This window comes from Paenibacillus sp. S29 (assembly GCF_049319765.1).
Taxonomy (GTDB): Bacteria; Bacillota; Bacilli; order Paenibacillales; family Paenibacillaceae; genus Paenibacillus; species Paenibacillus polymyxa_B.
The window spans coordinates 115,344-346,029 of sequence record NZ_JBMOUI010000003.1 but is presented as its reverse complement, the minus strand read 5'-3'; the positions used below and the strand labels follow the sequence as shown (position 1 = coordinate 346,029).

The window sequence follows — 230,686 nt, the reverse complement described above, 5'->3', positions numbered from 1 at the left end:
GCGATATCCTTCATAACCCGGCTAATACTCGCTAACACATCAATTGCGGGAAAATGACCTTTGTTCGCAATCCCACGATTCAAGACAATGTGTCCATCTAAAATCCCGCGCACCGCATCCGCGATGGGCTCGTTCATATCATCACCATCGACCAGTACCGTATAAAAAGCGGTTATGGAGCCAGTAGGACCTGTCCCTGCACGTTCTAGAAGCTTAGGTAGACTAGCAAACACGGAAGGTGTGTACCCTCTCATTGCTGGTGGCTCCCCTACGGCTAGTCCCACTTCACGTTGGGCCATCGCATACCGGGTAACTGAATCCATCATCAGCATGACATTCAACCCGCGATCCCGAAAATATTCCGCGATCGTTGTTGCAATAAGTGCACCCTTAATACGGATTAACGCAGGCTGGTCGGAAGTTGCCACAATGACCACGGAACGTTCTAGTCCCTCCGGGCCTAAATCCCGTTCAATAAAGTCCAGCACCTCGCGTCCACGTTCCCCGATCAAGGCAATTACATTCACATCAGCTTCCGTATTACGAGCAATCATTCCCATCAAGGTACTTTTACCTACACCCGAACCTGCAAAAATACCAACCCGCTGTCCTTTACCGATAGTAAGCAACCCGTCGATAGCGCGCACCCCGATACTGATTGGTTCCTGTACACGCGGACGATTCAGCGGATTGGACGGAATATTGAAGGTTGAATATCTCGCCATTCGCGAGGGAATCAATGAGCCATCCAGAGGCTGACCCAAGCCGTCCAGCACTTTGCCTAACAGCTCCGACCCGACCTGCACATTCAACGGCTTCCCTGTTCCTACAACATCACAACCGGGACCAATAGATTGCAGTTCTCCAAGTGGCATCAGAAGCACTTTATTGTCCCTGAAGCCTACAACTTCCGCTTGCAACGGCTTGGCCGTTTTGCCCGGATAAATGTAACAAACATCCCCGATACTGGCGTCCGGACCTTCCGATTCAACCATCAGGCCGATAACCTGCGTAACCTTGCCATTTACCCGGACCGGGTCCAACTGGCGCAAATGATCCATGTAGCGCTGCGCATTAAGCCCCTTCATGTCTTCGCTCCTCATTCTCATGTGCCAGACGCAGTAATTCCTTTTTGATCTCAGCTAATTGCGTATCAATCCGCGCATCCACACTTCCAAAGGAAGAACGGATAACACAACCGCGATCTTTAACGGTACCATCAGGTATAATTTGCAGTTCTGCCTGCGAATCGACAGTTAATGACAATTCTTCTCGTGCACCTTGCACAAATGCGAAATGCTGAGGCGACACACACAATGTAATGGTTCCTTTTTCCCGCTTACGAGCCAAATTTTTACGAATTAATTCAATCGTGTATTCTGGCTCAAGGCTAAGCTGTTTCTCAATGACCTTCTCAGCAATAGCACTACTCAGTTCGACCAGGAAAGGCTCCGCTTCCTGAATCAGTTGTTCCTTAATCTCATAGGCCTGACGCAGAATATCCTGTGCTTCTTCCATCATCTGCTCCGATTTCGTTTGGAGCTCGGCCTCAGCCAGCTTCTGGCCTTCTTCATATCCTTGCTGAAACCCATCAGCTTTTAACGACTGAGTCAACTGATCGTCATGCTCACGTCGTTCCTGCCACCAGGCTTCAATCTGCTGCTGTGCCTCCTGAAGCATCCGTTCCGCTTCTTCAGCTGCCTCGCGAACCTGACGTTCGGCAAAATCCTTGGCATCATTCAGCATTTCATCCCGCAGCCGTTCAGCCTCGTGATCTCGCTGAGGCTCCGGCTCCGTATATTCAGTTGTGATTTCTTCATCCGTCGTTTCTGGCGCATACGTATGTGCCACATCAATTGTTTTCAAAGCCTCTACAGGAACATATTGGAAAGATTTAATCAAGTTAGACAATGATGTCATCTCCTCCGCCGCGTGCGATTATAATCTCACCGGCCTCTTCCAATCTGCGGATCGTCGATACGATACGTGTCTGTGCTTCTTCCACATCACGCAACCGCACCGGTCCCATGTACTCCATTTCCTCTTTGAAGGTTTCTGCCATACGTTTCGACATATTTCGGAAAATCACATCGCGTACTTCTTCACTGGACACTTTAAGCGCCAATTGCAAATCTGCATTGTCGATATCGCGGATAATGCGCTGAATGGAACGGTTGTCCACATTGACGATATCCTCGAACACGAACATTCTTTTCTTGATTTCCTCAGCCAGTTCTGGATCTTGAATTTCAAGCGAGTCGAGAATCGTACGTTCGGTTCCGCGGTCTACGCCATTCAAAATCTGAACAATGGACTCGATACCACCTGCATTCGTATAATCCTGCGTCGCGGTTGCAGACAGCTTTTGCTCCAACACTCGTTCCACCTGGGAAATAACTTCCGGAGATGTACTGTCCATGACAGCGACACGCCGGGCCACATCTGCCTGTTTTTCCTGTGGCAGAGACGATAGAATTGCAGCCGCCTGCTCAAATTGCAAGTACGAAAGCACGAGAGCAATCGTTTGCGGATTCTCATTCTGTATAAAATTCAATATCTGGTTTGGATCAGCCTTGCGGGCAAAATCGAAGGGTCTTACCTGTAACGTCGCTGTTAGACGGTTAATGACCTCAACTGCTTTTTGCGATCCGAGTGCTTTCTCCAATATTTCTTTAGCGTAATTAATACCGCCTTGGGAAATGTACTCCTGAGCCAAACAAATTTGATGAAACTCGGCCATGATGGAGTCCTTCTCAATGGCATCGACCTTCCGCACATTGGCAATTTCCAATGTAAGTTGCTCGATCTCCTCATCACGCAAATGCTTGAATATTTGAGCAGATACCTCTGGTCCCATTGTGATCAGAAGTATAGCTGCTTTCTGTCTTCCCGTTAAACCTTGACTGCTTGCCTTTGCCAATGAACTCACCTCTATTCGTCAGCCAGCCATGTACGAAGCAGATTGACGAATTCGTCGGGTTTCTTTTTCGCCAGACTTTCAAGCTGTTTACGCACTTGACTTTCATTTGTCACACTTTCCATGGTAATAGACGGGAACTCCGTCGGCGTTGGCATGAGTTGCAATTCTTCATCCAACTCTTCTTCCTGCTTACGACGACCGCGTACGATGAGGAAGATTACACCCGCCAGCAGTGCCAGAACAGCAGCTCCGATGCCCCATAGCCAAGGGTTGGAAGCTGAGAAGAATGTATTCGTGCTCGCAGGCGCTGGAACAGCTTGTGAGAACACTGAAACCTTCTTAGCCAAATCAGCGTCTGTAATAGTAGTACCAGAATTCGCCAACGATGCTCTTACAATATTAACCAAAATATTTTGAATTGCTGTCTGAGTTGCAGTATCCAACGTTTGCTGACCTGTTGGTGGTTCAACTGCAACATTAATGGTTAAATCTTTTACAGTGTACGGACTTTGGATAATATCCCTTGCAATTCGGTTAACTTCGTAGTTAATCGTACTTGAGCTCTTATCTGAGCTGGTATTGCCGGAATTAGCTCCTCCCGGGTAGCCCGGAACATCCTGTGTTCCTGTTCCTGCAACTCCTCCGGTTTGTCCACTACTGCCCGTATAGCTTTCCTGAATTTGTTGGGCGCTAATTTCAATACCCTTCATTTTCGTTTGATCAACAGGTGTGACCATTTGTTCTTTTGATGTTACTTTGTCGAAATTTAGCTGGGACATAACCAGCACGTTTACCTTGTCGTCTCCAACAATTTTCGACAAAAATTGTTGGACATTATTCCTTACATCGCTCTCAAACTTCTTCTGTAGAGCCATGTTTTCCTGAACACCACTAGTGAGCCCACCTTGGCCGCCCTTGGCCGTTGGAATCAACTCATATTCCTTATTGGTGATCGTAATGTTTTCCACTGGCAGATTCGGCACGGCCGTTTTTACCAGATTAAAGTATCCGTCGATCGCTTGCTGATTTGGAGTAAAACCAGGCTCGAATTCCATTTGAATCGAAGCGGAGGCTTTGTCCTTTTCTTCAAGTCCGGCAAAAATGTTTTCCTTTGGCATATTAATGACAGCTTTGGAGCTTTGGACACCATCCATCCGTTCCAACAGTTGCTGTATTTCGCCGTTCAATGCATTATTGTACTTCACATTGAACTCGTTCTCCGTCATACCAATCGCAGAGGAGGACTGGTCAAAAGCGCTCATGCCGATTGAACCCTTCTGAATCAGGCCTTGAGACCCAACATCTACCTTCGCTTTATCCGCATTAGCAGTTGGGACTGAGATTTGTGTCCCACCAGCATTAAGTTGGTACGGTATACCCGCAGAATCGAGATATTTAATGACTCCGGCAGCATCGTTAGCATTTAAATCTCGGAAAGCCACTTCATACTCGGTTTTGGTAAACTGCATCGTTAGCACTACAACGGCGATAATGATGAATGCTAATGTCGAAACAAGTAATATCTTCTGTTTTTTGCTGAAATTATTCCAATACCCGGAAATCTTATCCCGATATTGGGCGATTCTCTCGTTCACTCCGTCACCCCATCCGAAACTTTGCTAAACCCTCTTTACATCTGTGTACGCATGATCTCCTGATAGGCTTCGATCGCTTTGTTTCGGACCTGTGTAGTAAGCTGCAGGGAAAGCAGCGCTTGTTGGGAAGTGATCATGACCTGATCTACATCAACTTTGCCTGCCATGAATTGGTCGGACATCTGGTGCGTAGCGGCTTCCTGCTGCCCTACTTCATTGAGAGCATCCTTTAGGAAGGAACCAAAATCCTTCAAGGATTCGGAAGGCGTCGCTTTCGTCAACTCATTGTTAGGCGATTGAATCTGCTGTATTGCCGGTGTCTGTACATTAAACATGGCGTTCTGAATCATGTTTTACTCTCCCTATTAAGTAGTTAGTAGTCCTAGACTTAGCGACCGATTTCAAGCGCTTTGGAAACCATAGCCTTTGATGCATTCAGAGCTGTTACATTGGCTTCGTATGAGCGTGTTGCGGAAATCATGTCGACCATTTCTTTCATAATGTCTACATTAGGCATATATACATAGCCATCTTTATCAGCGTCCGGGTGACCCGGATTGTACACAGGCTTTAAAGGTGACTGATCTTCCTGAATTTGCGAAACCTTAACGCCAGCAGCGCTTGTGCTACTTCCTTCCATTTGAGCCTTCAAAACATCGGCAAAACCAGATTGGTTCGGCTCCAAAACAACCGTTTTTCTCCGATATGGAACTGCTTGTCCATTCTCTACTTTCGCCCGAGTTGTCTCTGCGTTGGCAATGTTGCTAGATATAACGTCCATCCGCAACCGTTGGGCCGTAAGAGCAGATGCACTAATATCAAAGCCGTTGTTAATCTTCACCTAGTCCTATCTCCCTTCTACCGCTGTTCTCATCATCTTGATGCGCTCATTAATTTCTTGGATGTAGGTATTATATCTTAGTTGATTTTCAGCCATAAGACTCATTTCTCTGTCGATATCTACGTTGTTCATATTGTTATTCATGACTGAGTACCCATCTTTGGTGACCGTGGCATCTGGAATGGAGTTCATAGGTCCTATTTGAAAGTGTCTTGAATTGGTTACTTTTCCACGTAGTGGTGTGACATCACCGTCCATTTGCTGCTGAAGCAGTTCTTCAAATGAAACCTCCGAACGCTTGAAATACGGGGTATCCGCATTGGATATATTGTCGGCCATCACACGTTGTCTCGTATTTGCCGCCTGTACACCTGCCTGAAGCTTTTGAAAGCTCATATCACCCAGCAGATTCATTTAGCTCCTCCCTCCCAGCGTCTACTCTAAAGTAAGATTCAATAAAACAAGATTTTTCACTTTTTTTCGACAATAAAATTTCATAATTATACATTTCTTTTAGGTCTTAAGTAGAAAATAATAACTTTCTGTCATATATTCTAAGTTTCGTAGAGTTGGGACCTAATTACAATAAGAAAAAAGCCCTATCTTTTTTAAAAAAGAGGGCTTTAGATGCATAAAATGTTAAATTTTTCAGGTTTATTTCAAGAAAATGAATGTTTTCTTAGCACTTTACACCTGTAAAAGATTATACGTCCTACTTTTGGAATAGACAGAAAAATCATCAACTTGACCATTATCTAGGTCTAAACGACGGTGCAAGATAGTGTTATTCTGGACCTCACACCCTATTTTTAGAAACCCTATTCATAAAATATACTGACTAAGGTCCCTGTTTTGGGCAATATCTCCCAGCTTCTCACGTACATATTCCGGGGTAATGATCATACGATCCAATGTAAGCTCTGGTGCTTCAAACGACAGATCCTCCAGCAGCTTTTCTAGAATGGTATGCAAACGACGTGCACCAATATTTTCGGTGTTGCGATTTACAGACTCAGCAATGCTGGCAATCTCACGGATCGCTTCCGCAGAAAATTCGACTTCAATTTCCTCAGTACGGAGTAGATCAGTGTATTGCTTGGTCAGCGCATTTTTAGGCTCCGTCAGTATCGACACAAACTCATCCAAAGTCAGGCTACTTAATTCCACACGGATTGGAAAACGACCCTGAAGCTCAGGGATCAGGTCAGATGGTTTTGCAACATGAAAAGCTCCTGCAGCAATAAACAGAATGTAATCTGTTCTTACCGGACCGTATTTGGTCATGATGGTAGATCCCTCGACAATAGGTAAAATATCGCGCTGGACGCCTTCTCTCGACACATCGGGGCCGCTACCCTTACCCTGGCTGGCAATCTTATCTATTTCATCAATAAAAATAATACCGGATTGCTCAGCACGCTTCACAGACTCCTGAATCACATCATCCATATCGATCAATTTGGCGGCCTCATCTTGAATCAACACCTTGCGAGCTTCCTTGACTGGTAGCTTGCGCTTTTTCGTCCGCTTGGGCAGAAAACTTCCGAACATCTCCTGCATATTCATACCCATTTGTTCATTCCCTTGCCCAGCAAACATATCGAGCATATTGGGGGCAGTATCCTCCACATCAATCTCTATGACATCATCCTCAAGCTTACCAGACAATAGATCGAATTTAACCTTACGGCGCTTTTCTGCCAAAGATCCATCCTGTTGTGGCGGTTCTTCTTCTACTGAAGTTCCCGTGTTATTGCCAAACAGCATTTCAAAGGGATTACGTTGCGATTTGTTTGACTTTTCTGCAGGTACAAGGATGCTGACAATCCGTTCATTTGCCATGTCTTCCGCTTTGTCCTTCACATTCTCTGTTCGTTCCGTCTTAACGATGCGAATAGAGGTTTCCATCAGATCACGCACCATGGATTCCACATCACGACCGACGTAACCCACTTCTGTAAATTTGGTCGCCTCTACCTTGACAAAAGGAGCTCCCACGAGCCGTGCAAGTCTACGTGCAATTTCAGTTTTACCCACACCTGTCGGTCCGATCATCAAAATATTTTTAGGCACAATTTCATCCCGGATATCATCCGGCAGCTTACTACGCCGATAACGGTTGCGCAACGCAACAGCAACAGATTTTTTAGCTTCCTTTTGTCCGACAATATACTTATCCAGCTCGGATACCACTTGTCTGGGCGTCAACGATTGATTATTCATTTTGCACTCCTCCACCCTTGAATACTCAGAGCCGATTTACAGTTCTTCTACGATAATCTGATTGTTCGTATACACACATATTTCCGAAGCAACCTCTAGCGCTTCCCGTGCCATGTCCTTTGCTTCCATGCCAGACCCATGGCGTTTGAAAGCACGGGCAGCCGCCAATGCAAAATTACCACCTGAGCCAATCGCAAGCACATCATCATCCGGCTCTATAATTTCGCCGCCTCCAGAAATGAGCAACATTCCGGATGAGTCCATCACAATCATGAGCGCTTCCAGCTTGCGCAGGATACGATCCTGACGCCAGTCCTTGGCAAGTTCCACGGCTGCTCTTTGAAGATTTCCGTGGTGTTCCTCCAGCTTATTTTCAAACTTTTCAAATAACGTGATAGCATCGGCCACCGAACCCGCAAATCCCGCAACGACCTGACCTCGATACAATCTGCGCACTTTTTTAGCCGTCTGCTTCATCACAACACTGTTGCCGAACGTTACCTGTCCATCACCCGCAATAGCTCCCTTGCCATTGTGGCGTACAGCGCAGATGGTGGTAGCATGAAAGGACATATCCATAACGCGCTCCTCCTTTTCCTTCATCCTTATGCCTGTACTTCAGCTGACATAACTCCCGTTTCGTTGATATAACCCCGCAAACTTTCCAACGCGCGATTAGCGAGAGCTTCATTTTTTTCCTTTTTGTTACGAATCCGTTTCTCCAACTTTGGAAGCAAACCAAAGTTTGCATTCATCGGTTGAAAATGCTTAAAATCAGCGGTCGTAATATACCGCGCCATGCTACCTAATGTCGTTTCAGCAGGAAATACAAACATTTCCTGTCCACGCGCTGCTCGTGCCGCATTCATCCCGGCCAGCAGACCAGAAGCCGCTGACTCCACATATCCCTCTACACCGGTCATTTGTCCGGCAAAGAATAGATTACTTCTTCCCTTAAACTGATAAGTTGCATGAAGTTGCTGCGGAGAATTAATAAAGGTATTGCGATGCATCACACCGTAACGTACAAACTCTGCCTCTTCAAGACCCGGAATCATTGAAAATACACGCTTTTGCTCCCCCCATTTGAGGTGAGTCTGGAAACCAACCAGATTATACAGCGTTCCTGCGGCGTTGTCCTGGCGAAGCTGAACAACTGCGTGGGGCAGTTCACCTGTATGTGGATTTACGAGACCCACAGGTTTCATCGGTCCGAACAATGCCGTTTGTTTCCCACGTTGCATCATCACTTCGATGGGCATACAGCCTTCGAAATAAATTTCTTTTTCGAATTCCTTGACTTGCGCTACCTCAGCCGCAATCAGAGCCTCATAAAAAGCATCAAATTCCGCTTCGTTCATCGGACAATTCAAGTACGCTGCTTCTCCCTTATCATAACGGGAAGCCAGATAAACCTTGCTCATGTCGATAGAGTCCTTTTCTACAATCGGAGCTGCCGCATCGTAAAAATAGAAATACTCCTCTCCCATCAGTGATTTAATCTGTTCCGACAAAGCCGGAGAAGTTAAAGGCCCCGTCGCAATGACCACAATAACGTCCTGTGGGATTTCCTGAAGCTCTTCATTAACAACCTCGATCAAAGGATGTTGATGAAGCGTCTCAGTAATATGACCGGAAAATCCGTCACGATCCACTGCCAATGCACCGCCAGCCGGAACAGCATGACGATCTGCTGCACTCAGAATCAAGGAGTTTAGTATTCTCATCTCTTCCTTCAGTACACCTACTGCATTCGTTAGGCCGTTTGCCCGCAAGGAATTACTGCATACCAGTTCGGCAAATTTATCTGTATGATGTGCTGGTGTTTTTACAACCGGCCGCATTTCATATAACTTGACTGGCACTCCACGGCTTGCAATTTGCCAGGCAGCTTCGCTGCCCGCCAAACCTGCTCCGATGACCGTTACCTTTTGTAGTTCACTCACGTTTAAATCCCCCTGCTATTGTTGTTCTTAAGAAGTCTCTACGCTCTCATCGCTCTCTTCCAGCATTTCGCTGTGATCGCAGACCGTACAGTTGAGCTTTGTCCCTTGTTTTGTACGTTTTTCGACCATTAGGCTACTGCAACTTGGGCAAGGCTTAATGGACGGTTTATCCCAGGAAACAAAATCACATTCCGGGTAGCGGTCACATCCATAGAAGATACGTCCCTTTTTACTCCGTCGTTCGACGACATGGCCCTCACCGCATGTAGGACAATTAATCCCGATATCCTTAACAATTGGCTTTGTGTTACGGCAATCTGGAAAAGCAGAACAAGCCAGGAATTTACCAAATCGGCCAAGCTTATACACCATTTGGCTGCCACACTTATCACAAATGACATCGGATACTTCATCTTTTATTTCAATTTCTTTCATTTCTTCTTCAGCCACTTCAAGCCGCTTCTCGAATGACTCGTAAAAGTCACTCAACACCTTGACCCAATTACCTTCGCCTTCTTCGACATGGTCAAGATCACCTTCCATATTAGCTGTAAACTCCACATTCAGAATCTCTGGAAAGAACTCCTCCATCTGTTCGATGACCAATTCGCCCAGCTCTGTAGGGAAAAATTTCTTTTCTTCAATAGCAACGTACCCACGTTTCTGAATGGTTTCCAGCGTTGGTGCATACGTACTTGGACGTCCTATACCCAGTTCTTCCAGCGTCTTCACCAGTCGCGCTTCCGTATAACGGGGAGGCGGTTGTGTAAAATGCTGCTTCGGCTCAACCGCTTCTTTTTTTAATTTATCGCCTGGTTGAAGTGGTGGCAGCAGTTTATCTTCTTCGGTTTTACCGTCGTCATTTCCCTCTACATACACTTTCATGAAACCTGGAAAACGAACCTTAGAACCTGCTGCCCGGAATATCGTCTCACCCGCTTCAATATCTACGGACAAAGTATCCATAATAGCAGAAGCCATCTGGCTGGCCATGAAACGTTCCCATACCAATTTGTACAAACGGAACTGATCCCGACTCATAAACGGCTTAACTGTTTCCGGATCGCGTAACGCAGAGGTTGGGCGAATCGCTTCATGCGCATCCTGGGCGTTGGCCGCTTTTTTTGAATATTGACGAGGAGTTTCAGGTACAAAAGCTTCGCCATATTTTTGAATAATTAATTCTTTCGCTTCCTCTTGAGCTGAAGCGGCGATCCGTGTGGAATCCGTACGCATATACGTAATCAGACCCACGGTCCCTTCTTTTCCTAAATCCACACCCTCATATAGCTGCTGAGCTACAGACATCGTTTTAGATGCACGGAAGTTGAGCTTCCGAGCCGCCTCCTGCTGCAAGGAACTTGTTGTGAATGGAGGAGAAGGATTGCGTAAACGCTCTTTCTCTTTCACATCGCGCACCTTGTAAGACGATTTTCCGATAGCTTCCAACACTTCTTGTACTTCCGCTTCGCTGGAGAGCTCTTTCTTTTCACCACGCAGCTTATGAAATTTCGCTTCAAAGGTACTGTCTTTAATAGCTAGTTTAGCTGTAATCGTCCAGTATTCTTCCGGTACAAACTCACTAATTTCGTTTTCCCGGTCCAAAATAATTTTCACCGCAACCGACTGCACCCGCCCAGCGGATAGACCCTTTTTTACCTTTTTCCAGAGCAACGGGCTGATTTTGTAGCCAACAAGTCGATCCAGTATCCGTCGTGCCTGCTGAGCATTGACCAAATCCATATTGATTTTACGGGGTGTTTTAAAAGCATCTTTGACAGCCTGCTTCGTAATTTCATTAAATACAACACGGCAATCTGCTGTATCGTCCAGTTCCAGCGCATGCGCCAGATGCCAGGCAATAGCCTCACCTTCGCGATCCGGGTCAGCCGCCAGATATACTTTTTTTACTTTTTTTCGGGCATCCTTTAATTCTTTTAGAATTGAGCCTTTACCTCGAATGGTAATGTATTTGGGATTAAAATCATTTTCGACCTCTACGCCGATCTGACTCTTCGGTAAATCCCTGATATGACCCATGGAAGCCTTGACGATATATTTACTGCCTAAGTATTTGCCGATCGTCTTCGCCTTGGAAGGCGATTCCACGATGACGAGTGAATCCGCCATAGGCTCTTCCTCCTCTCAATTACACACATGAATATGATAGACTTCCTGAAATGTGGTGAGTTATGACGCAGAGAGCGCTTCACAGTTTGGTCATTTTTCCAGATCGCTGTACTTGTTCAGAAAGATTCCATCTGCTCCGCTGCTGTGAGTCATAATGTCAACACATTTCAGGAAGTGTGGAAGGAGTAGGAATTCGCGACGCGGATGAATGCCATACTGCCCTCCACCTGATGTTTAAAAATGAATTTGTGCATTTACTAACTAAGGACTTTGCAAAAACAACTACTAAATAAGCTTGTATTTTGTGCCCGCTAGCTGGGCGATCCTTTTTTTTATGATTAACGATAACAGAACTGCGTGTAAAAGTCCAAAATCCCATGCCGTAGCATCAAGCAGTTCATCCAGTGTCATGGTTCCCTGTTCGAGCAACAGTATGACACGGTTTTCCTCAGAAGTCTCACTTTCTGGCACTTTGGAGGCCTCCTTCAGATTAAGACTCTGCTCTCTATTGTATGAAGAAACCTCCCTTGTACGCAAATCTGCTTCATACTCCTCAATAATATCCGAAGCTTCAGTGACTGTTTTGGCTCCTTGCTTAATCAAGCTCAGCGTGCCTCTACTCTTCGGTGACGTAATGGGTCCGGGAACAGCAAACACATCTCGATTTGCCTCTAGCGCAGCATCAGCTGTAATCAAGGAGCCGCTTCTTGCATCTGCTTCGACAACGAGCGTTCCCTTCGTTAGGCCAGCTATAATCCGATTACGTTGTGGAAACATTCCCGGATGTGACCTCGTGCCTGGAGGATATTCCGATACGATCAAGCCTTTGCTAGCCATCTCTGCAAATAAAGACGCATTTTGGGGAGGATAAATTTGATCAATCGCTGTTCCCAGTACACCAATCGTGTTTCCTCCCCGGCGCAGGGCTGTTTCGTGACAAATACTGTCAATTCCTCTCGCCAATCCGCTAACTACTGTAATCCCTGCATTACATAATCCCTCTGTTAGTATCTCCGCTGCTCTACGTCCATAAGCGGTGGGAACGCGGGTTCCTACCATGGCTATAGAACATGTATGCAAAAGTGATTTATCCCCTTTTGTATACATTACCCAAGGTGGGTCAACTGTTTCCTTCATTAATAGGGGATAATCCTCATCCACATAAGTTACCGTTCCAATATCACCGGACTGAACTCGCTGATATCGTTCATGCACCCATTCTTCATCGTAACGCTGAGCCGCAATTCGTGCCTGAGTAGGGCTTAATCCTATCTCAATCCACTTTTGTTCGCTAAAATACAGTAGCTCATGCAATCGATAGTCACTCGACCAAATACGCTGAATTGTTTTTCTTCCGATTCCCTCTAACTCATGCAAGCCTAACAAAAGCCATCTTTCTTCCAAACTATGGTTCCCCCATTCACGGAAGAGTGAACCCTCCCTTATTTTGTGGCACAATGAATCATTTTGCAAGCGTTTCCCTGACAAGCCTGTCTTAACGCAAAAAAAAGCAACCTTTTCATCCCCTATTTCAGAAGATAAAAAGGTTGCTTACCTTTCTTTCATTATACACTAGCCTGCGGCAAATTTCGATGCAGTTTTATGGCCTGTATATTTAATGAAGAAACACGATTTAATGTGTCGTACACAAATTCAAAATACCACGTGCTTCCAGCACACTTACCAGTGTCGAGCCCATTTCGGAAGGAGTCGGTGCCACCTTGATCCCACAGGCTTCAAGCGTGGCAATTTTCTCTTTGGCCGTTCCTTTTCCACCAGAAATAATAGCGCCTGCATGCCCCATCCGTTTGCCCGGAGGCGCAGTCACACCGCCGATAAAACCAACTACTGGCTTCGTCATATTGTCCCTGATCCACTCAGCAGCCTCTTCCTCGGCTGTACCCCCAATTTCTCCAATCATAATGACAGCGTGAGTGTTGGGGTCCTCATTGAAACGTTGCAAAATGTCAATGAATTCTGAACCTTTAACGGGGTCACCGCCAATACCAACCGCGGAAGATTGTCCTATACCTCGGGTCGTTAACTGATGCACTGCTTCATAGGTCAAAGTACCACTACGTGACACAACACCTACATGACCTGGTAGATGAATGTAACCTGGCATAATACCGATTTTACATTCTCCTGGCGTAATAACGCCTGGGCAGTTAGGGCCAATCAGAACGGTCTTTTTACCTTCCATAAAACGTTTGACCCTGATCATATCAAGCACCGGAATGCCCTCCGTGATACAAATCACGAGATCTAGTTCCGCATCTACAGCCTCCAAAATGGAATCTGCTGCAAAAGCCGGTGGCACGTAAATCACGCTCGCTGTTGCGCCAGTAGCTTCCTTGGCTTCGCTTACGGTGTTAAACACTGGCAATTTGACCTGTTGTCCGTTCTCCAGTGTAATTTCTACCTCGGTGCCCCCCTTACCTGGAGAGGTGCCACCTACCATTTGTGTACCATAATCAAGTGCACCCTTGGCATGAAACAACGCCGTTTTTCCCGTAATCCCCTGTGTAATCACCTTTGTATGCTTATCGACCAAAATACTCACGATCTTCACATCCCCTATCGTTTATTCGGCATATCGGAATGCAAACAGGCTATTGAACAAGTTCGACGATTTTTTGGGCGCCATCCGCCATGGAATCCGCTGCTACGATATTCAAACCGGATTCCGCTAAAATCTGTTTGCCGAGCTCAACATTTGTCCCTTCAAGACGGACAACAAGCGGACGAGTCAGCCCCAACTGTTTGGCAGCCTCCACGACGCCGTTCGCAATGATGTCACACTGCATAATTCCGCCGAAAATGTTCACGAAAATACCTTCTACCTTCGGATCGGACAAAATGATTTTGAACGCTTCGGTTACCTTTTCCGTCGTCGCACCGCCCCCTACGTCCAGGAAGTTGGCCGGATCGCCACCGTAATATTTGATAATATCCATGGTTGCCATCGCCAAGCCCGCACCATTGACCATACAGCCAATATTTCCGTCCAGAGCGATATAGCTTAGATCGTATTTAGATGCCTCAATTTCCTTCTCGTCCTCTTCATCCAAATCACGCAATTCCAAAATATCCTTGTGACGGAACAAAGCATTAGAATCAAAATTCAGTTTGGCATCCAACGCCAGTACATTCCCATCACCCGTAACGACTAAGGGATTGATTTCTGCAATCGAACAGTCCTTGTCCACAAAAGCTTCGTATAGTGCCAGCATAAACTTGACCGCTTTGTTTACCAGTTCATTTGGGATATTAATGTCATACGCCAACTTACGGGCCTGATACACCTGAAGCCCAATCGCTGGATCAACAACCGCTTTAAAAATCTTCTCCGGAGTGGCTGCAGCCACCTCTTCGATTTCCGTACCGCCTTCTTCTGAGGCCATCATTACGATACGTCCAGTCGCACGATCTACGACAACGCCGACGTAATATTCTTTACGAATATCGCAGCCTTCCTCAACCAAAAGGCGTTTGACCTCTTTACCTTCAGGTCCGGTCTGATGCGTCACCAGCACCTTACCCAAAATTTCAGAAGCAAAAGTCCGCACCTCATCCAAACCTTTGGCAACTTTCACGCCACCCGCTTTACCGCGTCCACCAGCATGAATTTGTGCTTTTACCACCGTAACAGCGCTTCCAAGCGATTCTGCCGCAGCAACGGCTTCCTCCACCGTATAGGCAACCTTACCGTTCGGTACAGCCACTCCGTACTGCTTCAATACTTCTTTACCCTGATATTCATGGATATTCATTCTGGAATCCTCCTATCAACATGACTGCAACAAGGGCGGTTCACAAGGAAATCTATACTAAACCTACATCATTGTAACATGTTTTTAAAACGCTTTCCTTATAATTTAACCTCATGAATTACAGTATTTTGATATCATTATCATTCCCAAAATCGAATGTTTGGATATTATTGGATATTTCTCTTAATACAAATTCACACAAAAAAAGCACCTCTACAACATGGGATTACCTAATCCACATTAAGAGGCACTTTAATTCTTCAAGCATGATTAGGTATTTTTTCTTTCAGCTGAGAACAACTCATGCCATAAGATTCGCAAGAGCAACTGAAAACACCTTATGATTTTTCAATTTGTACATTAGCTTGATGAACACGATCGAGCAGATCATTGAACTGGAGCAGAAGCGTCCCAAATTGATCATGAGTCATACTTGTTTTTTCCTGGATGCATCCTGGTACGGACAGAGCTTTTTCCCGTAATGCGCTTCCCTCTGTCGTCAAAGAAATCAGCACCTTACGCTCATCCTGAGTGGAACGCTTTCGATCGATAAGCCCGGCGTTCTGCAATCTCTTCAATAGCGGAGTTAGTGTGCCGGAGTCCAAATATAGTGCCTCACCCAATTCCTTCACTGTACACTCTTCACGCTCCCAGAGCACGATGAGTACCAAATATTGCGAGTACGTCACACCGAGCTTTTCCAGATAAGGCTGGTATAGCTTCGTAATCTCTCTGGAGCATGCATATATGGCAAAGCATAACTGATTATCAAGTTTCAACGCTGTACCTTCATTAGGATTGTCTTTCATGCTGTCTGATCACCTACTTTCGTCATTATTTTAGCACATTATATAATAAAATACATGCTAATTGCACAAAATACTTTACAAACAATAATTATTTTTATAAATTAAATTGTGTAAAATATAAATTGAGCGAGAGGCAGTGATTGGATTATGATGACCATTCAACAAAAAATGTATGAAACAACAGTAAAAGCGGTTGGTGGACGTAACGGTTATATCGAGTCTTCTTCCCCTGAACTCCGTTTAGATATTGATACCCCAAAAGAAATGGGCGGCGCAGGCGGTGCAGGTACGAATCCAGAGCAATTGTTCGCAGCAGGCTATTCCGCTTGCTTTGACAGTGCCTTAAATATGGTTGCTCGCATGCAACGTATTAAGCATGAAGGTACTGAAGTAACAGCTACGGTCCATTTCGGCAAAGTGGAAGACGGCGGCTTCGGAATCGGAGTAAATCTCGACGTACTGGTAAAAGGCGTCGATCATGAAACTGCAGTAAAACTGGTGGAAGGCGCACATGAACAATGTCCATACTCTCGCGCTACCCGCGGTAATATTGAAGTGAAACTGAACGTTTTGTAACTTAGATTTTCTTTAGCATATGTAGGGGGCCCATCTCCCTCTCTCTTCATGAATTCAATAGTATTCGTTAGAATGAATCTTACAACAAGTCCCTCAACCGTTTTTTGTCGAGGGGCTTATTATCCTTTCAGCTATTCCTTCGTTAAAGAATGTTTGTTTTTTTCCATCAAGTAACATGGGAGATGATGTATAATCGTATATACAAAATTGATATACTCATAGTATAATCACTATTGTCATAATCTTTTTTTCTTCTCCAGATCTTTATTGTCTGGAGCTTTTTTTGTCCTTTTTTCCATTTTCTATTGTACATACGCTTTGGAAAACTCTTTTATAAAAATGATCGTGTTATAGCTACTAATTTATCGCCTTTTTAACTTTCGTGAAAACTGGCATTTGCTCTATCCATATGGCGGTATTGAATAGCTTCAGCCACATGTGAAGTCAAAATTTTATCTGAGTCATGTAAGTCTGCAATGGTACGCGAAAGCTTGAGAATTCGATCATACGCGCGCATGCTTAAACCGAGTGCGTCCATTGTCTGGTCAAGCAACTCTGCTGCATTTTTTTCTAATACGGAGTATTTACGAAGCATCTGACCGGACAGCTCACTATTCCATGAAAAGGGAAGCTTGCTGTATCTGTGGATTTGTATCGCTTGAGCAGCCAGCACCTGCCTTCGCATTTCAGCGGACGACAATGATTCTTTTTCCTCCCGCCAATCCTTCGGCTGCGATACTTCAAGCTGAAGATCAATCCGATCCAGCAGTGGACCAGAAATACGTGAACGGTAGCGGGCTACTGCTGCAGGTGAACAGGTACAGCGCTGATGTTCCGTGTCATTTCCGAAAAAGCCACAGTGACACGGATTTAAAGAGGCAGCAAGTAAAAAATGCGCCGGATACTTAAAAACAGCACGTGAACGACTGATCGTAACATTGTGGTCTTCCAAAGGTTGACGCAGCACTTCTAGTACATGACGGCTAAACTCAGGCAACTCATCCAGAAATAAAATCCCCCGGTGTGCAAGACTGATTTCTCCTGGTTTGGGTATACCTCCCCCACCCACCAAACCAGCAGCAGAGATCGTATGATGAGGCGAACGGAAGGGACGAATATTCATCAGATGAGGGGATGACTCCTTCCACTTCCCGGCAGCGCTGTATACTTTGGTGACTTCAAGCGCCTCCTTTTCAGTCAAAGGCGGAAGGATAGATGGCAATCTGCGGATGAGCATTGTTTTCCCAGCCCCCGGCGGTCCCATAAGCAGGATATTATGCATTCCGGCTGCAGCGATGACTAACGCACGCTTGGCGTGCAGCTGACCCAACACATCGCTGTAATCCTCCATGTTGCTAGTTATCCCTTCTTTTTCACACAACGGTATATGCTCTGCCTGAGGTAAATGGTCATAGGAACAGATCATGACTTGTTTACTGGCAGTATAACTCTGATTTGTCGCTGGGCTATCAACAGTGCCATGTGCATGATCTTCAATCGGAATAAGATCTGCTAGATGCCGTATAGCGTAAATACGTATACCCGTAATCAGACGAGCCTCGCTTGCGTTTTCCTGGGGAAGTAGCACGGAGTTGAATCCTTCTCGCTTGGCCAGATCAACCATGGACAGTACCCCATTCACAGGGCGAATACTGCCATCCAGCGCCAGCTCGCCAATAAACAGCGTCCGTTCTCCCACCGGTAAAACGACCTGTTCACTGGTTGTCAGCAACCCTAAAGCGATAGCAAGGTCAAAAGATGAACCTTCCTTACGCAAATCAGCAGGAGCTAAATTAATCGTGACACGCTGGGACGGATATTTAAAGCCACAGTTTTTGATTGCTGCTCTGACACGCTCCACTGCCTCTCGAATCGCCGAATCCGGCAATCCTATAATCGCTGTCTGAGGCAAGCCATTGGACAAATCAGTCTCAACTTCAATCAGAACGCCATCTATTCCATACAAACAAGCTCCGTGTAATTTTCCATACATATCAAAAAGCACCTCTCCTCATATTGGAATGCTCCCTCTCGGGAATCATTGCATATATGAAAAAAGGTGCTTCCAAATTTTCATTCTTTGCAAATGTGATGTTCGAATTTTTAGCTCCGAACCATGCTTTCAAAATTCTTGACTAAGTTTATCTGACGACAGATTATTTGTCAAACAAGGTCAGCTTGTCGGCTGCCGGAGTACGTGGCCTTGATTCCGGGATAACGTCAGGATAGCCTGCATATATCATTCCTATTACCTTCTCACCCGGTTGAATTCCCAAGTGCTCACGGAACTTAGGCGAATACAAAAATGGCTTTGTCACCCAAAACGTTCCGATTCCTTTGCTCCATGCGGCAAGCATAAAGTTTTGTACAAGCGCGCTGACCGCTGCAAAATCCTCATCCCAAACCGCTTGACGCGGGTCTTCTTCCAATACTACTAAAAGCTGGATCGGGTTGTGCAAAATGCCGCTCTCAAACTTGTTGTCCTTACCGATATCGGCTGCAATTGCTTTTGCAAGCTTTTTCCGTCCTTCACCAGCAAATAACAGAAAACGCCACGGTTCACGCATTTTATGATTAGGAGCCCACACAGCGACGTCCAGCAGTTCTATGATCGTATCTACCGGAATGGAGTCGGATTTAAATCGTTTAATCGTCCGGCGTTCTTGAATTACATCTATGACATGTTCACTAAAGGTATGCTTTGTCACGTAAATCCTCCTTCACAGGTACAACTTCTAGATATTCATTTTAAGATGAAAATGATAACTATTCTCAATAAAATATACCTGTAGCTTTCCTTCCTGTCAACCTGCACATATGAATTCAGTCCCGCACTCTTACCTTTGAATAAGCTCTTACTCGTTTAAAATGCACCTATTAAATGGTCCGTAACAACTGCCTTTTCGTCAGTTAATTGTACAGAAATCATGTCAAAGCGGATTGGAGCTTCTCCAATCCCGTTCATGTGCAAATATACAGCGGCTGTTTGGCGAACTTGGGCTATTTTACGCGCAGTAACTGATTCTGCTGGCGTTCCATACTTGGAGCTACTTCGACTACGTACCTCAATAAACACGAGTGTATGCTCCTGCTTGGCAATCAGATCTATTTCACCACTGCGGCATCGCCAATTACGCTCTATGATACGGTAACCCAAGTTTTCTAAAAACAAAGCCGCTGCCTCTTCGCCCATCGCTCCTTTGGCTTTCCGTTGATCCTTGCCTCCAGCCTTCATTTCATTCGACATCACCAGTCATCCCTTGATGCAAGCCTATCCATTTGATATATATAGGTAAGCACCTCTGCCACCAACTGATAGAGCTCAGCAGGAATTTGTTCGTCCAAATCGAGTTTGGATAGTACTTCAACCAGCGCAGCATCCTCCTGTACTGGAACACCATGTTCTTTAGCTTTTTCTAAAATGCTATCCGCAATACGGCCGCTCCCTTTGGCAACAACAATCGGTGCTTCGCTCTCACCAGGCGTATATTTAAGGGCGACCGCCTTCTTTATGGAAGGAGAAGGAGGTTCCAACGGCTCTTTCATATTTTAAGATCGACTCCTTTATACGGCTGAGGCACATAGCTTTGTACTTCAGAAGAGGTGAGACTGTTCTGTTCAGTCCTTATGGGCATAGGCTCGGTACGAAGCGATAGAAGTTGGTATCCTAGTGACTCCAACGCTGTGTGAATGGACTCACGCCCACTGGTTAACAACGAAGCCGCCCATTCATGATCATTATGGAGCTTAACACTTACAATCCGATCTACAACCTGGACATCTACCAGGGTCGCTCCAAGTCCCTTCATGTCCAAATCAAACCAAAGACGACAGTTGGAGGCGTCCAGCTCTCCACGTTTGCCGCGGCGGGACTGAATCTGGATCGTAGCTGTTTCACGACCGTCCGGTCCAACGAACGGTATAAACATGTGTACTTGGGCAAAAGGCGCCGTTCGGTCTGTATTGAGTAGCAACTGCTGACCTGTCAGGTGCTGTACAACCTGCTGAGCCGCCTCTTTCAAAGCGGGCGGCAGATCGTCACTGCTCATCAGCTGGAGCAGCGCCCCTTTTACGGTGTCTGCGTCTGCTGACACCGTGTCCCCAGACGCAGCCGCTAATCCCGGCAGCGGCTGCGGCATTCCCTCTGGCGGCTCTATACGTGCCGCCGTTCCTTGCGCGACCTGTGTAGTCGCGCGGTGCACTTGCTGCTCGTGCTCTGCACCGAGCAGCTTCAGTACGCGGCCCACCCACGGGTCCTCCGTGGGGGTAATCTGCGTGCTGGACGCCGCAGGCTGCGACGCAGCGGCGTCTGCGGCTCGTGAGGCGCCAGCCATTGGCTGCGCCACTTCCGTTGCGGGCTGCTCCGGCGCAGCCGTGCTCAGTGCGGGCGGCACCGCCGCGCGTAGCTCTTGCAGCAACGTGCGAAGCAGCTGAAGCGGCACCTCTGACGCAGCAGTGTTACCTGCCGTGGATTGCTGCGGCATAGAGCTACCAGCCTGCTGTGCGGTGGGACGGTCAGCCGTGGCCGCGGTTAAGGCTGTCTTTGCCCCCGCAGGCTCTGCCGTGGCAGTTGCTGGAGCGCCATCCGCATCCTTAAGCTGTGTGCTTGCCGCAGTAGTTTGCTGTGACTGCTCCACTCTGGTGCGAGGACCGTTTAATGCATCAGCACCCGATTCTGGAGCATTCACGCTAGCTTCCGATGCCACTGTCGCTCCGCGTCCATTGACTGTCTCCGCTTCTCCTGGAGCAGTCCCTTTGGCTGCAGATGTAGCTCCCGTCACAGTATCTGAATCTGTTGCTAAAGCACTCGCTTCACTCACTGCAGCAGCAAGGTTGGCTGCTTGAGTCCCTTTTAACAATTCCTTGCCGCCTGTGGTTTGTTCAGCTTCTGCCTGCTTTGCAGCGGTAGAAGCATCCTTGGATAGTATGGGAGCTTGGCCTTCCTGTCCATCTACAACCACCCCGGAAGAAGCACCTGTTGGGCTAGCAGGCATTCGATCAGCGCTCTTTATAGCTGTTGATTCCCCCACTGAACGGTCAGTGGATATTCCCTGTCCTTGCTGCTTTAATACCGCTTCAAGCTCTTGCTCCAGCGAAGACAACAGATCATTTAAAGGAGGCCCAAACATCGCTTGACGCAATCCGTTTATGCTTTCTGCCGTCAATGGAAGTCCCCGCTGAAAGGCAACTGCCGCCGCCTGTACAAACGTTCCCAATTGTACATTGCCGCTTTGCTTCGCCATAGCTTCTCGCAAAGACGCAGCATTTTCCGATGTCAACGGCACACCGTTCTTTTGCATTGCCTGTATAAGCTCCCTGTTCTGAGCTGTATCCGGCAGTCCCACCGATTCCAATACATCTGTCAGCGCTACGGTTTGCTGTGGTGTATTGGCCACATCGTTCAGAGGCTTAAGCACCGTCATTCCGCTGGGGGAAGCCGGTTGAACCTGAAACGTTGTAGTCTGTCCAGGTTGAAGAGGGGTCTCCAGCTTTGCCCTGACCTGAGAACCTTGTATTTGCAACACAGCCTCGCTGCCGTCCTCAGACACCTTTAGCACGACTCCTCGTACAACCTGACCTGGCTGCATATCAAGTTTTTTAGCCTCTCCAGCCTTCACATCTCCAAGTAATCCACGAAATACAGATCCGATGTTCATATCGCCCCTCCTCTCACTCTCCCCCATTCAAAGGGGCTTATGGTATTAGTTATGCTTTATATCGGCATTATCCCGATTCATAATAAGTAACTACAGATCAAACAGCGTCGGTTGCTCCGTCAACAAATTGCCCAGAAAGCTGCGTCTATGCATCTTTGTAGGTCCTAGCGCCAAAATTTGTTCCCTGTGTAACTTGGTAGCGTAACCTTTATGTATACCGATCCCATATTCCGGATACTTCGCATCCCATTCACCTTTGCACAGCCGATCACGGGTTACCTTGGCGATGATAGAGGCCGCTGCAATAGACTGACTGTTGGCATCTCCTTTAATAATTGAGAGTTGAGGAATAGGCACATCTACCTTTTCTGCATCCACCAGTAAATAATCAGGAGACACATGTAAAGCCTCAATTGCCTGCTTCATAGCCAAACGAGCTGCTTGCTTAATATTGATATCATCAATCGTCTGCGCGTCTACATAGCCAACTCCTACTGCAATGGCCTTTTCCATAATTAGCTCGTAGTATGCTTCTCTCTTCTTGTCCGTCAATTTTTTGGAATCATCCACACCTACCAGTAACTCACCCACTGGTAAAATGACTGCTGCGGCCACAACATCACCAAACAGGCATCCACGACCTACCTCGTCAATACCTGCAATCCGCTCACAAGACTGCTCCCAGCATTTTTTTTCATAATGTAGCATGTCCTTCACTACATTCTCTTTATCTTCCATATTCAATACCTGCCCATCTATATGTAGTTTAACGCGTCATTCATGCCGTAGCTCTAGCGATTGAATTCAGCTTACCACAGACCTTCATCGTCCAAAACCTTTTTTAACTGCCTTCAAATACCAAAAGAACCTTCCTCCTCTCCGGAGAGATGGGGAAGGTTCTTCCTTGCCACAAAATGCTATGTTCTCTATCGGTGTACCAGTAGAATCAGTAAGGAGCTTCCAAACTGAACCGTCCCAGCTTCCCTGCACGCAGCTCACGCAAAATGATTTTTGACGCCTTTTCGAGATCCACACGTCCGCCGCTAACAATACAGCCACGTTTACGTCCAATCGCTTCCATGACGTTGACAATTTCATCAGGATTTTCTGTATCTTCAGGACGTTCGGTGAGCTCAAAGCGCTCTGCCAGTGCGTCCCAATAGTACTGAACCAAATATTTAGTCGCAAAAAAGGCAATATCCTCGACATTCAGAATTTCTTCCTTGATCGCACCTGTAACTGCCAGACGATAGCCTACATTCTGATCCTCAAATTTAGGCCATAGAATCCCTGGTGTATCCAGCAATTCAATTTCTCCAATCTTGATCCACTGCTGTGCCTTCGTTACCCCTGGACGGTCACCCGTAGCTGCAATATTACGTCCCGCCATTCGGTTGATCAGTGTCGATTTGCCGACATTCGGAATACCAACAATCAACCCACGCATAGGACGCGGGTTCATTCCCTTCCTAATCTGCCGATCTATCTTTTCCTTAAGCAGCAGCTTGGCCTGAATCGGAATTTCTTTTAGTCCCGTCCCAGTTGTGGCATCCACCGGAAAGGCCACATGCCCCTGCTCCTTAAAATAGGCAATCCATTGCTGTGATACTACCGGGTCCGCCAAATCTGCTTTATTCAAAATAATCATTCGCGGCTTGCCTTGCAAAATATCATCAATCATTGGATTTCGGCTAGAGAGCGGCAATCGAGCATCAATCAGCTCAATGACCAAATCAATTAACTTTAATTTTGCTTCAATTTGGCGGCGCGCTCTGGTCATATGACCAGGAAACCATTGAATCGTCACCGTCATCACCCCATTGATCGTAACTCCTACTTTTACCCTTAGGCTCTTAGTTAGGATTACGGCAGCTATGCTGCTTATTAGTTATTCTAGTGGTTAATCCACTGCATATCTTTTGCCGGCCAGAAAATAACGTCAGCCCGACCTACAACTTCCTTCAAATCAATATATCCAATCATCCGACTGTCTGTACTATTGGAACGGTTATCTCCCATTACAAAAATATGCCCCGCCGGAACTTTTCCATCCTTAAATTTCTCATTTGGAAAATTTGTAAACTTGTTGTAAAGCTCACCATTTTGATGCGCTTCTTCTAACGGAGCTTTCAAGTAAGATTCCTGAATCGGCTTACCATTTACTGTAATCGTGTCACCTTCTACCTTGACCGTATCTCCTTCAACGGCAATGACGCGTTTGATAAAGTCTCTTCCTTCCTCCGGCACATGAAACACGATCACTTCCCCTGGTTTAGGGGCACGGAAATCATACAAAATCTCATTTACAATGACGCGTTCTCCGGTATGAAAGTTAGGCTGCATCGACGGGCCATCCACAATAAACGGCTTAAAGAGAAGCCAGCGGATTAAAAAGACAAGCACTAACGCAATAATGATGGCCTTGAGCCACTCAAAAATCTCATTTTTTGGTTTACGCTTGGGCGTACCATCCTGTTCAGTTGGCTGCTGTACAGCTCCTTGTCCTACTTCTTGCTCCATAGCTCACTGTCCTCTCTTTACGGTCAATAATCCACAGTTCCCTATGTACGTAGAAAAAACGAAAGGAGCTTGTAACCAAGCCCCTTTCGTTATTCGTTGTATTAACGACGAATTTCTTTAATTCTCGCTGCTTTACCGCGCAGTTCACGAAGATAATAAAGCTTCGCACGACGCACTTTACCACGGCGAGCCACGTCGATTTTATCGATTTTTGGGGAATGAAGCGGGAAAGTTCTTTCCACACCTACACCGTAAGAAATTTTACGAACTGTAAAAGTCTCACTGATTCCACCACCACGGCGTTTAATGACAACACCTTCAAACAACTGGATACGCTCACGAGTTCCCTCAATAACTTTCACGTGCACTTTCAAAGTGTCACCAGGACGAAAGTTAGGCAAATCTTTACGCAGTTGTTCTTCAGTGATCGCTTGGACGATATTCATCTATGACTCCCTCCTTCCGTACAGGTGTTCATGCTTCTTCTGGAAACACAACCGTTTCCTTCATCATCCACAGAGGACCACCGTATTACACACAACAGATGTATTGTATCATGGAGGATACCGCATTGCAACAACAAAAAGGGATTTGACCAAACATTATTTAATTGACTCCATTATAAAACAGGTCACTGCCTGCTTTCAAATCCACTCATGCCTAAGACGCTTTATTGCTTATCGCCCAAACAGTCAGATTTGCGCTGCTCCTCAACCCACACGCGCTCCTTGCCTGTCAGTTCAACCTGTTCCAACAGGTCTGGTCGGCGTTCCATCGTGCGACGTAACGCCTCTTGGCGTCTCCAAGAATCAATATTGACGTGATGCCCTGACAGGAGTACATCAGGAACTTTCCAGCCCCGAAACTCCGCAGGCCGGGTATAATGGGGGTATTCCAGCAGCCCGGTACTAAACGAGTCCGTTACCGCACTCGTTTCGTTCCCCAGCACTCCTGGTAGCAACCGTGTCACACTGTCAATGACGGCCATGGCTGGAAGCTCACCACCAGTCAACACATAGTCTCCGATAGAAAGCTCATCCGTCACCAAATGCTCTCGAATACGCTCATCATAACCCTCATAATGCCCACATATAAAAATAAGATGGTCCTCTTTGGCGAGCTCTTCCGCTTTCTTTTGCGTAAAAGTCTCGCCTTGTGGACACATCAAAATGATACGCTGAGATTTTATGTCTGTGTTACGTTCTATCCCTTCATGTTGAATAACTTCATCGGCAGTTTCTAATGTTGATTCCTCTGATTTATCCAACAGCGCTTCCACGGCAGCAAAAATAGGGTCAGGCTTCAAAACCATGCCGCCCCCACCGCCATAGGGCGTATCATCCACTTGTCCATGCTTGTTGCCGGCATACTGACGAAAATTAACCGCTTGCAGTGATACAATTCCCTTATCCCTTGCTTTTCCCAGAATGCTTGCATTAAATACTCCATCAAACATCTCTGGAAACAGGGTCAGCACATCCACCCGCATTACAGCAGACCTTCCATTAACCGTACCGTAACCCGTTTTTCACGCACGTTTACATCCAAAATAACATCCTCTATATACGGCAATAGCAGTTCCTTGCCTTTAGGCATTTGGACTACCCATACATCATTGGCTCCCGGAGTCAAAATTTCTTTGACCACGCCGAGCTCATTTCCGTCTTCGGTCACCACTTCCATGCCGACTACTTCATGAAAATAGAATTCATTTTCTTCCAATTCGCCTAACCGCTCAGCAGATACCTTCAACAAAGTACCTTTATATTTTTCAACTTCATTGATATTGTGATATTCCTTAAATTTAGCGACAACCATATTTTTTTGAAAACGCGCTGTTTCAATAGTTACGGGAATCGGGGCTTTACCTTCAGCCGGAACAATCAAAAGTTCACTACCTTTAGCAAAGCGATCCTCTGGGAAATCTGTCGTCGTTAATATTTTAAGCTCCCCACGGATTCCATGGGTGTTCACAATTTTTCCGACATTAAACAATTGTTGCATCGTGTTCCTCCTGCTTGTTATCGGTCCCGCTCCATATCATCTTCATCATGTACGAAAAAGGGTTAGGACATACATCCTAACCCACTTTCGTATATCTTTAAGATATGATGTCTACGGTAACCCGTTTATCCATCTTAACGGCTGCTGATGCAACCACAGTGCGAAGCGCCTTGGCGATACGACCCTGCTTACCAATGATTTTGCCTACATCCTCAGGATGCACACTAAGCTCATATACAACAAGCCGATCCTTCTCCAAGGTCTTCACGGTTACATCTTCCGGATGATCGACTAAAGCCTTAGCAATGATTATCACTAATTCTTCCATGGTTGACCCTCCGTATCAGCACCTTATTTCTGTAGTTTAGACTCATGAAACTTTTTCATTACGCCCGCTTTGCTAAGCAAGTTACGGACTGTGTCGGATGCTTGTGCACCATCTTGCAACCATTTCAGCGCTTTATCTTCATCAATTTTTACAACCGCTGGTACTGTGATTGGGTTGTAGTAACCGATTTCTTCGATAAAACGACCGTCACGCGGGGAACGAGAATCAGATACCACGACGCGATAGAAAGGAGCTTTATGTGCACCCATACGTTTCAGACGAATACGAACTGCCACGAAAATTCACCTCCTTCAAAAAGTAGACTGTATATTGTTATCCCATAATTCCAAGGGCCTATTGGCCTTAGCGGAAAGGAAACTTCATACCTTTACCCATACTCTTCAACTGCTTCATAGCCTTGTTTTTTCCACCCTTAGGTCCCATCATATCTGAGAACTGCTTCATCATACGACGCATTTCGTCAAATTGCTTTATCAGACGATTTACCTCAGCCAGTGATGTTCCACTGCCTACAGAAATACGTTTGCGTCGGCTATGATTAATCATGTCTGGGTTTTGCTTTTCCTGTGTGGTCATAGAATGAACGATAGCCTCAATCCGGCCCATCTGTTTGTCATCCACTTTGATATCTTTCATTTGCTTCATGTTGCCCATACCGGGAATCATATCAAGAATCTGGTCGATTGGGCCAAGCTTCTTAACTTGATCCATTTGCTCCAGGAAATCTTCAAAAGTAAACTCGGCATTACGCATTTTCCGTTCCATTTCCTTCGCCTTATCGGCGTCGATATTGGACTGCGCTTTTTCAATCAGGGACAACATATCACCCATGCCTAAAATCCGTGAAGCCATCCGTTCAGGATGAAACGGCTCCATCGCATCCAGCTTTTCACCCAATGTAGCAAACTTGATTGGGCATCCCGTCACAGCCTTAACCGATAAAGCTGCACCACCACGAGTGTCACCATCCAGCTTCGTCAGTACAACTCCCGTTAACTCCAAGCTATTATTAAAGTGCTCCGCAACGTTAACCGCGTCCTGCCCCGTCATGCTATCTACAACCAGTAGAACTTCATCCGGGTTGACGTTGGTATGAATCTGGCGTAACTCTTCCATGAGCTCTTCATCAACATGAAGACGACCAGCAGTATCTATAATAACGTAGTCATTACCATTATCCTTAGCATGCTGCAAACCCTGTTTTGCAATTTCTACCGGGCTTGTCTGATCTCCCAGTGTAAATACAGGAGTATTAATCTGCTCCCCAAGAACCTGAAGTTGCTTGATCGCGGCTGGTCTATAAATATCACCAGCTACAAGCAATGGACGATGATTTTGCTTTTGCAGCAATTTCGCCAGTTTACCAGACGTCGTCGTCTTACCTGCGCCCTGGAGACCCACCATCATAATGACCGTAGGCGGTTTGTTTGCTTTGGCAAGCTTGGCCTGACTGCCACCCATCAACTCGGTCAGTTCTTTGTTCACGATGTCGATGATGACCATGCCTGGCGTAAAGCTGTCCATCACTTCCTTACCAACGGATTTCTCCTTTACCTTGGCAATAAAGTCCTTTACAACCTTGAAGTTAACGTCCGCCTCAAGCAAAGCTAATCGTACTTCACGCATCGCCTGAGCTACATCATCCTCAGACACTTTTCCTTTACCGCGCAGTTTACTGAATACATTTTGCAAGCGAGTCGATAATCCTTCAAATGCCATACTTTCGCACCTCCTTGTCTACCAGGGTTGTTTGTTCTTAATCTATATGTCCTACAGTTCCTGCAGGCGATTTACAATTTGATGAACATGTTGCAGAATGCCTTCATCGGACTCACCGATTTTACTGAATGCCTCATACAACGTCTTATTTAATTCTTCGAGATCTTGGATTCTACGCTCATACTTGCTTAGCAAACCAAGCTTTTCCTCGTACATTTCCAATACCTGTTCAGCACGTTTAATATGTTCATATACTGCCTGACGGCTAATTTGAAATTCCGATGCAATTTCCCCTAAAGAAAAATCATCATGGAAGTAATATTTTAAAAACATCTGTTGCTTCTCTGTAAGCAGAGGTTCATAGAAGTCAAACAGTCGGTTAATCCGGTTTGTCTTTTCCAGCCGATTCTCCTGACTCATCTTGTATACCTCCATCGTCAAGGAAAAACACTTTACAGTTCTTTTCAACGTTCCTTATGATACATAAAAGAAAAGAAGATGTCAAGCGTTATCCCTTGTCATACAAAAAAAAGCCGATCCACTGCCCTCAAACGGAAGTACGGATCGGCTTTTTGCCCACTGTTACTTAAACCCTTACTGGAGTAAGATACAGCAGAACAGCCAGAAAATGAAGTATGCTACCTGCTAAAACAAACAGATGCCAGATCGCATGGTGATATGGAAATGCCCGCCACACATAGAAAATCGTGCCCAACGTATACATAAGACCACCTACGAACAATAACGTCATCCCTCCAGCGGGAACAGTCGCAACCAGAGGATTCCAGGCAATGGTGATGAGCCAGCCCATCACAATGTAAAACACGGTAGACATAAACAGGAAGCGCTTGGTGAAGAACGCCTTGAACAACACACCAAACAGTGCAATCCCCCAAATCACTCCAAACAGTGTCCATCCCAGAGTACCTCGCAGTGCAACGAGCATAAACGGGGTGTAGCTACCTGCAATGAACAGGTAAATGCAAGAATGATCGAATATTTCGAACAAATCCTTCATTTTCCCTTCACGCAGGCTATGAAGCAACGTTGAATTGGTGTACAACAGCAACATCGTAATCCCGTAAATCGTAAAGCTGACGACATGCCAAGTGGTTCCTTTCAAGCTAGCAAAAACAATGAGTAACACAAGCGCTGCCACGCTTAAAACGGCTCCAATTCCATGTGTAATGGCGTTGGCTACTTCTTCCCGTCGGGAGTAAGTATAGGTGTTTGCCATCGGTTTTTCACCCGGCTTCCTTATTTATATTTTACATACAACATACATTACATATACGGCATCGACAGACCTCTTGCTTTCATTATACATCTGGGCGAACTTGAACAGCAACAGGATGGCTACTTAGTCCCAAACGTAGCATGAAAGCCTACTTTAAACGTATCAGTTCTGTTCTTCCTCGTCTGCAGCAGTTACTTCGACGGTCTCTTCCTGAATCAACCCCGCAAACAACGCATGAACGAATTGCTCGGAATCAAACGGTTGAAGATCATTCACTTTTTCACCTAAGCCCACCAGCTTAACAGGCAAATTCAGCTCCTGACGGATGGCCACAACAATCCCGCCCTTCGCTGTACCATCCAACTTCGTTAGTACCAGCCCGGTTACACCGCTTTTCTCACCAAACAGCTTGGCTTGGTTAAGTGCATTTTGTCCAGTCGTCGCATCAAGTACCAACAACACTTCATGAGGAGCATCTGGAATTTCGCGTTGGATCACGCGGAAAATTTTGTTCAGTTCCTCCATCAGATTGCTTTTATTCTGAAGACGTCCTGCGGTATCACACAACAAAACATCCACTTGACGCTGCTTGGCAGCCTGTACGGCATCAAACATAACCGCAGCCGGATCGGAACCGGATTGCTGCTTAATAACCTCTACACCTGCCCGTTCGCCCCAGACCTCCAACTGTTCAATCGCACCCGCCCGGAACGTATCTCCGGCAGCCAATAATACTTTTTTGCCCTCTTGTTTAAAACGGTGAGCTAACTTGCCAATGGTTGTCGTTTTGCCGACGCCATTGACTCCCACGAATAGAATGACTGTAATCCCGTCAGCGCTCATTTTGAGCTGACTATTGTCATTCCCCCGCAGCAACTCGGACAGCTTTTCCGACAATACAGGCTGTAATTCCGATGCGTCCTCAATTTTGCGCTTTTTCACTTCTTCTCGCAGGTCTTCAATGAGGTTCATAACCGTGTTGACGCCTACGTCCGCTCCGATCAGAATTTCTTCCAGTTCCTCATAAAATTCCTCATCAATCTTTTTACGGCGAATCATTAAGTCCGTTACTTTTTCAACAAAACCTTTACGTGTTTTTTCCAAACCATCTTTGAACTGTTTTGTGACAGATTCAGTTTTGTTTGCAATGCTTTCCTTCAATTTCCTAAAGAAACTCATGGATTCCCTCCGTTGGTCTGAAAGTATGTTATTTAATGTCAGGCAATCTCAGCTTCATCGTTGTCCAGCTTGACAGATACGAGTTTGGAAACCCCGCCTTCCTCCATCGTAACCCCGTACAGCACATCTGATTCTTCCATTGTGCCCTTGCGGTGTGTGACTACAATGAACTGTGTCTGCTCCGAGAATTCTCGTAAATACTGGGCAAAACGCACTACGTTTGCTTCGTCCAATGCAGCCTCTACTTCATCGAGTACACAGAATGGAACAGGTTTAACGTGTAAAATGGCAAATAGTAACGCCATCGCTGTTAACGCACGCTCACCGCCCGACAGTAGCTGCAAGTTTTGCAGTTTTTTGCCCGGTGGCTGAGCTACGATGTCAATTCCCGTCTCCAATAAGCGTTCCGGGTCAAGCAGCACGAGATCAGCACGTCCGCCTCCGAACAGCTTGGAGAATACCGTTCCAAATTCGCGCCGAATAGCATCGAACGTAGTCTTAAAGCGTTTGGACATTTCTTCATCCATTTCACGAATAACCTGATAAAGCGTTGTCTTGGCCTCCACCAAATCAGACTTTTGCTCATCAAGAAACGTATAACGCTCATGCACACGCTGGTATTCCTCAATGGCGCCTAGATTCACCTCACCCAACGCGGAAATACCCCGTTTGAGCCTTTCTACCTCACTCTGCGTACCTTCAATATCTTCCGGTATAGGGTAACGCTGCTTGGCTAACTCATAGCTGAGTTCATAATCATCACTTAATTTTTTCAGAACGTTTTCCAGTTCCACATCAAGCCGATTTACTCCAATTTCCGTTTGACGAAGCAACTCCTCCACTGACTTGAGCTGAATTCGCTGTTCTTTCGTGTCGTTCTCAGCCACTTCAAGCTTTTTGGACAAGCTGCTACGTGCAGCCCGCTTGAATTCCAATTGCTGTGCGGCTTCTTCCTTTTTCAAACGGTATTGATTGAGATTTTCAATCTGTTTCACGGTCTCCTGCTCATTGGTCAGCAAATCTGCTTCGATGGAAGCAAGCAAGGTTTTGTTTTGTCTCGAATCTTTACCAAGAGTATCATAATCCCCACGCAATCTGCGCAACTGCTCTTCCAAAGAAAAGCGCTCTTGGTCCAGCTTTCCTTCTCTTACCTTGAGATTCGTGAGCTCTCCCTGTAGCTGCTCTTTGGCAGATTCGTTGGCTTTACGGGCAAATTCAGCAGCGTGAATGGCCTGATGCGTTTTCTTTTCTTCTTCCTCCAGCGCAGCCAACTTTACCAACGCTTCTTCACGTGAAGTTTCCAGTTCCTTAATTTCCTGATCAAAGCCCTTTTTCTCCTGACCAGACGCAGCGACCTGCTCCAGAACATGACGAAGTTCATGCTCCAGTTGCTTGAGTTCCATTGCCATCTGCTGCTCTTCACCGCGCTTCACATCGCCGCCGTGACGAAGCTCGTCCAGACGGGTCTGTGTCTCCTCCAACTGGCGTTTGGTATCTATTGCACTCTGGCGCAACCTTGCAATTTGCTGCTCCGTATCTACAATGTCTTGATCCAACTGATCCAGCTGACGTTTGCGTCCAAGCAGATTAGCATTTTTCTTGAACTGGCTTCCCCCAGTCATGGAACCCCCTGCATTGACAACATCGCCTTCCAAAGTGACAACGCGGTATCTATATTGGCAACGGGCCGCAATACGGTTTGCATCTTCCAACGTACGGGCAATGACCACATTCCCCAAGAGACTGCCTACAATTCCGGCATATCGATCATCATACTGAACAAGATCTGCACCGATTCCGACAAAGCCTTCGGCTCCTTCTGCAATTTGGCGTTCTCCTGCACCGATTTGACGCGGACGGATAACATCCATAGGCAAAAATGTCGCTCTGCCCAGTTGACGTTGCTTTAGAAAACTGATCGCCTGTCTAGATACGGATTCATTTTCCATCACGATATGCTGAACTGAAGCACCCAAAGCAGTTTCCATCGCCTGCTCTAAATGCTCAGGCACCCGAATCAGCTCCGCTACCGCTCCATGCACACCATGCAAAGTTTCTTTTCGTGCAGCCTTCAATACCTCTTTAACTCCAAGCATGAAGCCGTCAAAGTCATCCTGCATTTCCTTCATTGTATCTCGCCGTGAAATTTGAGCCTCACGTTTTTGTTCCCATTTACTAACCGTACCCTGGTTTTCTTCCAGTAGTTTTTGCAGGGCCTGGTACTTTTCACTTCCCTGAATATAGCCACTACGCAAACTACTGATTTCCTGCCCCAGCTTCTGAACCGCAGCTTCCAATCCCTTTTTGCGCTGTTCAAGTTGTACTTTCTGGGCTTCCCATTTGCCGGATTCGTCACTTACGCGAGTCACACGCCGTTCCAATGCTTCCTTCTGTTGGTCTGTATAACGAATTTCGTTACGCGCCTGCGCCATCTGATTCATCAGCTCCAGCAGACCACCCTTTAGGCTTTCTTCCTGCTCCTGGCTGATTCCGCCTGTAACACCAATCAGTTTGGCCTCTTCGTCAGACAGCCGCGCACGCAACTCGTCAAGCTCTACATTCAGTGCAGACAGCTTTTCGTTCAGCTGATCCAGTTCACTCCTGCGCTCGGAATGCCGTGATTCGCTTGTGCTAAGTGATAAGATCAATTGTTCCCGATTAGCCTCCAGATTGCGTGTGCGCTCTTTGAGCAATTCGCCGTAGCCTTCACTTTTCTCCGTCGCTTCACTGTATTGCAGCAAATCCCTTTGCAACTGCTCTACCTGCTCTTCCAGCTGGCGCAATTCGTTGCGGTCGCTTTCCAGCATCGCATCATGTCGGGACACCACCGTAGACAACTGAAGCTGCTCCTGCTGCAACAGAGCTAGTTTGGAAGTCGCATCGCTCCACGAAGTATGAATTTGTTCAATTTGATGGACGTACATTGAAATTTCTTTTGATTTCAATTCACCGCGCAGCTCTTTAAAATGAATCGCCTTTTCAGACTGCTCCTTAAGCGGTCCAATCTGATCCTCCAGTTCACTAACCAAATCGTGAATACGCAGCAAATTTTGCTCCGTTTCATCCAGCTTGCGAACCGCATCCTTTTTACGCGATTTATATTTTACGATACCCGAAGCTTCCTCAAAAATACCTCGACGATCCTCAGATCGGGTACTCAGAATTTCTTCAATGCGTCCCTGCCCAATAATTGAATAAGCTTCTTTACCAATGCCTGTATCCATAAACAGCTCTGTAATATCTCGGAGTCTGCATGATTGCCGATTAATGAAATATTCACTATCCCCACTTCGATGTACACGTCGCGTTACCGTGACCTCACCAAAATCCAGAGGCAACGCCTGATCTTCATTATCCAACGTAAGCGATACTTCACCGTAATTAACAGCCTTACGAGCATCACTACCCGCAAAAATAATGTCCTCCATTTTGCCGCCACGCAGTGATTTGGCACTCTGTTCGCCCAGCACCCAACGAATTCCGTCGGAAATATTACTTTTTCCGCTTCCGTTGGGTCCGACGACTGCCGTAATGCCGCGGACAAATTCCATTTCCGTTTTATCTGCAAACGATTTGAAGCCCGCCAGCTCAATGCGCTTTAAAAACATGCTCAATCTCACCTCTAACATTTCAAATATGCTTGTACAACACCGTATACCTGATTGATATGAATTATCCCTATTGTAGCATAAACTAGCTTGTATAAAGCACAGTACCGACACTCACATTACACCAGCAAAGCCACGAAAAAAGAGCAAAACGCAGTCCATTCGCCATTACGGGCCGGGACTCCCCGCGGACTGCCCTTTGCTCTTACTTTGTGCCCCCTGCTTGCGTAACCCGTCCGGGCTGCTCAGGTACCGATTACGATTCTGCCAGCTTCAAACGGTTTAAAGCTACTGCCGCCGCTTGCTGCTCAGCTTCTTTTTTGGAGCGTCCCGTACCTGCCCCTAGCCGTTCGCTGTCCATATATACCTCAGCTACAAACTCGCGCTCATGGGCTGGTCCGCGCTCCTCTACAATCTTGTATTCAAGCATCCCCATGTTATGATGCTGCGTCAGTTCCTGAAGCTCTGTTTTGAAATCACTCATCTGAAGCTTACCATTTAATACAATTTGAGGAAAAATATAATGTTCCAAAAACGAACGGACGGCCTCCAGACCCTGATCCAAATAAAGCGCACCTACGAACGCTTCGAATACATCAGCCAACAGAGCCGGACGAGTACGTCCACCTGTCAACTCTTCACCTTTTCCAAGCAGTACATATTGCCCGAACTCAAGCCCGACAGCAAATTTCACCAGAGAAGGCTCACAGACAATAGCTGCACGCAACTTGGTGAGTTCGCCTTCGGGTCGGTTAGGGTACTGATTGTACAATTGCTCGGACACCGTCAGTTCCAGAACAGCGTCACCTAAAAATTCAAGACGCTCATTGTCTGCATGCTGACTGAACCGATGTTCGTTTACGTAGGAAGCGTGCGTAAAGGCCTGCTTCAGAAGCTGCCGATTGTTGAATTGAATATGAAGTTTCTGCTGTAATTGCTTCAAGTCTCCACTCAACGAACTGACCCCTTATGCTTCATATTTTTTTAGAATAACCGTAGCATTGTGACCGCCAAAACCAAAGGAATTGGACATAACCACATTCAGTTCCGCTTTTCTCGGCTTATTAGGTACATAATCAAGATCGCATGCCGGGTCTTGATTATCCAAATTAATCGTTGGCGGAATCGTCTGATGCTGAAGGGCGAGACCACAGATCACGGCTTCAACGCCGCCCGCTGCACCCAATAAATGCCCTGTCATCGACTTGGTTGAGCTGATCGCTACCTTATAGGCATGCTCTCCAAGCGTTTTCTTAACTGCTTCCGTTTCGGATTTATCACCGACTGGTGTAGATGTACCATGTGCATTGATATAATCAATCTCTTCAGGATTCAATCCAGCATCACGGATCGCCATTCTAATGCAGCGTGCCGCTCCCTCTGGATCAGGCTCCGTCATATGATGGGCATCGCCAGAAAGACCGTAGCCAATCACTTCACCGTAAATACGCGCACCACGCTTCAAAGCATGATCCAACGATTCCAGAATAAGAACACCAGAGCCTTCGCCCATAACAAACCCGTCTCTTTCGGTATCGAAAGGACGACTTGCCTTTTGAGGCTCGTCATTACGCGTGGACATCGCTCGCATGGAACAAAATCCAGCCATACCAATCGGACGAATAGTGGCCTCAGCTCCTCCGCAAATCATGGCGTCTGCGTCACCGCGCTGAATCATGCGGAAGGAATCGCCAATAGCATGACTGCCCGTGGCACATGCCGTAACTGGTGATGTATTAGGGCCTTTAGCACCGAGTGAAATCGATACTTGACCGGAACCCATATTAGCAATCATCATCGGGATGAAGAAAGGGCTTACGCGTTTAGGTCCTTTTTCAATCAGTGCGTTGTGCTGATCTTCCCAAGTTCCCAATCCGCCAATACCGGAACCGACAGATACACCAACACGCTCAGCGTCCGCATTTTCTCCGATTACAAGTCCGCTGTCCTCAAGCGCCAACTTACTAGCAGCAACCGCAAACTGCACAAAGCGGTCCATTTTACGCGCATCCTTACGTTCAATATAATCCTCTGGATTAAAATCTTTAATGGAAGCGGCTATTTTCGTAGTGTACTCACTTGTATCGAAAGCTTCGATTTCACTGACGCCGGATTTTCCAGCCATCAGATTATCCCATAGTGTGTTCAAATCCTGTCCCAGCGAAGTGATTACACCCATTCCTGTTATGACAACACGTTGTTTCAAAGATAATCACCTCTATGTCTACTGCATATTGTATTTTAAGACCGCACACTCTTGTGCGTAAAAATAATATAGAATCAACTAAAGTTAGTAATGACGCATACTTCTCAGCCTTTGACTAAGTGAAGCTGAGCCAAACTCAAAAACACGCGGCAATTCCGTCTTTAGTTCAATCTGTATAATTAGGAGAAAGTCCCGCCTGTAACAGAACGGGACTTTTGATGACATGAATTAGGTATGAGATTGTATGTACTTCACAACTTCACCTACAGTTGTAATTTTCTCTGCATCTTCATCAGAGATTTCCATATCAAACTCATCTTCCAATTCCATTACCAATTCAACTACATCGAGAGAATCAGCGCCTAAATCATCTTTAAAAGATGCTTCAAGTGTAACTTCGGCTTCGTCGGCTCCCAAACGGTCAACGACAATGCGTTTTACGCGCTCCAATACATCGGACATCCGGCTCACCTCCTCTTAGGTATTATACGAAAATTACAATTAAAATGCCATAGAAGAGAGTTTTCATTGACAACTCTTCATCGGGGCATGCGGATTGGCAACATGCTACTACATATACATGCCGCCATCCACATGCAAAGTCTGGCCCGTCATATATGAGGAAGCATCCGAGGCCAAGAACAGCACCACGTCAGCAATTTCCTCAGGCCGTCCAAGACGGGCCAGCGGTATACCGCTAAGCATATTGTCACGCAAATCATCAGCCAGTACCTGCGTCATCTCGGTATCGATGAATCCAGGAGCCACACAGTTCACTGTAATACCTCTCGACGCAAGCTCTCGAGCAGAGGATTTGGTAAGACCAATTACCCCTGCTTTAGCAGCAACGTAGTTGGCTTGTCCTGCGTTGCCAAGTACACCGACCACGGAGGAGATATTGATAATTCGGCCAGAACGCTGCTTCATCATTGGACGTGTTGCCGCCTTAAGACAATTAAACACACCCTTCAGATTCGTTTCGATCACCTGATCGAATTCCTCTTCCTTCATGCGCATGATTAAATTATCTCTTGTTATGCCGGCATTATTCACCAGGATGTCAATCTTGCCCCAAGCGCCAATCACATCCTTGATCAACTGATCTGCTTCGTCAGCGCGACCGACATTAGCCTGAACTGTAATAGCCTCTACACCTTTGGCACGAATCTGCTCTGCTACCTCAGTCGCAGCCGCTTCACTACCAGCATAGTTTACTGCCACATTAGCGCCTGCTTCAGCCAGCGCCAGCGCGATACTACGGCCAATTCCGCGCGACGCTCCCGTAACGAGCGCCGTTTTTCCACTCAATGGCTTAGACATCATAGTCCCCCCTTGCAAGTATATAACCCGTTAAGGCAATGATTATACTTTTAACGGGCCTCCAAGGCTTCCGTTACAGAAGCAAACGACTCCAGGCTGCTTATATTATACAGCTTAACCGTTTTGTCGATTTTTTTAACCAGTCCAGTCAAAACACTTCCCGGTCCAAACTCAACAAAGGTGTCAACACCTTGTTCTAGTAGCCATGTTACACTGTCTTCCCACAGTACCGGAGAATAGACCTGATCCACCAACAGTTGGCGGATTTCGCTCCCCTCACGTACAGGTTTAGCTGTTACATTGGCAACAACTGGAATCTGAGCTTTCGAGAAATTTACAGCCCCCAACTTGCCGGAGAGCTTGGTCGCTGCTTCCTTCATCAATGATGAGTGGAAAGGACCGCTAACCTCCAGAGTAATAGCGCGCTTGCCTCCTGCTTCCTTCACACGTTCAGCGACAGCAGCTACGCCCTCCTTCGTACCAGATACAACAATTTGTCCGGGACAATTGATGTTGGCTAGTTCGACCAGTTGACCAGACTCCGTAATATCTCGGCACAATGCTGCCAATGCTTCACGATCAGCTCCCAACACAGCAGCCATCCCGCCTTGCCCATCAGGAATGGCCTGCTCCATGAACTCGCCACGTGTACGAACGATCTCAACCGCATCCTCAAAAGCGAGGACACCGGAAGCGACTAGCGCGCTATATTCTCCTAGACTGTGTCCAGCCACATAATCGGGATGAATGCCCATTTTTTCCTTGAACGCTTCATACAACGCAATGCTCGCCGTTAACAGTGCAGGCTGCGTATTGGATGTTTGCTTCAAAGCTGTGTCCGGCCCTTCAAAAATCAGTGTGCTTAGTGCGAACCCTAACCGTTCGTCCGCTTGGCGAAATACTTCTGTTGCAGCTGGAACTGCTTCATAAGCATCTTTAGCCATACCTACAGCTTGTGAGCCCTGACCGGGAAATATAAATGCCGTTTTGCCCATCGTGTATGCACCTCTCTGTATCCAATGCTTGTCCTGTAAAACACTACACAAATCCAATATTATATCAAAAATTCCAACTAATTACCAGACAAGAACCGACGCTCCCCAGGTCAAGCCACCGCCAAAGCCCACCATTAATACACGGTCGCCTTCCTTCATGCGGCCTTCCTCAGCTGCTTCCACAAGAGCGAGAGGGATTGATGCTGCAGATGTATTCGCATATTTATGAACATTAACAACTACCTTTTCCTCTGGTAAATCCAGACGTTGCATCGCCGATTGGATGATGCGAATATTGGCTTGATGCGGAACGAACAGATCAATATCATCTTTGGACAGCCCTGCTTTTTCCAACACTTCAACCGTTGCCGTTCCCATAACACGAACCGCGAACTTGAACACTTCGCGTCCGTTCATGTAAATATAGTGCTGTTTATTTTCCAGTGTGTCTGCACTCGCAGGCAAACGCGAGCCTCCTGCTTCCAACTTGAGTAAGCTGCCTCCGGCACCTTCAGCCCCGAGATCAAAGGATTGGAATCCTCTACCTTCAGGCACTTCGCCAATCACTACAGCTCCTGCACCATCTCCGAATAGAACACAGGTATTGCGGTCGGTATAATCTGTAATCCGAGAAAGACAGTCTGCCCCAATGATTAATGCATTATTATAAATACCTGTCTTAATGAAGCTTGTTGCCGTAGCCAGTCCGTATACAAAACCCGAGCATGCCGCAGACAAATCGAAAGCTGCTGCGCCTTTGGCTCCCAATTTGTCCTGAAGAATGCAGGCAGTTGACGGAAACGCCATATCCGGTGTAACCGTAGCTACAATAATTAAATCCAAATCCTGTGCCGTCATACCCGCGGACTCCAACGCCTTAATTGCTGCTTCATAAGCTAAATCAGATGTAGCCTGTTCTGGAGCCGCAATATGGCGCTCCTGAATCCCTGTACGGCTGACAATCCATTCATCACTCGTTTCTACGATTGCTTCCAAATCTTTATTGGTCAGAATTTTCTCAGGTACGTATTTCCCTGTTCCGATAACACCAACCGGCCGTAATTTATTCATATCGTCACTCACTTCCTGCTGATTTCCTTGGATATACTTTCCACCAACCGGTTTTGCAAGGCGGTACGAGCCTGCCTTACCGCGTTTTTGACGGCAACGCCGTCAGACGAACCGTGACTTTTCAGGACGAGTCCACTCAAACCCAGCAAAGGAGCCCCGCCATGCTCTTTATAATCCAATTTACCTTTCAGACTGCGAAGCTCAGGCATAATCAAGGCTGCCGCAAGCTTGGTCTTCAAGGATTTGGTGAATTGCTCTTTTAAGAGAGAAAATATGGCTCCGGCTGTACCCTCCAGTGATTTTAGCATGATATTCCCAGCAAATCCATCACACACCAGTACATCGCAATTCCCGGTTAACACATCTCTCGATTCAACATTACCCACAAAATTGACAGGTAATTGCTCAATAAGTGGAAATGCCAACTTCGTCAGTTCATTGCCCTTCCCAGCTTCAGTCCCCACATTCAGCAGACCCACCCTTGGAGAAGTCACACCGTGAACTTTCTGACGATACAAACTCCCCATCAGTGCATACTGGGCAAGATGCTCAGGCTTGGCATCCATATTGGCTCCCAAGTCAAGCGCCAGAATACCCTGATCATCAATCGTTGGTATCATCGGCGCGAGAGCCGGACGTTCAATGCCTTCCATTCTTCCAACCACCAGCAACCCTGTGGTCATTAGCGCGCCTGTATTACCTGCAGATATCATGGCATCCGCTTCGCCTTCTCTGACCATTCGACCAGCCACGACCATCGAAGCATCCTTTTTACGGCGCACTGCCTTTACAGGCTCGTCCTGCGCATCTATCGTTTCGGATGCATGGCGAATGCTGAGGTTCGTCGGCAACGCCCTGCCGTTCAGAACCGATTCAATACGTTCCCGGTCACCAACCAGCGTAATGTCCGTATCCTTCCATTCCGCCGCCGCAGATAGGGCGCCCTCTACTGTCGCCTCAGGAGCATTATCTCCCCCCATGGCATCAATGGCGATCCGCATGCTGACTTCCTCCTTCGCTATACTCTTCCTCCGTGGAGCGATAAATGACAAAGTTGCCTTGGAACACCATTTCTTCTCCTACGTAGGCAAAGACTTCCACTTTAGCCTTCCCTTTTTGTTCTGGATTGGAGCGTACATATGCCTTGGCAATGCACTTCTCACCTAAATGAACCGGGCGGACAAAGCGTATATCCGCTGACGCGGTCAATGCTATCTCATCATTAATCACGGCAACGGCCAATGAATTGGCCTGGGCAAATACATAATGCCCCCGCGCAATGCCAGTACGCGAAAAAATATGTTCCTCTTTAATCTCAAAAATCGAAATACCGCTTCGATCCAACTGTAGATCAACGATATCCCCGATCACTTCATGCAAAGGCAAGGAACGAACCTGGTCGTAGGAGCGCTCAGCCATCAGCTTTAGCCGTTCCCGCAATTCCGGGATTCCCAGTTCCATCCGGTCCAGCCGAATAGTCTGAATACTTACCTTCAGCTGTCTTGTCAATTCCTGATCCGTTACGAACGGATTATCATCAATTAATTGAGTCAGCCGCTGCTGTCTCTGTCTCTTCGGCAAACGTTCGATGTCAGTGACGCCTCCTTTCTCTACAATAAACTGTCGTTCAGACGACAGTTTGGGTTACTTTACTTCACTTTCTAACGGCGAGACTTCAAGCCGATTTGTCTTCTTGTATGTATAAAGGAACCCCTTCGGCCCTTCTTTCTTAGAACCTGGTACTAAAACAGTATATAGCATGCTGACGTAAAAAGGAAGCATGCAGACAAAAAAAGTAGCGCCTCACTGAAGTGAAGCGCTACTCTTTCTGCGAAGATTCCAAAGAATCCGCTTATCGGACATTATTGAGAGATGATCTCTCTAGCTTTGTACGTTCCGCAAACTTTGCACACATGGTGAGCAAGTTTCAATTCGCCGCATTCGGAGCATTTCACCATACCTGGTACTGCCAGTTTAAAGTGAGTACGACGTTTGTCGCGACGAGTTTTGGATGTTCTCCGTTGAGGTACTGCCATTCTTCCCACCTCCTTAACCAGATCAACCCCGCATAACGGGTATGACTTCTTATCTCATTCAAGACTGAAAGAAAATGCTAGAAGCAATTATCTTACAGCCGGTGAATCAAGCCTGCAACATCCACGCATCGGTTCAGTAACTCTCCGGCACAAGCGGATGATGATTTTTCAGAATTGAACTCAATTCTCATTTAAAAAAATCCTTAAGCCCTGCCAGACGCGGATCAATCTTTTCCGTATTGCCATCGCTACTGTCATCGGAGCCAATACTCCAGTTTTGTCCGGTCTTTGGTGCGATTCCCTGACAATCCTCACTGCACAAAGGCGCAAACGGCACATGCAGTACAAACAGTTCTTCACAATACGGTGCAATGTCGAAGGAGTCCTCCGTCACTGCGATAAAATCGCCATCTTCATCCTCCTCTTCAACACTCGAAGAGGTTTGCTTGAACCGTTCACGGAATTCAATCTTTAAATCCTCGTGCATCGGGCTTAAACAGCGTGAGCACAGCATGTCCAGACCTGCGGTCAACGTGCCTTCCACGCTCATCAAGCCTTGACCCAGACTAACGGCGACCAAGTCGGTCTCCAGCGGGGAAACGGCCGTAACATCAGCACGATCATCCACCAATTCACTCACATTAAGAGATTCACGGATAGGAAAAGGACCGTCACTTGTTGCTACTTTGCGAAAAAATAGTTGCATCACTATCACTCCAAACAAACAAAAATTATTATACCGACTGATCGAGTCGTTTGTCAACACCTTTCACTTTACACCACTCACAAATCCACCGGTTTTCCAATGGTTCGACAAGTTTTATGCAGAAGTAAAAATGCATTGTGCTAAACATGTACTGATGAGTATTCGTACCCCCGCCACTCTTCGTGTACAATAATGCGAGTATAAAGCTTTTTCGTCCAGGTCTCAATGGTCTTGTTCATGCCGACGATGAAAAATCAGTATAGCTGCCCTGAAAACAATCATTCACGGGTACTTAACCATTATTATCAAAAGGGTTACCCAATAAGCTACTTTAAGAAAGGAGCCGACTACGGTCTTGAAAACACTCGGTATGATTGTAGAGTACAATCCCCTGCATAACGGACATGTCCATCACTGGGAGGAATCTCTTCGCATCACTGGTGCACAACGCACAGTGGCTGTGATGAGTGGTCCTTTCCTTCAGCGGGGTGAACCCGCGATTACAGACAAATGGTCCCGCACCGAAATGGCACTCGCCATGGGTGTGGACCTAGTTCTGGAGCTGCCTGTGGCCTATGCCGTCCAGCCCGCAGAATGGTTTGCCCGCGGAGCGGTCGCCCTGCTCCATGCGACGGGCATCGTCGACGCGCTCTGCTTCGGCAGCGAGAGCGGAGACATCGCCCCGCTGCGCGCGCTGGCTCGCGTGCTGGCGGCAGAGCCGGCCGAGCTCAAGGCTGGCATCGCGCAGCGCCTAAGCAGCGGCACGAGCTATCCCGCTGCCTACGCGGGAGCCGCAGCCGCGCTCGCGGCCGAAGGAGCGGACGGCGCTGCGCTCGCCGCCCTCATGCAGCAGCCCAACAATACGTTGGGGCTGCATTATTTGATTGCGCTGGAACGGCTAGGCAGCACAATCAAGCCCTTCACGGTAGCCCGCACGGGATCGGGCTACCACGAAGCCGTGGCCCCTGCGGACGGAGTCATCGCCAGCGCCACGGCCATCCGCCGTCTGCTGCTGGACGGCGGGCCGGAGGCCGCGTCGCCGTACATACCTGCGGCGACACTGGAGATTTTGCGGCGCGAGTGGCAAGCTGAACGCGCGCCGCTGCACTGGGAAGCGTTCAGCCAGCCGTTGCTGAACGCCCTAATCACACGTAGCCCGCAGCAGCTGGCGGAGCTGCACGAGGTCACCGAAGGGCTGGAGCATCGTCTGCGGCAATCGCTGTACACGCTGCCCCAGCCTTCTGTGGAGGCCCTGCTCACCGCGATCAAGACAAGGCGGTATACTCGTACGAAGCTTCAGCGGATGTGTGCACATATTTTGCTAAATCATGCCAAAGCCGATATGACTCCGGATGAGCTGGCGAAAGGTCCGGGCTATATCCGCGTGCTCGGCTTTAACAGGGCTGGACGCGAGCTGCTGGCACGTATGAAGCAGACAGCCACCCTTCCAGTATGGGTCAAGCTGTCTGCCGGATCACATCCCCACCTGGACTGGGATACAGCCGCAGCCGCCATACACGCAGCCGGGATGCCACGTCCCGCCATCCGCGGCATGTATGCTGATTACTTGCGACCGCCCATTATGGTTTGATGGGCAGCTTTTCCATATAATTCAGCGCATCACCAAGCTTGCGAACCGAAACAAGCTTCATCCGGCTTCCCATTTGCTCAGCTTTGGCCTTGGCCTCTTTATAATTATCCGCAGGGACGAAAAACAATTCCGCACCCTGACGGTCAGCAGCAACTATTTTATACTTTGCACCACCAATCGCTCCAACCTGACCGTCCTTATCAATAGTACCCGTACCGGCTACACGATATCCCTTACTCAGATCACCTGGTGTCAGTTGGTTATAGATTTCCATGGTAAACATCAAACCTGCCGAAGGACCGCCAACATCCGTAGATGTAAAATGAATCGTTTTACGTTCATCCTTCGGCTCTACCTTCTGTACCGTGGCAATACTGACGCCAAAGCCAGAACGTTGCTTACCCGTCTCACTGTCCGTGATGGTCGTTAAGGGAGCTTGAACGGTCAGCAACTTTCCATCGCGCTTTAGCTTCACTTTAGCCATTTTTCCCGATTTTTCGTCCTCCAAAGCCTTCCGAATGGAACGATTATCGGTCACTCGCACGCCGTTCAGCTCCAATATTTCATCTCCAGGCTCAAACACGCTGTTCGAGCCCGGGACCTTAAATACATACACATAATCCGGCACAATGCGATAGGGAACATGGGCACGGGTGTAGGCAGCCTCCATCGCGGAAGATTGGGAATCCCCCATATACCATACCTGCTCTGCCGCATATTCGTCTTCACTTCTTCCATGCAGACGATCCTCTTTGCGCTGAATCTCCGAATTGCGGTCCAGCTTGGACAGGCCCAACATAATAACATTGGCATAACGCGCCGATACCGTCGTCATCATAAAGGTCCCCCGTTCGATGCTGTCACCCTCCCGGACTTTAACCATCGGTTTGATCTCGTTAGCCCCACCTGGTCCATAGATCAGATAAGGGGTTGGCATATAGACCAGCACATAGACCATTGCAGCCAGCATTAACACATAACCGGTTGTAAAAAAAACTCTTTTCCGGTTTATTCGTTTCATTGCTTCTCCCCCCCTTGCAGCCTAACTTCTCCTATCTTATCCAAGTGCCTCTGCGCCACCTGTTCTCAAGCCTTCCGAAAAAGCATACATTGTTTACGACAACGTATACGAACAACCTATCCCAAGACAACGAACGTGAATAAACACTGGAGACAGCATCCCACTCTCCTTAGTATATTTATGAGAGGTGAATTCTTTGATGCAAAAGGAAGCCCATTCCGCTCCTTATTGGACAACCATACTGCTTGGCCTCGGAGCCATTTTGCTTGTACTGGCTGTTGTCGCCTCACCAGAAGAAGTATTTCAAGCCTCTACTCAAGGCCTTAAGCTATGGTGGAGTATTATTTTCCCAGCCATGCTGCCTTTTTTGATGCTGTCCGAAATGCTCATCGCCTTTGGTCTAGTACATGGACTAGGTATCCTGCTGGAGCCGTTTATGCGATCCTGGTTCCGTCTACCCGGGCGAAGCGGCTGGGTGTTGGCCCTCGGCCTGACCGCGGGATTCCCCGCTGCAGCGGAAGCGGTGCGCCAATGGGCACAACAGGAGGATATGACTGCGTTTCAGCTTCGACGTCTAACCTCTATCGCTCATTTCTGCAATCCGATTACCATCCTGCTCGTCATCGGGACAGGGCTACTGCACAATGCTACCGCAGGCATGATGTTACTTGCAGTTCACTGGATTTCCGGGCTACTGGCAGGCTGGATCACCGCCAGACTACCTGTATCGTCCAAAGAATTGCAAAAACGGGAAACGCCAGCTGCCCTACGGCGCACCTCAGTTTCCCGTACTTCTCCCTCCCTGATCCGATCCGCATGGGAAGCTACCCGCTCTGCCAGAGAACAGGACGGCCGCAGTTTCGGAAAACTGTTGGGCGAAACCGTATCCCATGCTGTACAGGCGCTGATGGTGACAGGTGGATTCATTATTTTCTTTTCCGTACTGATTCGACTGCTGTCCATATACACAGGCCAAGGATCGCTTTCTTTCATATGGCCTGCCTGGATGGAAATCCATTTGGGTTCCTATGAAATCAGCCGTCTGCCCTACGATCTCCGTACACAAGCAGCCCTGATCAGTGCTGTGTTGGGATGGGGCGGCCTGTGCGGCTGGCTTCAGATTACCGCCGTCACCAGACCTTCCGACAAGGGCATCACCTTCACCTTGTCACGAGTGCTCCATGGGATCATTGCTTTTGGACTTACCTTAGCGACATGGGTCCCGCTTAACCGCATCGTCAGTAATACAACTCCCGCTTACGTCAGTCGCAGTTCTGTGTCTTCTTTTGTGGAAAGCGTAAATGAATCTGCCACGCATCCTGTCATGACCGGAGCCAGCGGCTTACTAACACAAATAGAAGGAACATCTATGTACCCCTGGCAACTAACCGTACTGTCCATTGCGCTGCTGGGTACAATTATAGTTACCCTGCTGGCCTTTTCCTTTATGACTTCATGGTGGAGCCGCCGCGATTCGCGTTGACCTTCGCACGCAGCGCGTCTTCCACCTCCGGTGCCACCAGATCTACAACCTTGCCATCAAAATGCGCAATTTCCTTCACCATACTGGAACTCAGATATGAATAAGTCGGATTGGTCATCATAAAGATCGTTTCCGCATCCGGGTTCAGCTTATGATTTGTAGAGGCTAATTGCAGCTCATATTCAAAATCAGTCACCGACCGGATTCCTCTGACAATAACCTGGGCCCCTTTTTGACGTACATAATTAGCTGTCAGATCACGGAAGCTGTCCACTTCAACGTTCGGGATATCGCGAGTTACCGTTCGCAGCAGCTCCATTCGTTCCTCAAGTGAAAACAGCGGATTTTTACTAATATTGTTAAGAACCGCGACAATCAATAGATCAAACTGTCTGGCTGCTCTTTGAATAATATCCTGGTGCCCCATCGTCACGGGATCAAAGGTTCCCGGATATACGGCAATACGTGGTTTGTGCTCAATCATGATGGTCCTCCCCGTCTGATTCGCTGATGCCGAATTTGACCACTCCGGCTTCCGTATGTTCTACAACATTCGACAAAGCATCGGCTGCAAAATGATAAATAGATAACGCCGTTTCACCATAGACTGCTTTTCTGACCTGTTCGAACGGTCCGAAGCTTTCCGGATATTCATGTCCCGATTCATACTCCAGCACGATGATTGCATCTGAACGAAGCAAGTTCAACTCAGCCATACGGCTCATTAATTCATCTCCGTGTTTGAGACGATAGGGTGGATCGAGAAAAACAGCATCAAAAAGAGCTCCACGTTTTGCCAGCACCTTGAGCGCTCGTCCGGCATCATTGCGGAACACTTCAGCCTGTCCTTCCAGTCCAGTTTTTCGTAAATTTTCTTTAATGACATCAATGCTTTTGGATTCCATATCAATAAAAACAGCCTTGTCCATTCCCCGGCTAAGCGCCTCTATACCCAGGCCACCACTACCAGCAAACAGATCAAGTGCGACTCCCCCATCAAAATAAGGACCTATCATGCTAAATAGCGCTTCCTTGACCTTATCCGTGGTCGGCCGCGTCCCTGTGCCGGGAACTGCCTTTAACGGCCTTCCTTTGGCACTACCCGATACCACTCTCACGCTGAAACTCACCTATTTTCTATATGTGTTCATAACCATATAAGATTATGACGCTATCGTACCACATGCACCGCCGTTTGAAAAACTTAGGATGAGGCAGGTATAAAAAACCATTCCCTGGGCATCCTTAGGATATCGGCATTCAACCAATGTCGTAGACAACCGCGGAGAAGACTTACGTTTCCCCATAAGCTCTTCGTCCGGTTTCTCCTCTCCCATTCGGGCGCTCTTTAATGGAGCGCCTGATTTTTTTTACATAAAAAGAAGCTGCTTAATAGCAGCTCTCAGGCTGTCGAGAAACCCCCTGTTTTTTTGCAGGGGGTTTAAAACTGTCTTAGTGGTCTAAAAACTAGGGGCCTCAGATCGTTTTAAATCGATTTTTGTTTTAAAAGATGCGTCTCCCCATATAAAAATAGAAGTGTCGAAAAGTCCTCTGGACTTTCTCGACACTCTGAAGCTGCTTAATAGCAGCTCTATGTATCATTTTTCTATTTCGGCATTTTGTTTATTCAGCAGTTCCTCGGGTGTATCCCCTTGATAAACATACACATAACTCGCCACTGATACAGCAAATGTTGCAAACATAGACAGCGATGTGGCTAATCCATATACCATTTTCCTCATCATTCCACTCACCTCCTTCCCCGGATCAATGTTAGACTTTGGACCAAAAAAGCAACAGCCACTACAGAGGAACCGATTACAAAATTAGTACATACAAGCAAGGAGGATAACAGTCGCAAGAGGGGATAAAAACGTACTGGAATGCGCGACTGCTTTTCAATTCTGGACGGGGCAAAACATAAAACGAGAATGAGAGCTATTCCGGTAAACAGGTTTGTCCACCAACTATTTAAGGCAATGCAGGATATGTAAGTAAAAGCTGCTGAGGTCACCAACACACATGCCATGCCCGTTTTCAAATGAATGCCTCCTGATATTTGGCGCAGTAGGGCGAAAGCGACAAGAATCGTTACAGCTTCTACCATCCGCCCCGTGAAGATTGAGGCGAATAGTGTTAACACGATGATCATGGACGCATTCAGAATGAGAGCAAGTGCGTATTGAAGTACCGCGACAGAGGCTGGATGATCAGGCACAATACGTTTGATCTGGTTAGCAAGTTTGAAAGCCATCGCTTCAATCATCCCGGTATTCCTTTCCGATTGCATAATAGATGAAAAATCCCGAAACCAGTGCAAAAAATATCATACTTAACCATACCTCGTTATAGTAGAGCACAATAGAAGTTGAAATGAGGGACAGGATAATCAGCGTGATGACAATGCCATATTCCTCTTTGAACTTAAGCTTCTTGAAATTAGGGGAAAAGCCGATCCCTTTTCGATACAACATCAATGAAATAAGCAGTCCTACTGCCGCGCTTACCACTTGTAGCAGATAGCCCTTCAAGGACCCATCCTGCAGCTCAGAAACCGGAAGGTTGCCGAACATGACTTTTAAGAATACCGACTGAACAACGGCATATGCAAAATAACCTGTAACCGTCATAATACCGGACCACACAATCGGAATCTTCACGACCGTAGCGAGTAAAAAAATAAAAAGCAGCATATTTACGACAGGCACCAAATACGAAAGGGAAAACTCCTCTCGGAGCATATAACTTTGCATATTCATAATCAGGTTAACAAAAATGGCCTGCCAAAGATAAGGGGTCATTTTAACTTTAAAAATACTCAAAATCAGCGCAAAAACAGCTACTCCCTCAAGCGTGGAGAAAAGCAAAAAGCCGATTGGCTTCAAAAGCATGCGCGCATCTCCTTTACAATTCCAACCAACCTCATCGGTGTATTCAAAAACTTGGATGTACATCGAATATAAAGGGCTGGGAGCTACTTTTCAAGAGGTCTTTTCAATTATTTCATAGATTTATTCAAGCACTTCAACCAAATGTTATCGGATGCTGCTTCAAGTTGTAGCTTAGGCAACACTTTCTTTGACCGAATCTCCCTGCTTGCGGACAGGCTTCATACGTGATATAAGCTTTTTCCCCCAAAGGATGCCGGGCTGTTCAATCCACGAGTAGGTAAACCAGGATAGTCCGATGGTGACTAGCAACGTCATGATAAACATAAGTGTGAGGCTGACTAGGGGAGCAAAAGGTATTTTAAGCTGTACGATTAGTCCCAGAGCCAGCATATGCGTCAAATACATGCTGTAGCTAAGGCGGCCGATCCATGACCATAACCAATTAAGCAGCCATATCGGCTGCCAGTGATACAAAGCATACGCTCCCAGTAGCAACCCGAAACCTAGGAGATAATCGGTCATGCCTCCAAAAAATGCAAATAGCACAGAAACAAGCAGCAAACCTCCACTGACTCGGTCTATACTTTTCCAATGCCGCTCGTCTTTCCAAATGAAAAACAACAATATACCTAGCCCAAAGACAGGCAATTGATTCGGAAACCATAAATACAGATAGTGCCCCCATAAAGAGTGATCACTAATCCATGGATATTGAGCAAATACCGTATTTAGCCCAAAGCTTACCACAAGCGCCATCACAACAAACCAGACCGCATGGCGGACTGATCGGATCAGCTTAAATAATAGGGGGATAAACAGATAAAACATACATTCCACCGCAATGGACCATTCCACACCAATAATGCTGTTGATCCAGTACGGATTCAGACCATTCAAAAACAGGACATGAGCAGCGATATTGGCGGCAGTGACTCCCTCCTGATCTCCAAGCCAAAATCTTGGACCTGTCCCGTTCACAACCAAATAGATTCCTAACATCACGTAATACAAAGGAGCAATCCGAAAAAAACGACGCAACAGGTAAGCTGAAATTCTTTCCTTCTTGTCACCTGAACGTCTGCTCAAGGACAGAAATAGTGTAAAAGCGCTGGCCATATAAAATAAAGCGACTCCTTTAGCTCCTATACTCAAGCCTTTTTGCAACCATCCGTTTAATCCGTCTACATGCTGGCTGACATGCACAAGTAAAACTCCAATAATAGCCAGCGCCCTCAGCGTATCTACAAATTGCAGCTTGTCATCTTCCATTTTCCCCGTGGCTTCGGGCATCGTATCCCTCCATAACAGTCTCGAATGATACATTTTGTATCTATAATACACAAAATGTATCACTAAAGTAAATATCTCTGTTATGCAAAAAAAACATCCTCCGACCGCAAAGAAATGCGGCCAAAAGATGTTCATTTTGTCATTACTATCGTCAGCTCACGCAAATGAGTATGGGCCAATTGGCAGTGACTTTATTTGTTTAAATGAAAAGGAACGGTCGTTACGATCACGTCTTTATAATTAATCAAATAAGCTCTCATCAGTAAGCTGGTCTGATTGTGTAGAATATTTTCCCACCAGTGCTTGGTGATGAATTGTGGAATGAGAACAGTGATATGGTCCTCGTCTGCTTTTTTCCACTCTACTGTATCGATGAACTTGCGAAGCGGATTAATAATGCTGCGATAACGGGATTTCAGTACCACCAAACGTATACCGACATCCCACTCTTCCCATTTCTGTTCCATTTTGCGAATCGCTTCATCATCCACACCCACATATACGGCAACCACATTGTCCGACAAGGTTTTGGCATAGCTGATCGTATTCATAACGACTCGCGTAATACCTGCCACCGGAATAATAATCGTATTGCCTTTCACCATAGGTTTATCCTTGGTAATATCAATGCGCAGTTGTTCAGCCGTATTTTTGTAATGCCTATTGATCTTCATAAAGAAATACAGAACCAAGGGCAGGAAGATAAAGATTACCCACACCTGGCTAAACTTGGTGAAGATAAAGATAAGCGTAATCGACAGCGTGGTCAGCATCCCAACCGTATTAATAGCAAGTTTGACGATCCAGCCTGGCGGTTTGAGCTTGATCCAGCGAATCATCATACCAAGCTGTGAAAGGGTAAACGGAATAAATACCCCTACCGCATAAAGCGGAATCAGATTTTCTGTGTTGCCGCCAAATACGATGACCAGCAATGCCGAGAAGATACTAAGAAACAGGATACCGTTGGAATAACCAAGCCGATCTCCACGAACCATGAACATATGCGGCATGTATTTGTCCTTAGCGAGCATAAAAGCGAGTAGCGGAAAGGCCGAATAGGCTGTATTCGCCGCCAAAAACAAGATGAGCGCCGTTACGCCCTGAATGATGTAATACATCACACCGCGCCCGAAAGTGGCGTTCGCAATTTGCGAGATGACCGTTTCATGCGGATTAGGACGAACACCGTACCAATAAGCCAGCAAACTAATTCCGATAAACATACACCCGAGAATCAAACCCATCATCATTAGTGTAGTTGCTGCATTTTTGGCAGCAGGTTTGCGGAAGTTCGGAATGGCATTCGAGACAGCTTCTACCCCAGTTAACGCCGAGCAACCCGAGCTGAACGCCTTCAGTAATAGGAACAGACTGACGTTGGATACCGTAGCTCCAAATTGCGGTGCTGCAGCATGAGCTCCCCCTGCCACGTAATGAATGATACCGCTAATAATCAAAACAAAAATCGCAACAACAAATAAGTAAATCGGTACAGCCAGCACCGAGGCAGATTCTGTCACCCCGCGCAAGTTCATAATAGTCAAAAAGATAATCATAATCAGAGCAATGGCGATCCGATGATCATGTAACGACGGGAACGCCGATGTAATGGCATCTGTACCTGCTGATGAGCTAACTGCTACCGTCAGAATATAATCGACCAGCAAAGAACCACCTGCAATCAGACTCGGACTCTTTCCCAAATTGTCCTGTGCAACAATGTACGCTCCTCCGCCACCAGGATAGGAAAATATGGTCTGTCTATAGGACAGGATCAGAATGATCAGCAATCCTAATACCGCAATGGATATAGGAATGGAATACCATAGAGCAGCGAAGCCGGCTGTAATTAAAACCAGCAGAATTTGCTCCGTTCCGTAAGCTACAGAGGACAAGGCATCTGAGGACAGAATGGCCAGTGCCTTGAGCTTATTCAGTTTCTCATCTTCAAGGGCCGTCGACTTTCGCGGACGACCGATTAATAATCTTTTGACTTTACTCAGCATTTCGTTGACTCCTTCTTTGGATGAGGGTTTTGCAAAAGAACTATGGATCTTATGTTTATTATGTCACCTGAACATCAGATTGATGAAACAAATGAACTATTATTTTATACTCCCTCATCCTTAAAAAAACAATAAGGAATGCTCCCTAAAATGAGCATTCCCGAGTAAGAAAGAGTATTTCGATAAAATACCCTTATGTATACAGTAATTTGAACCTTTCAGGCGTAATTCCTTCAGCTCGGCGGAAAGTTGCCACAAAATGACTGGCATCTCGGAATCCTACTCGCTCCGAAATCTCCTTTACTGTTAATTGTGGATATTCCGTCATCATTTCCTTGGCCTTCCGCAGCCGAATTACAATCAGATAAGCATAAGAAGTCACACCAAACGCTTGCTTAAATAATGTATTTAAATGACGGGAGCTGACATTCATCATAACTGCCATATCACCTAGGCCCACATCTGGACTGGCATAATTTTGCTCCATAAAGGCCAGTACAGGGGTTAAACGTTCAACATTATGGGATAGGGAAGGCATCGAGCTATGTTGTCCATGTTTACGCAGTAGAGTCAGAAAACGATACATATTGGCCGAAGCATCTAATCCAGACAAATCACGTTCACTAACCATGGAATGGAGCATAGTTTCCCCAAAGCTGTGTAGCTCGCTATCCGGGTCCCAATGATACCCACGCGTATGCTTCAATCCCAGTGCAGTCAATACAGCAGCGGCGATGGGGCCGTCAAATGTAATGTATAACGTTCGCCATACCTTGGTCGCCCGTCTGTATGCATGCGATTCCCCGGGCAGCAGCAGAACCCCGGACTGCTCTCCCAGACGGAAACTCCCCCCTTTAAATGTAAACATCCCTTCACCAGACACCGTCTGAATCCAGTGAAAGCACGGATAACCCTCTGGACGGGACACATCTTCCTGCCTGCTGTTAAATCCGATACTTTCAATAAAAAGGGGTAAAGAATGCTCACGCGTAGTCAGGAAAAATCTTAAATGATGGGGAGTTAAAATCATAAAAAGCACCTCCGGCGTATGCGGGTATGTATTTCACATGTAGATCCATATTGTTATATACACGTTCATTTTATTATATTTAAAAGCAGTTATTTGTATTATAAGATAGGATTATTCTTATATACAGAGGTGATTGGCATGATAAGCAGTAAACTTCCTAAAGTATTTTACGGTGGAGATTATAATCCTGAGCAATGGGATGAGGCCACGCATCAGGAAGATTTACGGATGTTCAGGCAGGCAGGGATTGATATCGCCACGGTCAACGTATTCTCATGGGCCAAAATTCAATCCGACGAAATCACATATCATTTTGAATGGCTGGATCAATTGATTGACAGTCTTTATGAAAGCGATATCTTCGTTTGTTTAGCTACTAGCACGGCAGCGCATCCAGCCTGGATGGCAACGCGTTATCCCGACATTCTGCGGGTCGATGCTGACGGGCGTAAGCGGAAATTCGGCGGACGCCACAACTCTTGTCCGAATAGCCCAACGTACCGAAAATATGCGGAGCAGATGGCTGACCGACTTGCAGAACGATACAAAAACCATCCTGCAATCCTCGTGTGGCACGTGTCCAATGAGTACGGCGGGGATTGCTATTGTGATAACTGTGCGGCCGCATTTCGCGTGTGGCTCAAGCAAAAATACGGATCACTGGAAGAACTAAACCGGGTGTGGAATACTTCCTTCTGGGGTCACACCTTCTATGATTGGGATGAAATTGTACCGCCAAATAATCTGAGCGAGCATTGGGGAGAAAATCACTCGACCTTTCAGGGCATATCCCTCGATTATGCACGCTTTAATTCAGACAGTATGCTTGATTGTTATCTGCTGGAGTATAACGCGATTAAAAAACATGTTCCCGATGCCGTGATAACGACCAACCTGATGGGCTTTTTTAAACAACTGGACTATTTTAAATGGGCTAAGCACATGGATATTGTATCTTGGGACAGCTATCCCGGGGCCAATACTCCGATAAGCTATACGGCGATGGCGCACGATCTGATGCGCGGCTTGAAGGATGGGCACCCCTTTATGCTGATGGAGCAAACACCGAGCCAGCAGAACTGGCAGGCGTATAATTCGCTTAAACGGCCTGGCGTTATGCGGTTATGGAGTTATCAGGCAGTCGCGCATGGCGCCGACACGGTCATGTTCTTCCAGCTTCGCCGCTCGATCGGCGCTTGTGAGAAATTCCACGGGGCCGTCATTGAACATGCCGGGCATGAGAACACACGTGTATTTCGCGAGGTGGCACAGCTTGGCAGTGAGCTTGGCGCATTAGGCAACACGCTACTTGACGCGACCGTTAATGCCAAAGTAGCCATTTTATTCGATTGGGACAATTGGTGGGCTTTAGAAAAATCAAGCGGCCCTTCTGTCGCCTTGAAATATGTGGATCAGGTGCACAAGTATTATGCTCCCCTCTTCCGGCGGAATGTACAGGTAGATCTGGTTTCTGTTGATGCAGATTTCCAGAAATATGATCTCATTATCGCGCCTGTACTCTACATGGTCAAGCCGGGTACCGCCGAGAAGCTGGAACAATTCACAGAGCATGGCGGCACCTTCGTAACGACCTTTTTCAGTGGCATTGTAAATGAAAATGATCTGGTCACAACCGGAGGATATCCTGGTAAACTGCGTAACTTGCTTGGGATCTGGGTGGAAGAAATAGACGCGCTTCTGCCGGAATCACACAATCGCATTGTATTGAAAGAAAAGGTGGGCGTATTACAAGGTGAATATAAATGCGATCTGCTCTGCGACTTGTTGCATAGCGAAGGCGCTGAGGTGCTGGCCGAATACGGCGATGATTTCTATCAGGGCATGCCAGTGCTGACACGCAATCGTTTCGGTCAAGGTGAGGCATGGTACGTTGCTTCAGATCCTGAAGAGACTTTCCTTGATGGCCTGCTGGGCTACATTTGTGAGCAAAAAGGGATTCCATCCCTACTGCGCGCTCCTGCGGGTGTAGAAGCCACTGTACGGACCAAAGATGGAAAATCGTATCTATTCGTTCTGAATCATAACGCCCAGACGCAGCAATATCATCTGGATGATCAGAAAGGGAACGAGCTGATCAGCGGTAAATACCTGGAAGGAGATATTTCTATTGAAGGCTACGGCTTTCAAGTACTGGAGCTATCATAATCACTCAGATTTGACTCATGCAGTTCAGTTTGCCGCATGAGTCAAATCTAGGTATCAAAGGAGTTCATCATGAAACGACTGCTATGGATCGGCAGCTTGTCTTATTTTTTAATCGGCCTGGCACACGTGGTTGTAGGCTCCCTACTGCCTGTGTTGTTAGAGCATTACGGTAGAAACTATACGGACGGCGGAAGCCTAATCTTCGCTCAATTTTCCGGTTTTCTGGCTGGAGTCCTGCTGTCGCCGTGGCTTGCCCGGCGTTTCGGCAAACGCCGAAGTCTAGTATTCGCCCTGCTCCTGCTGTGCGCGGCTGAAGTGCTGTACTCATTGCTGCTGCCTTGGGGTTGGCTATATGCCGTCGGGGCAGCAGCCGGGTTTGGCTTCGGCATGGTAGAAACACTCATTGGCACTATTATTATCAGCGGTATTACTCAAGGAACGGGCGCGGCGATGAGCCGTCTGGAAGTCTTTTTTGGGATCGGCGCGTTGGCTATGCCCGCTATCGCCAGCCAGCTCATTGCTCTCGGTTGGTGGCGATTGGCCTTTCCCATCATTTCCATGTTTGCAGCCGTGACCGTCATAGCTTGGCTGCGTGGGTCCTTCGGCACGCTGGACGCTGTATTAGACCAACAGGAACACAGAGGTGACAACCATGCGCTCTCCACCAACTCACCCAAATCCCCCACGGTGGAGGCTTCTAAAGGTAGCCCTATAGGCAATTGGAAGCTACTTGCACTATTTATCGTCTTTTTCTTTATCTATGTAGGAACAGAGATGAGCCTGGCTAATTTCCTGCCCTCCATGTTCATCGAACGTTTGGGTCTCACGCAAGCCGAAGCAGCACTTAGTGTCACCTGCTTCTGGTTAGCAATGGCTACCGGCCGGTTATTCACAGGCTACATTGCCGATCGATACGGCTACGGTGTCTTTGTCGCCCTGAGCTCGCTGGCAGCGACCTTGCTGCTGTGCGTGTTCCCGCTGATCAAAGGCACTGCCGGCGCCTTTATCCTTATTGTACTGCTGGGGCTGGGCATGTCCGGGATCTTCTCCATCGCACTTGTTTTTGCCAGCAAAATGATGCCAGGCACCGAAGAATCCACCACCAGCCTGCTTATAGGCGCAGGTGGAGTTGGAGGAGCTCTGCTGCCTTTATGGCTCGGAAATAGCATGGATCGTGGTGGAGCAGTCTCATCGGCGTGGTTGCTGGCAGGCTTCGCCTGCATCCTGTGTCTGCTTGGGGGCATCTTGTACGCCCTATATGTGCGCAAAAAACGGCTTCAAACCGCTTCATCATGATACACGTCTCTACTGGCGCCTTTGTCTGTTCCTTGGTTGTCATCCAAGTGCACATTCAAAGGTGCTTTTTTACATACTAGACGAATGCACCTTGTACAGCAGCCTGTTTTTAGTCAAAATAGATCGTTTCCTATAGGTCACAGGACAGATATCCATGCCTCCTCTAGATGAATGGAGTAGTATACAACAAACCATATGGAGGTGTTTGTATTGGGTCATCCTGAATTAAAACGAAAAAAAGGCCGTAAAAAAAATGTTTTTGTCCGTGCCTGGTTTGATAAGTTAGAAAAAAAGTTTGAGGAAAAGCCCCAAAAAAGAAAAGGCCGCTCGAAACGGAAAGGGTTCGGGAAAGACATCATCGTCAAAAAGCAACTTGTAAGTGTGAATATTAATCATGGCGCTTTAGGGCCTGAAGGGGATTCTGGAACCATAGGTGATTTAGCGCAGTTCGGTTATATTTATAATGTGAAGCCCCAAGTTGTTCCGATTGAAGGGGATGTCATTTTGGATACAAACGGTATACTTACACCTGGAATTGCTCATGTTCCAGGAACTACACAGATTGCTATATCCGATGCTGGAAAATATGAAGTTCACTTTTCGGTGTCCGGTGTGGAACCTAACCAATTCGCCCTCTTTATTAATGGCGCACTGGCTGAGGGAACTGTATACGGCTCAGGAGCCGGGACACAACAGAACACAGGGCAAGCCATCCTCGCTCTGGCATGCGGTGACGTCCTTACTTTGCGAAACCATAGCTCTACTACTGCTGTTACCCTGCAAACACAAGCCAAAGGAACTCAAGCCAGCATAAACGCTTCTGTCCTCATTAGAAAATTGGGATAGGCTTGAACTCCCGCAAAGTCTCCGTGTACTAAAAAGGGTTTATCCATACAGCGAGGATAAACCCTGAATATTTTTAAAAGGCCATAATGATCCCTTTGTCATTGGCGTACATTGAACTAATCCCTCTGGTGGACACAATATGAATATCTTTAAATTGATAGCGTTTCTTCAGCGCATTCATTAATTTTTCCGCCAGCCCAGGATTATTGCAGTGAGTAATGACGATGCTTTCCCCTTCGGTAGCCCGGCCACTTTTTTCAATAGTATCTGCCAGCTTTTCGATAATTTGATTCTGACCGCGTGCTTGAGTAAAAAATGCGATATTACCGTCACCATCCGAGCCTAAAATAGGCCTGATATGCAAGAGTGAAAGTATCTTTCCAGTGATTTTATTCATCCGTCCGTTCTTAACCAAATTATCCAGATTTTCTAAAACAAAGTAGGTTTTCATCTTGCTAATAAAGCTCTCCAAGGAAGAAATAATTTCGCTTTTATGATATCCCTCGTCAATCAACTTGCGTAGTTTTAGAGCTAACAAGAGCTGTCCAGCCGAAGCGCTTTTCGAATCAAATACATGAACATCCGCCCCTTCTTCTTCCGCCATATCTTTTCCTACCAATGCACTGGAATACGAACTGGACAGGTTGCTGGATAATGTAATGGCAAAAGAAGTATGCGCACCTTGAAAGGCTTCCTTATACAGCATAGGTGACGGTGATGCGGATCCAATTTTGGTTGTACAGGCTTTCATTTCTTCCATAAACTGAGGCAAGTCCAATGTGTCATCATCTACAAAGCATTTATCTCCCAGCGTCATATTCAACGGAATCGTAGTAACTTGCATCTCTTCTCTAAGCTCTCTCGTTAAATCACAGCAGCTATCCGCTATTATTTTATATCTCACCCGGTACACCCTCACATTATGTTATTTTTCAATAGAACGCGCATTCATAATACTCAAAGAAAGCTCAATTAACCGTATAAATTCCTTCACATTCTTCTCACCCAAACCTACCACAAGCGCTTCAAAATAACCTTCAATTCCCTCTTGCTTCTGTTTGATCAAGGATTCACCATCTACTGTGAGCCTTACACACATTCGTCGTCTGTCATGCTCAGACATTTCCATAGTCACATAGCCTTTTTTTCTTAATCCCGTAAGCGCTGCCGTAATTCTTGATCTGGATACATGCAGATGATCGCTGAGCAAGGAAGGATTAATTTCATCATCCCGATGCTGAACTAAATATTGAAGCACATGGTTTTCCCCCTGAACAAGCTCCGTCAGGCTACTGAATAATTCCATGCCATAAATCCGGTTAACGGATTCTCTCAATTCGTCCCTTAGTTCATAATCTTTCATAGTGAACCTCCGCAACACACATAATACATACAGTTAACTATTAATACTATGTACTATAATGAATTGCCCACGATAATAACAATGAAATATTTGTGAATTTTAATACAAGGGTTAATGAGCTCAGCGTCGAATAAGAAAAAATACGCTTGATCACCTCTTGCCAGTTTACGGTAAAGGAGTTGTTACATAAGATGAAACGGTTTAGATGCTATTACAAATTCAAAGATCTATGGACCGGGATGTTGGAGAAATATAAGCATTTACAAGAAAAGGCCAACCACTAAATACGGGTTGACCTCATCATTTAAAGAATGTCTTACGTTTCTAAGAGAACATAAACTGACTTTACAGCACCGTTTTAACCGTGTCTTGGACTTGCTTCAGCAGTCCTTTATAGCCATCTTCATCAAGGTAACCAATACTTCCAAGCAGTAAGTGACCGACGGATTCAATTCCAACGAAATCAAAAATCCCCGTATCTGACGTGATCTTCAATCCTGCGGTCATACCGATTTCATCGTAGATCGCGTTAGGAGTACCATGTGTATTTACGATAAAACCTTTTTTACCTCTAAGCAGCTTATTAATCCCTTCTGCACCAGCCGTATATGCAAAGCCGTATGCAAATACACGGTCAACGTAACCTTTCAGGATAGCCGGAAGACCTGTCCACCAGATGGGAGAAATAAAAGTAATCGTATCCGATTGTGAGATGTATTCCTGCTCGACTTTGATATCAGCCGGGGTTTGCCCTGCTCTCATAGCGGCAGTATCCTCAGGTTTTAATACAGGTTGAAAATCAAGGGCATATAGATCGCGTACAACGACTTCGTCACCTTTTTCTTTCAAGGTATTTACAACCGTTTCGAGTATCGCATGATTAAAGCTTTCTGCGTTAGAGTGAGCATAGATGATAAGATGTTTCATTTTAATAACCTCCCGATGTTTTATTGTTATTTTGATATTAATATAGATATCTATACATTTACTCAAAAAATTTATAATCTGTTTTTGACATGCTCCAGCAGATATTCCAGCTGTTCTTTTTCTTCATCTTTGAGACCACCATAGATGGTTTCTTGTAATCTGTTGGAGATCATCTCAAATATAGGCTCTATCTCTCTTCCCTTATCGGTCAGAAATATCAGGGTAACTCGACTATCCTCCCTTTCTTTTTTTCTTTCGACATACCCCAACTTCACTAGCTTGTCGATCAAAACAGTGATAGTGGGTTGCTGACGAGAAATTTTTTGCGTCAATTCCTTAATGGAAAGCCCGTCCTTTTGATAAAGGAACATTAGAATTCCACCATGAGTAGGAACAATCCCTTCAATTCCATTCGCTTCAAGCTCAGACACAATCAATTTATTGATCGAGTCTCTAATGGTTCCTATCAGTGCAGCTGCATTATTTTTTAACATACAAGCATTATTACATAGACATCTATATATATCAAGTATTGATGTCAGTCTGATCTGGTTTTAGTATATGAATGATTTCAAAGAACTAGGATTAAGTCTGTTATAATGAGATCCAAATTAGATAGGAGCTTGTTAAATGGAGCAGTTTTAAAGAAAATATGACTTAATCTAAAATGGTTCATGATGGACTACTATCCAGACGCATAAAAAAACCAAAATACCAAAGTTCCTTACCTCACTTTGAGTATTTTGGCTTACAGTGTTTATTTATGAAATGAAGAGGTGTTCAAAGTATGATATGTTTTAGTTGAGCGTTTGAAGTAACTCAGGTGTAAAGGTTTGAAGATCATGAATTCGGCCTTCACGTATTTTCGTAGCCCAAGCAGGATCTCCCAGAAGCGCACGCCCAACAGCTACCAGATCAAATTCATTGTTGTCCAGCCGTTCCAGAAGTTCATTAATATCTTGGTGTCCTGCCCCTTTCCCTTCCGTATAACTTACAAAATCCTCATCCAGACCTACAGAGCCAACCGTAATCGTGGTTTTTCCAGTCAGCTTCTTCACCCATCCGGCAAAGCTCAAATCGGAGCCTTCAAATTCAGGTACCCAAAAGCGACGTGTCGAGCAATGGAAGATGTCCACGCCCGCTTGTACTAACACATTCAGGAGCTGCCCCAGTTTATCCGGTGTATCGAACGGCTTTGCGTTGTAATCATTCATTTTCCATTGGGATAGACGCATGGCAATAGGATAGTCAGGGCCAACCTCAGCACGAATAGCTTCCACAAGCTCAATGGCGAATTGAGCACGTTTTATGATATCACCACCATAGCGATCCGTACGTTGGTTCGTTCTCTCCCAAAAGAATTGATCAACCAGATAGCCGTGTGCTCCGTGAATTTCAACGCCGTCAAAGCCCAGTCGTTTTGCATTCGCCGCTGCATCGACATAGGCGCCAATGACCTTGGCGATTTCTTCTTCTGTCATCGGCTCGGTCACTTTATTGCCTTCCAGATCCAGCCCCGATGGACCAATCGATAGCGCTTCGGGATTCGGCTGAGATCCCAAAGGACGAGCCATCCCCATATGCCAAAGTTGTGGGAAAATTTTACTATCAGCTTCATGAACCTGTCTGACCACTTCAGCCCAACCGTTTAAAGCCGCTTCCCCATAAAAATTAGGTATCCTCGGCTCACTTGTTCCAGCCGGATGGTCAATCACTGCGCCTTCAGAAATAATAAGGCCTACATCATTCTCTGCGCGACGGCGATAATAAGCGGCTACATCCGGTCCTGGCACACCATTTGGTGAAAAAGCGCGGCCCATTGCCGGCATTACAATACGAGTCTGTAAGGTCAGATTATGAATGGTATAAGGTTGAAATAAAGATTCTGTTGAATGGACATTTTGCGGTTGATCACTCAAGGATTGTACCTCCTCATTTTCTTTTATCGCTTTTTAGCGATTTTATAAAAGGCTCGTGCACCATCAAACGGGGTGCAAGTGAAATGTTAGCAATGTTTAATTTATCATTCAACCGACAAAATGTTCATTCTGTTGCTTAACCAAAAGGGTTATAAAATTGTTGTATAACTAAACTCACTTGTTGACAAAACAACACATGTTTATAATGGGGGAATCATTTAATTTACCTGAAAGGAGTGTCTTGAGGATGCCTGGTGTAACCTCACCCAACCCAAACGATCCGCGCGTCATTCGAACACGTAGACTAATTCTCGACGCATTCACTGACCAATTAAATAAGAAAGACTTCTACACGATTACGATCAATGACATTACCCAAAAAGCCACCGTTAACCGTGCTACGTTCTATGCACATTTTCAAGATAAATATGCACTGCTTGAAACCCTTTTGTCAGAAGCATTTTTGGAGCATGTTATTAAGAGGATTGATGCTGAGGCGCGTTTGTCGGAGGGGACCATTCAGAAACTTATTCTTTCGTTATGCGACTATCATGACACTAGTAACCAATGCGTCCATAAATATAATTCAGTCGCACCCATCCTGGAAGAACATATTAAGAATCAATTAGAGCAATTCATACTTCAACTCATAACAAGAGGAACCAGTAATACAGACCCAAGAACGTTAGAACTTGCCGCGACTATTTTAAGCTGGTCCATTTATGGTGTAACCTTTCGCTGGAATGTGGAAGGAAAAAAAGAGTCCCCTACAGATTTAGCCGAGAGAGCTGTGCCATTAATATTCAATGGGGTTGTCTTATCTCTAGTTTCACAAATTTCTTAGTAGAAAATGCAAATAAAAAGGGCCGTTCCCAGTATTCTTCGATCATTTCCTGGGACAGCCCTTATAGTATTTAGTAAAATAATTGCATCTTTTATTTAAAGAATTTTCTTAAACATCTCGATAACTTGTTCTTTGCTAGGTATGAACGGATTGCCCGGAGCGCAAGCATCCTTCATTGAGTTCTCGGCAAGCAGATCCAAATCCACTTCATTTACACCCAGTTCAGAAAGTTTGGAAGGAATCCCTACTTCCTTCGACAGGTCTTTGATTCTTTGGATTACATAGTCTGCGCATTCCTTATCCGTTTTCCCCTTATCTTCAAAACCGATGACCTTAGCGATGGCACGAAATTTCTCTGGTACATGCTTGGCGTTCTCCTCCTCCACAATCGGCAGCAGCATGGCATTGCAAACACCATGAGGCAAATCGTATACGCCGCCAAGCTGATGCGCCATCGCATGAACGTAACCCAATCCAGCATTATTAAATGCAAGTCCTCCCAAGAAAATAGCGTATACCATTTGCTCTCGTGCTTCTATATCATGACCGTTGCTCACCGTACGAGCCAAATGATTAAAAATAATCTCTACTGCTGCCAACGCAGTCGCATCCGTTACAGGATAGGAGCCTGGCGTAACCAAAGCTTCAATAGCGTGGGTCAAAGCATCTAGTCCTGTAGCTGCCGTTAATGCGGCGGGTTTATCTACCATCAGTTCAGGGTCGTTGACCGAAATTGTAGCAACACTATTCTTATCAACCATAACCATCTTGACCTTGCGCTCTTCGTCCGTAATGACATAATTAATCGTGATTTCAGCCGATGTTCCTGCTGTGGTATTAATAGCCACAATAGGAAGCGATTTATGCGTGGATTTATGAACGCCCTCATACTCGGTTATATGTCCCCCATTGGTAGCAATAATGCCGATTCCCTTAGCCGTATCCTGTGGTGATCCTCCGCCAATCGAAATTAAAAAGTCACATCCGTTTTCTTGCAGAAACTGAACACCATCATGTACATTTTTACAGGTCGGATTTGGTTTTACTTCATCGTATACCGCATAGTTCAATCCAATATCATCCAGCAAAGATGTAACCTTGCCTGCAACGCCACTCTTCATCAAAAATTTATCCGTAACGACTAGAGCTTTGTTTAAATTCAGTTCTTTTATATACGGTCCAACTTCATGCAAACATCCTGTTCCCATAAGATTGATAGATGGTACAAAAAATACATGTGCACTCATAAAAAATCGGCCTCCTAAGAATTCACTTCTTAATGCCTCGCTAAATACGGAATCAATCTCTAAAGTGAAATATTTCACACAGATAATTTTATCTTTACTTTGTTTTGATGTCAATAATAAAACACAGATATTATTTTGTTTTATGTTTGTTTGTTTTGTTTTATTAAATGAACCCAATATTTAGTACACAACTAATCGGATGCAGTCTCGTACAACTTAGATGAACACATTCACAATGAGGTGATAACAGCATGACAATCAACAAGAAAGTATTGCTGGCTCTGCTGGCGGTATCACTGCTCCAAGCTCCCCCCTCTTATGCAAAGTCGGTACGGACGACTCCGGTGACAACCGTTTATGTAGATGACCGCCCGCTTCAGCTTGCCGTCCAGCCGCTGCTGCTAGACGGGACAACGCTCATCCCCATGCGCCAGTTGTTTGAGGCGCAAGGAGCCAGGCTTTCCTGGGATGGATCCGGCAAAACCGTAACGGCAACCAAAAACGACACGGTGCTGACCTATCGCATCGGGGAACTCGCTGCCACCTTAAACGGCGGTACGCTGTCCCTGAATGTTCCAGGACAGATTGTTGAGGGCAACACGATGATTCCACTGCGTTTTGTAAGCGAAGCACTTGGGAGCACAGTAAAGTGGGAGGCCTTGACCCGGACCATCCGAATTGCCTCTAGGGACGATTTTTTCACAACGGTTCTTTTCGGGGTCAACCTGCGCAGCAAACCGGATTCATCGATAGCTTCCTCTTCCCTACGGCTTATTCCAGCCGACGAAAAGGTTCATGTCATTCGCGAGGTCAATGCTCTCTGGCTGGAAGTGCGCACTAAAGACAACCTGACCGGATATATATCGGCTAAACCAAAATACAGCGATTATACCAGCCCATCCCTGGTGGAACGACAAGGAGATGAACTGATCGCCTACGGAGAGAAATTCCTTGGTACTCCTTATGAATTCGGAGCAGCAAGCGGCCAGACATCGACCTTTGATTGTTCTTCTTTTGTGGAGGAAGTGTTCCGGCATACGCTCTCTATCGACCTCCCTCGTGTCTCTTACGATCAGGCTAAAGAAGGCCGGAAAGTCGGGCTGAACGAGCTGCGCAAAGGCGATCTGCTGTTCTTCAGCGCACGCGGCCTGGAGATCGGCCATGTGGCTATCTATGCAGGGAACAACAAGTTGCTGCATACCTTCTCCAAAGAACGCGGCGTTCATTTTGACACGTTTGACGATAAATGGCAGAAACGTTTCGTAACAGCGCGCAGGCTGTTTTAGGACGAACCAGATAGCCAATAACAGGAGGATTCCAGTACCACACTCATTATCTTCTGATTGCCTTTTGCCGGACGCCTCCCTTGCGGTTTGCGTTCAGGCGGCAAAAGGTCTGGGTTCATTGTTAAATGGAGGTCTAACGTTTAAAGGCTACGAACGCATAAAAGATTGGATTGAGATGTTAATCGTTTTAAAATACTAAGTAGAGTCTGTTGATTATAGACAGGAGGAATCGTTATGCAATTTGAGACAAATCGGCTCATCATTCGTGATATTGGCAGATCCGATTGGGAAAGTATACATACGTACACGTCATTGCCTGAAGTTACTAGATATACGGCCTGGGGACCGAATACAGAAGAAGATACAAAGGCATATATAGAACAAGTTCTAGCTTCACAGCAGGAACAACCACGACAAGACTATGAACTAGCCGTTTGTCTGAAAAACAACGGAACCCTGATCGGCGGTGTTGGTATTCATGTCAAAGATACTAATGCAGAAATGGGTTATGTTTTGAACCCAGATTATCAAGGGAAGGGTTATGCAGCAGAGGCAGCACGAGCGATACTAGACTTTGGATTTAGCACACTTGCTGTCCACCGTATTTATGCAACATGTCGTCCAGAAAATAAGGCTTCTGAGAAGGTCATGCAACAGATCGGAATGCAACGTGAAGGTTTGATGCGTGAACACTGGTACTACAAAGGCGAGTTTCATGATTCATATTTGTACTCTATTCTTGCTGAGGAATATAACAGGACATAAAAGGTATTTTTTTATATCTAAATATATTTTTATATTTTTCAACAGACAATTACTCCTTAAGAAACATGTTGCTGCGATAAAATGATAGTTAAACCATTTTGACTATCTAGTTTGAAAATATATATAGTTGGAAATAGGTGTTGTTAAGAATCTGTCTGAGCCATTCTGGGAGGAGTTTTAACGACAAATAGGTTTGAGGAACTTTTCTGAACGATATAATTTTTAATTTAAGGAGGGAACAACATGGAAGCTTTTGCAGAATATTTAGCGCATATTGATAACCCCCAACATCGGGCTCGAACGCAAGAGGTTTTGGCTTGGGTAACCAAGAAGTTTCCAAATTTAATGGCAAAAATTGCGTGGAGTCAGCCTATGTTTACGGATCACGGCACATTTATTATTGGCTTTAGCGTAGCCAAACATCATTTGGCCGTTGCCCCTGAAAAGGCAGGGATTAATCATTTTTCTGAGTTAATTATGCAGGCTGGCTATGATCACACCAAGCAGTTGGTACGTATCCAGTGGGATAGTCCCGTTGATTTCTCATTACTTGAGAAAATGATCGAGTTTAATATTTTGGATAAGGCAGACTGTTCAACCTTTTGGCGGGGATAAAAAAAGGTTCCTTTTCTCGTAAAACTATACATCGAGCATCACAAATAAGTATGTTTCTTCTCCCCCCTCTACCATCCTTCCAAATCTCATCATGCTAATGACCCTTAAAGTAACACTATGTTATAATGTGGAAAGTATGGATTGTTACATGCACAGGAGGATTGGAGCAAAATGATTGGGAAATTTTTAATTTTCTCTCTACTATGGAGTTTGCTCGGCAACCCGTTTTTGGCAATGCTCGTACTCCTAATCGCGATCTATATATTGGATCGCAGCTTTGTCGGTGTATTGCCCAGCATCAGCAAGCCCTGGAAAAGAAGACGCAACGCAGCACGGCTGCGTCAGCAGATTGCGCTAAACACCAACGATGTGGCTGCCAAGTTCGATTTGGCTCGTATCTGGATCGAAAGCAAGAAATATCCTCAAGCTTTGGATCTGTTATTGGAAATTCAATCCCGTTATGAAGAATCAGCAGACTATTGGAACGCACGGGGAACGGCTGAAGTACACACAAACCATCTGGAGGTTGGAGAACAGGATTTACTGAAAGCACTGGATATTAACCCGCGGGTGCAATACGGTGAGCCTTATTTGCATTTAGCCGCTGCTTTCAAGGAACGTGACGTCAATAAGTCGCTTCATTATCTGCAGCAGTTTCAGGAGATTCAGTCTTCTTCCAGTGAGGGCTATTATCTGACAGGCTTGATGTACCGTATGCTGGGACGCAAGGATGAGGCCATTGTAGCCTTTAACCAGTCCATTGCCGTCTATCGCTCTCTGCCCAAATACCGTAAACGAAGTGAGCGCAAGTGGGCTGTACGTAGCTTATTCCGTAAATTAATCGGCTAAACAGCTATATTTATTTTCTTAACGACCTTTCTCTTCTTTTGAGAAAGGTCGTTTTTACGTTTGTCTACCATGTACTTCCACGGACCTGAATCGGCTCCCTTTCGCATCCTGAATTTGAGGCATTTTTTTGTAATCAGTCGTTGACATGCCACAAATCAGGTCATATAATCCGTTTATGAACTGATGAGTTTATACATAAACTTTAAAGTACAAAAAGACAGAAAGGATGATCATCTTGTTAAAGCCCAGTCTCTACATATCTGCTATATTCATTCTTCTGTTCACCTCAGCTTGCTCATCTACAGGATCGAGTAATAATGAAGCAGCAGAACAACAAAAGCAAAAGGTGGAAGCGATGGTTGTTAAAAAAGAACCGCTGTCTGCTTCTTTTGACCTTTCAGGCACACTACAGCCCTATGAGGATACCTCCGTATCTTTTGAGTTATCCGGACTGATTCGCGACACAGTAGTCAATGTTGGAGACTCCGTATCCCAGGGGCAGATCTTGACGATGCTTGATTCATCCAGCTACCAGCTACAACTGGAGCAGGCTAGTACAGCTATCCTTGAAGCACAGGCAGGTATCAAAAATGCTACAGCTGCCATTTCAAGTGCAGATGCCTCCATTCAATCCGCCGACGCGCAAAAGGCAGCAGCTCAAGCTGGAGTTAACAAAGTGAACAAGGGTGCCCGTGTGCAGGAAAGGGCACAGGTCCGTACCAAAGTGCAAAGAGCACAGTCCGCTTTGACTAAAGCACAAGCCACCGCTGAACGCACTAAGCTTTTATATGACCAGGGAGCTGCGACCAAAAACGATTATGAAAATGCACAGCTCGCTTTAACCAACGCCTCCAAGGACCTGGAGGATACACAAGAAGCCCTCTCCTTAATCCAGGAGGGAGCCACATTAGAAGATCGGCAATCGGCAGAATCCAGCTTGCGGCAAGCCCAAGCCGGGAAAGAAGCTGCTATCGCTGCGAAGGAACAGGCAGAAGCCTCCCGAGATAACTCAACTGCGGCATATCAACAGGCGGTCATTGCCAAAAAGCAAGCCGAACTTTCCCTCTCCAAGACAGCTTTAAAAGCCCCCATTTCCGGCGTTATTCTGGAGAAAAAGGCAACGGTGGGACAATTGGCGAGCACTGGACAGCCGATATATCGTATCGGACAAATCGACAAGCTCAAGGTGCTGCTCCCTGTTCCCGATCATGAAATCACGAACTGGAAGCAAGGTCAGACAGTCCAACTTCAACTGTACGATGAGAACAGAGAAGGAACGGTCAGCAAAATTTATCCGGCCACCAACACCAATACGGGCAGTATCAACGTAGAAGTGATTGTTCCTAACCCCCAGCATGATTGGGCCCCGGGACAAGTCATAAAGGCAGGCCGCCAACTGACTCAGAGTGAGCAAATTTTGCTCCCAGCCAAAGCTGTCATTAATAACGGTACAGATACTTTTGTCTATAAAGTGGTGAACAACAAAGCGGTCAAGACGGTCGTGAATGTCGGTCAGATGTCCAACAATAAGCTCGAAATTACCAAGGGACTGAATGTCGGGGATCGTATCGTTACCACCGGAGTAAACCTGATCTACGATGGGCTGCTCGTTCAGATCATGGGGGGAACGAGCAAATGATTGCATATTTTATCAAAAAGAAAAAACTGACCCTCTTTATTTTTATCATGGCGATTGTTGCCGGGCTATATAGTGTCTCTCAACTTCCCCGGCAGGAAACGCCGGATATTATCAAGAAAACCGCTGTGGTCACGACCCTCTACCCTGGAGCTACACCCCAAAAGGTAGAACAAACGGTCACGAAGCCTCTGGAACAAAAAATGAAAGAAATCAATCATATTAAAAAGATTTCTTCTACATCCGAAAATGGACTTTCGACGATTATCATTGAGACAGAAGGCAACGCCAATGCCGCAGAAGTCTGGGATACATTACGCAAAAAAATGAACGATGCCCAATCTTTTCTGCCCACAGATGCTCAAAAGCCTGTCGTTAACGATGATTTGAATAAAGTATTTATCCATTCCTACGCCATCACGGGGGACTCTGTGGAGCAATTATATCAACTAAATGATATGGTGATATCATGGAAGGATCAATTAAAAACCATTCCCGGTGTATCGGAAGTAACAATCAAGGGATTACCGGATCAAGAGGTTCAGATTGAGATTGATGCTCAAAAGCTCCAGCAGTACCATATCAGTTGGGAACAGCTCATGAGTGCAGTGCAGAAGGAAAATGAGCAATATCCGATAGGCAATCTGGATTACAATGAACGTACCTATCGCTTGAATGTAAAGCAGTCCAAGGATGCTCAGGATTTGAGTAAAGTCATTATTTCCAGAACAGACAGCGGCGCTCCTGTGTATCTCAGTGATGTGGGCACCGTATTGCTTACACATAACACCAGCAGCTATATGGCCTTTTTTAACGGTAAACCAGCTATTACGCTGACGATTAACGGTAATACCGGCTCTGACGTAGACACGATTTATAGCAAAGTAAATAAAGAAATGCAGTTGTTAAAACCAGATCTGCCTAATACGTTTCAACTGAATACGTTATTTTCACAGACCGAGCGGATTGATCATATTTTTCATGGCTTGACCCGTGAATTGCTGTTTGCCATTGCGGCGGTTGTGATCGTATGTACATTGGGCTTGAATCTGATTACATCCTCTTTTGTGGCACTGGCTATTCCTATTTCAATCGCCATAGGTCTCATTATTCTCCCTATGCTCGGAATAACATTGAATCAGGTTACGGTCATTGGCTTAATTATTGTAATGGGGATTCTAGTCGATGATGCTGTGGTGGTTAATGATAATATTGAACGCAGAATGATGACCTTGGGCGAGAGTCCCAAGATAGCAGCATTAAATGGAACGAAAGAAGTTTCCATTTCCATTTTGACCGCAACCCTGGCAACTGTAGCCTCCTTTGCCCCGCTGTTCTTTTTATCAGGCGATGCAGGCTCCCTTATCAAACCATTACCGTTTGCTGTTATCTTTACGTTATTGGCTTCCATGCTCATGTCCTTTACCGTCATCCCAATCTTTAGAGAATGGTATGGACAACGAAATCAAAAAACGCCCAACTCCACCATGAAGCCGTCGGGACTGCTGGGAAAACAAATTGATGCTCTTCGTAACATATATACCAGCAAGCTGATTCCGAGAGTCATTAAGCAACCTGGATTATATGCTGCATTAGGATTATTGATCAGTACCACGCTGTACGGCATACTTGCTCTGATTCCGATCGACCTGTTCCCCAGAACCAACGATCCAGAATTAAGCATTAATGTGCGTATGCCTACAGGTACTTCTATAGAAGAAACCAAGCGGGTCACCGAGGATATTGCCAAATGGGTGAAGCAGCAACCTCATGTGGAAACGATCAGTTATGCGGCTGGCGGCGACGCTCCCCGGTTGTTTCAAGATATGACCGCTGACGCCAAAACAGGCACAACCGTGGGTCAAATTGCTATTATTGGGGAAGAAGGTGCATTTGATCCCGATGAAATGGCAGACAAATGGCCCTCCATCTTAAAGGATCGTTATCCGGGTCAATCTATTTCCTTGAAAATAGCCAAAGTAGGGGTGCCTCTCGGTAAGCCGATCTCCATTCGGATTTTAGGCAATGATGTAGATCAGTTGCGTTCGTTGTCACAGCAGTTAAAAGAAGGCATTATGGCTACCAGAGGAACACAGGACATACAAGATAATATGGAAAATGAAGGATATACGTTAGATTTCCAAATCAACAAACAAGCGATGGATCAATATCAGGTAAGCAATAATGATCTGACACGTACACTCTTGTTAATGGGTAATGGCGTGAGCTTTAGCCGATTTGATACGGGGAAAGATTTGATCAATATTAAGCTGAAGCTAAGCCAAACCGATCAAAATCCTGAAATTTTGTTTCAGCAATTGAATGTGACCAATGCCAATGGTATTCAAATCCCTTTATCTCAATTGGCTGAGTTGAAACCATCCTTTGCAACACAAAAAATTAACCATTATAATTTAAAACGTTCGATTACTGTTGAAGCTGAAGTTCACGGGCGTACAGCTTCCGAAGTCATGAAGGATGTCAAGCTTAAATTGCAGAACATTAAATTTCCTCCAGGCTACACTTGGGAAATTGGCGGCGAGATTTCAGGACAAGATGACATTTTATCAGAAATAGGATGGTTATATGTTGTCGTCATACTATTAATCTTCATGCTGATCTTTTTGCAATTTTATTCTTTCTCGACTCCACTCATCATATTGACTACCGTGTATATGGCAGCAGCAGGCGGATTTCTTGGCTTGTTCATTCTAAATACGCCGGTTAGTTTTATGGGCGTGTTGGGCTTAATGACCTTGGCAGGTATTGTCGTACGTAACGGCATTGTGCTGATTGAGTTTATTGAGGATGCAAGACGTGAAGGGATCGAACTGAAGGAGGCCGTTGTTGCAGCGACCAAAGCGCGTTTCCGCCCCATATTGCTTACTTCACTGACAGCCATTGTCGGTCTGATTCCGATTGCGCTTATTGGGGAACTTATGTTTAGACCTCTGGCGTATACCATTATGTTTGGATTGATGTACTCGACCATTCTTACGATGTTTGTGGTTCCGTCCCTGTATATGGTTATTGCCCGCTGGAAATTAAAGAGACAGAGCAAAAAATTGGGGGTACAATGAAAAAAATAACGAGTGAAGATATTATCTATGCCGCCCTTTCCCTGTTTTCTGAAAAAGGGTACGATGCCACCTCGGTGGATGAAATTGCCCGCGAAAGCGGGATGGTGAAGGCTTCCTTTTATAAATACTTTCAAAGTAAAGAAGAGTTGCTGCTGGGGACAATCGTCCTGATTGAAAAGCTTCTTGATGCAGATATTAAAGAACTTTATTTGAAGCACCAGCTACCTTCCCGTGAAAAGTTGAGACAACTGTATTTGATTGCGCTGGGCCGGATTTATAAGAATAAAGTTCATTTGCTGGTATACTCCGTCCCTTTAATCGGTTCTAAGGAAGAAAAAATCGCACAAGCCATTGATCGTGTTGAACTTTATTTGTCTAACGTGATGGTTGATTTCTTAATTGATGCTTATGGACAATCCATAAAAAACTATGCGTATGATATTGAGTTTGTCGTCAAAAGCATGATTGTCAATTCCCTCCGATTGAGCGATTCAGAGCTGTCCTGGACGGAGCAGCAAACACTGGCTGAATTTATGCTCAGCATTACGGATATGCTGGCACAAGGAATGCTGAGCCCTGATGTTCAACATCAAATCATGTGGGGCCGCGATTCCGTATTCCATGAAGATTCTGATCAAATCTGGACCAAGGGAAAACAAATCTCCTATGCACTGCAACGTATGGATACGGTTCTGAAACAAACTAAATTAAATGAAGCTCCCCGGAATGAATATGTGCAAATCCTAAGCAGATTAAAGGGTGAACTCTCGGAAGAAAACGTGGAAATAGCTCACGTGAAAGCCCTCCTTCTATTTTTGGGTCAGCTGCCCGAGTTACTGGAAGACTGCACCAAGCTGAAGGCTATATTGGAAGTTTAGCACGCCGAAATGCAGAAAAAGAGGTTCATGATGGTCAGTTGCTACTGCCATCATGAACCTCTTTCTTTAATATACTTTGTCCGATCCAAAGCATCCTCTCACGCTCACCGTAACGGCGCATAACCAAGCCGATTCAGCTCTTCCGCAATCACGCGATAACCACGACTGTTCGGATGCACCCGATCTAACGAAAGCAGTGCCCGTTCATAGCCCTCAAATGCGGGATAAATGTTCGCCACCCGGTAATTTGGTCCGCCCAATGTATAGAGAAACGAGTTATACTGGCGCACATATACTCCCGCCTCCCTCACCCCTGGAAAAGGATTATATAATCCCACCATTCGGATGATAAATGGCTCACGCTGACCGGACTTTATCTGATACAGGACATGTACAATTTGGCGCACATGTTCTTTTGTGTGATTCAACGCTTGCGGAATGGAAGAACCCGACAAGCCGGAACCTCCAGCAAGGGCGCTGATGTATGGGCGCAGATCATTTCCGCCGATCGTTACGGTTATAAGTTCAGCCCGGCTGAGCGCCGACCGAAAAAGCGGATTGTTGCGGACCATTGACAGCAACTCCTGCGATGTCAGCCCATTGATTCCCAGATTCTCGTAACTGACTGGCGTACGGAGATGTCTTTCTGTCATTCGCCGATAGATAGGTACAAATCCGCCGCTCAGCAACGTCCCTGCACCTGTTGTTAAAGAATCTCCAATCGCTGTGTAGTGGTACGCCAATGAAACCCACCTCCCTTTTTCTACATAATATATCTTATGTAGAAAGAGGGACGCGGGACCCGGAGATTCGCTTATTCTTCGTCTATTTCATATACACAATGGAATTGCCCACCCTCTGGCAAATCCTCTGATCCATAGACGGCAAAGCCCACGTTGCGGAAGAAATCTGCCCCCTCCGCATCCGTGTCCACAGTAAGCCGTTTCGGATTACGCTCCTGAATGAGCGTAAGCAGCATACCTCTGGCATATCCTCTATGACGGTTTTCAGGCAACACGGCCAGATGACGAATTACGGTTGTCCCATCCTCCTGCTCCTCAAAGCCGACAATACCTACAATAAGTCCTTCATCTTCTACACCGAACAGCTTCCAGTCATCCGAGGCTTGATAGGTACGTAAAGCTGCTTCTCCGCGTTCAGGGTGATCCAGCACAGCGTAGGTTAACAGCTCCAGAACCTCCTCACGATCTGAATCTGTTTTTATATTTTTAAACATTGTTTGTCGTCTCTCCTTAATATCCTGAAATTAGGATTACACTCTAATTCTCCATAATAAGCAACGGCCAGTTATCAAGCCATTGCTTCTCAAATACACGCTGACGAAAAGCCGTTGTGTGACGAAACAAAGGGCTTTGCCGTACCCGCATATCCAGTAAATCTTCCAATCCATGCGGACAAATGACCTCTATTTGATCCTTGTCATTCAATCTAACCGCCACAGCCGTTGCCGTCTCTGGCCAGCGGCTCATCGCATACTCTACCGAGGAATACGGAGCCTCACCGTTGCGAATATGCATCCGAGCCTGATTTTTGACAGACCAGTTACGTCCGGCCTGCTTACGGTTCAAGGACAATTCTAGATACTCATCTCGTTCCTCTATCGTATTTTTCGGGTCAAAATAAATAACATCAATATCGTTTAAAGGTGTAGCAGTTGTATAGCCATGGAGCTTGTCCCAAACCCGGTTACGTACATAGCCTGCGGCAATACATCCTTGTGGCAACTTCAGCTCTCGCACATAGCGCAAGTCTTGCAGTACCTGCGGATCATTCATATATTGTATGATTCGTAGCGCATTTTCTTCCGACTTCATCCTGCACTCAACTCCCTTTTTATGATGACAGTTGCTGCACCGATTCTCCTCCTTGAGCCGCGATCCGTGCTGTACGCTGCACCAGACGGCGGCGTGCGACCAGAAGGAATGGAATACCAATCACAACCGACAGGGCAACCGGAACAAAAACGGCAAGCGGCGCCGTTTGACCATAGATATCCAGCAACCAGCCACCAAATAAAGGAGCCAGCACGCTTCCCAAATTATTAAAGCCGATTGTACCGAAGTAGGTCCCTTTATATTGAGCATCTGCAATTTGGTCAATCAATACGTCCAGCATCGTGAACAATAACACTTCACCAACCGTAAACAGCACCATATCCAGTATAAACATCCAGCCTGAGTTTAGCATACCGCACAGCAACAGGCTTACCGCAATACATATATTCCCTGCAATCAAGGAATTTACCGGGGAAAATCGGCTTGCCAGTCGCACCAGCGGATATTGAAATGCCAATACACAAACCGCGTTGACCGTCAGCATGTATGTAAACCATCGGGTTCCTTCTGCGAAGGATAAGGACAAGAATTGAGGCATTGTGGAATTGGAATGCGCATAGCCCATCACACAAAATACCGTTCCCAGCAAAATTGGCATAAACACCGGATCACGGCTGGCTGTACGGAATGCCTCACCCATTCGCAGTGGAGCTCCCGCCGTTGTACCTATATGCAGATCCGATGCATACCGGGCAAATTGGATCAACAACAGTACCCCGTACAATGCGTACACACCAGCAGCTACCATAAACGGCGTACCCGTGGATGCAGATCCTAGCATTAAACCAAGCAACGGCCCTGCCACCACCCCAACATTAATGGCCGCATATCTCATATTGTAGATAAGCAGTCTTTTCTCCTTCGGGGTTACATCTGATAACAGCGCCCGTGAGGTTGGCTCGAACAAGGATCTGCACAGTCCATTCAGAGCATTAATGACAAAAAAGGCCCAGGCCGCTTCCGCCAACGCAAAAGCAACGAATACAAGCGCCCAGCTCGCAATGGACACCAGCATCACCTTACGCCGTCCGATTCGATCTGAAATATATCCACCGTAAAAGCTGGCAAAAATGCCGACCAACGAGCTGACCGATACGATCACCCCTGTATGAAAGGGGGACACCCCTAAACGGGTGGTAAGGTAAATAGACAAAAACGGGATACTCATGGATGTCGCCATCCGCCCAAAAATAGTACCGACAATAATCGTCCAGGCCAGCGGGTGAATAGAACGCAACTGTTCTTTCATATATGTCTCTTACGTCCTCCTTCCGTATGCAAGTCTAACAAGGGGGAAACCTGTCTAGCACTGGTGAATATAGCGTTCCAGTTCTAAACACGTTGCTTGATAGACAGATTGGAGCGCAGACAACTTCGCTTTCGCATTCTCGAGTCGGTTCTCCCTTGCAAGCTGTTCAATATCGGACAGCAACGAGGACAAACGTCCAACACCCAGACTCACGCTGCCTGATTTCAACTCATGAGCAGCCTCTACTACTTTTGTGGCTTCGCCCGCAGCAGCCAGTTCATTTAACTTATTGATTTTGGCAGGTGTATCACTTGTATACATTTCGACCAATGACTCCAGTAGTCCCGTGCTGCCATCCTCGTCCAGCAGCATAATTTCACGTATAACTTCCTCATCCAAAATCGGCTCGGTTTCCGGCTTTGGAAGCCATTTTACAAGCTTTTCAGAGAGCTTTTCAATCGTTACTGGCTTCATCAAGTAATCGTTCACTCCAACCTCCTGGCCCCGTGCCTGATCCTCCTCGGACACATTTCCGGTCAAAGAAATGATCGGTACAGGTGGTTGCTGGTTTTCTGCTTCCCGCTGGCGGATCGCTTTCGCCGCATCATGACCATTCAGCAGAGGCATATGATGATCCATTAGAATACAAGCGTAGGATCGTTCGGAGGCCGCTCTTACAGCAGCTTGTCCATCCTCAGCAAAATCAATATGCTGGAATCCCAAGTGGTTAAGCTGTAATTGCACCACCTGCCGATTCACCCGATTATCCTCAGCCACCAAAATAGTTTGAGAATGACTATGCTCACGCAGCAACTCGCTAAATGCCTTCAAATCACCATTTTCATGCTTCTCCATTTCGTCTGCCTGCTCCGATCCTTTCATGAGGGGAATTTCAAACCAGAACGTGGAGCCTTGGCCTTCTTTACTGACGACCCCAATTTCTCCCTGCATGAGTTCCACAAATGAACTGCATATCCATAGCCCTAGACCCGTTCCTCCATATTGGGAGGCGCTGCCTTCACCGGCTTGTACATAAGGCTGAAACAGCTTATTCTGATCCTCCGGTGAAATACCAATACCCGAATCCTGCACCTCAAACCGAACACGTTGGGAATCTTTTGTTTCCTCCACCAATTTTGTTCGAATGATGAGCAATCCTTCACTGGTAAATTTATTCGCATTGTTCAACAGATTGAGCAAGATCTGCATGATCCTTGCCGAATCTCCTTCCAGATGCTCTGCCACACCGGAATCGGTCTCTATACTCAAACGGTTACCCATCTGATAGATTTGTGGCTCCAACAACTGAGCAACGTGGCTCATAATCGCCTGCACTCTGACGTTTCCGATCTCCAGTTCCATCTGTCCTGCTTCCACTTTAGATATATCGAGCAGATTATTAATCATGTTCAACAACAGAGAGGCTGACTCACGTATGACACCGATGGCCTGCCGTTGATCTGGGGAAAGTTTGGATGAACCTAACATTTCAATCATTCCAAGTATTCCGTTCATTGGCGTTCTGAATTCATGACTAACCACAGCCAGAAAAGTGCTCTTTAGGTCATTAGCCCGTACCGCTTCTTCCTTCGTCCGTGTTAATTCCGCATTGTTTTTGGCAAGCTGACGCTGCAGATTGACCAGCTCGTTGTTCATTGATGAAAATTCATTCAGCAACTTTTCTTCCTCAGCCTTGCTTTTCACAATCTCATCCGTTAATTGTTCGACCGTTTTCCGCAGGACAGCCATTTCTGCTGTCGGTTCCTTCATATTAAAAGGCCCCCTTTACAAAATGACTACAGGTTCACATAACTAACCTTATTTCCTGAGCGAAAGTAAGTCCCCTACAACCTCCAGCGCTTCCTCCGCACCTGGTGCGTATCCGTCCGCCCCTACTTCCTGCCACAAGTGGGAATCGAGATTAAAAGGCAAGCCTCCGACCATAATTTTCACATGGCTAGTCGTTGGGTCTTGCCGAATGAGAGCAATCAACTCTTTCACTAGATGGACATGGTAAGCCATGGTAGCTGAGATAGCCACCACATCCGCCTTGTAACTCACAATGGCCTGAAGTAGACTCCGGTTAGGTACATTGGCGCCTAAATAATACGTATCCCAACCATCCATTTCAAATATATCAGCCAGCATACGCAGACCAATTTCATGCTGCTCGCTGCCTACACACGCCGCCACGAGGTAGCGCTCCTTATTTCCATTCCCCATCCATTGGGGGTACAGGCTGGAAATAATAAATTGAGTCACAGCAGTGCAAAAATGCTCTTGACCGACGGTGATTTTGCCTTCATGCCATAGACGACCTATTTCATATTGCGAAATTTGAAAAATATATTTATACGTATGTTGAATAGAGATACCCTCATCCAGCAAACGGACGATCCAATCCAAAGCCTGTCTGCGATTACCTGAGAGTAAATATTCCAAATATTGAGCCACGTCAGCAGCATAGGGATTATCATTTGTAATAAAAGAGGCATACTCCTCTTTCTTCCCTATTTGCTGTATCCCCAAATCCAGATGCTCCAGCACCATAGCTTTATCTGTATGATCGAAATGCTCTACCAACATCTCCTGGATTAATCTGAAATTGATGCTCAAATCTTCTTGGGTTATGCCGAAACCCTCCAGAAGCTTTTTTAACCAAGAAACATACTGTGTAAATAAAATAGGGCTGTTCATGATTACACTTTCAGCTAAATAGTTCAAACTATATATAGAATCCTGTTTTGTCTTTATTTTACCGTTATCCCCAAAACGCTGCAAAAGATCGGGCTGTAATTCGTATTGCTTATGGGTAACTAATTCAGCCAAAGCTCCTGCTTGCATCAATAGCGATTCACCTGCGGTATATTGCTGTATACTCATGTACAGCTCCTTCCCCGACAAGGTATTGTATTCGAAACAGATACTGGGGATTTGTTCCAGACGTGACTATTAGACAATTATACCTGATTTGCGTCTCTACATTAACCCTACTCCCCAAAATACGACAAAAAAATAAAATACCGAGAAGTCGGTATTTTATCTAAAAGCAGTTTTAACCTGCATACGCACAATTTATGATCCGTTACTCTTCTGCCCCTCAGCCGTGAGTCCAAGCTTTTTTAACAGATGAATAGCCTGCTCTTTCTCTTCCACAGATAAGCCATCTACGGTCTCCATAATGACACGATGATGCTGCGGGAATATTTGCTCAAAGAAATGGCGTCCATCATCAGTCAATTCTGCATAAATCACACGCCGATCATCTTGTGATGCACGACGGGTAAGCAAGTTTTTTTTCTGAAGTTTATCTACCACATACGTAATATTCCCACTAGAGATTAGTACCTTTTCTCCAATCTTCTGCAAAGGCTGTGGTCCCCGATAATACAGCAGATCAAGCACACCAAATTCTGTTGTATTTAAACCATGACTATGAATGTCCCGATTCGTACGGGACGTGACCGAATTATAAGCACGAGCCAGAACAACGAACAAATTAAGCGCTAAGTCCTGATCATCTGGTTTTACAGACATATTAACAGCCTCCGTTACTCATATCTTTATTCCAAGATATCTTAATTGTGCACTTTTGTCAAGTTTAAGCGTTCACTTCCCCTGCTCCTACGGCCTATAAATGGAGGACTTACCGTCTATTATGTGAAGGTTACAGTTCATTATGTAAAAAAAGCCCGCTCTCAGTCAGTCTTAATGCACTGATCCAGAGAGCAGGACGATTATGTTGTAATCCCTAACTTCTTACGTAAAAATACGTAGGCAACACGGCCGCATAATACTCCCAGAACGTTCAATATGATGTCATCTACATCCATTGTACCTGCGCCCAGCAGCATTTGGGACACCTCAAGAATGACCAGTGCGATCACTATCGTTAACAACAGACTGCCTATACTTCGCATGGACACCCAAATGATAGGCACAAGAATACCGAAGGGAATGAATACGCCAATATTGCCGAGCAAATTAACACCCCATACCCGAAAAGGAAACGACTCCATTGCCCGCCAGTATTGCCTGATCGTATCAAACGGAACAATATTATACGAATACGGGGGGCCCGGCCGTAATGTACGACCAAAACCGAGAAACATCCAATATAATAGAAGTCCTGTATATAAAATCAATAACATCAACGCCACATGATGAAGCAGGCGGGTCCTAAACATTACTTGTTACGGACGTCGATCTGTCCATTGGCCCGTGCGATAATAACCTGGTCCGCCATATTAATGAACAGTCCGTTATCGACTACACCCGGAATTTGATTCAAGCGGATTTCCAACTCCTGCGGATTCTCAATCGTACCATAGCGACAATCAGCAATATAATTACCGTTATCCGTAAGGAAGCGCTCGCCGTCTTTCATACGCCACTCCGCCTTACAGCCTGTCTGCCGCAAAGCCTCCAACGTCCATTCACTGGCAAAGGGTACGACCTCAACGGGTAAAGGAAATGTACCCAGTACCTTCACATCCTTGGACTCATCGACAATAATAATTAATCGGTCGCTATTGCTTTCCACAATTTTCTCTCTCAGCAGGGCTCCGCCTCCACCTTTTACCAGCACCAGCTGCTCGTTCACCTCGTCTGCACCGTCGATGGTAACGTCAAGCCTTCCAATCTGATCAAACGGAATGATGGGAATTCCCAGCTCCCTGGCCTGATCCTCCGAAGCTTGGGATGTAGCTACAGCCTGTATATGTAATCCTTGCGCTACACGCTCACCAATTTTTTGAATAGCCCAAAAGGCTGTCGAGCCTGTACCAAGTCCTACTTTCATGCCGTCCTGAATCGCCTCAACTGCTTTTTCGGCCGCTTTTTGCTTCAAATTCATTATCATCTCTCCCGCTATATAGGCTAGTATTGATCATCATCCATTTTATAAGAGAACGCTTTATAATAACAGAGACAGCTTTTTACCATAACAAAGGCTGTTTTCATCGTGTTCATACTCCCCAAACCGTTCAATAGGTTCATATCCCCGCTTGGTATAGAGAGCAATCGCTTCAGGTTGAGCCGCTCCGGTCTCCAGTTTAATCCTTACAACTCCCCGTTTGCTGGCTTCCTCTTCCAAAAAAGATAATAGGCTCACCGCAATTCCTTGTCTGCGATAAGAGGAATCGACATAAAATCTTTTGAGCTCCATTTCTTCCGCATCTATAGGCCTAAGCCCTCCACAAGCCACCGGTTTTTCGTCCACATACACAACAGCGAAAACCATTTCTTTAACTTTCGGATTGGAAAAATCAACCAAGTAAATTTCGTTGGCAGGATACCTTTCCAGCAAGTCCTCATCCAGCCTTTGAATCAACTCATGCAGATCCTCGTGATGACTCTCAACCTTTAAAATCGTAAGCTTGGACATTCTTCTTATCCCTCTTCTCTTTGCATGGATATAAGGACTCATTTCGCAAACAATTCACAAAAACCGCGATAAATCAAGCATTTCCAACGTTAAATATGAAAAATGTCCCAAATTGATAAGTGCATTTGACTCTATTATAAAGTATGATGGTTTCTGTTGAATAGTTGCTTATGGACTGTAATAAATTCGAATTTCAAGTAGAAGTATAAATTGGAATATACTGAAACACAGATAGCGTTTACCTATTAAAAATTAATTTTTTATTGTGTAAGGTATTCATTTCAAGAGCTTTTCGTACGACATATATATAGGGATATCATACTTGTCTTTAAAAGGACTTAAGACCTATTACATAAAATTCAAGGGTCTATTATCTCGATTATTATGTTTGTAAGGGGGACTTGATTATCTCATTCGATAAGCGGTTCAACACCATATACAAAAATACAACCAGGGAGTGGAACATTTTGAAAAAGTGGAGTAGCTTATCATTCTTCACCAAAAACTTATTATTATCCTTCTTCAACATCGTATTGATTGGGCTAGTCCTTATTGTGTCCAGCTATTTGATCCAACGTACGATTTTGATAGACCAATTGCATGGACAAGTGGAAAAAATCACATTGAAGTGGGCTCAGGGCATTAATTCCGATGAAGTAACCCAAGCGGTTCAAGAGAAAAACTATGATGGACCCGTTCAAACCAAACTCCGCACGTACCTAGATAACATCATGGCGACCAATCCGAATATCTCTCATGCCTATATATTCGGGACGGAGCTCGAAAACGGCAATCTAACATCTATTGTGGCGATGCCAACGGATCTCAGAGAAGCATTTGAAAAAGATAAGCTGCTCGTTGGCTCTATGTACGAGCAACCCAATGTCGTGGCAGTCGGCGTAACCGGTATGCTGGACAGTGGCAAACCAACATTCACTAGCTTCTACGATGATTCTTTTGGTACATGGACGACTTTGATGACTCCGATTAAAGATTCAAGTGGCAAAATCTTTGCATATTTTGCAGTCGATGCAGATGCTGGTGCCGTACCTGCCGGCTTAACCAAGCTGCTCATTAGCGGCGCTACCATTTTAGTGATTTTCCTACTGATCTGCCTGGCGCTTCAATATTGGGTTGTGAAACGCACGCTGTCCCCGATTAAGCAACTGATGTACGGTATCAGCGAAGTAAGCAGAGGAAATCTGGATGTCCAAATTCATGCAGGTCATGATGATTTGGGGCTCGTAAATCAGAATTTCAACGATATGGTAAGTCATATTAACAGCATTATGACCAAAGTGAAGCAGACAACTGATGAAGTTAATGAATCTGCCAAGGAACTACTCGCAATCTGCGAACAAAACGGAATCAACTCCAACATCATCAATCAAAACATCAGTGAAATCACGGAGAATATCCGTTCGCAGGAAAAAGCAACAGGCGATAGTGCACGTGCCATGGCTGAAATGGCTTCGGTAATTCAAAATATTGCCACGAGTTCTTCCAATGTTGCGGAAGAAGCCAATTCGGTAGAGAAACGTTCTAACGAAGGCAATGAGATTGTAAGCAAGGTATCATCCCAAATGCACTTGATTACCGATACAGTCACCAATACTTCCCGTATCATCAAGTTGCTGGACAGTCGTTCGCAGGAAATTGGCAATATCATCAGTACCATTTCAGGCATCTCCAGTCAAACCAACCTGCTCGCTTTGAACGCTTCTATTGAAGCTGCGCGCGTTGGTGAAGAAGGTAAAGGCTTTGCCGTTGTTGCCAGTGAAGTACGTAAGCTGGCAGAACAATCTGCGGATGCAACCAAACAAATCACGTCCCTGATTGAAGAAATTCAAAGTGAAATCGGACAAGCTGTGAAGTCGATGGAGCAAGGAAACGTTGAAGTTCAAAACGGAATCGTCGTTGCCGGACAAGCAGGCGTGCTGTTCAATGATATTCTTCAAGCAACTAAAAATGTAGCATGGCAAATCCAAGAAGTTTCCAGCGCTACTGAGCAAATATCTGCGGGTACACAGGAAATGACCGCGACAGCAGACGATCTTTCTTCCACTGTAACCAAAACAGCCAATAACAGTGTTCACATTGTGCAAACGGTGGAGGAGCAAAAAGCTTCTTTGGATTCGATTATTGATTCATCCCATAAATTGACGTCCATGTCTGAAGAGCTTCAAGAAATTACATCTTATTTCAAAATTGCAGACACCAACCGTACCAAATCATAATAACCATTTATCAGATCCAACATTTATAAGTAAATCATTCGGTAATGCCTCCCTCCTGTTCATGCATTTGAAGGGATCGGAGGCATTTACTGAGTTTACCATTTATATTAAGACATCATACATTCAGGAGGTTAGCGTAATGGCTTCATTACTACAAAACAGCACACAGACAACCCCATCCCCATTCCTAGTTCCCTTGGATTGTGCACGTATACAACGCAAGCATACATCCTCTACTTATCAAGTAGAGTTAGAAGCGTCCATCTCGGAACAATTAAATCAGCAAAAAACTGCGGAAGACAAACAAACGTTGCTTTTATCAGCATATACTGCATGGGTATATCGCCTATCCGCAGAAGAAGAAGTTTCTTTTTCTACATTTGTGCCACAAACCGGTCTGCTTACAGCTTCGCTGACAGTCGAAAAGGAAACGACTTTTCATGAACTAGCAGACTTATTTCAGGAGATGCTCCGTGAGCCTAATGCATACCTAGCGGAACCACAAGCCGATACTTCATTTTCGGCAAATCTGCCTACGGACAGCGGAGCAGAATCCCGTATTATGGACTGGGCTGTTAGTGAACACAATGGCACTTATCAAATACAGATCCGATATGATCAATCACTCTTGCTGGAAACAACGGTTGTCCGATACGCAGAATACTTTGAAACTCTTTTGCGCGGCGCGCTAACCAACAGCCATGCACTTGTGAACTCCATTGATATATTATCAGATGCAGATCGAGCTGCTCACGAAGCTTTAAATAATACAGTCGTGAAATATCCTGAGCATCAAACTATTCATGGAATGTTTGAGGAGGCTGCTTCACAATACCCTGATCGTCCGGCTATTGCTTCCCACACTGGAGAGTACACGTACCGTGAGTTGAACGAACGTGCTAACCAAGTCGCACGTGTCTTGTTATCTAAAGGTCTTACCAAAGGTGAATTCGTGACTATCTTCATGGAACGAAGCTTGGAGACCGTTATTTCCCTTCTGGGTATCCTGAAAGCCGGGGGCGTGTATGTGCCTGTTGATCCCGCCCACCCCGCCGACCGGAGCAGCTACATTGTCGAAGACACGCGTTCTCCTTTTGTCTTAACAACTTCCGCACTCATGAAACAAGCGACTGAACTGTGCGGTTCCATTGAGACGGTAAAAGAAATTTTAGCAATTAACGGACCACTGGCAGGCTATGCTGCAAGCAATCCAAACGTTAATGTAAGTCCGGATGATCTAGCTTATGTCATCTATACATCCGGCTCTACAGGCAAACCGAAAGGTGCCCTGATCGCTCACCGCGGTGTCGTTAACCTAGGAGCTGTCGTGCAACGCGATTGCGACATTACACCTCAGGATGTATTGACCCAATTTGCAACCTACAGCTTCGATGCATCCGTTTGGGATACAATTGGAGCCTTGTTTTACGGTGCAAAATTGTACTTGCTGTCTGCCGAAGAACGTGTATCTGTTGAAGAATTCGCTGAAGCCATTGCACGTACAGGCACGACGATTATTACCATTTTGCCGACTGTATTCTTTAATCAGCTATCTACGTACTTGTCAGACGAAGGCTATCGCAAACTCGCTAAGGTACGGATCGTTACCGTGGCAGGCGAAGCGCTGTACGGCTCACAAGTTCGAGCGTTCCAAAGCAAATTCGGTACAGATACCGACATCGTAAACGTATACGGACCGACCGAATGCACCGTAGCGACGACGACCCATCGAGTCCGTGGTGCCGTGCCTGAGCATGTCGTCAATATTCCGATCGGCAAGCCGATTTACAATTACAAAGTGTATATCGTTAACGATGATAACAAGCTTTGCCCTGTCAATATTCCGGGTGAAGTATGCATTGCTACGCCTGCGTTGGCCCATGGCTATCTCCATCAGCCAGAACGTACAGCTCAATCGTTTGTGGACAACCCTTTTGTTCCGGGTGAAAAAATGTACCGTTCGGGTGATATCGCCAAGCTGCTGCCAGACGGTACGATTGAATACGTAAGTCGCAAGGATTCACAGCTCAAAATTCGGGGGAATCGGATTGAAATTGGAGAAATTGAAGACCATTTTTCCAAACATCCAGGTGTTCAGGACGTCGCTGTAGTAGCCGTCAAAGATCACACAGATCAGAACATGTTAGTTGGCTATTTTACCACTTCGGATGGACAATCCATTCCACAAGACGTTATTCAGTCTTATATTGGGGGCAAGCTGCCTTCTTATTTTGTACCAAGCCATGTCGTTCATCTGGAAGCCATGCCAATTTCACCAACTGGCAAGATCGATCGCAAAAAGCTGGCCCTGCGACCACTTCCCGAAGCGTCTGATCTTTCATTTGGCGGGGAACCTCTCCGAGAAGGAACCGAAACACTCATTGCCGAAGCATGGACTCAAGTGCTTGGTAAAAATAACATTGGCGCTACCGATGATTTCTTCCTGATCGGGGGCGATTCGCTTCGTGTCATTCATGTGCTGGCTATTCTAAAGCCGCGTTATGGCGCGCTGCGCATCGGAGATTTTTTCCGCTACAAAACCGTTCGCGAGCTTGCTGAATACGTGGAACAATTAGGTACGGAACAAACGCCGCAACGCAAGCCACTCGCGATTTCTCAAGAAAAAATGGACTTGAATGAGCATCCTATTGAGTTGTCTGGTGCTTCTGACTTAGCTGAAGTCCGCGACTTGCACGTGATTTTGTTAACCGGTGCTACAGGCTATCTGGGCTCGCACATTCTGTATGACCTACTTCAACGGACAGAAGCCAAAGTATACGCGATGGTACGCCCTTCTCAGGACGGTCCATCCGGTATCGAGCGTATTCAGTCCGTATTGACGGGATATTTTGGACAAGATATCTCCAGCTTGATTGAAGGACGGGTAAAAGCTGTCTATGGGGATCTGGAGCAAGCTGATCTGGGTCTCTCTTCCGTCGACCGCCATATGCTGGAGCACCAAATCGACGGCATCATTCACAGCGCCGCTGACGTTCGCCATTTTGGTGATTCGGCAGCCTTCGATCGCACGAATGTAACCGGAACACTGGAACTGCTGAAAATCGCTCAAGCCAAGCCAGGAGTATCCTTCCATCATGTCTCTACTATGGGAATACCGGAGGATCTTGCTAACGAAGGAAAATGGGAGTCGGCATTGGAGCTTTCTTCCTTCCCAGAAGAACTGAACGTGGACAACCTGTACACGAACAGTAAACTCGCGGCGGAGAAACTGTTGTTCCAAGCAGCTCAAACGGGTACGCCTGTCTCGATCTATCGCGCAGGCAATTTGACAGCCCATTCGGCCAACGGACGCTTCCAGCGAAATATCGACAGCAATGCTTATTATCGTATGATGAAAGCGATGCTGGTGCTGGGCAAAGCGCCACAAGCCGATTGGCATACGGACTTCACACCGATTGATTACGCCAGCCGTGCTATCGTAGAGCTGTCCGTTCATCAAAAAAGCGCAAACCGCATTTTCCATATCTGCAATCCGAACCCACTGCCATATGATGAACTGATCGCTATGGTAAACCAACTCGGTTACGCAGTAGAAACCCTGCCTTTTGACGATTACAGCGCTTGGCTGCTGAATCCGTCTTCCGGCATTCAGGAGGATGCCCTTCACCTTGCTATGGGACAACTGGAAGGTGACGGAGCCAAGGATTCAGCTTACCGTTACGGATGCTCTGTAACCGCAGCTCTGCTGGAACAAGCTGGCGTTCAATGCCCGGCAACCGACCTGAACTTTATTCGGAATATGATCCAGCATGCCGTCGAGATTGGTTACTTCCCGACCTCTTCAACGGTATCTGTAAAAGCAACACAGAGGTAACAAAGTTGTGATATTTCCCCCGCATGTTTTCGGTATGATAGACTAGATTTTGCTAGTTTCATATTTAGTATAAACCTCTATACTTTCAGAATTTTTTTGCATGCGGGGGATGTCATTCAATGAAACACACTTTTTTTAAAAGAACGTTGCTAATCATAAGTTTGTTCGCTATTTTAGGGATTTTGGTGTATGAAGCACGTAGCATATACCACACACCTACAGTTAAAGGGACTCATCGTACACGTACAGCTCATGCAGATCGACTGGTACGTCATTTATTCTCACTGACGCCTACACCAGATAAAGTATATTACCAAAACAAAGTAATTGTCCTGATGTATCATGAGGTGACCAAGACTCCACCTGATCCCGGCGCTCTCAAGCTTAGTAATTTAACGAGGCAGTTGGACGAAATGAAAGCTAACGGCTTCCACTGGATCACGATGAAAGAGTATACGGACTTTATTTTACATAAAGCCAAGGTTCCTGATAATGCAGTACTTATGACATTCGACGACGGCTATGAGTCCTTTTATACGGACACTTTTCCTGTGTTGAAAAAGTACCAGGTACCGGCAACCAATTTTCTCATCACGTCCACGATCAGCAATCCCAAACATATTGGAATTCCTAAGCTGACATGGGATCAAATTCATCAGATGCATGCCGAGGGTATTGATTTTTACAACCATACCAATGACCAGCATGCTTACGGATACTCCAACACAGCGCGCACCCAACAAAAGCCACTTCTGATGGGTCCGGTGTATTCGAAAAAGCTGGGGCGAATGGAAACCGAGAATGAGTTCAAACAGCGGGTTTATACCGACTTGGGCATGGCTGACAAGAAGCTGTTCAAGCATATACACAATGATCAGAATGTACTTGCCTTCCCTTATGGTGGGTATACCAAGGAGACGCTGGAAATTTGCCGTTCCTTGGGAATTGACGTTACGTTCACGGTGAAACGGGGGATTAACTCGCCAGGGCAAACGAACGGCTATCGCGTCAATGCAGGTGGAATACACAATATTCCAGAAGTATTGGTGCAATACATGAAGGAAGGCGCTCCCCTTCGCCCACTTCCTTTTGCCCAAGGTCCCAACAAGGTATCCTAAACATTGGCTAGCTTAATAAAGGAAAACGAAAGAACCTTTAAAACCATTTATGTCGTGGTTTTAAAGGTTCTTTTGCTGTATGAGATGTAGATTAGGGCCAGATACGAATTGCAGCGATAACAGCCAGATGTACCGGGTAAAAGCTACGCCACAACCAGCGCGGTACCCTATTATAAAATCCGCTTTCTCCAGTTGCAAAACATACGATCAGAATGCTGGACAGCAGACTAAAGTGTTGGAGATTCGCGTGATGCACCATATCATACACTACGTTCAAAACAAAATGGGATGCAATCATCATATATGAACGGGTGTATCGATAAATGAGAACCAACAGCAGTCCATAGGCTCCGTAATCCATCTGGCTGAGCTCCATAACCAGAGCTGAAAGGACGTACAGACCCGTTACAGCTGTCCAATGCTTCAAGCGGGATGCAGCAGCCAGCGTGAGCAACGAGGCCAATAGCGTCCAGATTACGTTCGGTCTAAGCACATCAAATGCCAGCATATAGGGCACCTGAGAAATCAGAGCCAGTCCGAGTAGACGGAGCATGTAGCTCCGTATGTCTCGGGTATGAGTATATCCCAAATACAGCGCGTACGCGTAGATTGGAAAAGCAAGCCTGCCGGCAATTCTCCAAGCCGGATCCGTCGGAAAAAACACAAGTCCGACATGGTCAATCAGCATCGTCAGCATGGCCAACCAGTACATACAAGGCCCCCTTATTCAATGTTTTACGTTTTTTCTTCTGTCAAGCTCAGAATGGCGTTCATGATATCCGTTTTCGTAACCCGTCCTACCAACCCCCGAATTGGAGTTGAGGAGCTATATTGCTCGTCCAAAACGGGAAGACAATTGACCTGATGCCGAATCAGTCTCGATATCGCTTCCAGTAAAGTGTCTTCTGGAGCAAGCGTCATCATTTGGGCCCGGCGCGTCATTGCCATGGTCACCGGGACGGTGTGAAGATCGGTATGCCCCAGCATGACCTTCAGCAAATCCTTGCGGGTAACAATCCCAATGAACTCCTGCTCCTCCCCTGTGACCATCAGCGTGCCTGTATTTTGCTGAAACAACATCAGCACTGCATCATAGGCGGTCGTGTCACCGGAAATCAATATCGGATCGCTAAGTATATCTGCCACAGTCAGCTTTTTGAGCATGTTGCCGATATGACTATCATATTTGGGGTAACGTCCTGGCAGGTAGCCAACCTTCGGCTTGGCATCCACCAGCCCGAGCATAACGAGCAGAGCAAGGTCAGAACGGAGAGTCGGACGCGTCAGTCCCAGTGTTTCAGCAATTTTATCCCCCGTAATAGGTGCCAGACGCCGGACAATTTCAACAATTTCCCGCTGTCTTTCAGACAGTTGAATAGTGATTACCTCCTTATGGAGTGGGGTAGTATACATTATAGACGAGCATAGATCGGTAAATTTCAGCTTCTTCCGACAATTCATCAAATTTTAATCATACACAGCTTGTTTTCGAATTTAAAATGTGTCACAATTAAGAATGTAATACATACTAATTATAAGTTTAACGTGTGCAATATGCTACATTTAAATGAACTATTGTACATCGCATGTGATATGTATTATGTATTATATAAACCTGAGGAGGAAATCAAATGAAATTTTTCTTGGATACTGGTAACATTGAAGAAATCAAACGTATTGAACGTTTGGGTCTGGTTGATGGTGTAACAACGAACCCTTCACTGATCGCTAAAGAAGGTCGAGTGTTCAAGGAAGTCATTCAGGAGATTTGCAGTATCGTTGAAGGTCCCGTAAGTGCTGAGGTTATTGGTCTGAAGGCTGAAGAAATGCTCAAAGAAGCTTATGATATCGCCAAGTGGGCACCGAACGTGGTTATCAAGCTTCCGATGACCGAAGACGGCTTGTACGCTTGTAACGAGCTGACCAAGAACGGAATCAAAACGAATGTAACACTGATTTTCTCCGCGGCTCAAGGTTTGATGGCAGCCAAAGCTGGCGCTACTTTTATCAGTCCATTCGTAGGACGTCTGGATGATATTGCTGTTGATGGTATGAAGCTGATTCGTGAGCTGAGACAAATTTTGGACATTCATGGTCTGAAATCCGAAATCATCGCCGCATCCATCCGTAATATTAAGCATGTAGAAGATGCTGCTCTGTCTGGTGCACATATTGCCACCATTCCAGGTTCCTTGCTCCCTTCTCTGTGGAAACACCCGCTGACAGACAGCGGTATCGAACGCTTCCTGAAGGACTGGGAAACTGTACCAAAAGCTTAATTCGCCAGTCATGGCAAACGATACTATATCAACCCAAACAGCCCGTATTTTACGGGCTGTTTTTTATTTTGGCTTTAGTGATGGCAGAACCCAAAACACTGAACAACTTTTTTTGACAAAATAACTTGTTGTTCATATAATTGTTATAACAACTAATTAATTTCAAAGTAATTTATGTACGGGAAACAGAAAGGAGTATCTATGAATAACTTGCCTCCCGATTGTTCCATTGGGATGTTGCTCGGGATTACTCACCGCAAAATGAGTCAGCAGCTCTTGCAGCGCCTCAAACCTTATGATATTTCCCCAGAGCAATGGTCGGTTCTGTACCAAATCTATCAGGCTGAGGGTTTAAATCAGAAAGAAATTGCAGCTAAGGCCGTGAAGGACCAGCCTACCACGACTCGAATTATTGATTTGTTGGACAAGAAGGGCTGGGTACGGCGTGTCAGTAGCCCACAGGATCGTCGGGCCTATCTGCTTCATTTGACTGAAGCAGGCCGACAGCTTGTGGAGGAGACTCTTCCTGTCGAACGTGATGCCAATCACGATTTTGTAAAAGGAATTTCCTCGGCCGATCTGAAGCAATTCCGCCGGACTCTTTTACAAATTCACGCCAACATGACTGAATCAGAAAAACAAGGAGAGAACGATTAATATGCAACAAGGCAAGCAACCTCTTTGGACCAAGGAATTTATCGTTCTTACGGTTTCCAATCTATTTTTATTTCTGGAATTACAAATGATCGTTTCTTCTATCCCTTCCTATGTGAAAAATGCATTCCACGCCAGTTCCGTTCAGGTCAGTCTCGTTACAACCTTATTCGCTTTAAGTGCGATTGCAGCACGACTCTTTTCAGCCCGTATGCTGGAAAAAGGACATCGCAGCACCCTGATCTTCATCGGACTGCTGTTTGCATTAGCAGGAACACTGGGATACAGCGTTTCACCGACGATTACAGTGCTCCTGCTCATGCGGATGTTGTTTGGAATCGGCTTCGGTATGAGTAGTACGGCCTTTCCAACGATGGCCTCTGACGTCATCCCGCCCAAACGTCTCGGTGAAGGAATGGGTTTTTTTGGTCTTTCCACCAGTTTAGCAATGTCAATTGGGCCAACCATCGGCATTTCGATGCTGCAATACGGGAGTTTCAACCTGCTTGCCTATACGACAGCAGCTGTAATTGTTGTGATATTCCCGTTGGCTTACTGGCTGATTCGTACACTACCTAAGGGGCACATCGAACCACCTATGGTTCCTTTGGAAGAAGGGCGAAAACCGGCATTTAACCGTAAATTGTGGATTCCCGCCTTGTTGAACATGCTGATGTCTATCACATATGGTGGGTTACTCGGCTTTATGGCGCTTTACGGGGATGAAGCAAATCTGGCGCATCCTGCCTACTTTTTCCTGTTTAATGCGGTATCCGTGCTGATCGTGCGTCCCTTCTCAGGCCGTATTTATGACAAAAAGGGGGCAAAAGCACTGCTCATCCCCGGCTCCCTGTTTTTAATTGGCGGTCTGATCCTGCTTTCCTATGCGCACAGTGATGTCTTCATGTATATGTCTGCTCTTTGCTACGGTATCGGGTTTGGTGTTATGCAGCCGACCCTGCAAACCTGGATGATTCAGGTCGTGTCTCCTAAACAGAGGGGTATGGCAAACGGAATGTTTCTCAATTCCCTCGATTTTGGGGTTGCAGCCGGAGCGCTTATACTTGGTATTATCGCCAAAGCAAGTGATTATGCGTGGATGTACCGTCTCTCCTCGCTGTTTATTGTACTGTTCTTGCTGATCTATGTCATACAAATCGTAGCAAGCCGTAAGCCTAAGACGCATGTCCCTCTAGAAGGGTAAGACTATGATTTACAAATGAATATTAGTTTATACTTGCTCAGTTTTCAAAAACACCCGTTGCCATAATTTCATGGACAACGGGTGTTATTTCTTATTTCACAGGGGCTTTACGTCTTAGCTTGGGAGAAAGAGGCTTTTCTCGGGACACATCTGTTAGCCCCTTATCCACATTCATAGGGTCAGTGGATTTGTCATCTGTGGGTTCATCCTGCTTGGGTCTGACCGCAAATAGCATCAGCATAGCTGCAATGCCTCCCACTGCGGCCATCACGCCAAAAAGCAGACCATGTCCACTGCGACCCAGCAGCAATGAAACAATCGGAGGGCCTAACGATACCCCGACAAAGCGCATGCTGCTATACAACGAAGTAATGGTTCCGCGCTCCTCTTTTTCAATTCCCTTCGTAATGAGGGAATCCAAACAAGGCAGTGCCAGCCCAATCCCGCCGCCCCCTAACGTAAACAATCCGATCACCGCATAAATATTTTGGAAAAATCCGAGAATGGCAAAGCTGATCGTCAATACGGCCAAACCACTGAAACCGATCCACTTCATGCGCTTTTTGTGCTTGCCGATGATCTTGCCTCCTACATAAGAGCACAGACAGAGGGAAATCAGCGGAATGGCTAACACAAAACCTTTCCACACTCCATGGAGGTTGTAACGACTTTCCAGTATGTCAGATAAGTAAAACAGGACGCCAAAAATGACAAACATACAAATACCGCCCATTGCAAAAATAGCATAGAGCCAGCGTCCTTTTTCGGCAAGCACTTGCTTCACATTTCCCACAAATTCTCGAAACATAATCGGTTGGTTCTTACGCTTGGGCACATGAATCAGCCAAAGCACTAAAATGAGCGAAATCAGACAGAGGCCCGGAATCACCGCCAATGGCAAAAACCATAGAACAGCTCCCAACGCAGCACCGAGTATCGGACTTAGCACTTTACCAAATGTGTTGTAGGTCTCAACTACCCCTAGGTTTTTGCTGGCCTCATCCTCATTTTCGTACAGATCGCCCACAAGCGGAATGACTATAGGAAAAGCCCCTGCCGCTCCCGCACCCTGGAGTAGACGGCCTGCAATAATGGTCCAGTAAGCTGCCAAATCGTGAAGCAGCCATGCCCCCACCGCAGAAATCCCCCCTCCAATCACAGTCAGAATCAGACAGGGAACAATCACCGCCTTACGGCCAAATCGGTCGGAAAGATAGCCCGCAATCGGTATCAGTAAAATGGCCACCACCGCATATACTGTAATCAACATACTAATCCGAAAAGAGCTTACATGTAGCTTACGTCCGATTTCCGGTAAAACTGGAATCAGCATGGAATTACCCAGCGTCATCATCAGCGGGATGGAACCTAACGCAAGCAGATTCCCTTTATTTTGTTGCATCCCGTTACCACCTTTGCAAAAGTAATAACACAGCTGTTCTGATTCGTTCAACAGATGTTATTGTGTTTACATTGGTGGGAATTTATGCGGCTACACTTTAAATCCACCGACCCTTGCATTCAGAAGTTGCGACATATCCGCCAGTGTATGAATGGAAGACGCAATTTCCTCCATGGAAGCCAGTTGCTCTTCAGCCGCCGCACTGACACTCTGGGTTCCCCCTGCCGACTGCTCTGCTACTTCACGAATACGTTCTACTGCTTCCACCATTCGCTCGGATCCACCGGACATTTGTTCTACGGACCGATTTACACTGTGAATCTGTTCGCTGACCTGTTGAATGGAACTCCCAATCTGACGAAATGCGGTTTCTGCGGATTGCATGACCTTTACGCCAGACTGCACTTCAACCGTGCCTGTCTGCATACTGGAAGCGACATTTCCAACATGCTCCTGAATATTTTGCACAAATTGTGTAATTTCTGCTGCTGAAACGGATACCTGCTCGGCCAATCTTCTTACCTCCGAGGCTACAACAGCAAATCCTTTCCCCTGCTCTCCGGCTCTTGCCGCTTCAATCGACGCGTTGAGCGCTAGCATTCCTGTCTGTTTGGCTATTCCGGTAATGACAGCTCCAATCATGCCAATCTGTTCGGCCTGTTCACTAAGTGAACGCACAGCACGTGCAGAGCTGTCTACACTTTCGCTTACCTTTTCCATCTGACGCATAGCCTGACCTATAGATTGTTCTCCTGCTTCTGCATCTTTAGCGGCTGTATCAGATAACTCGTACACCTGCTGGCTCGTAGCTGCAATATGCTCCAGTTCGTGGGCTAGCTCTTTCACGGTATCTGTAGTTTGTGTAATATCATCGACCTGATGCTCCATACCAGCCGCTAGCTCTTCCATTACACCGGAAGTATGACGATTGGCCTGATTCATTTCCTCCGTACTTACGCTAACCCGCTCTGCGGTCACGGTTAATGTACGCGCCGTATCCTGCGCATCCACTATAATACTGCGGAATCCCTCAATAAGCTTGTTGTAGGAGCTTGCAATCATACCGATTTCGTCTTTGGACGTAATATCAAGTCGGCTACGCAAATCTCCCCCACCTTCAGACATTTCCAACAGCTGCTCATTCATATGGTGTAATGGACGAATGGAACGAATCAGCACGATGGATTGAAAAATACTGTAAATGATAACTAGAAGTCCTACAACACTCGTAATCAAGGATGTATTCGTCATCGTTTGGTGCGCTTGCTGTACTTTCACCGTCACCATATCTTCTTGAGCTTTGACAAAGGCTACTACCTTGGTATCCAGTTGCTTGCGCAACACCCGTTCGTTTTCAAAATCATCGAGCAAATCAGAAAATGGCGGGAAAGCATCATCTCTTGTACTCTGATACCCCGCTGTAGTCAGTAAACGATGAACTTGATTCATATAGGTATTAATTCCCGTCTTGAGATCAGTCATCTTTTTCTTAGAATCCTCATTACCTGCACTAAGCAGAGCTTCTGTCTCCTGTAGCAACTTTGCAACTTCACTCTGCTTGTTTCCGATCTCTCGCCCGTACTGTTCGTCACGAGTTAGCAAATATGCCCGCTCATCATTAGATATGCCGTTTAACAAAAATTGAAGAGACTTCGAGTTATACGCAATAGCCTCTTCACGATTCATAATATCCTTGTACTCATTCTCACTATGTACGCTTAAAATGTAATTGGTCAGCAGCATGGCTGCAATCACACTCGGGATCAGTATCGCGCTAAGAATCATTTTGGCCTTAATGGTTAAATTCATGAATCGGTCCCCCAGTTATTTCTGAATAAAATGTCCAACTTACTATATATCGTTTTATTTGACTGTTTTTTTGAATGAAACAGAAAAAGTGTATAGATTTTTAAATATATTTGTGTCTATTCAGTGAACATATATATCTTTTTTAATATCAAAAAACAAATAAATTCAAAATTAGGTAAATGAACTGTTTTCAGTTTGTACCCTTCGAATTCCAGTCTATTAAAATGATATACTATGTATTGGTATGTCATAAGCCTCAAGGAGGATCTGCATGAAAAGTCTGGAACTCAATCCACTTATTCACGTGCTTAACGAGTTGGAAACCCGCAGCTGCCTTATTGAGCAGCAGGGTAACATGATCATGAATTATTATCGTGAACCTCAAATTGCTAACGAACTCTATAAAATAAATTCCTGTACCAAAAGCGTGATTTCTGCATTAGTTAGTATCGCTATGGACCAGCAACGGGGACCGAAACCGGAGACGCCAATCCTCGAATTCTTTCCCCAGTTGGCCACAGATAGTGATTCTCGAAAGCGTGATATTACGATTGAACATCTGCTGACGATGTCTGCAGGCTTTAACTGGACGGAATTTGGCGGGCAAAATTCTTTTCCTACCATGAGCAAAACGTCAGACTGGGTGCAATTTGTGCTTTCACAGCCATTATCGGATGTGCCAGGGACGCGAATGGAATACAGTTCTGGCTGTTCTCAACTTTTGGCCACCATACTACGTAATGTTTCTGGACAAACAGTTGCTGAATTTGCCGAGCAGCAATTATTCCAACCGCTCGGTATCGAAAGCTACCATTGGGAGACCGATCCTCAGGGCACGCATACGGGTGGATTCGGACTGCATCTCAGGCCGATGGACATGCTCAAATTCGGGCGGCTTTATCTGAACGAAGGAGGCTGGGAAGGACGGCAGATCATCCAAACAGAGACAGTCCGATATTCAACCCGTCCGTTTCTTCCTGCTGCCAAACCACAAAAAGCATTTTACGGCTGGCACTGGTGGACTTCTTCCTTTTCAGATGAAACAGAGACAGGAAATGAAAGAGAATATTTTTACGCTCTCGGCTTCGGTGGGCAATACATTGTTGTCGTCCCGTCGTATGACATGGTTGTTGTCGTTACCGCTGATAAATTCAAAAAGAAACGGGCTCCTGTGGATATTTTCCGGCAGTATATTGTACCGCTGCTACTCCAGCAGAATGGTAGGAATAGATACAGAAGCTAAAAGTTGCAACTGGTCTCTAACAAAAATCTGCATCAAAAAGGGCTTGCCTGTTGGATCAGGCAAGCCCTTTTTTTGCATATAATCGCTACATTATGACATACTTCATCCACTATCTAGAGCCTTACCTAGCCCAAGTGAATCGTAAGCTCTTGCTGTCCGCTGGAAGCTGGTGTAATGATTACACCCTGTTCTCCCGACTGGCTGCTGCCTTCCTCCACTTGAACAGCCTCATGGATACCGCGCAGGACTATCGACCATGGTTTAACAGCACCTTCAGCCTTCACCGTAATAACAGAATCCTTGCGGCTGGCAGTAACCGTTAGCTCTTCTTCACCTGACGTATTCACGATTACCGTTCGAGCTTGTTGCCCCTCTCCAAGCTCAAACAAATGAAGCGCCACTTGATCAGCATAATCATAATCCGGACGACTGTCCTCATGACCGATTGCCAACAGTGTGTTCGGCTTCACGAGCACAGGCAAAGTTGCAAAATCATGATGCTCGTTAACCCAACGACCACCTGACACTCTCTCATTCGTAAGTAAATTCGTCCACTGACCCTCTGGTACATAATACTGTACACTGCCTTCTTTATTAAAGATCGGAGCTACCAAAATGGAATCTCCTAGCATGTATTGTCGATCGAGCGTTGCACAGGTTGGGTCCTGCGGGAATTCCAACACCATAGCCCGCATCATCGGCAGTCCCTTCACCGAGGATTCCACAGCAGAAGCATACAGGTGTGGCATCAGCGAGCATTTGAGTTTGGTAAAGCTGCGTACCACGTCGACTGACTCTTCGTCAAACAGCCAAGGAACACGGTACGACACGTTTCCGTGTAGTCGGCTATGGGAGGATAAAAGTCCAAACTGCACCCACCGTTTGTATAAGTCCGGCGCAGCCGTTAGTTCAAAGCCGCTAATATCATGGCTCCAAAAGCCAAACCCACTCAAGCCAAGTGATAATCCGCCCCGCAATGATTCTGCCATCGACTCATACGTCGACGAGCAGTCTCCGCCCCAGTGAACCGGGAACTGTTGCCCCCCAGCCGTAGCAGAACGTGCAAATAACGCTGCTTCATTTTTACCCAGCTTTTCCTCCAGCACTTCAAACACTGCCTTGTTATACAAATGCGTATAATAATTATGCATTTTCATTGGGTCAGAGCCATCATGATAAACTACATGTGTTGGAATACGCTCACCAAAGTCGGTTTTGAAACAGTCCACGCCCTGATCGATCAGCACCTTCAGCTTATCCTGATACCATGCGACAGCAGCCGGATTTGTGAAGTCAACCAGCCCCATTCCTGCCTGCCACAGGTCCCATTGCCAAACGCTGCCATCAGCTGTTTTGACCAGGTAGCCATTCTCCATGCCTTCATCGAACAAAATGGACTTTTCTGCAATATACGGGTTGATCCATGCGCAGATTTTGAGGCCCTTAGCCTTCAATCTCCGCAGCATGCCTTCTGGATCTGGGAACATATCTTGATCCCACTGGAAATCACACCATTGGTATTCCTTCATCCAGAAGCAGTCAAAATGGAATACCGAGAGTGGTAGATCCCGCTCAGCCATCCCGTCCACAAAATGGTTCACGGTCGCTTCATCATAATCTGTTGTGAACGAAGTGGTCAGCCACAAACCAAAGGTCCAGGCTGGTGGTAATGCAGGCTTACCCGTCAGCTTGGTGTAATTGTCCAGTACCTCTTTAGGGTTAGCTCCACCAATAATAAAATACTCTAACGATTCGCCGGAGACGCTAAACTGAACCTTTGATACATTTTCCGATGCAATCTCATAGGATACCTTTTCCGGATGGTTGACGAACACACCATACCCTTTATTCGATAGATAAAATGGAATGTTTTTATAGGCCTGCTCACTGCTAGTCCCGCCATCTTCATTCCAGATATCGACCACTTGGCCATTTTTTACGAACGGGGTGAAACGCTCTCCGAGTCCATATACGTACTCACCGATGCCCAGCTCCAGCTGTTCTCGGAAAAAAGGCTGATCCTGCGGGTCTGTAATATAGCCTGGTCCCCGATGTCCGCTGCCTGTGACTTTACGATCCTCGACATAAAAGCCTACATCCCAGCTCTTCCCACGACCGACTCGCACACTCAGATCGCCGCTTTTCAGTACCGCTGCGTCCTCATCCACTGTTATATCTACCTCTGTTGGCAAGGTGTGAATCTCAAAATTCGGCCCCTGATGCACCCGTCCCTTATGGTGGTTCAGACGCACCTGAATGACATTCGGCATAGGCGAGCTGTAGGTCGCTTTCAGCAACGCTCCGTTCAGTGTATCTCCTTTGTGCTCGATCCGGTGGGTCGCTGCATATACCGTCATGGAAGCATCGTCCGTCACAATATCACGGATATCAGCAGGATTTTGTATTTCATAGCCCTTGCGAACCATCCAATAGCCATCAGTAAATTTCATCTGTTACTTCCTCCGCTTCAATCTCTATTTTCTTGATCCCAAATCGCTTGTTGGATTTTTTCGAAATCCTTACTATAATAATATTGATTTATGTAAGGGTTTACTTCGTTTATTTTGACGTATTGTATCAATATTTTGATGTTTTCTATATAAATCAGTTTGCAGAAGAGGAGTCGTTGAAATGCAAAGGGAAATGTTGCGGGAAAACCGCATTCACGGCAATCCCATGTACCCAGTCAGCGTATATCCGAGCGTAGAGCAGTTGAACGGAAATAGTATACTGGAGTCTCATTGGCATGAAGAGATGGAGTTTATCGTAGTGGAGCAGGGAAGCGCCATTTTTCAGACGGATATGTTCTATACGGAGGTTAACGAAGGTGAAGCCCTTTTTGTCAACAGCGGCGAGCTTCACGCCGGTTATTTACAAAAAAGCCCTCGCTGCATATTTTCTGCGGTGGTGTTTCATCCAGACATGCTGCACAGCCGCACGCAGGATACGGTGCAGACGCAGTTTATTGACCCATTTATCAGTAAAAAGCTTGTCCCTCCCCCTCACATTCGAGGCGTGCAGCCCTGGGAGCAAGAGGTGCTGGTTGCGTTGCGACACATTATCACCAGCCATGAGCAGAATGCGCCTGCCCATGAATTGGCGACCAAGGCGCAGCTCTATAGCATGATTGCCTGCCTGTTTCCACACATGACCCCTGCTAACGGAGAGGATGTGATTATGGCGGGTCAACGCAACAAAGTTGAACGGATCAAAAAAGCGCTGGCGTATATCAACAGTCATGCTCATGAACCTATACGTTTACGGGAGATCGCAGATGAGATTGGAATGAGTGAGGGGCATTTTTGCCGTTTTTTTAAGCAGATGGTTCAGAAAAGCCCGGTAGAATATATCAACTATAATCGGATTCAGAAGGCTTGCAGGTTGCTGGAGCAAAGTGATCGCAAAGTGGTTGATATTGCGCTGGATGTTGGTTTTGACAATTTAAGCTATTTTATTGCGACCTTTAAAAAATGGAACGGCCTGACCCCTTCGCAGTACCGTAAGCAGCACGAAGCAGATCAGGCGCTTGCTGTCCCTTATATAACAGACTAATATGCCATAGGATAAATCATTTATTTTTTTTGGGCTTCATAAGTACTAAAATTATTTTTCTTCCTCTTAACTTAGTAAATATGTAGCCAGCTACACCTCCTAAAACAGAGGGAATTAACCACCCTAACCCTACATTATATAATGGAAGAAGATGATTGAAAAAGTCATTAATTACATTAATTTTTATTCCAGCAGCATTCAAGCCATCAAATAAACTAACGATAAAGGTTAATATCAAACTGCCTTGATATACTTCTGACTTTCCTTTAAATACGGGATGTAAAAAAGTTAAAAATATAAGAGAAATAGCAATAGGATATATTGCCATTAATACTGGCGTTGAAACCTTAATAAGCTGTGTTAAACCTATGTTGGCTACAAGAGCACTAAATATAGATAACATGAGAGCAACTCTTTTGTATGAGACTTTCGGAAATAATCCATGAAAAAAAGAAGAGCAGGAAGTAATAAGCCCCACACTTGTCGTTAAACACGCTACTGTAATCATTAAGCCTAATAGAATAGAACCATAAGATCCAAAATAATAGGAGGAAACCTTAGCTAGCACCTCAGCGCCATTTCCCAAAACACCCAATTTTTCAACGCTAGAAGCTCCCATGTATGAAAGAGACGTATAGATAAAAGCTAAGAGTATAACCGCAATTGCTATCGCTTTGGCACAAATGATCATCAACTCTTTTTTTGTAGTGACTCCTCTATCCTTAATTGCATTCACAATGATAATTCCAAAAATAAAGGCTACAAGAGCGTCCAATGTTAAATAACCCTCTTGAAAGCCTTTGAAAAAGACATTCGATGTATAACCTTCCGCAGGTTCTTGGAATTTTCCTATTGGGTGAATAATAGCTACAATCACAAGTAATCCAATGAATGTCAATTTAATGGGTGTTAAGAACTTTCCGATAACATCAATAATTTTTGTAGGATTAAGTGATAACAAGCATGCAACTCCAAAAAAAAGGATAGTAAATACAACAAGTGCGACAGGATGATCTGCATTGTTAGAAAAAAAAGGTTTTACTCCAATTTCAAATGACACACTACCGGTTCTAGGAATTGCATATAAAGGCCCGATGGCCAGATAAAGAATTGTTGTAAAGACTAGACCGAATACAGGATGTACACGACTCGCTAAAGTTTGCAAATTGCTTTTGCCTGAAAAAACAAAGGCTGTGACGGCTAGTAATGGTAAGCCAACTCCGGTAACCAAGAAACCCGCATTGGCTACCCATACATTCTTTCCAGCCATTTGCCCAAGCATAGGTGGAAAGATTAGATTCCCTGCACCAAAAAATAAGGCAAATAGCATTGAGCCTATAATGATAATAAAGGACGAAGAAACACTTTTCGACATAATAAATCCTCCAACTACGAACTCACAACATTTTGTTTTTATTCGTTTTCTTTTTAATTTGTATAATATATGTTAATAGAGCATAGTGATAACCCACGCCTTTAGGATGAGTGGGTTTCGTCTTAACTCATCGTTACACAATACTCTATATACGATCAGTATTTCAAGTAACTTTGTACTTGCAGAATGAACTTAGTGAGCTTAATGAACTATAAGAGAATTTTACACTTAGGACTTATTTCTTACAAGATGTAGATATAGTACTATTCTTCTTCAACATATTTAAAATAGTTTGAGCCCCCATTTAATCCATATCAGGATCTGCTGTTTTATCCGAATTCTCAACTGATTGAAATAAGCACAGGAAATCTTGGGAAAATGCCCTATGGAAGCGAGTGAATAATCCTTACAATTAATAGTACAAGACAATACATATTGACGTTGGCAACACATTGAGCGGCTACAATTTGAAGGGGTGCTTAAACATGATGAATTTGGCAAAACGCAACTATTGGTCTCTGAGTATTTTTAACTTCGCTTATCTGTTTACATGGTCTGCTGCCATGTCTTTTTTTGTCATTTGGCTGGGACAAAGCTTGGGAATTTCAGAAACCTACACGGGATTTCTATATGCGGCTAACTCAATCGTGGCCTTGATCATGCAGCCCCTGTTCGGTTACTTATCCGATAAGCTGGGTCTGAGAAAACATCTGCTGTACATACTCTTTACGATTCTTTTGCTCGTCGGACCCTTTTTTATTTATGTGTACGGTCCATTACTACAAACGCAGTTCGTCATTGGTGCCATTGTTGGTGCGCTATTTATCGGCCTGGTATTTAATGCAGGTAACGGTGTCGTCGATTCGTATATGGACAAAGTTTCGCGTAAATACGGCTTTGAATACGGACGGGTTCGTATGTGGGGTTCACTTGGGTGGGCGGCGGCTACTTTTGTTGCAGGACGGGTCATCAATATCAATGTAAACCTGACCTTCTGGATTGCCTCGGTATCTGCCGTTGTTGCCATGATCTGCATCTTTCTGACCAAAGTCGAAATTTCCGGACAGGAGCAGCAGAAAACAGAATCGTTGAAGCTAATCGATGTGCTGCATCTCGTGCGTACCAAAAAGTTCTGGTTTCTTATGCTATTCATGGTTGGCGTGACCCAAATCTATGAGGTATATGACCAGCAGTTTGCCACATACTTCGTATCGCAGTTCAGTTCCAAAGCGGAAGGAAATCAATTCCTCGGTGATTTAAGCGCTGTGCAGGTTTTTCTGGAATTTGTGTTCCTTTTCGTTACCCCTTGGTTTGTGAACAAAACGACCGCCAAATGGGCATTAATTATTGCCGGGTCGATTATGTCTCTGCGTATTATCGGCTCTTCGTTGCCATTCGGTTCCATATGGGTAGCTGCAATGAAGATGATTCACTCCCTGGAGAAACCGCTTATTCTGGTTGCCATCTTCAAATACATTACCGTTAACTTTGACCAGCGCTTGTCCTCCACCATGTACCTGCTGTATTTGTTTATGGGCTCCCTGGTGGTTTCCATTTTCTCGCCCATTGTGGGGCATATGTATGAAGTATTGAATTTCCCGATAACTTATGTAATTCTGGGTTTCATTGCAGGCCTGTTCACCATCATATCCTGCTTTACACTGACAGCAGACAAGAAGAATGGGGAGCGGTATCTGGAGGAACGTCGTAAACAGGATCTGAAAAGAGCAGCCAAAAAAGCAGAAGCCGTTCATTCGTAATCTAATGGTTTGAGCTTAACAAAACAGCGGCAGTCTAGGACTTTTTTCTCGTCCAAGGCTGCCGCTCTTAACTCCAGTTGGTTTGAAGCTTATTTTAAATCTTGAATACCGACACCGTTTGATTCATCTCTTCCGCTCTCTTGGCAAGCATGTTAGCACCTGCAGACACTTCCTGCATGGATGCGGTAGTTTCCTCGACTACGCTTGCGACTGTTTGAGTAGAATCTGCTGCACGTTCGGAGATTTCAGCAATTTTCTTCATCGATTCCACCATAGAAACGGTTCCTTCATTTACGGATCTTGCTTCTAAAGCCGCCGTGTCCACCTCACCGCTCACTTCTTCAACGGCACCTACAATCTCAGAAAAAACGTTACCTACACCTTCGACAAGCATCATGCCTTCATTCAGAGATTGAACACCTTCATTCATTGAAATCACAACTTCATCTGTTCTTAAGGTAATTTCGTTGACAAGCGAAGAGATCTTGCCTGTTGCTTCACTTGCTTGTGCCGACAGATTGCGTACTTCATAAGCGACAACCGCAAACCCTTTTCCCTGCTCTCCCGCTCTTGCAGCTTCTATACTCGCATTTAGTGAAAGCAAGTTGGTTCGGGCTGCTATATCACTGATCATAGCTGTGATCTGTTTAATCTCCGCAGACTTTTCTCCTAGAATATTTACCACTTCAGCGGATTGAGTTACCTTGGTATGCACATCTCTTATTTGGAAGACAGTCGAAGACATTTGGGTTTTCCCGTTGTTTGCTTTTTCTTGTGCTTGGGTTGTGAGATTAGCCACATGAACAAAGCGATTGGTTATGTTGTCTACACTTTTAGAAACGTCCACCGTGTAATTCAGCGTTTCAGCTATATCTGCAAGCTGTGTCTGAGATCCCTCTGCGACTTGAGTGGCACTTATAGCTATCTGCTCGGTAGCGATGCTTGTCTGTTCCGCACTGGCCGTTAACTGTTCAGCCGTAGAGGCAACCAGTAAGGAATTATCCACAACTTCCTTTAAAAGGTTGCGCAGTGAATCGCACATTTCATTAAAATCGGACGCCAGTTCCCCGACCTCATCTTTTGATCTGACCCTGAGGGGTTCCACTTGCAGATTCCCCCTGGTTACCAGCTTCATCTGTTCCGCTATCTTTAATATGGGCTTAGTGAACGATTGAGCCAGTAAAAAAGAACCGATAATGCCAAGGATCGTACATATGATAGTCAGAGAAATCATCAAAATTCTACCTGAATGGTAAGATTGACTCGATTGATTAGCCGCATCCGTTGCGTATTGCTCATTAAGTAGCTTCAGTTTATTTACATCTTCTAATGCTGCCTTATAAATAGAAGAATTTCCATGAATGATCATGTAGGCCATCACTTTGTCGTTTTCTTCCATGGCAGCGGAAACCACTTTTAGATGGCGAAGATACATTGCCCACTGACCATAAAAGTTAGTGAACAGTTCTTTTTCCTCTGCCGTAGAGGCTAAACTTTGATATTCATTTACACTCTTATCCATTGAAGCTGTAGCTTTGGTTAGTTCTTCTTGATAAGTACTGCGAACAGCCGCATCCTCTTCAAGTATCAATCGAACGGTGAGTCTATCAATTTCTGTAATCTGCTTATCCATACCTTGAAGAAGAATAACCGCGGGTAAAGACCTGTTATTTACCTTGTTAGAAGCCTCACCCATTTCCGACATCTTAATGACGCCTATAACACTTGAAAGGGACAGTACGATAACCAGTATGAGCGCTGCACTAATTATTTTTTTCTTTAACGTTAATTTAAACATCTTTATCTTCCTCCCGTAACTGGTCTCGTATCATCACTGCTGAGCTTTCCAGTATATGCGTATTTGGCGCAACAGCTCAGTCTTATCTATCTTTCCACTGATATAGCTTTGGATAGATGCTCCTGTGATACCCCCATGATCAGGTGGAAGGGTTGCCATAAACGGCAGTGTCTTTCCGGTCGAGATATACGACTTGATTGATCGTCCCAAAGGATCGGCAGGCTCTAAATCAATATTTTTGAACGCAGGTACCATATTAGCCTTGTTTACCAGAAAATCTTGTCCGGACTTGTCGTATACCATCCAGTTCAGAAATTTCTTTGCTTCCTCTTGCTCCTGAGGTGTGGTAGCTGTGGAGTCAATGAAAATATACTTTGTTACACCGACTGTAATCTTAGCATTGTTAGGGTCATCCGTATTATCGCTTAACGGAAGGGGCAAAAAACCGTATTCCTCATTTGCTGTATCATTGCTCTTAATCCCAGCCCAAGCCCAGTTGCCCATAAACCAAAGCCCCACTTTTCCCTCTCCTAATGCTTTGACTCCATCGTCATACGTGCTGTCCAAAGGTGAATTCTTATTGATGCTGTTATTCTTGAGCAGATCTAAAGTTTGTACCCATCCAGACATTACATTATTTTGGGACATGTCTATGGAGTTATCCTGCATACCTTTAACAAACTCTGGAAAACCCACAGGTTGAACAGAATAAGACAGAGCTAAAAGATGAGAGCCGAGAGACCAGTCCATTGGTGAAAGCATGACCGGTGCTACTCCCGTCTTCTGAATCTTAGCCATTAATGAGTTCAGGTTGCTTCTACTTTTCACCGAAGAAGGATCAAAAGAACCCCCAGTTGCCTTGTCCAATACTTTCTTGTTATAGATTAATCCGTAGCCTTCTACTGCAAATGGGAATCCCAGCACAGCATCGTTTTTCTTAACTGCATCAAGTCCATTTTCTATCGTATCGGCTACCCACTTCTCTTTACTTAAATCAACGGCTTTATCCAGGAATGTCTGCGTGTCGCCCGGGTCAAGCATCGACATAGTTGCTGGACTTCCTGAGCCGTACATCGACATCAGTTTTTGATATGCTGACGTTCCCTCTGGAGCGGTTATAATCTCCAAAGATACTTCAGGGTGCTCTTGATTGTATTGTTTTGCTACTTCTTCTAATTGGGTTTTTATTTCAGATTTGGAATTCAAAAGTGTAATCTTGGTCGTCTGCTGTGATACTGGTGAAGCTGAACAACCTATAAACATCATTAAACATACTAGAGAAATCGCAACTTTTAGCTGTTTTCTCATTAACTTTCCCCCTAAGGATTTACTTTGATAAATTTTATGAATAATATTCAATGTTATCGACATAATTCTCCAGGAAGATTAGCAATTTTTAGTTGGTAAATATCGGAAGGTAATTAAATAGTACAAACTGGTTGTTACGTTAAGTTAACGGACAGGACAGCGCAACGTTTTTTTATCCAGTTGCGTCTTAATATGGGGGAAAGTTACTGCGCAACAAATTTAACCGAAAAAGGAGCAATCATTTATGAAAAAAGCATTCTTTGCGGCTTTTCTTGCAATTTTTTTATTTATTTCATCGTCCACTACTTATGCAGCACAAAATCAGATCAAAGTTGACGGTGTGACTATTACATCCGATGTAAAGCCCGAAATGAAGAATAAACGCACTATGGTACCTCTACGTGTTATAAGCGAAAGTTTGGGGGCTAGTGTCGAATGGTCCGATTCCGAGGTTATTCTCGCTAAAAGCGAGATGAAAGTAAAATTAGCAGTAAACAGAAGCATAGCGGAGAAAAATGGTAAAAAGATGCTCTTGATGTAAAACTATATACGAAAAATAATCGCATATATGTTCCACTTCGTTTTATTGCAGAGGCGTTTGGCTGCAATGTTAATTACAGCAACTTTGCAGTGACTGTTGATACTAAACCATTGTTCATAAACGGTGTACAAGTAAAAGCACTTCAACAGGAATACCATATGTTTATGGGCGGCGTAGTTCAGCAAGTTAATGGCAATGCATATAATGAAACCATTTATAATATTTTCGCAAAAAACATAGGTAAAAAGGTCGAAGCACCTGCAAACTACTCTTGGAGCTTCACTATTGACACACCTGGATCTTATTATAAAAGCACAATATGATTTTTTAGGCCAAAAAGGGAAAAGCTTAGCTCGTTTTGATATTTATTCTTTAATTAGTCCTGTTCCATCTGAACTTTCAACAGAATATCCAGAGATTTTGATTCATGACGTATCGAAAGATGAGTGGTATTTGTTTAACGATACCGCAAGAAAATCCATTAATCAGTTAATGGATACCGCTGGAAAGAACGGTTTTCTGAAGATTATAAGTAACACAGTTGTATAATGTGATTTTTTCTTATTACACTTTTTCGTCTCCAAAAGATAAAAGGCGAATTCCCAGCTGAACATAAGCAGCACAGGAATTCGCCTTTTTTAACCGTATATAAGATGAACTCTTCATTTTACATAGAAAGCGGAATGACGGTTATTTTTCCATCTGTAGCATTTCTGACTCATAGGACTGAAATGCATTTTCCATACCCATCACTACATCTTTAATCTTCATGTATCCTTTGGTATACGGCTCCGAATCGCGAATTTCTTCCCACATATAGTGATATTGCTTCATGTCCTCCGTTTCGCATACGACGAAATCGGTGTAGTCCTTTCCAGGCAGTGCTTCTGCATCAAAAAAACGAACCTGAACATGTTCGCTATATTTTTGAATGGTAGCCTGCAAGGCCCCCGCATGTTTTCGACGTTCCTCCCGAGGTAGAGCCAACCAGGAAGGGTAGAACTCCAATAATACAATCATCATATAACGCATATGCCTTATCTCCTTTTTTGGTGAAGCTTGAATGATGTATCGTTATTGTACGCTGATTGTCTACAACGTCGCATTAACATAGGTTAATGCGGATCACTACGCAGCAAACGACTAAGTGATACAGGGGAGACGCCTATGTACGAAGCTATATGATATTGGGCAACTCGTTTGTCCAATCCGGGGTATTTGAGAAGAAAAGCATGATAACGCTCCTTAGCGGAAAGATACAATAATTCGCGCTCCCGTTCCTCTTTTCGAATATAAAGTCTTTCTACACTTTTACGGACGAATCTTTCCCACATATGGCTTGTATCCATAAGCTCCTTCAATACGTGATATGGAATTTCAATGACAACCGAATCTTCCATGGCCTCAATCGAAAAAGTGGATAGTCCTCCTTGGATCATAGCCCCATAAGAGGTTACGTAATCATCTTCTGGCGAAAAACCAACATTATATTCTCTGCCATCTGCTAATGTATAAAATAAACGAAATAATCCCTCTGAACAAAAATAGGCATGTTTCACAGGCTCATCCGTTTCAATGAGAACCGTTCCCTGCTGAATATGCTTCACACAGGTTTGCTCTACAAATCTGTTCCAATCCTGCTCTATAATCGAGGCATGATGAGCCATTTTTTCTAATGAACGATAATAGGGATGCATCTGCTCACCGCTCCTTGACTTTTATAAAGGAATCGAAGATATTTTTTTGACTCGTGTATGAAAAACAGGGGTTATCCCTCAGGTCTGGGCAGACCTGCAGGACAACCCCCAGCGTCGTGTTCTATCAGACTTCCGCAGCATCCTCTTCCACAAAAAGAGATACCTTGCGGATGCCATCCGCTCCGATCACGACAAGCCCCTGATCCGACAGACGGATTTCAGGGATAACGACCAGTGCGAGCAGTGACAGTGTCATCAGCGCGTTGTTCAGCATGCAGCCGGACTGCTGAAGCGCCCGACTGATACTTTCGGACTGCGCAGCTACCTCTGCAAACGGAGCTGGGGACATCAGCCCGGCGATAGGTAGCGGGAAGCGCGTCTCACCCGAGGCGGATACGACCACCACGCCGCCACGCAGGGCAACAGCCTGCTTCGCCGCCTGGGTCATGAGCTCGTCATCATTACCAATGACGAGCAGGTTGTGGCTATCATGCGCGACGGTCATGGCAATCGCAGCCGGCTCGGTGAAGCCGACACCTGTCACAAGTGCAACCGCGTGACTGCCACTGGCATGATGGCGCTCGAAAACGGCTATTTTGCACAAATCCTGTGCAGGATCTGCCGTGATTTCTCCATTACGGATCGGAACGATCATTCGCACTTCCTTCGTGTCCACGTGGTTTTCCGTAACACGAATCACCCGTACAGGTACATTCCCCTCCTGTACTGGAGCCGCAATGCGAAAATCTGCAGCACTCAGTTCTCGTCCCAGATGGACCGTGTCCATCACTTCAGCAGGATAAACGAAGCCTTCCCAATCGGCGACCATTTGACCGTGCTCGGCCACCAGCTGGCCCGCTGCGATGGTAGCCGTCACATTCACTTCGGCCAATCGGCCATCAAGCAAAATAATGTCGGCAATCGCACCCGGAATGATCGATCCGATGTCCCGTGCCACGCCGAAGCGCTCTGCCGTATTCAGCGTGGCCATCTGAAACGCGGTTACGGGCTTGACGCCCTGTGCAATCGCATGACGCACGACGAAGTCCATCTGCCCTTCATGGAGCAAGGATTCTGCGCTGCGGTCATCCGTTACCAGCATCATGCGGCGCGTGTCGAGACCCATTTCCGTGCTGGCTCGGATCGTCTCGGCCACATCATGCCATGCGGAGCCTTGCCGCATCTTGGCATACATGCCGAGCCGGATACGCTCGGCTACATCCTCGGGTGTGACACACTCGTGGTCGCCCGTAATTCCCGCGGCTGCATAGACCGGCAGCCGCCAATCATCGGAGGCCCATGTAAAATGGCCATCCGCCACCTTGCCCGCGCGCAGCGTGGCCTGAATTTCCCCGATCATCACATCGTCTCCATAGACGACACCAGGGAAATTCATGACTTCGCCCAGCCCGATCATATCCGGGCCCCAGCTTAACGCCTCTGCGACTTCCGCCGGGCCGAAGGAGGCACCCGTCGTTTCCAGCTCCGGACCTGTGGACGGGACGCAAGAAGCCACCTGCATGTAAGCAGCCAGCGGTGTCGTACGTGCTTCGTCCAGCATCAGACGAAGCCCTTTTAGACCCAGTACATTGGAAATTTCATGCGGGTCAAAAAAACCACCCGTCACTCCCAGTGGCAGTACAGCCTTAGCGAACTCCGTTACGGTCAGCTGCGTGCTTTCGATGTGACAATGTCCGTCCAGTAACCCCGGTGCCATATAGCAGCCTTCCGCTTCAATGATTATGGTGTCTTCTCCAATCGTATGACTGACGTCCCTACCGACGTAAGCGATACGAGCACCTTGCACAGCAATAGACATGCCCGGCAGCAACTCGCCCGATACCACATTGACCAGTGTTCCTCCGCGGATCACCAGCGATGCCTTGCGCTCTCCTCTAGCTGTAGCTACCAACTCGGGTACACAGTCCGCTAGCGGCGGGCGTTGAAATACACTCTTCATGTCCATTACGTTTGTAACCTCCGTTTATGCTTCTTACCTGTTTTGCTTATTTGCTTATGTTACTGGAATACGCTCCATAATGCCAGCCAGCTCTACATCTATTCAAGTATCGCATGGGTTCCTAAGGCATTGGTCCCCGGCTGATTGCCAATGTCCTCTCTATAGAACACGATCACTTTCTTCCATTTTAAGGGTATACGTATCCGAATCCCGTAAACTCACGAATGGCGTAATCTCCCCTATGCTATAAATATGCAGCAGATGCATCGCTCGCGTACAGGCGGTGTAGAACAGCTTACGCTCACTCTCACGCTGGTATTGTTTCGCTGATCCGTCATAAATCAGAACCGCATCGAATTCCACGCCTTTTGCCAGGTAGGCCGGAATGATATGAATCCCCTTTTCAAAAGCAGGAGTTGTTTTCTTAATTAGTTTTGGCTTCACTGACAGCTGTCCTTCCAGCGCTTCGTAGGCTGCCGCGCTTTCGTCGGCATTTTTACAGATCACCGCGATGGATTCATAGCCTTCTGCCAACAATTCTGTGACATTCCCAACTATCAATTGATGCAACTTTTCAAACGAACGCACCTCAGTAACAAGAGGCTTCTCACCTTTACGGTTAAACGGTACAATGTGCTCTCCCCCAGCGACCATCCCCCGGGTAAATTCCACAATCTCCTGTGTTGAGCGATAGCTGCGTGTCAGGGAAATCATCTCGGTCTGATCTGCACCATACAAGTCATACAATGGTTCTGCATCCTGAAGCACCGAGGCATGGGCATAGATCGCCTGATTAAAATCACCCAGTGCCGTCATTTTAGCCTGTGGAAATAAACGCTTGAAGAACGCCAGCTGGAATGGGGAATAGTCCTGTGCCTCATCAATAAACACGTGACGGATGTTGCTATTGGAACGAAAGCCCAGCATCAGCTCACGCAAATATAAAAAGGGTGTCACATCCTCATACGCTAACTCCCCAGCCCGAATTCGTTCCAGAGTTTGTCGACTAATTTCACCCCAGCTGACGGGCAGCTCTGCATGATTCGCCAGTTGGCTCAACAATGCCTCATTCATAAACAGCTCGCTGTAGAGTCGGGTCGTATCTACGAAGCGAAGCGCCTTAATCCATTTGCGCAGGGGCTTTAAGCGGCCACTGACCACCATACGCGCCAATATTTCTCTTTCACGCGTAAAATCGTCGAAGGTATCGCCCTTATTCTTGGATTTACGGCGCATACGGTTATAGGCACGCTGATAATCCTCCGGCTCCATCAGATCCATCTGTTGATCCACCCATGGGGCGGAGCATTCTTCCTTACCAAAGCGGGCCAGCTCTTTGAGCATCCAATCCCGTAGCAGTTCCAATCGATTCGCCAGCCGCACCGTAGAGTCGAATTCATAAAACTTGCGTGCCATTTGCTCTACTGAAACCACCTCACGTCCCTGAAAACGGATGGGTTTAAAACGCATTCCCTCCTGTTCCAAATACGTCTTGTAGCTTGTAATCACATGTAAGAACGTCTTGGACGACTTAAAGCGGATACCCTCCATCCTAGCTTCATACCCAGGCTGTAACGATGCTGAAAGCACATATTCCAGCTGTTCAAATGGATCTTCTAACTGAAACTCCCGGCCCAAACGCCGCTCCAAATATTCCTGAAACGTGGCCTGAAGCATATTTTCCTCACCTAATTCAGGCAATACTGTCGATACATAACTGTTAAACATCGGGTTAGGCGAAAATAGCACGACCTGATCCGCTCGTAAGCGATCCCGGTACTTATACAGCAAATACGCTACTCTCTGAAGCGCAGCAGAGGTTTTGCCACTTCCTGCCGCCCCCTGAACAATGAGCATCCGGCTTCGATCATCACGGATGATGCGATTCTGCTCCCTTTGGATGGTAGCGACAATACTTTTCATTTGAGCATCCGAGCTGCGGCTCAATACTGCTTGAAGAAGTTCGTCTCCAATCGTCACCCCTGTATCGAACATAAAACGGATCTGTCCATCACGGATCGAGAATTGGCGCTTAAGCGTGAGTTCCCCTTCCATCTCCCCGGCCGGGGTCTTATATGAGGCAGGCCCCGGCATGTTATCGTAATAAAGATTGGAAATAGGCGCGCGCCAATCGTAGATCAGAAATTCCTCATCTTGATTATCCAGTAGGGAGGCAATCCCCAGATAAACACGTTCCGCAGTCTGTCCTTCCTCAGCAAAATCAATTCGTGCAAAATACGGTGAATCAAGCAACTTTTTCAAACGACCTAACGCCTCTGTGGAATGCTTGTGTCTTCGTTCCCGCTCAGACAAAATCTCAGACTGCTGACGCAAACTGGTGGACGTCTCGCCCACATCATCCGCCTCACTGAAATTGATCGTTACCTCATCCCAGAAGTCTTTACGCATATCGACGACATCTCCGCGCACAGAACCAACCTCTGTCTCTAGCTTCCGAATACGCCCGCTAATCACTGCGGTCACATCTTCTACTCTTCGTTGTTCTTCATTCCATTGCTGTTCAGTAGTCACTGGCATCGCTCCTGTTCCGTTTCCTCCTGCTCCATGCAGGGCTCCCTTGCGTACAAACTATGCTCTATTATGGACCCGGGCATACTCGCGGCATCCCCCTGATCCGGGAAAATTGACTAATCCTTTGAAGCATGCTATAATGTAACAAGAAGTGTAGTTCACAACTTACGCTTATGGTTTCACCATAAAACAGAGCATTCTCTATTGTAGCAAGTTCAGTCCCTGTTCGCAACCAGCGGGCTTTTTTTGTGCGTTCTGGCAACCATCTATTAACCTGTTCTTACATACTTGAATTCATTACATAAAAAAGCGACCGTCCATCTGATTGATGAATGCGGTCGCTTTTCTTTAGGAAATTCGCCTATCTGCTCTCTTCTACAGGATGAATATGATCGGCCAGTCTGCTCAACCTCTCCAGCTGATGACCATAGTCGTACATCGCCGCAGCCACAATGGACAGCCGCAGCATTCCTTCCTGACAATGGTCAAAACGTGTAATCGCATGCTTCATAAATTCGCCGTTGGCTTGCTGAAACAATTCACTTTCGTCCTCATTCGGCTTTAGCTTATCTTCGAATTTCAGTAGAGCATGCTCGTGAAAACGAATCAGCAGCTCCAGATGACTGTCAAAAAAAGCATCCGTTCCTTTTGGCCGTAAAGACTGGAAGTAGTGTCTTTCCACTGCATCCAGTACCTCATATCCTTTGTGTAAACTTCCGAGCATTTGTTTGTATACTACCATTTGTCTCGTTTGACTAAACTTGGAGCGCTTGAGCTTCTTCTGCTCTTCCTCGAACAAATGATATTTGTCCGACAGCGATTTAATGGCTCCCTCCAGATTTCCTTTTTCCTCTTTAAAGACAGACTCCTTAATCTCATCGGAAATGGCAGTACGCAGCAGCAAGGACATGCTGTTAAATACATTTTGAATCTGATTAATAAACTGCCTTTTCGGTTTCGGGGGAAAAACACTAACATTGATGACAAAAGCAGACACAATCCCAATCAAAGTGAGCGCAAAGCGGGTCACCGCAAATTTCCAGTCCCCTGAGGCTTCCATTACAGAAACAACGGTCACGAGTGTCAATCCAACCGTATCAGCCATATTTATTTTCAGACATATCATAAGTACCAATACACACACCAGTCCAACTGCAATCGGCTCATTCGAAAATACCATTCCGCCCAGCAACGCCATGATTGCACCGAGTGTGCTTGTTTGGAGTTGATCCAGAAAATAACGCCACGACCTATATATCGACGGTTGCATGGCAAAAATAGCGGCTATCGCTGCCCCCACAGGCGAATGGGTGTTCAAAAGCGTGCTCAGAAAAAGGGCGAGCGTCACTGCGATTCCCGTTTTTAACACCCGTGCTCCAAAAGCCAAAGCCATCCCCCCTGCTTACCTTTCAAATTTATTCATACCGAATTACTATAATGAAAATTCAATGTAAAGTCCATGCTTTATTATTACCCAAAACAATCGGAGATCAGGAATATTTATGAAATGTACAGTTCCTGCTAGAATACATATCAACAGTATTAACTTATTTGCAACACGTCACAGGAGGAACTCATCGTGCCATGGATTAGCAAAATGTTAGAAGAGCCCCGAAAGTGGCCGCGTAATATCCGATTGTTTTTTATGGCCAATCTGTTGTACCAGATGGGCACGGGAATGTTTTCTGTACTGTATAACCTGTATATCCAAGGGCTTGGCTTTGATGATGATATGAACGGCCGGGTGGTCAGCATGCAGGCGCTGGCGACGGCGTTGCTGTTCATTCCGGTCGGATTTTTGGGGGATCGGACGAGCCGCAAAAATATGCTGGTCATCGGCGCATTATTCAGCGGCCTGGCCTTTCTCGCCCGTACCTTTACAGATACCAGCGGAAGCATGTTGGTATTTGCCGTAATCTCAGGTGTATTCGCCGCCTTTATTCAGGTGCTGGCTGTGCCTTTTTTAGCGGAAAGCATTAGTAAATCCCAGCGCTTAAAAATATTCAGCTATTACTCAGCTCTTGTACTGGCAGCTCAAGTCCTGGGCAGCTTCGGGGGTGGCGTACTCGCAGATGGGCTGCAGACGTGGGGAATCACACCGCTATCCAGTCTGCGGGTTGCTCTGTTCCTTGGAGGAATGGCAACATTGACTGCTTTTATTCCTCTATTGTTCATCACAAAAACTACGGCAACCTTAGAAGCACCAGCTCCTGCCGAATCTTCACCTCAAACAGAACAAGTACATACACCGCACAGTACATCCGATATCCCTGCCTTGGAGACGCCTGCTGCTGCTTCTGATCGCCGGGTTATTGGACAATTTGTTCTTGCCCAGTTTTTTCTTGGGTTAGGTTCAGGTCTGGTCATCCCGTATCTTAATTTGTATTTTACGAACCGCTTCTCCGTATCGCTCAGCGCAATGAGTTTACTGATTGCACTCGGCCAGCTTATGACCATCCTCTCCATGTTGATCGGGCCTACCCTCGGCAGCCGGATTGGACTGGTCAGAGCTGTAGTTGGCTTCCAACTGCTTTCGCTACCCTTCCTTCTCATTACAGGCTTTACGAACGTGCTATGGATCGCTTCCATCAGCTTTCTATTCAGGCAAGCGCTAATGAATGCAGCCAATCCGCTGCAAACCGCCATTCTCGTCGAACGTGTGTCAGATAAAAATCGCGGCATTGCCAACTCCATTCTCCAGACGACCTGGATGCTAGGCACCGCAGGTATGGGACCTGTACAAGCCTATTTGGTTACAACTTATGGTAACTACTGGGGCTATGCCATCACATTTAGCATGACAGGTGTTTTCTATATTTTGTCCTCCCTCGTCTATTACAGAATGTTCCGAGAAAAGCGCCCGTCCGCGGGCCAGCTTTTACAAAACCCGGCAAGCCCGTAAACAAAATCATGACACAATAAAAGCCGGAGCCTCCAAGCGGACTCCCCTGGAACGTCATAGGATAAATGAGAATGGCGGAGGAGGAATGAAGGCATGCTTCGAGTTGCATTATTTACGGACACGTATACGCCTGACGTGAATGGCGCTGCTCTGACCCTGGAACGATGGATTGGCTATCTGGAGACACATGGAGTATCTACGCTCGTCTTCGCACCGGAGGCAGACCATCATCTGCCCTCTGGGCCGGGTGTAGAGCGATTTCGGAGTATTCCCTTTTTATTGTACCGGGAATGCAGACTTGCGATCCCCAACGCCAAACAGATCAACGAGCGTCTGTCAGCCTTTTCCCCGCATCTAATTCATGTCGCTACTCCATTTAACCTTGGCCTGTATGGAACAAGCTACGCAGCCAAACACCATATTCCACTCGTCGCCTCATATCACACCCACTTTGATAAATACCTCGAATATTACAAGCTTCGCTGGCTTGAACCTGCGTTATGGAAATACATGCTCTGGTTTCACAGACTTTGCGAAAGGGTATATGTCCCTTCTCAATCAACCATGGAATTGTTGCACAATAAAGGAATGGGACAGCTCGAAATCTGGAGTAGAGGCATTGATACTGACCGATTCCAACCAAAGGTGGACCGTAATGCAGTATGGAAGAAATGGGGCGTTCATGCAGATGCATTTGTTATTTTGTATGTAGGCAGGCTTGCACCGGAAAAGGGGATAGACACGTTACTGGATTCCTATCTCCAGTTACCCGATGACGTCCGCGCAGCCTCTGTGCTGGTCATTGCAGGAGATGGTCCATTGTATAAGGTCAAAACTGCAGCGGATCTAGGGGTGCCGGAGCATGCAGTCCACTGGCTTGGTTTTGTGAAAGGGCAGGAATTAGCTGAACTCTACGCCGCAGCCGACGTATTTCTCTTCCCTTCCACCACGGAAACCTTCGGCAATGTTGTACTGGAGGCTATGGCGAGCGGTACACCTGTGGTCGGTGCCAATGAAGGCGGGGTAAAAGATAATCTAATCCATGGAAATACAGGGCTATTGTGTCCTGCTGGGGACTCCGCTGCCTTTGCCAAAGCTGTACAGCTGTTGTACGAGGATGCCTCACTTCGCGATGCTATGTCCAGAGCTGGTAGAGCCTACAGCCTGGAGCAGACATGGGACCGTATTTTTGAACGGCTACTGGACAGCTACATGGACGCAGCAACCCTACACCTCGACAGCCGTCCCATGACGCGAATGTAGCCTTCAAAAACAGGCAATTTCAGATAGCATGATAATGGCGGGTTAAATAAATTCTGCTAATACCTTAATTGCTTCAGTAGCTTGTTATGTACCCCACTCAACAAAATCACTGCGGTCAAGGCGCCGATGAACGCAAGAAGCATATCCCACTGGGTATCCCATACATCTCCCTGTGTGCCCAAAAAGGCTTCTGCTGCCGTTCCGGTTGCCTTGGCTACAGCAAACTCAATCAGCTCGTACACAGCGCTGATCGCAAGACACACACTAACCGTGAGGAAAGTAAGCCAGCTCCCGCTTCCCAAGGCCGTTTTACGCAACAGCACTTCCCTGACAATGAGTGCAGGTACAAAACCTTGTACAAAATGCCCAAGTCGATCATAATAATTGCGCTCCAGTCCGAACGTATCCCGAATCCAGTTGAACAGTGGCATTTCGGCATAGGTATAATGTCCACCGACAATCAGGATCAATGCGTGCAGCCAGATTAGGGTGTATACCAGATTGGTAAACCGAAATCTACGGTACAAAGCCGCCAGCAGCACAGCTCCCAAAACTGCCGGGAGAACTTCCAGTACCCATGTAAAGTAATCCGCCGGGCGAATTAAAGACCAAATGAGGGCAAGCGCCAGCAATACAAGTAAAACAAGCGGGTAGCGATCATTTTTAGACCATGCCGTTGCCTGATTCATCTTCATTCCTCCTCACCCAAAGCTCTAGCCTTCGTTCGTTACGATATGTTTGACACGCCCAACCTGTCCGTCTGCCAAACGCACTTTGATTCCATGCGGATGACGCGGGGAATTGGTCAAAATATCTTTCACCGTTCCTCGCGTCAACTTACCAGTAGACTGATCCTTTTTAAGCACAATATCCACCTGAAGACCAGCGCGGATATCGGATCGATTCTGTCCGTTCATTGTAGCTACTCCTCCTTTGATTTTACATTTTTTGATGATATTCAGCCACTCAGCTGCAATCAAATCACCAGCGACGCCATTCGTCCTGGCGGTTGTTCCCCATCCAGACTACGCACATCGTGGATACATAGCTGACGAGCAAAATGACGAATAGCATCCCACTAAACTCCACAAAATGAGTACGTTGCAAGGAGTCTGCCCATATGGAAGATACCTGTGCATACAGTTGAGAGGGCGCAGAAACAATATCCCATGTGTTCCCTCGAAAGAAACGTCCAATGTAAATACCCAGGCTGCTCAACAAGAGTACCGCCAGCATAAACAGCCAACTAACAAGCCCACCACGTGCACGTTGTACCAACTGTCGTACGGATTCGAGCGATACAAAACCCATTGCCAGGCCAAGTACGGCTACCAGCAGCATTCCCAGTACATGATTCCAAAAGTACGGATTGCCCCAGAAACGTTGCTCCCCGAGAAATGGATATCTGGCGAATACATGCAGCAAATCTGTGATCAAATAGGGTGTATTGGGATAAAAGAAAAGCCATGCCGCCCCCGTAACCCAGAGTAAAAATGTCCTCGTTCCCCGCCTCCACGAGCTGTACATTACATCAAGCAGTAACGTCAACAGCATAGGAATCCAGGCCAACATCATATTCCACCAAATAAAAAGATAAGGGCGGCCCCCTGAGGGCAGTCGCACGTTAATGATCCACAATGTACTGATTACGGAGCATAAGGCCAGTGCTAAAAAAACATAGAGTTTTAGTGGATAATTTAACGATCTTAAACGGGCATACATATGTGTCTTTCCCTCCTTGTAACCGTCCTGCCTTCCTGACGTTCCAATTTACACCTGTTCTGGACAGTGTACACCACAATGGCTTCAAGCTCAATGGAAGCGCTCTATCTCTGCATCAATGAACACAAAAAAGCATCTGTTCTCCAGGAATGTACTTCATCCCCGAAAAATAGATGCTTACTGTGTTTTAGACTTCACTCACAGGTAAAGGCGTAGCTCCGGTAGTTTTAATATTCGGGCAGTATGAATTAGCGTAATATCGCTAACGGCATTATAAATTTCGTCACTAACCCCGTCCATTCGCCATCCGGCGTCCGGGATGCACAATTACCGCTTTTGCCCATAATGATGCGCATATTCCACAGATTGCACCAGTAGCTCTATTACACGTTGTCGCTTGCTTTCATCGTCAAACCCGAGCAGAACGGAATTCGTGCCGTAATCCGGATCTGGTGTATGAGGAAATGTATTGTGCACACTCGATATGCCATTGTTCCCCGCTCAATCATAGGTTCAATCGTCGTTAGCATTTCCCGGGTAATGTTATAGTTCAGCTCCACCCTGCTAAAGCCCAACTGACGGATTTCCTCTACAAGTTCTCGGCCGACCGTATGCTTTTTTTATATTCCAACAGTTAGAGGCTAAATAAATAGATTTCTTACAAATGATCTGTTATCACTTAACTCCCAAGTTCTCTTTTGTTATGTATATTAACATTATGAAGACGCTCTACATATCATAAAATAAATTTATATTATAAAAAAAGCTTATCCATCATCTACTTAAAGACGGATAAGCTTTTACTGTTGTCTAACCTTGTATCCAATTGACCAACGAATGTACTGTCAATGTACCCGGCGCAGCTGTCACAAATGCTGATGAACCGTTGCGCATGACCAAGAATTCCACTGTCTTCGGAATACCAGGAGCCAGATCCAGATGATTGTCGCTGAAAATACCTTCCTGCTCTGCCGATAGCCACACGTGTCTAGCAAGTACATCCGAACACAGCATGAATCTGCTGCCCCCGCTTCCCTGAATCTCTGTCACTTCAATTTTTGCCTGCGATAAATCCATCTCTTTCGTGTCTGCAAAATAAATTTCACCAGAGGCCACCTGTTCACCATTCTGCATTAGACGCGCGACCAGCATATGCTCCGCACGGTTCAGGCCACTCAGCCATTTGTCGATAGGCAGTATATGTACAATTCCTGCACCGCCTGCTGGTTGCTTTACCTTAACGTTCTCTTCATGAATAGCCTGGCTGCTACGGATATGCAAAAGAGTCAGCCGCAGCGTACCTGATATCGGCTCTAGTGTATCGTTGACCAGATGCAGGGCCTTATTCCCCTGTTCTGTATCGGTTGCACTCAACAGCACATCAGCAAAGCTACGCTTAGCCGTATATTGGAGCGCCTTCCAACGACCAAAATAGTCCATACTCGACCAGGAGGCAACGGGCCAGCAGTCATTCATTTGCCAGTATAATGTTCCCATGCAATAGGGCTTGTGACGACGATGCGCCTCTATAGCTGCTTTCATTGCTTCTGCCTGTAAAATTTGGCTCATGTGAAGAAAACATGTAAAATCCTTTGGCTCTCGCATGTATCGCTCCATATATTCTTTAATCAGACGATTGCCCGCATCGTTCTTCTGATGTGCCAGCATCACCTCAGATTCCAGCTCCAAATCCTTCTCTTCCGCATAAGTATGAACAGACTTGTATTCAGGAAAGGACTGAAAACCATATTCACTCATAAAACGACCCACATGTACATGATAATTCTCAAACGGCTCAGACGCGTGCCATACACCCCAATAATGAATATCACCTGCAGTTGAAGACCGATGGGCATGCTGGTTCCGATCTCTGGTCAGGTCAATCAGCGGGGAGGAGGGCCAATAGGCTGTCTGCGCAGACCAGGTGTGTACCGCCTCCGGTAGAATCCGATGAAAGAGTGTTTCATAATCATTCCATAGGCGTTCCCGTTGCTCAGGTGTGTAGTCCTTTTTCCAGCCCCAGCCTCCATTCTCTTCATAATGCGCCCATGCAGAATCGATCTCATTGTTGCCGCACCATAAGGCAATGCAGGGATGATGACGCAGCCGCTTAATATTGTCCTTGGCTTCCTGTGCCACATTGTCCATAAAATCCTCATCCCCCGGGTACATACTGCAGGCGAACATAAAATCTTGCCACACGAGCAAACCGTATTCATCACAAAGCTCATAAAATATGTCTTGTTCATAAATACCGCCACCCCACACCCGCAGCATATTCATATTCGAGGCGGCTGCACTGGCAATTTCATACCGATATCGTTCCATCGTAACTTCAGTGACAAAGCTGTCATTCGGAATATGGTTAGCCCCTTTTGCAAACACAGGAATTCCGTTCAGCTCAAAATAAAAGCTCTCTCCTGCTGCATCCCGTTCACGTACAAGACGGATGGAACGCAGTCCCGTTTTTACTGATTTTTCCGCGATTACAGTTCCTTGTCCTTGCTCCACCAATTCGGCCACAAACGTATATAAATGCGGCTCCCCCAGTCCACGGCACCACCACAGCTTCGGCTTCTTCATCTCCAGCTCCAGCTCGACCGTCTGCTTCCCCTTCAGCAGTCGTACCGGCTTGGACCACACCTTCCCGTCAGCGGAAATACGCAACTCGGCATCTCTAATCTCATCTGCATTTTCGATCTCTACCACTGCCATGAGTTTAGCCCCTACCGAATTCACCTCGTCCTGTCGAATAAACAAGTCTCTCACGATCAGACCGGACCACGCCTCGATCCGGACCTCCCTCCAGATACCGCTCGTCACCAGCCTCGGTCCCCAGTCCCAACCGTAGTGGTAGGGAGCCTTACGCGCGAAAACGCTTACCTTTTTGTCGGACAAACCACCGATCTCAGACTGATCATTGGGTGCAGGGAGTCCATAACCCAAGCTTTCAAGCTTGGGTACATCTTCAGCGATCGGAGAACGAAAACTGATTTCTAGCCGATTTTCCCCTTGCTGAACAAATGCCTTCACATCCTGTCTCCATACCCGAAACATATTATTGGCTGACAAGACAGATTGACCATTCACTTTTACATCCGCGTATGTGTCCAGACCTTCCAACACCAACTCTACACATTGACATTGAAGCTGATCTGCATTTATCTCAAAATGGGCTTCATATATCCAATCCTGCTTATCAATCCACTGTACCTCCATCTCGTTCATACCGATAAACGGATCAGGAATTTTGCCATGTCGTAAAAGATCAGTATGCACACAACCCGGCACTTTCGCGCTGAGCCACTCATCACTTTGTGCTTTCCTAAACCTCCAGCCATCCAACCCTATCACATTAACCATCGTCACAAGCCTCCTATAAGCATGATTGGGAACATCTGGATTCGTTAGTAACATAACAAAAATAACATCAAGCTAACAAAATAGTCAATTGTTTTTTAAAACAAATGACAAAATACAAAATAAAAGTCGCCCTCTGCCCCTAAACAGGCTAAAAGCGACCTCCTTCGTCTTCACGGTGTATGGTGTCATAACACGTATCTCGACATTAACTATATGTGATTGTGCTGATGGGACGCTCACGGTCATCATTTTCCCGACTGATCCGGGGTGCATGAACTTCCCGTACGAATAGCTCAGCATGTAGCAACTTTTTCTCGACAGGCGAGTTCAGGTTCGTTATGCGCCATAACAACTGGTCCACTGCACGCATTCCCAGCAATTCCTTATCCACTCTCACCGTGGCATAAATCGGCATTTGTTCATTCGTATCGTCAAACCCGGTCACTCCGCAACGCCTCGGAACGTCAATCCCCTTTTCTTTCAGCACATCCACGACTTGCGCAGCAGTCACATCATTAGCACATACAAAAACCTCAGGCAGTTCGTCCTCGGACAACTTTTCCATTTCCTCAGCAAGCGCTTGCGCTCCCCTGTGAAGAAGAGCTTTAATCTGCCGCAATTCTACTCCGCTCATTTCCAGTGTGGAACGACATGCTTCCCAGCGTTCGTAGAAACTGTGAGCGTCATCAATATGACCCACAAACTGAAAGCGGGTATAGCCCCTACACAGCAAGTCCTTCATTAATTCACTCATGCATGTGCGATTATCTGTAAACACCGTATCACTTAAAAATGCAGAATCCCAATGATCTACCATGACGACCGGAATACCCATCCGATAAATGTTCAGCAACAATGAAGTTGAAATCGTCCCTACCGTGATAATTCCTTTAATCGACTCTGGATTCAGTAAAGAAAACATGTCTTCAGTCGAGGGCTCCGTTAACGTGATCATATCCATACCCTTACGGTTCAGACGCTCGGAAATCCCTTCAAATACAGGCCCCCAGTATCTGGATTCCCTGTTCTGGTACCTAATATTCGGAAATAACACTAGCACGGTACCCGACCATTCTCTGGTATCTGTGTCCCGAGGCTCTACCCCTGTGATTTTGGGATGACTGCGAAAATAGCCCATCTGGGCGGCAAGCTTGACCAGAACCGCCCTTGTCTCTTCACTTACACCGGGTTTGCCTGACAGTGCACGCGAAACAGCGAACTTTGAAACGCCCGCCGCATCCGCAATTTCTTGCAACGTTACTTTTCCACGCATCTTCTCACCCAACCCTATTCGGAATCTTTTTCTACCTTAATCTTTCTAATACACGGGTGTACCTATAAACTGGTACCATCGTAGCATACTTTGTTTTAGATCATCAAATGATTGATTTGTACAAATCCACACCCTGCACCAAAATATGTTTGCTTAATAAAAAAACAAACCGCATAACAAGCAATTATAAATTACTTGACGTGAGGTTCTTTATTTCCTACAATTTACTATTGAAAGCACTTACATTGTGTAAATCATACTTATTAAGGGGGATTTGCAAATGTTCATGAACAGGTCGGTACGACAGAGCTCCATTCTACTCCTGTCTTTGCTGCTGCTCGTTACAACGGGCTGCGCGAATGGAACAGGCGGTAAGGCAGAAAAGGAAGATCCTAATGACACCAGTCCCATTACATTTACTTTCTTTGGCGGTGATTCCAGCTCTAACTGGAACAACATGAAGGATGCTGTCGGGCAGGAAATTATCAAGAAAACGGGTGTTACGCTAAATGCCGAACATGCTGTCAATGGCCGAGGCGAGGAAAAGTTTGCTTTAATGGCAGCGAGCGGAGAGTATCCAGATCTCGTGTACCCCAAATCAGACATTGGCAAGTTGGTCGATGCCGGAGCACTCATTGACTTAACAGATCTCATTGATAAATACGGCCCTAACATTAAGAAAGTGTATGGAGACTATTTTAATCGTATTAAATATAGTAGTGAAGATCCAGCCATTTACACGATCCCGACCAATTTGGGTGTGGATCACATCGCGTTTGATGCACAAGCTGGCTTCGAAATCCAGCATCAGGCACTTAAGAAGCTTGGATACCCTAAAATCCGCATCGTTCAAGATTTTGAAAAAGCACTTAAAGATTATGTCGCCAAATATCCTACCACCAATGGCCAGCCTACCATCCCCCTATCACTCGATGCCGAAGACTGGAAAATTCAAATTACGGTGACAAACCCGGCTGTTACTGCTACAGGTGGACCCGACGATGGCGAATATTATATTGATCCTAAAACACACAAAGCCATTCTTCACTACAAGCGCCCAGAGGAACGTGAATATTTCCGTTGGTTGAACCATATGTACAATGAAGGACTGTTGGATAAGGATACATTTGTGCAAAAAAGTGATCAGTACAAGTCCAAAATCGCCGCAGGCCGTGTCATCGGACTCATTGATCAGGAATGGAACTATCAAGATGCCGAAAATGCGCTCAAGGCAGCAGGTAAGGATGAATTCACTTACGCCCATTTTCCTGTCACTTTAAATGAGAAATACGAAGACCATTCCCTCCAGCCCATTGGCTTCGATACTGCATCCGGGATCGGAATTACAACCTCATGCGAAAATCCGGTGCGGGCTATCAAGTTTCTGGATTTTCTGGCCTCCGACGAAGGACAAATTTTACGTAATTGGGGAATTGAAGGCCAGCATTACAACGTAGAGAACGGCAAACGAGTCATTCCGGCGGATGTGCAACAACGTAAAAACACCGATAACGCTTCTTTTAGCAGAGAGTCAGGAATCGGTTTGTACTGGATATGGGGGCCACATTATGGCGATAGCGTGAAGGACCCTTCTGGCAACTATTACACAACCAATTATCCAGAGATGATTACCGAAAATTATAGTCAAGCCGAAAAAGAGTCCCTTCAGGCATACAAAGCCCAGACGTGGAAAGACCTGTTTCCGAACGAAAAGGATTTTCCGGTAAAAGAGTGGGGTGCTGCCTACAACATGCCTGTTCCGACCGATACGAATTACAATGTTATTTATCAAAAGTCGCAGGACATTGTACGCAAACGGATTCCTGAGGCTGTACTCGCCAAGCCAGATCAGTTCGACGCTGTGTATGACCGCATGCTCCAAGAGCTGGATCAGGCAGGTGTGCCAAAGGCTGAAGAAATCTATACTGGCCTAATCCAAAATCGGCTGAAACTGTGGTACGGTGAAAAATAAGGTTTGCTTTTTAATGAAATATTATAGGGCTGACAGACCATGCTGTTCAGCCCTTCTACATTAACTTTTACATTAAATATTCTGTTTGGTTTCTTTTTCTTTCCAAGAATTACTTTTCCCTGAAACACGATGTACGTAAAACAATAAAATGATTGGAATCAACGCAATCCCGCCACACATCACCCAAGATATTTGAATAGGTGTTTGATCGGAAGACAAATCCGTAAAATTACGACTGATGATCCCTGTCACGATTAAACCTACGCACATGCCTAATTGTGAAATCGCAGAATCCAGAGATAGTAGTGTAGAACGATACTCATTAGAGATTCTTTTGTTCAGAAAAATTTGTTTGGCAACCGGGTACATGCCGCGTCCAATTTCATAGATCAAAAAGGTAAGCAGTACAGGATAAAATGTGTTGAACGCACCAGCTAAAATGAGCCAGACCCCTATCATGCCGCAAGCATACACGAGTATATGTACATCACTGTATCGTGCGCCTAGCTTTCGAACTAGATAACTTCCCAAAGTCATACATAGTGAATAGCCTGCCTTGATAAACCCCATAATCCAAATCCCTTGTTCGGAAAGGCCAACCAGACGTGGCTGTTGAAATGTATTCCCCGCCGAGTTCGAAAAGCTGATAAATAAACCAATCATAAACACAATCCAGATGGACTTATTTTCAAAACCGATACGGACGCTTTCTCCGATAATCGTTTTAATGCGAGTAGTAGACGTCTTTCGATGAGCAACATTCTCCTCATCCATATAAAAGGAACATAGAAAAATGCATACAATAATAGATAAAATACTGACTGCCCATGGAAGTGAATAGTTATAGGTTGCGAGAAAGGCCCCCAACAGACCACAAATAAATCCCGAAATGTACTGTATACTGTTAGAGGTTGTAAAAAGAACTTCCATGGGCTTATCACTGTTTTCCACAACCCAGGATTCTAACGAACCTGATTGTAAACATATAGCCAGACCCCCAAAAACTTGCGCGAACACAAGCACCCCGATATGATCTGTCCAAACGAACAACACACTGTAGACTAAAAAACAGCAAAGTCCCAAAATAACAGAAATTTTTCTGCCATACTTGTCTGCAATCGCCCCTGTGGGTATCTCAAACAAAAAAATACTTACAAAAAATACAACCAGTAAGAAGTTCGCACTTTGCAGAGAAAGTCCTTTAGCTAATAGAAATAGGATGAGCGTAGTCCCCGTGATTTCACTCATAAAAAATTGAAGAAAGCTGACGGAGTAAAATAGCTTATGAGGTTGCACTCTCAGGACTCCGTCGCTTGCTCTGCAGCCTTATATTCACTTCGCAAAATCCCCATCTGAATAATGTCATAGTATTGCCCTTCCCTGAATAGCTTTTCCCGTAGCCGACCTTCTTCCTTGAAGCCGCAGGCCAGATAGCAACGGTGTGCACGTTCATTAAACGCATAGACCTCCAACTCCAGCCGATGCAGGTTCAGTGTATGAAATGCGAATTTTTGTAATAGTCGGATCGCTTCCCGTCCGTAACCTTTGCCCAGATCACCGTCACGCCCGATCACAACACCAAGGGTGGCGTGCCGATTCACCCAGTTGATTTTGAATAAGTCCAGTTGTCCGATATAGTCCAGTGTGTCTTTATGCGCAATGACAAAACCTTTGATCTCGGGGTTGCCGTCAATCATCATCTGCACAAAGGATTCGCTATTCACCTGTGAATGCGGGTAGATAAACACGTCGCTTAAACCACGTGTGATTTCCGGGTCATTGACCCATTTTCGGATAGCTGGTATATCTTCTTGACGGTATTCTCTCAATACTATTCGTTTTCCAATGATATGCGGCATCGTAATCTTCCCTCCAATTATGTATTTGTTTTGGCAATACTAACTCGCCGCCAACACCTTTACGCTTCCATTACTCTCACAAACTCCAGAAAACGTGTACCTTTATAATGAAGCTCCCCACGATCCCCGATCACAATCATACCAAAGTCTGTATCCTTCACCTCCAGCTCCATACGCTCACCCCCGTCAAACTCAAAGGTGATATAATAATATGTCGAAGCTGAAAAATCGCCTGATCCCCCACGCACTCTCGTCCGTTTATCCACAACCTTACATGAACGTTGTACCCGTTCGGCTGCTTGATTGGACAGGCCCGCTCCTATCGTTTTGACAATTCCCATAATCATTACAAAAGCAATGAGTCCAAATACGATAAAAAAGATTGTATTAAACGATTGAAATTCCATAAAATCACTTCCCATTCGCTTCATCCTTTCTACAGTAAAATGTAAATTTTCCATTCTATTGCCCATTGACAAATCGTACATCTTCACCCTCAAAAACTCCAATACTTTTTTAACATACTTACGAAAAAAAAGTTCTTTCGCTCTTTTCCGCACCCCGCTTGGACTTATACCCGATCTGGGTCCTCTGATCCCCTCTAGACCGATTGACAAAACTATATATAGATATAAAATAGAGAATGTACTCTAAATATAGTGTAAAAAACGTATTTATGCCCGATATCTTGAAGATACAGGTATGAAAATACATGTAAATATAGAGTCAAAATCTTAAATGGCGCAGCCAGCAAGGGATTCCATCTATAATAGATCCCAGGCAATGCGTTTTCTTTTTTCGTTAATTGTTTAAGGAGGTTGCATACCATGCTGATTGCATATGATTCGAAGACCGGCAATGTAAAAAGATTTATAAACAAGCTCAAGCTTCCAGCGGTTCAGATCGAGGAGCAAATGACTATAGAAGAACCTTACGTACTTATTACATATACAACTGGGTTTGGGCAGATACCTGAGAGGGTATCTTCCTTTTTGAAAAAGAATGCTCAAAACCTTGTTGGTGTAGCTGCAAGCGGCAACCGTAACTGGGGTGAGAAATTTGCCAAAAGTGCGGATTTGATTGCCGATCATTATAATGTCCCCGTGATTAGTAAATTTGAATTATCTGGAACGTTCGGAGATGTAGAGCGTTTTAAACAGGAGGTGAGCCGAGTTGCGGCATATTGAATTGAACAACATGTTGATGAAACGCGATACAGACGGCTTTTTCCAATTGGAAAAAGACCAAGAGGCTGTAGCAGAGTTTATGAAGGAAGTTCAGGAACGGAGTTTGAAGTTTGCTGACACAGCCGCTCAAGTGCTGTATATGATTGAGAATGATTATTACGAAAATTTCTATAACAGCTACACGGCTGACGAAATTAATGATATTTTCCATATCACTCATAGCTATAATTTTAAATTTCCTTCCTATATGGCAGCATCCAAGTTTTACACCGACTATGCAATGAAGAGTAACGACCGGAAAGTCTATCTGGAACATTACCCTGACCGGGTTGCTGCTGTCGCGCTGCATTTAGGACGCGGTAACGCCGATACGGCACGCCTGTTGTCCCGCTCGATGATGGAGCAACGCCTCCAGCCAGCAACACCAACCTTCCTGAATGCAGGCAAAAGCCGCCGTGGGGAATTGGTATCCTGCTTCCTGCTCGAAATGGACGACTCCCTGAACTCAATCAACTATGTGCTGAACACCTGCATGCAGTTGTCCAAAATCGGGGGCGGTGTTGCGGTCAACCTGTCGAAACTGCGGGCACGCGGCGAAGCGATTAAAGGCGTAGAAGGCGCAGCAAAAGGCATTATGCCTGTGCTGAAGCTGATGGAAGACGGTTTCTCCTATGCAGATCAAATGGGGCAACGTAAAGGCTCTGGGGCAGCCTATTACAACATTTTCGGATGGGACGTGCTTGAGTTCCTGGATAGCAAAAAGATCAATGCTGACGAAAGAGTACGTCTCAAGACACTTTCTATTGGATTGCTGGTGCCAAACCGCTTTTACAAGCTGGCTCAAGATAATGAACCGCTGCATGTATTTGCTCCTTACAGTGTGTTCAAAGCCTATGGAACGCATTTGGACGACATGGATTTGGATGAAATGTACGACACGTTGCTCGCTGACGATCGGGTGAAGAAAAAAATAGCGATGAGTGCACGTGACATGCTGACGAAAATTGCCATGATTCAGTTGGAGTCTGGTTATCCATATATCATGAACAAAAGTAACGCGAACCAGGCACATGCTCTTAAAAACGTGGGTCAAGTCAAGATGTCGAACCTATGCACGGAAATCTTCCAGTTGCAGGAAACTTCCGAAATTACAGATTACGGCCAACAGGATACCATCCGCCGGGACGTTAGCTGTAATCTAGCTTCTCTGAACATTGTAAATGTGATGGAACATGGCAAAATCCGCGAATCCGTTCACGAGGGTATGATTGCTCTCACCTCGGTCAGCGATATGACCCAAGTAGCTAATGCACCGGGTGTTGCGAAAGCAAACCGTGAAATGCACTCCGTCGGACTGGGTGTTATGAATCTGCACGGCTATCTTGCCAAGAACAAAATTGCGTATGAAAGCAATGAAGCGAAGGACTTTGTCCGCACCTTCTTCATGACGATGAACTATCATTCCATCGAAAAAAGTATGGAAATCGCGAAAGCAGCTGGACAAAGCTTTTATGGATTTGAGGAATCGGATTATGCGACAGGCGTATATTTTGACCGATACCTGAACACAGATTATCGTCCAACAACTGCACGTGTACAAGAGTTGTTCAAAGACATCTATGTTCCGACTTCAGCGGACTGGGACAAATTAAAAGCAGATGTAATGAAAAATGGTCTGTACCACGCCTATCGTATGGCGATTGCGCCGACTGCTAGCATTTCGTACATTCAAAATGCAACATCCAGCGTCATGCCAATTGTTGAGCAGATTGAAACCCGTACCTATGCCAATTCGACGACCTACTATCCAATGCCTTATTTGCAAAAGGATAACGTGTTCTTCTATAAATCTGCTTATCAAATGGACCAGTTCAAAGTGCTTGATCTGATTGCAGAAATCCAGCCGCACGTGGACCAAGGAATTTCGACCGTGCTTCATGTGAACAGTGACGTGACTACGCGTCAGTTAGCACGTTGCTATCTGTACGCTGCACACAAAGGACTTAAATCGTTATACTACACACGCACCAAAAAGCTGTCTGTGGAAGAGTGCCTCACCTGCTCCATCTAAAGTATAAGGTAACAAGCTGTAGTATAAAAATTAGATTTTGAATAGATATAGATGCTTTGCATTAGAAGCTGTATCCAGCGTGTGGTTCAGACCTTTACGGGACTGGACAGACCCTCGCGGATACAGCTTCCGTATGTCAAGCATACGATGATTCGCCTGCACTATTTCAATGTGTGTTTCCAGGGAATCTCGCAAGCTGAAGGGAGAATGCTAACAATGACAGGTATACAAGCTGTAAACTGGAATCGCTCGGACGATGATTTCACACTGATGTTCTGGAACCAGAACATTATGCAATTTTGGACGGATGATGAAATCCCGTTGTCTGACGATAAAATGTCCTGGGTAACCCTCAGTGATATCGAAAAAGAAGCCTACATGAAGGTGCTGGGCGGATTGACGCTACTGGATACCATTCAAGGCGGCGTGGGTATGCCGCAAATTATGGAGCATGTGGACGGACTGCAACGCAAAGCCGTACTAAGCTTTATGGCGATGATGGAACAAATTCATGCCAAGTCGTACAGTAGCATCTTTACAACGCTAGCTTCCACGGAAGAAATTGACGGTGTATTCCGCTGGGTGGAAGAAAATCCACATCTCCAAACCAAGGCAGAAACCATTCGTCAGTATTATATGAATATCCACACACCGAAAGACCTGTATCTCGCGATGGCAGCGTCGGTGCTGTTAGAAAGCTATTTATTTTATAGCGGCTTCTTCTACCCTCTTTATCTGGCGGGCCAGGGCAAGTTGACATGCAGTGGAGAAATTATCGATTTGATCCTACGGGACGAAAGTATTCACGGTGTGTACGTAGGTGTACTGGCACAGGAGATTTATGCAGAATTGGATGAGGAAGAACAACGTGATCTTTACCAGACGCTGGTAGGCTTGTTGCGCTACTTGCACAATAACGAGGAACAATACACCGAGCAAATTTACACTTCTATTGGACTCGTAGACGATGTGAAAGTCTTTTTGCGCTACAACGCCAACAAGGCCATGATGAACTTGGGCTTTGATCCACTGTTTGAAGAAGAGGAAGTTAATCCCATTGTATTCAACGGCATCAGCACTCACACTAAGCAGCATGATTTCTTTTCTAAAAAAGGAAACGGCTATGTGCGGGCGATGAATGTAGAGCCGCTGACAGATGATGATTTTAATTTTGGCGTATAAGTACAAATACGTGAAATTAATTTAGCAAGGTGATACTATGAAGAGCCGTCCGCATGCGGATGGCTCAGACTGTAAAATAATAGGGTTTCAGAACTTGTTCCTAAGTTCTGAAACCCTATTATTTTCTTAAAACTACCTGCTATGCAGGTGGTTCCGGAAAGCTTCGAGCAGTAGTTTACATATTCACATGCGTTCTCTTATATAAAACTGGTATGGCCACTGCTATAAGAATCATACCCATAAAAGCGGGTGCGGCATGACCAAGTGATACATAGATTTGACCTCCAATGATAGGCCCCATCATTCTTGCTAAAGCCTGAATAGATTGACTACCTCCTTGAATCCTTCCTTGTTCACTAGAATCAACAGACTTGGAGAGCATCCCATTGAATGAAGGCCCAAAGACTGAATCACCAAAACCAAATATAAACATTCCAGCGATAAAAAGAGGATAGAATGAGAACAAAGCAGATAGCGCAATAAGACTATAGCCTATAATCTCCGAAACCATTCCAAGAATGGCTATCTGTTTATCACTAAGTTTTCTCAAAAGCTTTGGCATGATGAAACCTTGTGAGATAATGTCTTGGACACCCATAATTGAGAACATAAGTCCGATTAGTGCAGGCTTCCAACTAAAAGTATCCATTGTAAATTGTGAAAAAACGGCCTGTAAAGATCCGTTGGGTATCCAAAGTAAGAATGCCGAGATAAGTAGCCTGTTTAAGTTTTTCATGGAAAGCAGGTTTGCAAGCTGTATGAATGGATTAAGTCTTACAAAAGTAATTTCTTTCAGTCTATGTTTCTTGTCAAGGCTCTCAGGCATAAAAAAGAATCCATATATAACATTCACTAAAGTTATAATTGCTCCAAAATACATGGGTACAGAATAACCAAACTTGGCAAGTAACCCGCCTACAGTTGGGCCAATGACGGTACCTACACCTACAACCGCACTCACCCATCCAAAGTATTTAGTTCTCTGTTCTGTAGGAATGATGTCTGCAAAATAGGCGAAGATCGTGCTTATGCTCCCACCTGTTATACCCTCTATTATGCGTCCCGCAAATAGTACCCATAGAGCTCCTCCTATGCCAAAAACCAAGTACCCGATTGCGGAACCCAAAAGGCATACTAAGAGCAATGGACGACGGCCATATTTGTCACTCAGAGCTCCAAGCACGGGGGCCGCAAAAAACACGCAGAAGGCATAAACAGAAGTCAGCAGCGTGACAACGATAGCTTGTTCTCCCGGATTGCTTATATAAGGCTGTACTAAGAAAGGGACGACAGGTGCTATGATACTGAAGCCTATTCCGCAAAGAAACACAGAGATAAGACCGAATATTAAAGCGTGTTTATCTACGGTTTGTTCTGTGTTCTGTTCATTGTGTGATCTAAATTTGAACATTAAATTCTCCCCTCAAAGGCTATGTTTTTATTTCCTTGGAAGCAAAAACATCGTATCACAATTTTGCTTCCTCGGCAACAAAATAATAGCAAAAAAAAGGCAGCCTGTTCTCAATAGAGCCCGGCTGCCTGTGATTTGATTTTCATTATTCAGATTTATTCCGACTTAATATCTATACCCTGTTTCTTTATTTCCGCATCCAAATGCCTATTATACTTTTCCACGAAGCTAAGCATACTATCAAATTGTTCCTCGGTTACCTGTTCAAACACGGCTTTATCTCGCTCTTGAAACTCTTTATGCAAGTCCTCATGGATTTTATAGATTACTTTCCCTTGCTCCGTAAGCCGAAAATAGATTTCTTTCTTGTTATCCGGCTTCTGGTAGCTTTCGATAATGCCTTTTTTTATGAGCTTCTTAGTTATTTTACTTATGGCACCGCTAGTCATATAAAGGGACTCCGCAAGTTTTGTCACGTTGGAATCTACATTTCTTTCAATGTATTCGATGCAATGAACTTCAGAAGACTTATAACCCTTAAGACTGTCTTCCATCTTATCCTTATTAAGCCAAACCATCTTGTTATATAAGTCCCTGAACCCCATCATGACTTGTTCTTCTTTGTTCATGGCCTGTCCTCCCACCCGTTGGTGCATTAACAACATAATATAATATATTTTTGTTTCTATTTCAACAAGCGTCTAAGCATTCAGTAATTAAAGCTAATCTACTAACGGCAAGCAGGGTAAAAAAGATATCACTCCCCATGTTGTATGTATATTTATTCTTCAGACGAGGACATACACGCAAAAAACGGCCAGATCGCTAAAGTAGCGGAATCGAGCCGTTTTCCATTTCTTAAGACCGAGCCTCTGTGAATATTTGAAAGGTGACACCAAACTTGTCTGTTACATTCCCATAAGCTAGACTAAAATGGGTTTCCTGTAAAGGCATTCCCACCTGTCCTCCTTGCTGTAGAGCATCAAACATTTTTTGAGCTTGCTCCACACTATCGGTTGTAATACAGATGCTCACCTGATTCCCACTGCTAAACGGTGATCCGGGAAAGGTATCAGAAAACATGAGCTCTGTCTCACCCACTTTAAGGGTAGCATGTCCCACACGTTCCTTGACCTCTGCGGGAATGGGAAAATCGGGGTTTTCCGGCATTTCTCCAAAGGTTTGAATAAAAAGCAGTTGAGCATCCAATGCCTCTTTATAAAATTCGATTGCTTCTTTTGCATTTCCATCCATCGTGATGTAAGGAATCAAACGTTTGGACATCTTCAACACAGCTCCTTTAATTCGAGGTGATTAACCCAGCATTTTTCCTGTATTATATACAAAACTTGTCAAGAAAAACAAATCTGTATTCTTAGCTTTCATGCACTTGAACGCCAAGCTGCTTTAGCTCCTTTATCGCTTCCGTAACGTTACGCTGTGGATGAAGCGCAGAGATCATCTGTGCAGTGATCGGAACGCCGTTGAAAATCTGGCTTACCACTCCTAGAGAAATCGGCAACTCATAGTAACTTTCAGCCCAATCCTGATATTCCTCCGGTGTAACTATAATTTTCCCCAGTAAAAAGGATGAGCCATCGTCATATCCCTCAGGAAAGTTCGTGTTGCCCTTACTCCACTCCTTATCTCCCGCTTCCCTCCACATACAAAAGGTAACGTCCTCCTTCTCCAGTGCTTCATCTTCCAAAAGCTCCATCATATCATCAGGCACGCCGTCATACATGCCCGGCCAGACCTCATATTCGTCTCTCGCATGAGGACTTACAGGGGATTCGTGGTCAAAACCCTTCAACAGCACACCTCCACACGTCCATAGCATATGAATCGTATCTCCAGCGCCGTTGTTCACCTCACCCAGACACACATCACCAGACCATTCAGACTGCATACGATACATGCGTAACCAATCTTCTGGAGACAATATAATATCCAGCGCTGACAGCAGCATCATTCTCTCTTTTAAACCATTCGGCGTTACCTGTGCATCAAGCATCATATTCTTCATCATACCTCCACCTTGTCCATGCGTACTAAAATTCCATTTGTCTCTGCTTTTGTCTTTCAAGCTTTGCTTGCTCAACTATCTGCCGAATGAAAGGTCCCTTGGCTTCGGTATACGCTGCACGGTCATGTTTGAATTGATGCGCCAAATCTTTTTTTAAAGTCTCATACGCTCGCAGGCTCTCAGGATGCGCTTTTAAGTAATCTCTGAGCAATAAATGGTTTTCCCAATGCTCACCTTTATACTTGTAAATATGCAAGTGATGAGTCCCAGCTCCCCATTCTCCACGGCGAAAGAAAGCTCTCTCTGGAAAATCAGGCTTATGTACATATTCATATTGAAACCTTTGTAGACGCTCTCGATGTTCGGATTGTAGACTTGCCAACTCTTCCACTCCAACCATAATATCAATAATAGGCTTGGCTCCCAGATCGGGAACGGACGTACTACCGATATGCTCTATGCCAACACATACATCTCTGAGAGCCTCTACAATTTTCCTTTTCTCTCGCATATACTCTTCAGCCCACTGCGGGTCATACCCGGATATTTCCACCTGCGAGGACATACATGAACACACCTCCACTAGCTTTCTAAAAAATGCCTTCTAATCGTGCTTGGCACAAATCAGAAGGCATTTTCTTGTTCAAATTAAAAATCATTCAGCAATTCCAGCCCTATCATTCGGCTTCTCAATCACGATCAGACAGGTGCTGTCTGGCAAAGGAACCCACTGGCCCTGCTCATCCATGAACTCAACACGGCTGGACAGCGCCTCGGCATAGCCCTCCTGTAAATAGTGGCGGCTCACCCTGATAATCGCTTGTGGTCCAAGTGTGTTACGAATACGCTCTTCATACTGTGACGGGGTAAAATAACCAAACTGCTCCTGCACTTCATGCACATAGGCTTCCGCCCCCCATGTATAGGTATATAGAAATTCCATCGCATCGTTTACTGGCAAAACAGCCTCATGCTCCCCCACACGCTCTATTTCAATGTGGCGGCCCGCAAAATCCTGCGCATACCGCATCAGCCATTCCATTCCGTCCGGCTCCAAAAATCGAATGCGTCTGCGCTGTTCTACTGGTTCGGTCATAATACCGTCACGAATGATAATGCGTCCGCCGGGTGCAAGTACACGATAAGCGCTTTGCAAAGCAGCTTCCACTGTTTGTGAGTTGAACCTTTTTCCATCTCGTTCGATGTAGGAATAGAGCTCATGAAGAATCGAAGAGAAGATAACCGTGTCCATACTCCCCGTTTCCACATATTCCTCCAACCGAAGCGCATCTCCTTTGATGACATCCCAACGATGGCGCTCCGATTGCTTCTTACGTTTAAGTGCCTCAATGACATTCACAGAAATATCAAGACCTAATGGCTTCGCATCTGGTCTTTCCTGTTCGATCAGATCCAACAGCACGCCCCCGCCGGGTCCAATATCCAGTATGCGGGTTCCAGTCACATAATCCAAAATGACCCTTTTGTAATCTACGGTCTGGTTCATATCTGTAAGATACGTTTCCTCATTGTGAAAGCGATCATAAGCATCACGCCGTAATCCGAACAGATCGAACAGCAGCAGGACTGCTTTGTCATACAGAGGCGTCTTTTCTGCCTCAATACAAAAGTCGATCAGTTTTTCAGCAGCTGATGAAAATACAAAATTGAAAAATACGGTACTTGGCAGCTCCTCTTTATGCTCTACAGTTACACTCAAATGAGGATTATGCTTCCGTTTTCCCTTTGAAATGTCCTGCCAGGACAGTGAGCTTAAGTATTTTTCTATCATTCGTTTTTTGTATACGTTAATTTTCTTAACACCACGATAGTCATAATACATCGTATTCATAAGCGATTCAAAACTGATATGCCGTACCGTTGCCGACTGTTCCTGTCCTGTACCATCCCTCAGTGTGAGTAAGAATACCTTGACCAGTTCTTGAAGTGAAAAATCCTGCAAAGCGGATTCTACATACCAAAGTGTCCGATTCTCTAGCGGAGCCAGCGCCTTCTCTACATTCAGCTCCCGCTCCAGCTCGGCGTAAGCCTGCTCAAACGGCTCCCCTGCATGTATCGAAACCGACCGCAATCTCTTCAATCGTTCCTTTACACTCCAGACTACAGGTGCGTTGTCCCATGCAATCCAACCGATTAGCTCCTCCACTTCCCCGCGTACTTGGTCCCATAATGCAGGTTCTACCCCGGCGATAATACATTCGTTCAGAGCCCGTAAAACAAGCTCCAGTTCCTCAGGGCTCAGCCAGCCCTTACGAGTAATTTCAAGCAGCAGTCGATTTTCCGCAAATGGAATTTCTCCCCGTATATATTGTCCAATTAATCCATGTGTCTCAATCAGAATTCGGGTCATGCTGTTGCGCGGGTAAGCAGGGGACTCTGCTTGAGCCTGTCTGACATACAGTTGGGAGGAGCCGATATTATGTACAAATAAATTTATACCCTCATGCTGCCAGCGTAGCCGCTCGCGGACTGTGCCTCCTTTGGCTGTCTCAGACCATACCAAAACATCCTCCAGTAGCTCTTTAACCCAGAATGACAATGGAAGTCCGTCCAAAATAAGCAACGTACGCTCCACGTAATCCAGTACAGGATTGGCATCCTTTAACTCACCTATGGATCGAATGCGTTCCAGATTAACAATACGCTCCTCAGCCGAAACAAGCAGCTTTAGCCAAGTCGGTGTATCCCAGGCCAGATCATTTTCTTTCCTGTAATTAGCAATGGCTTTTAACGATTGCAGCATTTTTCTCACCTCGTGTAATTCGGATTCGGTATGCACAGGAGACTTTGGATAGGATATTTGGATAAAACCTTGTATATATTACACTTTACCATACATTTGTAGCTTCCATCTCGTGGAAAATATTAAACATTTGTATCAATTAATCGCTTGACATATTCTAGTCTTCACATAACCTGATTTAAAGTTCCCATAGTTTCCGAGACGTCTCTCCCTCCCAAAAGCAAAAAGATACCTTCCAGCCTAAGGCCGAAGATATCTCATTGATATTGTTAGACGCAGCAAAATCATTTCTCTGCGATGTTTTATAAAGTTATAGCGTCGCTATGTGACACGTCAACCATCTATAATAGATTTCGCTTATTTATCAACAGGAACGCCATCGGGTACTGGAATACCAAAATCAGGTGTTCCATCTTCCTTCCAGTTGAACGGCTGAACACGTGTATGACGATTCGGGTCATACAGCGGGTCACCTGTAATTTCCTTGTAATTCCGGGCGTGATATACGATTACATCGCTACCGTCAGCAGCAACCGTAAAACTGTTATGACCTGGCCCGAATTGTCCTGTTTCCTCATTGGTGCAGAATACCGGCTCAGGTGATTTCGTCCATGATTTCGGATCAAGTAAATCCGCATTCTCATCTGCTGTCAACAGGCCCATGCAATAATTGTGGTCTGTGGCGCTAGCTGAATAACTGATAAAGATCCGCCCGTTCCGTTTCAGAACTGCTGCTCCTTCATTCACCTTAAAACCGATGATTTCCCAATCATATTCAGGAGTGGAGATCATGACCTGCTCACCGCGCAGCGTCCATGGATTGCTCATTTCAGAAATATACAGATTGGAATTACCGACGATGTCCGGGTCCTTCTGAGCCCACACATAATACAGAACTCCATTATGCTGGAAGGTTGTCGCATCGAGAGCGAACGTCTCCCAACGGGTTTTGATCTGTCCTTTTTCCACCCATTCCCCTTCCAGAGGATTAGCTGAATCATTTTCCAGCACGAACATCCGGTGGTCGAACAGGCCTTCCTTCGTTTCCGTTGTACGAGCTGCTGCAAAATAAATGTACCATTTGTCGTTAATATAATGAATTTCCGGTGCCCAAATGTTCGCACTTAACGGGCCCGTTTCATATTTGTGCCACACTGCGACAGGCTCTGCTGTACTCAAGCCTTGAATAGTACTTGCTCGTCGAACCTCAATGCGGTCATACTCTGGCACAGATCCGGTGAAATAATAGTATCCGTCACTATGCTTGTAAATCCAAGGGTCTGCCCGTTGCTCAATGACCGGATTATTAATGGGTACAGATTGATTCATGGTTATTCTCTCCTCTATGTGTAGTATGTAGTTCAAACAATTAATCGCTGATACGTTTTCCCCAAATGGAAATTCCTTTTTCATTCATACCCGTGAAAATTAAAGTATGGCGACCAAGCTCCCAGTCCCATGAAGGAAGCAATAACAATTCTTCCTTTGTTCCTGCGGATGTAGTGCTCCAATCCATTGTTAGAGTACGCTTGCCATCAAAACTCCAGTGACCTTCAAGAGAACCGCTGGTTGCCCGTCCTCCATCTTCCAGACGGAGCGGTTCAGCTTCCACCTGGCCGTCTACTTCCTGCCTGATCACGATGCGCTCCCAGTTGCCGGATAATAGCCTTTTGGGTATATCCTGCTCCTTTTCGCCCGCATAGCGCTCCGGAGAGACGACCGGCCAGCCCTCTGCCGTCCACAATATTTTGCGTACATGCAGGTACGGCCAGCTCTTGTCCGTTTCTCCCCGCGCATGATGTACAATATAATAATCCGCACCGTCCTTCAGGACAGAATTGTGACCTGGCGCAACCCAGCCTTCTCCTTCGCTGAACCGATAACCGCCCAATACCTTGTTTCCAATCTCGTATTGAGGCAAATAGCTGGTATCTGCCATATCATGTCCATTCATGTCTACATAAGGGCCTGTGATAGAATCTGAACGGGCAACACGAACATTGTAGTCCTCAAACAAAGAATCATACGAGACGAACAAGTAGTATTTACGGAACATTGGATTGTACACAATGTAAGGCCCTTCTACAGCACCGTCCTCAGTTGCCCGATCTCTGGCAGCGATATTTTTACCATAGCCAGATTCTTTGAGCTTTCCAGTCTGGGGATCAAGCGGTGTAATATAGATACCGCCGAAAAAAGAGCCGTATACCATCCATGGATTTCCCTCTGCATCCAGCACCGGATTGGCATCAATCGCATTCAGCTTGTCATGCTCTCCTGTTTTAACGACCAGCCCCTCATCCTTCCAAGGGCCTTCCGGGGAGCTGGATGTCTGCAATCCAATCGCAGACCGTGTGCTGCCAAAGGTAGAAGCGGAGTAATACATCCGATAGGTATCACCCACCTTGATGATGTCCGGTGCCCACAGATTGGTTGCGGATGACCACGCCTCTGCTTCCTTTGGAATGCCGGGGAGTGCATACTGAACCCAATTCCAGTGAATCAGATCAGTCGATTTGCGTACCATGACACCAGGTCTCAATTCTCCACCTGTCTTTACATCCGTTGAGTAGACATAATAGCCTTGATCTGTTTTGATAATCGCCGGGTCATGTGCATTGTTAATGGTCCAGCGCTGTTCATCGTTAATCGTACTCTGATCATACAAGTGATCGGGAGGCGGAGCCTGCGGATACACAGGGTCCGGAGTGTTATCCCCACAGCCGGATAGACCCAGCATGAGCAGCATAACCATAACTGTTATTCTCCTCCTTCCTTTACCCATTACATATTGCGACTGCCTTACATCATTCATCCGTCCCCTCCAAGTGTCAATTAACCTTTGACACCCGAAATGGCAACCGATTCAATAATTTGTTTCTGGAAGATCAAGAATATAATCAGTACAGGTAACAATGCTATAATCGATGCTGCCATAATAAGCGGATAGTCCGTCTGAATGGCGTAAGTCGCATTAAAATTCGCGATAACCAGCTGCAATGTCTGCGTTTCTGGTGAGTTCAAGTAAATAATCGGTGCCAAATAATCGTTCCAAATCCCCATGAACCATAAAATAAGCTGTGCCGCAACTGCCGGCTTAATGAGCGGGAACGTAATCGACGAATAGAGTCGGAAATAAGAACTTCCGTCAATTTTCGCAGCTTCGATAATGGCATCCGGTACGCTAAGCAAGTATTGCCGTAGGAAAAAGATCATAACTACATTTCCGAACAAACCTGGAACGATCAGAGGCAAAAGTGTATCGACCCAGCCAAGTTTGGAAAACATCATAAACTGTGGAATCATAACCGTTGGGTATGGAATCATCATAGATGCGATGAGTGCCAAAAACAGTTTGTTTTTATGAGGGAATTTCAGCTTTGCAAATGCAAAAGCGGCCACACTGGATGTGAAGGTACCTACAACGGTAACACTTACAGCCACAATCACGCTGTTCTTGATCCCGCTTAACAAAGGTCCTGCTTCCCAAATTTCCTTATACTTGCCAAACTGGAACACCTCTGGTATCCATACTGGTGGAAGAGCAAAGACATCCTGCTTTTCTTTCACCGAAGTGGACAGCATCCAAAGCAGCGGTGCGATCATCACAATCGCTCCAATCGCTAGTACAATAAAGATAATGATATTGGTAACTTTCGTTTTTTGACTATGGGACATAATCAGACTCACTCCTTTCCGCGAAAATCAATCCCCATCAAAGGACGATTTTTCATTCATTTTAAATTGAATCAAAGTTACGATAAAAATGAAGATGCCGAGAATCATAGCCATCGCGGAGGCATATCCCATTTGCAGGTTTTTAAATGCCTTATCCCAAATATAAAAGACGATTGAGGCGGATGAGTATTCCGGACCCCCTGTAGGTGTCATAATGTTCATTTCAGTAAAGATTTGCGAACCACCAATGATATTAGTTACGACCAGGAAGAAGGTTACTGGTTTCACCATTGGCCATGTAATATTACGGAACATCTGGAATCCGCTAGCTCCATCTAGCTCTGCTGCTTCATAATAAGAGCGAGATACGCTTTGCAGGGCTGCCAAATATAGCAGCATCGTATATCCAAGACCCTTCCAGACGGTCATGAGAATCAAGGCCGGTTTGACCGTATCTTTATCCATCAGCCAGTTAGGACCCTTAATACCGAATATTTCGAGGAATTGGTTCACCAAACCATAGTCTCCGTTGTATGCCCAGTTCCACATAATAGAAACGGCAGCCAACGAAGAAATAACCGGGATATAGTAAATCACACGAAATGTTGTCGTACCTGGAATCTTGCGATTCAAACCTAGTGCCAGCAGTAAAGCTAGTACAAGACCGATCGGAATACCCAGCATTAAGAAAAGAGTATTGTACATCGATTTATAAAAGAGCTCATCGTTAAATAAATCTTTAAAATTGTCGAGGCCAATAAAGTTCATTTGTCCCAATCCGTCCCAGTCTGTAAAAGAGCCGTATAACGAATAGACAAACGGGAATAACGTAAAGATTAGCAGACCGAGAATAGGTGGAAGAATAAATAAGTATCCATATACCTTCTCTTTGCGGTAGAGATTAGATTTGGTTATCACAGGGCTCACCTCTGTTTCTAATTTGGAATGAAGATGATGTTAGCAGCATGATATTTAGCCACTAACATCATCCCTTTTTCCTCTATTTACGCATTATTTCTGTGATTTTTTCTCTTGCTCCACCGCTTTATCCAGCAGTTTCTGCATCTTCGGTTGTTCTTGTTTCACATAATCTGCCGCCGTAATTTTACCATCCAGTACAGGTTGAATATCTGTGAAGAAAATATCGTACCATTCTGCATTATACGTATAGTTGCCTGGTAATGAGCGTCCATAGTCATTCACGATATCAATAAACTCTTGTTTATTGTTAGGCTTGGTTTTCGTATCTTTGGACCATTCATCAGCCATATCCAACAGATTCGGAATTTGTACCTTGGCATCTACGAGCTGCTTCATTCCTTCTTTAGAAGTTGTCAGATAGTTAACCAGTTCAACAGCTTCATCCGGGTATTTTGTTTTAGAGGAAACGCCGATACCCAGAGAACCAATCCATGTTGCCGATTTGCCAGTCGATCCGGCTGGGAACGGCAGCAAATCATATTCAAATGGCAGTTTTTCAAATGTACTCATATCCCAAGGACCTACCGGGAAGAATGCCATTTCGCCCTTCATCCAACGTTGGTATGTGTCCAATGTTTGTGATTGTTCAATACCAGGTGTGATTTTATATTTGTTTTGCATATCAGCAAAGTACTGAAGCGCTTCCGCAAATTTCGGATCATCAATCGTTACTTTAGTTTTGCTCTCATCCAGCCAATCAGCCCCATTACTCCATACAAAGGCTTGCAATGCCCACTGAACGTTAAAGCCTGTACCGTATTGATCTGGCTTGCCGTCACCATTGGTATCCTTGGTCAACTCTTGGTTGACCTTGATGAACTCATCCCATGTATACGGTTTGTCTTTATCAGGCAAAGGCACGCCCGCTTTTTCGAACATCGTTTTGTTGTAGCCAAGTGCGAATGGACCTAAGTCCTTCGGCATACCGTAAATATCTCCTTGACCGGCCATTTTGCCGTCATAGCGATACAAATCTATACCGTATTTCCAGATGTTATCCAGTTTAATATCCTTGTTCTTCTCAATGTAAGGAGTGAGATTCTTCAACACCCCACTGTTTACATAAGCTTTCACATCTCCAGGGGCAAAATAAAAGATATCTGGGAGGTTGTTTCCTGTAATCGCAGCTCTAAGCTTTGTAGCATATTGATCTGCTGCCGTCACGACCATTTTAACCTTTACGCCAGGATGTTCCTCTTCAAATTTCTTGATTACTTCCTTATAAGCCTTTTGTTCATCTGTTCCACCACGGAACATGAATGTCAGTTCCTTACTTCCATCACTACTGGAACTTCCCCCACTACAACCAGCCAGTGCAGCCACCATTAACAACAGAACAACCATTGTTATTGCAAAACCTTTTTTCTTTATCAACGCGACCCCTCCTAAATTTAAATGAAACCGCATACAATCGGTGCTAAAATAATTTCATACCACTCGGCCTAATCTTTAACTGTGCGGTACACAACCCGTTGTTGATTGCCGCTGTGATTATCATCCCTCTCATGTACCTTATAATTAACATTTTTCTTTATCAATAATGAATTCGTTTACAAACAAAATATAGCATGCCTTTCCTCGGTTCGTCAATGTATTTTTCAATCTTTTTAAATAGTTATAAAACATAGGTTAGAGTAACATGGAAAGCAAAATTAAATCGTATTTAAGTTTATTTACATCAAAAAAACCATAAATAAATCTTAAATACGATTTATTTATGAAGTAATCCCTAATTTGGAGTTCAATTCGCTCCTCTCTTGGTTTAGTAAAAAAAATTTACAAAAAAGAAGTTTACTTCTTTTTGATTTTATTTTAACATAAATCAAAGTAAATATATAAGCGCTTACATTACAATTTTTATAGATAAGGATGGTCTATAGCTATGATTTATATTAAGAACTTAATATCAGGGTTAGATATTTTTAAAGCACTGGGTTCAGAAATCCGCATTCAAATTCTCGAGTTACTTGCTTACCAGGGACAAAGTATGAATGACATTGCCAACAAACTTCATTTGAGTAACGGTACAATTACAATGCATATTCGAAAATTGGAAGAATGCGGTCTTGTGGAGATCAATACGGTGAGCGGCAAGCACGGTACCCGAAAAATGTGTTATTTGAACAAGGATAAGCTAATGGTAGATTTGCGCAGCAGAGAACAAAAAAATGTGTATGAGGTTGAGATTCGCGTAGGTCATTATAGTAACTATCAAGCGTCCCCCACTTGTGGATTGGTGACCCGAGACAGCATTATCGGCGATTTTGATGATCCACGCTATTTTGCAGATCCCGGGCGGCTGGAGTCGGAAATGATCTGGATGGCCGAAGGCTTTTTGGAATACCGCATCCCCAACTATCTGAAAGCGAATCAATCCTTTAAAGAAATTCAATTCTCCGCAGAACTAGGCTCAGAAGCACCCTGCTATTGTGAGGAATATCCCTCCGACATTTGTTTTCACATTAACGGTATCCCTATTGGGCACTGGACCAGCGCCGGAGATTTTGGAGAAGTGCCGGGGGTTCTCAATCCAGATTGGTGGCCACCGCATTTAAATCAATATGGTATGCTCAAATTAATTCGCATCAATCAGCAAGGCAGCTTCATTGACGGGTGCCGCATTTCCGAAGTCACAATAGACGATATTAACCTTAACTATAGAAGCGACATTACACTCCGCTTATCCGTAACCGATCAATCGGAAAACAAAGGTGGGCTCACTATTTTTGGCAAAAGATTCGGAAATTTCAGTCAGGATCTGCTTGTGCGTGTGCTTTATGATGTGCACGGGGAGGACAACGCCAACTCCTGACACGCCACATGTAAAAATAGGCCGAAGCCTGTATTCATTGAATACATGTCCTCGGCCTAAATATCCTGATCCTCACTTAAAGAGATATAGATCAATAAATAAAAAATGACTGCTATCCCAAACACCAACCAGCAAAAGGACAGTAAATGAAGCCTTGGTACTGCATGTACTCCCCATCTCCAAATATCCGTAAGGAGCACCAGTGGCTGCAATAATATGTCCCAGCTATTCCAGCGAGCAAATCTACCAATATATACGCCTATGCTGGCCAGCCACAACAACACAAAAACTACAGCCCATGCGAGCCCACCTGAACAAATCCTCCTCAGCATATGGTGGATCACCAATACACAAAGGGATGTAAGAAAAAGGCCAAGCCCTGCTGCTGAAAAAGACGTAAATAAGATTAACCAAAATTGTGTGTTCAACCAAAAACGTGTATCAGGATTCACATCGTAAAAACGAAACGCATGAAGTAACTCAGTCACCAAATAAAGAGCATTCGGCAGAAAAAACAACCATACAATTGAGGAGAAAAATAAAAGAATACTCCTCACTTTTGTACTTCGCAGTCGGGATAAAGCCATCATTCCCAGAGTGATAAAGACCGGAACCCAGGCCAGGAATATATCCCAATACAGAAATTGATACATCCTCGTTCCACTTGTGGACTGTAAATACATAATGAGTCCGAAACAGCCCAACGTAGCTACAAGCAGCACTCCCAACAAACTGGGCAGCTTGTAACCCTTCCTTCTTAACAGCAAGTTTCCATCTACCTCCTGCCTGAGCATGCGTATATACGTCTTTTTAAGTCCTATTTTATAACGCTTTCATATTTAGAGAGGGCCTTTGTCTATTTACTCCACCTTTCGTATGTCCTCGGATACATGGGTTGTTATCGTCAAGGCATCAAAGGTAACAGCACAGCCCTCCCCCACCGGAGATTGAGCAACAACTCCGACTTTGAGCTGGTTAGGAACATTCATACCAAAATATCTCGCCAGCCTCCAATGCTGACCGTCTGATGAATAATGAAATGCAAAGCAATTTCCAGCTCGTGCCACTCGTAAATACGGATTGGACACGTCCATCGCCCCAGAGACACAATCATCGGATGTATCCCGAGTGACCACACTAAGAATAGATGGAGTGCTTTCAAAATATTCAAAACACAGCTTAGCCCAGTGGGTATCATCCGCCATCATCATCAAGCATCCTGAATCATAAGGCTGCTTCATATCAACACAAACCCTCGTCCATATTGTAAAATCACCTTGAAGCGTTGTATGCAAAAAGGGTGCGGACGATTTTACCGTTGCGCCAGACGGATCTCTAAAGAAATCCGCCTGCGAAGGTGCAGAAATTTGCAAAGACTTGGAATCATCGAATCTCCATTCAGCCGGCTCATTGATCCAACTCCAATCCGCCGGCAATACTTTACCGCTAAAGCGTTCAAATACGTTCATATGGATACCATTCCTCTCTGGCAATATAGTCATATAACACATTGAAATCTGGGGCACAATCCCCTTGATACCACTATATACGTTATTTTCCAGTCGTCAATAATGATAATGTGTCTTTAAAGTTTATAAAAAAAAGACTTGCCATCCTGAAATGTTGTGCTTATAATTACACCTAACTTGATACGGTAACAAATTTCAATGACGAGAACGAGTAAGCTATACAGCGGATTTGCAGAGAGTTGGGGCAGGTGAAAGCCAACATTCCGAGGGTAGCCGAACGCCATCTCTGAGAAGCGGGCTGAACCTGAAGTAAGCTCTGCCGCCTTTCCAGCGTTAACCGGAACACGTATTGATGGATACGTGAACAGAGTGTCATTTCGTATGGAATGAAACTAGGGTGGTAACACGGGTATAAACTCGTCCCTTTACAGGGGCGGGTTTTTTTGTTTTTCAAAAAGGAGGAAATCATCATGACAAATGTATCGACAGCAGTATCTATAACCGATTTTTTGACTCCAGCTGTACGGGAAATGCCACCTTCAGGCATCCGTAAGTTTTTTGAATATAGTGCAGGCCGAAAAGATATTGTATCGCTTGGTGTCGGTGAACCTGACTTTGTAACCCCTCAACATGTCAGAAAGGCCTGTATCACAGCACTGGAAAATGGTAAAACATCATACACACCGAATGCTGGACTTCCCGAGCTTCGTGAGGAGATTGCCGGGTATCTGGAGAGCAGCTTCAGCACATCCTACAACCCGACAGATGAAATCATGGTTACCATTGGAAGCAGTGAAGCGCTGGATTTGGCACTACGCGCCCTGATCACCACACACGATGAAATACTCATTCCGGCTCCATGTTATATTTCGTATTCGCCCATCACGTTTCTGAACGGAGGACATACCGTAACCGTTGAAACCTCTGCGGATCAGCAGTTCAAGCTAACAGCTGAGGCACTCCAAGCCAAGCTGACTCCACGATCCAAAGTGCTTATTCTCTGTTATCCGAATAATCCGACGGGTGGGGTGATGACCTATGAGGATTGGTTGCCGATTGCCCGCCTGGTTGAGGAGCATAATCTTGTCGTTATATCAGACGAAATATATGCTGAACTGACCTATGGACAGAAGCATGTAAGCTTCGCTTCTCTGCCGGGAATGAAAGAGCGTACCCTGCTCATCAGCGGCTTTTCCAAAGCATTTGCGATGACAGGCTGGAGGGTCGGCTATGTGTGCGGCCCAAGAGAGTTGATTTCAGCTATGCTGAAGATTCATCAATATACCGCCATGTGCGCTCCTATTATCGGGCAAATTGCCGCTATTGAATCCCTGCGTAACGGGCTGGAGGAAAAAGATCGTATGATGGAATCTTACAATCTGCGTAGAAAATGGTTCGTTGAAGGCCTATGTCAGACAGGGCTGCCATGTCACGAACCAAATGGTGCCTTCTATGCTTTTCCCTCCATTATGCACACAGGGTTAAGCTCAGAGCAGTTTGCCAAGCGGTTGCTGGAAGAAGAAGGAGTCATTACTGTACCTGGTTCCGCATTTGGCCCAGGCGGCGAGGGCTTTATCCGCTGCTCATATGCGTCATCGCGAGAACAGTTGGAAATGGCTTTGGAACGCATTAGCGCATTCTTGAGACGTCTATAAATGCGATTTTTCCTATCATAAAATGAATATGAACACTGGATAAACACTACCGTAGCAGCTTCTGAATAAGCTTTTTCTGGTGTGCTGGCAAGCCTTTTGGCCGTTCCCCTACACGGCAATAACAAATGTTGGAGATTTCGGCGCTTGGTCGGAAAGCACCCGGGAGTCCGGACATTCTAATCTTTAGGATGTCCGGTATTCAGAACGTTTTGCACAAAATCAGTCTTGGCCTCCGTGTACACCTCACGATCATGCTGATTTTCCATCGCCAGCCGCCTTTTTAATACATCATATTGCTGAATCAGCTCAGGCTGTTCACGAAGTCGGTTCCGAAACAACAGCTGCCGATCCCAATGCTCATCAGATTTCAGTATGAGATGCAGATGTCCCTTTCTTTGATCCTGTTCCACTTTAACCAAAAATCTTCTCCATTCCCGACCGTCCAATTCAGGCGGAACATAGTTCCAGCCTGCTGGTTGTAGAGCAGACACGATCTGTTCCAGTTGATCCCAAGATTCTAATTTTGCCATTATGTCAATAATGGGCTTAGCGGAAAGATTGGGAATTGCCGTGCTTCCTATATGTTCGATTTCCGTCACCTTAAACGGCAGTAATAACTCCCGCAACTGGTAAATGATCTTTAAGCCCTGCTCTGACCAGGCAGGATCAGGATTCACTATTTTTACAGGCTCCGTAGCCCACACCGGCCAATGTTCCTGGTTTTGCTCCTCATGCATTCATGATCCCCCCTAATTTCTACTCATGCATTGCAGCTTACGACTGTATAACTGAGCGTTTTCCGCATCAAAACAAACAAAAATAATTTCATTCAAACCAGCATGTTCCTGTACAAAACGTGTCACTTCCTGTATAGCAATATCCGCCGCCTTTTCTTTCGGGAAACGGTAGATACCAGTGCTGATATTCGGAAAGACAATGCTTCGTGCATTCAGTTGCAAAGCCAATTGGAGTGTATTCTGGTAGTATTTCGCCAATAGCTCCTCTTCTTGATGGTCGCCACCATTCCACACAGGACCAACGGTATGAACAACATTCACGTTTATCTAAGTTCAATTTGGGTATTCATTAATCCTCCTCCTCTCGTAAAAAATCATCTTAGATAACACCCATTATTAATATCAAAGGTCGCTCCCGTATAATGCCTGGATCTTTTCGATAGCAGAAACAGGACAGTATAAGCAACATCTTCTGCTTTTAAAGGCTCAGGAATTAGCTGATGATTTGTATATTCCTCCTTTCTCCAATCAGGAATATGATCCATCATTGGAGTACTTACCATCGTTGGTGCCACAGCATTAACTCTTATATAAGGTGAAAAATTCATGGCACAGCTTTTAGTAAAGCCCAATATTGCAGCTTTTGATAATCCATAGATCGCATCTGAGCTTCCTTCCATTCCAGAAACAGAAGACATATTTACGATAATTCCCTGATGCTTCTTCTCAATCATGAACTTTCCAAAAAATTGCGAGAAATATACACATCCCTTAATATTTATGTCCAGCACCTTCTCTATTTCTTCCATACCATAGTCGAGTATATTCTTTCCTCTATAAACACCTGCATTATTGACTAAAGCTGTTATGTCCGGGTGTTCTCCCTTAATGTATGTAAAAAAATCAGTTACTTCCGTATAGTTACTTATATCTATCAGATAGGTGTACAAACTTGGTGAATTCAGTTCAGCCTCAAGTTCGTTTAAAGAACGTTTATTCATATCACACGCAATAACACTTGCGCCTTCCCTTAGACATTGCTGAGTAATTTCCTTTCCAATGCCGGAAGCAGCTCCTGTTATAATAACTTTCATTTTATTAAGCAATGAAGAAACCCCTCTCTCGTTCGGTATATAGTTTTACTCAAAATACCTCTCTCAAGTACTATCAGCTATATGAAAGAAACTTACTTCAGTAACATAAGTGCAGTCGCAACCGAATGATCCACAAAAGAACGCTCTGGGCGCGACTTCATCATTACGGTAATCCCAATTAACAAAGAGACCATCGTATGGGCCAGAGCTCGTGCGTCCATGCTAGCCTCCAGCTCTCCTGATCTTATACCACGCTCGAGGGTTTCCTGAAAGACGGCAGAAAGATACATCTGATGTTCTCTGGTTAAAATCTCAAATTTCTCATCATGAGGGGCTAATTCTACCATCGTATTAATACAAAAGCATCCTCTATTAGGCCCATCCTCGTACTCTTCTGCCACGACTCCTCCAAAAAAATTGTAAAACGCTTCTTTTACAGAAGAATTGCTTTGTAGTCTAGAGCGTACATAAGCAGCGTGGGATTGCGTATATTTGCGCAGCGCGGCTTCGAATAATTGCTTCTTGTCTCCAAAGGCAGCGTAAATGCTAGGGCGCTGAATTCCCATTTTGGAGGTTAAATCACTTAAAGATGTAGCCTCGAATCCCTTTTCCCAAAAAATTCGCATCGCTGCATCCAACGCTTGATCTTCATCAAATTCCCGTGGTCGAACCATAAGCAGCTCCTTTTTTTCATATCGTTCAGTATATTAAGATTGTATGATCACGATAAGAAACTGTCAAATATGTACATGATGCACTCTTGACATTTCATATATACACAAGTTATATTGACCTAAATTCATTACATACCAATCAGTATATTATACTCAACGGTATGTAAATTACAGAAAGCGACGTGGTATGTGAAAATGAAGACGTCAGAAGAAAAAACGGTACTCCTCCCTCATCAAACGGTAGCAAATGCTACCGAAACAGCCCCCATTCCCTCCCTGTCCCGATCTGTGGCACTCTTGTTTGCCATAGCCTGCGGGCTGGCTGTCGCTAACATTTACTATGCACAGCCATTGCTGGATGCGCTGGCAAACGAATTTGGCATTACGCACTCATCGGTAGGCATGGTCATTACTATCACGCAAATTTGTTATGCGTTGGGATTATTGCTGCTCGTCCCGCTTGGCGATCTTTTGAATCGACGGCGACTGATTACAGGGCAAATGCTGCTATCCGTGCTGGCACTAATCGTGGTTAGCTTTGCTCCTACCCGTACAATACTGCTTATGGGAATGGCAATGGTTGGTCTGCTGGCTGTAGTCACTCAAACACTCGTGGCTTTCGCCTCTACCTTGGCTAATCCGACTGAACGTGGGCGTATCGTAGGTCTGGTGACCAGTGGAGTCGTTATCGGCATTCTGCTGGCACGAACCGTGGCCGGTGTATTAACTGATCTGGCAGGCTGGCGTTCAGTTTACCTTATTTCTGCCATACTTACGCTGTTTATGGCTGGAGCTCTGTTGCGGGTGTTGCCAAAGAACGAACCCACAAGTTTGACACTTTCCTATGCGCAGCTGCTCCGATCGGTTATCGTACTATTTTTGCAAGAACGAATTCTGCGCATTCGTGCTGTCCTTGCATTGCTTATTTTTACGGCGTTCAGCATATTGTGGACTTCGCTTGTGTTACCTCTCAGTGCACCCCCATTGTCTCTTTCACATACTGCTATCGGGGCCTTTGGTCTGGCTGGAGTCGCCGGGGCATTAGCAGCAGCACGAGCAGGGCGTCTTGCCGATCAGGGCTTGGGACAACGGACGACGGGTATCGCACTAGTTGTGTTGCTGCTGTCCTGGTTACCTATCCGCTACACCGAGCATTCTCTGTTCGCTTTAGTTCTTGGCGTCATTCTTTTGGACTTGGCGGTACAGGCTGTACATGTCACCAACCAAAGCTTGATTTTCAATGTGCGCCCTGAGGCACGGAGCCGACTTACTGCAGGCTACATGATATTTTATTCCATTGGTAGCGCCACCGGGGCCATCGCTTCCACTCATATGTACATCTATGCCGGATGGAACGGGGTGTGTCTATTAGGAACTGGTGTCAGTGCTCTGGCTCTCATCTTTTGGGCTTTAACTCGACGTTCAACTTGAAGGGGAGACTGCTATTGATTGAATCAGAAAAACCGCCGGGTTCACGACAATGACCGGCGGTTCTCTTCTGTCACAACAAAATCATCACTTGATTGCAATATAAATCAAAACAGGTTCATCAGGACTGCCATACACTTCAAAATCACCTGTGTATGTCCGCTCCCCTTGTCCCGTGGCAGCCCACTCCCAGATCGTCTGCCATACACGGAAGACAGAAGAGAGTTCCTGAGTTGCCTGAAAAATGGCGTAGCGTGCAGCCGGAATGGCAAGTTCTTCAAGGTCATCAGGAGTTTGGAAATCTACAGCCGCTTCCTTCCCGATAAAAAACGTATACTCGCCCAAAGCTCCATTTTCATAGTCAGTATAGCAACCATAGACAGAAGCATGTCCTGCTTTTTCCTTTATCCGACCAGGCACGTCCTCACTCCAAAAACGTTCCCACATGTTTGGAATGATCCCGTGAGATGTTTGTTCATTCTGATTACTTGTACGTGCTTTCAACCCAATCAAACGGATCTCACCTCGATATTCTTCCCGAATGGGTCCATCCAGTGTAAGCCCCGTATCCTCTGAGGACCGCCATCGTTTCAAAAACGGCAGGTAATTGCGCAGCATCGAAGTCGCTTCTTCTTCCTGCATCCCCTCCTCTACCAGGAAAGGCACAGACTGCTGAATCATTCCCTCCATCGTCAATTCAGGCTGTACAAATTCGCCTTCCTTGTAACAATACTTGCAATACTCATCCGTTTTATGATGTTGTGCATCCGTTCCATATTGGTCCTCATGCTCTAGCGGCATCCCGCAACTTTGACAAGCTTTATCCATCCTCGTAAATCCCCTTTCGCTAACTGATATCAGGTATGCCACAAGTATAACGAAACAAACCTGACAACTATGGGTCAGGTTTGTTTTACTTTAACTAAGATTTCCTTTATGATTCCTGAACTTCTTCATAATTAGACGCAATACGCAGCGCCATCTTATGAATCTTGTCACGCAAATGGGCTGGTTCTTTGACAACCACATCCGGTCCCAGGCTTAAAATAAATCCGTACGCCCATGCATCCTCAGGAAACGGGACCGAAACCGTATAGATCCCTTCCTCCTGCTCGGTCAATGCTTCTACGCCAAACCAGTCCTCCGCCAGATGCCTTGAGTCACGGTTAAATTGTAGCGTAAATGGTTGTACGGCTCTGGATACCTCCATCCGCCCCTCATTCCACGGCAACACTTCATAAGAAAGATCCCTGCGAGCAAAAACTGTCTCTGTAACCACAGGGTCACTCATGCGCGAGAGTTTGAATAGACGAAACTGCTCCCTATCGGGACAATATGCATATACAAACCATTGTTGTCCTTTCAGAACGAGCGTATGCGGTTCAACATTCCGTTCCGTTATGGCTCCCCCCGCATTTCGATAGGTAAAGGCGACAGTGCGCGCTTGGCTCATTGCTTCTTTTACCTTTATCAATTTGCCTTCCTGCGCAGCCCGATTTCCCCATCCCGAATGATCGACGATAAACTGTGTGGTATGGACACTAAATTGCTCTTTCCCAGATTCCGGTATAATACTTTCAAATTTATGAAGTAACCGCGACACATTCGGGCCGCCCAACGACGAGGACAAACTCTGCAAACCCATCACGATATCCTTTATATCATGATCCGTCAGCATACTGCGATCCAGGCGGTATCCTTCCATCAGACCGATTCCCCCGTTGGCTCCCTGATAAGTGACCACCGGAATACCTGCCATACTAATCGCTTCAATATCTCTATAGATCGTCCGGATCGAAACCTCATATAAATCAGCCAGTTCCTTCGCTTGTATTCTATTTTTCTTTAGCAGCAAAATGACGATAGAAAGCAATCGGTCAATTTTCATTTTTTCAAAACCTTTCGTCATTAATAAAAATAAGCCATGAACTCCTCATCGTATCCCTGACCGTGATATTCCAAAGCATTCTTTTCTATACCATAGGTTTCAAATCCCAATTTCCTATACAGCTCAACAGCAGCTTGATTGGTAGTCACCACACTCAGGTTGATTTGCTTCAAACCTTCCACTTTTCTACCTTGGCTGATAACTTCCAATAAAAGTTTTTTAGCGATCCCCTGGCCTCGATAGGTCGATGGTACATAAACTCCCCAAATTGCTCCCTTATGCTGCGTCTTTATTTTCTGTTCTCTTCTAAACCCGGTCATGCCAACCAGCTGGTGATCCTTTGTAAATGCACCAAGTATGTAATGATCTCGTTTATTTTGTATCTGCTTCACCACATCAGATAGCGGAACTAGTGCGGCTTCCTCATAGGAGGTTCCAAAAGCTTCGGGGTTCATTTGTAGGGCTTCCAGTCTCAAATTCCAATAAGCCTCAGCGTCTGCTGGTTGTATGTTTCTGATTAAAACCATGGCTTCCCGTCCCTCCAAATGTTTTCCTTCATCTTACTCTATCTCTTATCTAAAATGAATCTGTTATTCTTCGATTAAAATAACCTCAGGTGCTCTATCCAGCCGGATAGAATGCCTGAGGTTTCAATAACTCCTTACAAATTATGACTCGTAGCGCTTCAGCACAATGACCGCATTATGACCACCGAAACCGAAAGAGTTAGATAGCCCAATATTTAGTGGAGCCTTGCGCGCTTCGTGAGGCACATAATCCAAATCGCAAACCGGGTCCGGATTGTCCAGATGCATCGTTGGTGGAATGATGCCTTCCCGTAGGCTTTGCACAAGCGCAATCGCTTCGACCCCGCCCGCAGCTCCCAGCATATGACCCAGCATGGACTTATTCGCAGTAACCGGAATCTGATAGGCATAATCACCAAACAGCTTATGGATTGCAAGGGTCTCAGCGGCATCCCCGACAGACGTACTCGTTGCGTGGGCGCTAATCACGTCCACTTCTTCAGGGGAGATGCGGGCCGAATGAAGGGCTGCTTTCATAGCCAAGTAAGCTCCGGTTCCTTCGGGATGCGGTGCAACCATGTGATAAGCATCCGAACTGGCTCCATAACCGATGACCTCACCATAGATTTCCGCACCACGGCGGATAGCGTGCTCCAGTGACTCCAGTACCAGAATACCTGCACCTTCGCTCATGACAAAGCCGTCTCGATCCTGATCAAAAGGTCGACTTGCTATAGAAGGCTCCTCGTTACGTGTGGACAAGGCAGTCGCATTAGCGAAGCTTGCCAAGGCCAATCTAGTCACCGCCGCTTCAGTTCCACCAGCAAAAATGACATCCGCATCTCCTGTGCGAATCGTCCGAAACGCCTCTCCAATTGCTGTATTTCCAATAGAGCAAGCCGTCACGGGTGAAAGCGTAGGTCCCATCGCTCCAAACGCGATACTAATTTGAGCAGCTGCCATATTCGAGATCATCATGGGTACCAGCGTCGGGCTAACTCTACCCGGTCCACGATGTAGCAGAACATCTACATTGTTCACCAACGTATCCAAACCGCCGACTCCCGATCCCACATAGACACCTACACGCTCCAAATCGGTGTGATCCAGTTCCAGACCGGAATCCTTAAGCGCTTGTTCTGCCGCATATAATGCAAACTGAGTAAACCGATCCATTCGTCTAGCATCTTTACGTCCCCATTGCTTTTCTGCATCAAAATCCTGTACCAGTCCAGCAATTTGTGCTTTCAAATCGGACACATCGAATGTATCAATTTTACGTATACCTGAATTGCCTTCCAGCAAATTCTTCCACAACGTGTCCACTTCATTACCTATTGGGGAAACGACACCCATACCTGTTATCACTACTCTTTGCATAAGCTATTCATTCCTCCTGCTCGGTGACTTACTTATAATCCTCATTTTACCCTTGTCTTATCCTATTACAAGTGTTTGTTTATCCTGGTATAATGAACACTACTATAGTAAACGCCTTATTTGCTCACTTCGGATATACCCATTGAATGGAGAGAAAATACCTATGAAAACGGAAGCACGTCTGGAAGCACTATCTGTTTTTCTAAAAACAAAAAGGGCCCGCCTACACCCACATATGGTCGGTCTCCCCCAAGGATCACGTCGCAGAACACCAGGCTTGCGTAGAGAAGAAGTCGCTCAGCTGGCAGGTGTCAGTACGACCTGGTATACCTGGCTGGAGCAAGGACGAGATATTAAGGTGTCCGCCTCTGTGTTGGATGCTATTGCTGCCGCATTGCAGTTGAACACAGACGAGCGCAAATATTTGTATGATTTGGCGATCGAGGCCGGGTCTCACAGCCTTCCTGTTCCTGCAGAGCAGGCCGTCATTTCCCCCTCTCTGCAAAAGATCGTACAAGAGCTACACTACTGCCCTGCTATTATTTCAGATCGGCGTTGTCATATTGTCGGCTGGAACGCCGCTGCTGCTCATGTTTTTATGGATTTTGCCGAGCTACCACATGAGCAACGCAATATGATTGAACTGCTATTCACCAAAAAGGAGTTTAAAAGTCTAGCCGTGAATTGGGAACACTTTGTAAAGGGGTTCCTTGCAATTTTCCGCGCTTATTACGGACAATACGTAACAGACCCCTGGTATGCACAATTTATACAAAATATGAGTCAGACCTACCCAGAGTTTAACGAGCTTTGGAATCAGAGTGAAGTAAGCTCCGCGCCGGAGGTGCTCATTGAATTTCGTCATGCCAAGGCTGGCAAAATGCTATTTGACCTGACTTCTCTTCAGGTACAGGGCAGTGTTGATCTCCGTTGCAGCATCTACACCCCTAATGCGCAGACCTCTACGGAAAGTAAACTCCAAAAGTTAATGGAAGGCAGCTAAACGATTTCATCCCTCCTGTTATGAAGATATCTTTTTCCGTCCATACTACATCTACGATCTGTGCTAAATAGATGCCACATATATGTGACAGAACCAAGAGCTTCAACTGTGCTACTACCAGGAGGGAGGGAATCATCATGAAAGCCAAATCGACAAGTTCCCCGCACATACCTAATCAAGCGCCACTGCCTGTTCCGGTGCAATTTGATCGAAGCTGGCAGGATGAGCTGGACCAGCGGCTGCGCAAAGGTGGCCCTTGGGGAGATTGGAATCTGTATCAGCTGGCCATTGAGGCTGAAAAAGTCAAACTGGTACCGAGCTTTGATGAGCTTCAATGTCTACAGCATTTGCAAGACCTCACTCCACTACCCCATCAGCTGGATACCGCTCGAAAGGTACTATTTCAAATGTCCGGACGTGCCATTCTTGCCGATGAAGTCGGCCTAGGCAAAACAATCGAAGCTGGAATGATCCTAAAGGAATATCTGGTTCGCGGCCTGGCTTCCAAAGTGCTTATTCTTGTACCCGCATCTCTGGTCCTACAATGGGTGCGTGAGCTGAACAGCAAATTCGGTATTCCCGCTGTCGCCCAGAAAAAAGCGTATTCTTGGTCTTCCGAGGTCGTCGTGGCCTCTATGGATACCGCCAAGCGGGAGCCCCATAGTAACATCCTACTAGATACCGATTATGACCTGCTCATTATAGACGAGGCTCATAAGCTGAAAAATAAAAAGACATCCAACTACCAGTTCATTATGAAGCTGCGTAAAAAATATTGTTTGCTCCTGACAGCAACACCTGTACAAAACGATCTGTCTGAGCTGTTTAACCTGATTACACTGCTCAAGCCTGGTCAATTGGGAAGACATGGCGATTTTTCAGCCAACTTTGTTGTAGATAAACGTCTGCCCAAAAATGAAGATCAGCTCAAGGATGAGCTATCTAAAGTCATGATCCGCAATCGTCGCGGAGAAGGCCCGGTTCAATTCACCAAACGAAATGTTTCCAACATTCACTTGGAACTTTCGCCGGAAGAGCAAGCGTTGTACGATGGGGTGACCTCTTTTGTCAAAGAGCAATACCAGGCGAATGGCGGAAATTTAAGTAGCATGCTGTCTCTCGTCACCCTTCAACGGGAAGTGTGCAGCAGCCGGGACGCTGTGTTCGTGACGCTGGTCAATTTGTCTAAAAAAATGGCCCCAGACTCTCCCCTACGCGATCGTGTCTGGGATTTGGTTGCACATATTAAAGCGATCAAGGCTAATTCCAAAGCAGAAAAAGCGCTCGAGCTTATCCGTCAGATGAACGAAAAAGTGATCATTTTTACAGAATACCGAGCCACACAGGAGTATTTGCTGAACTATTTCCGTGACCGTGGCCTATCTGCTGTTCCTTACCGAGGCGGTATGAACCGTGGACGCAAGGATTGGATGATGGATCTGTTCCGTGGGCGCATTCAGGTCATGATTGCCACCGAAGCGGGTGGTGAAGGCATTAACCTGCAATTTTGTCACCATATGATTAACTTCGATTTACCGTGGAATCCCATGCGTGTGGAGCAGCGGATCGGACGGGTACATCGGCTTGGACAGACGCATGATGTTAATATTTTCAACTTGTCCACAACCGGAACGATTGAGGAGCATATCCTGCATCTGCTGCATGAAAAGATAAATATGTTTGAGATGGTCATTGGCGGATTGGACGTTATTCTTGAGAAATTTGAGAAAAAAGAATCCATTGAAAAAAGTCTGTATAAAATCATGCTTGAATCCAGTAGCGATGATGAAATTCGCAAAAAAATGCAAAAGCTGGGCCACTCGCTGGATTCCATCAAGCAGGAAATGGAACAACTGCGCACAGACCAGCCAAACACAGAGGATTTATTAGGCCTAGCAGGCAATACGGTTCCTCCGGGCAAAGCTCGACGCAGTGTGAAGGGAGGTCGCTAGTTTGACCATGAATGCACAGCAAGTCCAGCGTTTTGTACACACCTATCTGGAAGCTACCGGATGCAGTGTCATTGAGAGGTCGCCTCATCATGTAACCGTCAAGCTTTCTCCAGAAGCGGATAAAGCCTTAACAAACCGCCCCTACTATTGGGGATACGTAGAGCGTACTGGCGTTCCAGCGCAGACGATGTCCTTCACTTTCATCTTTGATGGGGAAGCCTATCGTACAGAACAGGAACGTTTAGCGGATCATACGCCACCAACTCCAGCATCAGGCAACGCAGCACAAGATCAGGTCATGGGGCGTTATTTCGGTCATGTACCGACATTACCACAATTGGGACCTGGACGTATTTTGCAGGAGGAGCTTCGATATGGAAGCCGTCGGCTACATCAAATTTTTGAAGCCGCACGAGATGGAGGGAAATATGTTTATTTGTTTGAGCAACCTGATGCCCGTCAGCTGTCTGCCCGCTCTCCCGTAGTCTATGAAGCTTGGCTCAGCATCTGCTATAAGATTGAATTCGCCTGCGATTTGAAGCGTGAGGAACTTCAGTGGCTAGGTATTTCGCTTAAAAGCGGCACCATTGTAACCGATTTTGGCGCCATGCTCGAAACTCGGCAGCTCAGCCCGCTGCTGGCGGGTAATATGCATGTGCAGCCTGCCGAGCTATCTGTCCCTGAAGCTTCTAGCTCGCTTGAAAGCTACCTCACCGAACAGCTCCGTCAGCAAGATTATGATTGGGCTGAGCAGGCGAAGGAACGATTGCGCGAGGAATTGGAGGTTATTGACCACTACTACGATGATCTAATCAAGGAACAGAAAGAGGAAGAGGATAAAAAAGAAGCCATATCAGAGCAGCATCAAGCCCGCCGTAAAGAAATGGTATGGCAGTATGAGCCCAAGGTACTCGTATCCGCCATTAACTGCGGGATATTTCATCTGCGGTAACCGATATCTCTTGCTCCTTCGCAGGAGAGTTGCAGAGGTATCGTCAGCTTGTAACATCTTGCTTCAGCCTACACCAGTTTCCGCTGCTGTAACCACAAGTTTGGTTAAACATGTCTCCTATGTATCGACAGCAAAAAGCGAACCTGGATACGACATTTGCGCCGACAAGGTGCAGCAGTCTTTTTATCGGACAGGCTGTATGCTGTATAAAAAGAATGCCTCCGTCGGGCAATCAAGCCGACAGAAAGGTGGATTTCATTGAAGAAGAATCATTCCGGGCACTATACCATAGGTATGATCGCAGCTGTTCTGATCGGCCTGTCCGCAGTCTGTCCGTTCGCTTCCATTCATGCGGCTCCCTCAGTCGCACAAGGCAACAATTTAAACTTGGTGTCTCTCTACAATGAAAGCTCGCGGGTTGCTCCATTGAACTCCACGAGTCCTGCTACTCCTTCCCCGGGTGACGTTTCAGCAAGTTTTCCTACTGAGGAGCAAGGCGTGCCCGCAGACGTAAAACAGACTGCAGACAACATGGTACAATCCCTATCGTCGCAGCCCCCTTTTGTCTCGTGGAAAGATGCTGAGCTTAGCTATCATCCGCTCGGACCTGGAACCCATAGTTGGCTTGTTCAAGTAAACCATGCGGGAGAATACATCGGCTACCTGATTATCGGATCAGACTCAAACGGCGTATATCAACTCAACGAATATGGGAATGGTCCGGGTGGACCTTATAGTATGGATATACTTCGCCAATCTCTGGTGTCGCTCACAGAAACCGATCTTTCATCTATCGACAAGCTGCAAATCACACCTATGTATGAGGAACCGCTACTAGCCTACTGGCTGGTGCGTTCCTCTACAGGCAGCGAAATATGTATTGATGCTGTAACTGGCGATCCGTTACCTGTAGAAGTGGCAGATGGGAGTTGGAAACATAAGCTCCAAAACAACGTATTCTCTTCATCTGTACCCTTTTTGAAAACACAGGCGCAAACAGTTACGGTCTCGTCTGCTCCTTTCGATCCCTATGACGATCTGGGTTGGCTTCAACCCAAGCAAAAACTTTCTGTCCGTAACACAGCCCAATTTATGGATACACTGAGTATTTCACCGCGTATTATATTTTCTGCCACAGGTATCAATTTTGCCTTTGGAGGTCCCTTATCCATTAGTGGGTATCAGTCCTGGATATCCCCAGATCATCCGTCCCAACCCAATTTATATGCGTTAACCTACCATCATGGACTTTCCCGATTTGTACCATTAAAACAGTTATTGTCAGCTGGCGAATTTTATCGTTTGGACTCCTAGTTATTAAGAAACACGAAAAGATCGGAATGATCCCTACAACATAAAAAGAGACCTCAAATGGCATACCCTATGCCTCTTGTGGTCTCTTTGGCGAGTTTAATGTCGCTCCCTTCGCCCTCTGCGTGTGGATTTCATCCACATTTTCAGAGCGAGAGGCAACATGCCAAACCATTTGCTCCCCCACGGCTCTCTGGCTTGTTTTTGACTGCGCCGAACATCACGCGGCGTTTCCATATAGCGAACAATCCGCTGCGTAATATACGTCACCAGTTCGTCACTCTTCGCCATCCTCCATGACCTCCTCCAATCTGCACCTATTGTTTCCAATTACGTTGCTTGGAAATATCGGATTCACACGTTAGGTGCAGATAAAACTAGCTTGCTCATTTTCCAAAAGGTCTAACCCCTGTGGGAATAACTATGCATGGTTTCCCTTAAATGGAACATACTATCTTCAACATAACAGTTACCCCAAGGCTAATTGCCATATTTGAAGGCAGCTACGCTGCTTTAGGTTTGATGCCTGTTATGCATGGTTTTTCAGTAAATAATCAATTCGTCCACTGGGGGAATAGAATGTGAGGAAAAAAAGGTTAAACAAAATATGGCTGACATGCTTGGGGTTCAGTCTATGCATCCTTTGCAGTGCTGTATTCGCCCCATTTACCTATATAGCTGCTCAGCCCGACGAGAAAAGTAACGAACCAAACAAGTATATAGATAGTCCATCCAACGTACATTCGTCCTATCACGCTTTTGCTAAGCCCGTTGTCCTGATTGATGTAGGCCATGGCGGTGTGGATGGTGGAACAAGTCACAAAGGAATTTTGGAAAAAGATATCAATCTCGCCATTGCTCAAAAGCTGTACTTGATTTTACGCTCCCAGGGATATCCTGCTGTCCTGAATCGGGACAAGGACTACGCACTGAGTGACGACAACCGTTGGCTGCAGTCCAAATCCCGGCACCTTAAAGACCTCGCCCAACGTAAAAGCCTAACAGAACAACTGCCCACCGCTTTGGTTGTAAGCCTGCATGTCAATTGGAGCAAAAGTGCCGAAAAACGAGGACCCATTGTACTGTATCAGGATGAAGGCAGCAGCTATCTGTTAGCTGAACGGATTCAGCATTCATTAAACCGCTTATTTTGCATGAATAGAAAAACAGTGTACGGAAAACCCTTTTATCTTTTGAATAAAATCCGGCAACCCGCTGTAATTGTTGAAACCGGATTTATCAGTAACGAACAGGACAGAGCTATGCTTTCCGAGGATCGTGGTCAAAAAAGCATTGCCGAAGCTATTGCCGAAGGCATTATTGCGCATCTGACGGCATGGTAGTGTTGGTTGCTGGGTCTCCCGTCCATCCCCATACAGCTCGTACCAAATCGCTAATACCCACAAATTTGGCGTGCTCCTTTAGTTTGGGAACCGACGAATGAAGAGCGGAGGATGTGTACATACCAGACACGCCGACGTGCCCAATCGTTACGCAGGTGTTGTGCTTATCCAGCCATTCAACCACTTTTGTAAGTTGCCGATTCACATGGGCGAGGTTATGGACATCATCCAGAAAAACATCATTTCGTACTGGTGGCATTCCCTTTTTAGCGGCAAGCTCAGGGACCACTGACCGATAATTAGTACGGCTATCGACAAAAAATAGTCCATGCTCCTTACAAACATCAAGAACAATGGACATAATGCGCTTATCCGAAGTGACCTTGGAACCCATGTGGTTGTTCACCCCTATCGCAAAAGGAACATCCTTAATGGCTGCTGTCACCTTCGCACGTACTTCTTCATCCGTCATATTAGCCTTAATTGCCCCAGGCCCAAGCCATTGGGGCTTCCCTTGCTTTGGCTCCATTGGAAGATGGACGATGACATCATGACCGCGCTTATGCGCTTCCATAGCGTCCTGCTTGGTTGTAGGCAGGAAGGGCATCACAGCAACGGTAATCTTAACGGGTAAATTTAAAATTCGCTCAGTTCCTTTCATATGGTTTCCCAGATCGTCAATAATGACAGCAACCATCTTTTGCGGATCGTCCTGTTTGTCTATTGCTTCTGCAACACCAGTACTACAGACCATGAATAACATGCATACCGAAATACAGAGTACTACGGTTTTTCGCATTTTGGAGCTTGAATGGAATACAGGTACATAAGCTGGCTCTTTCCGAGCGCGAGATTCCTTTAAAGCCTTTTTTATTATATTTCTCATGTGCAGCTTCCGTCGTGTACTCATTGCGGGTCAGCCTCCTTCTCTGTCCCTTCATTGTGTGAGTAACGTCGTCTAAATATGTATAAGGCAGATCCATGGAATAATCCTGATCTGCCTTATCGTGCGTAGAAACGTATGTTAAAGCCGCTTACCAGTTCTTATCAATAAATTCATCACGACCTGATTGGGCCCGATCTTCCTTATAGTGCTTCACGTTTTTCTTGTGGTAATCCTGATGATAATCCTCTGCAGGATAAAAAATCGAAGCAGGAAGAATCTCCGTTACAATTGGCTTATCAAAGCGTCCACTTTGTGCCAACTGCTCCTTGGACTGTTGTGCAAGCTCACGTTGCTGCTCTGTATGATAAAAAATTGCGGGTTTATACTGTGTACCCCGGTCCTGAAATTGACCTTCCCCGTCGGTAGGATCTGTTTGCGGCCAATATAATTCGAGCAGCTTTTCATAAGGAAACAGCTCAGGTTCAAAAGTAATCTGCACCACCTCGTAGTGACCTGTAGTTCCTGTTTTAACCTGCTCGTAGGTCGGATCGGCAATCGTTCCTCCAGTGTATCCTGACATAATGCCATGAATGCCCGGCTGTTCTTCAAACGGAGTCACCATACACCAGAAGCATCCACCTGCAAAAGTCGCTTTCTCCATCTTACATCCAACCTTTCAATAACTTCATCATAAAGTGCGTTATTTTCTATCATATCTTAAAAGATAACCTTATAAAAGAATTGTTTATGAACTTGAGGAATTCGCAAAAATTCCACCTAAAAGAAATCAAGTAATTTGTCAGAATCCTTTATGGAAATCCATAGTTTGCGGGAAGACAAGAAACGTGTTCAGCTTAAACTATGAGCAAATCCCCGGAAATATAAGAAAAAGGCCTCTAAAACTGCTACGAGAGCAATTTTATAGACCTTTTCTAATAGATGCGGTCGAGAGGACTCGAACCTCCACGGGGGGTTAGCCCACACGGACCTGAACCGTGCGCGTCTGCCAATTCCGCCACGACCGCATATAAGTTGTCGTTTATCCTCGAAAGATCAATCCTTCTTAGCGACAAGATAGATCATACCATGCTCATATCAAGATGTCAAACCTTTTATGTTCGTTAATTTCCTCTTGATAAAAAAGGAATAATAAACTAAAATAAGAACATAAGTTCTCGGGAGCGAAGGTTCTTTTTTTCATTCGGTTATGAATTATCATCACATTTTCCTAAGGCGGTGAATGGTAATGATCTCTTTAGATACTACTCAGCATGAATGGTCTCTTGTGAAAAGTTATCTGCTCCTTACCTTTATTCAAAAAGTATTTGAGCGGGACAGCCTAATTCTTGAAGAAAGCGGTATGCTGAAAACCCCTGATCTTTATGTCGAAATGGTTAACGCAGGTGTAGATCGTACCGGGATCCTGCTGTCTGAAATAAAACATGAATTTAATAAATATCACATTCAAGTTCTGGACATACAACAAAACCACTCCGGCGTTCACGCCACCTATATAAGTAAAGGCAATAAAGAGCAGTTCAGTATGGCAATGCCAGCATTCCGCAAAGAAATGTATGAGCGGATGCGAGCATATCTCGGGCTCTCAACCTCTATGCCCCATACAGCTGCCCTTCCTTTACTAGAGAAACATCGCCCCGAATTACCAAACAATTCAACATCCAAACCTCTACGCATCGTTGAACAAAGTTTGGTTACATCCTCTTTGGCTTATAAGCGTAAAACGTCTCGCCCTGCTGCTTTTGCCGCAAGCAGAAGAGCATAATCCCCGCACAACCAATACGCAAAAGAAAAAAGCTTCCGCAGACACCAACTGTGCGCGGAAGCTCCTTTCCATATTCATCATATATCCAAATCGATCTATAACCGCTATAACGAAGTATAAGCTCATCAATTAATGATTCGCCTTATTGCAACGCCTTCTGTACACGCGTTACCCCTTGGCTTAGAGCATGTCCTCCACCTACTGCTGCGGCTACAGCAATGGTCTCCATAATTTCCTGATCACTGGCTCCTTTGGACCGCGCCTCGTCCACGTGATAAAACGTGCATACTTCATTGTTGGCAAATAAGCCAATGCCTAGCGCAATCAGTTGCTTGGTTTTCTCATCTAGGCTGCCGGCTTGAAAGCACTCTCCGGTAAAGCGATGATATGCATGAACTACCTCGGGCAACTGATCTTCCAAATGACTGATTTGATCCTTGTATGCATGTACTTTTTCGTCCATAACCGTCATTGACACAGCACGTCCTCTCTGTTGGATTTTCCTTCATTACTGTGTCCGATTTAGAGTTTCTGTATGCCTAATGAATCACCCAGTTATTTTTATCCAACACCCATTTGAGAACCCATTCCTAATCCAGATCTATCGGATTGTGACGCGGCTCGCTGAATGACTGGTATGTATAGCTGCGATCCAATTTGACCACACGTCGATTCTGGCGACGAATAAGCACCTGTTCCTCATCCCATGCCAGTACAATGCCCACAACATCGTTGGACTCCAATCCATCGCGTACGACACGCACCTTTTCACCGGAGAGTCGATAAGCATCCAATTCTTCGTCCATAATCATCCTTGTCCCCTCCTTATTCACTTTTTTAACATAACGATCATGGTTCTATATACATGAAAAAAGTTTAAAAAGAGACCTAAACGAATCATTTAGGTCTCTTCTCTCTTACTACTTATATGGATTGCCAACAGAGCGACAAATTATCCCGACTGATTCACACTGTGATCATGTTCTTTTGTATCGTTCTTCTCATACCAGAAGTCCAGCACTTGTGCAGACAACACTCGCTGATCTACATACTCCACTTGGTGAGCAGTAAATTCTTCTTTCCAAGAGAAGGACAATTCTTCGCATAGGTTAACCAACGTCAACAACTCAGACCAGGCCACATAGCGTTTATACCAAAAAAACTGAGGATGTTCAATCATATAGGGATACAAATCGTCGAATTCCGTATGCTTACAATCCAAGGCACGCTCAAAGTGTACTTTAGCCGCTGCCAGTTTTTCCAGAAAAAACTGTTCGGTCAATTGTTCTTTCCCCATGTTGCTGCCTCCTCTCCAAAACCTTATCTATATTATAAGCGAAATTGAAGCTCATGCAAAGGTTATTATTAGAAATAAGGATCAGGAGTTTTGAATTGTTACTATTCAGCAAACTCAATCTTGCCGTCAGCTAACGACGAAATTTTGACCAATGACTCTACACGAATACCCTGCTCACGGATGGTTCTCGCTCCGGCCTGAAAGCTTTTTTCCACCGCGACACCAAATCCAACCAACTCCGCTCCAGAGCGTTGAATGATTTTAACCATACCTCGCGCCGCATCACCATTAGCAATAATATCATCAATGAACAGAACACGGTCATCTTCGTGAATAAATTGACGAGACAGCATAATATCCGTAACAATACCTTTTGTAAACGAAGGTACGCGTTCACACAGCGCGTCTGGATCAGCTAATAGGGTCTTTTTACGACGAGCAAATACCAACGGTACACCCAATTCCAATGCTGTCGCAAACCCGATGGCAATGCCTGAGGACTCCACAGTCACTACTCTGGTAATCTTCTCTTCTCGGAAACGTGCTGCGAACTCTCGTCCCATTGCCATTGTCAGTTCTGGATCAACCTGATGATTAAGCAAACCATCCAGCTTCAGCACCTGATCTGATGCAATCACGCCTTCATTTAAAATTCGTTTCTTTAATACTTCCATTACATGACCTCCCACGGCAATCCTATGCGGTAAAAGTACCATACTTCACCCGCCGCTTTCAAGCTATAGCTGCTTTCCCATGCGGTCATGTGACATTTTTTTTACGCTTGTTCCAGAACCATGCGGTGATTCCTCCCGCAACGATTAAAAGAATAACGACCAGCCCTACCTGATGCGTCACCTTCTCCATTAGCTTCGCCACCTGCTCCCAATGCATGCCCACCGCATGTCCAATCCCCAAAAATGTACCGCACCACAGCAAAGCTCCTGCTGATGCATAACTGATATAGCGAAAAATGCCTAGACGGGTTGTACCTGCCAGATATGAGGATACATGTCTCAAGCCGGGGACAAAATATCCGAACAGGATTCCCCAGGTACCATAGCGCCCAAACCAATTTTCAGAAGAGGCAATCCTAGAAGGCGTAAGCCTCACCCATTTTCCGTATCGATGCAAAAGTGGTTTGCCCAACAGACGCCCCAATGTGTAGCTAAGCATCATACCCGTCATACTACCGAAAAATGTGACTGCCAGTGCAGCAATGAAGTTGTAGTGCCCTTGAGACACGAGCCCGCCGAAGGCGATCATTAGCACTTCGTCGGGTATCGGCATACCCGCTACTCCAAGTGCAAGCAAGCCGAACATTGCCAAATATCCGTATTCAAGTATCCATGCAAGGATTTGACCCATAAATTACGCTCCCGTCAAGCTATTCATTAATTCACTTTAATTATTTTCAGTCTCATCCAGTCATGTCCTATTTCAGTTGAACATAGTTTGTATTATATGCTCGCTGCAGCGTTATTCAAGCAGGCAAGGAGGGACTGGGGATGAAACGTAATATTCATGTTTTTCAAATTGCTTTTACATACATCGGTACAATCGTCGGTGCCGGATTTGCTACCGGACAAGAAATTCTGCAATTTTTTACGCAGTATGGTCGTTGGGCTACACTCACTATTATGCTATCCACAATCATATTTGTATGGTTGGGTACGAAAATGATGCTGATCGCTCATGATATTTCAGCCAAATCCTACGAGGACCTGAACAAACATCTTTTTGGTGCCAATGCCGGGAAATGGATTAGCTGGTTCACACTCATCGTGTTGATTGGCGTAAACAGCGTCATGCTGGCAGGAGCCGGCTCTGTTTTTGTAGAGCACCTTCACCTGCATTACCAAACCGGACTGCTTATTACACTGATTGGTACTTATTTGCTGCTAAGTAAAGGCATTAAGGCCATCTTGCACATGAACACCGTGGTTGTCCCTCTGATGATCATCATGTCTCTTCTGCTCGTTCACAGCACGCTCTCCATGCCCAATCCTCAGAGTTTTATTACGAATACGACAGATCACAGTACATTTCGAACCTTGCTCTCTCCACTGCTGTACACGTCCTTCAACCTAACTATGGCCCAAGCCGTACTTGTACCACTTGGCAGTCAAACCTTTTCCCGAAGAACCATCCGCTGGGGCGGAGTTTTGGGCGGAGTTGGTGTCGGGTTTATGCTGATGGCTGCACACTTTGCCATGTCAGCACATATGCCGGGTATTCAGCAATTTGAAATCCCTATGGGAAGCATTGCTTACCGTCTGGGTGCCTTTGTCGAAATCATATACATTCTACTCATTTTCATGGAAATCTTCAGTACCTTTGTAGCCGACATTTATGGAGTCAGTCTGCAAATTCGTCAGCATGTCCAAATTTCGCCCAAGCTCATCACACTATTCATTATGCTCACCTGTTTTTTAATCAGTCAGTTCGGCTTCAGTTCACTGTTATCTGTCCTTTATCCTATTTTCGGAATGCTCAGTCTGATGTGGGTTAGCAAACTGATCATAGCAGGACGCAGGAGACCTTTCCGTTCCTCACGTCCTCGCTCCAGCTTTCGGCATTCCGATTCCAAACCAGGTGGTACTCGTCATGGTTAATGTGGGAATTTCAAATACATTTTCTTCAACTCGTTAACCGCCCGACTTAAAGAATAGCTTGATTTAGCTTTATCGCAGGCAGATCTAGCCAGCTCATAACGATAGGCAGGGTCAGCAATGACCTTTTCTAATGCGTCTGCCAGTGCCCTCGGATTGTCGGGTGGCACGAGCAGACCATTTACCCCATCTTCAATCTGCTCCGGTATTCCTCCCACTTCTGTACCTACCAATGCCAGACAACTTAACGCTGCTTCCGCAAATACCGAACCAAAGGCCTCCGCCCGAGAAGGCAAGACAAATACATCAAAGAAAGGCATAAACTCTTCTGGATGAAGGGTATATCCATAAAAAATCGTCTCATGGTATATATCGAGCTGTCGCGCCATCTCTTCCAGCTCAGGGCGAACCGGGCCGTCTCCAATAATATGAAGCACAAAATCCAGGTTTCTTTTTTTAAGTTCAGCACAGGCCCGCAATAAAATATCCAGTCCTTTCGCCGGAACAAGGCGACAAACGGTTATGAGCTGTGTCACTTCATTTTCGTGCGGAATGGGTTTGAAGCGCTTCTCATCATATCCATTCGGAATGACTGCGATGTCTTGCGGATTCTGAACGTAAGGAGTTAAGTAATGCTGAAAAGAATGAGATACCGCTATCAGGCGATCCGCCTTCTGCTCCATTTCCCCATACAGTGACACCAAGAATTGGTGTTCAGGCCCGTTCTCCTCTATTTTCCCGTTTAGAATTAACTCCTTCTCATAGGAAGAGTGAATCGTCTGTACGAGCGGAATGTCAGGAAAAACAGTTTTCATGGCGATTCCCGCAATCGGATGATGGGCATGAATGAGGTCATAGGGCTTCTGAATACGAAGCCGGGTCCACCACAAATAGTCACGGTACGTCTGAATATATTTTTGAACGATTGGATATTGTTCATATCTCGTCCAGTCAAAGGTATCAAAAGTTACTTCGTCCCTACCCTTGTTACGAATCCGTTTAGGGATTGAAAATAGCTCCATTTCCCAACGGGGGGATGTAAATCGCTCTTGCAGATATGGAATCATGGATGAAACGCCTCCCGGTTGCTCGGGTGGGAAAAAGAGAGCCTGTAGCAATTTCATGACGTGCTTCCCCTTTCAAGCAATTAAACTGCCCGGATCACAGATTGTATGTATAGGTTTCCGGATTTTCTGAAAGATGATATATTGAGAATAAATGTTAGTCACAAAAGAAAATTATAACATTTTAAATAGGATAAATCCTGTCTATTGTATCGGAACGATATCAACCGTTCAATAGATTGACTATTTTGGCAAATGGAGTCGGTGATGTTGACGTTGTTGTCCTTATCGGGAACCTTGGGTTTCCCATCTCTGGCCGGGGCTGTAAGTGCAGCCTGCGGTTTGTATATTATACTCATGATGGCACTGATGTGCGTGATCATATATAGCAGACAACGAAAAAAAGCCTATATCCTTTTTTCGGTTGCCGCTATTATTATTATGACATATGAAGCCATGAATCTCTATTCAGCAGGTGGAGGCAAGATGCAACTCCAAGGAATCGTGTGGAAAAATGTGCTGGAGGCGTCTGCCTTCGTGCTCATCAATGCCGCCGTATTTCAACTCTACCGGAAGCTGAAACGCTTGCAGACATGGACCTTGCTGCTGCTGGGTGCGTTATTGATATTGCCGGTTATTGCCTGGACTGCAGGTTTGTTGCCCGCTTGGATCAGCGCAGCGAAACTGGTTGGGTTCACTCTGTTTTATCGAGTACTGGTACTTATACTGAGCCTTGTGTTCATCACCCCACGAATCGGACAGCCAAAGAAGTATGTAGCGGGCTTATTCATGTATTTGCTCTGGCTTGGCTATTTGTGGCTGCGAAATGACATCCCTGAAGAAGCTGGAAGATCAAACACAGTCCTATATATGTCATTTTTACCATTGCTGTACTACACTACGTTATTCCTCATCCTGTTTGAACGGATTGTGGAACTGCTCCAAAGGATTTACCGTTCTTCCATCACCGATGGCCTGACTGGGCTATATAACCGTAAATATTTTTCGGGACGACTACGGCGATATATGGATCAAGGAATCCGCGTGTCGGTCATTTTTTGCGATATTGACAATTTCAAAAAGTTGAATGATACGCAGGGCCATGCTCGTGCGGATGAAGTACTCAAACAGGTGGCACAGATTATGGAGGATGAACTGGATGAAATCGGACTGACCGGGCGATACGGTGGCGAGGAACTGGTCGCAATGGTTGTGGATCGACGTGCCAAGGTTGGACATGTCGCAGAACGTATCCGCCAGCGGGTCGCGGAAGAAAGCATTGTCACCATCAGTGTCGGACACAGTACAGTGAAGAAGGAAATGAACCCGGATGAACTGGTCAAGCAGGCCGATCAAGCGATGTACATATCCAAAACGACAGGTAAAAACAAGGTTACAGCTTATACAGCAGCCGAAGTGAAAAAGAGTCGGGCAGCACGCGCACAATAATTCGTAAACTGCGATTCAGTGTTGAACGTTGAGTTTGAATAATTCTCTGCTGGTTGTCTATATCATAAAATGACGCACAGGAATCTCATAAGAGCCTGTGCGTCATTTATATTTAATCTGCTCATCAAACTTCTGACGTTGCAGATGCTATATCCCGGCCGATCCATGCCAGTTCTTCACTAGTCAGCTCTCGATAGCTGCCCAGTGGAAGCTGTTCATCCAGCTTTAATGGCCCCATAGCTATTCTTTTTAAATAGGTCACCTTTTTACCAACCGCTTCGAACATACGCTTCACTTGATGAAACTTCCCCTCATGGATTACAAGCGAAATATAGGAAATGAATTCTCCATCTGCCTGGTGCGGATGTTCATGGCGAAGAATGGTCAACTGTGCAGGAAGGGTAACATACCCATCATCCAGTTCCACTCCTGCTGTAAATTGATGAATATCCTCCTCCGTGACATGACCCAATACGGCAGCCTCATATGTTTTAGGGACATGCCGCCGTGGAGAAAGTAGTTCGTGCGCTAGCTTACCATCGTTGGTCAACAACAATAGCCCTTCTGTATCTTTGTCTAAGCGTCCAACTGGAAAAGGCTCAAAGTGTCGTTCCTCCGCGCTCAGCAAATCCAGCACCGTCCGCTCCCTTGTATCTTCGGTTGCAGATATAACGCCCGGTGGCTTGTGCAGCATGATGTAAATATACTCCCGAAAAACAACACTTTCCCCGTTCACTTCAATCTGATCCTGGTATGGATGAACCTGTAAGCCGCTATCCTTGGTGATCCTCCCGTTTACCGTGATCATCCCTTGCTTCACCTGTCGCTTGATATCACTACGGGAGCCATATCCCATATGGGTCAAAACTTTATCCAAACGTTGCGTTTGTCTCCCTTTTCCACTCATACCGATGTCCACCTCCAACCTGTAGGGTATTCATTTTTGAGCATGCCGTCCTGCCATTTGCCCCACCCAGCCGAATAACCATCAATGCACACGAGAGTATAGCCTTTGGGCTGGACTTCGTTCCGCAGTGCCATTCTCTCAACGGGGATGGACAAGGTCTCCCCTTTTAAATACCGGATGGCCTCAGCATCTGAACTGGAGAGATTAATGCTTCTAGCCGCCTCTGAAGGGCGTAATGCCACCGCCAGCGGGTGTGAGGGCACAAAGCGACCATTCTTGTCGGTACCCATAAACCAGCCTGGTCGCACCACCTTAAGGCCGTCCAAACGATGTGATGCCAATGGCGACTGATAAATACGATCTCCATAGACCACCGTATAGCCTGTAAAGGACACCTCCAGCTGATCCTTCACAAATTGGTGATAGGACTCCAGCACATCTTGTGGGGAGCGTGCAGCGGATTTTACATTCTCTTTGCCAGAACGAGACTTATTGCCACCCAAGCCGCGCGCGGACTTTCCTTTACCGGACTTCCCGTCCATTCCTTTTCCACTTCGTTTAGGCTCACCAGTCGCATGTCTTCCTTGACCGCTTGGCGTCAGTGCTTCCTTGACGGACAAAAACTGCTTCTTCCGTGGATACGCTGCATCTATGTTCAATGCCCTGTCATTCTTGCCCTCAAATGGAGTCAAATCCCCGGATTCAGTGTGATCTTCAGTCCCAGTGACACGACCACCTTGGTGTTGCAACACAGCGATAAAATGGCCTTCACCCTCTACGAGATGCGGCCAAAGGCGTGCTGTTCCCCGCAGTTCGGGGTGTGATGCCGAGACCTCTTCACTCATCCATTCCGGGTGGCCTGGTGCAAAACCTGCTTCCGATGGAACAGGGACTACGTCAAAATCGGGATGAGCCTCCAGAAATTCTGCGATCATTCCTTCATTTTCTTCTGGCGCAAAGGTGCAAGTCGAATAGACAATTCTCCCTCCTGTGCTCAGCATCGAGGCCGCTACACGCAAAATGTCCCGTTGCATGACTACACATTTATCCACCGAATGCGTTTCCCATTGTTTTGCCATATCCTCATCTTTGCGGAACATACCTTCTCCCGAGCAAGGTGCGTCAATTAGTATCTTGTCAAAAAAATGAGGAAAGGCATCGGCGATTCGATCCGGGCTTTCATTCAGTACCACGGCATTACGCACACCGTACAATTCCACATTTTTAGCCAACGCTTTGGTTCGGTCCGCGCTAATATCATTGGTCACCAATACGCCGCTTCCTTGTAGTTTGGCAGCTATTTGGGTCGATTTCCCGCCCGGTGCGGCGCACAAGTCCAATACAGCTTCATCTTGAGCTACATTGAGCAGTTCAACCGGAGACATTGCACTCGGTTCCTGTATATAGTACAGTCCCGCATGGTAGTAAGGATGTAACCCCGGCTTCGTACCGTGAGGAATGTAAAAACCCGTGGCACACCATGGAATCGGCCGCAGTTCGAACGGAGAACGTTCCTTAAAGTCCTCCACCGGAATTTTTAACGTATTGACGCGAATCCCGGCATGGGGCGTGTGGTCATAGGCGGTCATAAATGCTTCAAATTCGTCGCCGAGCAGTTGCTCCATGCGCTTTACAAATGCTGTGGGGAGCTGTACACCCATAATCGTAATCATCCTGTCCTTTTAAAATAAATTTTATTGTACCATATTCAACCTGTTATCCTGCAATATCGGTGTGATTTACAAACTTTCACTACAATCTGTAATGTTGTATAATAATGAGATTCATAGCTACATATTTTGAATTTTGATAGGAGAGATTGCATTGAACGCACAAAAATCCAACAAAAAAAAGCTTATACCTGTCATCGGCTTTTTTGTTGTGCTGGTCATTTTGCTTGGAGTACTGCTCGCTTTAAATTCAGGCACTAAAAACAAGCTGTATGGCGTTTCCACAGCCTCGTTAAATCCTGCTACTCAAGAGCTGCTAAATGACCCGAACTATCAGCAAATTATTAAGCCGGAAGATCTACAGAGTAAAATTGACAAAAAGGAAAACTTCTTCGTCTATCATTTCGCGTCCGACTGTGTGCATTGCCGCGCCACTACCCCTAAGCTCTTGCCTTTGAGCAAGCAGGAGAACATTACGATGCACGAATTTAATCTGCGTGAGTATGAGGATGGCTGGGACAAGTATAAGATTGAGTATACCCCTACGCTCATTTATTACGAAAAAGGCGTGGAAAAGGAACGTATGGTAGGCGGGTTGAAGGAAAGTCCTTCGGACAATGGGTACACACTCGACGATTTCAAAGCCTTCTTTGAGAAATATAAAAAGAACGTAACCTCCTAGTCAAACGTTCACACACCTGAAACGATAAAGCAGCCCGATCCTTATAAACGGATCGGGCTGCTTGCTTATCATGCGCTTCAAACTCAAGGCGCATCCTTCGTTTCCGCCGAGACAGAGCCTGAGCCTCCAGTTGCCTGTCTTCGCCTAATTGAAGCTGCCAGCGCCTGCTGACGCTGCTCATGCTTTTCCCCACGCCGAGGACCTCGCTGCTGCGGGATGTTGACTGGAATGGACGACGATGCCTTCTCCACGGCCCGGCGCAGCCCGGGCTCGACGATTTCTATCGTCAAATCCCGATAAACCGGCGGTTGGTGCTGAAGCTCTTCCGTACCGGTCATAACTGCTTCAGCAAGCTGACGGGCGCAAACGCGCGCCTCGTCCACCAGCTTCGCCATATTAATGCCCAGCGCCTGCGAAGGAGCATGCTCCAGCCTGTGGACCGCACTATTCAGCATCATATGTCCACCACGATAGTTACCATTCCGGAAATGATACAGTCCTACAGCAACTTGCAGCAAGCCTTTATATACAGGGTCACGGTCCAGCTTAAGCCACAGCTCTTCCAGTACCTCATGACATTCAAAGTAATCCCGATCCCGATTGAAGTATACCAAATAAGTCACGTACAGCGGTTCGTAGGAAAGGTTTTCCATTTAATACTCATCCCTGTCTTCTTCCTTGGTAGAGGCTTCTAGCATCTCTTTGACCTCATCGTGAAGCAGCTTGATTCCTTCCATGTCGTGCCGTTCCCACAGTTCATTAAATCTGCGCTGCGCATCAATCGTTTCACTGATCTTATGGTAGAAATACAGCCGGTGCATACCTGTTAGCACTTTAGAAACGATATTGGCTTCATCCTCGAACTTTTTCTGCGCTTCCAATATTTCAAGACGCATAGAAGACATCTCATTATCCAATACAAAGGCTGCCTCAGCTGCCTTTTTCAATCGTGTGCGCATATTATCAGGCAAGCTTTCACGATACTTATAGCTAAGAGAATGCTCTATGGTTGCCCAAAAATTCATAGCCAAAGTACGGATTTGAATTTCTGCCAGCACAATCTTCAGCCCCACTGCTGTTTGAACCGGATACTCCACAATCATATGAAAGCTGCGATAGCCGCTGTCTTTATAATTGGTGATATAGTCCTTTTCATACAGTACGGTCAAATCCTTACGTCTTCTGATATATTCGGCCACCCGCCGAATATCCTCTACAAATTGACACATAATGCGAATGCCTGCAATATCCTCGATTCCCGTCTCCAGCTGATCAGAAGGAACCTGTAATCTCTTTGCCTTATCGAGGATGCTTGATATTTTTTTAACCCGTCCGGTTACGAATTCGATAGGAGCGTATTCCTCGCGCTTTTTCAGCTCCGCACGCATTGTTTTGAACTTGACCTTAAGCTCTTCCACCGCCTGATCGTATGGCAGTAAAAATGTTCCCCAGTCTCTTCCGTCCATCCCCGTACCTCCTGTCTCTTCCGACAACACTTTTTTATCTGTGATCTGCACCAACAGCCTCGGTAATGTGTCTAAAGCCGTCCTTTCGAAGCAGCTCACGCAGGCCAGCATGTATAGCCCTATTTACTTCCGGCCCTTCGTAGATCAATGCTGTATAAATTTCAATCAGGCTTGCGCCTGCTTTAATTTTGTCATAGGCATCACGACTCGTGAAGATGCCGCCTGATCCGATAATAGGCAGCTTACCTTCCGTCTGGCGGTACACCCGTCCGATGACCTCTGTGGAACGGTCACGCAGCGGCTTACCACTCAGCCCTCCTGTTTCACTCGCATTTCGGTGCGTCAGACCAGCTCTGGATATTGTTGTATTGGTCGCAATAATGCCGTCTACTCCACTGGCAGCAATCGCATCTGTCATATATTCCAATTCCTCATCCGATACATCTGGCGCAATTTTAACCAGTACAGACTTGGCATTGCCATACTTTTTCGCCTGAACTCCCATTTCTGCCCGAACCGCTTCCAATAGCGACTTCAGTTCATTACCATGCTGGAGCTTTCGTAAATCCGGCGTATTCGGCGAGCTAATATTCACTACAAAGAAGTCCGCATACGGATACAGTGCGGAAATACACTTTTCATAGTCCTTATGAGCATCCTCATTGGGCGTGATTTTATTTTTGCCGATATTAACTGCGACCGGAACAGGTCGATGTTTGAGTGCAGCCAGACGTTTGGCCATGCTCTCAGCACCCAGATTGTTAAAGCCCATCCGATTGACTAACGCCTCATCGGGAGGCAGTCGGAACAACCGGGGCCGATCATTGCCGGGCTGTCCCACAGGTGTCACCGTTCCCACTTCCATAAATCCAAACCCGATGGAAGAAAAACCAGTAACCGCTTCTGCATTTTTATCCAGTCCTGCAGCCAGTCCAATCGGGTTGGGAAAATGAATGCCAAACAGATCAACGGCAAGATCCTCCGTTTCCTTGACTCCGTACATCCCTCGCAGTGTCGCTGCTCCACCAGGGAATGAGCCCGCATGTTTTAAGCCGTCAATGACTACATGATGGGCCGTCTCTGGACTCATTTTAAAAAAAACAGGTTTCGCAATCCTTCGATACAACACGATTCATCCACTCCGTTCTATGCCCTTGCACAATCCTAAAAAAACATCTCTACAAAATAGTTTAGCTTTTTCCATACCAAAAAGAAAGTAATTTGCGAGGTGTAGCTCCAGAACAATTCAGTTGTCATGGAGATGTCATTGAAAATGTATAATCAAACCATTTACAATGGACATAGTAAGACAAGACCTTAGCCCGTTAGAAAAGAGGGATTGCTGATATGAAGACCAAGCGCAAGCCGCCCAGTCTGCAAAAGAAAAAGGATGAGGTGAACAAGAAAGCGATTGTATGGACCGCCGTCAGCTTTGTTCTCCTCATCATTGTGATTATTCTGGTCATTGTTTTAGCACAAGCAGGAAATCGTTAAACACCAAGTAGCAATAGCATCAAAACGTTAATTTAGCCAGTGATAGGTTTTGCGGGGATTCGTCTGGTCATGCTGCGGCTCACTTGTAAATCGAGAACCAGGCACAAGCACTTGATCAGGCAATCCCCCGTTACCAATAACTACCTCCGTACCCGAAGGTACGAGTGCAAACAATTCCTCCACATCCTCTTTACCCATTCGGACGCAACCCAACGACTCATTTTTGCCAATGCTGTCCGGCTCGTTCGTGCCATGAATGGCATAATTCGTTGTAGACAGTTGCATTCCACGGCTGCCAAACTCACCGTTGGATTTGCCGTTCGGATTTACTACTTTATCGGTAATCACAAACTTCCCTTCTGGTGTTCTCTCTCCGCCCAAACCGATAGGATAATTTCGAATAAGTACATTCCCACTCACCAGTGCGAGCCTGTGCTTGGATTTGTCCACCACAATTCGCAACGGTTGCCCCAGAAAAGGCTGTCCGTGCAATGACGATGCCAGTAATGGACTGCTTTCGGCCAACGAGTCAGCGTCTAAATCTACTGCCTTCCCTGTTCCCTGTCCTGGTGAAGCAAGTAAATTACGCATAGGTGTAAAAGCCTTCTTCATCCCGTCTGTCGTACCGTACATCGTGTTAGCGGGAAAGTCTCGAGTCAGTTCATCAAGACTCTGGGGAAGACGTTGATGCTGTGAGCGAAAAGCACGCATGGAGCTATTCAACACAGCTAATTCCTCCTGTCCAGCAGCCCATTTTAGACCTGCTTTGCGAAGATTTTCACTGTCTGACGGCTTGCAAGCGCACGCAGCGGCGTCGTAAGACTGAACAGCTAATCCACCGTTTCCTTTGTTCTGTACACTAAGTAAGGGCTTCATACCCTCTCTCCAGAGCAGCCACGAGCCCCCTTGCTCCATACCCAACACCGTAGTCTTGGACGGCAGTCGGCTAGTCTTAGCCAACAAATCAGTAAGCCCCGTTCCAGCTCCACTCCCTTTTCGAGCTTGAGCCGTAAACACACCACCAACCACACCGATCTGGGCCATCTCCTTCGGATCAGCAGTGGCCACTTTCGTAACTTCAATATTATCAATTGCTGCCTGCTCAGTTCCAGATGGAACAGATGCATTTTCATTTGAAGGTCTCGGTGAATTGGCTGAAGGAACCCATATGAGCAGTAGTACCATTAACGCAGTTAACAGGTGGCGTGTTCGAGCCGTCCTTCGATCCTTCTCCTTGGACATTTGAACCAGTTTATCCTGATATTCCATCCATACGTCTGCCGGAATCTGTTTATGCTCGAAGGCTTCGAACACTTCTCCTGCGCGATTAAAGCAATAATTTGCTTTGCCCTCTTGACCGCTGCTCTCATACTCTTTGCCGAGTAAATACCAGGCCATTTTATTATCAGGGTGTTTTTTTACATACGATTTAAGATGAGGCGAATGGTTCATCGGATCCTCCTGATCGTGTAATCTTGCATACTTCCTATTATGTATATCGGCAAAAATAGACTCGATGGACAGCACATAAGAAAAACGTCTATCGACGCACTTTCACGGAAGCTAGACCGCGCTTGGCAGAAGTTTTTCTTGCGATTATAGAATAGTTCACCTCCGCTGAACCATTCTATAATCTAAAAAAAAAGCACCAACAGCTTACTTCACCGTTATACGGCGAAGGGAGCTGTCAGTGCTGTGCCTATCGAAGAAGCCTACGCTTAACCTTCTTTATTGAACGGCTCGTCTGCTACTTTGATGGAATCTGTAGGGCAACCGTCACAAGCATCCTGCATATCATCAAACAAATCTTCTGAGATCGCCTTGATGCCTTGGTTTGCATCCCCTTCAAAGATCACTTCTGCCAAACCTTCATCATCATAATCATAAATGTCTGGTGCTGTAGCGCCACACGCTCCGCAAGCAATGCATGTATCTTTTTCTACCCAAGTGTATTTAGCCATAACTTTTCTCTTCCTCCTATACAGTCAAACAAACCAGCTTTTGCATTCTATTCACATATTAATACAAACCCAATATTATTACAAATTATTTTCCTTTATCCTTCATGCAAAAAACACTTATAACGTAAGCTTGTGATGCTTGCAATAATCTACCCAAAAGTTTCACTCCGGAGTTGGTAGATTGTCTTTTTGCAGCGAAGTTCCGCGCAACTTGGAGTTGCGAAGAAGTACCGAAGGATCATCTCCCAGCATCCCAGCGGTCAAAATTGCATTTTCACCAAACTTATCGCGCAGTGCATCCATCGTCTTCAATAAGCTTTCCTTCTTAGGCTGATCCTGGTATTCAAATAGATCCATTTGAACGGCCGCTTCCTCCTTTGGAATGAGCTGCTGTAGCGTAATCCCCAGCAAGCGCACTGGCTTATCCTCTCCCCAATGGCGACGATACAACGCACATGCTTCCTTATATATGTCTTCTGCACTTTCCGTAGGAGTGCTCCTGACTTGAGAACGCGTAAAGGTCTTCATATCCGGCGTCCGAATCGTCAATTGTATACCTCCTGCCAGCATACCGTGTCGTCGAAGCCGCCGGGCTACCTGATCACTAATGTTAAGAAGTACCCGTTGGGCTTCTTCCAGCTTTACCACATCCATAGGCAGGGTAGTCGTGTGACCAATGGACTTGTTTGGCTCCCGTTCAGTGCTGACTGGAGAATGGTTAATCCCATTAGCGGCCAATTTTAACCACGAACCCGTCACACCAAATACGCCAACCAGCATATGCTCATCAGCCTTAGCTAGTTGTCCAATGGTGCGAATGTTCATTTGTAGAAGCTTATCTGCCGTTTTGCGGCCCACACCAAACAATTGACCACAAGGAAGGTTCCACAAAATGTTGGGTACATCACGCAAACGTAGAATAGATATCCCACGTGGTTTTTTCAGATCAGAGGCCATTTTGGCCAGCAACTTGTTGGGAGCAACTCCAATTGAACAGGGCAGACCCAGTTCGTCCTCTACTCGGCGCTGGATTTCCTCAGCAATTTCCATAGGTGTTCCAAACTGTTTGGATCCAGAAATATCCAGATAGCACTCATCAATTGAAGTTGCTTCCAGCATAGGCGTATACGAATAGGCAATACTCATAAATGCCTTGGAATAACGACGATACAAGTGAAAATCAGGCTGTATTACGATGAGCTGCGGACAGATCCGACGAGCCTGCTGAACGACCATCCCTGTTGAAATACCCAATCGTCGAGCTTCATAAGAGCAGGTTACAATCACACCTTTGCGCAGCTCACTACTGCCTGCCACCGCGGTAGGCAGTCCCTTATATTTCTCCGGCTCCTCCGCTGCATGAACGGAACAATAAAATGCATTCATATCCACATGCAGAATAACTCGTCCACCAGCCGGATAATAAGCACTGACATCTTTCATGCTCAACCCTTCTTTTTAACTGTAAATTCACCCGTCATCGCGGGAATATGTGTTTTGATCTTATACTTGAGATACCCTTAAATGCTATTTCTATTTTACATAAAAAATAAAGGTTTTGCGGCTAAAAATGATAATTATATATTACAATTGAAGTCATAAGTTGATATAATCGACTAACATACAAACACGACAAACTAACGCTTTCCTGTTTTTAAGCTTTAAACAACTAAATTAATGTGCTTAAAAAAGCAGAGTATCATCAATCTGAGCAATCCGCAAAGGAGGAGTCCCTCATGTCCACCGCTATTTCTATCTTTGACACAACGCTGCGAGACGGCACTCAAGGAGAAGGAATTAGCTTGTCTGCTGATGACAAATTGAAAATTGCCAAAAAACTCGATGATCTCGGTGTTCATTATATTGAAGGCGGGATTCCCGGAAGCAACAGCAAGGATATCGAATTTTTCAAACGGGTACAAGAGCTAGGCCTTCAGGCAAAGATTGTCGCCTTCGGCAGCACGCGCCGCAAAGATAGCATCGCAGCACAGGATGTCAATCTACAACGAATTCTGGAATCCGGCGCTCAGGCTGCTACACTTGTGGGTAAATCATGGGATTTTCACGTACACACCGCCCTACAGACGACACTGGAGGAAAATCTGTCTATGATTTACGACTCCATCGCCTTTTTAAAGCAAGGGGGCATGGAGGTTATTTTTGATGCCGAACATTTTTTTGACGGATATAAAAACAATCCCGAGTATGCAATCGCCGTTATGAAAAAAGCAGAAGAAGCAGGCGCGGATTGGCTCGTGATGTGCGATACAAACGGCGGTACCCTACCGCATGAGATTCAGGAAATTGTCACTATGCTGCAAAGCCAGATAACGAGGTCGCAGTTGGGTATTCATACACACAATGACTGCGAATTGGCAGTAGCGAACTCTCTAAGTGCTGTACAAGCAGGCGCAAGGCAGGTTCAGGGTACCATCAACGGCTACGGTGAACGGTGTGGTAACGCTAACCTGTGCTCCGTCATTCCTAATTTGCAGCTCAAGCTGGGCTACGACTGTCTAGATACTGAGAAGTTAAATCAACTCCACAATACAGCCCGCTTTGTGAGCGAAGTCGCCAACGTCAATATGCCTGTGAACCAGCCTTATGTAGGCAATGCAGCTTTTGCCCATAAGGGGGGCATCCACGTGTCAGCCATTCTGCGCGACTCGCGAACTTATGAGCACATCGCTCCTGAACTCGTGGGGAACAAGCAACGGGTCTTGGTCTCCGAACTGGCCGGGCAAAGCAACGTGGTATCCAAAGCGCAAGAGCTGGGCATCACCCTTGACCCATCTAGTGATGAGGCACGTGGCGTAATTAGCCGCATCAAGGAACTGGAGCATCAGGGGTACCAGTTTGAAGGCGCGGATGCTTCGTTGGAACTGCTCATTCGTGAAGCAGGTGGTGAAGTGAAGGAAATGTTCTCTTTTGAATCCTTCAAAGTGCTGGTAGAGAAAACTGCCGGCCGCCCGGTCGTATCCGAGGCATTTTTGAAACTGAATGTCGCAGGGACGAGTGTCTATACCGCAGCTGAAGGCAACGGTCCTGTCAACGCGCTCGATAACGCACTCCGCAAGGCTCTTTCTCAATATTTCCCTGCCTTGCGGGACATGCATTTGGCTGACTACAAGGTACGTGTGCTTGACGAAAAGGATGCCACTGCCGCCAAGGTACGTGTGCTCATTGAGTCTAAAAATTACGAGGACGTCTGGAGTAACGTAGGTGTATCTGAAAATGTAATCGAAGCCAGCTGGGAAGCTCTCTTGGACAGCTTCCGTTACGCATTATTGGAAGCACCGACTCCAAAAAACGATCAGGCAGAGCTTACTCATCATGGATTAGTTAATCACTAATCAGGTGCTCGCATGAGCTTATAAGGTGTCTTTGGGGTCTAGTCTACTCGGCTCGCAAAGACACCTTCTTTTTTTCAAGAGTTTCTATTTTGCGTTCCAACTCCTGCTCACTGAGCATGCCGATTATGATTTCGCGGACCTGTCCATGATGATCAACCATTACATGGGTTGGAAAAGCTATCCCTCCAAATCGTTCAAACAATGCTCCTTGCTCATCAAGTAAAATGGGAAATTTGAGATCCAAAGAGCGGGAAAACTTCTGTACATCCTCCAATCGATCATAGCGAGTTACATTGATACCATACACATCCACATCATCTTTGTACTTACTATACAACTCATTCAGCATAGGAGCTTCTAATCGGCACGGATCGCACCACGAAGCCCAAAAGCTAATAACCAAAGCTTTATTGCGCGTGGTCCCTACATCGTAGGTCTTGCCGTTTAATCCCTTTAAAATCATAGAAGGAAGCCGTTGACCAGGCTTTATCTTTTTCATTACCTCTACCGCATCTGTTTCATCCTCTACCTCTTTCTCAGCTTTAAGTCTTTCTCTACCGTATTCCTCTTTTAATGGTGCATTTTCCATGGACAGGTTTGCTGCATAAGTTGTGTTTTCAATAACTCCCCACGAAGCCCCAACCACAACCAGCATAACCATCGCTCTGATGAAAAGAAATCTTTTCACAGTCTTATCACCTGTCTTTCGTCTAAATGACCCTTACCTTCTCCATAGGATGCCCATACTGTTCCCACCTCTAACCTTCTAAATCTAAACAGGACGCAGAAAAAACAGCAAACCCACGAAATCGCGAACTTGCTGTTTTTATGTGTATATGAATGCTATGCCTTGTACTGAATCATGCATGACTTAAATGCGCGTAGACATCTGCCAAATTGGTCACATTACGCTTCAACATTTCCTGAACATACGCAACCCACAGCTTAGCCGTCATTTTCGCATCCTCTAACGCATGGTGCCGTCCTTCAATCGGAATGGATTGATAGGTCAACAATTCATCCAAACTGTAGGTTTGATGTTGCTGTGGCTCAAGCCATTTGGCAAGCATCATCGTATCCAGAACACGGTGAGTCAATTGAACTTTAGATGTTTTCCATAACGCAGCATTCAAAAAGGCCTTGTCATGAGCGCTAGCATGTGCCACAAGTACTCGCCCACCTACAAAGGACATAAAGTCGTGCAGTCCGTTCATAAGCGGTGGAGCTTCATCCGTCATTTCCCGGGTAATCCCAGTTAGCTCGGTAATATGCTCAGGAATCACAGTCCGTGGATTAACAAGCGTATAAAACTGCTCTTTTTCCATAATCATGTCCCCGACAACCCGAATCGCCCCGAACGATAAAATCTCATCTCCATGCTGTGCTGAAAATCCAGTTGTCTCCAGATCAAAAACTACCGTCTCCAAACGATCCAGCGGGGTCCGCAATACTTCAGAGCGCCGTTGCTCCCGGGTTAAGGAGCGAATAAACGCCATCTGCTGAGCCGTAGGAGCCCCCATTACAGATGCGATCGCAGACGGCACTCCTCCTCTGCGGAGAGCGCTCCAGAAGCCACTTCCCTGCGCTGGTTCCTTCATGACCTTCTCCCTTCCATAAATCGCAACTGCCTTTGCAACGCACGATGCAGCCGTCGTACTGTCGAAAGCGCCTCGCGCAACTCATGCCAGCCTTTACTTTGTTTGAGCGGCTTTACAGCCAGGTAGCCATTGCTGACCAGCAATCCATCATTCTTCTTCACCGGAGTAGCCATTCGAAGCTGAAGCGCGATCCGAAAGGCTCGCTCGCAAGCATCGAGTAAAGGCAACGGCGCCGCTTCCAATGATGCGAGACGACTGAGCCTTTTGAGGGTGGAGGTTTCCTCTACACCATGTTGCAACGCCAAAAAACGGACTGCGTTCACCAGCGGAATGTACAACCCGTATTTCACATCAAAATCGCCCGCATGCTCACCGAAGCGCTCGGTAACAATCTGACCTAAAATATTAAGTGTCGCTTTATGCCTCACCGTGTTCCTAAGCACCGCCGAGGGTAAATCAGGATGTTTTCGGAACAACTCATAAAAACTTCGTTTCCAGTTTGCAGATAATTGCTCATCTCCAGCGATATGCCTCATATCAGACGAGATAATCAGATAACGGATCGGCTCCCAAGCAAAATCGTCCGACCATTTCGTTAGCTGTTCTTGCCATCCAGACAATGTTTGGCGCCACAACGGCTCCGAGCACATTACTTTCCCCTCACATTTGGGATATCCCAAATACTCTAACATCGCAGACACTCTGCGACCAAACTCACTAAAATACAATTCTTTATTAACAGATATTGTGTTACTGATAATCATACCGTTATCCTGGTCACTCCACAGCGTCGATTCCGAGCGCCCCATGCTTCCAAAGGCTATAAATGCATAAGGGACGGGAGGAGGGCCGAAGCCATCCTCAACCATCCCTTTTTCACACATTTGTACAGCTCTGGCCGCGATGCGGTCATGCATTTCATTCGCCGTTCGTAACCAGTCTGATAACGGAGCGGAGGCTTGGGAAGCCAGCAGCCATTTTTGAGAGTCGACCCTGGCCTGCCTTAGCGATTCAGGCGTATCTGCCTGATCCATCGCTTCAGCGGAACTCACCCAAGAGGCCATATTTTGCAGTTCCATACTTCCATCTCCTCCGCTCATCCATACTGGTTCTTTATATTTTACATATTAGTTCACAATTCCAGAACGCTTTTCAGCCTCGGCAACCAACTTCATTTGCTCAGGATAGCCGTACGTACCATGTTCACTGATATCCAGTCCCATCGTTTCTTCCTCTTCCGTAACGCGGATACCCATAATCGCTTTCATCGCACCCAGAATAATGAAGGAAATGACGAACACGAAAGCCAAAGTGCCAATCAGTCCAAGCAGCTGTACTCCTAATTGTGTAAATCCACCACCATAAAACAGACCCGCTTGACCTACACCTGTTATTTTTACAAGCTCAGGAGTAGCAAAGAACCCTGTGGACACTGCGCCCCACATCCCTGCAACACCATGCACAGAGAAAGCATATACCGGGTCATCTACTCTTGCACGCTCGAACCATTGCGCTGTGAAGAAAGTGACGATCCCTGCAACTGCACCAATGACCAGTGCCGCCCAAGGGGCTACAAAGGCACAAGAACCAGTAATAGCAACCAAAGCCGCCAGCACACCGTTTAGCATAGCAGGGATATCTGCTTTTCCATATACCATCCAGGATACGAGCAAAGCGAAAACCCCACCTGCCGCAGCAGCAATATTGGTAGTCAAGGCCACATATCCAAAGAATCCGTCGTTCATAGCCGATACAGCACTACCTGGGTTAAACCCAAACCAACCAAACCAGAGAATAATAACACCCAAGATAGAGTACACCTGATTATGACCAGGGATAATGTTCGGCTTGCCATCTTTATTGAACTTGCCCAGACGCGGTTTGAGCAGCAGTGTAGCGACGAGTGCCGCCGTAGCGCCTGTCAAATGGACTACCGTCGAACCGGCATAATCCTGCATGCCTAACTTACCAAGCCATCCGCCGCCCCACACCCAGTGAGCTACAACCGGATAGATCACGATAGAGAACAAAATACCGAAGATAATGTATACACTTAATTTTGCACGCTCTGCCATTCCCCCACATGCGATAGAAAGTGATACCGCAGCGAAAGCAAAGTGGAACAAAAACATAATTGTAATCGGAACATCCAGACCTGAAAGAGCATCAAACGATGCAGCAGCATTCGTACCACTCATGAAGAAACCCGTCAGTCCCATAAATCCGTTGCCGCCATCATTACCAAATCCGAATCCAAATCCAAGTGCCCAGAAGGACAAAGCCGCAACACCCGTGGTGAGAATCGTTTTACCAGCGACATGGCCTGCATTCTTCATTCGTGTCGAGCCTGCCTCCAGCAATGCAAATCCCGCTTGCATAAAAAATACAAGTATAAATGCCAAGAACGTAAAGGCCGTGTTTAGCCCGGCTTGAAGTTGAATATTTGTCGGACCGTCAGCAGCAAACGCACCTACCGGAAAAGCTAATACTGTCAGCATGGCCAATAATACAACTAACCACTTTTTTCTCATGAAGCCCACTCCCTCGAATGTTAAGTTTCTTTACATTTCATGAAATTCTTATTGTCATTATAATCAGAATACATGAAAGTTGACAAGATTTTTTTTATTATGTTAAAAAAATATGGTCCCAAACACTCCATGTCATATTTACTAACTATAAAAGTAGCTTGTTTCTGTCCAAAAAAAAGCATGACGTTTGACTGTATGGTTGGGAATCATGTAAAATATTCTTTATATACACTCCGTTTGCAAATGCTAATATTGAAGGTTGAACGAAGAGCGCGAGGTGAAGACAGATGGGGATATGAAGCTGTATCGAATTGGTGAGCTAGCCAAGGCGGCTGGTGTCAGCGAACGAACTATTGATTATTACACAAAGCTTGGTTTGATCACACCTGAAGAACGATCATTGAAAAATTATCGGCTTTATAATGATGAAACCTTAAACAGGCTTGAACGTATTAACCAAATGAAACAAGAGAAGTATAGCCTTGAGGAAATCAGACAGACACTGATTAAATGGAACTCGGTCGCGGGGGAAGAGCACGTCACTGACAAACTAACGAGTCTAGAGATGCACATGCAGCGTCTAGAACGTGAAGTCAATGAACTACAGCCTCTTTTGGGGCAGCTCAAGCCCGTTCAAGCGCGCAAGTTGCTTACTGGTCTACTACCACAAAGCGCCGCTTGTATCGAAGCTCTGAAGTATCTGCTGGAGCATAGTTCTATGATGTAGATGCCCGGGCTATGATGAACAATAATGGAGGGTTGCTTTATGATGGGTATGTATATATTGATTATTCTTGCGTTCGGATTATCCTTATGGGCGCAATTCCGTGTAAAAGGTACTTTTAATAAATGGTCTGATGTCCCAAATGAAAATGGGTTGACCGGTTATGATGCAGCTCGGCATATGCTGGATCGCAATGGTTTGCATGATGTACCTATTGAACCAGTACCTGGTGCGTTATCTGACCATTATGATCCGATGCAAAGAGTCGTACGACTGTCCGAGCCCGTTTATTATGAAAAATCCATTTCCGCAGTTGCCGTAGCTTGTCACGAGGTCGGTCATGCCATTCAGCATAAAGAGCATTATCCCATGCTAGCACTCCGTCATCGGATCTTTCCGATCGTAAACTTCGCTTCCGGGATTGCACCGTTTCTGCTGATTGCCGGTTTCTTATTCAGCTACACAAACCTGATTGGCTTGGGTATTATCTTTTTCTCGGCTACTGTTGCCTTTCAATTAATTACATTACCGGTTGAATTTAATGCTTCCAACCGCGCCCGGGAAATTATGGTTTCCGAAGGGTTTATCCGTAGTGATGAAGAACGGGGTATCGCCAAAGTATTAAATGCTGCTGCATTAACTTATGTGGCTGCAGCTCTCGTTTCCTTGCTGGAACTAATTCGCTTAATCGGTATCTTTAACAGCCGGGATTAATTGCTTGTGTTGCAAAAAAGGTTGTTCCTCCACCAAGTTAACGGTAGAGGAACAACCTTTTTTTCTTTATCTAAAACCAACCAGCTATACTCACTGCCCTAAATCCGCTTTTGCACTTCCATTCGGAGTAGCAACACTACCTTTAAGACCAAAATATTGCAACAAAAAAGTCCGGAATGACTTTGCAACTAATGGTAGCTTGTCATCTTTGCGATGAATCAAGCCTATAGTTCGCGTGACCTCTGGATCAACAATTGACACTCTTGCAGGTTGAAGCGGGTTAGTCTGAAACAACGCCATTTCAGGCAAAAGACTGACTCCCATACCAGCCGCAACTAATCCGCGAATCGTATCTGTCTCTTCACCTTCAAAAGCAATATCTGGCGTAAATCCTGCCTCCAGACAAGCCTGCCAGACAATCGGGCGTAACGAATATCCATCTCTGAACAGGATGAATTTTTCTCCTTTAAGCTGACTCAGCGTGATGTGTTTGGCCGTGGCTAAAGGATGATTGGGCGGGAGAACAGCAAACAACTCCTCGGTCAGCACCACATCCCCCTCTACATGATCATGACGATCCGGAAAAGGAGACACAAAAGCCAAATCCACCTCACCCGCTAACACATCACGAATTAAACTCGGGTACATCCCCTGTTTAAATCTGAATTTAACATTGGGATACCGCTTTCGGAATTCAGCCACCACCGTAGGAATAAGATGAATCCCCAAACTGTGCGGAAAACCGATGCGGATTTCGCCCCCCTCAGGGTCCAAAAACTCATGAACCTCCAAAACAGCTCGCTCTAGATCTTTTATAATCGTCTCAACCCGTTTGCAAAATAGCTGTCCCACTGGCGTTAGCTGCAAATTGCGACCCTTTTGCATAAAAAGATTAACTCCCAGCTCCTCTTCAAGCTGATGAATTTGCCGGCTTACCGCAGATTGCGCCACATGTAGCTCCTCGGCTGCCTGAGTGACATGTTCTTTTTGCGCTACCTTCATGAAGTATTGCAACTGTCGTAATTCCACTCCGATATTCGCTCCAATCTGTTTTTCAACATCCGGAAGAAGACGTCAATCGAACATCATCCTCTTTCTTACCCTGCTAACTTACGTAAAACTGTCTTTAGTGACGTTTGCGTTGGCCAGTCAATCTGATCATTAATCCATAAAGGAAAAACCCACTGAGTAATCCCCCGAAGTGAGCCGTCCAGTTAATGTTCGCTACAGCGAAAGAAAACAGGATACCAAACCCAAGCAGCGTGTACAGCGTTTTGCGCGAGGCGTCATCCATCAGTGACCGCTGGAACAGGGCAACGTATAGGAAAGCTCCATAGATGCCATAAATCGCTCCTGAGGCTCCTACAGAGACTGTCGTTTCCGCCATCATGTTGTAATGCGCGATGGACAGTATGTTCCCTACAATGCCCGTGACCAGATACAATAACACATAGCGGAAGGACCCCAGCAAACGCTCCAGCGGAGGAGCGAATACGAGTATGGCGAAGGAATTGAACAAAAGATGATCAAACCCTGCATGTAAAAACATGGCTGATACATATCGCCACAGCTGATCAGTGAATGGCGCTTCATTAATCAAAGCTCCATATCGGATCAGCGTCAAACTATTTTCCGATCCACCCTGTACGGTGAGTACAATAAACATCACAATATTAATGAGCAAAATCAGACAGGTCACTGGGTAAAACCGTAAATAACTTTTCCAGTTCTCATAACGTAAAAAAATCAAGGCAATCCTTCCTTCATGGGTGTCTCCACCTTATTCAAATTGGACAATGTCTTTTATAAAAGATTATAATAGATTTCGGCAACGATAACCAATGCTAAAAACCAAGGAGGCTATTACATATGGCACAAGAACGTACAGGAGCTGCTACTTTTAAAGGCAATCCTTTGACACTCTTAGGTCCTGAACTAAAGGTTGGAGATCAGGCACCTGATTTCAAATTACAGAAAAACCTGCTAGAAGCAGCTACGCTCCAAGACTTTGCGGGCAAAGTCAAATTGATCAGTGTTGTTCCTTCTTTGGATACAGGCGTGTGTGACGCACAGACTCGACGTTTTAACCAAGAAGCTGATTCCCTTGGGGATCAAGTCGTGGTGCTAACTGTCAGCGTCGATCTGCCTTTCGCTCAAGCTCGTTGGTGCGGTGCTGCCGGTATCGACCGCGTATTGACACTGTCCGACTATAAGGATCATTCCTTCGGCGAAGCTTATGGTGTGTTCATCAAGGAATTCCATTTGGATCATAGAGCTATTTTTGTAATTGATCAAAATAACAAAATCTCTTACGTAGAATACTTGAGCGAAATGTCCGAACATCCTGACTATGACCAAGCGATTGCAGCAGTGAAAAAACTCGTCTAAATCAGACTGAATATTAAAAAAGCGAGTGAAGGGTTGCCTTCCTCGCTTTTTTTGACGTTTGTCTGCCATATCACTGCTCACACATCTACAATTACTGCACGACCTTATGAGCGGACAGCTTCTTGTCAATCACAGCGAACAGTTGCAAAATGATGCGGTAATTCGCGCCCAAGTCCCCTAGCGATCCGCGTGAAGCAGAATAAATATCCACCGCACTCCGAACTGGCGAGACGGACAATATGGAAACGGTAATGTCGACAGTTCTACCGAACGCCGTTCGCTTCTCTAACGTAATCTCACCTACGGATGCTACCTCATGGAGTACCTTGTAGCCAGGAATTTTTTTCAAAATAGATGATACTTCTTCCCAAGCCCTGTCTCTCGATAAGTTATAATAGCGTGTCTTCATTTGGGGGTCCTTGACCCGGTCGCTTGTACCTTCTTGGCTGCGCACAATCCCTACCAGAGTCCTCTTCAACGACAAGACATTTCCTCCTTCACGATAATCGTTGCCGAAATGCAGCACATCGGTTTTTTTGCTGCAAGCGCTTTATAAAAACGTTAAACAACAAAAAGTTAACCGACCATACCTGTGGTATGCGACCTTAGTACCTCATGTCTTAGTTTAACATTGTTGCATACAAAAAACACCCTGTTTCTGCACGAAGCATGAACAGAGTGTATTCATTATCTTTGGAGTACCCGCCGATGCCGTCCGACCATAGCGTCTTCTGAACCTGCTTTAGCAGGTGGGTGACCGCAGAATAAACTTTTGAAGTCCCCTTGTCAGGAATTGACAGGGCTTTTCAGCTATTCATCCGTATAGATCTCCCTAGACATTGTCATTGGTTCAAAACAACAAATGACCGTAACGTGCATCGCAGGATGTGACCTTATTATAGCGCTTCTCACTCAGAAAGTAAATGCTAGGAGAAATATGTTTTATTTTTAGGGGTTATCACTTTTTTTGTCTTCAATGCTTGCCGTATCTTCATCTTTCTGCTTCATCTTTTCCATTTGATCCTGCATTTTGAGGAACGTTCCGTAAAAATTAAAGAAAGCGAACCAGGCAACCACGCTGCCAATGAAGAATAGGAAAAGCACAGGATATTTGACTCCGATAAATATAACAACAGCGCTGCCGAGCAGGGTAGAAAATACACGAAATGGTCGAATCAGCGTCAGTAACACCGCATTTTTAATAATTTGTCCGGTAGACATATGATAATGAGCCACCATCGAAAAGAAGTTAAACATAGACACAAGCAAAATAATGATAAGAATAAGCATAATTACGCCGACGATTTGCAAGTTGCTGAGTTGTGTCATATATACGGTATAATCCACATACATGATGACAAACAGCAACGTGTAAAAGATACCCCCGATCAAACTTTGCTTATAATTCTCTTTATACCCTTTAAAAAAGGTACGAAACACGCCCGTATCGGTATCGCCCATTACCCATTTGCGAACCACTGTGAACATAGCCGATGTGGCTGGAAATAAAGTAAGCGGTGCCAAAATAGCCATCGCCCAATTCATTTGTAAAGACTCATTAGCCAAATTCTGATTCATTACAAGTAGTTTCAGTATGAGGCAGAACACAAAAGGCGACGAACATAACACCCATAACAAATTTGTAGCCGCCAGTCGGGTAATCCACTCGGTCAGGCGGTAAATACCACCCATAGCTCCTTTAAACTCCAATGTCAGTCTCTCCCTCCGCAAGCCTTGGCAGTTCCAAGACTCATGTTGCTATGCCTATAAATTCCGGCTCTTGACTATATCATACCGTATTTCAGCCCTAATACGCCAGTGAAATCAATACGTGACCCATTAAAGCAGACCTCTAAAAGGTTCATACATACTGATTAATCATAACAAAAAAGCCGAAGCTTCACTGCTTCGACTTTTCATTATTTCATTTCTTATTCGGAAGAGGAATCTTCACGTCTTGCAGGACGACGAGTTTCTCCATTGCTGCTCGGGCGTGGTTTGCGATCTCCACTGTAGCGGCTTCCGGAATCACGGTTGTAGCCACCGCCTTCTTTGCCACGGTTGTAACCACCATATCCACCTTTGCTTCCACTACCGCCACTACCGCCAGAACGGTTGGAATTGTAACCACCGTTGCTGCGACCGCTATAGTTAGAAGGCTTGCGACCACCAGAACGCACGTCTGGTTTACGACGTTTTGCACGGATTGGATCTTCTGGAGTCAGTTCAATCGATGCTTCTCTCTTCTCACCAGTCATCAGCTTCAGAGCTGCAGAGAGAAGTTGTACAGAATCATATTGCTCCAGCATTTGAATAGCCAAACCTTTATACTCGTTCAGCTCACCGCTTTCTACAGCCTCTAGGAGACGTTCAGCAATGATACGTTGTTTACCTTCCAGAGCTTCAGCCAACGTTGGAAGCGGCTTGCGTGGAATGCGGTGACGAGTTACACGTTCGATAAAGTGCAAATGGTCAATTTCACGAGGCGTTACGAAAGACCAAGCTTCCCCTTCTTTACCTGCACGTCCAGTACGTCCAATACGGTGAACATAGCTTTCTGGATCTTGCGGAAGGTCAAAGTTCACAACGTGAGTTACGCCGGAAACGTCCAAACCACGGGCAGCTACGTCAGTCGCTACGAGCACGTCGATGCTTCCGTCACGGAATTTACGCATTACAGCATCACGTTGGTTTTGAGACAAATCACCGTGTAAACCGTCTGCAGAATATCCGCGTTTTTGCAGAGCTTCAGCCAGCTCGTCTACCCGACGCTTGGTACGACCAAATACGATAGCAAGTTCTGGGGATTCCATGTCGATCAAACGGCTCAATGCTTCGAATTTTTGACGCTCAGGAACTTCGATATAGGCCTGATCAATCAGTGGAGCACTAACTTGTTTAGGAATAACTGAAACATGCTCAGGATTTTTGAGGAATTGCTCAGCCAATCTTTTAATATTAGGAGGCATTGTAGCCGAGAAAAGCATCGTTTGACGCTCGTCTGGAACTTGCTTCAGAATGGATTGAATATCTTCCATGAAGCCCATATCCAACATTTCATCTGCTTCATCCAAAACAACTGTGTTTACATCTTCCAGCTTGATGGTTTTGCGATTAATATGGTCAAGCAAGCGTCCTGGCGTACCAATAATAATTTGAGGTTTCTTTTTCAAAGCACGAATCTGGCGTACGATATCTTGTCCACCATAGATTGGCAAAGTACGAAGACCTTTGAAACGAGAGAGTTTTTCGATTTCTTCAGCTACCTGGATAGCAAGCTCACGTGTTGGTGCCATGATCAGGGCTCTGATTTTTTCGTCGCTTCTAGAAATTTTGTTAATCAGCGGAATACCAAACGCAGCGGTTTTACCAGTACCTGTTTGGGCTTGGCCAATCATGTCTCTGCCTTGCAGTGCAATCGGGATGGATTGGGATTGAATTGGTGTTGCTTCTTCAAAGCCCAGTTCTGTAATCGCCTGAATTACTTTCGGTTCAAGATCAAATTCTGCAAATGTCGTCAAATTTATTCAAACTCCTTCATAATGGTGGATGTGGTGGACAATCCACAATGTTGTCTGTATTCTTAAGTAGCGATATTATTGTATAAGTTTTCCCCAATACAGTGACAGTTTATTTAGACCTATAACTGTATCTTTCTGTAATAAATTTGGGGAACCTATCCGATACATCTTAAACGAATTTATCCTTTTTAAAACAGTTTAAATTTTAAGTGTTTCTCTGGACATAGGTCCCTACTCAAGAATATCCACATCGCATTATAGCACAGAACAATTCATGAATACCAGCAAGTTGCTTCCCGTATAATTTAAATGAGGTGAAAATAAGTTGTTAAAAATAGTGTTAAACTGCTTAACTGTCATTCTTGGAGCCGCTGCCATTGCATGCGGTTTTAATCTGTTTCTCGTGCCACACCACTTGCTGAGCGGGGGAGTAGCTGGTCTTTCCATGTTAATTGGCTACTTCACAAAATTTGATATCAGCGCGATGTATTTTATTATCAATATTCCGATGCTTATTGCAGGCTGGTTTATTTTAGGCAAGCGTTTTATTAGCCTGAGCATTTTATCCGTTGTCGTTACAACGTGGATTTTGGCCTGGGTGCCGGTGCAATCTGTCGTGTCGGACCCCCTACTAGCCTCCGTTTTTGGTGGGGTGATGATCGGCGTTGGAGCAGGAATTTCCTTTCGGGTAGGGGGTTCTACGGGCGGTTTTGACATTATCGGTTCCATCGTCACTCGTTATCGTGACTTCCCCGTAGGAACTGTACTTGTTGGCATGAATGGACTGGTCATTCTTGCAGCAGGATATTTGAACGATGATTGGAATATTGCACTTGCGTCCATGCTATCTATTTTTGTGACTGGCAAGGTATTGGATCAAATCTATGTCAGTCACACGAAGATTACCGTCTACATTATTACAGAACACACCGACAAGCTACTGGAGCGGATGTTAACCACACCACGCGGTGTTAGCAAAATAAAAATTGAAGGCGCATTTTCACATACCGAAAAGGACATGCTGATGACTGTCACGACACGCTACGAGCTAGTTGAATTAAAACGGATCATTAAAGAAGTGGACCCTTCAGCTTTTGTCAATATTGTGGAAACGGTTGGGGTGATGGGTTCATTTCGCCGAAGATAAGCACAAACCCAAGTGTCAAAATATAGTTTCTGTGGTACACTATATGTGCGCTGTTCCCATAGTATATAAAGACCAGCTTTACCTGCTATTTCACAGGCACTTTGCTTTTCCGAATCGTATTGAATGATTCTTTTGGAATGATTCCGAGCAGGAAAGGGTGATTTTTGTGGAAATGGAAACGGTAAAACTGTCCGACATTGTCTTAAGATGGTACCCGGAAATGCTCCCTTCTCTCAAAAAGGATGAGCTGAACTCGATGATTGTGCTTCGGGACGGGATGGCCATACTCAAGCCAACGGATGCGCTAGAAATTATTCAGTACAGTATTTGCGAGCATCAAGACAATAATTATCTTCAATAAATTTCTTTACCAAGTGCCGCTTCTTCCGGTTACATCTACAACCGCGAAGAGAGCGGCATTATTTATGCATTTTTATGGATTCAATGAACACAGGTTGGGTTAATCATGTAAGACTGTGCCTGATGATTCCAGTATTGGTTACAAGCGTGTTGTTTTTCGATACATAACTTTACGTATAATCAGGTAAGCGACATACATAAGGGAGAGAGTTAGGAAATGAATATGATTTGGGCAATTATGCTATTGGCGATGGGGATAGGCGGAAACGGCGATCAGTCAGCCAACGCTCCAAATGTAAAAGATACGGTGGTAACAACAATTAGTAGCGCCATGATCCAGGCTCAGCACAATAATATGAAGGTGGATGCCTCCAATCCCCCAGTTAAAATTGACCCACAACCGACGACTCCTGCTATAAAGGGCATCTATGTCACGGCTTATAGCGCAGGCGGTTCGCGTATGACTCAGCTGCTTGAACTGCTTGACAAGACAGAGCTCAATTCCATGGTTATTGATATTAAAGACGATGCAGGTTACATCACTTATCCAACGACCAATCCCGAGCTGCTCAAATTGGGCAAGCCGCAAAAATTCATTCGGGATATTTCCGGTTTGATGGACCGATTGAAAAAGCATAATGTTTACCCGATTGCTCGTATTGTCGTATTTAAAGATACGGTACTAGCTAACAAAAATCCCGAGATGTCTTTCCGTAACCCTGACGGCTCTGTCTGGAAAAACGGCAAAGGAGACGGGTTCGTCAATCCCTATAATAAAGAAGTATGGGATTATAATATCGCCATCGCTAAGGAAGCAGCCAAACTTGGTTTTAAGGAAATTCAATTTGACTATGTACGTTTCCCCGAAGGCTTTGAGAAAAGAGCAGACAAGCTGAAATATACCAAATCAGATCAATCCCGCTCGGATGCAGTCGCTGAATTCGTACAATATGCCCGTAAAGAGCTTGCTCCATTAGGTGTACGAGTATCGGTAGATATTTTCGGATATGCCGCATCCGTTCCTGCTGCGGAGGGGATCGGACAGGATTTCACTAAAATCTCCGAAAATGTGGATGTCATTTCGCCCATGGTTTATCCAAGTCACTACACCACAGGCTGGTTCGGTGTAAAAGACCCCGATAAGAATCCATACCAGACGATTAAAGGCTCCATGGCCGATACACACAAAAAGCTTGATCCGACGGGCAAGCTAAAGCCAATTATTCGTCCTTGGATCCAGGATTTTACCGCAAGTTGGTTGGGGAGCGGACATTATGCTAAGTATGGAAAAACTCAAGTAGAGGACCAAATTCGAGCGCTTAAGGATATGAAAGTGGACGAATATTTACTTTGGAATGCCACAAACCGCTATACTAGCGGAGTAACATACAAATAATTTATCTCTCCGGACTTTTTATTATTTTATATAAAATTTAGAAATTATATAATCATTTCGAAGGCTGTCCCGTTGTTTGGCGAACGGGTGCAGTCTTTTTTATTACTGTTCAAATGTATCGGTATCCCTTACAATAAATACTTACATGTTATGATACATACGAATAATCAATCCCTAGTAAATGAGGAAAACAAAAATGCAATTGACTCTAACAACGGGACAGAAATGGAAGCAACTTTTCTACATTTTGTTCCCTATCCTGATTACCCAGCTTGCACTATCTGCCATGACTTTTTTTGATACGAATATGTCGGGACACTTTTCCCCTGCCGATCTGGCTGGAGTAGCCATTGGAGTAAGTCTATGGGTTCCTGTACAAACAGGCCTTAACGGAATACTTATGGCTATCACGCCCATTGTATCTCAATTGGTAGGAGCACAGCGCAAAGATAAAGTCTCCTACTATGTCATTCAAGCACTTTGGCTCTCTCTCGCCCTGTCTATGGTCGTTTTGATTGCTGGCATCATTTTGGTCAAGCCTATTTTGAACGGTATGAATTTGGAACTGAGAGTTCATAATGTGGCACTATACTACCTTTGTGCGATGGCTTTCGGGATTGTTCCTCTATTTGCCTACACTGTGCTCCGAAGCTTCATGGATGCATTGGGACAAACCCGTTTTACGATGTTCATCACGCTCATGTCGTTACCCATCAATGTATTGTTGAACTATCTCCTTATTTATGGAAACTGGGGTTTTCCGCGTCTGGGGGGTGTAGGCTCCGGGGTGGCAACGGCAACCACCTACTGGATCATCATGCTGGTCGCCGGTATCACTACGCATCGTGGAAAAATATTTGCCGAATACCGAATCTTCAGCAAAATATACAGGATTGCTGCTGGTGCTTTGAAAGAGCTCATCAAGATTGGCGTACCGATTGGATTTGCTATATTTTTTGAGACTGCCGTCTTTTCAGCCGTCACTCTCTTCATGAGTAGCTATAATACAGCTACCATAGCCGCACATCAGGCCGCCATGAACTTTGCATCTACGCTGTATATGATTCCACTCAGCATTTGCATGGCACTTACGATTCTAGTTGGCTATGAAACAGGGGCTGCTCGTCCGCGGGATGCCAAAGCTTATAGTGTAATGGGGATTAGCAGCGCAGTAGGTCTATCACTGATTACAGCTATTGTACTGCTTATCTGGGGTGAACAGGTCGCTCGACTTTACTCCACCGATCCGCAGGTCATTCAATTGGCACAGCATTTTCTAATCTATGCGATTTTCTTTCAGATATCTGATGCTGTCGCTACACCTACACAAGGAGCGCTACGCGGGTATAAAGACGTCAATCCAGCCTTTTTGCTCACATTCCTCTCCTATTGGGTCATTGGGCTTCCTGTAGGATATATACTGGCACGCTGGACTTCATTGGGACCCTACGGCTACTGGATCGGTTTGATAACAGGGTTGGCAGTAGGCGCTATTTTACTTCTTTGGCGTCTGGTGAGAGTACAACGTCGTTTCGCCCAAAAAAAACAACACGCAGAGGCTATTTAGCCTTTGCGTGTCTCGATTACATATGCTGCGCCTAAAGTTATTCGTTTTTTCTCCACAATAGCCACTTCATTCAGCTTGGGAGGATATAGAAAGTGTCTCTCCACATGTTGTTCAATCTCTTCAAATGCCTGTTCTTCATTTTCAGCAGCGAGAATGACGGTCAGCGCTCCTTCCGAACTGTCCACTTCGATTTTGAATAGGTACATATATGACTACCTCCTGATAGGACTCAAAGCTAAAAAAACAGCGGATGACTCGGGTCATCCGCATAATTTTGATCATTTCCAATATCAGAGCCGATCTATTTTACATAAAGGCTCTTATTATTGGGACAAACGCAAGGCCAGCTCATAAAGCTCCATATTGAAATCTTTTTTGGTATTTACAACCTTGTCAATATCTGTAGCTACCAACTTACCGTCGATCATTCCGCAAGCCTTGTCAGATATGCCCTCGATCAATTGGCGAACAGCAAAGTCACCCAAACGGCTCGCCAGGTTGCGGTCAAACGCTGTTGGTGTGCCTCCACGTTGGATGTGTCCAAGCACTGTAACACGAGGCTCATAATCCGGACAGTTTTCTTGGATAACTTGTGCTACTGTTTCGCCTTTGCCTACACCCTCAGCAACGATAATGATACTGTGGCGTTTACCATGCTTAAAGTTTTGTTTCATCCGGTCGGATACTTCGTTCAGGTCAAATTCTACCTCAGGCACCAAAATCGTTTCTGCGCCAGAAGCCAGACCCGCATGCAGAGCAATATCACCACAATGACGTCCCATAACTTCCACGATAGAAGAACGTTCATGGGATGACATCGTATCACGCAGCTTGTTGATTGCGTCCACTACGATACTAACCGCCGTATCAAAACCAATAGTGTAGTCCGTGAAGGAAATGTCGTTGTCAATCGTACCCGGAAGACACATCGTTTTAATGCCTTGCTTGGTCAGTTTGTTAGCTCCTTGGTAGGAACCGTCGCCACCAATCACGACTACGCCGTCAATTCCACGGTTACGCAAAATTTGAGCGCCTTTTTTCTGCCCTTCTTCAGTCGTAAATTCCAGGCATCTTGCAGATTGAAGTACAGTTCCCCCACGTTGGATGATATCTCCGACGCTTCTCAGATCCATTGGAAAAATATCGTCGTTCAAAAGGCCTTGATACCCACGTTGAATCCCGAATACCTCCAGTCCAAAATACAATCCGCTACGTACGACGGCGCGAACTGCCGCGTTCATCCCTTGTGAATCTCCACCACTTGTTAATACTGCAATTTTCTTAACTGCTGTCATGATTTATGACCTCCTCAAAATAATCATATAAGCCTTCTTATCCATCGACTGTTTAATAAGAAAAACAAACGCATGAGCGGACTATTTTTCATTAAACGTCTCGAAACAGCGCGAACGTCCTGCTGCTCGCTAACTTTAGGGTCGGATAAATATAAAGCCAGCAATCCCTCGATAATCATCCGGTGAAAGGAGCTGGCAGGGACATCTGCAATATCAGCCCGCGCCCGATTCACAACGTAGGCGATCCGGTCTAGCACCATGTCGGTATCTTCATAATAATTGCAAAAGTTAAGATCTCCGCCCTTCCGGTCTTCGTCTTGATCGATTAGATAATCCAGCAAAATATGAAGACTGCACACATGTGGAAAATACGATGCATGTATTGAGGCAGCCCCTGCATCTGTCAGATGCTGGTCGCTGGCAGCAAGAAACAGCATAAAGACCCCCAGAGTTGAACCGGTAGCCGCAGCAAACTCATTCCAGCGCAACTCTGGTGTACGGTCTTTATGAAGCGACCACCAATCCAAAAGCGCTTGTTCCCGCAGCTCGGGTTTAATATGCTTGTATACTTGCAAATCCGTGTATAATCGAGCCAAATCCTGAACGTAAGGCATAGCCGCCTCATAGCCCGGAAGCCTGCTTACACAAGACTGACAGGTTGTCACCAGCCTGGTCAAATAACCGCCATCCTCCTGCTCACGACGCAACTCATAATAATTCACTGGCCTAGCCGTCGGATTAACTGCATCCAGCATAGCCTGATGCAGTAGCCTGAAATCATCCGGGTCCATGGACGTACTGCGATCACACAGGTTGTCCAGATAATCACTAATGGTCTGATACGCTACGATCAGCGGAATTAGCGTCTGCCGGGCAGACATATTGGCAGCGGCATAAACCGCTCCACCCACGCAGTGAAATGTCTTATCCGCTATGCTCGCAAGCGCCTGGCTTCGCAGCTCAGGGTCCGGAATTTGTTCGGCCTTGCTCTTCCAGTTACTCAATTCTAGTTTCGTTTCAGGGAGAATGTGCTTGTACATTCGGCTCATTAGACCTATGGGGCCTCTCGGTACTTGATAACGTCCTTGCTCAACATAACTCAAATGACGGTGCCTCCACATTGTTGTCTACGTAATTATACCTATCCAAACCATATCCATTATAATATGATCGTCCTTTTAGCACAAATGAACAACCTCACTTTTTTCTTTAAAATTCAAGGAAATGAGCTATTCTTACAAAAAGAATTTTATACCTGTAATGTTTTATTAGTCAAAAATAGGAGTTACACAAAATCTATCCTTATAAGACTTTAATCGCAAATAGTATAAATGGCCTACCTATCCCTTGTCCTCTGCGGGCTTCATGGCTTGGATTCCCTCTCCCATGCTTGCCTGCTTCCATTTCCCGAAAGCATAATAGTAAATGACTGCTACGGCAGAAATAGCAAAACCAACAGGAAAGCTCCACCATACAGCATCTAGACCATACTCATCGACAAATACATAGGCCAAAGGTATACGAATGCCCCATAATGAAATAATGGTAATTAAAAGCGGTATCATGACGGAACCCGTTGATCGAACAACACCTGTAATGACATTGGTAACACCGAATATAACAAAAGACCACAAGGTGATCATATTAATCCGCATACCCAATTCCAATGCGCCCCCCGTAGATGGAAGGAACATGAGCAAGGCCTGACGATTAAACACGTAAATTAATACCACAGCTCCACCAGTCAACAAAAAATTATATACAATCCCAATCCAGGTTGTCATGCGCACTCGATCCCAACGTCCGGCTCCGATATTTTGAGCGGCAAAGGAAGATACAGCTGCACCTAACGCCATTGCTGGCATCTGCACATAGCTCGACAAATTATTGGCTGCTGTATAAGCTGCTGCTGCCACTGTCCCGTAGCCGTTTATAATATTTCCGTTGGAAGCGGCAGTCAATGCGGCTTCTCCCAGAAACTTCCCAACCCAGATCGAATTGATCGTTCCATTCAGGGATTGCAGAATGTTTCCGAACAGCATCGGCAAAGAGAACATAAACAGCGTTTTGGCAATAGGACCTTCAATCAGGGAAGGCTTACGACTAGCCTCTGCTGTACTCATTTTCTCAACTCCTTCAATTTGAAATGTCTTCTGCCTAGTTTTATTACGTATAATACCCTATTCCTGCTCAATCTTCTCATATCATAAACGTATTTACGCAAAAAAGCGCAGTCCCTTAAATTAAAGGAACTGCGCTCTCAATTCATAGTTTAACCGTAATATATAAGACATCCGTAGAAACGGAACCATTCTTACAATTCAGTTACACTTACAGTTTGATTACGTTAGCTGCTTGGGGTCCACGGTTACCTTCAGTAATTTCGAATTCAACCGCTTGACCTTCTTCCAAAGTTTTAAAGCCGTCGCCTTGGATTGCGGAGAAATGCACGAATACGTCCTCGCCACCATCCATTTGAATGAAGCCATAACCTTTTTCTGCGTTAAACCATTTAACTGTACCTTTCAAGTGAACAACCTCCTAAAAATACCGCCATCTATGGCGAATATCCATATTATACTTCATGCTTTTTCACAATGCAATTGATGTTTTTCCGGGTTTTTCGGGCTGGAATGATTTGCTTTTGCGGCGGAAACTGCGGTATCATGAACCAAAACATCTATAAAATCGGAGACATGCATATGATGAAAAAACACGAAATATACAAAAAAGACAATTGGAACATGATGACTGTCGAGGTGCAGGGCCGTTACATCGTTCTACGGGAAATATCCGATGATTGGGGCGAGGAAGCCCACACGTTTTTAAGCCGTCCGGCACTAATGCATTGGGCTCAAAATCGGTTTCCCAAGCAGTCCTTTCAAGATAATGAGGAAGAGTGGCAGCGGATCATGAACGCTTTCAAACAGGTCTAGCCTATTCATGGTGTCCAACAGCTATCTCATCTTCATTATTCTGGCCTTTACGCTGGGCGGAGTGCTGATCATGAAGCGTGATACGATACCGACTCCTCTCAAAAAGTGGATGGCCCTCACTGCTGTAATCATGGTTTGCCTTGCCTTTTATCTCATTGTATACAGCTTATTAAATATAGGTTCCAACCCACAGTAAGGAAAATTATACTTTCGGGCGTAAGAGGTCATACTATGGCATAATAAGCCATGGTATAAGGAGGATCTGCCGTTACATGCATCCTGTAAAACCTCTTGCCCTGCTGCTTACGGTAAGCGTGGCGGTTTCTTCGTTTTGGCATCCGTCCCTTACTGCCGCAGCCCTACCCCACATTACGTTCGATCAGAGGAGGCTCTCCATGAGTGAAATTGTAAAACGCGCTAATGCGCCAGTGGAAAATACATGGAAACTGGAAGATTTGTTTCCCAACCGCAAAGCATGGGATCAAGAATACGAAGAAGTCAAACAACTAGCCAAAAAGGCTGAACAATTCCAAGGCAAGCTCAATTCAGCAGAGTCGATTGGCAGCTGCTTTAAATTGGAAGATGAATTGTCGCTTAAAACCGAGCGTGTATATGTGTACGCACATCTGCATCATGATGAGGATACAGCTGAACCTACATACCAGGGTCTTTCGCAAAAAGCCAAAAAATTAGGCGTTGAGGTTAGCGAGTCTCTTTCTTTCGTGACGCCTGAAATTTTGGCATTGCCGGATCATCAGCTCGATGCCTTCATTGAAGATCCGAAGCTTGCAGATTATCGGTTTACACTTCAAGAAATGAAGCGGGAAAAAGCACATATTCTGGGCAAGACAGAAGAAGCGTTGCTCGCTCAGGTTGGCAATCTGGCTCAAGCCCCGCAAACGATTTTTGGCATGCTCAACAATGCCGATCTGAAGTTTCCAAAAATTAAGGATGAAAACGGCAAAGAGGTTGAGCTGACTCATGGCAGCTACATTCAATTCCTCGAAAGTCCGCATCGCGAAGTTCGCGAACGTGCTTTTAAAGCGGTATATGACACATATGCCAAAAATAAAAATACAATTGCTTCTACACTAAGTGCCAATGTAAACAAAAATATTTTTTATTCTCGTGTTCGCAAATACCCTTCTGTACTGGAAATGTCACTGTACGGTGACAATATTCCGAAGGAAGTGTATACGAATCTCATTGATACCATTCATGAAAGCTTGCCCCTGCTCCATCGCTACATCAAGCTGCGTAAAAAGTTGTTAGGTGTGGATGAGCTCCATATGTATGATTTGTTCGCTCCACTTGTGGACGAATACAAGATGGACATTACGTATGAAGACGCCAAAAAGCAAACAAAGGAAGGCCTTAAGCCACTGGGCGCGGACTATCTGGCTTCGTTGCAAAAAGGCTATGATGAGCGCTGGATTGATGTATACGAAAACGAAAACAAACGTACTGGTGCATACAGTTGGGGAGCTTATGGTACCCACCCATATGTGCTGCTGAACCATAAAGATAACCTGAACAGCATGTTCACACTTGCTCATGAAATGGGGCATGCGTTACATTCGTACTATTCAGACAACGCATTGAAGTATAGAGATGCACAGTACACCATTTTCCTGGCTGAAGTGGCATCCACAACCAATGAAGCGTTGCTAATGGACTACCTGCTGAACAAATCAACCGATCCGAAAGAGAAAATGTACCTTCTCACCTACTATGCAGATCAATTCCGCACAACAGTATTCCGTCAAACCATGTTTGCGGAATTTGAGAAAATTGTACATGAACGCGCTGAACAGGGGGAATCCCTTACACCGCAGCTCTTATCAGAGATTTACTATGATCTGAATGTGAAATATCACGGGCCTGGTATGAAGGTAGACAAAGACATTGAAATGGAATGGGCACGGATCCCTCATTTTTATAACAGTTTTTACGTCTACAAGTATGCTACTGGCTTCTCGGCAGCAACCAGTTTCTCGAAACAGATTCTGGAAGAAGGCCAGCCAGCCGTTGACCGTTACTTGGGCTTCTTGAAGAGCGGTGGCAGTGATTATTCAATCAATATTTTGAAAAAAGCTGGCGTTGACATGTCCTCTCCGCAGCCGATCCGCGAAGCGATGAGCGTATTCGAAGAAGTCATTACAGAAATGGAAAAGCTAACTGAAGGAAAGTAAAACCGTGCGCACTTAAAATCCAGCATTGAAATAATGCACGGATAAATCCCTTGTCCATGGCGGGCAAGGGATTTTATAATGTAACGGGAGGAGGTGGCATTTTGAAAACACAATGGTCTTTGATCGCAGCTCTTGTTATTGCTTTGTTAACAGCTGTATTTGCTGTTATTAATGTGAATTCGGTTCAAGTGAACCTTCTATTCAGTATGGTTAGCATTCCTTTGATTTTGCTTATTCTTGGTTGCACTCTTCTAGGTGGACTTATTGTCGGTTCTTTCGGTATTTTCCGCCAATATAGGCTTCAGAGAGAGATTAAACGTCTGACTACTCAGCTTCATACACTACAAGAAGAGCACACATCCACGGTGGAAGCAAACGCGGATGTGACCTATAACGCGACGGGTTCTTCCAGCACAGGGTCTACATTCGACCAAGATATAGAGCAACCGTCCTCTAACCCTGATCGGTTGTCCAAATGAGGAGGAGCAACAAATGACGATTCAATTAAATGAAGATTATATGATGAACTTTTTAAATCAGCTACTGAACACACCCAGTCCCAGTGGGTATACACACCATGTGATGGAGCTGATTCGTAAAGAAGCGGAAAGCCTCGGGGTGCAAATCGAATGGAATGCAAAAGGCGGTGCCATCTTGACTCTGAAAGGTCAGGAAACGGACCATACGGTGGCGCTGAGCGCACATGTGGATACATTGGGCGCAATGGTGCGTTCCATTACAGCACAAGGCACCCTACGTCTGACATCCGTCGGCGGCTTCATGATGAACAGCATTGAGAACGAATACTGCCTTATTCATACCCGAAGCGGACAAACGTATACAGGCACTATTCTGTCCAGCCATCCATCCGTGCACGTCTATGATGATGCACGAAGCTTTGAGCGCAAAGAGAGCCATATGGAGGTACGGATTGACGAGCTTGTCGGGTCAAAAGAAGACGTGCTTCAGCTCGGTATTGCGGTGGGCGATTTTATTTCGTTCGATGCGCGTCCAGTCGTAACACCAAGTGGATTTATCAAGTCACGCCATCTAGATGATAAAGCTAGTGTAGCTGCACTGTTTGGTTTACTGGAATCTGCTGTACATGGAAACTGGAAGCCTCGACATACCGTTAAATTGCTCATTTCCAACTACGAGGAAGTGGGGCACGGAGCGGCTTACATACCCGAAGGAATCAGTGAGATGATAGCTGTCGACATGGGCTGTATGGGTGAAGATCTGAGCTGCAAGGAAACGGATGTTTCTATCTGTGCCAAGGATTCCTCCGGACCTTATGACTATACTATGACGACCCGTCTGATTGAGCTGGCCAAAGAGCTGAATATTCCGTATGCGGTAGATATTTATCCGCACTACGGTTCGGACGCTTCGGCTGCACTAAGAGCCGGTAATAACATCCGTGCTGCGTTGATCGGCCCTGGCGTACACGCCTCCCATGCCATGGAGCGCACGCACAAGCAGGCCGTGGTGAACACTGCACGTCTGCTTGCAGCTTATGTGATGGTTTAATGCGAACGATAAAAACCGACCTGTTCCACTGGAGAATAGGTCGGTGAAGGCTTAGTGAAAGGAAATCACAGCTATGGATCTGAAAAAACTACGTTACTTTATCGCAGTAGCGGAAGAACTGCATTTTAACCGTGCTGCGAAAAAACTGAATATTACCCAACCTCCCTTGAGCCAACAAATTCAAAGCCTTGAAGAAGAACTTGGCGTGAAGCTTTTGGAACGAACCAAGAGGCAAGTTCGACTTACATCAGCAGGAGCGATATTTTTAGAAGAATCCAGAAACGTGGTTGCTCAATTGGAAAGATCCATCAAGATCACACAGCTTGCAAGTCAGGGGAAATTCGGACAATTATCCATCGCTTTTGTAGATTCAGCCTCTGGCAGTCTGATGGTTAATGCCTTGAAGAAATTCCGAGAGCGTTTTCCAGATGTGAAGCTTACGTTATTTGAAATGACATCTGTCCAACAACTGAAAGCTATACACGATGGCAAAGTTCACGTGGGCTTCCTGCGCTGTGCAGATCCATCTATACATATCACTTCTCGTCTTTACACCAACGAATCGCTCATGGCCGTTCTTCCTCAAACACATCCGTTAGCCCACCATTCAACCTTGTCTTTACGTTCTTTAGCGGACGAATCTTTTATCCTGTCTCCGCCTCATATGGGAGCTTCTTTTCATAACCTCATACTGGACTTTTGCGGACAACACGGATTTCAGCCTCAAATCGTACAGGAAGCCGTTCAAATGTATACGATCGTTAACTTGGTAGCGGCAGGTATAGGTATCTCCATTGTCCCCTCTTCCGTTTCTGTCTTTCAACGCAGTGATGTCGTATTTCGTTCCTTTCAAGAAGAGTCTCCGTCCATCCCACTTTATGCTGCATGGAAAACAGGTACACACGAAACTGTTCTGACTCATTTTCTGGAAGTGGTTGAAGAAACAGCTTGTAGCGAAGAGTTAGACATGTAAATCTCCTTGATCGTATATCTTAACCTGTTTTTCTCGGATCACGTTCAACAATACCATTTAAAATGCTATCCAATTGTCTCATGACCTGCTCATCTAGACGGACACCCGCGGCTTTTACGTTCTCTTTAACCTGCTCGGGCTTGGAAGCACCGATAATAGCTGAGGACACTTGCGGGTTTTGTAAAACCCATGCGACTGCAAGCTGAGGTAGCGTCAGTCCGCATTCTTCTGCAATCGGCTGAATTTTCTTTACTGCCAAAAGGACTTCTTTACGTAACCATTGTCCAGCCAAACGTTCGAAAAATGGTGACCCTGCTGTCGTAGAAGCTCGTGATCCCTCGGGTAACGGCTTGTCTGCTGCATATTTACCAGAAAGAATACCTTGTGCCAGAGGTGACCAAACCACCTGCCCAATCCCTTCCTGCTCACAAGCGGGAATCACTTCAGCTTCAATGACACGCCACAGCATGGAATATTGGGGCTGACTTGCCACGAAAGGGACCTTTAATTCCTTAGCCAGAGCGGCTCCTTGCTTTATCTGCTCTGCTGTCCACTCGCTTACTCCTACATACAAAACCTTCCCTTGCCGCACCAAGTCGGATAAGGCCAAAAAAGTTTCTTCAAGCGATACGGTTGGATCAAAACGGTGTGCATAATATACATCAATATAATCCGTTTGCAGGCGTCGAAGAGAAGCATGGCAGGCCTCCATGATATGTTTGCGAGACAGCCCTTTATCATTCTGTCCGGTACCTGTGGGATGAAAAACCTTAGTACATAATTCAATACTTTCACGGCGTATTCCCTTTAAAGTATAACCTAAAACCGTTTCCGCCATGGTATCCGAATACACATCAGCAGTATCAAACGTGGTAATCCCTGAGTCTAGTGCAGCGTTTACACAGGCTTGCGCTATAGTATCATCCACTTGAGCACCGTGGGTGATCCAGTTTCCCAATGCGATCTCACTTACCATTAATCCACTTTTTCCAAGTTTACGATATTCCATTTTCAATTCCTCCCTCCCATATGCAATCCATTATACCCACCGTAATTTAATATTAGAAATATATAATTCACGCACTTTTAATATGAAAAACATATTAATAATTCGATAAAAAAGCAAGCCTCCACTCTGAATGGTGACTTGCTTCTGTATTATTAAGATTTACTTTGTTCAATCTGCTCGGCCAGCTCATTCAGGTAGGTCCAGCGTTCCATTTGGTGCTCCAGATGCTGTTCGGCCTTCACTTGCTCAGCCATGAGCTCCTGTAGTCGTGCTGAATCACTGAAAGACTCTTCCATCTGTCGCTGAATGTCGGCCAACTTCTGTTCGGCTTGTTCAATCAGCTCATCAATTTGCTCATATTCCCGCTGTTCCTTGAAGGTGAATTTGAGCTTGGTTTTACTTGTCTCCTTAACTGAATCAGAAGGACCCGCAGACTTAGGCGCGGAAGAGCGATTCGAGGAAGCCGTACTCGTCGAGACAGACGTATTCACAGAAGATTGAGCATTTTTACTGATCCATTCTGCATACTCGCTATAGTCCCCTACATGTACTCGTACCTGTCCATCCCCTTCAAACGCCAGTATTTTGTCCACTGTCCGATCCAGGAAATAGCGATCATGAGAAACAATAAAAACCACGCCTGGGAATTCATCCAGATAATCTTCCAAAACGGAAAGGGTCTGAATATCCAGATCATTTGTTGGTTCATCCAGCAATAGCACATTCGGTGCCGACATCAGAACACGAAGCAGATACAAGCGCCGTTTTTCGCCTCCAGACAGCCTGGAAATAACCGTCCATTGCGCGCTTGGTGCGAACAGGAAACGTTCCAGCATTTGTGCAGCTGTAATCGTCGAACCGTCTGCTGTACGAATCACTTCGGCTTCTTCCTTAATATATTCAATGACACGTAATGATTCGTTCATTTCCTGATGTTCCTGAGTAAAATAGCCAAGCTTCACCGTCGGTCCCAGCATAACGTTGCCGGAATCCGGTTCTATATGCTGCGCAATCATTTGGAGCAGAGTGGATTTCCCACTACCGTTAGGACCTAGGATACCAACACGATCACCAGGAACCGCAATGTAGCTCAAATCCTGTATCAGCTTACGAGAATCTACCGATTTGGACAGATGCTCGATCTCCAATATCTTTTTACCCAGACGTGTGGAGGCGACGGACATATCTACAGATCCAGAACGAGCTTCCGGTTGCTGATCCCTAAGCTGCTCATATCGGTCAATACGCGCTTTCTGCTTGGTGGAACGAGCCTTTGCTCCACGGCGAATCCATGCCAGTTCATTACGCAGCAGGTTCTTCCTTTTTTGTTCCGTAGACGCTTCCCGCTCCTCACGTTCTGCCTTCAGCTCCAGAAAACGGGTATAGTTAGCCTCATAACGGAAAAGGCGGCCATGATCCAACTCCAACATGACATTTGCAACTCTATCCAGAAAATAGCGATCATGCGTGATCATTAACAACGCACCACGTCTTTTTTGCAAATATTGCTCCAACCATTCAACCGACTCATTATCAATATGGTTTGTAGGCTCGTCTAGAATGAGCAACTCGCAGGGTTGGATCAAAGCCGCTGCCAAAGCCACCCGCTTGCGCTGTCCGCCGGATAGAACGCCCATACGAGACTCAAACTGGGTGATCCCCAGTCGGGTAAGTATATTTTTGGCCTCACTCTCTAGCTGCCATGCCTGGAACGTATCCATTTGCTGACTTGCTCGCAATAGACGGTTTTGAAGCTCCTCGCTACCCGGGTTTAACTCCAACGACTCCATGGTTTCCGTATATTCACGGACCGCTTTCATCTCAGGCTGGTTGCCATGAAAAATATGCTGGAGTACCTTCATTTCGGGATCAAACTCCGGATTTTGTGCTAGATACTGAATTCGCACATCGTTGTTCACTGCAATATTGCCATCATCTGGCGGCTCTAATCCGGAAATTACCCGTAAAAACGTTGATTTACCGGTGCCATTTACACCGACGACCCCTATTTTGTCACGTTCATCCATACCAAAGGAAGCATCCTCGAACAACATTTTCTCGCCATAGCTTTTCGTTATATGTTCAACGGTCATAATATTCATACGGATTCCCTACTCTTCCCCAATTTTGTGATGCATCCTGTTTATTTTAACACAGACACAGCCAATGATTAAAAAAACCGTTACCTGAACGAAGTCAGTACGGTTTTTTAGCAACAAGATGTGTCAGGATTTTTGTATTCCGGCTTTACAGCCATGCATAAATAAGTTCGCCACTAATTCAGCCGTCTGATCCACGTCACATTCGCGGAAATCTTGATTCAATAAAATATCCATTTTTAGGCGTTCCAACATACCAATGAATGCCTTCGCATGAAACTCGGACTGCTGTACACCCTCTGACGACAGTTTATTTTTGACCAAATCAGTATAGTCCTGAATAAATCCCCGCATAAACTCCATTAGATCGGGATCACTGTTGGGGGTCATAAAAAATAATTTAGTATGCTGCTTACGCTTGTAATAGTAGTGCAGATGCAAATTCGCCATCCGCAGCAGTCCTTCTCCCAAAGTACGATTAATTAATGCACCTTGCATTTCGGCTAGGTATTGCTCACAATCTCTACGTGTGACTGCTGTAAATAGCTGCTCTTTGCTTTTAAAGTACAAGTATACTGTGCCTTTGGCAACTCCCGCTTGTTCTGCAATCTCGGAAATTTTGCTTTCATAGAAGCCTTTGGTGCCAAAGACGGCGTAAGCTGCGTCCAAAATAGCTTCATATTTATCTCCGTGGATATCGCCCATCTTAGCACCTCCTTATACAAGGATTGAACACGGTCAATTCTTATAACAGTTAATTCCTTGTAACGATCTCCAACCCTGTGTTCAGAGTATAAAAAAAATACCTGCAAGAGCGACCAATCCTCCGAAAATAGAACTAATACTATTCACCCGATCATTGCTCATCCAACGCCAGCCTCGTACATAGACCGTCGTTTGTCCACAATGTGAGTCTACTTCTACTTCTCGTCCGCAAACCGTGCAGGAACGCATCATTTGCACTGTAGCACCTAGATAGGAATCAGCAAAGGCCCCGGCGCTACCGGATATACCTCCAACCAGTGCCCACAACCATAACGGCAAGCTCGGGGTTCCTATGACGTGTCCAAAGCCCCATGCACCTATGCCGATCAGTACACCCCCAGCCAAGGCCGCAGCCGTTCCCAATACAGAGACTCCTCCTGAGGTTCCGGGTGCTAGCACCTTCCCGTTAAGCACCGAACGGGGTGGCCTACGACTCAGGCTGCCAAATTCCGTTGCCCACGTATCGGATGTGACCGTAGCCATGACACCGACAAAAGCCAGCTGCCACGTAACATGGGGCCATATCGCATAACACAGGCATAACAGCATACCTAATCCACCATTGGCCCATACTTGGCCTGCATCCCGGTTTCCGGTTTTGGCATACGATTTTTCCAGTTTAGCCTTGCGCTCCTTTTTGAACCTCGACAGAAGGGTCGACGTGATAAAGAACAAGAGCAATGTGCCGAACCAGAACAGGTTACCCGCCCCATAATATACAGTTCCCATCAGTACAGCCGCGGCAAAGCCAGATAAGGTTAAGGATTTTTTATAAAATGCAGCTCCGGCCACCACAGCAGCACAAAGCAATCCGATGATCCAGTCCATGATATACCTCCGCTTTTGAAATGAATCTCCGTTTTTCTTTTTCGTTCTCTATATTATTGTACAACGCTCTACGCTTATATAAAAGCCGTGTCCCATGCTTTGGCACAGGACACGGCCTTCACGATGCTTATAGACGGGAATCGCTCTTTACTTCCCAACCACCAAGAACATTCCCTTTTTAATCCTCTTCATAGATGCCGTTCACAAATTTATGCGATGGTGAAGCTTCCCTGACGATCACTCCCCCAGAAGAGTTCAAAGCGATCCCCGCTTGTTGTAGGCCCAACACCTGCCGGAGTACCTGTGAAAATAATATCACCCTCACCCAGCCCATAATGAGTCGCTATATATTCAACGATATGCTGGATAGAAAAAATCATATTCTTAACATGTCCACGTTGCACTTCCTGTCCATTTTTGAGCAAGGAAAAATCCTGCTGCTCCAGCATGTCCAATTTTTCTAAAGGCAGGAATGGTGTCACGGGAGCAGACGATTTGAAGCCTTTGGCGGCGGTCCATGGATGGCCTTTTTTCTTGAGAACACTTTGTACATCACGCAGGGTAAAATCAATGCCGAACGCAAATGCGTTCAGACATGTATCTGCGGACATGCCTGGTTCGTATTTACGTCCTACAGCCACAACCAGCTCAGTCTCAAAATGAATATCTCCTTGCCCCTGAGGAAGCTCCAGCGTGGCGCCATCCAGCGGCACGACTGCATGAGACGGCTTCAAAAAAATCATCGGTTCTGCGGGAACCTCATTACCCAGCTCCTCCGCATGCAACTTATAATTGCGTCCGACACAGTAAACATTACGAATATCCACGTTCATCACGATCCGTCACCCTTCCCGCGTATGTAGTTCAATTGATTAACGAATAAGTTTACGTATATAGTGCCACATCCGGTGCTTGGAAAGCAAAAAAACCTGCTCCCAGCGATCCGGCCAATTGGTGCAAATCATCAATTCAGGATGCAATGAGGACAATCTCCGCATTATACGGCGGTCATCCACCGTCCACGCCATAACAGTAATACCGCGTCCGGTGAGATCTTTCATCAGGTTTCGATCCAAACGCGGATAGCCCATGGATAAAAAAGTGCATTGTAGCTGCTCCAGTTGCTTTGCCAAGTCATCTGGACGCGCGTCGATAATCAATCCGGTACGGATTTCAGGAGACAGCTCCTTAGCCCGGCGTAATGCGGCACGCTCAAAAGAGGTTAATACCACCTCTCCCTGCATCCCTCTCACCACAATTTCACGGAGTACGGCTTTCTCCAGCCCTGGATACATATCTCCCGCTGTTTTAAGCTCAATATTGAGCGATACGCGGCCACGACATAAATCCAGTACCTGTGCGAGGGAGGGGATCATTTCTCCACGGTATTCTGCACTTTTCCAGCTACCAGCATCAAGTTGTTGCAATGCTTTCCAATCCGAATCCTTTACCCGCCCTGTACCATTCGTCGTTCGCTCCAGCGTAAAATCATGAATTACTACCGGAACACCGTCCTTTGACAGCTGTACATCCAGCTCAATCCAGTGTACAAATGGTTGCTCCAACGCAAGCCGAAAGGCTGCCATCGTGTTCTCGGGAGCAATCCCCGAAAAACCGCGGTGAGCCACGCACAAATGATTCATCTTGTTATGACCTCCATCCACAAAGGAGTCCCTCATACGATCGTTCCGTCAATTCCCATATAAAAAATTTCTTTTCGAACTTCTATTGAGCGCTTACTGTACCATCCGTCCCTATCGAGACATTTCCCGGTGACAGTGCCGCCACTCTCTGCAAAATTTTGCTGGCCTCCGTATCCTTCAATGGGATTGGTTGACCTAGCTCCGCCCGGTAAGGGGTCAGCTTCATTTCGCAAGCCCCTTTTCGGGTACAGGTTGCCTGAAATATCGCTGTATCCCAAGTGGCTGGCACCGTTGATTTAGAAAAAATAAAATTGCCTGTGCTGTATGCAATCCATTTACCTTTATATTGCTCCATCCCTTGAAGCACATGTGGATGACCGCCAATGACAAGATCAGCTCCAGCATCAATAAAAGCATGCGATAACTCGGTTTGATGGGGCTCAAGTACAGTAGCGCGCTCCTTCCCCCAATGGGCAATGACAATCACCAGATCGGCCTGCATTCGTGCCTCACGGATGGACTTTACGATAGCGGTCGAATCATAGGCTCCTGCTACACCGGGCAGTTTGGCGCCCGCATTCCAGTTGGCTTCAGGCATAACACGTGTAGTCCCCAACAACGCAATTTTAATCCCTTTACGTTCAAAATAATGCGGCGCATACGCTTCTTTTGCATTACGTCCAGCTCCAGCATGGGCAATACCTTTTTCATCCAGATATTTCAGTGTATCCAGTAATCCGCCTGTGCCCTGATCCAAAATGTGATTGTTGGCCAAATTGACAGCGTCTATCCCTGCCGCAGCCAACGCAGTTAACGCCTTGGGCGAAGATTTATACACATACGTTTTATTTAACGCACCCACACCATTCGTTGTCACGGGCGTTTCCAGATTGGCCATCGTCAGATCGTCTTTATGAAACAAGTTTCCGAGATATTGATACGGAAAATCAAACCCATTCTGCTCCAATCGCTGCTCAACTTTACCGGAAAATTGCACATCCCCTACAAAGTGAAGCGTGACTGTCGGAGAATCTGCATCGTCTGTTTTTGATTTTTTTACATCCTCCGTTCCTCCCTTATCGGCGGATGGATTACCGTCGTATACATCCTTGGACATATCGTTCCCTGCCTGCCCGTCTTTCCCTGAGGATAATTTTGCTCCTGAAGAGCTGCCTTCGGGAGCATTTGTGTCAGACGTTGTCGCGGGACGATGGCTTGTGTCTGAAACAGCAGATTGCTTTGTTTCATCGTCAGCAAATTGCTTATCTGCATGGGGGCCTTCGTCCAGCTGTTTATTTGACAAGGCTGTATCACTTTCACTGACCGAGGGAGTAGACCTCTCTTCACTAGCAGATTCCCTTTGGATTTTCTTCTCCGTTTGCGAATACCCGGCATTTTCCGCAAGAGAGCCACTGTTGTCGTGTTCAAATATGTAATAATAACCGAAAAGACCTACGATCATAAGCAGTAGGACCAGATTCGTAAAGATCCAAGCCTTGCCTATTTTTGGTTTTCTTGCTTTCTTGCGACCTTCATTTCGCTGTGATCTGGGAGGGTACATTCTTCACTCCTTCTATGCTATTGCATTTGCATAACTTCTTTATTAGCTGGCGAATTTTACACCTTCTCCATTATATATCAAATTTCAATATAAATAGAACCCCTCGCATGGATCGCGAAGGGTTCATCATCGAACATTTACACCTGTACCTTAACCGCTTCCTGCTGTGTCGTTTGGACGGCATTAGAGGCCCATTCCTTAGCTTGACGGATGCAATCCGGTAAACCAATCGCATCATAGCCAGCGCCCAAAACATACACGCCTGGCATGGCAGTGCGTAACTCTTCCCGCAAATCAGCTATAGCCTGCGGGTGCCCTACCGGATATTGAGGCATGGAATTGCGAAGACGTGTAATTTCCGTGAACAGCGGAGTTGCTGTAACTCCCATCATCTCTTTCAAATCCTTACGTACCAGTGCAATCAGCTCATCATCCGGTAACTCTACAGTGTCTTCAGCTCCTGCTCGCCCTACATAACAGCGCAACAGCACCTTATCGTCCGGGCTAGTATGTAGCCACTTGGCAGACGTCCATGTACAAGCGGTCACGCTGCGTCCTTCTTTGCGAGGAACCAGAAAACCAGAACCGTCAAAGACGTTCTCAATATCTGTTTTATCAAAGGCCATGACCACGTTTGCTACGGAGACGTAATTAACGGCTTCCAGTGCAGCCACATTGACATGATCTCGCAATAGCGGCGCAGCAGCAAAGTTGGGAGTCGTTACAAAAATATCATCCGCCTCCAGCGTCTCTCCATTGTCCAGCATAATGCGATATGGGCTGCCTTCACTTTCCGTTGTCTTTGTGAATTCAGTAACAGCAATTCCGGTGCGTAAATCACAGTCATACAAATCATTCAGCAACGCATGCACCAAACTTTGCAAGCCTTGACGGAAGGTCAAAAAGGCGCTTTTTTTCGTCCCCGTATGTGTTTCAGCTGGTTTTCGACCTGTCATCATCCCGTGAATGAGGCTTCCGTATTGCTGCTCTACCTCAGCAAATTGTGGGAAGGTCGCTTGCAAACTTAGCGTCTTCATGTTGGCAGCATAAATCCCTGCCAGCAGTGGCTCGGTTACATTCTCTAGCACTTCTTTGCCCAGTCGGCGTTCAATAAAATCACCCAACGCCTCATCTCCCGGTATACGGCGAGGCGGAAGGACAAAATCCATCATAGCCCGCATTTTCCCGCCTAAAGAGATCAATCCGCTGCGCAAAAAGGGTTTCAGCTCCGTTGGAATCCCCAGCACCAGGCCAGGAGGCATCGGATGAAGCTGTCCTTCATGCAAAATGTATGTCTTTTTAGCCTCAGGATTTGTGCTCACCAGCTCATGATCCAGCTCCAGCTCTTTTGCTAGGTCTATCATAGCTGTTTTACGGGCCAGAAAGGAATCTGGCCCCTTTTCAATTACAAAACCATCTTTATGCAGCGTTTCAATTTTCCCGCCCAGCACGGAAGCTTTCTCCACCAGCGTGATTCGAGGTGTGTAGCCAGCTTCTTTGTACATTTTTCGTGTATAAAAAGCAGTGCTAAGCCCGGTCAAGCCTCCGCCTACAATCACAATATTACGTAACTTTTGCTCCATTATGTCCTCATCCCTTTTTCCATTGGTCTATGATGACATCACTAAGCGTCTCCATATACAGTGGATCACTGTTGAGTGAATCAATACGCTGAAAACGCATATCCAATTCCTTCGCCAACGCCTGTGCTTCAATATCCAGATCGTATAACACCTCTAAGTGATCAGAAACAAAGCCAACTGGCGCAGCCAGCACATACTCCACTTGCTCCTCTTTAAGGCTGTGCATGGTATCCAAAATGTCTGGCCCCAGCCATGGCTCTGCTGTACGACCAGCGCTTTGCCACGTAAACTGCCAGTTGGTAATTCCCGCTTTGTCCGCAACAGCCTGCGAAGTAGCCATTAATTGCTCCACATAAGGATCACCCATAGCCAATATCCGTTCAGGCAAGCTGTGCGCACTAAACAGAACACGAACCTCATCCCGCTTGGCTCCAGCTTCTTCAAAAAGCGCCAGTTTGGCGTTCACACGCTCAGTCAGCGTCTTAATCAGCTTAGGATGAAGATAATAGCTCTCCACAAATGATATGACCAGATCCAGTTCCTGTGCCTTAGCCTGCGCGCGCTTAATATAAGTGCCTACACTCATAACGGAATAATGCGGAGCCAGCACGACACCTACCGCTGCACGGATGCCATCTTGCACCATGGCTTCCACACCGTCCTCAATAAACGGTTTGGCATGTTTGAGTCCCTGATAACAGACAAATTCAATGTCCGGGTTGCGATTTTCCCGGTTTAAGGTTTCCTGCAGGTTTTGAACCTGCCGATCCGTATTCTGACGTAGCGGAAACACACCGCCCACAATAGCTTCATAACGATCCTTTAATTCCTTTAATTGCTCCGGCGAAGGAGCATTACCACGACGAATATGTGTATAATAGGCTTCCACCTGATCCAGACTCTCCGGCGTCCCGTAGGACATGACCAGTACACCCACTTTGGTTTTCATTAGTAGACCACCTCTTAACATTTCTAATGTATTAATTTTTTGACAAAACCGAACGGGAATACTCATGCACATAATTAGTAAGCTCTCTTAGCTTATCTAGCGAGGCTTCAGGAAATAAACCGTGACCGAGATTGAAAATGTAACCCGGCTCCAATATGCCTTCATCTACAATGGTTTTCGCATACTGCTTGATAACATCGATTGGCGCAGTAAGCACATAAGGATCCAGATTTCCCTGTACACCAAAACCGTTGCCCAAGCGACGACGTCCTTCAGGTATACTTACCCGCCAGTCCAGTCCAATCACATCGGCTTTTAACCCATTCAAGTGTGGAAGCAATTCACCAGAGCTTACGCCCGGGAAATAAATTTTAGGTACATCCAGATCAGATAATTCATGGAAAATACGTGTGATAGTCGGCAGCACAAAAGTTTGAAAATCATAAGGCGAGAGCGCACCTACCCAGCTATCAAACAATTGAAAAGCCTTACCGCCATTAGCGATATGAGCTCGCACGTATGTAATAACCATGTCCCCTAGCTTATCCATCAGGCGATGCCACAACTCAGGCTCTCCATACATCATCGCTTTGGTGCGAATATATCCTTTGGAGGGTCTTCCTTCTATTAAATAGCTTGCAATGGTAAAAGGCGCTCCAGCGAATGTAATCAATGGCACGTTCAGTTCACGGTCCAAAATACGAATCGTTTCCAAAATATGACCCAAATCGCGTTCCACATCAATCGGACGCAACTTGTCTACGTCTGCAGCTGACCGGATCGGATTATCAATAACCGGACCAATATTTTTGACAATATCAAAATCAACCCCTAGCGAGGCTACCGGATTCATAATATCAGAATATAAAATTGCAGCGTCTACCCCAAGCTTGCGCACGGGCATCAAAGTCACTTCTGCGGCCAGCTCGGGCTGGCGGCATATTTCAAGCAACGTGTATTTTTCTTTAATTTTGCGATACTCAGGGTCATACCTTCCGGCCTGCCGCATGTACCATACGGGAATATGATCCACAGCTTGCTTGCGGCAAGCGCGGATAAAAGTATCATTGTAGGTCATGACTTCAGCCTCCAGTTCGAATCATAAATACTATATTTTATTATGCCCTTTTTCAAGAGTCGTAACAACCGCAGCTCTCGAACAAACCATGACAAACCCATGACATTTGGATAAAGTTTCAATGAAGTGTGCTATACTAGAGAAATGGCTTTTTTAAAGCTCGGGAGAAGTTATGCTTTGATAAGTAGGATTTACAACAGGATGAGAATGGGCAGAAAGGAAGTGAAAGCACATTGAAAACGTGGGAGACATGGAAAATCAATCTCATTGTGCTTTGGTTCGGTCAGTTTCTGGTCAATGCGGGTATTACGATGATTACTCCGTTCCTTGCCCTGTATCTGGCTCAGGACCTTCATGTGAAGGGAGAGCACGATATTGGTCTATGGGCCGGAGTTATTTTTGCCGCTAACTTTTTGACCTCATTTATGTTCCAGCCTTTGTGGGGGAAGCTGGCTGACCGATATGGACGTAAAGTCATGCTGCTTCGCTCAGGCTTTGGTATGGCTTTGGTCATCGGATGTATGGGTTTGGTCACCCACCCGTGGCAACTGCTGGCGCTTCGCCTGCTGAACGGTACGATTTCGGGTTTCAATCCGGCATCGATTTCCTTAGTGTCGGGTACCACTCCCAAAGAGCGAACCGGATTCGCTATGGGAATTATGCAATCCGGTCAGATGGCTGGCACGATTCTCGGCCCTCTGCTAGGCGGATTTTTGGCTGACTGGGTCGGATTCAGACCGATTTTTTATATTACAGGCACTCTAATTTTTATAGCCTCGCTTATCGCAATGTTTCTGGTTAAAGAAAATTTCAGCAAAACGGAAGCTGCACGCATACCGCAAATTTCGGTTCTTGCCGGATTAAAGGAGTTAAGCCATACGCCCCAGCTTCCGGCTTTGTTCACCGTAACGTTTTTGCTCCAGTTTGCCATGATCAGTACGGTGTCTCTTCTGCCGTTGTATGTGCAAAAGCTGTATGGATCGGCAGAAGGAATTGCGTTGATTGCCGGGTTTGTTACGGCTATTACAGGTGTATCCAATATGGTTGCTGCACCGCTCCTTGGAAGACTGAGTGATAAGATAGGCGCACACAAGATCTTGACCATTGCACTGCTTGGAACGGCGGTTATGCTTATTCCGCAGGCTTTTGTCAATGAAGTATGGCAACTTGTCATTATCCGTTTTTTCATGGGTGTATTTATGGGCGGTCTGCTGCCAAGCGTAAATGCGCTGATTCGCACGTATACACCGGAAGGAATGGAAAGCCGTTCTTTCGGCTTCAATACCAGTTCGCTGGCGCTGGGGAATATGCTGGGTGCTGTCATTGGCGGGGTGCTATCCGGGTTTATTGGCATCGAAGGATTGTTTATCATGTCAGGTGTCCTGTTAATCGTCAACATATTCTGGGTACGCATAAAGCTCTTTGATCGTAAGGCTACGCCTGATTTCAGGTAAGATAATCTTAGGGTAAGACAAGCCTGCCTTAACAGACAAGAACCTCCTTATTCACGCTGCTGTGGACAAGGAGGTTCTTTTTTACATAGCTATACATATGGAATGCATGCTATTTAACTCGAGCTAGCGCCAATCCATCGTAAGCTGGCAAAAGCGTGCTGACCAGCCGCGGATCTGTTGCTATCGTTTCGTTAAACCGTCTCACGGCTTGGACGGCAGGGCCGTTCTTATCCGTATTCAGCGTCCGTCCGCGAAGGAAACAGTTGTCTCCCGCAATAATGGCACCCGGATTCGCCAGAGTAATCGCATATTCCAGATACACCGGGTAATTTTCCTTATCTGCATCTATAAAGAAAAAATCGAAAGTTCTTCCCTCTTCCTGAAGTTCCTTCAAGCTGTCAGCTGCGGGTCCGATACGGTATTCGACACGGTCACCGTAGCCGTTGTTTTCCATATGTCGATGTGCCAGCGCTGCGTACGCTTCTTTCAGCTCCAGTGACACAATGCGACCCTTTTCTCCCAGCCCACGGGCCAGACATAATCCGCTGTAGCCGCCTAATGCGCCGATTTCCAATACATGCTGTGCGCCAGATACTTCAATTAGAAAGGTCAACAGTTTTCCGTAAGGATGGGCAACGGATACTTCCGGCATACCTTCTTTAACGATAGCCTCCCTGATACTGCGCAGTGCTTCATCCTCTTGTACCAGCTGGTCTACATATTGTTCAGGCGTCATATTTGGTGTAATTTCCACGGTTCATCTCTCCTTCTTGCTTAATCATAACGTAGGTTGGACGTGGTGTCCTTCGTAAATTTTTCACCTTAATGATTTGTCTCTTCGAGTACAATGACCTATACTATAGGGATTGAACCAAGCTTACATGATTATGGGGACGGAGTGAATACGTTTAATGACTCAACTGCAACTAATTGCAACTGCGCCAATGGGACTTGAAGCCGTCGTGGCCCGGGAACTCAGAGAACTCGGGTACGAAGATCTGACCGTTGAAAATGGCCGCGTCGTTTTTACCGGAGATTATATGGATATATGCCGGTGTAACCTGTGGCTTCGCACATCAGACCGCGTGCTTATAAAAATGGGTGAATTTGCTGCAACTACCTTCGACGAGCTGTTCGAGGGTACCAAAGCATTGCCTTGGCAGGATTGGATTCCTGTAGATGGTGAATTTCCCGTAGAGGGACGTTCGCACAAATCACAGCTTAGTAGCGTACCAGCCAGTCAGGGAATCGTCAAGAAGGCGATTGTAGAGAAGCTCAAGGAAACCTACCACACAGATTGGTTTGCTGAAGATGGCCCTCGTTACGTCATTGAGGTCATTCTATTGAATGATCGTGCGTTGCTGACACTTGATACGACCGGTCCAGGACTGCACAAACGCGGCTATCGTAAGCTCGTTACAGAGGCGCCTCTCAAAGAAACGATGGCTTCTGCTCTTATTCAGCTTAGTCGCTGGAGCCCTGACCGACCATTCTATGACCCATGCTGCGGTTCCGGTACTTTGTTGGTCGAAGCTGCCATGCAAGCCTGGAACATTGCGCCAGGCCTGAGACGTACCTTTAACTCGGAAGACTGGCCTGTCATTGGCAGAGAATTATGGGATCAGGCTCGCGACGAGGCGATGGATTTGACCCGCGATGACATTCCTTTTGAGATTGCAGGTAGCGATATCGACCCAAATGCCATACAAGTTGCTGAGGCAGCTGTAAAAGCAGCAGGCTTTGCTAAAGACATCTCTCTTAAGGTGATGCCTGTAACTAAAGTCAGACTCGAAGGACAATATGGTGTGATGATTACAAACCCACCTTATGGCGAGAGACTGAGCGAGCAATCCGAGGTGGAAAAGCTGATCCGTTCACTCGCACGCACGGCAGCCGAAATGAAGACTTGGTCCTTCTTTGCCATCAGTTCCACCAAGCAATTTGAGCATTATTGGGGCCGAAAAGCAGACAAACGCCGGAAGTTGTTTAACGGCCGGATCGAATGCCAATACTATCAGTATCTAGGCCCTCTGCCTCCGCGCCGCAAAGATACTTCGCCGTTGCAGCCTTAAATATGATGAAGCCTAGGCCAGGAAACGAACTCTCTGTTCGTTGTTCTGGCCTGATTTGTGCTGTATTTTCTTTACTTAATCATTGAAATGCGCGAGATGAGCGCTATAATAATTAAAGGCATTTCGGTTTTAACATTACGTTAATATGTAGTTTATACTAGCCGAACATTTCTGCCAGAGGGGGTAAAGTGTTGGTTATTCGCACGTCCAGTGCAAGTCACACTGGTAACACGTTAAGCAGAATGCTGCTGTCTCGATATTTTGGATTAGGTCTGTTTTTTGTACTTATGATCGGCAAGCTCGTACTGATTCACTATAACTTGCATGCCCAAAATATTGACATGAATCCGCTGGATTATGTCATCGCTATTGGTTCGCTTTTACTTGTGAGCTTCTGGACCTTATGGCTGCCACGTCGCGGACGTTTGATTGCTCTTGTGGTGCTCGATATGTTGCTCACCGCGCTCATTTATTCCGACATGGTTTATTATCGTTATTTCCAGGATTTCATTACGATTCCCGTCTTACTTCAAGCCGGACAAGTTGATTCTCTGGGCGGAAGTATCGCATCCCTTATGTACTGGTGGGACATTTTCTTTTTTGCAGACTGGATTCTATTCATTCCGTATGTCATATTTGTGGCTTCCTTACGACGTCGACTTACAACGAATGATACTTATTTAGAAGCATCCCGAAGCTCGTTCACAAAGAGATTTCTGCTTCGCTTCTCCAAAGGAGCATTGGCCTTCCTGATTGGCTACGTATTAACATTTGGGCCGATCAAATATTATACCTCCACATGGGCAACTGGCATATTTGTCGGCAACTGGTGGTCGATGGCCTTGTACAACGTAACCGGATTGGTCGGATTTCATGGATATGACATCTACCGCTATGGTCAGGATCACCTTGGTCCCCAGCCTACATTGGCTCAAGCAGAATCCGATAAGGATAAGGAATGGTTTAATCAGCATCAAAAGTTGCTTCAGGTTAAAAATGATCTATCTGGCAAGTATAAGGGCAAAAACGTGATGGTCATTCAAGCTGAAGCGTTCATGAACTTTTTTATCGGCAAACAGATCAACGGTCAAGCGATTACGCCTAATTTTGACAAACTGACGAAGGAAAGCATGTATTTCAACAATTATTTTCACCAGACTGCGCAGGGCCGTACTTCGGACGCGGACTTCTCTACACATGCTTCGCTGCATCCGCTCCCTACAGGCTCCGTATTTATCCGTTATGCGGACCATAAATTCGATACGTTACCTTCCATTTTGAAGGATACTGGGTATAGTCCCAATGCGTTTCACGTGTACGACAGCAGCTTCTGGAACCGTTACACCATGTATAAGGCAATGAACTATGACAAGTTCTACAGTAAAAAAGATTTTAAAATAGATGAGCCACTGGGTTGGTCCCTGGGAGATAAATCCTTTTTCCGTCAAACGCTCAATGATCTCACCACCGAAGTTAAGCAGCCGTTCTACGCCTATATGGTCGGTATCTCGAGCCATCATCCGTACAACCTGTCACCTGACGCGGTAGATTTAGATGTTGGCGAGTTTGAAGGTACCATGTTCGGAGACTATCTGAAATCTGTCCATTATGTAGATGAAGCACTGGGTGAATTGGTAGATCAGATGAAGAAAGACGGATTGTGGGATGATACGATCCTGATGTTTTATGGGGATCATGACAATTCCATTAAAGAAAAAGCACTGTATGAGAAGTTTTTAGACAAGCCACTTACGGATCTCGACATGCAGAAAATCATGAATCAGGTACCATTGCTTGTGCATCTTCCTGATGGAAGCCAGGCGGGCACGTATACGGAACCGGCAGGTCAGTTGGATCTGACCCCTTCCGTCATGCACCTACTTGGGATTTCTACAAAACCATATCATTTTATGGGAAACGATCTGTTTAGCGGGAAGCCTCGTATGGTTGTGCTGCGTACTGGTGCTTTCACCGATGGACGAGTGTACTACATTCCATCTGAGGATGGTACATTCTCCAAAGGAACCTGTTACAACCTGAATACAGGCCAGCCTACAGATGTTAACGCCTGCGGACCGGGCTATACCGAAGCTCTCAATCGGTTGAACATATCTGATCAGGTTATCACATACGATCTTATTCGCGAATGGGAACCACAAACAAAGAAGTAACTCCTTCTGTATCTAATAGACTTTCTGTGGGAGGTTGCTGACATAGCATCCTCCCCGAACTCTTTTAAGGATGCCGATCGCATAATCGCCCTGCATATAACAAAAAAGCACGATCCATCAGCTTGTAGGTGCTGTGGATCGTGCTTTTTTATATGGATTGTCACTCGACTGCGCTCGTTACCATTCACAAATGCTTAGGAACGCAACGTTTTTTTAGCCTGTTCAAGCCGTTGTACCTCTTCACCAAGCATGTCCTCCGCAACTTCTACTGCATCGTCACCAAGGCTATCCTTCGCCTGCTGTATGGCATGTTCCGCATGAGTGCGAGATTGCTCCGCCTGTTCAATCAGTTGCTCAGCCGGATGTGACAATGCTTGAGAGACGGCATTGTGCAGCCTGTCCACCGAGTTTTGTGTTTGAGCCTCAACGCTGTGATTGTCGAGATTGGAATCATATTGGGCCATGAGTCACACCTCCTTCTGGGCAGTGTTCTACATCCATTAGCATGGATCAGAAGAAGGGGAACTATTCAAAAATTGCAAATGCTGCGTACTGGAACTATTTGATAAAGCGCGCAGCCTTCTCCAATACTTCATCCTCTGTGGCCGCACTCACATAACGTCCGTTCACATACACAAACGCCCGTTTTCCACAAGGACCGCAATACGATTTGCAGCCGATTTTGATCTCGGCATCTGGTGCCATCTTTTGCAACTTGGGCAAGATCGTTTTCAAGCGGATATGATTGCATTCATCACATACGCGAATATCATTGGCCATCTGTCATCCCTCCGAGCTCCGGCTTAGTGGTCGCCGTGATTACCTTGGGAAGGGTTAGTAATGACAAATCCTTCTTCGGGGAAGTACAAGTAATCAATTTTTACACCATCCAGCAGCGGCTGGCCGTTTTCCAAAATGACGTCAATGCCTTTATCTGTAGATACGACAGTATCTGTTTCTTTAGGCGTGTCCAAATCCAGCCCGTAATGAGCATGATCTCCATGAGCATGAGTAATAACAACGCGCAGGCTCTTCCCTTGGTTCTCTTCCTTATCCAGTTCAAGTTTCAATACTTTAGCTGCGTTACGAGTAATTTTGCAGTTCATCAAACTTCATCTCCTTCATATTCATTAAATGAAATGTGGTTCATTGGATACATATCCACACCACACAACCTAGCGGGTAAAATCAACAACTCAAATAATTAGCCTCTATCCCAGAGGGAAAGAGGTACTACGGCGGCACAGCTGCGCCTGAAACATCGTCATGAGCCAATAGATCACAATTATGTTCAGCATAGCAAAAGGCAATATTCCTATTGTAAAGAAAATCGTGAAAAATCGCAATCACGAAATTCATAAGCTTATCTACCGAACACGTACATGCTGTTTTTCAAGCACATCTGGATATTTTCGTTCGGCACGGGTGACAAACCAATTCATAAGCAATAGCGTCACACCAATATCGTCGATGGGCATAAACGGCATGACATCAGGTAATACCCAATAGAGCAACACAGGCACCGCAAAGAGTAATTTTTCTCCCAGCGGAATCCTTGATGAAGTAATAAATCGGGGCATACGACGAAATACATGTGACCATTGACGGAGAGATAGTAGTCTTTTCCACTTCATAGGTTGTTCACTCCATTTCCAATGCTCCTAAGTATATATACCCCATTGAAGGGACATGTAAAGAGGAACACTTATAAAAAACGTGTTCCTCCTAATACGCGCAAATGATTCGATACGTTTCAGTAGGCCGAATTTTTTACCATGACAGCACTGTTGCCATTAACATGCCCACTTCTGCTGCAATATCATCGTAATCATGCATGGGCAGCGGATTTACACCTAGACCGACTTCAACGGTAAACCCTGGTTTACCAAATCGCTGTATAAACCAATCCTTGTACCCTGCATCGCTACCACCCAGCTTTACCGCCCGGTACCCTGTTGCGGCAGCTAGCCGCAAGGCCCAATCTCGGCTCTCCTTAGGCTCTAGATCCCGATAATTCCAATAGATCTCCTGTCCCTGACTGTGTATGGATAACACCATGTCGAACTGTTCGCGCTCCGTCAGATCGGCAAGCGCTTTGGACTCTGGTTCAGACAAAGGTGTAGGTCCTGCATAGTCTCGTCGAGACGGACCTGTTTTACCGCGTCTGCGTACCTCTTCTTCCCAATATGCCGGAAATTGATCGTTGAGGTCAACACCACGAATATTGGCCTTCCAACCGCGATAATCAGCACGTCCTTCATTCCACTTTTCGAGGTCATGATACAACGGATGAGTTGGGAGTACACCTTGTTGCACCAGTTCTACCCCATCCGGGTTGACCATCGGGACCACCCATAAGGATGTATGCTCCAGCAGATCCCGCGGAGAACCTCCATACACCCATTGAGAGGTCCCTGCATGTTCTTCAGTCCTATCGATCCCTTGTGCATATTGCTCTATAAAACGCAGCAAACAAGGCGTCGTCAGCCATTCATTAGCATGAACAGAAGCATTGGCATGAATTTTACGCGTTCCCTGCCCAATACGTACATAAGGAATATCCTTCCCCATGACACTGGTGCCAATGCTGCCAACTTCAATAAATGGATATCTGTGGGCCAAGGCCGCTAGGTCTTCCTTTAAATCTTCATATCCATACTCTCCACGTAATCGTACAATCTGATCCTGATGGTCTTCAGGAATAACAATTGTTTTTCCTTCCGTAAAATCATGCTCCGCAAGTCCTGGATTGGCTAGCCGTAACTCATCAAGCTCCACACCAAACTGCTTGGCAATCTGTCTTGCATACTCACCAGGCTGAATAACGTATTTACGATCCGTAGACGGACGAATAT

Annotated in this window: 217 protein-coding genes, 1 tRNA gene, 1 other RNA gene, 2 pseudogenes and 1 other annotated feature (2 of these 222 only partly in view); of the genes and pseudogenes, 61 read left to right on the top strand and 160 right to left on the bottom strand. The window is 45.7% G+C overall.

Going from position 1 to position 230,686, the window contains the following annotated elements:
* The 15 genes from fliI to ACL9RM_RS06990 all read right to left on the bottom strand — a co-directional run.
* A protein-coding gene (gene fliI / locus ACL9RM_RS07060; RefSeq protein ID WP_069291725.1) for a flagellar protein export ATPase FliI crosses the window boundary here: on the bottom strand, nt 1-1,088 show its 5' portion. 232 nt of this gene lie to the left of the window's left edge; the window shows 1,088 of its 1,320 coding nt (coding positions 1-1,088); it begins with the start codon at nt 1,086-1,088; its stop codon lies beyond the left edge, outside the window.
* The gene (locus ACL9RM_RS07055; RefSeq protein WP_069291724.1) at nt 1,075-1,911 is read right to left on the bottom strand and encodes a FliH/SctL family protein; all 837 of its coding nucleotides are present in this window, start codon (nt 1,909-1,911) and stop codon (nt 1,075-1,077) included. The genes fliI and ACL9RM_RS07055 overlap by 14 nt, the downstream gene beginning before the upstream one ends.
* Nucleotides 1,904-2,920, bottom strand: coding sequence for a flagellar motor switch protein FliG (gene fliG / locus ACL9RM_RS07050; protein ID WP_013370674.1), 1,017 nt, complete (start codon nt 2,918-2,920; stop codon nt 1,904-1,906). Before fliG ends, ACL9RM_RS07055 begins: the two co-directional genes overlap by 8 nt.
* Nucleotides 2,921-2,931: 11 nt before the next feature.
* Nucleotides 2,932-4,515, bottom strand: coding sequence for a flagellar basal-body MS-ring/collar protein FliF (gene fliF, locus ACL9RM_RS07045; RefSeq protein WP_013309886.1), 1,584 nt, complete (start codon nt 4,513-4,515; stop codon nt 2,932-2,934).
* 35 nt (nt 4,516-4,550) lie between these two features.
* Nucleotides 4,551-4,865: a flagellar hook-basal body complex protein FliE gene (gene fliE, locus ACL9RM_RS07040; RefSeq protein ID WP_061831861.1), complete on the bottom strand. Its 315-nt coding sequence runs from the start codon at nt 4,863-4,865 to the stop codon at nt 4,551-4,553.
* A gap of 38 nt (nt 4,866-4,903) precedes the next feature.
* Nucleotides 4,904-5,356: a flagellar basal body rod protein FlgC gene (gene flgC / locus ACL9RM_RS07035; RefSeq protein WP_013309884.1), complete on the bottom strand. Its 453-nt coding sequence runs from the start codon at nt 5,354-5,356 to the stop codon at nt 4,904-4,906.
* A gap of 6 nt (nt 5,357-5,362) precedes the next feature.
* Nucleotides 5,363-5,770 carry a flagellar basal body rod protein FlgB gene (flgB, locus tag ACL9RM_RS07030; RefSeq protein ID WP_250268098.1) on the bottom strand — a complete coding sequence of 136 codons (408 nt, stop codon included), beginning with the start codon at nt 5,768-5,770 and terminating at the stop codon, nt 5,363-5,365.
* A 408-nt stretch (nt 5,771-6,178) separates the two neighbouring features.
* Nucleotides 6,179-7,579 carry an ATP-dependent protease ATPase subunit HslU gene (gene hslU, locus ACL9RM_RS07025; protein WP_023988186.1) on the bottom strand — a complete coding sequence of 467 codons (1,401 nt, stop codon included), beginning with the start codon at nt 7,577-7,579 and terminating at the stop codon, nt 6,179-6,181.
* 36 nt (nt 7,580-7,615) lie between these two features.
* Nucleotides 7,616-8,158, bottom strand: a complete 543-nt coding sequence (gene hslV / locus ACL9RM_RS07020) for an ATP-dependent protease subunit HslV (protein WP_013309881.1) — start codon at nt 8,156-8,158, stop codon at nt 7,616-7,618.
* Between the two features lie 26 nt (nt 8,159-8,184).
* On the bottom strand, nt 8,185-9,525 hold the full coding sequence (gene trmFO, locus ACL9RM_RS07015) for an FADH(2)-oxidizing methylenetetrahydrofolate--tRNA-(uracil(54)-C(5))-methyltransferase TrmFO (RefSeq protein WP_414126239.1): 1,341 nt from the start codon (nt 9,523-9,525) through the stop codon (nt 8,185-8,187).
* A 27-nt stretch (nt 9,526-9,552) separates the two neighbouring features.
* Nucleotides 9,553-11,655, bottom strand: a complete 2,103-nt coding sequence (gene topA, locus ACL9RM_RS07010) for a type I DNA topoisomerase (RefSeq protein WP_250268096.1) — start codon at nt 11,653-11,655, stop codon at nt 9,553-9,555.
* Nucleotides 11,656-11,940: 285 nt separating this feature from the next.
* Entirely contained in the window at nt 11,941-13,059 is a 1,119-nt protein-coding gene (dprA, locus tag ACL9RM_RS07005; protein WP_250268095.1) for a DNA-processing protein DprA, read from the bottom strand.
* Nucleotides 13,060-13,288: 229 nt separating this feature from the next.
* Entirely contained in the window at nt 13,289-14,218 is a 930-nt protein-coding gene (gene sucD, locus ACL9RM_RS07000) for a succinate--CoA ligase subunit alpha (RefSeq protein WP_025723280.1), read from the bottom strand.
* 49 nt (nt 14,219-14,267) lie between these two features.
* Nucleotides 14,268-15,428: an ADP-forming succinate--CoA ligase subunit beta gene (gene sucC / locus ACL9RM_RS06995; protein WP_053325253.1), complete on the bottom strand. Its 1,161-nt coding sequence runs from the start codon at nt 15,426-15,428 to the stop codon at nt 14,268-14,270.
* A 338-nt stretch (nt 15,429-15,766) separates the two neighbouring features.
* Nucleotides 15,767-16,237, bottom strand: a complete 471-nt coding sequence (locus tag ACL9RM_RS06990) for a MarR family winged helix-turn-helix transcriptional regulator (RefSeq protein WP_250268093.1) — start codon at nt 16,235-16,237, stop codon at nt 15,767-15,769.
* A gap of 147 nt (nt 16,238-16,384) precedes the next feature.
* Between ACL9RM_RS06990 and ACL9RM_RS06985 the strand changes: the two genes are divergently transcribed.
* Nucleotides 16,385-16,813 carry an organic hydroperoxide resistance protein gene (locus tag ACL9RM_RS06985; RefSeq protein WP_061831855.1) on the top strand — a complete coding sequence of 143 codons (429 nt, stop codon included), beginning with the start codon at nt 16,385-16,387 and terminating at the stop codon, nt 16,811-16,813.
* Between the two features lie 373 nt (nt 16,814-17,186).
* Here ACL9RM_RS06985 and ACL9RM_RS06980 read toward each other — a convergent pair whose 3' ends face one another.
* From ACL9RM_RS06980 to ACL9RM_RS06845, 28 genes are all read right to left on the bottom strand, one after another.
* Nucleotides 17,187-18,806 (bottom strand): YifB family Mg chelatase-like AAA ATPase, encoded by a 1,620-nt coding sequence (locus ACL9RM_RS06980; RefSeq protein WP_250268092.1) that lies wholly within the window; start codon nt 18,804-18,806, stop codon nt 17,187-17,189.
* Between the two features lie 163 nt (nt 18,807-18,969).
* Nucleotides 18,970-19,521 (bottom strand): nitroreductase family protein, encoded by a 552-nt coding sequence (locus ACL9RM_RS06975; RefSeq protein WP_250268091.1) that lies wholly within the window; start codon nt 19,519-19,521, stop codon nt 18,970-18,972.
* 155 nt (nt 19,522-19,676) lie between these two features.
* On the bottom strand, nt 19,677-20,060 hold the full coding sequence (locus tag ACL9RM_RS06970) for a YraN family protein (protein WP_061831853.1): 384 nt from the start codon (nt 20,058-20,060) through the stop codon (nt 19,677-19,679).
* Nucleotides 20,060-20,359, bottom strand: a complete 300-nt coding sequence (locus ACL9RM_RS06965; RefSeq protein WP_023988176.1) for an EscU/YscU/HrcU family type III secretion system export apparatus switch protein — start codon at nt 20,357-20,359, stop codon at nt 20,060-20,062. The genes ACL9RM_RS06970 and ACL9RM_RS06965 overlap by 1 nt, the downstream gene beginning before the upstream one ends.
* Nucleotides 20,356-22,470 carry a DNA ligase gene (locus tag ACL9RM_RS06960; RefSeq protein WP_414126238.1) on the bottom strand — a complete coding sequence of 705 codons (2,115 nt, stop codon included), beginning with the start codon at nt 22,468-22,470 and terminating at the stop codon, nt 20,356-20,358. The genes ACL9RM_RS06965 and ACL9RM_RS06960 overlap by 4 nt, the downstream gene beginning before the upstream one ends.
* Nucleotides 22,471-22,560: 90 nt before the next feature.
* Nucleotides 22,561-23,208 carry a ribonuclease HII gene (locus tag ACL9RM_RS06955; protein WP_250268089.1) on the bottom strand — a complete coding sequence of 216 codons (648 nt, stop codon included), beginning with the start codon at nt 23,206-23,208 and terminating at the stop codon, nt 22,561-22,563.
* Nucleotides 23,209-23,416: 208 nt separating this feature from the next.
* A complete protein-coding gene (gene ylqF / locus ACL9RM_RS06950) occupies nt 23,417-24,277 on the bottom strand; it encodes a ribosome biogenesis GTPase YlqF (RefSeq protein WP_069292106.1) in 861 nt (286 codons plus the stop codon).
* 86 nt (nt 24,278-24,363) lie between these two features.
* Nucleotides 24,364-24,990 carry a signal peptidase I gene (gene lepB, locus ACL9RM_RS06945; protein ID WP_061832000.1) on the bottom strand — a complete coding sequence of 209 codons (627 nt, stop codon included), beginning with the start codon at nt 24,988-24,990 and terminating at the stop codon, nt 24,364-24,366.
* 101 nt (nt 24,991-25,091) lie between these two features.
* Nucleotides 25,092-25,436, bottom strand: coding sequence for a 50S ribosomal protein L19 (gene rplS / locus ACL9RM_RS06940; RefSeq protein ID WP_010346403.1), 345 nt, complete (start codon nt 25,434-25,436; stop codon nt 25,092-25,094).
* A gap of 224 nt (nt 25,437-25,660) precedes the next feature.
* The gene (trmD, locus tag ACL9RM_RS06935) at nt 25,661-26,479 is read right to left on the bottom strand and encodes a tRNA (guanosine(37)-N1)-methyltransferase TrmD (RefSeq protein ID WP_250268088.1); all 819 of its coding nucleotides are present in this window, start codon (nt 26,477-26,479) and stop codon (nt 25,661-25,663) included.
* Complete coding sequence (gene rimM / locus ACL9RM_RS06930) at nt 26,479-26,994, bottom strand: ribosome maturation factor RimM (RefSeq protein ID WP_250268087.1); 516 nt, start codon at nt 26,992-26,994, stop codon at nt 26,479-26,481. Before rimM ends, trmD begins: the two co-directional genes overlap by 1 nt.
* A 97-nt stretch (nt 26,995-27,091) precedes the next feature.
* A complete protein-coding gene (locus ACL9RM_RS06925) occupies nt 27,092-27,322 on the bottom strand; it encodes a KH domain-containing protein (protein ID WP_013309863.1) in 231 nt (76 codons plus the stop codon).
* A 23-nt stretch (nt 27,323-27,345) separates the two neighbouring features.
* Complete coding sequence (gene rpsP / locus ACL9RM_RS06920; protein WP_013309862.1) at nt 27,346-27,618, bottom strand: 30S ribosomal protein S16; 273 nt, start codon at nt 27,616-27,618, stop codon at nt 27,346-27,348.
* Nucleotides 27,619-27,685: 67 nt separating this feature from the next.
* Nucleotides 27,686-29,062, bottom strand: a complete 1,377-nt coding sequence (gene ffh, locus ACL9RM_RS06915; protein ID WP_061832003.1) for a signal recognition particle protein — start codon at nt 29,060-29,062, stop codon at nt 27,686-27,688.
* 51 nt (nt 29,063-29,113) lie between these two features.
* Nucleotides 29,114-29,482, bottom strand: coding sequence for a putative DNA-binding protein (locus ACL9RM_RS06910; RefSeq protein WP_250268086.1), 369 nt, complete (start codon nt 29,480-29,482; stop codon nt 29,114-29,116).
* 166 nt (nt 29,483-29,648) lie between these two features.
* A complete protein-coding gene (gene trhA / locus ACL9RM_RS06905; RefSeq protein ID WP_013309859.1) occupies nt 29,649-30,299 on the bottom strand; it encodes a PAQR family membrane homeostasis protein TrhA in 651 nt (216 codons plus the stop codon).
* Between the two features lie 162 nt (nt 30,300-30,461).
* A complete protein-coding gene (gene ftsY / locus ACL9RM_RS06900) occupies nt 30,462-31,478 on the bottom strand; it encodes a signal recognition particle-docking protein FtsY (protein WP_250268084.1) in 1,017 nt (338 codons plus the stop codon).
* Between the two features lie 38 nt (nt 31,479-31,516).
* Nucleotides 31,517-35,086, bottom strand: a complete 3,570-nt coding sequence (gene smc, locus ACL9RM_RS06895; RefSeq protein WP_250268083.1) for a chromosome segregation protein SMC — start codon at nt 35,084-35,086, stop codon at nt 31,517-31,519.
* A gap of 256 nt (nt 35,087-35,342) precedes the next feature.
* Nucleotides 35,343-36,041: a ribonuclease III gene (gene rnc, locus ACL9RM_RS06890; protein ID WP_029515003.1), complete on the bottom strand. Its 699-nt coding sequence runs from the start codon at nt 36,039-36,041 to the stop codon at nt 35,343-35,345.
* A gap of 12 nt (nt 36,042-36,053) precedes the next feature.
* On the bottom strand, nt 36,054-37,292 hold the full coding sequence (gene fabF / locus ACL9RM_RS06885; protein ID WP_061832008.1) for a beta-ketoacyl-ACP synthase II: 1,239 nt from the start codon (nt 37,290-37,292) through the stop codon (nt 36,054-36,056).
* A 228-nt stretch (nt 37,293-37,520) separates the two neighbouring features.
* On the bottom strand, nt 37,521-37,754 hold the full coding sequence (locus ACL9RM_RS06880) for an acyl carrier protein (RefSeq protein ID WP_007429985.1): 234 nt from the start codon (nt 37,752-37,754) through the stop codon (nt 37,521-37,523).
* Nucleotides 37,755-37,862: 108 nt separating this feature from the next.
* Nucleotides 37,863-38,612 (bottom strand): 3-oxoacyl-[acyl-carrier-protein] reductase, encoded by a 750-nt coding sequence (fabG, locus tag ACL9RM_RS06875; RefSeq protein ID WP_025721716.1) that lies wholly within the window; start codon nt 38,610-38,612, stop codon nt 37,863-37,865.
* Between the two features lie 50 nt (nt 38,613-38,662).
* A complete protein-coding gene (fabD, locus tag ACL9RM_RS06870; RefSeq protein ID WP_250268082.1) occupies nt 38,663-39,607 on the bottom strand; it encodes an ACP S-malonyltransferase in 945 nt (314 codons plus the stop codon).
* A gap of 81 nt (nt 39,608-39,688) precedes the next feature.
* Nucleotides 39,689-40,678, bottom strand: coding sequence for a beta-ketoacyl-ACP synthase III (locus ACL9RM_RS06865; protein ID WP_250268081.1), 990 nt, complete (start codon nt 40,676-40,678; stop codon nt 39,689-39,691).
* An 8-nt stretch (nt 40,679-40,686) separates the two neighbouring features.
* The gene (gene plsX / locus ACL9RM_RS06860) at nt 40,687-41,679 is read right to left on the bottom strand and encodes a phosphate acyltransferase PlsX (RefSeq protein ID WP_061832012.1); all 993 of its coding nucleotides are present in this window, start codon (nt 41,677-41,679) and stop codon (nt 40,687-40,689) included.
* Nucleotides 41,663-42,259, bottom strand: coding sequence for a transcription factor FapR (gene fapR / locus ACL9RM_RS06855; protein ID WP_007429980.1), 597 nt, complete (start codon nt 42,257-42,259; stop codon nt 41,663-41,665). The genes plsX and fapR overlap by 17 nt, the downstream gene beginning before the upstream one ends.
* A 281-nt stretch (nt 42,260-42,540) precedes the next feature.
* Nucleotides 42,541-42,714, bottom strand: coding sequence for a 50S ribosomal protein L32 (gene rpmF / locus ACL9RM_RS06850; RefSeq protein ID WP_007429979.1), 174 nt, complete (start codon nt 42,712-42,714; stop codon nt 42,541-42,543).
* A gap of 187 nt (nt 42,715-42,901) precedes the next feature.
* A complete protein-coding gene (locus tag ACL9RM_RS06845; protein WP_069291707.1) occupies nt 42,902-43,420 on the bottom strand; it encodes a YceD family protein in 519 nt (172 codons plus the stop codon).
* A 355-nt stretch (nt 43,421-43,775) separates the two neighbouring features.
* On the opposite strand from ACL9RM_RS06845, the gene ACL9RM_RS06840 reads away from it, so the two are divergent.
* Nucleotides 43,776-45,011 carry a nucleotidyltransferase gene (locus tag ACL9RM_RS06840; protein WP_250268080.1) on the top strand — a complete coding sequence of 412 codons (1,236 nt, stop codon included), beginning with the start codon at nt 43,776-43,778 and terminating at the stop codon, nt 45,009-45,011.
* On the opposite strand, the gene ACL9RM_RS06835 is transcribed toward ACL9RM_RS06840, so the two are convergent.
* A complete protein-coding gene (locus ACL9RM_RS06835; RefSeq protein ID WP_061832137.1) occupies nt 45,001-46,032 on the bottom strand; it encodes a YlbL family protein in 1,032 nt (343 codons plus the stop codon). The two genes, ACL9RM_RS06840 and ACL9RM_RS06835, sit on opposite strands and share 11 nt — an antisense overlap.
* A gap of 187 nt (nt 46,033-46,219) precedes the next feature.
* Here ACL9RM_RS06835 and ACL9RM_RS06830 point away from each other — a divergent pair, with 187 nt between their 5' ends.
* Nucleotides 46,220-47,515: a nucleoside recognition protein gene (locus ACL9RM_RS06830; protein WP_422759360.1), complete on the top strand. Its 1,296-nt coding sequence runs from the start codon at nt 46,220-46,222 to the stop codon at nt 47,513-47,515.
* On the opposite strand, the gene coaD is transcribed toward ACL9RM_RS06830, so the two are convergent.
* From coaD to ACL9RM_RS06790, 8 genes are all read right to left on the bottom strand, one after another.
* Complete coding sequence (gene coaD / locus ACL9RM_RS06825; RefSeq protein ID WP_250261723.1) at nt 47,478-47,999, bottom strand: pantetheine-phosphate adenylyltransferase; 522 nt, start codon at nt 47,997-47,999, stop codon at nt 47,478-47,480. The two genes, ACL9RM_RS06830 and coaD, sit on opposite strands and share 38 nt — an antisense overlap.
* Nucleotides 47,992-48,633: a 16S rRNA (guanine(966)-N(2))-methyltransferase RsmD gene (rsmD, locus tag ACL9RM_RS06820; protein ID WP_250268078.1), complete on the bottom strand. Its 642-nt coding sequence runs from the start codon at nt 48,631-48,633 to the stop codon at nt 47,992-47,994. The genes coaD and rsmD overlap by 8 nt, the downstream gene beginning before the upstream one ends.
* Before the next feature lie 480 nt (nt 48,634-49,113).
* A complete protein-coding gene (locus tag ACL9RM_RS06815) occupies nt 49,114-49,260 on the bottom strand; it encodes a cyclic lactone autoinducer peptide (RefSeq protein WP_250268077.1) in 147 nt (48 codons plus the stop codon).
* A gap of 5 nt (nt 49,261-49,265) precedes the next feature.
* Nucleotides 49,266-49,781 (bottom strand): accessory gene regulator ArgB-like protein, encoded by a 516-nt coding sequence (locus ACL9RM_RS06810; protein WP_323873152.1) that lies wholly within the window; start codon nt 49,779-49,781, stop codon nt 49,266-49,268.
* Complete coding sequence (locus ACL9RM_RS06805) at nt 49,774-50,406, bottom strand: hypothetical protein (protein ID WP_061831346.1); 633 nt, start codon at nt 50,404-50,406, stop codon at nt 49,774-49,776. Before ACL9RM_RS06805 ends, ACL9RM_RS06810 begins: the two co-directional genes overlap by 8 nt.
* 171 nt (nt 50,407-50,577) lie before the next feature.
* Nucleotides 50,578-51,696, bottom strand: coding sequence for an acyltransferase family protein (locus tag ACL9RM_RS06800; protein WP_250268075.1), 1,119 nt, complete (start codon nt 51,694-51,696; stop codon nt 50,578-50,580).
* Nucleotides 51,697-51,887: 191 nt separating this feature from the next.
* Complete coding sequence (locus ACL9RM_RS06795) at nt 51,888-53,705, bottom strand: APC family permease (RefSeq protein WP_061831344.1); 1,818 nt, start codon at nt 53,703-53,705, stop codon at nt 51,888-51,890.
* Between the two features lie 193 nt (nt 53,706-53,898).
* On the bottom strand, nt 53,899-54,735 hold the full coding sequence (locus ACL9RM_RS06790) for an AraC family transcriptional regulator (RefSeq protein WP_069291699.1): 837 nt from the start codon (nt 54,733-54,735) through the stop codon (nt 53,899-53,901).
* Between the two features lie 138 nt (nt 54,736-54,873).
* Between ACL9RM_RS06790 and ACL9RM_RS06785 the strand changes: the two genes are divergently transcribed.
* The 3 genes from ACL9RM_RS06785 (at nt 54,874) to ACL9RM_RS06775 (ending at nt 59,043) form a co-directional block, all read left to right on the top strand.
* On the top strand, nt 54,874-56,901 hold the full coding sequence (locus ACL9RM_RS06785; protein ID WP_250268074.1) for a beta-galactosidase: 2,028 nt from the start codon (nt 54,874-54,876) through the stop codon (nt 56,899-56,901).
* A gap of 69 nt (nt 56,902-56,970) precedes the next feature.
* Complete coding sequence (locus ACL9RM_RS06780; protein ID WP_250268073.1) at nt 56,971-58,197, top strand: MFS transporter; 1,227 nt, start codon at nt 56,971-56,973, stop codon at nt 58,195-58,197.
* Nucleotides 58,198-58,407: 210 nt separating this feature from the next.
* Entirely contained in the window at nt 58,408-59,043 is a 636-nt protein-coding gene (locus tag ACL9RM_RS06775) for a BclA C-terminal domain-containing protein (protein WP_250268908.1), read from the top strand.
* 73 nt (nt 59,044-59,116) lie between these two features.
* On the opposite strand, the gene ACL9RM_RS06770 is transcribed toward ACL9RM_RS06775, so the two are convergent.
* The 5 genes from ACL9RM_RS06770 to ACL9RM_RS06750 form a co-directional block, all read right to left on the bottom strand.
* Nucleotides 59,117-59,947, bottom strand: coding sequence for a DegV family protein (locus tag ACL9RM_RS06770; RefSeq protein WP_025718529.1), 831 nt, complete (start codon nt 59,945-59,947; stop codon nt 59,117-59,119).
* A 21-nt stretch (nt 59,948-59,968) separates the two neighbouring features.
* Complete coding sequence (locus ACL9RM_RS06765) at nt 59,969-60,406, bottom strand: MarR family winged helix-turn-helix transcriptional regulator (protein ID WP_061831339.1); 438 nt, start codon at nt 60,404-60,406, stop codon at nt 59,969-59,971.
* A gap of 345 nt (nt 60,407-60,751) precedes the next feature.
* Nucleotides 60,752-61,333, bottom strand: coding sequence for an NAD(P)H-dependent oxidoreductase (locus ACL9RM_RS06760; RefSeq protein ID WP_235308102.1), 582 nt, complete (start codon nt 61,331-61,333; stop codon nt 60,752-60,754).
* A gap of 71 nt (nt 61,334-61,404) precedes the next feature.
* On the bottom strand, nt 61,405-61,827 hold the full coding sequence (locus tag ACL9RM_RS06755) for a MarR family winged helix-turn-helix transcriptional regulator (RefSeq protein ID WP_250268072.1): 423 nt from the start codon (nt 61,825-61,827) through the stop codon (nt 61,405-61,407).
* A 303-nt stretch (nt 61,828-62,130) separates the two neighbouring features.
* Entirely contained in the window at nt 62,131-63,252 is a 1,122-nt protein-coding gene (locus tag ACL9RM_RS06750) for an NADH:flavin oxidoreductase (protein WP_250268071.1), read from the bottom strand.
* 247 nt (nt 63,253-63,499) lie between these two features.
* Here ACL9RM_RS06750 and ACL9RM_RS06745 point away from each other — a divergent pair, with 247 nt between their 5' ends.
* Nucleotides 63,500-64,096, top strand: a complete 597-nt coding sequence (locus ACL9RM_RS06745; protein WP_250268070.1) for a TetR family transcriptional regulator — start codon at nt 63,500-63,502, stop codon at nt 64,094-64,096.
* Between the two features lie 95 nt (nt 64,097-64,191).
* Here ACL9RM_RS06745 and ACL9RM_RS06740 read toward each other — a convergent pair whose 3' ends face one another.
* Nucleotides 64,192-65,343: an iron-containing alcohol dehydrogenase gene (locus tag ACL9RM_RS06740; RefSeq protein ID WP_250268069.1), complete on the bottom strand. Its 1,152-nt coding sequence runs from the start codon at nt 65,341-65,343 to the stop codon at nt 64,192-64,194.
* Between the two features lie 251 nt (nt 65,344-65,594).
* Between ACL9RM_RS06740 and ACL9RM_RS06735 the strand changes: the two genes are divergently transcribed.
* From ACL9RM_RS06735 to ACL9RM_RS06705, 7 genes are all read left to right on the top strand, one after another.
* The gene (locus ACL9RM_RS06735; protein ID WP_250268068.1) at nt 65,595-66,629 is read left to right on the top strand and encodes a stalk domain-containing protein; all 1,035 of its coding nucleotides are present in this window, start codon (nt 65,595-65,597) and stop codon (nt 66,627-66,629) included.
* 234 nt (nt 66,630-66,863) lie between these two features.
* Nucleotides 66,864-67,394: a GNAT family N-acetyltransferase gene (locus ACL9RM_RS06730; RefSeq protein ID WP_250268067.1), complete on the top strand. Its 531-nt coding sequence runs from the start codon at nt 66,864-66,866 to the stop codon at nt 67,392-67,394.
* Between the two features lie 243 nt (nt 67,395-67,637).
* Nucleotides 67,638-68,009 (top strand): iron chaperone, encoded by a 372-nt coding sequence (locus ACL9RM_RS06725; protein ID WP_165175703.1) that lies wholly within the window; start codon nt 67,638-67,640, stop codon nt 68,007-68,009.
* A gap of 171 nt (nt 68,010-68,180) precedes the next feature.
* Nucleotides 68,181-68,858, top strand: coding sequence for a tetratricopeptide repeat protein (locus ACL9RM_RS06720; protein ID WP_250268066.1), 678 nt, complete (start codon nt 68,181-68,183; stop codon nt 68,856-68,858).
* A 226-nt stretch (nt 68,859-69,084) separates the two neighbouring features.
* Nucleotides 69,085-70,497: an efflux RND transporter periplasmic adaptor subunit gene (locus ACL9RM_RS06715; RefSeq protein WP_414126237.1), complete on the top strand. Its 1,413-nt coding sequence runs from the start codon at nt 69,085-69,087 to the stop codon at nt 70,495-70,497.
* Nucleotides 70,494-73,574 (top strand): efflux RND transporter permease subunit, encoded by a 3,081-nt coding sequence (locus tag ACL9RM_RS06710; RefSeq protein WP_250268064.1) that lies wholly within the window; start codon nt 70,494-70,496, stop codon nt 73,572-73,574. Before ACL9RM_RS06715 ends, ACL9RM_RS06710 begins: the two co-directional genes overlap by 4 nt.
* Complete coding sequence (locus ACL9RM_RS06705) at nt 73,571-74,452, top strand: TetR/AcrR family transcriptional regulator (protein ID WP_235308092.1); 882 nt, start codon at nt 73,571-73,573, stop codon at nt 74,450-74,452. The genes ACL9RM_RS06710 and ACL9RM_RS06705 overlap by 4 nt, the downstream gene beginning before the upstream one ends.
* 104 nt (nt 74,453-74,556) lie before the next feature.
* On the opposite strand, the gene ACL9RM_RS06700 is transcribed toward ACL9RM_RS06705, so the two are convergent.
* The 10 genes from ACL9RM_RS06700 to ACL9RM_RS06655 form a co-directional block, all read right to left on the bottom strand.
* The gene (locus ACL9RM_RS06700) at nt 74,557-75,195 is read right to left on the bottom strand and encodes a GDSL-type esterase/lipase family protein (protein WP_250268063.1); all 639 of its coding nucleotides are present in this window, start codon (nt 75,193-75,195) and stop codon (nt 74,557-74,559) included.
* A 71-nt stretch (nt 75,196-75,266) separates the two neighbouring features.
* A complete protein-coding gene (locus tag ACL9RM_RS06695) occupies nt 75,267-75,689 on the bottom strand; it encodes a GNAT family N-acetyltransferase (protein ID WP_069291686.1) in 423 nt (140 codons plus the stop codon).
* 43 nt (nt 75,690-75,732) lie between these two features.
* Nucleotides 75,733-76,287 carry a nucleotidyltransferase family protein gene (locus tag ACL9RM_RS06690; RefSeq protein WP_414126236.1) on the bottom strand — a complete coding sequence of 185 codons (555 nt, stop codon included), beginning with the start codon at nt 76,285-76,287 and terminating at the stop codon, nt 75,733-75,735.
* A gap of 19 nt (nt 76,288-76,306) precedes the next feature.
* A complete protein-coding gene (locus ACL9RM_RS06685) occupies nt 76,307-77,557 on the bottom strand; it encodes an MDR family MFS transporter (protein ID WP_061831323.1) in 1,251 nt (416 codons plus the stop codon).
* A 54-nt stretch (nt 77,558-77,611) separates the two neighbouring features.
* Nucleotides 77,612-79,327 (bottom strand): ATP-binding protein, encoded by a 1,716-nt coding sequence (locus tag ACL9RM_RS06680; RefSeq protein WP_250268061.1) that lies wholly within the window; start codon nt 79,325-79,327, stop codon nt 77,612-77,614.
* Nucleotides 79,328-79,375: 48 nt separating this feature from the next.
* Nucleotides 79,376-80,440 carry a cobalamin B12-binding domain-containing protein gene (locus ACL9RM_RS06675; RefSeq protein WP_250268060.1) on the bottom strand — a complete coding sequence of 355 codons (1,065 nt, stop codon included), beginning with the start codon at nt 80,438-80,440 and terminating at the stop codon, nt 79,376-79,378.
* Nucleotides 80,441-80,632: 192 nt separating this feature from the next.
* A complete protein-coding gene (locus ACL9RM_RS06670; RefSeq protein ID WP_013309820.1) occupies nt 80,633-81,094 on the bottom strand; it encodes a MarR family winged helix-turn-helix transcriptional regulator in 462 nt (153 codons plus the stop codon).
* 200 nt (nt 81,095-81,294) lie between these two features.
* Complete coding sequence (locus ACL9RM_RS06665) at nt 81,295-81,744, bottom strand: VanZ family protein (protein WP_061831320.1); 450 nt, start codon at nt 81,742-81,744, stop codon at nt 81,295-81,297.
* Complete coding sequence (rpiA, locus tag ACL9RM_RS06660; RefSeq protein WP_061831319.1) at nt 81,744-82,412, bottom strand: ribose-5-phosphate isomerase RpiA; 669 nt, start codon at nt 82,410-82,412, stop codon at nt 81,744-81,746. Before rpiA ends, ACL9RM_RS06665 begins: the two co-directional genes overlap by 1 nt.
* Before the next feature lie 60 nt (nt 82,413-82,472).
* Nucleotides 82,473-82,943: a GNAT family N-acetyltransferase gene (locus ACL9RM_RS06655; RefSeq protein WP_250261749.1), complete on the bottom strand. Its 471-nt coding sequence runs from the start codon at nt 82,941-82,943 to the stop codon at nt 82,473-82,475.
* Between the two features lie 467 nt (nt 82,944-83,410).
* Between ACL9RM_RS06655 and ACL9RM_RS06650 the strand changes: the two genes are divergently transcribed.
* From ACL9RM_RS06650 to ACL9RM_RS06640, 3 genes are all read left to right on the top strand, one after another.
* The gene (locus ACL9RM_RS06650; RefSeq protein WP_061831317.1) at nt 83,411-85,180 is read left to right on the top strand and encodes a methyl-accepting chemotaxis protein; all 1,770 of its coding nucleotides are present in this window, start codon (nt 83,411-83,413) and stop codon (nt 85,178-85,180) included.
* A gap of 139 nt (nt 85,181-85,319) precedes the next feature.
* Nucleotides 85,320-89,015 carry a non-ribosomal peptide synthetase gene (locus ACL9RM_RS06645; protein WP_250268059.1) on the top strand — a complete coding sequence of 1,232 codons (3,696 nt, stop codon included), beginning with the start codon at nt 85,320-85,322 and terminating at the stop codon, nt 89,013-89,015.
* A gap of 119 nt (nt 89,016-89,134) precedes the next feature.
* Complete coding sequence (locus ACL9RM_RS06640) at nt 89,135-90,133, top strand: polysaccharide deacetylase family protein (protein WP_250268058.1); 999 nt, start codon at nt 89,135-89,137, stop codon at nt 90,131-90,133.
* A gap of 91 nt (nt 90,134-90,224) precedes the next feature.
* Here ACL9RM_RS06640 and ACL9RM_RS06635 read toward each other — a convergent pair whose 3' ends face one another.
* The gene (locus tag ACL9RM_RS06635) at nt 90,225-90,845 is read right to left on the bottom strand and encodes a TraX family protein (protein WP_250268057.1); all 621 of its coding nucleotides are present in this window, start codon (nt 90,843-90,845) and stop codon (nt 90,225-90,227) included.
* A 23-nt stretch (nt 90,846-90,868) separates the two neighbouring features.
* Nucleotides 90,869-91,546, bottom strand: a complete 678-nt coding sequence (locus ACL9RM_RS06630; protein WP_250268056.1) for a CBS domain-containing protein — start codon at nt 91,544-91,546, stop codon at nt 90,869-90,871.
* Between the two features lie 218 nt (nt 91,547-91,764).
* Here ACL9RM_RS06630 and fsa point away from each other — a divergent pair, with 218 nt between their 5' ends.
* The 3 genes from fsa to ACL9RM_RS06615 all read left to right on the top strand — a co-directional run bounded on the left by fsa (nt 91,765) and on the right by ACL9RM_RS06615 (nt 94,270).
* The gene (fsa, locus tag ACL9RM_RS06625; RefSeq protein WP_250268055.1) at nt 91,765-92,412 is read left to right on the top strand and encodes a fructose-6-phosphate aldolase; all 648 of its coding nucleotides are present in this window, start codon (nt 91,765-91,767) and stop codon (nt 92,410-92,412) included.
* Between the two features lie 201 nt (nt 92,413-92,613).
* Complete coding sequence (locus ACL9RM_RS06620) at nt 92,614-93,069, top strand: MarR family winged helix-turn-helix transcriptional regulator (protein ID WP_250268054.1); 456 nt, start codon at nt 92,614-92,616, stop codon at nt 93,067-93,069.
* 1 nt (nt 93,070) lies between these two features.
* Entirely contained in the window at nt 93,071-94,270 is a 1,200-nt protein-coding gene (locus ACL9RM_RS06615) for an MFS transporter (protein WP_061831311.1), read from the top strand.
* Between the two features lie 91 nt (nt 94,271-94,361).
* On the opposite strand, the gene ACL9RM_RS06610 is transcribed toward ACL9RM_RS06615, so the two are convergent.
* Together ACL9RM_RS06610 and ACL9RM_RS06605 are read right to left on the bottom strand one after the other, a co-directional pair.
* Entirely contained in the window at nt 94,362-95,672 is a 1,311-nt protein-coding gene (locus ACL9RM_RS06610) for an MFS transporter (RefSeq protein ID WP_250268053.1), read from the bottom strand.
* Nucleotides 95,673-95,762: 90 nt separating this feature from the next.
* On the bottom strand, nt 95,763-97,481 hold the full coding sequence (locus ACL9RM_RS06605; RefSeq protein WP_069291672.1) for a methyl-accepting chemotaxis protein: 1,719 nt from the start codon (nt 97,479-97,481) through the stop codon (nt 95,763-95,765).
* Between the two features lie 271 nt (nt 97,482-97,752).
* Between ACL9RM_RS06605 and ACL9RM_RS06600 the strand changes: the two genes are divergently transcribed.
* Nucleotides 97,753-98,724, top strand: a complete 972-nt coding sequence (locus ACL9RM_RS06600) for a serine hydrolase domain-containing protein (RefSeq protein WP_250268052.1) — start codon at nt 97,753-97,755, stop codon at nt 98,722-98,724.
* Nucleotides 98,725-98,849: 125 nt separating this feature from the next.
* On the opposite strand, the gene yicI is transcribed toward ACL9RM_RS06600, so the two are convergent.
* The gene (gene yicI / locus ACL9RM_RS06595) at nt 98,850-101,174 is read right to left on the bottom strand and encodes an alpha-xylosidase (protein WP_250261757.1); all 2,325 of its coding nucleotides are present in this window, start codon (nt 101,172-101,174) and stop codon (nt 98,850-98,852) included.
* A gap of 181 nt (nt 101,175-101,355) precedes the next feature.
* On the opposite strand from yicI, the gene ACL9RM_RS06590 reads away from it, so the two are divergent.
* Complete coding sequence (locus ACL9RM_RS06590; RefSeq protein WP_414126235.1) at nt 101,356-102,276, top strand: AraC family transcriptional regulator; 921 nt, start codon at nt 101,356-101,358, stop codon at nt 102,274-102,276.
* 16 nt (nt 102,277-102,292) lie between these two features.
* Here the strand turns inward: ACL9RM_RS06590 and brnQ are convergent, their stop codons facing one another.
* On the bottom strand, nt 102,293-103,651 hold the full coding sequence (gene brnQ, locus ACL9RM_RS06585; protein ID WP_061831307.1) for a branched-chain amino acid transport system II carrier protein: 1,359 nt from the start codon (nt 103,649-103,651) through the stop codon (nt 102,293-102,295).
* A 485-nt stretch (nt 103,652-104,136) separates the two neighbouring features.
* Between brnQ and ACL9RM_RS06580 the strand changes: the two genes are divergently transcribed.
* On the top strand, nt 104,137-105,411 hold the full coding sequence (locus ACL9RM_RS06580; RefSeq protein WP_250268050.1) for an oligosaccharide MFS transporter: 1,275 nt from the start codon (nt 104,137-104,139) through the stop codon (nt 105,409-105,411).
* Between the two features lie 94 nt (nt 105,412-105,505).
* On the opposite strand, the gene ACL9RM_RS06575 is transcribed toward ACL9RM_RS06580, so the two are convergent.
* Together ACL9RM_RS06575 and ACL9RM_RS06570 are read right to left on the bottom strand one after the other, a co-directional pair.
* On the bottom strand, nt 105,506-107,209 hold the full coding sequence (locus ACL9RM_RS06575) for a methyl-accepting chemotaxis protein (protein ID WP_069291667.1): 1,704 nt from the start codon (nt 107,207-107,209) through the stop codon (nt 105,506-105,508).
* 33 nt (nt 107,210-107,242) lie between these two features.
* The gene (locus ACL9RM_RS06570) at nt 107,243-108,517 is read right to left on the bottom strand and encodes an ABC transporter substrate-binding protein (protein ID WP_069291666.1); all 1,275 of its coding nucleotides are present in this window, start codon (nt 108,515-108,517) and stop codon (nt 107,243-107,245) included.
* A 244-nt stretch (nt 108,518-108,761) separates the two neighbouring features.
* Between ACL9RM_RS06570 and ACL9RM_RS06565 the strand changes: the two are divergent.
* A pseudogene (locus ACL9RM_RS06565) lies at nt 108,762-109,607 on the top strand (copper amine oxidase N-terminal domain-containing protein).
* 141 nt (nt 109,608-109,748) lie between these two features.
* Here the strand turns inward: ACL9RM_RS06565 and ACL9RM_RS06560 are convergent.
* The 5 genes from ACL9RM_RS06560 to ACL9RM_RS06540 form a co-directional block, all read right to left on the bottom strand.
* Entirely contained in the window at nt 109,749-110,090 is a 342-nt protein-coding gene (locus ACL9RM_RS06560; protein WP_039270101.1) for a darcynin family protein, read from the bottom strand.
* Nucleotides 110,091-110,173: 83 nt separating this feature from the next.
* Nucleotides 110,174-110,755: a Crp/Fnr family transcriptional regulator gene (locus ACL9RM_RS06555; RefSeq protein ID WP_414126234.1), complete on the bottom strand. Its 582-nt coding sequence runs from the start codon at nt 110,753-110,755 to the stop codon at nt 110,174-110,176.
* 124 nt (nt 110,756-110,879) lie between these two features.
* Nucleotides 110,880-112,721, bottom strand: a complete 1,842-nt coding sequence (locus ACL9RM_RS06550) for an adenine deaminase (RefSeq protein ID WP_414126233.1) — start codon at nt 112,719-112,721, stop codon at nt 110,880-110,882.
* 153 nt (nt 112,722-112,874) lie between these two features.
* Nucleotides 112,875-115,253, bottom strand: coding sequence for an RNA polymerase recycling motor HelD (helD, locus tag ACL9RM_RS06545; RefSeq protein ID WP_414126232.1), 2,379 nt, complete (start codon nt 115,251-115,253; stop codon nt 112,875-112,877).
* A 355-nt stretch (nt 115,254-115,608) separates the two neighbouring features.
* The gene (locus ACL9RM_RS06540; RefSeq protein WP_172828310.1) at nt 115,609-116,640 is read right to left on the bottom strand and encodes an FUSC family protein; all 1,032 of its coding nucleotides are present in this window, start codon (nt 116,638-116,640) and stop codon (nt 115,609-115,611) included.
* A gap of 186 nt (nt 116,641-116,826) precedes the next feature.
* Here ACL9RM_RS06540 and ACL9RM_RS06535 point away from each other — a divergent pair, with 186 nt between their 5' ends.
* Both ACL9RM_RS06535 and ACL9RM_RS06530 read left to right on the top strand, forming a co-directional pair.
* Nucleotides 116,827-118,149: an MFS transporter gene (locus ACL9RM_RS06535; RefSeq protein ID WP_414126231.1), complete on the top strand. Its 1,323-nt coding sequence runs from the start codon at nt 116,827-116,829 to the stop codon at nt 118,147-118,149.
* A 93-nt stretch (nt 118,150-118,242) separates the two neighbouring features.
* Nucleotides 118,243-119,412, top strand: coding sequence for a glycosyltransferase family 4 protein (locus ACL9RM_RS06530; RefSeq protein WP_414126230.1), 1,170 nt, complete (start codon nt 118,243-118,245; stop codon nt 119,410-119,412).
* A gap of 56 nt (nt 119,413-119,468) precedes the next feature.
* Here the strand turns inward: ACL9RM_RS06530 and ACL9RM_RS06525 are convergent, their stop codons facing one another.
* From ACL9RM_RS06525 to ACL9RM_RS06500, 6 genes and pseudogenes are all read right to left on the bottom strand, one after another.
* The gene (locus ACL9RM_RS06525; RefSeq protein WP_025721732.1) at nt 119,469-120,101 is read right to left on the bottom strand and encodes a DUF2238 domain-containing protein; all 633 of its coding nucleotides are present in this window, start codon (nt 120,099-120,101) and stop codon (nt 119,469-119,471) included.
* A 24-nt stretch (nt 120,102-120,125) separates the two neighbouring features.
* Nucleotides 120,126-120,329, bottom strand: coding sequence for a YwbE family protein (locus ACL9RM_RS06520; protein WP_039270088.1), 204 nt, complete (start codon nt 120,327-120,329; stop codon nt 120,126-120,128).
* Between the two features lie 64 nt (nt 120,330-120,393).
* Nucleotides 120,394-121,134, bottom strand: a complete 741-nt coding sequence (locus ACL9RM_RS06515; RefSeq protein ID WP_414126229.1) for a DUF1361 domain-containing protein — start codon at nt 121,132-121,134, stop codon at nt 120,394-120,396.
* A gap of 313 nt (nt 121,135-121,447) precedes the next feature.
* Nucleotides 121,448-121,803: pseudogene (locus tag ACL9RM_RS06510) on the bottom strand (sugar phosphate isomerase/epimerase); the annotation flags it as partial.
* Nucleotides 121,804-121,944: 141 nt separating this feature from the next.
* Nucleotides 121,945-124,497 carry a beta-mannosidase gene (locus ACL9RM_RS06505; protein ID WP_414126228.1) on the bottom strand — a complete coding sequence of 851 codons (2,553 nt, stop codon included), beginning with the start codon at nt 124,495-124,497 and terminating at the stop codon, nt 121,945-121,947.
* 205 nt (nt 124,498-124,702) lie between these two features.
* Nucleotides 124,703-125,770, bottom strand: coding sequence for a LacI family DNA-binding transcriptional regulator (locus tag ACL9RM_RS06500; RefSeq protein ID WP_414126227.1), 1,068 nt, complete (start codon nt 125,768-125,770; stop codon nt 124,703-124,705).
* Between the two features lie 280 nt (nt 125,771-126,050).
* On the opposite strand from ACL9RM_RS06500, the gene ACL9RM_RS06495 reads away from it, so the two are divergent.
* Complete coding sequence (locus ACL9RM_RS06495) at nt 126,051-127,742, top strand: ABC transporter substrate-binding protein (protein ID WP_250268042.1); 1,692 nt, start codon at nt 126,051-126,053, stop codon at nt 127,740-127,742.
* 72 nt (nt 127,743-127,814) lie between these two features.
* Here ACL9RM_RS06495 and ACL9RM_RS06490 read toward each other — a convergent pair whose 3' ends face one another.
* The 3 genes from ACL9RM_RS06490 to ACL9RM_RS06480 are packed head-to-tail and all read right to left on the bottom strand — an operon-like array spanning nt 127,815 to nt 130,023.
* Nucleotides 127,815-129,038 carry an MFS transporter gene (locus ACL9RM_RS06490; RefSeq protein WP_250268041.1) on the bottom strand — a complete coding sequence of 408 codons (1,224 nt, stop codon included), beginning with the start codon at nt 129,036-129,038 and terminating at the stop codon, nt 127,815-127,817.
* Between the two features lie 2 nt (nt 129,039-129,040).
* Nucleotides 129,041-129,601, bottom strand: a complete 561-nt coding sequence (locus tag ACL9RM_RS06485; protein ID WP_069291658.1) for a GNAT family N-acetyltransferase — start codon at nt 129,599-129,601, stop codon at nt 129,041-129,043.
* Between the two features lie 59 nt (nt 129,602-129,660).
* Nucleotides 129,661-130,023 (bottom strand): DUF2500 domain-containing protein, encoded by a 363-nt coding sequence (locus tag ACL9RM_RS06480; protein ID WP_061828689.1) that lies wholly within the window; start codon nt 130,021-130,023, stop codon nt 129,661-129,663.
* Between the two features lie 405 nt (nt 130,024-130,428).
* Here ACL9RM_RS06480 and nrdI point away from each other — a divergent pair, with 405 nt between their 5' ends.
* The 3 genes from nrdI to nrdF all read left to right on the top strand — a co-directional run bounded on the left by nrdI (nt 130,429) and on the right by nrdF (nt 134,041).
* Nucleotides 130,429-130,788: a class Ib ribonucleoside-diphosphate reductase assembly flavoprotein NrdI gene (gene nrdI / locus ACL9RM_RS06475; protein WP_016819181.1), complete on the top strand. Its 360-nt coding sequence runs from the start codon at nt 130,429-130,431 to the stop codon at nt 130,786-130,788.
* Nucleotides 130,775-132,859 (top strand): class 1b ribonucleoside-diphosphate reductase subunit alpha, encoded by a 2,085-nt coding sequence (gene nrdE / locus ACL9RM_RS06470; protein WP_061828561.1) that lies wholly within the window; start codon nt 130,775-130,777, stop codon nt 132,857-132,859. Before nrdI ends, nrdE begins: the two co-directional genes overlap by 14 nt.
* Nucleotides 132,860-133,075: 216 nt before the next feature.
* A complete protein-coding gene (gene nrdF, locus ACL9RM_RS06465; protein WP_250268040.1) occupies nt 133,076-134,041 on the top strand; it encodes a class 1b ribonucleoside-diphosphate reductase subunit beta in 966 nt (321 codons plus the stop codon).
* 175 nt (nt 134,042-134,216) lie between these two features.
* Here the strand turns inward: nrdF and ACL9RM_RS06460 are convergent, their stop codons facing one another.
* The 11 genes from ACL9RM_RS06460 to ACL9RM_RS06410 all read right to left on the bottom strand — a co-directional run bounded on the left by ACL9RM_RS06460 (nt 134,217) and on the right by ACL9RM_RS06410 (nt 146,275).
* Complete coding sequence (locus ACL9RM_RS06460; RefSeq protein WP_250261769.1) at nt 134,217-135,452, bottom strand: MFS transporter; 1,236 nt, start codon at nt 135,450-135,452, stop codon at nt 134,217-134,219.
* 155 nt (nt 135,453-135,607) lie between these two features.
* Nucleotides 135,608-136,081, bottom strand: coding sequence for a MarR family transcriptional regulator (locus ACL9RM_RS06455; protein ID WP_235308061.1), 474 nt, complete (start codon nt 136,079-136,081; stop codon nt 135,608-135,610).
* Between the two features lie 229 nt (nt 136,082-136,310).
* Complete coding sequence (locus tag ACL9RM_RS06450; protein ID WP_250268039.1) at nt 136,311-136,736, bottom strand: VOC family protein; 426 nt, start codon at nt 136,734-136,736, stop codon at nt 136,311-136,313.
* A gap of 91 nt (nt 136,737-136,827) precedes the next feature.
* Nucleotides 136,828-137,478 (bottom strand): hypothetical protein, encoded by a 651-nt coding sequence (locus ACL9RM_RS06445; RefSeq protein ID WP_422759359.1) that lies wholly within the window; start codon nt 137,476-137,478, stop codon nt 136,828-136,830.
* A gap of 25 nt (nt 137,479-137,503) precedes the next feature.
* Nucleotides 137,504-138,043, bottom strand: coding sequence for a GrpB family protein (locus tag ACL9RM_RS06440; RefSeq protein ID WP_250268037.1), 540 nt, complete (start codon nt 138,041-138,043; stop codon nt 137,504-137,506).
* A gap of 90 nt (nt 138,044-138,133) precedes the next feature.
* Nucleotides 138,134-140,242, bottom strand: coding sequence for a class I SAM-dependent methyltransferase (locus ACL9RM_RS06435; protein ID WP_250268036.1), 2,109 nt, complete (start codon nt 140,240-140,242; stop codon nt 138,134-138,136).
* Between the two features lie 357 nt (nt 140,243-140,599).
* Nucleotides 140,600-141,571: a family 43 glycosylhydrolase gene (locus ACL9RM_RS06430; RefSeq protein WP_250268035.1), complete on the bottom strand. Its 972-nt coding sequence runs from the start codon at nt 141,569-141,571 to the stop codon at nt 140,600-140,602.
* A 40-nt stretch (nt 141,572-141,611) separates the two neighbouring features.
* Nucleotides 141,612-142,997, bottom strand: a complete 1,386-nt coding sequence (locus ACL9RM_RS06425; RefSeq protein WP_069291653.1) for an arabinan endo-1,5-alpha-L-arabinosidase — start codon at nt 142,995-142,997, stop codon at nt 141,612-141,614.
* 80 nt (nt 142,998-143,077) lie between these two features.
* The gene (locus tag ACL9RM_RS06420; RefSeq protein ID WP_250268034.1) at nt 143,078-143,920 is read right to left on the bottom strand and encodes a carbohydrate ABC transporter permease; all 843 of its coding nucleotides are present in this window, start codon (nt 143,918-143,920) and stop codon (nt 143,078-143,080) included.
* Between the two features lie 27 nt (nt 143,921-143,947).
* Entirely contained in the window at nt 143,948-144,838 is an 891-nt protein-coding gene (locus ACL9RM_RS06415; protein WP_250268033.1) for a carbohydrate ABC transporter permease, read from the bottom strand.
* A 93-nt stretch (nt 144,839-144,931) separates the two neighbouring features.
* Nucleotides 144,932-146,275 (bottom strand): ABC transporter substrate-binding protein, encoded by a 1,344-nt coding sequence (locus ACL9RM_RS06410; protein ID WP_069291652.1) that lies wholly within the window; start codon nt 146,273-146,275, stop codon nt 144,932-144,934.
* Nucleotides 146,276-146,783: 508 nt separating this feature from the next.
* On the opposite strand from ACL9RM_RS06410, the gene ACL9RM_RS06405 reads away from it, so the two are divergent.
* The gene (locus ACL9RM_RS06405; protein WP_250268032.1) at nt 146,784-147,713 is read left to right on the top strand and encodes an ArsR/SmtB family transcription factor; all 930 of its coding nucleotides are present in this window, start codon (nt 146,784-146,786) and stop codon (nt 147,711-147,713) included.
* A 56-nt stretch (nt 147,714-147,769) separates the two neighbouring features.
* Here ACL9RM_RS06405 and ACL9RM_RS06400 read toward each other — a convergent pair whose 3' ends face one another.
* Both ACL9RM_RS06400 and ACL9RM_RS06395 read right to left on the bottom strand, forming a co-directional pair.
* Nucleotides 147,770-148,480, bottom strand: a complete 711-nt coding sequence (locus ACL9RM_RS06400) for a DUF1361 domain-containing protein (RefSeq protein WP_069291650.1) — start codon at nt 148,478-148,480, stop codon at nt 147,770-147,772.
* A gap of 93 nt (nt 148,481-148,573) precedes the next feature.
* Complete coding sequence (locus ACL9RM_RS06395) at nt 148,574-149,182, bottom strand: DUF1349 domain-containing protein (RefSeq protein WP_250268031.1); 609 nt, start codon at nt 149,180-149,182, stop codon at nt 148,574-148,576.
* Between the two features lie 189 nt (nt 149,183-149,371).
* Nucleotides 149,372-149,610 (top strand) — a binding site (T-box leader).
* A gap of 42 nt (nt 149,611-149,652) precedes the next feature.
* Here ACL9RM_RS06395 and ACL9RM_RS06390 point away from each other — a divergent pair.
* A complete protein-coding gene (locus tag ACL9RM_RS06390; protein WP_414126226.1) occupies nt 149,653-150,837 on the top strand; it encodes an aminotransferase class I/II-fold pyridoxal phosphate-dependent enzyme in 1,185 nt (394 codons plus the stop codon).
* A 176-nt stretch (nt 150,838-151,013) separates the two neighbouring features.
* Here the strand turns inward: ACL9RM_RS06390 and ACL9RM_RS06385 are convergent, their stop codons facing one another.
* From ACL9RM_RS06385 to ACL9RM_RS06370, 4 genes are all read right to left on the bottom strand, one after another.
* On the bottom strand, nt 151,014-151,574 hold the full coding sequence (locus ACL9RM_RS06385; RefSeq protein ID WP_250268029.1) for a GrpB family protein: 561 nt from the start codon (nt 151,572-151,574) through the stop codon (nt 151,014-151,016).
* 12 nt (nt 151,575-151,586) lie between these two features.
* Nucleotides 151,587-151,895 carry a macro domain-containing protein gene (locus ACL9RM_RS06380; RefSeq protein WP_250268028.1) on the bottom strand — a complete coding sequence of 103 codons (309 nt, stop codon included), beginning with the start codon at nt 151,893-151,895 and terminating at the stop codon, nt 151,587-151,589.
* Nucleotides 151,896-151,948: 53 nt separating this feature from the next.
* Nucleotides 151,949-152,668, bottom strand: a complete 720-nt coding sequence (locus ACL9RM_RS06375; protein ID WP_420488432.1) for an SDR family NAD(P)-dependent oxidoreductase — start codon at nt 152,666-152,668, stop codon at nt 151,949-151,951.
* Between the two features lie 92 nt (nt 152,669-152,760).
* Nucleotides 152,761-153,342, bottom strand: a complete 582-nt coding sequence (locus ACL9RM_RS06370) for a TetR/AcrR family transcriptional regulator (RefSeq protein WP_069291646.1) — start codon at nt 153,340-153,342, stop codon at nt 152,761-152,763.
* A 195-nt stretch (nt 153,343-153,537) separates the two neighbouring features.
* Between ACL9RM_RS06370 and ACL9RM_RS06365 the strand changes: the two genes are divergently transcribed.
* Complete coding sequence (locus ACL9RM_RS06365) at nt 153,538-154,773, top strand: MFS transporter (RefSeq protein ID WP_250268027.1); 1,236 nt, start codon at nt 153,538-153,540, stop codon at nt 154,771-154,773.
* Between the two features lie 84 nt (nt 154,774-154,857).
* Here ACL9RM_RS06365 and ACL9RM_RS06360 read toward each other — a convergent pair whose 3' ends face one another.
* From ACL9RM_RS06360 to fabF (ACL9RM_RS06345), 4 genes are all read right to left on the bottom strand, one after another.
* On the bottom strand, nt 154,858-155,598 hold the full coding sequence (locus ACL9RM_RS06360) for a zinc ribbon domain-containing protein (protein ID WP_250268026.1): 741 nt from the start codon (nt 155,596-155,598) through the stop codon (nt 154,858-154,860).
* 106 nt (nt 155,599-155,704) lie between these two features.
* Nucleotides 155,705-156,658, bottom strand: a complete 954-nt coding sequence (locus ACL9RM_RS06355; protein WP_061828692.1) for a helix-turn-helix transcriptional regulator — start codon at nt 156,656-156,658, stop codon at nt 155,705-155,707.
* Nucleotides 156,659-156,678: 20 nt separating this feature from the next.
* On the bottom strand, nt 156,679-157,185 hold the full coding sequence (locus tag ACL9RM_RS06350; protein ID WP_061828577.1) for a GNAT family N-acetyltransferase: 507 nt from the start codon (nt 157,183-157,185) through the stop codon (nt 156,679-156,681).
* 141 nt (nt 157,186-157,326) lie between these two features.
* Nucleotides 157,327-158,565, bottom strand: a complete 1,239-nt coding sequence (fabF, locus tag ACL9RM_RS06345) for a beta-ketoacyl-ACP synthase II (RefSeq protein ID WP_061828578.1) — start codon at nt 158,563-158,565, stop codon at nt 157,327-157,329.
* Nucleotides 158,566-158,728: 163 nt separating this feature from the next.
* On the opposite strand from fabF (ACL9RM_RS06345), the gene ACL9RM_RS06340 reads away from it, so the two are divergent.
* From ACL9RM_RS06340 to ACL9RM_RS06320, 5 genes are all read left to right on the top strand, one after another.
* Nucleotides 158,729-159,568 (top strand): helix-turn-helix transcriptional regulator, encoded by an 840-nt coding sequence (locus tag ACL9RM_RS06340; RefSeq protein WP_103047982.1) that lies wholly within the window; start codon nt 158,729-158,731, stop codon nt 159,566-159,568.
* A 137-nt stretch (nt 159,569-159,705) separates the two neighbouring features.
* Nucleotides 159,706-161,520, top strand: coding sequence for a DEAD/DEAH box helicase (locus tag ACL9RM_RS06335; protein ID WP_069291644.1), 1,815 nt, complete (start codon nt 159,706-159,708; stop codon nt 161,518-161,520).
* A 1-nt stretch (nt 161,521) separates the two neighbouring features.
* Nucleotides 161,522-162,472, top strand: a complete 951-nt coding sequence (locus tag ACL9RM_RS06330) for a YqhG family protein (RefSeq protein ID WP_061828581.1) — start codon at nt 161,522-161,524, stop codon at nt 162,470-162,472.
* Between the two features lie 58 nt (nt 162,473-162,530).
* Nucleotides 162,531-162,734, top strand: coding sequence for a hypothetical protein (locus ACL9RM_RS06325; protein ID WP_069291643.1), 204 nt, complete (start codon nt 162,531-162,533; stop codon nt 162,732-162,734).
* The gene (locus ACL9RM_RS06320; protein ID WP_250268025.1) at nt 162,731-163,786 is read left to right on the top strand and encodes a hypothetical protein; all 1,056 of its coding nucleotides are present in this window, start codon (nt 162,731-162,733) and stop codon (nt 163,784-163,786) included. Before ACL9RM_RS06325 ends, ACL9RM_RS06320 begins: the two co-directional genes overlap by 4 nt.
* Before the next feature lie 96 nt (nt 163,787-163,882).
* Here ACL9RM_RS06320 and ACL9RM_RS06315 read toward each other — a convergent pair whose 3' ends face one another.
* A complete protein-coding gene (locus tag ACL9RM_RS06315) occupies nt 163,883-164,074 on the bottom strand; it encodes a YqzE family protein (protein WP_029516735.1) in 192 nt (63 codons plus the stop codon).
* Nucleotides 164,075-164,364: 290 nt separating this feature from the next.
* On the opposite strand from ACL9RM_RS06315, the gene ACL9RM_RS06310 reads away from it, so the two are divergent.
* The gene (locus ACL9RM_RS06310; RefSeq protein WP_250268024.1) at nt 164,365-165,126 is read left to right on the top strand and encodes an N-acetylmuramoyl-L-alanine amidase; all 762 of its coding nucleotides are present in this window, start codon (nt 164,365-164,367) and stop codon (nt 165,124-165,126) included.
* On the opposite strand, the gene ACL9RM_RS06305 is transcribed toward ACL9RM_RS06310, so the two are convergent.
* From ACL9RM_RS06305 to ACL9RM_RS06295, 3 genes are all read right to left on the bottom strand, one after another.
* The gene (locus tag ACL9RM_RS06305) at nt 165,101-166,036 is read right to left on the bottom strand and encodes a divergent polysaccharide deacetylase family protein (RefSeq protein ID WP_250268023.1); all 936 of its coding nucleotides are present in this window, start codon (nt 166,034-166,036) and stop codon (nt 165,101-165,103) included. The two genes, ACL9RM_RS06310 and ACL9RM_RS06305, sit on opposite strands and share 26 nt — an antisense overlap.
* Before the next feature lie 124 nt (nt 166,037-166,160).
* Entirely contained in the window at nt 166,161-166,673 is a 513-nt protein-coding gene (msrA, locus tag ACL9RM_RS06300; RefSeq protein ID WP_250268022.1) for a peptide-methionine (S)-S-oxide reductase MsrA, read from the bottom strand.
* Between the two features lie 279 nt (nt 166,674-166,952).
* Nucleotides 166,953-167,037 (bottom strand) — tRNA-Leu (locus tag ACL9RM_RS06295).
* 221 nt (nt 167,038-167,258) lie between these two features.
* Here ACL9RM_RS06295 and ACL9RM_RS06290 point away from each other — a divergent pair.
* Nucleotides 167,259-167,795, top strand: a complete 537-nt coding sequence (locus ACL9RM_RS06290) for a hypothetical protein (protein WP_250268021.1) — start codon at nt 167,259-167,261, stop codon at nt 167,793-167,795.
* A 142-nt stretch (nt 167,796-167,937) separates the two neighbouring features.
* Here ACL9RM_RS06290 and ACL9RM_RS06285 read toward each other — a convergent pair whose 3' ends face one another.
* From ACL9RM_RS06285 to ACL9RM_RS06265, 5 genes are all read right to left on the bottom strand, one after another.
* The gene (locus ACL9RM_RS06285) at nt 167,938-168,267 is read right to left on the bottom strand and encodes a carboxymuconolactone decarboxylase family protein (RefSeq protein WP_013309744.1); all 330 of its coding nucleotides are present in this window, start codon (nt 168,265-168,267) and stop codon (nt 167,938-167,940) included.
* Between the two features lie 118 nt (nt 168,268-168,385).
* Nucleotides 168,386-168,607, bottom strand: a complete 222-nt coding sequence (locus ACL9RM_RS06280) for a hypothetical protein (RefSeq protein ID WP_061828588.1) — start codon at nt 168,605-168,607, stop codon at nt 168,386-168,388.
* Nucleotides 168,608-168,747: 140 nt separating this feature from the next.
* Entirely contained in the window at nt 168,748-169,092 is a 345-nt protein-coding gene (locus ACL9RM_RS06275; RefSeq protein WP_007429850.1) for a hypothetical protein, read from the bottom strand.
* Between the two features lie 101 nt (nt 169,093-169,193).
* Nucleotides 169,194-169,766, bottom strand: coding sequence for a xanthine phosphoribosyltransferase (locus tag ACL9RM_RS06270; protein ID WP_013309742.1), 573 nt, complete (start codon nt 169,764-169,766; stop codon nt 169,194-169,196).
* Between the two features lie 85 nt (nt 169,767-169,851).
* Nucleotides 169,852-170,457: a DedA family protein gene (locus ACL9RM_RS06265; RefSeq protein ID WP_250268020.1), complete on the bottom strand. Its 606-nt coding sequence runs from the start codon at nt 170,455-170,457 to the stop codon at nt 169,852-169,854.
* 140 nt (nt 170,458-170,597) lie between these two features.
* Here ACL9RM_RS06265 and ACL9RM_RS06260 point away from each other — a divergent pair, with 140 nt between their 5' ends.
* The gene (locus tag ACL9RM_RS06260; RefSeq protein WP_028542811.1) at nt 170,598-171,704 is read left to right on the top strand and encodes a membrane protein; all 1,107 of its coding nucleotides are present in this window, start codon (nt 170,598-170,600) and stop codon (nt 171,702-171,704) included.
* Here ACL9RM_RS06260 and ACL9RM_RS06255 read toward each other — a convergent pair.
* Nucleotides 171,701-172,825, bottom strand: a complete 1,125-nt coding sequence (locus ACL9RM_RS06255; protein WP_235308040.1) for a glycosyltransferase family 4 protein — start codon at nt 172,823-172,825, stop codon at nt 171,701-171,703. The genes ACL9RM_RS06260 and ACL9RM_RS06255 overlap by 4 nt on opposite strands.
* Before the next feature lie 207 nt (nt 172,826-173,032).
* Between ACL9RM_RS06255 and ACL9RM_RS06250 the strand changes: the two genes are divergently transcribed.
* A complete protein-coding gene (locus ACL9RM_RS06250) occupies nt 173,033-174,214 on the top strand; it encodes a GGDEF domain-containing protein (RefSeq protein WP_235308039.1) in 1,182 nt (393 codons plus the stop codon).
* Between the two features lie 124 nt (nt 174,215-174,338).
* Here the strand turns inward: ACL9RM_RS06250 and ACL9RM_RS06245 are convergent, their stop codons facing one another.
* Nucleotides 174,339-175,121 (bottom strand): pseudouridine synthase, encoded by a 783-nt coding sequence (locus ACL9RM_RS06245; RefSeq protein ID WP_250268019.1) that lies wholly within the window; start codon nt 175,119-175,121, stop codon nt 174,339-174,341.
* Complete coding sequence (locus ACL9RM_RS06240) at nt 175,118-176,782, bottom strand: RsmB/NOP family class I SAM-dependent RNA methyltransferase (RefSeq protein ID WP_250268906.1); 1,665 nt, start codon at nt 176,780-176,782, stop codon at nt 175,118-175,120. Before ACL9RM_RS06240 ends, ACL9RM_RS06245 begins: the two co-directional genes overlap by 4 nt.
* 163 nt (nt 176,783-176,945) lie before the next feature.
* Between ACL9RM_RS06240 and ACL9RM_RS06235 the strand changes: the two genes are divergently transcribed.
* On the top strand, nt 176,946-177,473 hold the full coding sequence (locus ACL9RM_RS06235) for a thioredoxin family protein (RefSeq protein WP_013309735.1): 528 nt from the start codon (nt 176,946-176,948) through the stop codon (nt 177,471-177,473).
* 83 nt (nt 177,474-177,556) lie between these two features.
* Here the strand turns inward: ACL9RM_RS06235 and ACL9RM_RS06230 are convergent, their stop codons facing one another.
* Genes ACL9RM_RS06230 through ACL9RM_RS06220 form a run of 3 tightly spaced genes read right to left on the bottom strand, consistent with a single transcriptional unit; the run spans nt 177,557 to nt 180,068 of the window.
* A complete protein-coding gene (locus ACL9RM_RS06230; RefSeq protein ID WP_250268018.1) occupies nt 177,557-178,126 on the bottom strand; it encodes a DUF309 domain-containing protein in 570 nt (189 codons plus the stop codon).
* On the bottom strand, nt 178,127-178,939 hold the full coding sequence (locus ACL9RM_RS06225; RefSeq protein ID WP_023988035.1) for a GTP pyrophosphokinase: 813 nt from the start codon (nt 178,937-178,939) through the stop codon (nt 178,127-178,129).
* 34 nt (nt 178,940-178,973) lie between these two features.
* Nucleotides 178,974-180,068: a quinone-dependent dihydroorotate dehydrogenase gene (locus ACL9RM_RS06220; protein ID WP_061828594.1), complete on the bottom strand. Its 1,095-nt coding sequence runs from the start codon at nt 180,066-180,068 to the stop codon at nt 178,974-178,976.
* Between the two features lie 218 nt (nt 180,069-180,286).
* On the opposite strand from ACL9RM_RS06220, the gene ACL9RM_RS06215 reads away from it, so the two are divergent.
* Complete coding sequence (locus tag ACL9RM_RS06215) at nt 180,287-180,433, top strand: hypothetical protein (protein WP_023988033.1); 147 nt, start codon at nt 180,287-180,289, stop codon at nt 180,431-180,433.
* Between the two features lie 27 nt (nt 180,434-180,460).
* Here ACL9RM_RS06215 and ACL9RM_RS06210 read toward each other — a convergent pair whose 3' ends face one another.
* The 3 genes from ACL9RM_RS06210 to ACL9RM_RS06200 form a co-directional block, all read right to left on the bottom strand.
* Complete coding sequence (locus tag ACL9RM_RS06210) at nt 180,461-181,885, bottom strand: L,D-transpeptidase (RefSeq protein ID WP_250268017.1); 1,425 nt, start codon at nt 181,883-181,885, stop codon at nt 180,461-180,463.
* Between the two features lie 266 nt (nt 181,886-182,151).
* Nucleotides 182,152-182,394, bottom strand: coding sequence for a ferredoxin (locus ACL9RM_RS06205; RefSeq protein WP_013309730.1), 243 nt, complete (start codon nt 182,392-182,394; stop codon nt 182,152-182,154).
* Nucleotides 182,395-182,556: 162 nt separating this feature from the next.
* Nucleotides 182,557-183,837 (bottom strand): DNA polymerase IV, encoded by a 1,281-nt coding sequence (locus tag ACL9RM_RS06200; RefSeq protein ID WP_023988030.1) that lies wholly within the window; start codon nt 183,835-183,837, stop codon nt 182,557-182,559.
* Nucleotides 183,838-184,130: 293 nt separating this feature from the next.
* Between ACL9RM_RS06200 and cimA the strand changes: the two genes are divergently transcribed.
* A complete protein-coding gene (gene cimA, locus ACL9RM_RS06195) occupies nt 184,131-185,747 on the top strand; it encodes a citramalate synthase (protein ID WP_250261794.1) in 1,617 nt (538 codons plus the stop codon).
* Nucleotides 185,748-185,790: 43 nt separating this feature from the next.
* Here the strand turns inward: cimA and ACL9RM_RS06190 are convergent, their stop codons facing one another.
* The 4 genes from ACL9RM_RS06190 to ACL9RM_RS06175 form a co-directional block, all read right to left on the bottom strand.
* Entirely contained in the window at nt 185,791-186,435 is a 645-nt protein-coding gene (locus ACL9RM_RS06190) for a TlpA family protein disulfide reductase (RefSeq protein WP_250268016.1), read from the bottom strand.
* 172 nt (nt 186,436-186,607) lie between these two features.
* Entirely contained in the window at nt 186,608-187,345 is a 738-nt protein-coding gene (locus ACL9RM_RS06185) for an exonuclease domain-containing protein (RefSeq protein WP_061828597.1), read from the bottom strand.
* Nucleotides 187,342-188,424, bottom strand: coding sequence for a DUF294 nucleotidyltransferase-like domain-containing protein (locus tag ACL9RM_RS06180; protein ID WP_250268015.1), 1,083 nt, complete (start codon nt 188,422-188,424; stop codon nt 187,342-187,344). The genes ACL9RM_RS06185 and ACL9RM_RS06180 overlap by 4 nt, the downstream gene beginning before the upstream one ends.
* Nucleotides 188,425-188,472: 48 nt before the next feature.
* Nucleotides 188,473-189,876: an ammonium transporter gene (locus tag ACL9RM_RS06175; protein WP_039270006.1), complete on the bottom strand. Its 1,404-nt coding sequence runs from the start codon at nt 189,874-189,876 to the stop codon at nt 188,473-188,475.
* 295 nt (nt 189,877-190,171) lie between these two features.
* On the opposite strand from ACL9RM_RS06175, the gene ACL9RM_RS06170 reads away from it, so the two are divergent.
* Together ACL9RM_RS06170 and ACL9RM_RS06165 are read left to right on the top strand one after the other, a co-directional pair.
* Nucleotides 190,172-190,603: a MerR family transcriptional regulator gene (locus ACL9RM_RS06170; RefSeq protein WP_023988024.1), complete on the top strand. Its 432-nt coding sequence runs from the start codon at nt 190,172-190,174 to the stop codon at nt 190,601-190,603.
* Between the two features lie 39 nt (nt 190,604-190,642).
* Nucleotides 190,643-191,314, top strand: a complete 672-nt coding sequence (locus ACL9RM_RS06165; protein WP_023988023.1) for a zinc metallopeptidase — start codon at nt 190,643-190,645, stop codon at nt 191,312-191,314.
* A 90-nt stretch (nt 191,315-191,404) separates the two neighbouring features.
* Here ACL9RM_RS06165 and ACL9RM_RS06160 read toward each other — a convergent pair whose 3' ends face one another.
* Together ACL9RM_RS06160 and ACL9RM_RS06155 are read right to left on the bottom strand one after the other, a co-directional pair.
* A complete protein-coding gene (locus tag ACL9RM_RS06160; RefSeq protein ID WP_039270004.1) occupies nt 191,405-192,343 on the bottom strand; it encodes a LysR family transcriptional regulator in 939 nt (312 codons plus the stop codon).
* A gap of 97 nt (nt 192,344-192,440) precedes the next feature.
* Complete coding sequence (locus ACL9RM_RS06155) at nt 192,441-193,064, bottom strand: rhomboid family intramembrane serine protease (RefSeq protein ID WP_061828599.1); 624 nt, start codon at nt 193,062-193,064, stop codon at nt 192,441-192,443.
* 119 nt (nt 193,065-193,183) lie between these two features.
* Between ACL9RM_RS06155 and tpx the strand changes: the two genes are divergently transcribed.
* A complete protein-coding gene (gene tpx / locus ACL9RM_RS06150) occupies nt 193,184-193,702 on the top strand; it encodes a thiol peroxidase (RefSeq protein WP_250268014.1) in 519 nt (172 codons plus the stop codon).
* A 91-nt stretch (nt 193,703-193,793) separates the two neighbouring features.
* On the opposite strand, the gene ACL9RM_RS06145 is transcribed toward tpx, so the two are convergent.
* From ACL9RM_RS06145 to ACL9RM_RS06130, 4 genes are all read right to left on the bottom strand, one after another.
* The gene (locus ACL9RM_RS06145) at nt 193,794-194,186 is read right to left on the bottom strand and encodes a DUF1499 domain-containing protein (RefSeq protein ID WP_250268013.1); all 393 of its coding nucleotides are present in this window, start codon (nt 194,184-194,186) and stop codon (nt 193,794-193,796) included.
* Nucleotides 194,187-194,397: 211 nt separating this feature from the next.
* Nucleotides 194,398-194,592, bottom strand: a non-coding RNA gene (gene ssrS / locus ACL9RM_RS06140) — 6S RNA.
* Between the two features lie 58 nt (nt 194,593-194,650).
* Nucleotides 194,651-195,412, bottom strand: a complete 762-nt coding sequence (locus tag ACL9RM_RS06135) for a YesL family protein (protein WP_061828600.1) — start codon at nt 195,410-195,412, stop codon at nt 194,651-194,653.
* Between the two features lie 221 nt (nt 195,413-195,633).
* Nucleotides 195,634-197,223, bottom strand: a complete 1,590-nt coding sequence (locus tag ACL9RM_RS06130) for a DEAD/DEAH box helicase (protein ID WP_029516709.1) — start codon at nt 197,221-197,223, stop codon at nt 195,634-195,636.
* Between the two features lie 325 nt (nt 197,224-197,548).
* On the opposite strand from ACL9RM_RS06130, the gene ACL9RM_RS06125 reads away from it, so the two are divergent.
* The 4 genes from ACL9RM_RS06125 to ACL9RM_RS06110 all read left to right on the top strand — a co-directional run bounded on the left by ACL9RM_RS06125 (nt 197,549) and on the right by ACL9RM_RS06110 (nt 201,693).
* Nucleotides 197,549-198,370: a YitT family protein gene (locus ACL9RM_RS06125; RefSeq protein WP_025722295.1), complete on the top strand. Its 822-nt coding sequence runs from the start codon at nt 197,549-197,551 to the stop codon at nt 198,368-198,370.
* 172 nt (nt 198,371-198,542) lie between these two features.
* The gene (locus tag ACL9RM_RS06120) at nt 198,543-198,731 is read left to right on the top strand and encodes a hypothetical protein (protein WP_080683009.1); all 189 of its coding nucleotides are present in this window, start codon (nt 198,543-198,545) and stop codon (nt 198,729-198,731) included.
* A 216-nt stretch (nt 198,732-198,947) separates the two neighbouring features.
* A complete protein-coding gene (locus tag ACL9RM_RS06115) occupies nt 198,948-200,126 on the top strand; it encodes a putative glycoside hydrolase (RefSeq protein ID WP_235308030.1) in 1,179 nt (392 codons plus the stop codon).
* Between the two features lie 196 nt (nt 200,127-200,322).
* Nucleotides 200,323-201,693, top strand: coding sequence for an MATE family efflux transporter (locus tag ACL9RM_RS06110; protein WP_250268012.1), 1,371 nt, complete (start codon nt 200,323-200,325; stop codon nt 201,691-201,693).
* Here the strand turns inward: ACL9RM_RS06110 and ACL9RM_RS06105 are convergent.
* The 5 genes from ACL9RM_RS06105 to ACL9RM_RS06085 form a co-directional block, all read right to left on the bottom strand.
* On the bottom strand, nt 201,690-201,899 hold the full coding sequence (locus tag ACL9RM_RS06105) for a DUF3906 family protein (protein ID WP_013309710.1): 210 nt from the start codon (nt 201,897-201,899) through the stop codon (nt 201,690-201,692). The genes ACL9RM_RS06110 and ACL9RM_RS06105 overlap by 4 nt on opposite strands.
* Nucleotides 201,900-202,016: 117 nt before the next feature.
* Entirely contained in the window at nt 202,017-202,988 is a 972-nt protein-coding gene (pfkA, locus tag ACL9RM_RS06100; RefSeq protein ID WP_061828603.1) for a 6-phosphofructokinase, read from the bottom strand.
* Nucleotides 202,989-203,011: 23 nt separating this feature from the next.
* Entirely contained in the window at nt 203,012-204,091 is a 1,080-nt protein-coding gene (locus tag ACL9RM_RS06095) for a tetraprenyl-beta-curcumene synthase family protein (RefSeq protein ID WP_061828604.1), read from the bottom strand.
* 237 nt (nt 204,092-204,328) lie between these two features.
* Nucleotides 204,329-205,111, bottom strand: coding sequence for an MATE family efflux transporter (locus ACL9RM_RS06090; protein ID WP_250268011.1), 783 nt, complete (start codon nt 205,109-205,111; stop codon nt 204,329-204,331).
* Between the two features lie 208 nt (nt 205,112-205,319).
* The gene (locus ACL9RM_RS06085; RefSeq protein WP_013309706.1) at nt 205,320-205,517 is read right to left on the bottom strand and encodes a cold shock domain-containing protein; all 198 of its coding nucleotides are present in this window, start codon (nt 205,515-205,517) and stop codon (nt 205,320-205,322) included.
* Nucleotides 205,518-205,690: 173 nt separating this feature from the next.
* On the opposite strand from ACL9RM_RS06085, the gene ACL9RM_RS06080 reads away from it, so the two are divergent.
* The 6 genes from ACL9RM_RS06080 to ACL9RM_RS06055 all read left to right on the top strand — a co-directional run bounded on the left by ACL9RM_RS06080 (nt 205,691) and on the right by ACL9RM_RS06055 (nt 210,619).
* Nucleotides 205,691-205,924, top strand: a complete 234-nt coding sequence (locus tag ACL9RM_RS06080) for a hypothetical protein (RefSeq protein WP_013309704.1) — start codon at nt 205,691-205,693, stop codon at nt 205,922-205,924.
* A gap of 7 nt (nt 205,925-205,931) precedes the next feature.
* Nucleotides 205,932-206,120, top strand: coding sequence for a hypothetical protein (locus ACL9RM_RS06075; RefSeq protein ID WP_025715827.1), 189 nt, complete (start codon nt 205,932-205,934; stop codon nt 206,118-206,120).
* Between the two features lie 199 nt (nt 206,121-206,319).
* The gene (gene pepF, locus ACL9RM_RS06070; RefSeq protein ID WP_069291632.1) at nt 206,320-208,116 is read left to right on the top strand and encodes an oligoendopeptidase F; all 1,797 of its coding nucleotides are present in this window, start codon (nt 206,320-206,322) and stop codon (nt 208,114-208,116) included.
* Nucleotides 208,117-208,172: 56 nt separating this feature from the next.
* Complete coding sequence (locus tag ACL9RM_RS06065; protein WP_069291631.1) at nt 208,173-208,595, top strand: LapA family protein; 423 nt, start codon at nt 208,173-208,175, stop codon at nt 208,593-208,595.
* A 13-nt stretch (nt 208,596-208,608) separates the two neighbouring features.
* Nucleotides 208,609-209,646: a M42 family metallopeptidase gene (locus tag ACL9RM_RS06060; RefSeq protein WP_069291630.1), complete on the top strand. Its 1,038-nt coding sequence runs from the start codon at nt 208,609-208,611 to the stop codon at nt 209,644-209,646.
* A gap of 73 nt (nt 209,647-209,719) precedes the next feature.
* Entirely contained in the window at nt 209,720-210,619 is a 900-nt protein-coding gene (locus tag ACL9RM_RS06055; RefSeq protein ID WP_069291629.1) for a LysR substrate-binding domain-containing protein, read from the top strand.
* Between the two features lie 19 nt (nt 210,620-210,638).
* Here the strand turns inward: ACL9RM_RS06055 and ACL9RM_RS06050 are convergent, their stop codons facing one another.
* From ACL9RM_RS06050 to hemE, 10 genes are all read right to left on the bottom strand, one after another.
* Nucleotides 210,639-211,628 (bottom strand): aldo/keto reductase family protein, encoded by a 990-nt coding sequence (locus tag ACL9RM_RS06050; protein ID WP_061828609.1) that lies wholly within the window; start codon nt 211,626-211,628, stop codon nt 210,639-210,641.
* Nucleotides 211,629-211,780: 152 nt separating this feature from the next.
* Nucleotides 211,781-213,730, bottom strand: a complete 1,950-nt coding sequence (locus ACL9RM_RS06045; RefSeq protein ID WP_250268010.1) for an ABC-F family ATP-binding cassette domain-containing protein — start codon at nt 213,728-213,730, stop codon at nt 211,781-211,783.
* A gap of 123 nt (nt 213,731-213,853) precedes the next feature.
* The gene (locus ACL9RM_RS06040) at nt 213,854-214,432 is read right to left on the bottom strand and encodes a TetR/AcrR family transcriptional regulator (protein ID WP_250268009.1); all 579 of its coding nucleotides are present in this window, start codon (nt 214,430-214,432) and stop codon (nt 213,854-213,856) included.
* Between the two features lie 81 nt (nt 214,433-214,513).
* Complete coding sequence (locus tag ACL9RM_RS06035) at nt 214,514-215,320, bottom strand: DUF92 domain-containing protein (RefSeq protein WP_250268008.1); 807 nt, start codon at nt 215,318-215,320, stop codon at nt 214,514-214,516.
* 209 nt (nt 215,321-215,529) lie between these two features.
* Nucleotides 215,530-216,153, bottom strand: a complete 624-nt coding sequence (locus tag ACL9RM_RS06030; RefSeq protein WP_165176715.1) for a fumarylacetoacetate hydrolase family protein — start codon at nt 216,151-216,153, stop codon at nt 215,530-215,532.
* 39 nt (nt 216,154-216,192) lie between these two features.
* Complete coding sequence (locus ACL9RM_RS06025; RefSeq protein WP_250268007.1) at nt 216,193-216,963, bottom strand: glycerophosphodiester phosphodiesterase; 771 nt, start codon at nt 216,961-216,963, stop codon at nt 216,193-216,195.
* Nucleotides 216,964-217,045: 82 nt separating this feature from the next.
* Nucleotides 217,046-218,524 (bottom strand): CapA family protein, encoded by a 1,479-nt coding sequence (locus ACL9RM_RS06020; protein WP_250268006.1) that lies wholly within the window; start codon nt 218,522-218,524, stop codon nt 217,046-217,048.
* Between the two features lie 137 nt (nt 218,525-218,661).
* A complete protein-coding gene (gene hemG, locus ACL9RM_RS06015; RefSeq protein WP_250268005.1) occupies nt 218,662-220,107 on the bottom strand; it encodes a protoporphyrinogen oxidase in 1,446 nt (481 codons plus the stop codon).
* A 7-nt stretch (nt 220,108-220,114) separates the two neighbouring features.
* Complete coding sequence (gene hemH, locus ACL9RM_RS06010; RefSeq protein ID WP_250268004.1) at nt 220,115-221,056, bottom strand: ferrochelatase; 942 nt, start codon at nt 221,054-221,056, stop codon at nt 220,115-220,117.
* A gap of 31 nt (nt 221,057-221,087) precedes the next feature.
* Nucleotides 221,088-222,134 carry a uroporphyrinogen decarboxylase gene (gene hemE / locus ACL9RM_RS06005; protein WP_061828618.1) on the bottom strand — a complete coding sequence of 349 codons (1,047 nt, stop codon included), beginning with the start codon at nt 222,132-222,134 and terminating at the stop codon, nt 221,088-221,090.
* Nucleotides 222,135-222,367: 233 nt separating this feature from the next.
* Here hemE and ACL9RM_RS06000 point away from each other — a divergent pair, with 233 nt between their 5' ends.
* Nucleotides 222,368-223,588: an MFS transporter gene (locus tag ACL9RM_RS06000; RefSeq protein WP_250268003.1), complete on the top strand. Its 1,221-nt coding sequence runs from the start codon at nt 222,368-222,370 to the stop codon at nt 223,586-223,588.
* 109 nt (nt 223,589-223,697) lie between these two features.
* On the opposite strand, the gene ACL9RM_RS05995 is transcribed toward ACL9RM_RS06000, so the two are convergent.
* Nucleotides 223,698-224,342 (bottom strand): O-methyltransferase, encoded by a 645-nt coding sequence (locus ACL9RM_RS05995; protein ID WP_250268002.1) that lies wholly within the window; start codon nt 224,340-224,342, stop codon nt 223,698-223,700.
* Nucleotides 224,343-224,499: 157 nt separating this feature from the next.
* Here ACL9RM_RS05995 and ACL9RM_RS05990 point away from each other — a divergent pair, with 157 nt between their 5' ends.
* Both ACL9RM_RS05990 and ACL9RM_RS05985 read left to right on the top strand, forming a co-directional pair.
* Nucleotides 224,500-225,660, top strand: a complete 1,161-nt coding sequence (locus ACL9RM_RS05990) for a THUMP domain-containing class I SAM-dependent RNA methyltransferase (RefSeq protein WP_250268001.1) — start codon at nt 224,500-224,502, stop codon at nt 225,658-225,660.
* A 188-nt stretch (nt 225,661-225,848) separates the two neighbouring features.
* On the top strand, nt 225,849-227,831 hold the full coding sequence (locus ACL9RM_RS05985; RefSeq protein WP_250268000.1) for an LTA synthase family protein: 1,983 nt from the start codon (nt 225,849-225,851) through the stop codon (nt 227,829-227,831).
* Between the two features lie 194 nt (nt 227,832-228,025).
* On the opposite strand, the gene ACL9RM_RS05980 is transcribed toward ACL9RM_RS05985, so the two are convergent.
* The 5 genes from ACL9RM_RS05980 to ACL9RM_RS05960 form a co-directional block, all read right to left on the bottom strand.
* Nucleotides 228,026-228,295 (bottom strand): hypothetical protein, encoded by a 270-nt coding sequence (locus tag ACL9RM_RS05980; RefSeq protein ID WP_061828621.1) that lies wholly within the window; start codon nt 228,293-228,295, stop codon nt 228,026-228,028.
* Nucleotides 228,296-228,389: 94 nt separating this feature from the next.
* Nucleotides 228,390-228,611 (bottom strand): DUF1450 domain-containing protein, encoded by a 222-nt coding sequence (locus ACL9RM_RS05975; protein WP_007429791.1) that lies wholly within the window; start codon nt 228,609-228,611, stop codon nt 228,390-228,392.
* A gap of 23 nt (nt 228,612-228,634) precedes the next feature.
* Nucleotides 228,635-228,937: a heme biosynthesis protein HemY gene (locus ACL9RM_RS05970; protein ID WP_013309686.1), complete on the bottom strand. Its 303-nt coding sequence runs from the start codon at nt 228,935-228,937 to the stop codon at nt 228,635-228,637.
* Between the two features lie 261 nt (nt 228,938-229,198).
* Nucleotides 229,199-229,465: a hypothetical protein gene (locus ACL9RM_RS05965; RefSeq protein ID WP_023987991.1), complete on the bottom strand. Its 267-nt coding sequence runs from the start codon at nt 229,463-229,465 to the stop codon at nt 229,199-229,201.
* A 136-nt stretch (nt 229,466-229,601) separates the two neighbouring features.
* Nucleotides 229,602-230,686: the 3' portion of a M14 family metallopeptidase gene (locus tag ACL9RM_RS05960; RefSeq protein WP_250267999.1), read on the bottom strand. The gene runs 136 nt beyond the window's last position; 1,085 of the gene's 1,221 nt are visible here — the last part of the coding sequence; its start codon lies off the right edge, out of view — the gene reads right to left on this strand; it ends in the stop codon at nt 229,602-229,604.

Excerpts from the sequence above, each read along its gene's own strand:
- ACL9RM_RS06910 (WP_250268086.1), bottom strand. The coding sequence starts at position 29,482 with ATGAGTCAGGAGAATCGGCTGGAAAAGACAAACCGGATTAACCGACTG.
- fabG (WP_025721716.1), bottom strand. The coding sequence starts at position 38,612 with ATGTCTAAGCCATTGAGTGGAAAAACGGCGCTCGTTACGGGAGCGTCG.
- ACL9RM_RS06925 (WP_013309863.1), bottom strand. The coding sequence starts at position 27,322 with ATGGAAGAATTAGTGATAATCATTGCTAAGGCTTTAGTCGATCATCCG.
- ACL9RM_RS06685 (WP_061831323.1), bottom strand. The coding sequence starts at position 77,557 with ATGAAAGAACAGTTGCGTTCTATTCACCCGCTGGCCTGGACGATTATT.
- coaD (WP_250261723.1), bottom strand. The coding sequence starts at position 47,999 with ATGATTGAGCACAAACCACGTATTGCCGTATATCCGGGAACCTTTGAT.
- ACL9RM_RS05975 (WP_007429791.1), bottom strand. The coding sequence starts at position 228,611 with ATGGCCAATGATATTCGCGTATGTGATGAATGCAATCATATCCGCTTG.
- ACL9RM_RS06405 (WP_250268032.1), top strand. The coding sequence starts at position 146,784 with ATGATTTATATTAAGAACTTAATATCAGGGTTAGATATTTTTAAAGCA.
- hslV (WP_013309881.1), bottom strand. The coding sequence starts at position 8,158 with ATGGATATGTCCTTTCATGCTACCACCATCTGCGCTGTACGCCACAAT.
- rplS (WP_010346403.1), bottom strand. The coding sequence starts at position 25,436 with ATGAATATCGTCCAAGCGATCACTGAAGAACAACTGCGTAAAGATTTG.
- ACL9RM_RS05965 (WP_023987991.1), bottom strand. The coding sequence starts at position 229,465 with ATGAAGTGGAAAAGACTACTATCTCTCCGTCAATGGTCACATGTATTT.
- ACL9RM_RS06495 (WP_250268042.1), top strand. The coding sequence starts at position 126,051 with ATGTTCATGAACAGGTCGGTACGACAGAGCTCCATTCTACTCCTGTCT.
- ACL9RM_RS06040 (WP_250268009.1), bottom strand. The coding sequence starts at position 214,432 with ATGGGCGATATCCACGGAGATAAATATGAAGCTATTTTGGACGCAGCT.
- ACL9RM_RS05990 (WP_250268001.1), top strand. The coding sequence starts at position 224,500 with ATGACTCAACTGCAACTAATTGCAACTGCGCCAATGGGACTTGAAGCC.
- pfkA (WP_061828603.1), bottom strand. The coding sequence starts at position 202,988 with ATGACAGCAGTTAAGAAAATTGCAGTATTAACAAGTGGTGGAGATTCA.
- ACL9RM_RS06505 (WP_414126228.1), bottom strand. The coding sequence starts at position 124,497 with ATGGTTAATGTGATAGGGTTGGATGGCTGGAGGTTTAGGAAAGCACAA.
- ACL9RM_RS06250 (WP_235308039.1), top strand. The coding sequence starts at position 173,033 with ATGTTGACGTTGTTGTCCTTATCGGGAACCTTGGGTTTCCCATCTCTG.
- ACL9RM_RS06705 (WP_235308092.1), top strand. The coding sequence starts at position 73,571 with ATGAAAAAAATAACGAGTGAAGATATTATCTATGCCGCCCTTTCCCTG.
- brnQ (WP_061831307.1), bottom strand. The coding sequence starts at position 103,651 with ATGTCGAAAAGTGTTTCTTCGTCCTTTATTATCATTATAGGCTCAATG.
- ACL9RM_RS06350 (WP_061828577.1), bottom strand. The coding sequence starts at position 157,185 with ATGGTTTTAATCAGAAACATACAACCAGCAGACGCTGAGGCTTATTGG.
- ACL9RM_RS06800 (WP_250268075.1), bottom strand. The coding sequence starts at position 51,696 with ATGCCCGAAGCCACGGGGAAAATGGAAGATGACAAGCTGCAATTTGTA.
- ACL9RM_RS06555 (WP_414126234.1), bottom strand. The coding sequence starts at position 110,755 with ATGCATCCCTATTATCGTTCATTAGAAAAAATGGCTCATCATGCCTCG.
- ACL9RM_RS06970 (WP_061831853.1), bottom strand. The coding sequence starts at position 20,060 with ATGTCGAATGAAATGAAGGCTGGAGGCAAGGATCAACGGAAAGCCAAA.
- ACL9RM_RS06785 (WP_250268074.1), top strand. The coding sequence starts at position 54,874 with ATGATAAGCAGTAAACTTCCTAAAGTATTTTACGGTGGAGATTATAAT.
- ACL9RM_RS06185 (WP_061828597.1), bottom strand. The coding sequence starts at position 187,345 with ATGAAGGAACCAGCGCAGGGAAGTGGCTTCTGGAGCGCTCTCCGCAGA.
- ACL9RM_RS06525 (WP_025721732.1), bottom strand. The coding sequence starts at position 120,101 with ATGAATCAGGCAACGGCATGGTCTAAAAATGATCGCTACCCGCTTGTT.
- ACL9RM_RS06175 (WP_039270006.1), bottom strand. The coding sequence starts at position 189,876 with ATGAGAAAAAAGTGGTTAGTTGTATTATTGGCCATGCTGACAGTATTA.
- ACL9RM_RS06055 (WP_069291629.1), top strand. The coding sequence starts at position 209,720 with ATGGATCTGAAAAAACTACGTTACTTTATCGCAGTAGCGGAAGAACTG.
- ACL9RM_RS06655 (WP_250261749.1), bottom strand. The coding sequence starts at position 82,943 with ATGTCCAAGCTTACGATTTTAAAGGTTGAGAGTCATCACGAGGATCTG.
- ACL9RM_RS06845 (WP_069291707.1), bottom strand. The coding sequence starts at position 43,420 with ATGCAACTATTTTTTCGCAAAGTAGCAACAAGTGACGGTCCTTTTCCT.
- ACL9RM_RS06065 (WP_069291631.1), top strand. The coding sequence starts at position 208,173 with ATGGCGGGCAAGGGATTTTATAATGTAACGGGAGGAGGTGGCATTTTG.
- ACL9RM_RS06230 (WP_250268018.1), bottom strand. The coding sequence starts at position 178,126 with ATGGAAAACCTTTCCTACGAACCGCTGTACGTGACTTATTTGGTATAC.
- ACL9RM_RS06615 (WP_061831311.1), top strand. The coding sequence starts at position 93,071 with ATGCAACAAGGCAAGCAACCTCTTTGGACCAAGGAATTTATCGTTCTT.
- nrdI (WP_016819181.1), top strand. The coding sequence starts at position 130,429 with ATGCTGATTGCATATGATTCGAAGACCGGCAATGTAAAAAGATTTATA.
- nrdF (WP_250268040.1), top strand. The coding sequence starts at position 133,076 with ATGACAGGTATACAAGCTGTAAACTGGAATCGCTCGGACGATGATTTC.
- ACL9RM_RS06280 (WP_061828588.1), bottom strand. The coding sequence starts at position 168,607 with ATGATTATGGACGAAGAATTGGATGCTTATCGACTCTCCGGTGAAAAG.
- trmD (WP_250268088.1), bottom strand. The coding sequence starts at position 26,479 with ATGCGGGTGGATGTGCTGACCCTGTTTCCAGAGATGTTTGATGGAGTA.
- ACL9RM_RS06395 (WP_250268031.1), bottom strand. The coding sequence starts at position 149,182 with ATGAACGTATTTGAACGCTTTAGCGGTAAAGTATTGCCGGCGGATTGG.
- ACL9RM_RS06020 (WP_250268006.1), bottom strand. The coding sequence starts at position 218,524 with ATGTACCCTCCCAGATCACAGCGAAATGAAGGTCGCAAGAAAGCAAGA.
- ACL9RM_RS06865 (WP_250268081.1), bottom strand. The coding sequence starts at position 40,678 with ATGAATAAATTACGGCCGGTTGGTGTTATCGGAACAGGGAAATACGTA.
- ACL9RM_RS06090 (WP_250268011.1), bottom strand. The coding sequence starts at position 205,111 with ATGAGTACAGCAGAGGCTAGTCGTAAGCCTTCCCTGATTGAAGGTCCT.
- ACL9RM_RS06960 (WP_414126238.1), bottom strand. The coding sequence starts at position 22,470 with ATGAACATCGGATCTGTATTTCGTGGATTACTTGGAGATGTGAAGGCT.
- ACL9RM_RS06080 (WP_013309704.1), top strand. The coding sequence starts at position 205,691 with ATGATGAAAAAACACGAAATATACAAAAAAGACAATTGGAACATGATG.
- ACL9RM_RS06680 (WP_250268061.1), bottom strand. The coding sequence starts at position 79,327 with ATGAAGGAACCGACAGCAGAAATGGCTGTCCTGCGGAAAACGGTCGAA.
- ACL9RM_RS06215 (WP_023988033.1), top strand. The coding sequence starts at position 180,287 with ATGAAGACCAAGCGCAAGCCGCCCAGTCTGCAAAAGAAAAAGGATGAG.
- ACL9RM_RS06060 (WP_069291630.1), top strand. The coding sequence starts at position 208,609 with ATGACGATTCAATTAAATGAAGATTATATGATGAACTTTTTAAATCAG.
- ACL9RM_RS06425 (WP_069291653.1), bottom strand. The coding sequence starts at position 142,997 with ATGGTTATGCTGCTCATGCTGGGTCTATCCGGCTGTGGGGATAACACT.
- ACL9RM_RS06635 (WP_250268057.1), bottom strand. The coding sequence starts at position 90,845 with ATGTACTGGTTGGCCATGCTGACGATGCTGATTGACCATGTCGGACTT.
- ACL9RM_RS06665 (WP_061831320.1), bottom strand. The coding sequence starts at position 81,744 with ATGTTTAGGACCCGCCTGCTTCATCATGTGGCGTTGATGTTATTGATT.
- ACL9RM_RS06630 (WP_250268056.1), bottom strand. The coding sequence starts at position 91,546 with ATGTATACTACCCCACTCCATAAGGAGGTAATCACTATTCAACTGTCT.
- ACL9RM_RS06985 (WP_061831855.1), top strand. The coding sequence starts at position 16,385 with ATGATGACCATTCAACAAAAAATGTATGAAACAACAGTAAAAGCGGTT.
- ACL9RM_RS06315 (WP_029516735.1), bottom strand. The coding sequence starts at position 164,074 with ATGGCGAAGAGTGACGAACTGGTGACGTATATTACGCAGCGGATTGTT.
- ACL9RM_RS05970 (WP_013309686.1), bottom strand. The coding sequence starts at position 228,937 with ATGAACTGCAAAATTACTCGTAACGCAGCTAAAGTATTGAAACTTGAA.
- ACL9RM_RS06740 (WP_250268069.1), bottom strand. The coding sequence starts at position 65,343 with ATGAGTGCACATGTATTTTTTGTACCATCTATCAATCTTATGGGAACA.
- ACL9RM_RS06120 (WP_080683009.1), top strand. The coding sequence starts at position 198,543 with ATGGAAACGGTAAAACTGTCCGACATTGTCTTAAGATGGTACCCGGAA.
- ACL9RM_RS06255 (WP_235308040.1), bottom strand. The coding sequence starts at position 172,825 with ATGAAATTGCTACAGGCTCTCTTTTTCCCACCCGAGCAACCGGGAGGC.
- ACL9RM_RS06460 (WP_250261769.1), bottom strand. The coding sequence starts at position 135,452 with ATGTTCAAATTTAGATCACACAATGAACAGAACACAGAACAAACCGTA.
- ACL9RM_RS06990 (WP_250268093.1), bottom strand. The coding sequence starts at position 16,237 with ATGAAAGACAATCCTAATGAAGGTACAGCGTTGAAACTTGATAATCAG.
- ACL9RM_RS06765 (WP_061831339.1), bottom strand. The coding sequence starts at position 60,406 with ATGAAAGATTATGAACTAAGGGACGAATTGAGAGAATCCGTTAACCGG.
- ACL9RM_RS06815 (WP_250268077.1), bottom strand. The coding sequence starts at position 49,260 with ATGATGAGGAAAATGGTATATGGATTAGCCACATCGCTGTCTATGTTT.
- ACL9RM_RS06375 (WP_420488432.1), bottom strand. The coding sequence starts at position 152,668 with ATGAAAGTTATTATAACAGGAGCTGCTTCCGGCATTGGAAAGGAAATT.
- rpiA (WP_061831319.1), bottom strand. The coding sequence starts at position 82,412 with ATGAATTTGAAGCAAAAAGCGGCCGAAAAAGCAGTTGAGGCGATTCAG.
- flgB (WP_250268098.1), bottom strand. The coding sequence starts at position 5,770 with ATGAATCTGCTGGGTGATATGAGCTTTCAAAAGCTTCAGGCAGGTGTA.
- ACL9RM_RS06965 (WP_023988176.1), bottom strand. The coding sequence starts at position 20,359 with ATGAAAGAGCCGTTGGAACCTCCTTCTCCTTCCATAAAGAAGGCGGTC.
- ACL9RM_RS06430 (WP_250268035.1), bottom strand. The coding sequence starts at position 141,571 with ATGAATCAATCTGTACCCATTAATAATCCGGTCATTGAGCAACGGGCA.
- ACL9RM_RS06285 (WP_013309744.1), bottom strand. The coding sequence starts at position 168,267 with ATGACGGTTATGGACGAAAAAGTACATGCATACAAGGATCAAATCAGT.
- ACL9RM_RS06610 (WP_250268053.1), bottom strand. The coding sequence starts at position 95,672 with ATGCAACAAAATAAAGGGAATCTGCTTGCGTTAGGTTCCATCCCGCTG.
- lepB (WP_061832000.1), bottom strand. The coding sequence starts at position 24,990 with ATGGAGCAAGAAGTAGGACAAGGAGCTGTACAGCAGCCAACTGAACAG.
- ACL9RM_RS06560 (WP_039270101.1), bottom strand. The coding sequence starts at position 110,090 with ATGCGTTATATGATGATTGTATTATTGGAGTTCTACCCTTCCTGGTTG.
- ACL9RM_RS06270 (WP_013309742.1), bottom strand. The coding sequence starts at position 169,766 with ATGGAAGTATTAAAGAAACGAATTTTAAATGAAGGCGTGATTGCATCA.
- helD (WP_414126232.1), bottom strand. The coding sequence starts at position 115,253 with ATGCCAGTGACTACTGAACAGCAATGGAATGAAGAACAACGAAGAGTA.
- ACL9RM_RS06590 (WP_414126235.1), top strand. The coding sequence starts at position 101,356 with ATGCAAAGGGAAATGTTGCGGGAAAACCGCATTCACGGCAATCCCATG.
- ACL9RM_RS06170 (WP_023988024.1), top strand. The coding sequence starts at position 190,172 with ATGAAGCTGTATCGAATTGGTGAGCTAGCCAAGGCGGCTGGTGTCAGC.
- ACL9RM_RS06760 (WP_235308102.1), bottom strand. The coding sequence starts at position 61,333 with ATGAAACATCTTATCATCTATGCTCACTCTAACGCAGAAAGCTTTAAT.
- ACL9RM_RS06670 (WP_013309820.1), bottom strand. The coding sequence starts at position 81,094 with ATGTCTGTAAAACCAGATGATCAGGACTTAGCGCTTAATTTGTTCGTT.
- ACL9RM_RS06600 (WP_250268052.1), top strand. The coding sequence starts at position 97,753 with ATGAAAAGTCTGGAACTCAATCCACTTATTCACGTGCTTAACGAGTTG.
- ACL9RM_RS06575 (WP_069291667.1), bottom strand. The coding sequence starts at position 107,209 with ATGTTTAAATTAACGTTAAAGAAAAAAATAATTAGTGCAGCGCTCATA.
- tpx (WP_250268014.1), top strand. The coding sequence starts at position 193,184 with ATGGCACAAGAACGTACAGGAGCTGCTACTTTTAAAGGCAATCCTTTG.
- ACL9RM_RS06620 (WP_250268054.1), top strand. The coding sequence starts at position 92,614 with ATGAATAACTTGCCTCCCGATTGTTCCATTGGGATGTTGCTCGGGATT.
- ACL9RM_RS06520 (WP_039270088.1), bottom strand. The coding sequence starts at position 120,329 with ATGAACGGACAGAATCGATCCGATATCCGCGCTGGTCTTCAGGTGGAT.
- ACL9RM_RS06710 (WP_250268064.1), top strand. The coding sequence starts at position 70,494 with ATGATTGCATATTTTATCAAAAAGAAAAAACTGACCCTCTTTATTTTT.
- hemE (WP_061828618.1), bottom strand. The coding sequence starts at position 222,134 with ATGACCTACAATGATACTTTTATCCGCGCTTGCCGCAAGCAAGCTGTG.
- ACL9RM_RS06200 (WP_023988030.1), bottom strand. The coding sequence starts at position 183,837 with ATGAAAGATGTCAGTGCTTATTATCCGGCTGGTGGACGAGTTATTCTG.
- pepF (WP_069291632.1), top strand. The coding sequence starts at position 206,320 with ATGAGTGAAATTGTAAAACGCGCTAATGCGCCAGTGGAAAATACATGG.
- fabF (WP_061828578.1), bottom strand. The coding sequence starts at position 158,565 with ATGCAAAGAGTAGTGATAACAGGTATGGGTGTCGTTTCCCCAATAGGT.
- ACL9RM_RS06730 (WP_250268067.1), top strand. The coding sequence starts at position 66,864 with ATGCAATTTGAGACAAATCGGCTCATCATTCGTGATATTGGCAGATCC.
- ACL9RM_RS06050 (WP_061828609.1), bottom strand. The coding sequence starts at position 211,628 with ATGGAATATCGTAAACTTGGAAAAAGTGGATTAATGGTAAGTGAGATC.
- ACL9RM_RS06540 (WP_172828310.1), bottom strand. The coding sequence starts at position 116,640 with ATGGCTTTGGCTTTTGGAGCACGGGTGTTAAAAACGGGAATCGCAGTG.
- ACL9RM_RS06390 (WP_414126226.1), top strand. The coding sequence starts at position 149,653 with ATGACAAATGTATCGACAGCAGTATCTATAACCGATTTTTTGACTCCA.
- hemH (WP_250268004.1), bottom strand. The coding sequence starts at position 221,056 with ATGAAAACCAAAGTGGGTGTACTGGTCATGTCCTACGGGACGCCGGAG.
- ACL9RM_RS06795 (WP_061831344.1), bottom strand. The coding sequence starts at position 53,705 with ATGCTGAGTAAAGTCAAAAGATTATTAATCGGTCGTCCGCGAAAGTCG.
- ACL9RM_RS06045 (WP_250268010.1), bottom strand. The coding sequence starts at position 213,730 with ATGAATATTATGACCGTTGAACATATAACGAAAAGCTATGGCGAGAAA.
- ACL9RM_RS06365 (WP_250268027.1), top strand. The coding sequence starts at position 153,538 with ATGAAGACGTCAGAAGAAAAAACGGTACTCCTCCCTCATCAAACGGTA.
- ACL9RM_RS06105 (WP_013309710.1), bottom strand. The coding sequence starts at position 201,899 with ATGTACCTATTCAAAATCGAAGTGGACAGTTCGGAAGGAGCGCTGACC.
- ACL9RM_RS06500 (WP_414126227.1), bottom strand. The coding sequence starts at position 125,770 with ATGCGTGGAAAAGTAACGTTGCAAGAAATTGCGGATGCGGCGGGCGTT.
- ACL9RM_RS06355 (WP_061828692.1), bottom strand. The coding sequence starts at position 156,658 with ATGAAAATTGACCGATTGCTTTCTATCGTCATTTTGCTGCTAAAGAAA.
- ACL9RM_RS06780 (WP_250268073.1), top strand. The coding sequence starts at position 56,971 with ATGAAACGACTGCTATGGATCGGCAGCTTGTCTTATTTTTTAATCGGC.
- ACL9RM_RS06955 (WP_250268089.1), bottom strand. The coding sequence starts at position 23,208 with ATGGAAGATAAAGAGAATGTAGTGAAGGACATGCTACATTATGAAAAA.
- ACL9RM_RS06515 (WP_414126229.1), bottom strand. The coding sequence starts at position 121,134 with ATGTATGCCCGTTTAAGATCGTTAAATTATCCACTAAAACTCTATGTT.
- sucC (WP_053325253.1), bottom strand. The coding sequence starts at position 15,428 with ATGAATATCCATGAATATCAGGGTAAAGAAGTATTGAAGCAGTACGGA.
- ACL9RM_RS06205 (WP_013309730.1), bottom strand. The coding sequence starts at position 182,394 with ATGGCTAAATACACTTGGGTAGAAAAAGATACATGCATTGCTTGCGGA.
- plsX (WP_061832012.1), bottom strand. The coding sequence starts at position 41,679 with ATGCGGATCGCCATTGATGCCATGGGGGGAGATAATGCTCCTGAGGCG.
- ACL9RM_RS06605 (WP_069291672.1), bottom strand. The coding sequence starts at position 97,481 with ATGAATTTAACCATTAAGGCCAAAATGATTCTTAGCGCGATACTGATC.
- ACL9RM_RS06210 (WP_250268017.1), bottom strand. The coding sequence starts at position 181,885 with ATGAACCATTCGCCTCATCTTAAATCGTATGTAAAAAAACACCCTGAT.
- ACL9RM_RS06370 (WP_069291646.1), bottom strand. The coding sequence starts at position 153,342 with ATGGTTCGACCACGGGAATTTGATGAAGATCAAGCGTTGGATGCAGCG.
- ACL9RM_RS06265 (WP_250268020.1), bottom strand. The coding sequence starts at position 170,457 with ATGGGTCAAATCCTTGCATGGATACTTGAATACGGATATTTGGCAATG.
- ACL9RM_RS06715 (WP_414126237.1), top strand. The coding sequence starts at position 69,085 with ATGATCATCTTGTTAAAGCCCAGTCTCTACATATCTGCTATATTCATT.
- ACL9RM_RS06455 (WP_235308061.1), bottom strand. The coding sequence starts at position 136,081 with ATGAACAAAGAAGAACAAGTCATGATGGGGTTCAGGGACTTATATAAC.
- ACL9RM_RS06445 (WP_422759359.1), bottom strand. The coding sequence starts at position 137,478 with ATGAAGAATATGATGCTTGATGCACAGGTAACGCCGAATGGTTTAAAA.
- ACL9RM_RS06810 (WP_323873152.1), bottom strand. The coding sequence starts at position 49,781 with ATGATTGAAGCGATGGCTTTCAAACTTGCTAACCAGATCAAACGTATT.
- ACL9RM_RS06225 (WP_023988035.1), bottom strand. The coding sequence starts at position 178,939 with ATGGACGGAAGAGACTGGGGAACATTTTTACTGCCATACGATCAGGCG.
- ACL9RM_RS06720 (WP_250268066.1), top strand. The coding sequence starts at position 68,181 with ATGATTGGGAAATTTTTAATTTTCTCTCTACTATGGAGTTTGCTCGGC.
- ACL9RM_RS06275 (WP_007429850.1), bottom strand. The coding sequence starts at position 169,092 with ATGGGGAAAGAACAATTGACCGAACAGTTTTTTCTGGAAAAACTGGCA.
- hemG (WP_250268005.1), bottom strand. The coding sequence starts at position 220,107 with ATGGAGCAAAAGTTACGTAATATTGTGATTGTAGGCGGAGGCTTGACC.
- ACL9RM_RS06025 (WP_250268007.1), bottom strand. The coding sequence starts at position 216,963 with ATGAATCATTTGTGCGTGGCTCACCGCGGTTTTTCGGGGATTGCTCCC.
- ACL9RM_RS06030 (WP_165176715.1), bottom strand. The coding sequence starts at position 216,153 with ATGAACGTGGATATTCGTAATGTTTACTGTGTCGGACGCAATTATAAG.
- ACL9RM_RS06360 (WP_250268026.1), bottom strand. The coding sequence starts at position 155,598 with ATGGATAAAGCTTGTCAAAGTTGCGGGATGCCGCTAGAGCATGAGGAC.
- hslU (WP_023988186.1), bottom strand. The coding sequence starts at position 7,579 with ATGAATAATCAATCGTTGACGCCCAGACAAGTGGTATCCGAGCTGGAT.
- ACL9RM_RS06675 (WP_250268060.1), bottom strand. The coding sequence starts at position 80,440 with ATGAGTATACAGCAATATACCGCAGGTGAATCGCTATTGATGCAAGCA.
- ACL9RM_RS06435 (WP_250268036.1), bottom strand. The coding sequence starts at position 140,242 with ATGCTGCAATCGTTAAAAGCCATTGCTAATTACAGGAAAGAAAATGAT.
- smc (WP_250268083.1), bottom strand. The coding sequence starts at position 35,086 with ATGTTTTTAAAGCGCATTGAGCTGGCGGGCTTCAAATCGTTTGCAGAT.
- ACL9RM_RS06115 (WP_235308030.1), top strand. The coding sequence starts at position 198,948 with ATGAATATGATTTGGGCAATTATGCTATTGGCGATGGGGATAGGCGGA.
- ACL9RM_RS06340 (WP_103047982.1), top strand. The coding sequence starts at position 158,729 with ATGAAAACGGAAGCACGTCTGGAAGCACTATCTGTTTTTCTAAAAACA.
- rpmF (WP_007429979.1), bottom strand. The coding sequence starts at position 42,714 with ATGGCAGTACCTCAACGGAGAACATCCAAAACTCGTCGCGACAAACGT.
- ACL9RM_RS06035 (WP_250268008.1), bottom strand. The coding sequence starts at position 215,320 with ATGGACTGGATCATCGGATTGCTTTGTGCTGCTGTGGTGGCCGGAGCT.
- yicI (WP_250261757.1), bottom strand. The coding sequence starts at position 101,174 with ATGAAATTTACTGATGGCTATTGGATGGTTCGCAAGGGCTATGAAATA.
- rimM (WP_250268087.1), bottom strand. The coding sequence starts at position 26,994 with ATGCAACAATTGTTTAATGTCGGAAAAATTGTGAACACCCATGGAATC.
- ACL9RM_RS06165 (WP_023988023.1), top strand. The coding sequence starts at position 190,643 with ATGATGGGTATGTATATATTGATTATTCTTGCGTTCGGATTATCCTTA.
- ACL9RM_RS06530 (WP_414126230.1), top strand. The coding sequence starts at position 118,243 with ATGCTTCGAGTTGCATTATTTACGGACACGTATACGCCTGACGTGAAT.
- ffh (WP_061832003.1), bottom strand. The coding sequence starts at position 29,062 with ATGGCATTTGAAGGATTATCGACTCGCTTGCAAAATGTATTCAGTAAA.
- ftsY (WP_250268084.1), bottom strand. The coding sequence starts at position 31,478 with ATGAGTTTCTTTAGGAAATTGAAGGAAAGCATTGCAAACAAAACTGAA.
- ACL9RM_RS06570 (WP_069291666.1), bottom strand. The coding sequence starts at position 108,517 with ATGAGAAAACAGCTAAAAGTTGCGATTTCTCTAGTATGTTTAATGATG.
- ACL9RM_RS06805 (WP_061831346.1), bottom strand. The coding sequence starts at position 50,406 with ATGCTTTTGAAGCCAATCGGCTTTTTGCTTTTCTCCACGCTTGAGGGA.
- ACL9RM_RS06755 (WP_250268072.1), bottom strand. The coding sequence starts at position 61,827 with ATGTTAAAAAATAATGCAGCTGCACTGATAGGAACCATTAGAGACTCG.
- ACL9RM_RS06110 (WP_250268012.1), top strand. The coding sequence starts at position 200,323 with ATGCAATTGACTCTAACAACGGGACAGAAATGGAAGCAACTTTTCTAC.
- ACL9RM_RS06645 (WP_250268059.1), top strand. The coding sequence starts at position 85,320 with ATGGCTTCATTACTACAAAACAGCACACAGACAACCCCATCCCCATTC.
- ACL9RM_RS06835 (WP_061832137.1), bottom strand. The coding sequence starts at position 46,032 with ATGAAACGAATAAACCGGAAAAGAGTTTTTTTTACAACCGGTTATGTG.
- trhA (WP_013309859.1), bottom strand. The coding sequence starts at position 30,299 with ATGGCAAACACCTATACTTACTCCCGACGGGAAGAAGTAGCCAACGCC.
- ACL9RM_RS06260 (WP_028542811.1), top strand. The coding sequence starts at position 170,598 with ATGAAACGTAATATTCATGTTTTTCAAATTGCTTTTACATACATCGGT.
- ACL9RM_RS06550 (WP_414126233.1), bottom strand. The coding sequence starts at position 112,721 with ATGGACATGAAGAGTGTATTTCAACGCCCGCCGCTAGCGGACTGTGTA.
- ACL9RM_RS06690 (WP_414126236.1), bottom strand. The coding sequence starts at position 76,287 with ATGAAGTCGGAAGAAAATGCGCTACGAATCATACAATATATGAATGAT.
- ACL9RM_RS06440 (WP_250268037.1), bottom strand. The coding sequence starts at position 138,043 with ATGTCCTCGCAGGTGGAAATATCCGGGTATGACCCGCAGTGGGCTGAA.
- ACL9RM_RS05980 (WP_061828621.1), bottom strand. The coding sequence starts at position 228,295 with ATGGCCCAATATGATTCCAATCTCGACAATCACAGCGTTGAGGCTCAA.
- ACL9RM_RS06420 (WP_250268034.1), bottom strand. The coding sequence starts at position 143,920 with ATGTCCCATAGTCAAAAAACGAAAGTTACCAATATCATTATCTTTATT.
- ACL9RM_RS06790 (WP_069291699.1), bottom strand. The coding sequence starts at position 54,735 with ATGATTTTAACTCCCCATCATTTAAGATTTTTCCTGACTACGCGTGAG.
- ACL9RM_RS06695 (WP_069291686.1), bottom strand. The coding sequence starts at position 75,689 with ATGTTTAAAAATATAAAAACAGATTCAGATCGTGAGGAGGTTCTGGAG.
- ACL9RM_RS06980 (WP_250268092.1), bottom strand. The coding sequence starts at position 18,806 with ATGTATGGAAAATTACACGGAGCTTGTTTGTATGGAATAGATGGCGTT.
- ACL9RM_RS06240 (WP_250268906.1), bottom strand. The coding sequence starts at position 176,782 with ATGGGTGTACAGCTCCCCACAGCATTTGTAAAGCGCATGGAGCAACTG.
- ACL9RM_RS06485 (WP_069291658.1), bottom strand. The coding sequence starts at position 129,601 with ATGCCGCATATCATTGGAAAACGAATAGTATTGAGAGAATACCGTCAA.
- ACL9RM_RS06480 (WP_061828689.1), bottom strand. The coding sequence starts at position 130,023 with ATGGGAAGTGATTTTATGGAATTTCAATCGTTTAATACAATCTTTTTT.
- fsa (WP_250268055.1), top strand. The coding sequence starts at position 91,765 with ATGAAATTTTTCTTGGATACTGGTAACATTGAAGAAATCAAACGTATT.
- ACL9RM_RS06290 (WP_250268021.1), top strand. The coding sequence starts at position 167,259 with ATGATCTCTTTAGATACTACTCAGCATGAATGGTCTCTTGTGAAAAGT.
- ACL9RM_RS06305 (WP_250268023.1), bottom strand. The coding sequence starts at position 166,036 with ATGAGTACACGACGGAAGCTGCACATGAGAAATATAATAAAAAAGGCT.
- fliE (WP_061831861.1), bottom strand. The coding sequence starts at position 4,865 with ATGATTCAGAACGCCATGTTTAATGTACAGACACCGGCAATACAGCAG.
- ACL9RM_RS06580 (WP_250268050.1), top strand. The coding sequence starts at position 104,137 with ATGATGAATTTGGCAAAACGCAACTATTGGTCTCTGAGTATTTTTAAC.
- topA (WP_250268096.1), bottom strand. The coding sequence starts at position 11,655 with ATGGCGGATTCACTCGTCATCGTGGAATCGCCTTCCAAGGCGAAGACG.
- ACL9RM_RS06385 (WP_250268029.1), bottom strand. The coding sequence starts at position 151,574 with ATGCATGAGGAGCAAAACCAGGAACATTGGCCGGTGTGGGCTACGGAG.
- ACL9RM_RS06745 (WP_250268070.1), top strand. The coding sequence starts at position 63,500 with ATGCCTGGTGTAACCTCACCCAACCCAAACGATCCGCGCGTCATTCGA.
- ACL9RM_RS06075 (WP_025715827.1), top strand. The coding sequence starts at position 205,932 with ATGGTGTCCAACAGCTATCTCATCTTCATTATTCTGGCCTTTACGCTG.
- ACL9RM_RS06335 (WP_069291644.1), top strand. The coding sequence starts at position 159,706 with ATGAAAGCCAAATCGACAAGTTCCCCGCACATACCTAATCAAGCGCCA.
- ACL9RM_RS06725 (WP_165175703.1), top strand. The coding sequence starts at position 67,638 with ATGGAAGCTTTTGCAGAATATTTAGCGCATATTGATAACCCCCAACAT.
- msrA (WP_250268022.1), bottom strand. The coding sequence starts at position 166,673 with ATGGAGAAAGCGACTTTTGCAGGTGGATGCTTCTGGTGTATGGTGACT.
- ACL9RM_RS06880 (WP_007429985.1), bottom strand. The coding sequence starts at position 37,754 with ATGTCCGATGTATTGGAGCGCGTAAAACGCATTGTCGTTGACCGTTTG.
- cimA (WP_250261794.1), top strand. The coding sequence starts at position 184,131 with ATGTCCACCGCTATTTCTATCTTTGACACAACGCTGCGAGACGGCACT.
- ACL9RM_RS06640 (WP_250268058.1), top strand. The coding sequence starts at position 89,135 with ATGAAACACACTTTTTTTAAAAGAACGTTGCTAATCATAAGTTTGTTC.
- fabD (WP_250268082.1), bottom strand. The coding sequence starts at position 39,607 with ATGGGCAAAACGGCATTTATATTTCCCGGTCAGGGCTCACAAGCTGTA.
- ACL9RM_RS06735 (WP_250268068.1), top strand. The coding sequence starts at position 65,595 with ATGACAATCAACAAGAAAGTATTGCTGGCTCTGCTGGCGGTATCACTG.
- ACL9RM_RS06180 (WP_250268015.1), bottom strand. The coding sequence starts at position 188,424 with ATGGAACTGCAAAATATGGCCTCTTGGGTGAGTTCCGCTGAAGCGATG.
- ACL9RM_RS06245 (WP_250268019.1), bottom strand. The coding sequence starts at position 175,121 with ATGAGTGGAAAAGGGAGACAAACGCAACGTTTGGATAAAGTTTTGACC.
- ACL9RM_RS06450 (WP_250268039.1), bottom strand. The coding sequence starts at position 136,736 with ATGTCCAAACGTTTGATTCCTTACATCACGATGGATGGAAATGCAAAA.